The organism is Marinobacter shengliensis, from assembly GCF_030297115.1.
Lineage (GTDB): Bacteria > Pseudomonadota > Gammaproteobacteria > Pseudomonadales > Oleiphilaceae > Marinobacter > Marinobacter shengliensis.
This window is the reverse complement of record NZ_AP028062.1, coordinates 1611311-1841996: the sequence shown is the minus strand read 5'-3', so window position 1 is coordinate 1841996 and position 230686 is coordinate 1611311. Positions and strand designations below refer to the sequence as shown.

Below are 230686 nucleotides of genomic sequence, written 5' to 3'. Positions count from 1 at the left end.
CTCTGCGTATCGCGCCAGCTCGGACACACTGTGGCCATATAACAACAAGGCTTCGGTCGTTAATCTGGCCGGAGGCGCGGGCTGCCAGGTAACAAGGCGGGCCGCCATGTTGACGGTCTCTTCCCAATTGTTCTGGTCAAACTCCCGCTGCAACGCGATGTAGTACACCGCCGGAGCCCGAGGGTCGCCCGGAAACGCGTTTGCAAACCTCAGTCGATTCAACTGCTGTAGCTCCCGATAGGCCACCTGCTCCGATACGGATTGGTTGTCCCATGTCTTTGCATATTCCCGGAAGGCCAGTACCGAAGCGTAACCTGCCTCAGCTGCCCGCTCGGGCACCCTGTCATCGGGGTAGTCATAGGCAACCCGCTCAAACGCTGCGATGGCGGCCGGCCAGTCTTCCAGCTCCAGATGGGTTTCACCAAGGAGAAAGAGACGCTCAGGTGTACGGGGATGATTCGGGAAGGTAGCCGCAAACTCGGCGTAATAACTGGCAGCTTTGCGGTAGTGATCGTCGGCCTGCTGATCACCCGTGGCTTCCCCTGCCAGCAGGTACTGACGGTCTGCCAGTTCTGGCAACAGCTGTTCCAGTTGCTGTTCGATAAAAACGATCGCATCGGGGCCCGCTGACTGCCAGTAATCGCTGTAGAGTCCGTAAAGGCTGACAAAGCCGGCCTTTCGTTCAGGGATGGTGCCGGTGAAGCCGGCCAGCTCCAGGGTATCGATAATCCGGATGTGGTAGCGCGGTGCCCAGGGGCCTGCCGGATGGTCTTCTATAAAGGCTTCAAAGACATCAATCGCGTCACTGTATTGTTCCCGCTCGAGCAAGAGCTCGCTGTAGCGGTCGTAGACCAGTATTTCATACGGACGCCCACCCGTCTGACGGAACAGCGCCTGGAGTGTTTCCGCACCGTCGAGGTAAGACAGTGACAGCCCCACCACCCTGAACAGATCTTCGATAAGGGTCTGGTTCCGCTGATCCACATCCGCAACCGGTTGCCCCTCAGGCATCACCAGATCAAGCACCTCCACATAACTGAACAGGGCTTCCTGGTATTGCGCCTGCTTGAACAGGCTCCAGCCTTTCATGTAATGGGCGTTCACCAGAAACGAGGCGTCGGCCATGCGTTCCTGGCTGGCCTGGGTCACCTCGTCGAACGCCCGCTCAGCATCCCGGTACCGGCCGTCGATAAACAGCAGATCGCCGCGCCGGAACTGGGCTTCAATCCAGTAGTCCGAATCGGGGTAACGTTGAACCAGGGTATCCAGGGCATCAAGCTGTTGAGGCGTCGAACCCCGAAGCTCCCAGGCCCTGGCAAGCTGATAGTAGATCTGATCATTGCCTTCGCGCTGTGGATATTCCGACAGAAGACGCTGGTAGGCTTCAATAGCATCAGAAAGCTCATCCACGGCGGTATCGGCCATTTTACGCTCCGCCCGCTGGAACTCCAGATCGGCCAACCGATGCCGGATGGTGACCTGCTTCCGGGGATCGTCCACAAGGGGCAAAAGTGCCTTGTAACTCTCCACCACCGTCTCGATGGAGACATCACCCGCCGGGTCGCTACCAGATTCACTACTGTCACTGGCTTGCCGGGTTTCGGTCGCCGGAAGCGCTGCCAGAGTGCCCTCACGGACCCGGGGCATTTCCTCGTTGCCGGCTGGCATCATTGACTGCAGCATCTGGCAGCCACTGGCCATGATAAGGGTCCCGGCGATGACAAGTCCTTTCACGATCTTTCCAGGCATCCGGTTACTCATCACCGGCTCCTGCGCTTTGCGATGCACGGAATAGCTGGTCCGCGAGCCTCGCCTGGGCATGACGGGAAGCCAACAGATAACCGTTAAGCTCCTCCTGCTGGGCGACAAGCATTGTGTCTACCTGGCTCAAGAGGGCTTGCCGGGCCTTCCCCAACGCATCGGCAACCTCTGCCCCGAGGGTCGCGAGTTCCCGTTCACTGGAAGCGATGCGTTGGGCCAATTCAGCATGGCGGGCGTCGTCGGCCATCAGTTTTTCAACCCGCTGCCGCTGGGCCTGAAAGCGATCCATTTCGCGATCCAGCTCCCGCAACTGTTTTTGCGCCGCCCAGCGATTCACGCCATAGTCATCCGCAACCCACCAGTCGAAGTAGGCGCGCATCCTCTGATAGGTCGCACGCTGGCCGGCCGTGGTCGTGTCGTCGCGCAAGCCCGCCAGAGTTTCTTCAACGTCATCGAGCTTGTCTCTCAGTGCCTTCTGTTTCGAGGTCATGAAGAACCCGGCGTCTTCTTCCGTCAATGCCCTGGAAATCTTCTCATTGAATTCCTGGTGCAACTGCTGCCATTGGTCCGCCTGCTGGTTTTCCAGCGCCCGACGGGTTTGGGCAATTCGAACCTGGCGCTGTTGTTCACGGGTTTCCAGCATGATCCGGAAGGATTCGAACCGTGACTGGCGTTCGGCGATGAAGGACTGCATCCGGTAGAGCTCGTTCAATTCGGCAAGAGCCTGCTGGAAGGTTTCCGAAGCCAGCACTTCGGCCATGCCGAAATCGACTGGCTGTACCCGCAGCCGTCCATAGGAATCGGTGAGAATCCCGTCGCTATCACGGCTGAAATCGAGCTGGGCCATCAGGCTCTCTTCACTGAGTCCATCCCGGATCTTGTCGAGCTCCTCGATACGGGACTGGTAATGGTCGGCTGCCTTTTGAAAAGCGGGCAGTGCACTCTCGGGCCGGTTCATTTGCTCAAGCACATAGGCCCGGGCAAACGGTACCTGTTGGCGCCAAGGCAAAAACAGATCGCGCTTCGCGAGGGTATCGAGAGCATCAAGTGCCCGCTCCGGCCGGCCCTGCCCGGCCGCGGCTACGGCATAGTCAAACAGGGCCTGATCGGCGAACACACCATTCAGGGGCATTTCCCCAAGAACCCTCAGGGCTGCGTCGAACTGGTTACCCCTGAGATACAGTCTGGCAAGTGACAGGCGGGCCCGGCTCAAGAGTCCCTGGCGTTCGGCCTCTGGTTCGTCAGAGTCGGTAGACTGATCAATGAGGGAGATGAGTGCCTGCAGTTCCGCTTCGGCCGCAACAGCGTCCCCTGCAGCCAGGGAGGAAACGGCCGAATTGTACCGCAGGTAAAGGGACCAAATATCAGTGTCTTCCAGCTGCGCCTGGAGCGACGCCAGTTCCGTTTCGTCTCCGAGCCTGGCCGACATCATGGCCAGTCGGGCTTGCAGATAAATCCACTCACGGAACAGGTCGTGGTTAGCCCTGGCCAGTATGTCGCCATCCACGCGCTCCAGATTCTCGCTGGCCAGCTCATGGTCACCTTCCAGGTAGAACACCTTGCCCAGGTAGAACCAGGCCTGATTGCGGACATCGGCCGAAAGCATGCTGCCGGCGCCATCAGCACCGAGTAATTCCGTGAACAATCGGCTGGCCTCACGGGTCATACCCCAGGACAGCATGAGTCCGCCTTCAACCAAAGCAGGGTGATCACCATGCCCTTCAATGCCGCCTTGTTCCCGGGCAACCGCCAGCTGGGTCAGAGCCTCAAGGGCGTTGCCTTGATGGTATTCATAAAGTGCCCAGCCGTACCGAAGGTCGTGGGCACGCTCGGGTTGGGGCTGCCCGGCCTGAATCTGGGTTGGCGCAATGATGGTCAGCCACAGCAAAGCGCCCGTAAAAACTATCGGGCGTCGACCTGACGGCTGGCTTACTTTCAATCCCACGGCGCGCCTTACTCCCACTCCACAATGGATACAGAGGGCTGATAGTTGGAGGAGCGGTCCTCAACACGGATTTCCAGAGCGGAGGTGCCAGTGCCCTTTTCAAATTCCAGGGACGCGGCCTGCTTATAAGGCCGCTCATCCGGACCGATTCCCTCAACGAACGCCGTCATCCGGTGGACGCCGGTTTTCAGGTTGCCCACGTACAGACGCTGCATGCCGCCGCGTTCAAGTGCTTTCACCTGTCGCTCCGTGTAGAGGTGAGAGGCAACGATCTCATCGTCCACCTTCAGCTTCACTGCATCCAGCTTCAGGAACTTGCCGGCGTCAACGCTGAGAAACACAGCAACTTGGGTGTTGGCCGGGAACAGCAGATCCTCCTCGAGGATAAAAAGGTCCCGATTAAGGCGGATTACTTTCTTCTTGAGGGCCTCCACCTGTTCGGCGACCGCTCTGTTATCCGCCTCCGACCCGGGATTGTTCTGGGCGAATGCCGGGGCCGCCAGGGCGAGAATGAGTGCCGCCAGAAGCGCCGAAAATCGATGGTTCAAGCAAGTGGCCATGGTCGTTCTTCCTGCATGCTCAGTATTCAAGAATCAACGACGCCCGCGTTACGTAGGCATCGAAGGAATAAAGGGGTTCGTCACCAGGGAGAAAGTCCCCGGCTGCGGTGACATCCCGGAAGTTGTCATATTCGAAATTCAACCAGTCCACCAGAAGACTGAACTGCAGGCGATCTATGCCCGGAAGAGACGTCTGTTTCCATTCATACACCGCGCCTACTGCCAGGGTTGTTCCGGAAAGCGAGCTAAGCTCCTTATCCCGTGCAAGGTGGGTCTGGGAGTTCTCGAACGGGAAAAGGTCGCTGTAAAAATCCGCCTCGCTCTGGCGGTAGTAACGAACGGAAGCCTCAAGGGTCCAGTGCGGGTTCAACCCGTGTACGTATCCAAGTTCAGCGGTATGGGCAGTGATGCCCCAGGTATCCGAAAAATAGCGGTATTCACCTCGGAGCGACGCTCGGTAAGGCAGGTAATAGAGGGCACGGATCGCGACGGAGGTACTTGTGCGGGTTTCCGGATACCGCTCCGGCTGATAGAGAAACGCCGTGGAATCATTGGGATCGATATAGCGGTTCTGACGATACGGATTCTGCAGGAAGCCCTCATCCGTGACGACCTCAAGGTCGAGACCTATCAGGCTGTTGCGGGTAATAATCTGGCTCAGACCCAGTTGATAGTTTCGACGATCGGCTTCCTCCCTGAACGAATCGTTGCCTACCCGGCGCACTTCGTCCCAGCCGTTGGCATAGCCCATGGTCAACGTGGACATGCCCCCGAAAAATTCCTGGCTGACAGAAAAATACAGAGTATTGGCTTCGTAATCGTTTTCGCTGCTGTTGGTAAAGCCGAGACTGAGAATGGATTTATCATGCAGGTAATCGATACCAAAGGTGTACTCCTTGCGCTCTTCCTTGTAAGGGCTGGCTGTAGCGAGAACGTCTACGGAGGCAGCCGAAACAGAATCGACATAGTACTGTCCAGATACGGAAACCTGAGGACCGATACTTTTGCGCACCAAAACGGATGGCCCGTCGATAACCATGCCACCGCCCTCATAGCGGTGGTACAGGACATCCACGTTATCGACCGGGAGGGTTGCCGCAATGGCTTGATGCCCAAACAGCGCCAGCAAAAAGAGCCCGGACCGTACTAACCGTTGTCTGTCAGTTGCAGCCACAACCACCTCCCGAGCCGCCTTCCGCTCCCCGTGCAGACTCCCGGGCCTGATAGACATGGTGCATGTAGGAATCCGCTGTGCCGTGACGACTGAGGCTCATGACCGGATCCGCCAGATTATCGCGCTCATAGGGTTTCACCCACGGCTTGACTGAACTGCACCCAGAAACCGCAACCGTAGCGACCAGGAGGGCGGAGACAGTGAAGATCGACACACTACGCATATACGTCCCGTCCGAAAATTACTCGCGCACCAGTTCGCGAATCTGCTGTTCGTACTCGTCTTCGTAGCCCGGCTGGTATCCGTAGTGGATATAACGGGCATTACCATCGCGATCGATCATCACGGTGGTCGGCATGGCCTGCACTTCATACAGTTCACTCACCGAGCTCTCCGGATCGTAGAGGATCGGATAATTCACGGGCACCTTGTCCAGGAAGCGATGCGCCGCATCCCGATTCCCGTCCACATTGACCGCGAGAATCGTGAAACCGAGATCCTTGTATTGGCTGTACAACTCATCCATCAGAGGCATTTCCTGACGGCAGGGTCCGCACCAGGAAGCCCAGAAGTTCAGCATCACCACTTCCCCACGATGATCCTCCAGCCTCAGGTTCTCCCCGGAACGGCTTTCCAGGGTAAAATCCGGAGCCGGGACATTGATAGCTTCTGCGCCTGCCAGCGGGCTGAGGCAAGCCAGGATGCCCGCTGCTGCCAGTGATCTTATGGATGCTTTCATAACCATTGCTCCTGTACTCAGAAAAAGACCGACAGGCCAGTGCTGACCTCGGTGTTCATGGAGGTTTTCTCGGCTCCAAGAACATCTATTCGGTAGTAGTGCTGCCGCAAGCCAATATGAACGGCAACGCTGTCCGTCAACAGCACCTGATAGCCCGCCCCCACGTTCAGGGTAAACCGGGTATCACCGGCAAAATCGGTGGCGCCGGCGCCTGCGATCAGGTAGAAATTGGTGTTGAATGCGTAGTTCTCGGTGAGGAAGGCCTCACCCGGAAGCACGTTGTAACCAAGGTTGATGTTGTAATACCTGTAATCCCGCTCACGATCGGTGAGCACCTCCACGTTACCGGCCAGCTTTTCGAAACTGGTCTCGCCGCCCTCCGCGAAGCCTATCCCTGCCTCAAAAAAGAAGGACTCACTGAAGTGGTAGGTGAGTTTGCCGCCATAAAGCAGTGACGACTCAAAGTCTTCGATATTAAGCACGCCCACAAAAACGCCGATTTCAAAATTCTCGGTGTCAATCAACGCCTCAGTGACTGGCACCGGGGTAACATCCGGCTCGATCAAGGGACGGTCATCCTGGGCCTGGGCCCCCATGGCTATGCATAGCCCTGCCCCGAGGCACAGCGGTTTCAGAAAAAGATGCTTAGTCCGATTTTCCATTCTGTCGCTTCTTCGTTGGTGGACCGGGTAGTGAACACTTTGAGGGGAAGTGAGATAAGTGATTCAGGGAAAGCGAGATAAAGGTTGGATATATAAAAACGGAACGGAAAATAGCGGAACGGAAATTGAAAAAAGATTTCAATCTTCGTCGGGGTCAAACAGGTCTTTTTGATCCTCCATCGCCTGCCGCTTCATCCTTCTAACAATGTCGTAGATGGCCCTCTGGGATAGGTTGTACTTCTGGGCCAAGTATGGATGGTTGCGACCGTTAAATTCAGACCATATGTCGAGATCCCGCTGAGCAACCTCGAAACGAGCATCCTTTGGGAAATTGACGAGTTGACCACCCCAGTGCTGCGCCATGTGATCAGCTAAAGCATGACCCACCTGGTCAGCAACATCCACCGGAATGCCATAGTCACGTAGCAAAGAATCCGTTTGGGCCGAGAGATCTCGTAGCAACTCGTGCCGCAGTGCTTTCATTCGGGACATTATCGAAACCCTCTACTTAACGGTCTTGTACTTGTCGGGATCAAGGCCCCGTCGACGCATGTCCGCCTCCCATTTACGCTGCGCCTCTTCAGCGGTCTCATCCATGCCCTGTTTCTTTTCCCACGCTGTAGGTCGGCTGCCATTTTGTTCAGCGGCGGCACGGCGGGCGTCCGGCGCAACGGTGGCCAGCACCTGCTTCAGGTAGTTGTGGTTCTTCAGGGGCTGGCTCTCGCCCCGCTGGCGCTTCTCATGCAAGCTGCGCACGGTGTCCTGCAGGGCTGCGGTCAGGCTGTCGCGATCTGCTATGGCCAGCGTTTCCTGCGCCAGTTTGAGGGCGCGGGCGTTGCTGAGGTCCGACTTGGCCGGCCGGAATAAGGCCAGGTACTGCACCAGTGGCCGGGCCAGCGGGCGGCCAAGGCCGGACAGCAGGCCCAGCAGCTCGCTGCCAGCATCATCCTGAATCAATGCATCCAGGTGCAGGTGGCTGTGGCAGACGGGGCAGCGGCCTAGCTTCATGCGCTTTCACCCTGTTGGCGTGCGGCCAGCATGTCAGCGGGTGCCATGTAGTGGTCGCACAGGCGCCCCAGGCACTTCCGGTTTCGCCGCCAGTTCCGGGGCAGGTCCGGGTGGCGGGCCTCGATGTCGTCCAGCGTTAGGGCGTGGCCCTGAAGGAGGCGCTCTAACGCTGCCAGCAGGCGGCGCTTCTGAAGCTCAACATCCAGAGCCGCGATAACGCCAGTCAGTTGATAACCTGTTCGCAGCCAAGCCACGCGCTCGATCCGGTACTGCTGCTCTGCTATGGCATCGGCGTAGCTCCATGGCGCCTTCAGCTCTGCCAGCAGGGCTTCAATCTTCTGGAGCATGGGCTGCTTGTCCAGGTTGTGAGGGGTGCCCGGGTACTGCGCCACGCGCTTCCGGGGCTTGGCCTTAAAGCCCCGTTCCTTCATGTGCTGCACAATTTTGTGCAGCTCCGCCACGCTGCAGTCAGAGCAGGAGCGCTTGCCACCCGTAACGGTGGCGATCATCTGGCGGTAGGTGTCCTCGTCCAGGGCCAGCTCTTTGCGGGCAATGTGGATCTGGGCGAGTACGCCTTTGCGGTTGTCGCGCTTCATGCGGTGGCTCCTGATACGCCGGCCTTTTTGGCCAGCCGTGAAGGCAGCTGGGCATAACACGCCTTGCAAGGCTGGTGCGATCGCCCGCGCCGGGTGTAGAAGAACTCGGCGTCATCTGGCCAGTAATCGCCGCATTTGGTGCAGCGGCGCTCGGTGCCAAGTTCGGTGGTTATTGTCTTGGGGGCCATGCTTCCTCCGGTTTGGCTGCTCATCAGTACCGGGCCACCACGCCCGGCAGACGCCCCGTGGGGCGTTTCGCTTAATGGGGCTTTCGGTGGCGGAGCTCCAGCTGTTCTTCCAAATCGCTGCCCCGACTCTTCAGGTAGTCCCTCATGTGGTCCAGCGCGGCAATGGCCAGGCTTTGCACCATGGAGGGGTTTTCCGCCCGGTAGGGCTCGCTGAGCGTAAAGTCGATGGAGACTCCGTTTCCCCCGGGCATTTCGGTGATTGTCAGGGTGGCACTGACGGGTGCCGCCTCTGTCTTTTGTGCGGGATCAGCCATGACTCACCACCTCTTTCAGTGACTTGGTTGCCCGGAACTTCGGCGTTTTGGTGGCCGGCAAAGTGATGGCTTCACCGGTCTGCGGGTTGCGGCCTATACGGGCTGCCCGCTGGGTTACAGACAGCTTGCCGATACCTGGCAGCGCGACCTCTTCGTCATGAGCCAGCTGCTCATGAACGATTTCGCCCAGGGCATCGACGATGGCGGTCATGTCGGCTTTGCTGATTAGGCACATTTCGCGCTTCTGGTGGTGCTTGGCAATCAACGCTTCAATCAGTTGGTTCTTGTTCACAGGTAGTTCCTCTTGGTTATGCCCTTGCTTAGGGCGACCTTTATTTGTCTGTGTAAAAAATGAAGGTGCCGTCGTCTTCGATTCGAAAGTTTTCAGTCGTTAGCTCCATTCGATAACCGTCTATCTCTGCACTTAAGAACTCCTCAGGTTCGTTCGTATCATCGAGTACCCGGCGAATTGTGGCGATTCGACGTGCTAGCATTTCCAGAGTGATCTGCTTATCCATCACAGGCCTCCCGCCTCAGAGCTTGGCAATATCGAGAGGGATGTGACGATACGGGCCGTCTTCACCCTCTCTCTCGTAGAAGTTCAGGTGCTTAGCTGAGCCAATCACCTGGCGGGCATCAGCGATCGCATGCATGGCCTTCTGCCATTTTTCATCGGTAATGTTCACCTGCCGGAGCTGGAGCACTCGGCTCAGGCTTACCTTGCCTTCCTTGTCGGTTTGAAACGCGTGCTCCACCAACGCCTGAACTTCAGAGCGGCTGTCAGCTGTCCATTCGTGGAGGCACTGATCGATCAGCTCTTTGGCTACCTGCAAGCGCTCGTCGAACACCTCACGATCCGCGATGTTGCGTTTGACCATGTACCGGCCATCAAAGCTGCGCAGCGTCACGTTGCCTTTTTTGCCACCATAAGCTGTGTCGTACTCGCTGGCGCTAAGCTCCAGAAATGCATCAATTTCACTGGCAACCTCTGCTTTGAACTCACGCATGTTTTCGTGAAGCTTGTTCACCCGTTTAATCAGGCTCAGTACCAGGTCATCGCGGAGCCGGTCTATATCTTTGATTTTGTCAATTGGAACCAGGTGCCCCTGGGCGTTACGGCGGAACTTGTCGGAATTCGGTTCAGTGGTCATAAAGCAAAGCCTCATGTGGTTTGGGGTTGAGGGCGGCGGGAGCGCTTGAAGCAGCTGGCAATCCCGCGACGCTTTGGGTGTCGCTGGTGGCGAAGTGGCTCGAACGGCCGCACGTTGTTGCGCGGCAGTCCGTCGAGTTGCTGAGTGATGGTGTCGGCCTGCAGCTGAAGAGCCTCTTTGCGAATCAACCGAACACGAACCTTGGTCTGTGCCGGCATCAGCGGAAAAGGTGCGGTTAGCAAGTGCTCATACCGACCCGGATCGGCCAGGTAGGCATCCAGTTTCAGGCCGTGTTTGTAGAGCATGTTGGCCGCGTACTTGTCGGCGTAGTGCTCCAGGTAAGCAGTTGGGTACATAGCCATATCAGCCGACTCCGTTGATGGTTTGGGCATCAATCTGGGGCACACCGAGCTCTGCTGCTAGGTTCATGGCTGCGGTCATCAGGTTGCCTACGGCAAGGGGGTACAGGTTGGAAACACGCACATCGCGCTTTCTGCTGGGCAGGCGCAGTCGTGCCACGATGGCATCGATAGCAGACTCATCGAGGAAGCCGTCCGCCTTGCGACCAGATTTCTCAAACCGGAAGGCCAGGAACTCGGCAAGATCTGCAGGATCGATTGGGTTCAAGGTAACCACCTCACACCGCTGCACCACTTCGCGAACATCCATTCGATTTACCGACAGCTTGTCGGCAAGCTCTGGCTGGCCAATTAGGATTACAGACACCAATTTGGTGAAGCCCACTTCCAGCTCCAGGATGCGTTTCAGGTGCTTAAGTGTCGGAATCGGTAGGCTGTGCGCCTCCTCAATCACCAGGCAGTGGCGGTAACCGGCCGCCTGGCTGTCTTTTAGTGCCTGGTGGAGCTGGCGAAAGCGGGCTTGAGGGCTGATCTTCGGCTTCTCCAGCGGCGCTACGGCAGCGAGCAAGGCGGACGTAATGTCGCTGCTCTTGAACGTTTTGCCCTTGCGGTCGTTGTCCTCTGCCTCCACCACGTAGGGCTCCACCAGCTTTACAGGTAGGTGCTCGTCTTCGATGCGCTGCACCAGGTCCCGGCGCAGCGTGCTCTTACCAGAACCAGACTCACCAATCACTGCCACAAAGCCCCCGTAGCGAGCGGTGGTGTACATTGAGTCGCGAACGTAGCGGATATCTGGGCTCACCCACATCTCATCTGGTGAATGCAGCTCATCGAAAGGATCCCGAAAGATGCCAAAGGCTTTCTTTGCAGCTGGTGTCAGGCGTTGCTTGCGTAGTAACATTTCTTCGTCCTCCGAGGACATTGATGATTGATGCGCATCGTCGTGCGCTGTTTCGTCGTCAAACGCGGTGCTGACGGTTGCCGCCGCAGCACCGCACCTCTCCAGAAAACCTCTGATCTTCTGCTCCAGCTCTGGCCGGTCTATCGATTTCGGCCAGAGGTTGTTGTTGCACAAATGGGTGATGGCAGAGCGGTTAACGCCAACCGCCCGGGCCAGGTCTGCCTGGCTTTTGCCCACAGAAGTGAGTGCGCCTTTTAACTTGAGCATCAGGCACCTCCCACAACACGCAGCGGGCCAGTTTGGCTCCGTTTGTCATCGGCCCTAAGGTCGGCTTCAATATCGTTCAGAGCTTCTGATGGCACGCCATCAGGGTGATTCTGCTGGAGCCAGGTGAAGTGCTCAGCGCCTTTCCACAACCGGCCAAGGCGGTCACGAAGCTGTTTTGCGGCTTCCACATGAGTAAGCGGCTTGGTAACAATCTCTGGGGTCAGTACGTCCAGGGCGGTACCGCGTTTGGGTAGGTAATCCACCGGCTTATGTTGCTCCACATCGGCATGGGGGTTGATGTCTGCAAACACGCGGCGCTTGGCCTTACGGGCCGCTTCAGCGGCTTCCTTGCTGTCGGTACCGGTAGCGATCTGTTCCAGCTCATCCCGATTGCGCTCGGCCATCGTTGCTGCAATGGCCTTGTGTTCCGATCCGATCAACGCTGCGGAGGCCTTGAATCCGTTTTCGTCCAGCTCCACCCGATCCACCACCTGGAAGTACTCTCGCCCGTTGGCGTCTTTCAGCACGATCTGGGCAGAGTCTTCATCACGCCAGGGGTTGCGGACGACCAGCAGCTCCTGGCCAACTCCCACATCAGGCACATCGGCAACACAGAACTGCTTACCCCGAAAGCTGATGCACAGCTCGTTGTCCACTACACGGGTTTCTGGATCGCTTACCGCCAGATCCCGACAAACTTCAACAGATGGCGCCAGCCGCAATTGGTCCTGCGTAATGGTCAACCACTTGGAGTACCTGGAAACGCCGGTGCGGGTATGCACAGATGTGGCGTTGAAGTAGGCCGCCCAACGCCAGGCAAGCTGGTTTATCTCCTCCAGGCTGTTCGCCTTCTGGATAGCCAGCCGACTCTCGAACAGCCGTTCTACCAGGTTGTGGGCCTGCTCAACCTGCCCCTTGGCGCGGGCATTGCCCACCTGGTTAATGATCAGGTCTACCCCAAGGCCCCGGCACAAGTTCCGGAACATTGCGCTTTTCATGGCAGCGCCTGGGTCTGTCATCATCACAAACGGCACGCCATGGGCCGGGTCGCCGTCTCGTTTCTGCATGGCATTGATGAACACGTTGATCAGGTTCTCGGCGGTCTCGGCGCCCAGAACGTATTCCACATAAAGCCAGCCGCTGGTGTGGTCTGTGATCACATAGCGCCAAAGCCTCTGGCGCTCGATCTTTTTCAGGTTCTCTGGCTTGCCCTCGTAGTACTGGGCTCGGTCGATGGCTTTGGAGCCGTCCGTATCCATGTAGAACTGGGCACTGATCGAAGCGTCCACCTGCCACACGTGGTTCGGGTGAGCACTGCGCAAAGCTACGGCTGGCGTGGGCTGTAGCAGTTGGTCTGGGTGCAGCCCGTAGTTGCGCAGGGCCCTGCCGATAGCATCATCTGACAAGGGGATTTCCTCGCCGGTGCAGGTATCTACCCGAACTGCCCGGATCTTGCCGTCTGCACGCAGCAGCTCAACCGTGTCTTTCAGGGTGCCGGTTTGCTTGCCGTTCTTGCGGATGGTTTCCACCAGCACAGAGGACAGCAACTTGGCCTCCCACAGCTCCAGGCTGCATTGCCCGGCATCCGAGCGGCGTTTGCGTGTTTTGGTCATGGCTACACCTTTGATCTTGCGAAGCAGGGTTGCCCTGCTCATGTTCAGTTGATCGGCCCAGCGGTCGTAAAAGGGCGTTCGCTCACCGTGGGGCAGCGCCCTGGCTTGCTGGGCAATCGTTACCAATTGCTCCGTAAGCACACTCATTGCGCGGTGCCTCCCGCACTCTCGATGGCCTTCTGGATCACCTCTTCAGCATCATCACGCAGCCAGTCTGGGGTGGCATCACCGTCCAGATGGCGGGGCAAATCAAAGTCAGCCCGCAATTCGGCCAGGCGGGTTTCAATCTGGGCTACCAGGCCTGCGGCCATCACGTTGTGGCGGGTACCGTTGGCGTGGTCGTGCTCATCCAGAGCCCGCAAGGCAGGCAGCAAGCAACGGTTGATCTCACCCAGTACCGAGGCAGCGTGCCGGGCAACCACTTCTGACAGCCTCTGTGCCATCTCGTCTGGCGGCAGAGTTTCCACTAGGGGCGGCTTGGATTTGAGTTTGGTCAGTTCGGCATCCAGGGCGTCGATCTTGCTGTTCTTGTCGCTCAGCACCTTGGCTCGGGCCTCGGCGTTTTCGCGGGCTTCGCGGAGGGATCGGCGGAGTTCGCGGACGCTCATCCTGTCTACGTCATCCAGGGTAAGGCCTGCCACTGTGCCGCCTTCGGCCAGCTCGGCTAGATCCTCATCGTCTTCAATCATGAGCTCGAATAGCTTGCTCTTTCCCAAAACGGCAAACGTCTGCCGTTTTGACTCAAGTTGCGGTGACGAATATTTGATAGTGGCCTGCATCATGAGTCGTGCGGTCCGCTCTGCTAGCCCGAGCTTACTTTCAACGATGTCGGTGAAGTCCCCGTGAGGTTCATTCTCCTTGAGCAGAATCAGGCGCTTTCCGGCTTCCAGCATGGCTTCTGCGGACTGAGCCATGTAGAACTTTGCCTCATTCACCAGCCGGGCTCGGTCGTACGGAAGGCCATCGCCGAAGCGCTCCATGATTTCCGACGAGTGAACAGCCAGGCTTTGCGATGCATCTGTCAAAACCTCAGTGTTAGTAGGCGCTGGTGCAATTTCGGGTTCGTAGTTCGTGGGTTTTCGTGCCATGTCAGCCTCCGATTAAAGGTTTGCGCCAGCCAGCACGCGCTGGTCAATTTCATCCATTCTGTCCCGCATGTTGCTGAACTCACGGTGGTGCCGAACGGCTATTTGAAGGATGCGAATCCCAGGTGCATAGCGACCAGTTACTAACTTGATGACGGCTCCTTCGGCTACCAGGGTGTTCAGGCAGCGGTTGATGGTGGCGGGGCTTTCGCCCAGGGCCTTGCTCAGCTCAGTGTTACTGAGCCCCGTCAGGCTGTGGCCGCTCAGGGCGAACAGCACCTTCAGGCACTTTGCGCCGCTGCGGCTAATGCGGGTGGCGTTGGTGTTCGCTGTCATGGGGGTCACTCCAAATCAAACTGTGGTTGTTGGTGTTGCTGCACATTGCCCCGGTGCCAGGCCAGTTGCTCCATAGCACTCTGGATGCCGGCCAGGGTGTCTTCAGCATTCTGATTGCCCTGGTAAAACTTCATCAGCAGGCCCGTGACGTCGTGCAAGCGCGCCTGCAGCTCCTGGATGTCGCTCGCATCTGCCTGGCGGCCGGTAGGAATATCCACCAGCAACTTGCCACCGTTGGCTGCCAGCCAGCGCGACACCAGGTTGATGCCGCAGGCCCGCTCGTAGGGAATCAACAGGTTGGTCGGGAACCTCCCGTTCTGCAGCCATTTGTAAAGCGCCCAGTGGTCCACCAGCCCCATCAGATCCGCAATCCGCTCCACGCTCAGGTTGTGCTTGTCGCGGGCGTACACCTTGCAGCCTTCCAGGGCGTCCCGAAGACTGTTGGGTTGGTAGGTTTTCCAGGTTCTGCGAGCCATTGGACGTTCTCTGTTGCTTGTCGTGTTCGGGTGTTCCAAAAAAAGCGCCGGTTTGCCTCTGGGCAAAGGCCTTTCAAGCCGCTTAATCTTTCCCTGTATTCACAATGGAAGGGCAAAGGTTATGAGCAACGATTTTGAAGACCTGAAGGTTGAGCTGGCGGCCCTGGAAGGTGCTTATGTTCTGTTGGTTCGCTACCTTGCACAGGATGGCCAGGTCCACATTGATGAGCTGTGTGAAGACCTTGATGCCATGTGCCAGTCTCAGCCAGACCCGGCTTGGCAGCGCAGGCTGATGGTGCTAACGGAGTCTTTGCGCGGAGTGGATGACCGCCTCCGGAAAGATCTCGAATGATTAGCCGAGCCTCTGACAATGTGAGCCGTTGGTCAGTTGAGCGCCGTGGCTTCGGGGTATGGCGTGCATTCATTGCTGTCTCCTTCGGGGTGCGAAAGCCTGTTAAAAGGTGTTAATCTTCAACGGGTAAGCCAAGGGCCTGGCGAACATCTCGGCATTCACCGAAGTTGCCTTTGCGCAGGCCGCGCACGGTGTCGCTCACGGTGCGGTAATTAAAGCCGTGTTCTTCCGCCCAGCTTTTCAGGGTTTTGCCCTGCTGGCGCAGGCGGTGCTTGATCTCGTTGGGTGTGGGGGCTGTTTGAGTCGCCATGACAATCTCCTTAATGGCAGGGAACAAATTCAATGGATGAAAGAGTCAAAAAGACGCTTGAAAAACTAGAAAAGTCAGACGCCCGGGGTGCCGTGTCTCCACCTATTGTTGCCATGGCGATCAGTGAGGCGGTGCTGACACTGATTGAGCGAGGTGAAACGGTTACCGCTGACACGCTCATTGCTCACCTTCAGAATCAGGCGGCGTCTGATTCTCGGCCTCTGGTTCAAACACGGAACGAAGCTTGTGAAAGTGCGCTGCTGGCGGCGAAGGCCAAAAGCCAGTCGCTATGACCATCAGGAACAAAATGTCGTCGTGCGTGAACGGCACTTCGTCAATGAGGTTGTGCAGTGCTTGTTTGGCGGCTTCTTTGGCGGCTTCTGTATCGGTCATTTTTTTTCGGCTCCGTTGTTAGCCGTTAGTTGCTGTGTATGAGTGTCAATATAGGTATTCAAATGAATACTGTCAACAGTATTGAGGGTTCTTTTTTGGATATTGGTTCTAGGCTGCGAAAGGAGCGGGAGAGGCTCGGTTATAGCCAGCCCGGGTTTGGCGAAATTGGAGGGGTGAAGAAGCTTGCTCAGATTAACTATGAGAAGGCAGATCGATATCCGGATGCAGTCTATTTGGCTCGAATCGCTGAGGCTGGCGCCGACGTTCTTTACATCATCACCGGCCAGAGAAGTCAGAAGGACGCCAGCGCTACACTGCCTCCCGACGAGTCATTGCTCCTTGAGGCCTATCGAGGCCTGAAGCCCGCCAAGCGCAAGGCTCTGCTGGCTGAACTGTTGACTGGCAAAAAGGCCAAGGATTCAAGCGGCGGGGTATCCGTCAAAGGCAGCGGCCACCGCGTGGCCGGCGGCGATTACAACGAAGGAAAAAAATAGCGCTTGGTCTTGAGCGTTGGGTAGTAAGCGGCAGGAGAGGAGCTGTATGTCGTCCATTGATGTTAATGGTGATAATAATCGGGCAGCCGGACGGGACTTTTACGAAAACTGCGAGTGGAACCTGCACTTGTATGCAGCACCGGCGGGTCAGCCGCCAGGTGGGAATGAATCCCCTCAGGACCCGCCAACGCTTGAGCGGCTTTTAGAGATGCGCGCTGAGGCTCGGAGCGAGGCTTTTCGAACTACAGTTCGTAGGTATCTGAATCGGCCAACGATCATCACGCTGACTGGGTTTATTTTGACACTGCTGGTGCTGCTCTCAATACTCGGGGGACTCGCGGCCTACCTTGAAGCGCCTTGGCTTTTGGCTGCCCCCATCGCGTTGTTGATGGGGGTTTCCCTCTACTGGAACAGGTCACTGCCGCAGATTAGGGTTATACGAGAGGAGGCTCTCAGGGCTGAGCGGTGGCTAAACGATATTGAGATGGAAATTGCACGCCGAAAATACCGTAAGGAGAAGTGACGATGAGCAGCATCAAAGTCCATGCAGGGGATTTCCTGAAACAATCCGGTAATTATAACTTCAATACGCTAACCCTTAAGACTGAAGAGCATCCATACATCGGGGAAAGTATCGATGTTTCCCAGATCGAAACTCTGGACGTTGCCACAGAGGAAAATGTGAAGAAGTTAGGCGGTGCGGTTGGGTGGGGCGCAGCAGGTGGTCTGTTGCTTGGTTCAGTGGGTCTTTTGGCTGGCCTGTTAGCTGGAGGAAACAAAAAAAATGTTACTTTTGTTGCGAAGTTTTACGACGGTCGAAAGCTCCTCGCCACTACAGACAGTAAGACATTCACAAAGATTCAGGCTTCACTGTTTTGATGCGGAGCTTGCAGTTAGGGAAATCGCTTCAGAATGAACCTGTCCGATCGGGAGTTTCAGAGGGAGATTCTTCGGTTTGTAAAGGAATCCTATCCACACCCAGCGTTTGCAGATGCACTCAATCAGCGTTTTGGTGGTTCGGAGTTATCGGCGCACCTACACTATCTGGACAATCATGGTTTGATTGAGATGAATGCATCCAGGCTGTGTGGTCCTGAGCCTATGGAGAGATTGGTGTCTGCAACGATCACGGCCAAAGGTATCGACTACCTGGAGGCGGATGGCGGGCTTGGTGCTGAGTTAGGGATTGTTACAGTTCGACTTGATACAAACCAATTGCGGGAGATGCTGGATAAGCGAATTGCTGAATCGCCTGGCCCTGAATCTGTCAAGGATCGGCTCAGGGCCAAGGTTCTTCAGATGCCGGAGGAAGCGCTAGGCCAGCTCAGTCATCGCTTGTTTGAGATTCTTCTCGGCAAAGCACCCGATCTGATAGCTCATCTGCGATTGCTGATTTCATAGCAACCTCGAACTCCTGGCACAGGCGTTTCACGGTATCGATTACTTCTTGATCCGCTCGCGGCACGTGGCTCCAGGATCTGCAGTCTGCCACTCTGAAGTCACCGTTTTGTTCCCGACGCAACAGCAAAAACATTGCGGGCAAACTGCTGTCTTGGGTCATCAGTGGCAGCCAGAACTCGTCTCCCGACCACTCCGGAGCATTGAGTATCAATTCTGGATAAGGGAAGCCCTGCTTTTGGATCAGGCAAACCTGCGCTAATGATCCATTGCGGGGAATATACATCGGTGGCGTATTCTTTTCGCTGTCCATCGTGGCCTCTTTTCTTTCTTGGAGAATGGTTTTACCCTTTCCACTCTCCGCATTTCTCCCCCGGGCGGCTTATGCTGCCCTTCAAAATACAGCCCCTTTGATTGAGTGCATTCTGAAGGTCACTTAACTGGTTTTAACCTGTGACCAAGAGGATGCCGTCATGCCTGAAAGCCCCCGTTTCCCCTTTTGCTTCAAGATGCCGCGCCTGTTTGGCTGGGCGGTTATCACCCTCGTTCTGATGGTTGGGCTGTACTGGTTTGCACCGCAGCAGCTGCCCATTGTGGCGTATAAGCTGGCGCTGGTAACTCTGGCCGTTACGCTGGCGTACTGGCTGGATCGGGCTCTGTTTCCCTATGCTCGCCCCGGCACGCTGTTCGGACGATGCCAATTTCTGTCGGAAGGTACCGATATGCAATCGATGCTATTGGCTGCGTCGCTGGCTGCGATTCGGCGGGCCATCATCGTGTTCGCCTGTGTCATTGGCCTGGCTCTGGGGCTCTGACATGATCAGGCACCCCACGATTGGTCGTTCTGTCGTGTTCCGCTGGGCTCTGGCGGGCATGGTGGCCTTTTTGATCGGCTTCTGTGCCGGAGGTGTCCGGGCGGCTGATGACGTGCCCCGGGCCGCTGAGGCATACCGGGCGGATCTCACCAGAGTAGCTCGGTATCACTATGGATTGGATGCGCCGGTGGCCACGCTGGGCGGTCTGATCCACCAGGAAAGCTGGTGGCGCCCGGATGCGGTGAGCCCGGCCGGCGCCCAAGGCCTTACCCAGTTCATGCCGGGCACCACAACGTGGATTGCCTCTCTTTACCCCGAGCTTTCTGATGCCCAGCCTTTCGACCCCCGCTGGGCCATTCGCGCCATGGTGCACTACACCGTATGGCTGAGCGCCCGAATCCAGGCCGCGGGCCCCTGTGAGCAGTGGGCCTTTGTACTGTCCGCCTATAACGGCGGGCTGGGATGGGTGTACCGAGACAAACGGCTGGCGTCCGCTAAGGGGGCGGACCCGCTGGCCTGGTTTGATTCAGTGGAGCGGTTCAACGATGGCCGCTCCGCTGCCAACTTTCGCGAGAACCGACACTACCCCCGAGTGATTCTGTTGCGCTGGGAGCCGCTCTATCAGGGCGCCGGCTGGGGGCCAGGTGTTTGCCAGAACCGGTGGGGCGAATGAAGTCCCTGTTGATAGCTCTGATGGCGGGCGGCGCCCTATTGGGTGGCTACCACTATCTGGCCGCTGAGCGACAGGCCGCGTGGCAGCAGGGCTACAGCGAGGCAAAGGCCAGGGGTGAGGCAAAACTGGAAGCCGTGAGGCGTGAACACGCGGAGCAGCTGCTTGACCAGGCGAACGCCTATGAAGTGGAACAGGCCCGCAAGCAGCGCCGAGCACAAGAGATTGAACAAAGTTATCTGGCAACGCGCCGGAAACTGCAAAGCCGAATAAGTGATCTGGAGGACGCCCTGGATGAAGCCTACACCGACCACTATCGCACCGGCCCAGGCAACGTTCCGCAGCCTGTGCCTGAGTGCGTGTTTACTGTTGGCTGGCTGCGCGACTACAACGCCGCCCTTGGCGGTGTGCGAGCCACTTCAGCCCGTGCCGGGCAGCCTGATGCAGCGCCCTGGCCAGCCCCCGGAGTTGCTGCCGAGTTCGACAACAGCAACGTCAGCCAGCGAGAGCTGCTGCGCCACGCCCAACGATACGGCCGCTGGTGCCAGGCAAACACAAAGCAACTGACGGCACTGATTGAGGTGCTGAACCCTGATGAGACGCAGCCATGATGGAGGTGAGTTTGGATTGGAAGGCCGTAGCAGTATTCGTGACGTTGCTGGGGGCCTGGAGCGGGTTTCTCATTATGGTGATCCGGGCGCTGCTGGCTCGGGTGACAAGGGACCTGGATCTGCGGCTGGACAGGATGGTAACCGCCCAGGAAAAAGACACCGACGAATGGCGCCGCGTAGAGCGTGAGTTGATGGAGCTGAGGGCTGATCTGCCAGTGCACTACGTACGCCGGGAAGACTACATACGCGGCCAGAGCGTGATCGAGGCCAAGCTCGACAGCCTGGCGCTGAAGCTGGAAAACGTGCAGTTGAAAAAAGGGGTGATGCATGAAAGTTGACATGGAGCGGGCAAGGCGTGAAGGGCTGCGATGGCTGGTGCTGCTGACGCTGAACAACGCCAGGCCGATTGGCGCCTACGAAGGCACGGTGCTGACGGTGGCGCAAAGTGAGTACCCAGATTGCACTCAGCTTGAACTGCGCCGGGAGCTGGACTACCTGCACGACCGGAAGCTGGTAGAGGTAAAGCGCGAGCCCTCAGGCCGCTGGTTCTGTGAGCTGACCCGTTACGGCGTAGACGTGGCCGAATACACGGTGGATTGCCTGCCGGGGATCGCCCGCCCCGAACGATACTGGTGATGGCCATGGGCAGAAAATCGTCTATTCGCCGCTTGCCGGAAGAGGTGCGCCACTTCCTGGAAGGCGAGCTGGCCTCCGGGCAACACACCCTGGATGAGTTGATTGACCTGCTGAGGGAACGCTTCCCGGCTCACGAGGAGGAGCTGCCCAGCCGATCTGCGGTGCATCGCTACGGCCAGCAGCTGGAGCGACGCCTGGCGGCGATCCGCGCCAGTACCGAGGCAGCCAAGATCATCCGAGCCCAGGCTGGAGACCGGGAGGATGCCCGCTCTGAGGCCCTGACCGCCATGATCCAGTCTGAGCTTTTCGAGTCCATCATGGACATGCAGGAAGCCCAGGACATGGACCCACAGGAGCGCATTGGCCTGTTGTCCAAGGCGGCCAAGAATATTGCCACGCTGACACGCTCCTCCGTGGCCCTGAAGAAATACCAGGAAGACGCCGTAGCGGCCCGTCTGGCCGAGCAGGAAAAGAACCTGGAAGAGGTCGCGCAGGCCCAGGGTATGACGGCAGACCAGGTCACCTTCTGGCGTGAGAAAGTACTGGGGATTCGCTGATGGCCATGAAACCGCTGAGTAGCACCGTGCGGGTGCTGGATTGGGAAGAGCTTCCCGCCCGGGCCCGGGATATCCCCGAGGGCTTCAACCCCCTGGACGAAGGCGTGTTGATGCTCCACCAGTCCGAGTTCCTGAAGATGCCCCAGTCCATCGTGGCGGTACCGAAGGGGCGCCGTACCGGCATGACGTTCGCCAAGGCTCTGGACTCCACGCTGATTGCAGCCTCCCGCCGCAGCGCTGGTGGCGACAACGTGTTCTACATCGGTGACACCAAGGAAAAGGGCCTGGAGTTTATCGGCTACTGCGCCAAGTTTGCCCGCGTGATTGCCGAGGCCCAGGGCCAGGGGGTGTCTGGCATTGAGGAGTTCCTGTTCGAAGACCAGGACGACCGAGGCAACAGCAAGCACATCACTGCCTACCGCATCCGCTTCAGTTCCGGATTCCAAGTAACGGCCCTGTCTTCACGCCCTGCCAATATCCGGGGTTTACAGGGCATCGTCGTGATTGATGAGGCCGCCTTCCACCAGGACGTTCAAGGTGTACTGGATGCGGCCACGGCCCTGCTGATCTGGGGGGGCAAGATCGTGGTGATCAGCTCCCACAACGGCAAGTCCAACCCGTTCAACCAGTTCTGCAAGGACATCGAGGAAGGCCGCTACGGCGACGACGCGGCCGTGTACACCGTCACTTTTGACAACGCGGTAGAGAACGGGCTTTACGAACGGGTGTGCATGATGAAACGCGAGCAGCCCACACCAGAGGGCAAGCTCAGGTGGTACAGCCGCATCCGCAACTCCTACGGGCCACGCAAAGCGGCCATGCGCGAGGAGCTGGATGCGGTACCGCGTGACGGTTCCGGTGTATGCCTGCCAGGTGTGTGGATTGATTCGGCGATGCGTGAGGAGCGCCCGGTACTGCGCCTGGTGCTGGATGATGACTTTGTGAAGAAGTCTGACGAAGAGCGCCGAAGCTGGTGCCAGGCGTGGATTACTCAACACCTGGACCCAGTTCTGGAGCAATTGGACCCGCGCTACCGCTGGGTATTTGGCGATGACTTCGCGCGCCACCGGGATTTCTCCATTCTGGTGCCCCTGGGCATTACCGGCACGCTCAAGCGCTATTGCCCCTGGGTGCTGGAGCTGCAGAACGTGCCCACACGCCAGCAGGAACAGATCAAATGGCACATCATTGAACGGCTGCCAAACTGGCGCGGCGGTGCCATGGACGCCACGGGTTCCGGCCAGATCCTGGCGGAGTACACAGCGGACAAGTTCGGCCATGACTCTGTGCACCAGATCATGCTGAGCCGGGCATGGTATGGCCTGTGGATGCCCAAGATGATTCAGTGGTTTGAGGACGGGGTGATCGACTTGCCCCGGGATGCCAACCTGGAATCCGACTTGCGGGCGATTGTCGACGTGGACGGCATCCCCATGATTCCCGGTGTGCGCAAGGCCGACCTGAAAGAGCCTGAACTGTACCGCCACGGTGACTTTGCCATTGCCCTGGCGTTGGCCTGCTTTGCCAGCCTGAACCAGCGCCAGCCCATCCCCATTGACTACCTGAGCACCGGGCCACGCCCAAGCATGACCGGCCTGGGCGATGAGCGCCCCGTGGCCAGCATCACCGATACCGGGTTTGGCACGGTGGCCGGTACCAACGACTTCCGAGGCTTTTGATCATGGCAGAGAACACCCGCCCAGACATGAACGAGGTGGCCACCACCGCCGATGGCCGAGACATTACCCGGGGCTACCTGGACCCGCTGAGCATTCAGCCCGCCAGTGATGAGGTGCTGCGCATTCGCGGTGGCGGGGATTACCGAATTTACAAGGAAGTGTTGCGCGATGACCAGGTGTCTGCGTGCTTCAACCAGCGCCGCCTGGCGGTGATCGGCAAAGAATGGAAGGTGGACCCCGGCGGCAAAACCCGCAGAGACAAGGCCGCTGCCGATTTCCTGCAGGAACAGATTCGCACCGTGGGCTTTGACCGGGTGACAGACCTGATGCTTTACGGCGTGTACTACGGCTTTGCCGTGGCGGAACCCCTGTGGGACAGGGACAGCCGCTATGTCGTAATGCCAGAGATCAAGGTACGGGATCGCCGCCGGTTTGGCTTCGATGGTGCGGGCCGCTTACGCATGAAAACCATGCAAAAGCCTGACGGGGAACTGCTACCGGAGCGAAAGTTCTGGAGCTTCCGCACCGGCGCGGACCATGACGACGAGCCCTATGGTGTTGGCCTTGGCCATTGGCTCTACTGGCCGGCGTTCTTCAAGCGCCAGGGCCTGAAGTACTGGCTGTTGTTCCTGGAGAAGTTTGGTCAGCCGACGGCCAAGGGCACCTACGGGCAAGACGCCAGCCCAGAGCAAAAGCAGAAGCTGCTTCAAGCGTTGTCTGCCATCAGCACCGATACCGGCATTGCCGTACCCGAAGGCATGGTGGTTGAACTACTGGAGGCCGCCCGCTCCGGTACCGCTGACTATGCGGCGGTGTACGACCGCATGGACGCTGCCATTGCCAAGGTGGTACTGGGGCAAACCGCGAGTACCCAGGGCACGCCCGGCCGCCTGGGTAACGACGAGTTGCAGGCCGACGTGCGGCTGGATCTCGTCAAGGCTGACGCCGACCTGGTGTGTGAGAGCTTCAACCGCAGCATCGGCACCTGGCTGACCGAGTGGAACTTCCCGGGCGCGGCCGTACCCACGGTGTACCGGGATGTGGAGCCCAGTGAAGACCAGAACAAGCGGGCCGAGCGGGACAAATCCATCTATGACATGGGATTCCGCCCGACCCTGAAACACGTGACAGACACCTACGGCGGCGAGTGGACGGAAATGCCTAGCCGGGAAATGCCGAGGCCAGCGCCGTCCGGCTTCACAGAGTTCAGCGCCATCGCCAATGAGGAGAAAGCCCCCGCAGATGTTCTGGCGGATCGCCTGGCTAACGAGGCGGAGCCTATGACCGATCGGTGGCTGGATGAGATTGAGGTGATGCTGGAACAGGCCGAAAGCCTCGAAGAATTCCGCGCCATGCTACTGGCCGCCTTCGATGTTCTGCCCCAGGAGGAACTGGGTACGCTATTGGGGGATGCAAACCTCGCCGCCCTTGCCGCCGGCCGCTACGACGTGGAGCAAGGCCATGAGTGAGCGCCCGTCGGCCGTCACCGGTGCGTTTCGTCAGCCGTTCAAGCAGCAGGTTGCCTTCTTTCGGAACAAACTGGGCAATCTGGTGCCCACCGCCCGCTGGGACGATCTGCGCCGGGGGGAGCATGACCTTGGTTTCATGGTGGCCGGTGCCACCAAAGCGGACTTGCTGGCTGATATGGCTGTCGCAGTGGACCGCTCCATCAGCGAAGGCGAAACGCTGGGTGCCTTCAGAAAGGATTTCAGAGCTATCGTTGAGCGTCGTGGCTGGACTGGCTGGACCGGCGAAGGCAGCAAGAAAGGCGAAGCCTGGCGAACCCGCGTCGTCTATCAAACCAACATGGCAACCTCATACGCCGCAGGCCGCAACGCTCAATTGCAGGAAGGCGGCTTTGAGTTTTGGGTATACAAGCACGGCGGCAGCGCCGAGCCACGCACCCAGCACCTGGCGTGGGACGGCCTGACGCTGCCGGCCACCCACCCATTCTGGCGCACTCACTTTGCGCCCAATGGTTGGGGGTGCAGTTGCTATGTGGTAGGTGCGAGAAGCGAGGCGGCAGCCCGCCGGTTAGGTGGTAACCCTGGCCAGCCATTGCCTGAAGGCTGGAACGAAATCGACCCGAAAACGGGGGCGCCACCTGGGATCAGCAAGAACTGGGACTACGCTCCGGGAGACCGTGTGAGCGACGTTGTCCGTGCCATGGCCGAGAAAAACCGGAATTGGGATTACGAGCTGGCCAAGGCGTACATGCAGGGCGTTCCCGCCAGCATGCGGGATCGTCTGGCCCAGAGTTACCGATCGCTGCCGTCTGTGGCTGATGATACCCGGCGGTATGCTCAGAGAATACTCGAGGACCTGAGCCCTGCCGACGTGCCACCTTATCAAACCATGGGGCTACTCACCGCAGCAGACGCGGAAACGGTGCGATCATTGAGTGGTGCGAATGTGGCCGGTTTCGACTTCGCACTGGATGCCACAGCAGTACGAGGCATACAAAGCGAATTCGGCAATGATGGCGCCGGCCGGCGCCGTGGTCGGCGGAGAGTTACCCAGGCTGACTATGGCCAGCTGCCCGGCATACTCAATGATCCGGACACCGTTGAAGATGCTGGTAATGAGGCTGGCATTCCGTTGCTCCGGTACCGAAAAGAAATTGCCGGGGAGTTGTTTACCGCGCTGTTTGGGGTGCGCAATAACCAGCAAAGCTTGGTTTTGACCGCCTTGTTTGTGCAGCCTTGAGGAGTGGGTAGCGAATGATCAAAGCGCAGCTTGACAGCCGTGAGGTCTTGGAGGCATTCCGGGAACTTGAGAAAAAGGGAGGCAACCTCAAGCCCGTGTTCGAGGACGTTGGCGAGTACCTGGGAGTATCTACTCGCCGTAGGTTCAAGGACAAGGAGGCGCCGGACGGTACGCCCTGGGCGAGAAACAGCCGGTTGACCCAGGTGATGAAGGGTAGCGACGACCCGCTAGTTGGCGAAAGCAAGAGCCTTGGTCGTCAGTTCAGCTACAATGCGACCGCTGGCGCTCTGGAGTTCGGCTCTACAATGAAATATGCAGCTGTCCAGCACTTCGGCGCCAAGCAGGGGGAGTTCGGAGTGTCTGATCGTGGCACGCCTTTGCCTTGGGGCGACATTCCGGCGCGTCCAATTCTGGGAATCTCTCGCCAGGATGAAGATGTTATTCTCGATATTGTCCGGGATTATCTGTCCGCCGCCTCTGGGCGCCTCTAAGGTGGTTTGTTTGGGGTTTGCTACGGACACTCGAACAAACCACGTTTAACCTGTTTAAACGCCGCTCAGAGGGTTTTGGGTGCCGGTTCAGTTGCAGTGGTGGCAAAACTCGCTGACCAAAACTCTGGAGGCCGACCAAACCACTTGATACCCTGTATCTGCTGGTGCAACGCCAGCGGATTTGTTTTGTCTCCCTTCAAAATACACCCCCTCAGCACCATGCCACTCTGAGCCTACGTTATTCACTCAACGGGGCACGAGGTAGGCATGAGCCTGTTAGAAATTTTCAAGTCTGGTCAGCACACCGATAGCCAGGGCCGCGAGTGGGCCTTTTCCCGTGAAGACATGGAGGCCTCGGTGGCGGCCTATGACCCGGCCGTATTCTCCGCGCCCTTGGTGGTTGGCCACCCACAAATGGAAGACCCGGCCTACGGCTGGGTTGAGTCCATCACCTTGGACGGTGATGTGGTTAAGGCCAAGCCCGACCGGGTAGAGCCCCAGTTTGCCGCTCTGGTGAATGAGGGCCGCTTTCCGAAGATGTCCGCGTCCTGGTTTCCTCCAACGCACCCATCCAACCCCAAGCCAGGCGTTTGGTATCTGCGCCACGTCGGCTTTCTGGGCGCAGCTGCTCCCGCCATCCCCGGCCTGAAGCCCGCCAGTTTTTCCGGTGCTGAAGACGGCCTTGTGACCGTGGAGTTCGCCGCTTCAGATCTTGACTCCCGCTCAACGCTGGCCGACCTGGCGCGCCGTATGCGCGACTGGATGCTGGCCCAGTTTGGGCAGGAGGCCGCTGACCGTGTGGTGCCTGCCTACCTGGCCCAGGAGGCTGAAGCCGCCCAGCGTGAGGCGATGGAAGAAGAGTACAACGCTGATGAACCGGGGTTCTCCGCCCCAAACAACCCACCTGAGGAGGTGACAACCGTGAAACCTGAAAACAAACCCAAGGCGGGTGAAGAGGCGGCGGATTTCGCAGCCCGGGAGTCTGCCCTGGAAGCCCGCGAGCAGGCCCTGGCTAAGAAGGAAGCCCAGGCGCGCAAGGATGATATCGCCAGCTTTGCGGAACAGCTGGTGAAAGAAGGAAAAGTTTTGCCCGCTGAGAAAGAGGCTCTGGTGGCCTTTATGGCCGCCCAGGATGAAGACGTGGAAGTTTGCTTCGCCTCCAATGATGGCGAGGTGAAGAAACCGGCCAACACCTGGTTCCGGGATTTCCTGACTGGCCTACCTCAGCGAGTGGATTTCTCAGAGCGTGGGGCTGACACCGAAGAGGCAGTCTCTACCGCAAGCTTTGCCGCGCCTGCCGGCTACTCGGTAGACCCGGAGCGCCTGGCCCTGCACCAGAAAGCGCAGGCCTATCAGGCTGAGCACAAATGCGACTACAACACAGCCCTTTCGGCTGTAGGAGGCTGAAGCCATGCAAAAGTACGCAGTGATGACCCACACCATTGAGGCAGCGGCTGCCATTACCCGGCACCGATTTGTGGATCTCAGTGGTGCTCATGCCACCGCCGCTGGAAATGCCTTCGGGGTATCCACGACGGATGCCCCAATTGGTGAGCAACTGGCGGTGGATTGCCTGGGCTCCTCGATCGTTGAGGCGTCTGGCGCTATTTCCAAAGGCGGTGAGATTGAGGTGGGTGCTAACGGCGTGGCCGTGGCAGCCTCAGCTGGCACCGTTGTTGCCCGAGCACTTCAGGACGCCGCTGACGGCGATCTGATCGAAGTATTCATCATCCCGAACTGAGGATTTCGTTATGCCCATGAACAACAAAGCGGTTCGGGTGATTGACCCGATCTTGACCACACATGCCCAAGGCTACCGTCAACAGGAAATGGTTGGCAGCGCGCTGTTCCCCCGGGTACCGGTTGCGGTGTCTGGTGGCCAGGTACTGGAGTTCGGCAAAGAGGCATTCCGCCTTTACAACGCGCGCCGCGCTCCCGGCGCGAACACCAAACGCATTGAGTTTGGTTACCTGGGTAAACCGTTCGCTCTGGTGCAGGACGCTCTGGAAGGCAAATTGCCGATCGAGCACATCCGTGATGCCAGTCAGGTACCGAACATTCAGCTTGGTCAGCGTTCCGTGAACACGGTCATGCGCTCGCTGATGCTTACCCTGGAAGTGGAGCAGGCGGAGATTGCCCGGAACGCGTTTAACTATGACAACGATCACAAGGTGGATTTATCTGCCGCCAAGTGGTCGTCCGAAGCCGGTGATCCTGCCAAGGATGTGCGAGCGGGCCGTGAGGCCATCCGCGAGACCATTGGTGTGTACCCCAACACCCTGCTGATCTCCGCTAAGGCGTTCGCTGGCGCTGCAGAAAACCCGAAGGTGCTGGAGCGCTTCAAGTACACCTCCAGCGATTCGGTGACAGCCGAAATGCTGGCTCGCCTGATGGATGTTGATCGTGTGGTTGTGGGTAAGGCGGTGGGTGCCGACGCCCAGGGCAAGTTCAGCGACGTTTGGGGGGCGGATGCCGTGCTCGCCTACGTAGCGCCTGAAGCCTCCAGTATTGAGGAGCCTTCCTATGGCTACACCTACACCCTGGACGGCCATCCGCTGGTCGAACAGAGCTACTACGACAACTCCTCCAAGAGCTGGATCTACCCGGTGACCATGGAGCGCCGCCCGGTGCTCACCGGTATCACCGCTGGGTTCCTGTTCGAGAACGCAGGCTAAGGGGGTAAATATGCCGCGCTATAACATCAATTCGCCCGTTAAGCATGACGGGCGGATTATCAAATCCGGGGTGCTCTCGTTGGAGTCTGAAGAGGCCGAGCCGCTGTTGCGCTCCGGTGCTCTGTCGCCAGCAGAGGATGCCCAGGAACCCATTTCGCCACCGGCTACCTCCAACGATGGCGAAGGCTCCGATGGAAACGGAGCTGCAGCTGGCGAACCGGTGCAACCGGCCGCTGCCACCGACAAGCCGTCGGCGACCAAGCCGGCCACTAAGCCGACCTCGAAAGCAACAAAGGCTAAGGGCTGACCATGCCTTACATCAGTCACGCTGAACTCGCAGACCGACCAGGTGCCAGGGAGCTGGCCGAACAGGCTACTCCCCAGCACCTGCAGGTTGTGAATTTCGAGCTGATGGAAGCGACTTTGCTGGGCGATGATCGCTCTGCCTGGTCAGCGGAGGAGATTGCGGTTGCAGACGAAGCCCTATCCCGGATTGACCAGGCGGTGGCGGACGCCGAATCCCTGATCAATGGCTTCCTGGCAAAGCGTGGCTATGTGCCTCTGGAAACCGTACCGGGGATCGTCGCGAACTGGACGCGCGTGATTGCCCGGTACTACCTGCACAAGGACCGTGTCGGCACCGATGACAAGGACCCGGTACTGAGGGACTACCGGGATGCCCTCAAGCTGCTGCAACTCACAGCGGATGGCAAGTTCAGCCTGGGGTTTGACGACCCTGTTAAGGCCAGCGGTGCCGACGCCCCCTCTTTCACCAAGGGCAAGAGTGTTTTCCGTGACAACTTGGAGGACTACTGATGCTCAACCTGGAGCCCTGGGCGGAACGATTGGAGGGCAAAGCACCCTGTGCCGCGGAAATTGCGGCCGACGTACAGGAGGCTTTAAAGTCCCGCGCTTTCCCCTCTGTGTTGCTTGTGCCCATGCGCGAGAAGGTCACGCACACGGAGCTGAGTGCGGGCACCCGTCACCGGGTGCGGGCTGAGGTGATGCTGATTACAGCGGTGTCTCGCAGTCACCGGCGTTTCGCCGGGTCTAGTCGGGACCAGCTCAATGACCTCAGGCAACCACTTCTCCAGGAATTGATCAACTGGATGCCCCCGGGCTCGGATATCGAGGTTCGCTGGCAAAGTGGTGAGCTTTTGAATCTGAATGCCCAGGCGTTGTTCTGGGTTGATGTACTGACAACCGAGTACTGGTGGACGCTATGACCAAAAAACCCAAGCTGCCGCAAACCGGCGGCCAATACGAGCGCGACAAAAAGGGTGCGCCTGTGCCGAAGGCTAAGCCAGCCAAGGCCAGCACCCCTCAGCCAACCCCGGAAAAGGAGTAAATCATGGATGGATTCATCATGCGCCGGCGCCTTGTGCTGGCCGCTATTGAGGCAACCTACGGCGACGACGCCGCGCCAACCCCGGCAGCGAACGCGATCCTGACCCGCACGGTGCAGGTAAGGCCCCTGGCCGGTGAGGATATCGACCGCCCACTGCTGAGGCCCTACTACGGCAACAGTCAGTCCATCGCGGGCGAGAAGCACGTTGAGCTGACGATGGAAGTGGAGCTGGCCGGCTCTGGTACCGCTGGTGAGGCGCCGGCGTGGGGTGTGCTGCTGCGTGCCTGTGGTTTTGCCGAGACCGTGAACGCCGGTACCGATGTCACCTACAACCCGATCACCGGCGGTGAAGAGTCCATCTCCTGCTTTATCCATCGGGATGGCGTGCTGCACAAGTTCACCGGCGGCCGGGGCTCTGTGAGCTTCACCGTGGATGTGAACGCCATTCCTTACATGACTTTCAACTTCCTGGGCCTGCTCGGCGAGGTGAGCAACGAATCCATGCCGACCACGGCTGACTACAGCGCTTGGCAGACACCGTTGCCTGTCACCAACCAAAACACCACGCCGCTCACGCTGCACGGTGTTCAACTTAGCTTCTCGTCTCTGAGCTTGGACTTCGCGGTTGAGGCAGTGAAAGACATGGTTGTGGGCCAGGATAGCTCTATCAAGATTGTGGACCGGTCGCCCTCCGGTACCGCTGTTGTTCAAGAGCCTGCGCTCTCTTTGGTGAATCTCTACACCAAGGCACGGGATGCCAGCGTAGGCGAGTTTGCCCTCACCCACGGAACGGTGGCCGGCAACATCATCGAGCTGACTGGCCCGAAAGTGGGCACCAGCAGCCCAACCGAGCAGGACCGCAACGGCGTTCAGATGCTGTCGGTACCACTCACCATTAACCCCGATACCGGCAACGACGAGCTGGTAATCACTGTTAAGTAAGGAACCCTCCCTTATGTTCAAGCTGAATACGCAACGCACATACAAGTACCCGGTGGCCGTCACCATTTTTGACGGTGAAAAGGAGGAGACAGGCAAGTTCACAGCGGTGTTCAAAGTCCTGCCCCACAGTGCCGTCAAAGATCCTGACCTGGTGGATAAAAATCTGCTGGACCTGGTGCTGGTGGATGTCGAGGGGGTTGAAGTCCCTGGTGCCGACGGCAAGCCGCTCCAGGGCAAAGATCTGCTGCAGGCTCTTCGGGATGATCCATCTGTGCATAGCGCGCTGATGACCGCTTACCAGGAAAGCATCACAAAAAAGAACCGGCCGCGAATCTGAGGGGCGCTGGCCGCTTCTGGGTAGAAGGCCGAAGGGCTGACCCAGGCGGGCTTGAGTCAGACCTGGCAGCCTTCGGCATAAGCGCGCCGGACGCTGCCAGTTTTGTTTTTGAGGAGGAATCGGAGGGCTACCCGGTGCTGCCGGAGAACTGGGAAGCGCTCCAGGTGTTCCTCAAGTGTGCAACTCAGTGGCGGCATGCCGGTATGGAAGGTGTGCGCACAGGGTTGGATTACCCCTCAGTGGATGCGGTGATGCGGATAACCGGCGTGAAAGACCCATCAGACACATTCTGGCGCCTGCAGTTGATTGAAAACGAGGCCCTGGAAGCCATGGCAGACAAGCGGGATTCCTAATGAGCGAACTTGAGCTGAAACTGAAGCTGACGGCCGATGGCAAAGGGCTTACTGGCGTTGTCCGGTCGAGTGCAGAGCAGGTTGAGCAGTTCAATAAGTCGGCCCTTCGTACAGGTGAGGCGGGTCGGTTTGGAGCTCGGGGGCTCGATGAGTTGGAACGGTCAGGTCAGAGCACTATCTCTGTTATGCGTCAACTTACCCCGCTTGTTACTTCTCTCGCTGGGGCTCTGAGCATCCGCCAGGTAGCCTCATATGCGGACGTTTGGTCAGATCTTACTTCTAGAGTTCGACTGAACATTGGTGCCCACGAGGAAGCGAGCGATGTTATGAATCGCCTATCCAACATTGCACGGGGCACTTATTCGAGCCTTGAGGCATCGGCTCAGGGGTTCGCTCTTAACAGTGTGACGTTGCGGGCGATGGGGCGCAGCACGGAGGAGCAACTCGATTATACCGAAGCCCTTAATAACGCACTGGTCGTTTCGGGGGGCAACGCCCAGCAATTCGAGTTTGTACAAAACAGTCTTAACAGGGCTCTGGCAGAGGGCTCACTGCGCGGCCAAGAGCTTCAGAACGTACTCAATTACGGTTCCCGTGTTGCGGAGTTGCTTGCTGATGAGCTGGGAACGAATGTGACGCGGCTTAGAGCGCTCGCCGCCGATGGCAAGATAACAGGCGATGTTATCTTCAACACCCTGGTACGCAATATGGAACTGTTGTCGGCGGAGGCAGACTCGATGCCGGCAACGATTGAGGATGCGTTTGTCATACTCAGAAACTCGATTTTGCAGACCATTGGTGTGATGGACCAGCAGCGGAGCGTCAGCGAATCTGTTGCAGAGGCCATAATAAGCGTTGCTGACAATATAGATATCCTCGTTGACGTCGCTGGTGCTGCGGCCCTTGTTCTTGCCTCTAGGTTCGTTAGTGGCGTTGCCACTGCCACAGCAGCAATGGTCGCGGGTCGAGTTGAGTCGGTGCGTTATCAGCTTGCTTTGGCAAGCATGGCAGGAGTTTCCCGGACTTCTGCTACTGCACAGCTGGGTTTGGCAACCGCTGTTCGTGGTGCAACAACATCCATGGCGCTACTCGGGGGGCCAGTTGGAGTCGCTATGATTGCCGGCGGCGCTCTTTACTATTTCCGAGATTCAATCTTCAGCGCTCGCGGAGAGGCGAGCGAGGCCGTTCGTGATATTGATGATTTAGCGGCCAGCTTTCGAGATCTGACTGCCGCTCAAATCGAGCATGAGCGCCAGAATATTGCTGCAAAGATTCGTGAGAACAACGTGGCGATCGCTGAGGCTCGCGCGGAGCTGCAGAAGCTGCAAGACCAGTACTCTAATCAGGCTGCTGGCAACAGAATGCTTCCTGGTGGTGTTCGTCCTCTTCTGGATACAACTTCTCGTCAGTCCGATATTGCTGAACTGATCCGACAGAATGAAGCGCTTGAGGCGGCCATGGAATCGCTGAGCAATCGCGAAACCCAGCTTGCTGAGCGTTCGTCGAATGCCCGAAAACGGCAGGCTGAGTCAATCGAAAAGTCCGTGCAGTCGATTATTGATGACTTGGAGCGCCAGCGCGACACATTCGGCATGACCTCCGTGGAGTTGGCCAGGTACAACGTGCTTTCAGCCGGCGGTACCGCCGCGCAGGCTGAGCTGGCTGCGTCTATTGCTCAGACCACTGCCAATCTGGAAGCCGAGGATAAGGCGGCAAAATCTCTGCGGGATGGCCTGGCTGCATTAATTGACGAGCTTGATCCAGCAAGAGCAGCTTTCGATGCTTTTGTAGAGAGCCAGGCGTTTTTGGACAAAGGGCTTGAGGCTGGATTGCTCTCACCAGAGCGGTACCGGGATCTTACCGATCGGCTGGTGCAGAGCCTGGCCGACACTGGCGACGAAGGCGGCAAAGAAGCCGCCGACAACTTTGAGCGTGAAATGCGGGCGGCCTCTGAGCGTGTGGCCTCGTCTCTGCAGAATGCAATCACATCGGGTGACTGGGGTGGTGTGGGCGCCAGCATTGGCGGCGCGCTGGCCGGTGCGATCGGCGGCATGGTGACTGAGTCTCTGATGCAGCAGATGAGCGGTTCTGCCGGCGCGGCCATCTTCGGCCCGATCGGTGGGGCGATTGCCGGCGGGATTGTTGGTTTGGCTGCCAATCAGCTTGGCGGGTTCTTCAGTCTGGGTGATTGGGATCCAACAGCAGAACGCCAGGCGTCTCAGGGCGCGGGCTCCGTGCTCGGTGATATCAACGCAAAGTCTGAATCCATCGCCCGGGCCACCAGGTCTGTGAGCAAGACCAATGAAGAGCTGGTGGGCCTTAACCGAGGCATGCTGCAGGCGCTTCAAACCCTTCAGACGGGCATCAGTGGCGCGTCCACACGAGTGGCCCAGGGCCGCGCCCGTACAGATGTTGGTGCGCCTTCTATCAATGCGAACTTCTTTGAGAACTTTGGCGTGGTGGGGGGCGCCGCTGAAACCTACCTCAACACCCTGGGCGAGGTGTTCACTTTGGGGCTGTTTGACAGCCTGGGTTCCAGCATCGGCAAGCTGCTGGGCGGCAAGTCCCGGAAGGTGGATGAAGGTATCAATGTGGTGGGCGGCGCCCTGGCTGACTTGATGGATGAAACCATCGTTGAGGCGTACAGCACGTTCCGCGTTAAGAAGAACTTCCTGAGCAGCACCAAAACCAAAGAGCAGACACAGCGCCTGGGCGGCGATGTGGCCAACCAGTTTAGCCTGGTGTTTGAATCGATCTTTGACAGTGTGTTTGCTGCCGGCAGCGCCCTGGGCATGAGCGATTCTGAGTTGCAGCGCCGGCTTGGCGGGTTCCGTGTGGGTGACCTGCGCATCAGCCTGGAAGGGCTGAACGCTGAGCAGCAGCAAAAGGAAATTGAGGCTGTCTTCGGCAAGGTGTTCGATGACCTGGCGTTGTATGCGCTTCCCTTCCTGGAAGACTTTCAGCGCGCCGGCGAGGGCCTGGGCGAAACCCTGGCACGTGTCGCCAGCCAGACTCAAGTGGCTGAGGAGGCCGCCAAGCGGCTCGGTTTTGGTTGGGCCAATCTCGCCGATCGGCAGCTGGTTGCTGCATCTGAGCGCCTGGTTGAGGCTGCCGGTGGGCTGGAGCAGTTCATTGGCAGTATGGAATCGTTTATTGGCAACTTTGCCAGCGAGGCCGAGCAGTTTGCCATTGCCCAGTCCGACATAACCAGGGCGCTTGCTGAGCAGAATCTGATGCTGCCGGCCACCCGCGATGGCTACTTTGAATTGCTGCAGGCGCAGAATGGCGCCACCCAGGCCGGCGCTGAAAACATCGCCACGTTGCTGCGCCTGCAGGGCGTGGCGGACAAGTACTACACAATGCTGGAAGACTCTGCATCGGAGCTGCTGAGAAAGCAGAGGGATGAGTACAGCGCAGCGCTGCAGGAGGCAGAGCGCGCGGCCATGTCTGTGCGCAGTGCTATCGATGGCCTCAACCGGTCTTCTGGTGCGTTCCTTGACACATCCCGTGCGGCAGCTCAGGAGTACTTGCGCGGGCTGGTTAACCGTGGCGCCGTCCCGGGCGGCCGTCAGCTGGATGCCGCACTCTCATCTGTAACCGACATTCGGGCCGACCAGTTCGCCAGCTTTAACGATTACATTGCCGAGGTGTCGTCTACCGGCCGCCTGTTGGCGGATCTGGACGAGATTACCCGTGCCCAGGTAACGGTTGAGCAGCAGATGCTGGACCGGCTCGACCGCCAGGCCGAGCTGCTGGAGCGGGGTAACGCAGAGCAGCTGGCAGCGTTGGCTCAGATTCAGGGCTCTGTTGATCGCAACACCCAGGCTATTCAGACAGCCCCCAGGGGTGGCGCTGTGTCGTCCCGGATTGGTGGCGGTACCGGCACGGTCAGTGCAACCCAGGACGTGGCACGAGAGGTCCGCCAGATGAAGTCAGAGATGGTTGAGTTCCAGAAGTCGATCGACCGCCACTCACAGCGCACCGCGCGGATTCTTGAGCGCATTGAGCGGGATGGCCTGGAGGTGCGCCAGTGAAGATTATTCGGCCAATCGACCTGACCCAGGCGGATGTGTTCTCCAGTAATGCCCCGGCTGACGGTTATGCGCAGTGGCAGACTGTGGGGCGCAATTTCCTCACATCCATTGCCGACCTGGTCATTGCCTGCAATCAGACCACGTTGTTCGCGGTTAATGAGAGCCCGTCATTCAGCAAGACGCTGTACGCCTTTGATCTGGATACCGGGGGTGAGGTTGCTCTGGCGTTCACCCTGGGCAATTTCGACATCAAGTCTATGGCGGCGAGTCCGGATGGGCAGTACCTGGCGTTGGCAGGTTACAGAGACGGCTCGTACTCATCGTTAAACGCTGAGCTGCGCGTCTACAACCTGTCCACGGGCGCCATGCTGTTCTCTCGCCAGGCGCGGGTTTTTGATGGCATCTCCTGGAGCCCTGATTCTGGGATGCTGGCATTCGTCGGTAACAGCACAGTGGCCCCAAAAAACAACACCACGGTGATGGTTGTTGCGCCTGGAGCTTGGGGCACTGTCGGTGAGATTAGCAACGTGGATTCCATGTACCTGGAGTCATTCCCCGATGGATCCTCCAGCGCCAGCTGGGGTTACGGCTTTGGGGGATTTGTGGCTGGCCCGGATGGCGTCTATTACTCGCTGTATAGCCAGCAGAGCTACATCCTTAACGACATCCGGTACCACATTAAAAAGTCTTTGTTGGGTCGCCTCACGCCGGCCGGGTCAAACAACTATGTGACGCGTGATTCTCAGGGCCCGACGACGAATCCGGTAGTTGGGGCATACCCAACCCCGTCACTGCTCACGTACAACGGCGAGAAGTCGCACATTCTGGGCTACCTGGAAGGCGACTTTTACGCCTTCAGCGAGACAACGCTGGCTGAAGATACTGATGTGCCGTCCATGCCGGGCATCACTCAGCAGTCGATATCGCGATCACTGGATGGGCAGGAGTTCGTGGTTACCAACAACTCCGTGCAGCCGTACCTGCGCAAGTTCAGCAGCACCAGCTACACGCAGACCGGCTCTCTGGATGCCGAGGTTGGCGGCTTCACTGACAACATCCGATATAGCGCTGATTACATCGTTTTCGGCGCGCCCGAGGGTGGCTACGGCCTGATTGACGTGCTTACCGGCGACCGCATTACCCAGGTGAATCCATCGGTCACTGAGGGTGACATCTTCACATACGGTCAGCACAACTACCGGGCTCTGCTTGACAATAACGACAGGCCAGATCTGGGCGTGAAGTCTTCGCCGCCAACGTGGGCCGATCTGGGCTTTATAAACCCACTGCGCATGGTGGATGGCAAAGTGGGCAGCCTCACGCAGTCGCCCGGCCCCCTGGTGATTGAGATCACCTCGCCTGATCTGATCGATGGTGTCGCCATGTTTGGCCTTGAGGCCAGCACGGTGCAGGCCGAGCTGCTGGACGGTGAGACCGTGCTGTTCGATACGGGCGAAGAATCGTTGCTGGACAGCTCAATGATCAATGGCTGGTACAGCCATTTCTTTACGCGCCGGGGCGTCAGGAAAGATTTCGTGCTGACCAGCTTGCCCCCGTACCGGGGCGCAACGCTCAGGATCACGATCACCTCTACAGATGAGGTGGTGCGGCTTGGCCAGATTGTCGCGGGCCAGGTTATTAACCTGGGTGACCTTCTGTTCGGTAGTGAATTTGGGATCGATGATTGGTCTGGCAAAAAACGGAACGTCTTTGGGGAGTTCGAGATCATCGAGCGCGGTTTCTCTAAGCGCGGAGATTACTCGGTCAGCATGCGCACGAACCAGCTTTCTTGGATCCAGCAGCTGTTGTCCGGATTCAGGTCCAAAGCAATCGTTTACATCGGCTCTGAAAGCCAGCGGCTGAGCATTATTTATGGTTTCTTCGTGGTTCTCCGGTTGGTGACCGAGGGCCCTGTTTACTCACAGTGCAGAATTGAAGTGGAGGGTTTGACCGATGACAGTCCCACAAATTGAACCATGGCCACCGGCCCCAGGGCCGTCGGATCCTGGTGATGTGTTTGACGCAAAGGCGTTTGAATACACGGCCGCGATGGAGCCGCGCCGGCAGCAGATGAATGCTGTGGCAGATTTCGTTAACACCAAGGCTGACGAGGTTTTCTCTAACGCCCAGTTCGCAGATACCGCATCAGGCCAAGCTGGCCAATCTGCGACAGAAGCTGCGCAGAGCGCTGCTGAGGCTTCCGATTCGGCTCAGGAGGCTGAGTTAGATCGGATTGCAGTGGCAGACATGCGGGATGAGTCTGTATCTCTTGCCAACTCCGCTGCCTCTAGTGCAACGACTGCCGCAAATAAGGCTGGTGAGGCTCAGGCTTTCAGAGACCAGGCGGCCCAGATCTCAGGGCTGGATCAAGTCGAACAGGCTGTGGATGCCGCTCTGCCGACCGCCCCTGCCTTAATCGACGGCCTGCGCCGATCGGTAGAGGCGGCCAGCGGCGGCCGCATGACAGTCTTCTACACGTCTGGCGGCCGGCCGAGCTACTTCGTGCGTCAGCCGGCTTTTCTGTGCGAGGACATCGCGCCTGGTGGCGAGCTGGGCTCCGGGCTGCATGAGGCCTTTAAGTTCGGCGCTGAGACTGACCCTGAAATCTGGGTAGGCGCATACCCCGGTGTAGTGATGGGCGGCGAAGCGGTCAGCCAGCCGGGACTCGCACCTGGCTATAGCATCAACTATGACCAGGCCCGTGCGGCATGCCAGGCTGCTGGCGCAGGGTTTGACCTGATGACGATCTGGGACTGGGCGGCGGTTTCGCTATGGTGCATGGCCCGCGGCTTTGAGCCTCGTGGCAACACAAATCACGGTCGGCACCACGATAACCGATGGGAAACTGCAGCTCGCCAAGATGGCGGTATACCTGGTGACACCGGCGGCATAGGCAACATTCTTGGGGGCTCTGGACCTGCAGAGTGGCGTCACGATGGCACGATGTCCGGTATATCTGATTTGGTGGGCAACGTTTGGGAATGGCTGAGCGGCATGAAGATGGTTGATGCCCGAGTTTTCCTCAGCCCAGACAACGCGATCCCGAGTGAGTCCGGGTACAGCGATACGCTCTTTGATCTGCCGAGCAATCGCACATGGTCAACCGTGGATAACACGGGAGCTGATGACGCCCTGAAGCGGGCTCTGATCGTGCCTAAGGGGGTGGATGACCCGCAGGGTTATCTCTACACGAATCTGACCGGGGAACGGCTCCCGTTTCGTGGCGGCGCTCGCGGCTCTGGCGCGTTTGCCGGCCTGGGCGCGCTGTACCTCGGCCTCGCCCGCACGTACTCGAGCAACAGTTTCGGGTTTCGCCCCCGCTTTCGCAATCCGTAATCCGCAACCCTGATATCTGCTTGCCCTGCGGTAGCAGGGCGTTAGGAATTAAGGCTCATGAACCAGGAAGATCTGCAAATCAGGCTGAAAGTGGAAGAGATGATCCACTACGGGTACGCCGCGCTGCGGCAGTTCCCGAAGTCCGAGAAGCATGTGCTGTCGGCTGAGATTCGCCAGTGCATGTACCGCATTCTGCGGCTGGTCATTGTGTGCAATCGCCGTTACTACAAAAAGACCACCATGCAGGATTTGGACTCCGAGCTGGATCTGCTGCGCTCGCTGGTTAGGCTGAGCAAGGAACTGGGTTTTCTGCCGTTCAAGCAATATGAGGTCTGGTCGAGATATAACGATCAGATCGGCCGCTACCTCGGCAAGTGGATGCAGTGGATGAAACAGGAGGCGGTCCGGCGACAGGCCGTCTCAAAAGGTCAGGGAAGGTAAATGAAAGGGCTTGGCGTTAAGTGGCTCCCGTTTCGTGGCGGCAATCGCAACAATGGCGCGAATGCCGGCCTGGGCGCGCTGAACCTCAACAACGCCCGCACGAACTCGAACAACAATATCGGGTTTCGCCCCCGCTCTCAGCTCGTGAGTGGCCAGAAGTTGCCCGGCTACGGCCGTGCTCCCAGCGCCCAGCTGAAAGGACGTCAATTCCACGGCAGGAGCCGAAAGATACTTAGAGTGCTGCGCGTAGTATCCAGCACGGAGAGGCCTGCAGTACTCGCCTCACAAGGAAAAGGAATGGCCAAGACATTCAACGGAATATTTGAAGAAATCATCACGTTTGAAGCTCTGCACGCTGCCTATATGAAGGCCAGGAAGGGCAAGCGCAAAAGCTGGCCTTGCCGCCACTTTGAGCGTGATCTGGAAGGCAATCTCATCCAGCTGCAGAATGAGCTTATCTGGGGTCAGTATCGTTGCGGCCCATACCGCAGTTTCTATGTCACGGAGCCAAAGCGCCGGAAGATCACGGCGCTGCAGCTGTTCCGGGATCGCGTGGTGCAGAATGCCGTTGTCACGGCAATAGAGCCCATCTGGGAGGCTCGCTTCATAGGTCACAGCTACGCCTGCCGGGTTGGTCGTGGAACCCATGCCGGCGCCGACAAGGCTCAGCAAATGCTGCGCGAGTGCCTTAGGAAGCATGGTCGGGTGCACGTCCTGAAGGCCGATATCAGCAAGTACTTTGCGAGCATTGATCATGAGGTCTTGCTGGGGCTGCTGCGCAAGCGTATAGCCGATCAGAGGCTGATGGATGTCATCGAGAACATCGTGTGCAGCTACAGTGAGCCGGGGCGGCCGGGCAAGGGCCTTCCGATCGGCAATCTGACGAGTCAGCTCTTCGCGAACATCTATATGGACGCCTTTGATCAGTGGATGAAGTGCCGAAAGCGCGAACGCTGGTACATAAGGTATATGGACGATTTCGTTGTGGTGCATCCGGACAAGCGCCACCTGCAGGCCCTCCGCATTGACGCTGAGCGCTGGCTGCAGGATGAGCTGGCTCTTAGCACCAACAACAAAACCTCAGTTTTCCCCGTTTCCCATGCCGGCGGCAGAGGCCTGGACTTCCTGGGCTTTCATTTATGGCCTGACAGTCGCCGACTGCGCCGCGCCAGCATTCGCCGGTTTCGGCGCCAGCTGAAGCAGTGGCAGGCTGACTACTCTCGTGGCTATATCGAATTGGCGGACATCCGCCAGAACCTTCACAGCTGGGTGAATCATGCCCGGCACGGCAGCGCTGTCCAGGCGCTTGCCGCCATGCTCAGCAAGGCAACCTTTAGGAGATCCGCTGATGGATACCGAGAACCCGGAACTGATGCCGGAAGAAGAAACAGCAGTAGAAACCCACGAAGAGTGGTCCCTAAGAAAGCGGCGTGAACGGATGCAGGTGACCCGCTACCAGGCAAAGGCTGCACTGCTTGATGCTGGGCTGCTGGATCAGTGTGAAGCGATCGTGGCAGCCAGCGACGACTCGCAGCTGAAGATCGCCTGGCAGGAGGCTGGTTTTATTCGTCGATCGGCCTTCGTGGACTACGTTGGCGCTCAGCTTAATATGACGCCTGAGCAGTTGGATCAGCTGTTCATTGCGGCATCCAAAATCAAATAGGGGGTATCCCGTGAAGGTGACCGTGCACTTCTGTAAGAGCCAGGATCTGGGCGGGCGCATTCTGCGCCTGTTTCTGATGAGCAAGTGGAACCACGTTGCTATTCAGGTGGGCGATGCAGTATATGAGGCAGTCTCCTGGGGTGGAGTGATCCGCAGACCCTATAGTCATTTCGTTAAGTCCTGGCAGCGAGTGGCAAGCGTTGAGGTCGAGGTGGCCGAGGCGCTTCCTTTATACAGGTTTCTGGATATGCAGCTGGGCAAGCCCTACGACTGGAAGGCTATCCTGGCTTTTCCTTTTCGTGGCAGCTGGCAGAGTCGAGGAGCATGGTTCTGTAGCGAGCTGGTATATCAGGCCCTAATGGTGGGTGGTGGGATACTGCCTAACAGGCTACCCGCTAACCGCGTTACGCCTCGTGATTTGTGGGTGGCTTTGCCTTAGTAGTTTTGGCAATTCCTTTTACCATTGTGGAAAGGTTTCGGGGTGCCAAATATCGCGCAAGTTTGGGCCAAATATCGCGCGGCTCTACAACACTTTGTAATCCTTCACCTCGGCACGGATGAAATATCGATCGGTGATGTAAGCCCGGATGCCAAAGCCAGCATGGCCGACACTGTTATCCCGCTCTTCTGGCTCAGCCAGGGTGGCCTTGGGATCAACCCAGAGATGGCCGACCCCGAGCGTGAAAAAAGGGGATATCCGCCAGTGCGGAAAAGGCTGATGCACCAGGTTCGCATTGACCATGCGGATCTCGGAGGCGCTGCCCAGAATCTGCGAGGCCCAGAGCTCGGCGGAAAGGTTCCTTGTCATCCAGAAACCGCCATAGCCTGCCGTGACAGCGGCACCATCAAATTCACCCATCATCAGCCCGGCTTCGACTCGCCGGTTACTGAATGAATCGAAATCCGGTACCTGAAGGTCCACAGGGTTTCCTGTGGCATCCACGGTCCGGGCGATATCAGCAACGGCGACCCAGCCTTCCCGGCCACGGGCGTCCGTTACTTTGATCCAGTTGGTCTTGCGTTGAAGAATGGTCAGCCATTCCCCTTTCTCGCTGTTGTGGAAAACCGGGTAGCCAGTGGCCGGGCCGGTCCGCCAGGCAACGTAGGGCTCGGTCACCTGCACCCGGGCAACGCCATCGTCGCCCTGACCCCACAGCCAGCCAGCCCAGCTCTGGGTCGGCAAAAACAATACTAAAATGAGAATGGCAATGGGCATGGCGCGAGTATCAGTCCTTGGATCAGTCTTCCGGGGCATCAAAGGGGTTGTTGAAATACTGGCCGCCAATATCCAGCCATTCTGCGATTAGTCGAAGCTCGGCGGGCGTGAGGAAATCCCTGTGTGAACCGCCCTCTGCAAATACGTCGAAGAAATTACTGGCACGGGCGCCGTTGACAGACATTGAGGCCTGAACCGGAACCGTCACCATGATCGGCTGCACATTTCCTTCGGCATCCAGGATCGGGTTGCCTTCTTCGTCCTCCAGCACTTCCCCGGAGTCCACCAGTACATCCACCAGCGCACCGTTCACCAGTTCCTGCTCGTTGTCCGGGAACAGCAGTTCCCGGTAGGCGTTGAAGTGAAGCGGTTGGGCCGGTGACGGGCCGTCGCCGAGGTCCAGCTGCCCAGCTGGCACCTGCTGGGCGCCTGCGGCATCCGTGTTGGTGTGACAACCGGTACAGGTGTAGTCATCCACCACAGCCATTGTATCCGGATCCAATACCTCCCGATTGACACTCCAGAGCGGATGAATGTGCTGTTCATAATTGACAACGATCCGGCAATTCGACGCCCAGTCGGTCGCGCAAACGCCCGAAATAGGTGGCGGAGTCTGCAGATCGGCATAGGCATAGGCAAAGCTCTCAGGCTTGGGGTCCACGGCATCACCGGACCACTCATCGGCATAGATCACATCCGGCGTCGGCCGGCGAATATCATTGATGCGGGCAAACAACTCGGCCATGGTTTCACCCATATCGGCAAACAGACCCGAGTCGGTATTCGGAAACGGAAGGCCGGTGGTCGCTGCCCCACCCCAGACGGATCCGGGGCCGGCACCCGGTCTGCCGTGGGGAGTCGGACTGTTCGGATTATGGCAGCCTGCGCACTCGAGGGTCTCGCCAGGACGCACCGTCAGCCAGTTCTGATGCCTGGCACCAATCCGTTGGCCCTGTTCATTCAGTACGCTGATGGCGAATGCGACATTGGCCGGCACGGCCACCTTCACGGAACCGTCCGGTTCTATCGGCACATAACCCAGGATTTCCCGCATTAGCTGGGCGCGGCTGCGGCCAAAAGCACTGTTGTCGAAATCCCGGACGTTTCTATCTGGGATAGCCACGGGTTTTTCCAGGCGCAGGAATCTGGCCGGGCGAAACTCCGGTGGCGTCTGCAGCGGATCGGCCATTGCAGCAATACCAGCCGGTGTGGTGTCCATCCCGTCTATATCGTAGACACTGCGAATGTGCAGAACCCCATAACCGGCATCCCCCAGAGCCCTCGCTTTACCCGTAAACTGAGATTCCGGAATAAAGCCTTCCAGAGGACGCTCTTTCATCAGGACCGCTTCATCAAACTGAATACCTTCCACCGGCGGGACCACCGGTCGCTGTGTTTCGCTATTAATATCAAGAAGCCACAGACCGTAAACCGGCTCTGCGGGTTGATAATCTTCCGATTGCAGGCGGTCTTCCGTGCAATTGACGATTCGATCAGTTGCTCCATCCCGCAACCGGCAGGGTGTCCAACTGACCAGGTAACGGTTGGTCCCATCCAGTAACGGTGAGACGGATGCGTAACTACCTTTCAACGACAGCTGTCCATCCAGGCCCACGCCGGAAACCAATGATTGTTGGCCCTCCCCTTCGGTGCCATCGATACGCAGGTTGGCCTCAACAAATTGGGCAACATCAACTTCCGCCGGAACGGACGCGTAGTCCTCGCTCTCAAACGGCCTCAGCTGCACCAACAACTTACCGTTGTCGGACTTGCGGGGCTGCAGATACTGAACATTGTTCGCTTCTGGCACAGAACCGTGAGAATGACGACCGTAAAGATAGCTCAGCCCGGTGCCGTCGGGGTTCACGCGGTAGAGATTTACACCATTGTTTCGGGTCTGGCCCGCATTGTCCCAACGGCTGAAAATAATGGTGCCATCATCCGCCACCATGGGGTCGAGGTCGTGACTCTGGTTGAACGTGATCTGTTGAATATTCTGGCCATCATCATCCATCACATGCAGAACAAACGCCGGGCTATTACCCGCTTCGTCCAGACCTGAGTACTGGGGCTTGCCTTCGTCAAGCAGCACCGCCTTGGAAATCCGCTGACGGGTTGATGAGAAAACGATTCTGCCATCAGGAAGATAGGCTGGCGCAACGTCCTGCCCGGCCCGGGCAGTAACATCTGAATCAATGACACGGCGCAGGCCGTCGGTACCAACGTCATATTCCCAGATATTCCAGGTTGGCTGATCCTCGTCATCGGCGCCTTCGATTTCCGGGGCGCGCATGGCGAACAACAATCGGGAGCCATCATGGGATACGTGGAGATCTTTCACGTCGTACCGCAACCGGCCCCTGTCATCGAGGAATTGTGTCCCGGTGAACGCCCTGGAAGCGATATCCCGCGTTTCGGCATCGGCGGAAGCCCTCGCCTTCAACAATAACCTTGCACCGGGACGAAAAGCGGCGGGGTCCGCCAAGTTGTCCTCCACCAAGGTGCCGGTGTTCTCGTCAAACAGCAGGGCCCGTTCGACATAAGCTACCGGGGTTTCGACAACGACCGGATCTGACTGCTGGCTGTCGCTGCCGGAGAGACAGCCAGAAAGCAACATTGCAACGCCCAGCGAAACCGCAACGCGAGCAGCGCAAAAAAAGGGAGGGGGAGCCAGGAAACTTAATGTCCAACGTTACAAACCCTGTTTCGGATGACATTCCATGACATAAATTAAGTCGGTTCCGCGGGCAGGCTCCAAGGCTTTTAAGTAACCTAATGTAATAACGTGGCCTACGACTCAAAACGGAGGATATAGCAAGCCGTAAACTTTTAACAATTGTCAAAAAGCATTAATGTGCGAATGCTAACGATCACCGAGGGAAAGGACATGACCGCCCGGAACAGGATCAGAAGCCTGCTCACCAAGGCTTGCAGTACCGCCGTTCTCGTTGCATTGGTGTCTGGCCAGGCAGGCTTTGCCCAAGCTGGCCCCAGGGAACAGGCCAAACGAATCCATGACCGGATTGCCGGCGTGCCCCCTTCTGCCGATGTTCTCGACGACATGGAAAACGATATCGTTTCAGGCAGAGCGATTGAGGCAGCATTCACTGCCATGCAGGACAGCGCCTTCTACGACGTCACCCTGAAGAATTTTGCGGCCCCCTGGACCAACGAGGCAATGTCGAAGTTCGTGCCCCTCAATGACTACATCGCCACGGTGATCGGCCTGGTGCGGGACGGGCAGGACTTCAGAAAAGTCCTGTATGACGATGTGTTGTATATCGGAAATCCTTCCCTGAATCTGCCGAACTACTCCACCAGCAACAACAATCATTACGAATCCCTGGAGAACAGCGGAGCCAGCCTCAGGGACCATCTTGAGCGGGTGAACCAGTCCACCTACACCGGCCTCCCCCCTTCTGCGACCGCTGGGGTGATCACATCTCGAGCGTCAGCCCGGGCGTTTTTCAGCGCCGGTACCAATAGGGCCATGTTCCGTTTCACGCTGATCAATCACATGTGCAACGACCTGGAACAGGTTGCAGATGTCACTCTGCCGCCCGACCGCATTCGCCAGGATGTTTCCCGCAGCCCCGGCGGTGACAGCCGGGTATTCCTGAACAACTGCGTTGGCTGCCACACGGGTATGGACCCCATGGCTCAGGCGTTTGCCTACTATGACTATGAATATAACGCCAACGCCGACCCTGACGGAGAACTGGGTAGGCTCGTTTACAACGCCATTGGCGAAACGGATCCGGAGACCGGCTCCAGGGTTCAGGCCAAATATCACATCAATGCGGCAACCTTCGAGCAAGGCTACGTGACGCCGGACGACAGATGGGATAACTACTGGCGCCAGGGCGCCAACCGCCGCCTGGGTTGGGATCCGTCACTGCCGGGTTCCGGCAATGGTGCCAAGAGCCTGGGCAGGGAATTCGCCCACTCCAACGCCTTTGCCGAGTGCCAGGTCAAGAAAGTGTTCGAGAATGTCTGCCTGCGACCTCCCTCCAACGGCGCAGACCGTTCCCAGGTACGCAGTATGGTTACCAGCTTCGCAAGCCAGGGTTACGACCTGAAGCAGGTATTCGCAGAATCCGCTGTGTACTGCATGGGGGAGTGAGGACGCTATGACAACACGTAACGGAATTTTCATGAGCTCCCTTAGATCGGTGCTTTCAGTCATCGCCCTTGCGTTCCTGCTTTCGGCCTGCGGCGGCGAGTCCACGGAACAACTGCCGAATACCTCCCAGAATCCCGGCACGATTACCTACAACGGGCCGGCTCCCGCAACGGATGACGTCGCCAATTTCAAACGGACCGTATGGGATAATCTGGTCACCCAGGACAAATGCGGTGCGTGCCACGGCTCCAATGGCCAGGCTCCGACGTTCGTCAACGAGCTGGACGTTAACCTGGCTTATGCTCAGGCGAACTCCATTGTTAACCTGTCCGATCCATCCCAGTCTACGATGGTGACCAAGGTGGCCGGCGGCCACAATTGCTGGCTCCAGAGCACCTCGGCCTGTGTGGACATTCTTACCACCTATATCTCAAACTGGGCAGGCGGCTCTGGAGGCTCAGCCAAAACCGTTGAACTCCGCGCTCCAGCGCTCAAAGAACCGGGCGCTACGGTTGCCCTGCCCAGCGATCCTGGACTGTTTTCCAGCACGGTATACCCCGAACTCAGACAGTATTGCAGCGACTGCCATGCTGATGGTGGCCAGACCCCCTACATTGCCAGCGCAGACGTGACCACCGCCTACAATCAGGCGAAAAGCCGCATAGATCCGATGAACCCAGGCGCATCCCGACTGGTAGAGCGCCTGCGCTACGACTTTCACAACTGCTGGGGTGACAACTGCGAAGCCTCAGCTGACTTGATGGAGTTAAAAATTCTTGAAATGGTCCAGGACCTGAGCGCCCAACCTGTAGACCCTTCACTGGTTACGAGCAAAGCTCTCAACCTCCAGGCAGACGGCCTGCTTGCCAATTCCGGCGGCCGCTTTGAAGACAACGTGATTGCCCTCTACGAATTCAAGTTTGGTGAAGGCCAGACCGCCTTTGACACCAGCGGCGTATCGCCTGCACTGGATCTGACCCTGAGCGGCAACGTTGACTGGGTTGGGGGCTGGGGCATCGACCTTGGCCCCGCGGGCGAAAACGAGCAGGGCTTCATGATCCCGGCGGGCAAAGCTCAGGGTAGCACCACCGCCAGCCGGAAGCTGCATACCCTGCTGACTGCCTCCGGCGAATACAGCACTGAGGCCTGGGTCGCCCCGGGCAACATCACCCAGGAAGACGCCCGGATCGTGACCTATTCGGGTTCCTCCACCACTCGCAACGTCACACTCAGCCAGTCACTCCAGCGTTACGAAGTGCTCCATCGCAGCACCAACAGTGATGAGAATACGGCGTTCGCCACCCAGGACGCCGACATGCTTCTGCAGGCAACTTTGCAGCACGTTGTGGTGAACTACACCCCGGCGACCGGGCGTCAGATCTTTGTGAATGGCGTTCCAACCGGTGATGTCGACCCGGACGACGGCGGGCTGTTAACGGAATGGGACGACAGCTTTGCCCTGGTACTGGGCAACGAGACCGATGGCAACTCACCCTGGCAGGGCGCGATCCGCATGGTCGCCATCCACAATCGTGTGCTGACACCGGAGCAGGTCCAGGCCAACTTCGAAGTCGGCGTTGGTCAGAAGTTCTACCTGCTATTTGGCGTTTCTCACCTGATCGACGTGCCGGAGAGTTTCATCGTGTTCGAAGTCAGCCAGTTCGACAGCTACGCGTACCGATTCACCAGTCCTTTCTTCATCAGCCTGGATGACTCCGCCGAGCCATCAAACATTCCACTGCGAGGCATGCGACTGGGCATCAATGGCAAGGAGGCGACTGTCGGACAGGCCTGGGCCAATCTGGACGTTGTTCTGGACAGCGGCAGCTATGAACCCGGCACCGGGCAACCGCTCTCTTCCCTGGGCACTATCATTGCTCTGGAGAACGGCCCCGGGAACGACGAGTTCTTCCTGACCTTCGACCAGCTGGGCGGAAACAGCTTTGCCCGTACCGAGCCTGTTCTGCCGCCTCAGCCAGAACCCGCTGACCTGCCACCATCGTCGGAGATCGGTCTGAAGACATTTGACGAGATCAACGAGTCCATGTCGCGGATGACCGGCGTTGCCACCACCCACCCGGCGGTCTTCAGCACATACACTACCGTAAAGCAGCAGTTGCCGACGGTAGAGACGATCCAGGGCTTCCTGTCTTCCCATCAAATGGCAGTCACCCAAATGGCTATTCAATACTGCGACGCCCTGGTTTCCAGCGGGCAATTAAGGGCTGAGATGTTCCCCGGGTTCGATTTCTCCGCCCCGGCCAGCACCGCATTTGATCACGGCCGCAAGAGCCTGGTTACCGGGCCTTTACTGGCCCGCTTCGTGGGCAGCAACCTGGCCTCACAGCCCGATGATAGTGCCATCGAAACAGAGCTAAGCGCGCTCATGGACAGACTGACGAGCTGTGGAGAAGGTTGTGCGCCTGACCGCACAGAAACGGTCGTTAAGGCAAGCTGCGCGGCTGTGCTTGGCAGCGCCACCACACTGGTTCAGTAGAGGAAGCCCATCATGTTCATACGCAAATCACGTAAGAAACCTCTGGCCAATGGCAGCCCACTACTCCATGACGACCACGGCAGGCCGAGGACGCGTCGAGAGTTTATCTCACAGGGTCTGATGGCGGGGTCGGCGACAGTGTTCGGTGCTTCCCTGTTCAGCCTGTTCGGCAACCCGCGAATGGCAGCAGCAGCGCTTTCAGATGATCTGAACACGCTGAAAGAAAGCTGTGGCATAGCGGTTCAGGGTGCCGGCAAGATTCCGTTTATCTGTTTTGACCTGGCAGGCGGCGCCAACATTGCTGGCTCCAATGTACTGATGGGCAAGTCCGGCGGGCAAATGGACTTCCTGAGCACCGCAGGTTACAACAAACTAGGGCTACCCGGTGACATGCTGCCCAATGACCCGGCGTTTGTTAACACCGAACTGGGCCTGGCGTTCCATTCCGACAGCGGCTTCCTGCGCGGTATCCTGCAGAGCACCAGTGCCGGCACCCGCGCGGCAATTGACGGCGCCATTATTGCTGCCCGTTCAGAGAACGACACCGGCAACAACCCCCACAACCCGATGTACGGCATCCATCACGCGGGTGCCGACGGCTCCCTGCTCTCTCTCATAGGGTCCCAGAGTTCGGAATCCGGCGGTAACTCGTTGGCACCGATGAACCTGATCAATCCGGAGGTTCGACCCACCAAGATTGACCGGCCCTCAGACGTTACCGGTCTGGTGGACGTAGGCGATCTGATCGGCATTCTGGACCAGCAAGATGCTGTCGCCGTCATGGAATCCATCCAGCGCATCAGCGACGCCAAGATGAACCGGGTCAATACGGGCATCTCTACTGATGAAGTCGTCAAGGACCTGGTCCGCTGCGGCTATGTAAAGAGTGCCGATCTCGCCGACCGATTCGGCAATCCCGCAGACCTTGATCCAGAGCTGGATCTCGAAATCGTTGGGCCCACCGGCATTTTCAACCGCGATGAGTTCAACAACAACCGGGAATTCCGTAAAACCGCTTCTGTGATGAAGCTGGTTTTAAACGGCTACGCCGGTGCCGGCACGATCACTATTGGCGGCTACGACTACCACACCGGCGAGCGTGGAACTGGCGAGCGCCGTGACGAACTGGCAGGCCGATGTATGGGTGCATGCCTGGAATACGCGGCCCGGGTGGGTATGCCGTTAATGCTCTATGTGTTCAGTGACGGTTCGGTGTCGAGCAACGGCAGGATTGACGATTCCGCGGACGGTCGCGGCAAGGGCGAATGGACCGGCGACAACCAACAGACGGCCGCCTCCTTCTTCCTGGTTTACAACCCTGGTGGCCGCCCCACTCCGATTCGCAGGCAGATCGGCTTTATGCGTTCGGATGCATCGGTGGAAACTGCCTCCAGCCCGGCGGCCAACAACGTCAACCAACTGGTCCAGACCGTGTTACTCAACTACATGGCATTGCATGGTGAACAAAACCAGTTCGGAACCCGCTTCAACGGCCACGGGCTGGGCAATGGCACCTCTCAGGACAACCTGATTGCCTTCTCCAACGTGGTGAACGGTACGATTGGCAGTTAATGCGGACCGCTCGTTCCGCCCTGGTCTGATTGGGGCGGAACGAGGCCTTCTGACACGTGCATCATGCGCTGGTCATCGATAACCACCACATCGATACCCGCCAGTCGCTCAACCATCTCCAACCCCCTTGCGGGTCCGAGCACAAACACCGCCGTGGAGAGGCCGTCGGTTGTCAACGCGTCCTCGCCAATAATGGTCACGCTCTGCACACCCTGAACCGACTTTCCGGTCTCGGGAGACAAAATATGGTGGACCCGGTCGCCCGCTTCATCCACGAAAAACCGCTCGTAATCCCCGGAGGTGGATACCGCCGTATCCTTGAGGGGCAGGACCACTGCGTTACGTCCTTCCACACGTGGATCCCGGATACCCACGTACCAGGGCCGTCCCCGCTTGTCGCCCAGTAACCGCATGTCGCCACCTGCGCTGAGCCGGGCATGGCGTATGCCAAGGCTGACAAGGCGCTTGATTCCCAGGTCAACGGCATAGCCCTTGGCAATACCGCCCAGATCGACCCGGATCCCAGCCTGGCGGAATTCAACGGTTTGAGCATCCTGATCAAGAATCACATCCCGGAAATTCACCTGGGGCAGGCCAGATCGAAGTTCCTCCTCTGTCGGCCTTTTCCCGGCTCTGAAATCGTAAAGGTACCCGACTGAACCAAAGGTGATGTCGAAGGCGCCATCACTGAGAATCGATACCTCCCGCGCCTTTTCAAGCACCTCGAACAGACCGTCACTGACGGCAACCGGACCATTGGCGGCGTTGCGGTTGAGTCGGGAAACTTCCGAGTCCTCCCGATAGCGGCTCATCTGCGCATCAACCTGATGAAAAACCGCCAGTACCTCCTCCCCAACCCGGTCCGCCAGCTTTTTGTCCTCTGTCCAGAACTCCAGCTCGATAGGTGTCGTCATGGCGGTGTCTGAAAACCGATACCAGTCAGCGCTGGCCGGCATTGAAAAGATGGCAAGCCCCGTTGCCACCACGAGAAACGGAAGAGTCGATCCAAGTTCGAAGGTCCAACGCTTGATAGTTACCAAGATCTCAATGGCTCCATTACATTCAGCGATGCCCAGGTTGGGCGAATCCGGGAAGTATATCGGTTTTTTTACCTGCAGCTGAAACGATGCATCGCAAGGACAAAGCCAGGTTAGAAACAGATCACTGACCTACCGGCCGCTAAAAGGATCAGGGCGCGCAGAACAGCACAAAGGTGTGAAAACGCCTTTGTGGACGCCGTTCAAACAGCCTCAAACCAGGGCCGTGTGTTGACTATCAGTCAGGCAACCTCGCCTGAAACCTGAAACTGTCCCGTCAGCCTCTGCAGCTTTGCCGCTGCGGCCTGCGTTCGCTCTGAGCTCGCAGATAGCTGTTCTACCACGCCACGCATGGCCGCCGCACTTTCCGAGACGCCGTGGGTCTGCTGACTTTGCTCGCGGTTCGTTTGCTCAATGCTGGCAATGGCCCGAAACAGCTTGCCAACCATATGATGCAAGTCCGAGCTGTCGTCGGCGGCAGCTTCCGCTTTGGCCAGCCGGTTCTCCATTTCCGAAATCCCCTCCTCCATAACGGCCACGGCCCTTTGTGTCTCGTCTTGCACGCCTTGCAGACGCTGGCCAATCTCTTCCGTTGCCTTTGCTGTGCGGCTGGCGAGCTGGCGCACTTCATCCGCGACTACGGCAAATCCGCGGCCTGACTCCCCGGCCCGGGCGGCTTCAATCGCCGCGTTCAGGGCAAGCAGGTTGGTCTGGGCTGCAATGTCATTGATGACCAGGGCAGTTTTGCTGATTTCCTCAGTCCGATCATTGGCAGCCCGGATTCCATCGGCTGAACGAGTGATCACCGTCCGGATGCTCCTTGCTTCCTCACTGACCCGGGCAAATTGCGCCTGGGCACGGCTGACCACCGCATCCATGCCTTCCCGCATTTCCTCGGCGGTCGTTGACGCGTTATTGATTTCTTTTTCCTGAACACCGGCACCGCGCACCATATCGTCGATATGAGCCAGCACAGACTGAACCCGCTCATAGGCGCTGCGATTATGGCTCACCATCTGGTCACTGGCTTGCCGGGAGTCTGCGGCCAGCGTCAACACCTGGCCCACCATGCCATCCAGGCTGTCAATAAAGCTGTTGGTCCAGCGGGCCAGGTCTCCGCTCTCATCCCGGCGCGTCCGGCTCAGGTCAATCCTTTGCCGCAAGTTACCTCCGCCCTCGGCAATGTCACGGATGATATCCCCCATGGCGGACAACTGCTCCGACACCGGTTTGACAGAAGTGGATCTGAAGATCATCACCATGGCGAAAATGGCCAGGGCATTGATCCCGCTTTCGAGCCATACCGACACCTCCAACATGGACGATGCAAGATTCACCAGCCACAGCGCCGCGGCCAGCAAGCCCAAACGACTGGATAACCGCCAGCTGATGGAGCGCCGTCGGTACACCTCTTCCAGATCGCCTTCACACATCATGCCCCAGGTATCAGCCGAACCAGGCATCTGCAAGGTGATGCCCTTGCCAATCACCGGGATGTGTCGATAGTCGGAATAGCCCGGGTACAGCACGTACAGGTTCTCACCATTGGCAATGGTCTCCCTGACACCGGGGTGCAAGCGGCCGGTTGCCGGATCGGTAAACCGTATCTCGAATTCAGTGTGCTCCCGAATACGCACCACGCCAAAGCCGGTTTCTATGCCATCTTTAAGGTTATCGCCGTGGCTGAAGGTGGCATCTTCGAAGCGGGATCGGGACAGCGCCGTTCCCGGCGAGATGGACTTGTCAAAACGACTGTCGATCATGAACAGGTAGTTGTCGCCGGACTCCTCAAAAACGTGTCCGGCCTCACGCTGAATCAGATCGCTCATCACATCATTGGGAATTCGCGCACACACAGCTGCCCGCTGACCCCCGGCCAACTCGATAGGCTGATAGAACATCAGAGTCACCGCATCGTGAAACCGACTGGTAGTCTTGCCCAACGACGCCGTTACCGGGTCCCGGTAGGGACCATGCAGGAAACGCTCACCCGTTCCCCTCCGGACAGCCTCCGGAGCCAGGTCACGCTTGCCGTTGCGGACAGGCACGCTGGACGCAACAACCTGGCCATCCTCTGCCACCACAAACAGCTCGGATATCTCCCTTAGCCGGGTGGAGGTCTGGGCAATGGTCTCCCCCAGGGCTTCGGGGTTCTTGCCATACAGGCGGCCAGCAACGGATTCCAGAAACGACCACTTGTGTTCAGCCCACCCAATCAGGGCATCACGTCTGGTTCTGGCCAGGTTCTCGAATATCTGTTCATTGGTCTCGTACATGTTTCGGTTCAGGAAACTGGACCAGCGCATGGCCAGCTTTCCGTTACGCCCAAAGACAGGCAACCAGGAACGCTCACCGGCAGACAGGTTCATGTTGTAGCTTTTCAGAGTCATTTCAGGATTCTCCAGACCGGACATCGGAGCAGAACAGAGTTATTCGCCCCCTCGGAACCCTGAGACCTCAGCAAAGATCGGGCCTGCCAGCACCCAACAACCCAAACGTGAGCCAATTCACACTACTCACCCTGGAACACACAGATTCCTGCGCACCAGGTTGGTGCACACACAGGACATGACGCAAAATCACGCACCATTTTCGCACAACCTGATGCATATCAAGACCCTACAAATTGTTACGCCAAATTCCACTTAAGTCCCATTGTTGAGCTACCAACGAGGGCAGACACTAATCCTGCTTGATCCGAACAACAAAAATAACCCGCATTCGGGGTCCAAACCGTTGGAGGCCAACCACAATGAGTTTCAGAAACTTCCTGCTCACGGCATGTCTACTGCTGCTGGGCAGCTCGGTAGTGTATGCAGAAACACTCAAGATAGGACTCAACTACCCTCAGACTGGCCGCTACAAAGACCAGGGGCTTCAGCAACGACTGGGGGCTTTCCTCGCGGTTGATGAGATCAATCGAGCCGGCGGCGTGATGGGGCAGCCCCTGGAACTGGTTATCCGCAATTCCCGCGGTGAACCCGACCAGGGCGCACAGAACACTGCCGAGCTCATCGACCGTGAGGGTGCACAGATGGTCTTTGGCGGAGTATCCAGTGCCGTTGCCATTTCATCAGGCAAGGCAGCCAGGGATCGCAATCGACTCTATTTCGGCACCCTTACCTATTCCAATGCCACCACCGGCAGTGAAGGCCACAGCCATATGTTCCGGGAACCCTACAATGCCTGGATGACCGCCAAGGCCTTGAGCCAATACCTCAATCGCCACCACGCAGACCAGAGCTACTTCTACATCACTGCCGACTACACCTGGGGCTGGTCAGTGGAAGAGTCTGTGCGCAAGTTTTCCAACACCGAAGACACAGAACAGCATAAAGGCGTGAAAACGCCCTTCCCCCGGGCGCTGATTACTGACTTCCGGGTGGCCCTGGAGCAAGCCGCCGAGAGTGACGCAGAAGTACTGATGCTGGTGCTCTTTGGCGACGACATGGTCAGAGCCCTTAACGCCGCCTATGAGATGGGCCTGACCAAACGAATGCAGGTTGTGGTGCCAAACCTCACCCTGGGAATGGCACGCCAGGTCGGACCAACCATCATGGAAGGGGTGGTGGGCGCCGCCCCCTGGGTATGGAACCTGCCCTATGAAAACAACTATCAGCGGGGCAAAGATTTTGTTGAAGCTTTTTCCAGCCGCTACGAAATGCGCCCATCCTCGTCTGCCGCGTCGGCCTACAGCATTGTTTACCAGTATAAAGCCGCCGTCGAACGCGCCGGCACCACCAATACCCGAGCGGTCATCCGGGAACTTGAGGGGCATCGCTATAGCTTCCTGAAAGACGAGCAGTACTGGCGGGCATTTGACCACCAGAACGTGCAGACCGTCTATGTGGTGAAGGTAAAGCCCCGTGAGAAGATCATGGCGGACCAGTTCAGCTCGGACTACTTCGACATCATCGATTCCATGCCCGGCGACGAGGCCGCCCAGACCAGGGAAGAGTGGGAAGCTCGTCGCCGTGAAGCCGGCAAACCGGTTTCACTCTGACCCGGCCGGCCCCGGGGCATCCTGCCCACGGGGCGGCCATTCAGTGACGCCGTCGCTTTACCCCCTGCGTTCATTCTCTGATAATCAGCATTCACTCAAAGGATGATCAGGGGCAAGCAGGCGTGTTAACAGGGCAAAGCAGTCAACGAATGGAAGCAAACGAACCGTCAGGCGTTCCTGACCAGTGCGATCTGCTGGTTATCGGCGGCGGTGTTAACGGTACCGGTATTGCCATGGACGCTGCCGGGCGTGGCCTGAACGTCATACTGTGCGAGATGAACGATCTGGCATCCGCCACCTCATCAAGCAGCAGCAAGCTGATCCACGGCGGGCTTCGGTACCTGGAGCATTATGAATTCCGGTTGGTCCGGGAGGCCCTGGCCGAGCGAGAGGCGCTGTTACGCAATGCGCCACACATCATGTGGCCCATGCGCTTTCGCCTGCCTCACCAGCCCCACCTGCGCCCGGCCTGGATGATTCGTACCGGGCTGTTTCTTTACGACCACCTGGCAAAGCGGGAAATGCTGCCTGGTTCAAGGGCCATCAGCTTTGACCAGAACTCTCCCCTGAAACCCGACATTACCAAAGGTTTCGAGTACTCAGACGGCTGGGTGGACGATGCCCGACTGGTGGTGCTTTCCGCCCGCAAGGCGCAGCAGAAAGGCGCCACCATACTGACACAAACTCGCTGCATTCAGGCGAGCCGCCAGGGCCCGCGCTGGAAAGCGGTTCTGGAAGATACCCGAAGAGATCGCCAACACACCGTTCACGCCAAGGTGATCGTCAACGCCACCGGCCCCTGGGTCAGCCAGCTGTTCGGCGATAGCTTCGGCATGCAGGCCCCGAAACAGATACGGATGGTCAAAGGCAGCCACATTGTGGTGCCCCGCCTGAACGCCGACACCGAGGCCTACATCCTGCAGAATCAGGACGAGCGAATCGTCTTCGTCATCCCCTACGAAGAACACTTCTCCCTCATTGGCACCACCGATGTGGATTACGAAGGCAACCCGTCCGAGGCCCGGATATCACCGGAAGAAACCGATTACCTGCTGACCATCGTCAACCAGTACTTCCGTCGACAGCTTGGGCCGGAAGATGTGGTGTGGAGCTACTCCGGTGTCCGGCCACTGATGGATGATGAACAGGGAACCGCCCAGACTGCCTCCAGGGACTACTCCTTTGAGGTAGACGAAGAGGACGGCCAGCCGCCCCTGATCTCCGTTTTCGGCGGCAAGATCACCACCTTCCGGAAGCTGGCCGAGGCGGTGACCGACAAAGTATGCGAGTACTTCCCAGGCGCCGGAAAATCCTGGACCAGGCAGGCCATTCTGCCGGGCGGTGACTTTGGTAACCAGCAACAACTGGCGGCGGAGCTTGAGATTAACTACCCGTGGCTGAACACCGACAGTATCCGCAGATTCGTGCGCTGTTACGGTACCGACAGCCATCAGATCCTGGCCGGCTGCAAATCCAGGGACGACCTCGGGCACTGGTTTACCGACACTCTCAGCCAACGGGAGGTCGATTACCTGGTGACGCGGGAATGGGCTGTTACTCCGGAAGACGTCCTTTGGCGAAGAACGAAACAGGGGCTCTACATCAACCAGGCGGAACTCCAGAAGCTAAAAGACTACCTGCAGTCCCAATTCAGCCTGGAAATGCTAGAGTGTTCTTCCTGATCACAGTAATTGACTAATACGTTTAACCCTGGCTCGGCCAGAGGACAATAATAAGATGTCTGAGAAACCGTTCATGCCAACCACACCGGCGCCATCAAACCTGACCTTTATTGCCGCTAAAACCAGCGCCCCTTTGCCGCCGGCCGGCTTGTTAGCCCGGGAAAAATTTAACGACCTGCTGCAAACCCAGGAGCCGGTCTCCCTGTTGCTGGTTCATGCCCCGGCAGGCTATGGCAAAACCACCACCCTGGCCGAACGCCTGGACGAACTGGAGGCAAAGGCCGCATGGTACCGCCTGGAAAATACCGACAACGACCCCGTCCGGTTTGCCGGGTACCTGGCCCATGCCCTTGATCAGATTGTCGATACGCCGGATATGCCTGCGTTTGATCCAACAGGGGACCAACAGGGTCACGGTCTCGAATCATTTCTCACAGAACTCCTTGCCGGACTGCCACCTTCTGAAGATCCCAGTTACCTGGTGCTTGATGACTACCAGGTCATCACCAACCCGGAGATTCATCAAGGGCTCCGGTTCCTGCTGCGACATCTGCCGCCCTACCTCACTCTTGTTGTCATATCCAGAACACTTCCGCCCCTGGGTGTTGCCCAGCTCAGGATGAAGGGGCAAATGATTGAAATTACCAGCAGGGATCTCGCCTTTGATGCCGATGAGGCGCAAAGCTACTTCGAGCAACGGCTGCCATTTGAGGTTTCCCGGGAAAACATCGAGCGGGCGGTTCGACGGGTAGAAGGCTGGGTTTCGGCGCTGCAACTGTTGTCTGCCTCCGCCCGCACCAGCATCGAGTTCAGTCATTTTGTCGACCAGCTTGACCAGGGTAACCAGCACATTTTTGACTACTTTGACGAACTGGTCGGGCAGGACCTGAGTGAACAACAACGCTCCTTCCTCCTGCGCACCAGCATCCTTGACCGTTTCAACGCGGGCATGGTCATGCGGGTGATGAACGATTCCGATGGCCAGGCACTGCTCGGCAGCCTCCTGGCCATGGGGTTGTTCATCACGCCCGTTGATAACAGCGCGCTCTGGTTTCGTTATCACCAGCTGTTCTCCGTCTACCTGCGGCACCTGCTTGCCAGTACCACACAGGAAAATCAGAGAGCCTTGCACCAGCGCGCCACCGATGCGTGGCTGGAGCTGGACCACGCAGAGGAGGCCGCCCGGCATGCAGTCGCCGCAGAAGACCCGGAGCGCATTACCCGGGTTCTGAATCAGCATGGCCGCAAGTTCTTTACCGAAGGCCAGTTCACGCTACTGCAACGATGCCTGGACGCCCTGCCCCAGAAAATCATTGCAGAAGATCCAACACTGACGTTGCTTCGGGCCTGGGTAGCCCAGGGACAATACAAGTTCGACGAGGTAGAAAACTGGCTATCCGCCGCTGAGACCCAACTGAAAGCGGTCATGAGCGAGGAGTCCCAGCGGACAGTCCATGGCGAATTCAGTGCCATCAGAGCCCAGGTGGCTATGAACTATGGCGACAGCGACCGCGCCCTGGCATTGGCACGGGAAGCGGTAGCGCAAGAAGCCGCCTACCTGCCCACCTCACGGGTTGCAGCTGCTTCGGTTCTGGGTGAAGCCCTGTTTGTCCGGGGCGAGCTGCAGGAGGCCTTGACCCGGATGCAGGAAACCGAACATATGGCCCGGGCCCATCAGGCGCACCAGAATGTGATCTGGGCCCTGTGCCAGCAAAGCGAGATCAGCGTGGCAATGGGGCTTTTACAAAAGGCCTACAACATTCAGGAGCGGGCATTTCAATATGCCGAAGAGAACCAGCTGAACCACCTGCCCATTCTCGAGTTCCTGTTCCGGATCCGCAGTCAGGTGATGTGGGAATGGCATCACCTGGAGAGCGCGGAACGTTGCGCACTCCAGGGCATAGAGATTCTGGAAGCCCAGGGCGAACGCTGGTATGTCCAGAGCTACACCACTCTGGCCAAGGTTGCACAGGCCCGCGGCCGCCAGAGCCTGTGTGCGGACTACATCGCCAAGGTCCAGAAGATGCTCGCCGCTGGCGACTACCATCTGGATTGGGTTGCCAACGCCCATGCCACCATGCTGACGTACTGGGACGCCGTGCGGGACCAGGATGCCATTCAGCGTTGGCTGACCATTGCACCACCGTGTAAACCGGAGGCGGCAACCAACCATTTCTATCAGTGCAACGGTCGAAACCGGGCCCGTGCCCTGATGAGTCTGGGCCAATATCAGGACGCCCGGCCAATCCTGGAGGCACTGACCAGCGTTGCCGGCCAGATCGGCCTGAAAACCGACCTTAACCGCAACCATATCGCGCTGGCCTATCTGTTCTGGCAGATCGAAAATCGCGAAAAGGCTCTGGAACACATGCGCCTGGCCCTGGAACTTGCCAGCACCACCGGCGCAGTGGGAAGTTTTCTGCGCCTGGGCAAGGTGCTGATCGTCATTCTCAAAGCGCTGATCAACGACGGCCTGATTGAGGGCATGGAACAACAGCGGGCCGAGCGCCTGATTCAGCTTGCCCAACAGCAGCGGGATTTCAGCCGGGCGATCCGGATTTCCCTGGACGAAGCCATCATCCAGGACATCATCGACCGGCCGGATGTGCCGGAACTGATTCGCACCTCGCCCCTGACCCGACGAGAGTGGCAGATACTGAGCCTGATTCATGCCGGCCTGTCCAACGACCAGATTGCCGAGCATCTTAAAGTGGCTTCCACCACGGTGAAAACCCACATCCGCAGCCTGTACCAGAAGCAGAACATCAGCCACCGCTCCGAAGCGATTGAACTGGCCAAGGACCTGCTGAGCAAAATCCAGGGGGAGTGAGCCGGTCTCGGCTCCTCCGCCCTTCACGCCCACTACTACCCCATACGCCCCGCTACGCCCCCCTCCTCCCCCCGGCTACGCCGACAAAAACACGGGCAGGAGGATGAACCACCCAAGGCAACATCGCACCATGGCAGGTGTATTGATCGGTGGGGATTCGCCTCCATCGCACAACAAGAACTTTTCACCACCAGGGTGTAAGTGAGGCAAGATGAGCAGAAATCCGGACTGGTGGCGTGGCGCCGTTATCTATCAAGTGTATCCACGCAGTTTCTATGACTCTAACGGCGACGGTGTAGGCGACCTGCCCGGGGTGACCGCCAAGCTGGACTACATCGCCAGCCTGAATGTGGATGCCATCTGGCTGTCCCCGTTTTTCACCTCTCCGATGAAAGACTTTGGATACGACGTCTCTGACTACCGCAATGTCGACCCGATATTCGGAACCCTGAAGGATTTCGATGAACTGATCGCCGAAGCCCACAAGCGGGGCCTGAAAATCATGATCGACCAGGTGCTGAGCCACTCTTCCGACCAACACCCCTGGTTTGTGGAAAGTCGCCAGTCCCGGGACAATCCAAAAGCCGACTGGTATGTGTGGGCCGATCCCAAGCCAGACGGCTCTCCGCCCAACAACTGGCTGTCAGTGTTCGGCGGTTCCTCCTGGGCCTGGGACAGTCGCCGCAAGCAGTACTACCTGCACAACTTCCTGGCCAGTCAGCCAGACCTGAACTTCCACAACCCGGAGGTTCAGGAACAGGTGCTGTCCGATGTGAAATTCTGGCTGGACCGGGGAGTTGACGGGTTCCGCCTGGATGCCATCAACTTCTGCTTCCATGACCGCAAGCTGCGAGACAACCCGCCAAGCAAGGCATTGCAGGAAGGCTCCATCGGTGTTCGCAAGGAAAACCCCTACGCCTACCAGCATCACAAGCATGACAAAACCCAGCCGGAGAACCTGACGTTCCTGAAACGGCTACGCGTGCTGCTGGATCAGTACCCGGGCACCACGACCGTGGGCGAGATCGGCGATGATGATTCGTTGCAGACCATGGCGGACTACACCAGTGGCGGTGACAAGCTGCACATGGCCTACTCGTTTGACCTGCTGACCGAGCAACATGGTGCCGACTTTTTCCGCAAGACCGTGGACACCATTGAACAGAAACTGACCGACGGCTGGCCGTGCTGGGCTATTGGCAACCACGATGTGGCACGGGTGGCCACGCGCTGGCAGGCCCGCTCGGAACAACAGCTCAAAGCCTACATGGCCATGTTGCTGACACTGCGGGGCAGCGTGTGCATCTACCAGGGTGAAGAGCTTGGCCTGACCGAAGCGGAGCTCCAGTACGAAGACCTCGTGGACCCTTACGGCATCAACTTCTGGCCAGAGTACAAGGGCCGGGACGGCTGCAGGACTCCCATGGTCTGGCACCACGAAGAAACCCACGGCGGCTTTTCCAGCACCAGCCCCTGGCTGCCCGTGTATGATGATCATTACAACGCCGCCGTTGCCCTGCAGCATGCCGAAGATAATTCCGTGCTCACCGCCTACCGGAGTTTTCTGGGCTGGCGTCGGGAGCAGGCTGTCCTGCTGGAAGGAGACATCGAATTCCTCAAGAGCCCGAAAGACACACTGGTGTTCGTCAGGAGTCTTGGCGAGGAACGCTTGATCATCGCTCTGAACCTGAGCGAGACCGGAAATACCGTGACGCTGCCGGCGCAAGGCTCTCCCATGACCGGAACCCCCGATTTCATCGGCGGTCAATGGCACGGCAAACAACTGAAACTGGGGCCCTGGGGTATTGAAATCGCCAGGCTCTGACGGGTGACCATCGAACAAGAAGATAAACGCTATGGCCAGTGTAACCCTGAGAAATATCTGTAAAAGCTATGACGACGCCCAGGTAACCAAGAACGTGAACCTGGACATCGATGACGGCGAGTTTGTGGTGTTCGTCGGCCCCTCCGGCTGCGGCAAGTCGACACTGCTGCGGATGATTGCCGGGCTGGAGGACATAACCACCGGCGACTTATACATCGGAAATGGCCGGGTGAATGACCTGCCCCCGAAGGAACGGGAAGTAGGCATGGTCTTCCAGTCTTACGCCCTCTACCCCCACATGGATGTGGCGGAGAACATGGCCTTCGGCCTGAAGCTCGCGAAAACCCACAAGGACGAAATCAACCGGAGGGTTCAGGACGCCGCCACCCTGCTGCAACTGGACAAGCTCCTGGAGCGCAAGCCCAAAGACCTGTCTGGCGGCCAACGCCAGCGGGTCGCCATCGGCCGTACCATCGTTCGGGAGCCGGCGGTGTTCCTGTTTGACGAGCCGCTGTCCAACCTGGATGCCTCGCTGCGCGTTCAGATGCGGATCGAAATATCCCGCCTGCACAAACGCCTGGGCGCCACCATGATTTATGTCACCCACGATCAGGTGGAAGCCATGACCATGGCCGACAAAATCGTGGCTTTGGATAACGGCTGCATTGCCCAGGTGGGCAAGCCCATGGAACTCTACCACTATCCGGCCACCCGCTTTGTGGCGGGCTTTATCGGCTCACCGAAGATGAACTTCATCGACTGCCAGGTGGCTTCTGCCAGTAACCAGTCGGTCACCGTGACCCTGCCGGGTGACCATCAGCTGGAATTGCCGGTGAATGGTCATAACCTGCTTGAGGGCGAAAACGTCACTCTGGGTATACGTCCGGAACACCTGACCGAAGACCAGGAGGCCGACATGTACCTGCAAGGTGAGGTTCACGTTGTCGAGCGTCTGGGTTATCAGACCCTGGTGCACCTGGACGTAAACAACGTGGAGGGCGTGCTGACCATGCGCACCGATGGCGGTAACCCCGTTCAGGAAGGCGCATCCATGACACTGGGGCTGAATGCCAACAAATGCCATCTGTTCCGGGAAGACGGCACCGCCTGCCCCCGCCTCTATCAGGAACCGTGCATCGACTTCTAGGGCCCTGCCCGCTTCTGATTTGATCTGCAGAACACTCTCCTTGGCCGGTATTCGTTACCGGCTTTTTTGTGCCCCCTACCTTGACCTCACTGGTGACAGCCGGCCGCACGCCCATGTGGGAGGCCCTTTCCAAAACACGCTGTGAATACATCCCTGTACGCTCGGCTCCGCCATCCCTGGCTCCGCACGGTTTTGGAAAGGGCCTCCCACATGGGCGCGCTACATCAGGCGATAGGCAACCGGAATCAAGGGGCTGTGCACCATCCTGTTAAGTCCACAAAAAAAAGCCCGGTCAGCAGGGGGGATAACTCTGACCGGGTCGCGAAAGATAACGCGGGAAGACGCAGGTCGCGTAAGGAAGCCGTGCGGGATCTTCCGCTACGGCCTGGGAGAGCGGGCCCTCGCGGGCCCTGAGAGCAACAACAAAGCTAGCCTTTGACACCACCGGCGGTCAGCCCGCCGACAATCCACTTCTGGCAATACAGGAAAATCACGGTGATCGGCAGACCAGACAACACCGCCGCCGCGGCAAAGTCGCCCCACAGGTAGTTCTGCTCGTACAGGTACTGCTGAGCACCCACCGCCAGGGTCAGCTTGTTGGTATCCACCAGCAGCACCGAGGCCATCGGGTATTCCATGATGGTCATGATGAACGCCAGGATGAACACCACCACCAGAATGGGCACTGACAACGGCAGCAGGATGTAGCGGAATGCCTGCCAGGTGGTGGCACCGTCAACGATGGCGGCTTCCTCCAGTGACCGGTCGATGGAATCGAAGTAGCCTTTAATTGTCCAGATGTGCAGCGCCATGCCGCCCAGAGAGGCCACGATGACGGCACCATGGGTATTCAAACCCAGCCAGCTGACATGATTGCCGATCTGGTCGAACAACGCATACAGCGCCACCAGGGACAGCACCGGCGGGAACATCTGAAAGATCAGCATGGATTTGAGTACTGCGCCTTTACCCGCAAACCGCATGCGGGCGAAGGCATAGGCACTGGTGGTAGACAATGCCAGAATCAGAATGGACGAAACCACCGCCACCTTGATTGAATTCCAGAGCCAGAGCAGCACAGGAAACGGCGGCTGGGTAGTAATGCCGGCGTCGTCTGTGTAGGGAATACCCAGCGCCAGATACCAGTGTTCCAGCGAGGGATTCTCCGGCAACAGGCTACCGGAGGCAAAGTTACCGCTGCGAAAGGAGATGGAGATCACCATCAGCAGCGGGAACAGAATCACCGCGATAAATGCCAGCATGCCCAGATGGGATGCCAGCACACGGTATTTAGTGGAGCGCGGTTGAACCATCGCCATGGGAAGCTCCTTATACCTTGACCTTGGACAGTTTCAGGTTGATCAGCGACAGCGCGCCAACCACCAGGAAGATCGCGGTGGCGATGGCAGCCGCCAGCCCGAAATTCTGCCCGGAATCCTGGAATGCAATGCGATAGGTGTAACTCACCAGCAAATCGGTTGTGCCAGCGGGCGTGCTGGCTCCGATAATATCCGGTGCGCCACCGGTCAACAGGGCAATCAGAACAAAGTTGTTGAAGTTGAACGCAAAACTGGCAATCAGCAACGGCGTTAGCGGTTTGATAATCAGTGGCAGAGTGATGTTGAACAGATTGCTGATGGGCCCGGCTCCGTCCATTGCCGAAGCCTCATAGAGATCCCGGGGGATGGCCTGCAACAGCCCCATGCACAACAGCATCATGTAGGGATAACCCAGCCAGGTGTTGACGATAAGAATCATCGAACGGGCCAGGGCCGGATCACTGAACCAGTCCGGGCGAACACCGAATAAACCTTCCAGAACCAGGTTGATCTCCCCGAAGTTCTGGTTGAACAGACCTTTGAATACCAGAATCGAGATGAAGGCGGGCACCGCATAAGGCAATATCAGCATGGTGCGGTAAAAGCCCTTGCCTCGAATCTGGTCCCACTGCAGCAGATTGGCCAGTACCAGCCCAAGCGCCAGGGTAAACACCACCGTTGCCAGGGCGAACGACAGCGTCCAGACAAAAATCTGCAAAAAGGGCCCGCGAATACTGGGGTCGCTCACCACTTTCAGATAATTGTCCCAGCCAATATTGACTGTCCAGCCCGGAGAAATGGCATTGCCATCGGCGTCACGGTAGAACCCCGTCTCGTGGTCCGGAAAGTAGGTCACGCCGGTTTCGTTATTGGTCAGGGTTTCGTTATCGTGCAGCGTAAACCGGCTGTGTATCGCCGCGAAGGAGCGCAGACTCGCCAGGCTCAGCTCCCGGCCATCTTCGGTGACCAGCTTCAGCTTCGACAGGTCGCTCCGCAGCTGGATGATGTCGCGGATGGCCAGAGGCTCGCCCTCCGGGAGGTCCGCCGATGGCAATACCGGGAAACGGGACTCTTCCGTTCCCAGTTCAATGGGGGGCGACACCAGGTCCTGATGGACGCCGTCCAAGTACAGGACATAGCCTTGATCCGTCTTAAACAGCTGGTAGTCATAGCGAACCGACTCGGATTGATAGGTCCGGCCAAGCAGGTTTTCTTTCACCTGGTCAAAGCTCAGAAGATTGCTGGCGCTGTAATTGGTGAAACCGATGCCCACTGTGTACATCAGCGGGAAGATCACAAAGACGCCCATACCGGCGACCGCCGGAAATATGTAACGATGCGCATAGAGTTTCCGGCTGACAAACACTGCCACGGCAGAGGCGGTCAGCACCAGAAACAACATGGCGAACACAAATTCGCGCTGGGCGTACAACGCCAGGATCAGGTAGAGCGCCGCTATCAGCAATGCCGCCAGCGTGCCCCACTTCAGGAATACTCGTGTCATGGAGTGTCTGCTATCAGTCGCGGAGGGAGACAGGGTTTCCGTTATCATTGTAGTCAGCCTGTAGGTTGCCGTCGCCTCGGGGCAACGGCTTCATCACTCAGGGTCCGGCATGACAGGCCGGGCAGGCGTTACCCTGCCACGGCACAATCACAGGCGATCAGCGGGTAATGCGCTGGGCCGCGGAGTTGAGGGCGTCTTCCACGGACTGGCGTCCAGAGGTAATGTTCTGAAGTGCCGGCCCCATGGAAGACCAGAACGCACCCATGGCCGGTACGTTAGGCATGGGCTCACCCAAGCGGGCGTTCTCGAAGGTAGCCTTGATGTTGTCATCGGAGGACAGTTCCTCCATGAATTCCCTGTTGGCCACAGCACCCAGGGGAACATCGTCGTTCACCATCTTCAGGCCTTTCACCGACAGCGCGTAGTTCTCAAGGAACTCAACGGCCAGGTCCTTATTGGGGCTTGCAGAATTCAGAGTGGCGGCCATTACACCAACCATGGGCTTGCCAGGTTTGCCGTCAATCGCCGGAATGGTAGCCACCCCAAAATTGATACCGCTCTTGCGGAGGTTGGCCCAGGCCCAGGGGCCATTGATCATCATCGCCGTCTCGCCTTTGTTAAACGAGGATTCCATGGCACTGTAATCTGCCCCACGGGGCATGACGCCCTCCTCGATCAGCATCGCCAGCGCCTTGGCACCTTTCATGGCACCGTCGTTGTTCACGCCGGTATCCTTCACATTAACGCTACCGTCGCCATTCTCGCCAAAGATATAACCGCCAGCGGCGGCCAGCATCGGCCAGGTGAAGTAGGTGTTGTTGTAATCCCACAGGATGGCTCGCTTGCCATCCTCTGCCAGTTTCTTGTGAATCGCGGGGATGTCTTCAAACGAGGCGGGCGGCTCCGGCAGCAAATCCCGGTTGTAGATCAGGCCGATGGACTCAACGGCCATCGGGTAGCCGTACATCTTGCCGTCGACGGTGACGGCTTCCCAGGTAAAGTCGTAGTTGGCATCAATGACATTCTGAGAGGGCTGGATTTCAGAAATAATGCCGCTCTGCGCCCATTCGCCGAAACGGTCGTGGGCCCAGATGAAAATGTCCGGGCCGTTTCCGGTCGCGGCCGATTGCTGGAACTTGTCGGTGGCGCTGTCCGGATGAGCCACCTCCACCGGAATGCCGGTCTCTTCGGTGAACCAGTCGCCCACCTCCTGCAGGCCGTTGTAGCCTTTGTCACCGTTAATCCAGATCAGCAGTTTGCCTTCTTCAATACCCGCGAATGCGGGTGATCCGGCGCCCAGGGTGGCGGCCATTACCGAAGCGGCGAGCGTGCTGCGAATAAAAGTTCGACGATTCATCAGGTCTTTCCTCTGTGTGTTCCTGCCTTTTTGTTCTTGTCCGGCCTGCCAAGAGGTCGCCTGGCCGGGCTTGCCGCAAAACCTTCTTTTGCGAGTGTTCAAACTGTGTTGCAAATCCGGGGAATAAGCATCACCCCTTATATCATTCCCCGAGGCGTAGAACGGGGGAGTAGTAGGGAGTAGAAAATTCCTTCTACCCGTTACCCCAGGACTCTGGTTTGATGTGCCCAACAACAACGACAATCCGACCTGGAGTCATTGCCATGGTTCACATTACTTCGCCGCTCAAACGCCCGCTTCTGCTGTCTGCCTTTCTTGGGCTTGCTGGTTGTGCCACCACTGTCGACGGGCCGGCTCGGGCCATTCCCGGCCCTCCGGCGCTCAATGATAGCAACGTTTTCTGCGAGGCTTCCCGGACTGAGTTGGTAATTCCGGTCGGCGGGGCCTTTGCCGAGGGCTCTCTGGTGAAGGATTTCTACACCGGCAACACCGCCCGCGTTCGCAATGGCCAGGTCAGGATGACTCCAGACGATAACGCCGAGGGTCTTCTATTGCTGGAGCCGGTAGACGAGACGGTACACGCCTTTACCTGGGCTGGCGCCACCGTCTACTTCGCGGTGACCGACAGGTTTGCCAACGGCCGCGCCGATAACGACATCAACTATGGCCGGCAGAAAGACGGAAAAGACGAGATTGGCACCTTCCATGGTGGCGATTTCGCCGGCCTGACCCAGAAACTGGATTACCTGGCTGATCTGGGCGTCAACGCCCTGTGGATTACCCCACCCTTCGAGCAGATGCACGGATGGGTTGGCGGCGGTGATCGGGGCGACTTTCGGCACTACGGCTACCATGGCTACTACGCCCTGGACTTCACGGTACCAGATGCGAATTTTGGCACCCGGGAGGAATTCCGGACGCTGGTGCAACAGGCCCATCAACGGGGTATCCGGGTGGTCATGGATGTGGTGATGAACCACCCCGGCTACAGCTCGCTTCAGGATATGCAGACCTTTAACTTTGGCGCCCTGCACTCGGGTTTCGAAAAACACCTGCCGGAGCACTGGGGTGACTGGCGCCCGGAATCCTGGGAAAACCATCATGCCTATCACGCCTTCATCGATTACGATCACGCGGACTGGCGTAACTGGTGGGGTAAGGACTGGGTGCGGGCTGGTATCGCCGATTACGACACGCCACCCAGCGCATCCGTCGACCCGGTACGTGGGTCCCTCGCCTTTCTGCCGGACTTCAAGACCGAATCGACCAACCCCGTGGAGCTGCCCGTCTTCCTGCGCAATAAAGAGAGCAGCCGGGCGGAACACCTGGACAACGCTACTGTTCGCGAGTACCTGATTACCTGGCTCACGGATTGGGTAAGGGAGTTCGGTGTTGACGGTTTTCGCGTAGACACGGCCAAGCATGTAGAACCCGACGCCTGGCGTGAACTGAAAGCGCGGGCGCAGGAGGCCCTGGACGATTACCGCGAGAGACACCCGGACACTGCCCTGCCCTCCGAAGAATTCTGGATGGTCGCCGAAGTGTTTCCGCACTCGGTTCGCAAGACCGGCTACTTTGACGCAGGCTTTGATGCTGTCATCAACTTCGATCTGCAGGCAGAGGCCAAAGCAGGCGCCCGATGCCTGCAGGCCATGGAGCCAGTCTACCGCGAATACGCCGATAAGCTGCACGGCGATGACCCGTTCAACGTGCTGAGTTACATTTCGTCCCACGACACCAAACTGTTCGCCCAGATTGCCGGTGATGACAATACGCTGAAAAAACGCGCGGCCGCTGCCCTGTTGTTCACGCCAGGGGCAGTCCAGCTGTTCTACGGTGACGAGTCCGGCCGTGCCTTTGGCCCCACCGGCTCTGACCCTCATCAGGGCACCCGCTCTGCCATGAACTGGCAGGCCATAGAGGCTGGTGAGGTTTCCGACATCCTGAACCACTGGCGCACCCTGGGTCAGTTCCGCCAACGCCACCCCGCCATCGGTGCCGGGGAGCATAAGCTGATCAGCCAGCAACCTTATGTGTTCTCACGACAGCATGGGGATGACACGGTGGTCATCGCGTTCGGGAGCGGGAATTGATGCAAACAGCCGGGCCAGAATATCTCAAACAAACGCCTCTGGTTGTCGGATTGATGCGCCTTCTGGAACATCGGGAGCTGCACTCCCCTGGGGCTCTGGCCGACTGGATTACACAGTGCCTGGACGATGGCCTTGAGGTGTTTGACCATGCCGACATCTACGGTGACGGTGAATGCGAACGCCTGTTTGGCCGGGCGCTGCGGGCAACTCCCCACCTGAAGCACAAGGTAAAACTCATCAGCAAGGCCGGTATCGTGCTAAAACATCAGGACACAAGCCCCTGGCGGAGCAAGCACTACCGGGCGGAGGCAGGTTATATCAGCGCCGCCATTGACGCGTCGCTTCAACGCTTGCAGGTAGACCGGCTACACACCTTCCTGATCCATCGGCCCGACCCGTTGCTGGAAGCGCCGGCCCTGGCCAGGGTGCTTGAGCAAGCCGTCGAGTCCGGCAAGGTCGGGCATATCGGTGTGTCCAACTTTTTGCCGGAGCAATGGCGATGGTTACAACAAAACACCCATCTGCCACTGGTCTGCAACCAGTCCGAACTGTCTCTTGGTCACCCTCAACCACTCTTCGATGGTGGCCTGGAAGCCATGCTGGCTGACAGGCTACGCTGGCTTGCCTGGTCACCGCTGGCCGGCGGCAAGTTGCCGGAACGCATTCCAGGGCAACTGCTTACCGACGCCCAACGGGAAACCGGGCTCTGTGAGACGGGGCTGGCCATCGCGTGGATTCGGCAACTGCCCGGCGCGCCGATTCCGGTGATTGGCTCGCTTCGATCAGATCGGCTTCAAGCCGCTTCGCGGGGCGCCCAGGCTGATCTGCCCCGGGGGCTCTGGTATGCCTTGCTCGAAGCGGTGCAGGGAAACCCGGTCCCCTGAGCTCAGGCAGTCGCAAGCAACCTTCTGACACGTCCCTGAAGCGCCGGAATCACGTCCTTTTCAAACCAGGGGTTACGGCGCAGCCAAAGATTGTTGCGGGGACTGGGGTGCGGCATGGGTAGCTGCTGAGGCCAGTAATGACGCCACTGTTCCACATTAGCGGTCACCTTTTTGCTGCCGTCGGGCAGATGCCAGGCCTGGGCGTACTGACCGATCAACAGGGTCAATTCGATGTTGGGAAGACGAGCCAGAAGGGCCTCCCGCCAGGTATCCGCGCACTCCGGGCGCGGAGGCAGGTCACCGGATTTGCCGGTGCCCGGGTAGCAGAACCCCATCGGAAGAATGGCCAGCTCCTTCTCGTTATAGAAGGTGTCCCGGTCGATGCCCATCCAGCCCCGGAGCCGATCACCACTGGGATCATTGAAAGGCAGGCCCGTTTGGTGAACCTTGCGCCCGGGGGCCTGGCCGACCACCAGGATGCGAGCCGATTCACTTAATTGCACCACAGGGCGCGGCCCCTCCGGCAGTACCTCGGCACATAGCGTGCAGGCACGCACACGGGCAACCAGTTCGGGAAAGGAAAGATGGTCCAGATTGCCTGGCATACTGTGGCTCTCCGTTTGCCTGCCCGACGCCATTTCTGGCCTTTAAACCTCCGGATTCGACAGGGCCTCGGCGGCGCCAAGCAGTCCGGTATAAGGCTCCGTCACGACGTAAACGGGCGTGGATTCCAGAAGGGGTCGCATTCTGCCCTTGTCCTCGAACCCGTTCCGGAATGGGCTTTCCAGAAAGAACTCGAGGATACGTGGGAGAATGCCCCCGCATAGGTAAACACCGCCCAGACTACCCAGCGTCAGCACACCATTGCCAGCCACCCGGCCAAGAATTTCACAGAAATGACGAAGGCTTTCCCTGGCCAGAGCATCTTCGTTGGCCACGGCTGCCGCGGTGATTCTCTCCGGGGAATCCAGAGCTGCGGGTACACCCCGGATTTCCGCATGGGCCTGATACAGATTCAGCAAACCCTGACCGCACAGAATACGCTCCACCGACACCCGGCCGAACCGTGCCCGGAGAATCCGCAACACGTCCATTTCCAGGTCATCCGTCGGTGCGTAGTCCACGTGTCCGCCTTCGGTCATCAAGGGCACCCAGCCATTGTTGATAGGCACCAGCCCCGACACGCCCAAACCCGTGCCCGGCCCCATCACCAATCGGGGCCGGCTGGGGTCGCCCGGGCCACCGCAGACGTGTACGAGATTGGCTTCCGGCACATGGGGCACGCCCAAGGCCATGGCAGTAAAGTCGTTGATGACCTTGAACGCCGACCAGGCAAACTGCCGGCGAACCTCTTCGGTATCAAAGCGCCAATGATTGTTGGTCATTCGAACGTGAGTACCACGGACCGGGGATGCAACCGCCAGGCACGCCTGACCAACTTCCTCGACCCCGACGCGCTGAAGGTAATCCACCACGGCACAGTCCAGGTTTTCGTAGTCACGGCAGGCAAGCACCTCGATTTCCCGGGGCCGCACGTCGCCCTGCGCCACCAGAGCAAAGCGCGCGTTGGTACCCCCAATATCACCGACCAGTGAATACAGCTTGTCTGTCATGACTCGTGATTCCAGAAAAAGCTCGCCCCCTGTTCCGGATTGCTGGCCGACCGACGCAGCCAACCGAACAGCTCCCGGCCAAACCCGTGATGATAGCTGCTAATGTCCGCTTTTTCAGGCTCACGGGCGGCAAGCTCCTGATCAGTGAGTTCAATACTCAAGGTGCCTTTGACGGCATCCAGGCGGATGAGATCACCGTTGTGCACCCGCGCCAGCGGGCCGTCGTCCAGAGCCTCAGGGTACACATGAATCGCCGCCGGCACTTTACCGGAAGCCCCGGACATCCGCCCGTCGGTCACCAGGGCCACTTTGAAGCCACGATCCTGGAGCACCCCGAGGTAAGGCGTCAGCTTGTGCAATTCCGGCATGCCATTGGCTTTCGGACCCTGGAAGCGAACCACAACCACACAGTCTTTATCCAGATCACCGGCCTCAAACGCAGCCTTCAGTTCGTTCTGCTCATTAAACACGACGGCGGGTGCCTCAATCACATGATGCTCCGGGGCAACCGCAGATACTTTGATCACCCCCCGGCCAAGGTTGCCGTCCAACACTTTCAGGCCACCGTCAGGGGCGAAAGGCTCAGCCGCGCTGCTCAGCACATCCGGAGCCAGGCTTTTCTCAACGGCGGGCTTCCACACCAGGCGCTCACCTTCCATCTCAGGCATCTGAGTGTAGCGCTCCAGTCCCTGCCCCACGACGGTCTGCACATCGTTATGCAGATAGCCGCCCTCGAGAAGTTCCCGAATCAGGAACGGCGTGCCGCCGGCTTCATGGAAAGCGTTGATATCTTCCTGCCCGTTCGGATAAATACGGGTCATGGACGGCACCACCGACGACAGCTCCGAGTAGTCGTTCCAGTCAATGATAATGCCGGCGGCGCGGGCGATCGCAATCCAGTGAATGGTGTGATTGGTGGAGCCACCGGTCACCAGCAAGGCCACCAGCGCGTTGACGATGGCTTTCTCATCCACCATGTCGGCCAGCCCCAGATCTCCGCCGTGGGGCCTGGACAGCTTGATCACCTGTTCGGTGGCGGCACGGGTCAGCGAGTCCCTCAGCGGCGTGCCCGGGTTGACGAATGCCGAACCCGGCAGATGCAGCCCCATCACCTCCACCAGTAACTGATTACTGTTGGCCGTGCCATAGAAGGTGCAGGTACCCGGGCTGTGGTAGGACTTACTTTCCGCTTCGAGAAGCTCATCCCGGCCAATTTTACCCTCTGCATACAGCTGGCGGATGCGCTGCTTCTCTTTATTCGGAAGCCCGGACGGCATTGGGCCGGCGGGAACCAGAATGGTGGGCAGGTGACCGAAGCTCAGGGAGCCAATCAACAGCCCCGGCACGATCTTGTCACAGATCCCCAGTAACAGCGTGGCATCGAACATATTGTGGCTCAGCGCCACCGCCGTGCTCATGGCAATGGTGTCGCGGGAAAACAGGCTCAGCTCCATGCCCGGCTGGCCCTGGGTAACACCATCACACATGGCCGGGGTGCCGCCAGCAAACTGCGCTACAGAGCCCATGCCGTGGGCGGCCTCGCGGATGATGTCCGGGAACCTTTCATAGGGCTGATGGGCCGAAAGCATGTCGTTATAGGCCGAAACGATGGCCACGTTGGCCTTGTTCATAAACTTCAGGGTGTCTTTGTCGGCCTGGCTGCACGCAGCAAAACCATGGGCCAGGTTCCCGCAGGAGAGTGTGCTGCGGTGGGGCGATTGGGCCTTGAGCGCGGCCATCCGCTGCAGATAGTCCTGGCGGGTGGCGCGGCTGCGCTCGATGATGCGCTGGGTGACCTTGTCTACGATGGGGTGCATGGCGAACTCCAAGTGGGCTTTTGCAGTGATGGGGCACCGCAATCCGTTTGTTATGACTATCGTCTTTGTGAATGTAATTTTACCTATTTATTTTACGCTTTGAACCCATCAAACGTTCATTTTTCGTTTTTTTGTTGTTATATTTACTACATTGCAAACCGTAATCGAACAAAAAACAGCCAATACAGGAGTCGAGTCATGACCATCCGCATTGCCATCAACGGTTTTGGCCGCATCGGCCGCAATGTACTGCGCGCACTTTACGAAAATGACTACCGCAAGCAACTCCAGGTGGTCGCCATCAACGACCTCGGTGATGCCGAAACCAACGCCCACCTGTTGAAGTATGACAGCGTTCATGGTCGCTTTGACGGCGTCGTCAGTCACGACGCAGAATCGCTGACCGTCAACGGCGACCGTATCGCCATTACCGCCATCCGCAACCCGGAAGAGCTGCCCTGGAAAGACTACCACGTGGATGTGGTGTTCGAGTGTACCGGGCTGTTTACCAACCGGGACAAAGCCGCCGCACACCTCAACGCCGGCGCCCGGAAGGTGATTATCTCCGCCCCATCCGCAGACGCAGATGCCACCGTTGTCTATGGCGTCAATCACCAGGAACTGACTGCCAGGCACCAGATCATTTCCAACGCCTCCTGCACCACCAACTGCCTGGCACCGGTGGTGGCTGCCTTGCACAACACCGTGGGTATCGAGAGTGGCCTGATGACCACCATCCACTCCTACACCAACGACCAGAAACTGAGTGATGTTTACCACTCTGACCTGTACCGGGCCCGGTCTGCCACCCAATCAATGATCCCCACCAAGACCGGTGCTGCCGCTGCCATCGGCAAGGTTATCCCGGACCTGGACGGAAAACTCGACGGCCTGGCCGTTCGGGTTCCTACCATCAATGTGTCGCTGGTGGATTTCGGATTTATTGCCAACCGCAACACCAGCGTAGCCGAGATCAACGAAGCCGTCCGCGCCGCCGCGCAGAACAGCCCGATACTCGGCTACAATACCGAAAAGCTGGTCAGTATCGACTTCAATCACAACGCCCTGTCCAGCGTGTTTGACGCAAATCATACCCGGGTCATCGGCCGTCATGTAAAAGTCATGGCCTGGTATGACAATGAATGGGGCTTTTCAAACCGCATGCTCGACAACGCCATCGAGCTTATGAAAGCCGCTCAGTAACACCCAATAAAGGATCCACATCATGCTCAGGCGCACCAAAATTGTCGCCACACTCGGCCCCGCTACCGATACCCCGGAAGCCTTGGCCGCCATTATTGCAGCCGGGGTAGACGCCACCCGGCTTAACTTTTCTCATGGCAGTGCTGATGAGCATATCGCCCGGGCCCGACGGGTAAGAGAAACAGCTGCAGCCCAGGGGCGCTTCGTTGCCTTGCTGGCCGACTTGCAGGGCCCGAAACTGCGAATAGCAAGATTTGCTGAGAACAAAGTTATTCTGGTGGCCGGCCAGATCTTCGTTCTGGACGCCGCCATGGACAAAGAGGCCGGCACCAATGAGCGGGTCGGCATCGATTACGAGCAACTGATCGAAGATGTAGAACCGGGGGACATTCTGGTCCTGGATGATGGTCGCATCGAAATGGAAGTCCAGAGCGTGGATGGCCACAGCATCACATCCCGGGTTCTGATTGGCGGCCCGCTTTCTAACAACAAGGGCCTGAACAAACGGGGAGGCGGCCTGTCTGCCGAAGCCCTCACCGACAAGGACAAACAGGACATCGTCACTGCAGCCCGCCTGGGCGCGGACTATGTAGCGGTGTCTTTCGTTCGAACGGCCGATGATATGCACATCGCCCGGAAACTGCTACAAGACGCCGGTTCGGATGCCGGGCTGGTCGCCAAGATCGAGCGGGCCGAACTGGCCCATGACGAAGCGGCACTGGATGCCGTTATTCTGGCGTCCGACGCTGTCATGGTTGCCCGAGGTGATCTGGCGGTGGAAATCGGCGATGCCGAACTGGTTGGTGTTCAGAAACACATCATCTCCCGGGCGCGGGTATTGAACCGAGCGGTGATCACCGCCACCCAGATGATGGAATCGATGATCACCAACCCCATGCCAACCCGGGCAGAAGTGTCGGATGTGGCAAACGCCGTGATGGACTACACCGACGCAGTGATGCTGTCGGCGGAAACGGCCGTGGGCGACTACCCCACGGAGGCCGTTGAAGCGATGGTGCGCATCTGCCTTGGGGCAGAACGCCACCCTTCCATGCATCAGTCCAAGCACCGTATCCACGAGAGCATGGAGCGGGTTGATGAGGCCATCGCCCTTTCGGCCATGTATGCCGCCAACCATCTGGAGGGCGTTCGCGCCATCATCTGCATGACCGAAACCGGCGCCACTCCCAGACTGATGTCCCGCATCAAGTCCAGCCTGCCGATATTTGCTTTCTCACGGCACCACTCCACGCAACACCGCGTTGCCCTGTTCCGCGGAGTGCAAACCGTGCCTTTTGATTCCGCCAAGATTGCCAATGAGCAAACCAACGCCAATGCCGTTGCCGAACTCAAACGCAGGGGCGTGGTGAAGGAAGACGACCTGGTGGTGATTACCAAGGGTGATTACGTCAACGCCCAGGGCGGCACCAACACCATGAAGATTGTCCGTGTTGGAGCCGACATACGCTAACGTTTGGCCTGAGCAAATCAGCCTGATAGCAAAAAGCCCACTCCTGGAAGTGGGCTTTTTCATGCCTGTGGGCAAACAACGTCACCTGAGCCGATCAAGACTGGCCCGCGCCACCTCAGTGATCACCTTCCACTCCCGGCGCTGGATAGCCTCTGCCGGCGTCAACCAGGAACCACCCACGGCCGCCACATTGGGCAACGCCAGGTAGTCCCGTGCGGAATCCTGGTTAATCCCACCGGTCGGGCAGAAGGTTACATCCGGGAAAGGGCCTCGAAATGCCTTCAACGCCGGCATCCCGCCTGACACTTCAGCCGGAAAGAACTTGAATTCACGGTAACCCAACGAGTAACCCAACATCAGCTCGGAGACCGTGGCTACACCTGGCAATAATGGTGCCTCAGAGGTTAGCGCAAACTCCAGAATCGCCTCGGTAACACCCGGCGTAATCACGAACTGGGCACCCGCAGCCTCCACCTGCCGGTACTGGGCGATACTGGTTACTGTACCCGCACCAACCCATGCCTCGGGAATGGCTTTTCGAACCTGTTCAATGGCCCGCACCCCATGTTCGGTTCTCAGGGTAATTTCCAGCACCTTGATACCGCCATCCACCAACGCACGACACAAGGGAATGGCATCTTCCGGTTCATTGATGGCAATAACCGGCACCAGTGGCGAGGCACTGAGTACTGCCTGAACACGGTCTCTGTGATAATCGGAAAGTTGAGTCATATAGTTCTCCTGAATGCAGTTACTGACCGCTTTGTTTCGTACTGCCTCATCATCACGGACTCCAGAACACCTTCAGTCCAGGCTTGAGAAAGGCCCTGACCGGCATAGCCATAACGGCCTCCGGCCTGGCCATCGCTGCGGTCAGGGTATCCAGCTTGTCATTCCCCTTCAGGTGCAGGGCGGTATACCTGGCACCGGCCAACACCGGACGCGTCAAGGTAATGCGCTGCTGGGCCTGGGACGGCGGATTCATTGCCAGGACCAGATCCCTGGACTCCGGGTCCATGGCCTCTGGCAACTCCGGCGCATCCGGGAACAGAGACGCGGTATGACCATCATTCCCCATACCCAGGATCAACACATCCAGCGGCAGTTTCAGCCCGGCAAGTGCAGAGCGAACCCGTGGCAAACCCTCCTCAGGCGTTGCACCGACCTGCTTCAGCGAGAGAAAGCTGGCATCAGAAGCCTTGTTCTGCAGCAGATTCTCGCGCACCAGGGTGGTATTGCTGGCCGGATCTCCCTCGGGCACCCAACGCTCATCGGCCAGGAGCACATCCACCCGTGACCAATCCAGATCCACCTGCGAAAGTGCCTTAAAAAACGGCAAAGGCGTGGACCCACCGGAAACCACCAGGCTCGCCCTGTCAGCTCTATCCAGACGCTGCACCAGAAAACGGGCGACATCAGTGGCAAGGGCTTCAGCCACCTGTTGAGGATCTTCCCCCGCCTCCAAAACCACGCCATCCGGCAGGCGAATATCAGGCATCTTCATACCAGCTTCTCCCATCCCGGGTAATCATGGCGATGGATGCCACCGGCCCCCAAGTTCCTGCGGCATAGCGTTTGGGTGGTTCGCCGCTGTCATGCCAGTTTGCAATAACCTGATCCACCCAGCGCCAGGCGTACTCAACCTCATCACGACGCACAAACAGGTACTGATTCCCCTTCATCACTTCCCACAGTAAACGTTCATAGGCATCAGGAATCCGGTCGGTTTCGAACGTCTCCGAGAACGTCAGCTCCAACGGCCCCTGGCGAAGGCGCATACCTTTATCCAGTCCCTGGTCCTTGGTGAGAATCTTCAGGGACATGCCCTCATCGGGCTGCAGGCGGATAATGAGTTTGTTATTGGCCAGATGCTTCTGGTCTGGATCAAAGATGTAATGGGGCGCCGGCTTGAAATGAATAATAATCTGGGACAACTTTTCCGGAAGCCGCTTGCCGGTACGGATATAGAACGGCACGCCAGACCAGCGCCAGTTGTCGATCTCCGCCTTCAAGGCCACAAAGGTTTCCGTCTCGCTGCCCTTGTTCGCCCCTTCTTCTTCCAGGTACCCCGGTACCGGCTGGCCGCCACTGGTGCCTGCGGTGTACTGGCCACGAACCACATGGCTGCCCATCAATTCAGGGGTAATCTGCTTGAGCGCCTTGAGCACCTTCACTTTCTCGTCGCGAATGCTGTCCGCGGACAGATCCGCCGGCGGATCCATCGCAATCAGGCAAAGCAACTGCAGCAGGTGATTCTGGATCATGTCCCGAATCTGGCCGGCCTTGTCAAAATACCCCCAGCGCCCTTCGATACCCACGCTTTCCGCAACCGTAATTTCCACGTGGGAGATGTGATTTTGATCCCACTGGGAAGCAAAGAGGTTGTTGGCAAAGCGTAGGGCAATCAGGTTCTGCACGGTTTCCTTGCCCAGATAGTGATCAATCCGGAAGATCTGATTCTCGTTGTATACCTGACCCAACTCATCATTGATCACCCTGGAGGTTTCCAGGTCGTGCCCAATGGGTTTTTCAACCACAACCCTCGTCCGCTCATTGCAGCAACGGGTTGCCTCGAGATTGCGGGCAATCACACCGTACATTGATGGCGGAGTTGCCATGTAGACAATCAACTGGTTATCCGGCTCGTCCCGCCAGTCCCGAAGCGCCTGGTAGCCCTCCGGGTCATTGAAGTCGAGACGCTGATATTCCACTCGCTGGAGAAAAGACTGCGCGATATCCGGGTCAAACTCTTCGGACTTCACGTGTTTTTTCAGTTTCTCCAACAGCTGTTCTTTCACCTTGTCCGTGCCGGCCTCGGTTCGCGCAACGGCAAGTATGCGACTGCCAGGCGCCAGCAGGCCCGCCCGTTCAAGTTGATACAGGGCCGGGAAGAGTTTGCGCTGGGCAAGATCCCCCAGCGCCCCGAATAGCATTAGGTCACAACGGGTAGCGGTACGGTTGACCATCGGTTCCTTCTCTCAGTTTAAAGCGACACCAGCCGCCTGAAAGGCATGATGTAGTAATTTTATAAAAATAATGACAGCTTGACCGGCATTTTCCAAGGGTATTTTTCATTAATTGATATTTTTACTACACCAAAAAGTTCATAAACACGGTATAATCACTACAATTTCCAACAACGATGGCACACCCCGAGGGAGTACCCAAACATGGCCGCAAACCATGCGCACCGTGACGACAATCTGCTGGAAGACATTCAGTCCCGGCTCGACAGCCTGAACAAATCTGAACGCAAGGTTGCGGAAGCCATCCTTCGTGACCCCAGCGCAGCTACTCGTTACAGCATAGCTGCCCTCGCCCGCGCTGCCGATGTCAGTGAACCCACAGTGAATCGTTTTTGCCGGGGATTCTCGGCCACCGGGTTCCCCGACTTCAAAATCCGCCTCGCTCAGAGCATCGCCACCGGCACCCCCTACGTGGGCCAGAATGTCGAGCCAGACGACACCGTGGCGGAGTTCGCAGACAAGATCATGCTCAGCACCATCGCCAGCCTGGACAAAGCCCGCCAGTCCCTGGACCCCAAAGCACTGGGCACCGTCATTGACTACCTGATTCAAGCCAAACAGATCAACTTCTTCGGTATGGGTGGTTCGGCGTCCGTTGCCCTGGATGCACAACACAAATTTTTTCGCTTCAACATTCCGGTCACCTCTTACGACGACGCCCTGATGCAACGCATGGTAGCCGCCGGCGCCCAGGTAGGTGATGTCATCGTATTAATCTCCTACACCGGCAGAACCAAAGAGGCCGTTGAGATTGCCAAGGTGGCACGCGCCAATGGTGCCACCGTGATTGGCATCACAAATCCGGAATCTCCGCTGGCCGAATGCTGCACAGCGGTGCTTGGCGTAACCGCTCCGGAGGACACCGAAGTCTATATGCCCATGTCGTCACGCATTATCCACCTGACCGTGATCGACATCCTGGCAACCGGTGTGACACTCAAGCGCGGAAAGGATTTCCTGAGCCATCTCAAGAAGATAAAGGAAAGCCTCAAGGCAACCCGCTATCCGCTGGAGTAGTCACACATAGTACTCGCCTGAACCACTCAGACATCCTCCGGCAGGGGCGCAGCCATCTACGCCCCTCCTCCCCCCTGAAACTCACCCCCCAAATTCCCTGACTCGGAGGATGTACAAAGACCCGCCTTGAGGAACCATGAAATCCGGTTTCCCAATGTCTGATTGGCAGAAGCTGCAATCAAGGGAACCGGAAGCCTGACCGGGACCTAGGAACCGGAAATTCCGCTTCCCTGACATGCAAGAATGACAAAAACACAGGACTCAAACGATGCACAATAAAAAGCCTCTCTTCGCTAGCAAGCTCCCACTGGCAGCTGCCATCACCGCAGCGGTCATGGCAACACCGGCCATCGCGGTGGACTTCCACGGCTATGCCCGGGCAGGAGCCTCCACCAATATCGGCAGCGGCGGCGAACAAACCTGTTTCGGCAATGGCGCCAGCGGTCACTATGTAGGCCGCCTGGCTGACGAATGCGACACCTATGCCGAGCTGTCACTGGGCGACGAGCTGTTCAGCCAGGACGGCAAGACCTTCCGCATTGACTCCATGCTTGCCTACAGCGCTGAGCCCCAGGGCAACGATTACCAGGCACTGAATGGCGGCAACAACATCAGCGGTATCGACTTCGCCAACGAAGAAGTCACCCGCAACAACGCAGACCCCTTCGGCGGCGGTGAGATTGCCCTGAGACAGCTTTATGTGTCTGCCAAAAACGTCGTCGAGTCGTTGCCCGGCGCCACCCTCTGGGCCGGCAAACGCTTCTATCAGCGTAAAGACATCCACCAGATGGATCTCTTCTACGTCAACAACTCCGGCTACGGCGCGGGTATCGAGAACATCAAGGCAGGTGCCGGCCACCTGTCCGTTGCCTATACCAATGCCGACACCAGCGACGGTGATGGCCTGGTTCAGAACAACAAACTTGACGTTCGATACGCCTTCCCGGTAGCCGGCGGCCACACCCTTGAGCTGATCGGCATCTACGCCATGGCGGACCTGACCGACCAGCAGAAAGACGCCGGTATTGAAGACGAGAACGGCTATTTTCTCACCGCCGAGCTGTCTTCAGGTGTTATGGGTGGCTTCAACAAGTTCGCCGTGCAGTATGGCGCCGACTCCATGGGCTTCGCCAATGCCGAAGGCAGCAGTGGCGGGCGAGTGGATAACGGCAACGTTGCAGGCTACTTCGAGTCCAGCTGGCGCGTGCTCAACCACGGCGTGATCAAACTGGGTAGTAACTGGGATCTGGGCCATTCCGTTGTCTATGAGAAGGCCAAACCCCATGATGCCGGCGCCCGTGATGGTGAGCGCCTGAGCATCATCGCCCGACCGATCTACAACTGGTCAACCGTTATGAGTACCGCGATTGAGATCGGCTACAGCGATACCGACCGCCCCTGGTTCACCGAATCCCAGGATCTCGGGAAAGTGGCCATCGCCCAGCAATGGCAGGCCGGCCCTGGCTACTGGGCGCGCCCCGTTATCCGCGCTTACGCTGCTACCTTCTTCGGAGATGAAGCCGAGGCCGCACGCGGTGGCGAAGGCATTGATGGCGACATCCAGATCGGCGCCCAGATCGAAGCCTGGTGGTAAGGCTCTAAACTCCACACGCTCTACTTGGACCTCCTTCAGGGCCGGCATTTGCCGGCCCTTTTTTTGCCCCTCGCCCAATGACATCTACGCCCCGCTGCCACCCAGGGCTACGCCCCGAAAATCCGATCCCGGAGGGATGTTCTCGTGCACGCTTCACGCAACCATGAGGAAGATCCGGAACGGATCTTCCACCAACAAAAACAATTGGAAAGAGGATGTTGACAATGCCTGACCATAAACGGCTCACGGGTGGCATAGTGCTGACCCTTGCGCTGGCTCTTACCGGCTGCAACTCCGGCAGTAGCAGCGACTCTCCGGCCAACGGCGGAAATACCGGCGCTGACGGCCTGCTCGAACCCGGGGCCAACGAGGCCCTGCTCTATTACAAGCGACCAGATGCCAGCTATGACGGCTGGGGCCTGCACCTGTGGAACGACGCCGGCGCTGGCTGTGACGGCCTGGCCGATGGTGTGCCGACCGACTGGGACAACCCAAGACTGGCCGACGGCATCAGCGACACCTACGGCGCCTATTACCGGATACCCATGCGCGAAGCCGGGGACTGCCTCAACTTCATTGTCCACAAGGGTGATGAGAAAGATATTGGCGGCCAGGACCACCGCTGGCACTTCGGTGCGCTCGGCAACCGCATTTTCACCGTCAGCGGCAGCCAGCTGTTATCCAGTACACCGATCGAGACCGACGGTATTACCATTGCTGGCGCCAGTACCCATTGGGTGGATCGCAACACCCTGGTATTCCGGGACACCGGAAATCTGCCACGGGTTGAACTTCGCTATGACCACAATGCCGGTATTAACGTCAGCGACTCCGACACCCTGAGTGGTGGCAACATAGTGGAACTGACACCCACCACGTTACCTGAAGCCAGTGCAGACAAGTTCCCCCACCTGGTGGATTGGCCGGCCTACGAGATCAACGCTGACAGCGAAACGATCAAAGCCGCGTTAAAAAGCCAACTGGTCGCCGCAGCCTATAACAGTAACGACGAGCTGGTAACCGCCACTGGCGTGCAGATCCCCGGGGTGCTGGATGATCTGTTTGCCTTTAGCGGAGAGCTGGGCGCCATCGTCGACGCAAGCTCCGTTACCTTTTCGGTCTGGGCACCAACCGCCCAGAACCTGAAGCTTCATGTGTTCGATGAAGCCGGAAATCTCCTGCCCGGATATCCGGCCGAGATGATCGAATCCGACGGGGTGTGGAGCCATTCAGGAAGCCGCAGCGACCTGCTGGAGATGTATTATCAATACGAAGTCTCCGTTTACCACCCGAGAACCGGCGCCATCGAAACCGCCCTGGTATCCGACCCTTACGCCCTCAGTCTCTCGGCGAATGGCCAGTACGCCCAGGTGGTGGACCTTGGCGCAGACTACAAGCCATCCGGATGGGACAGTCTTACGATTCCAGCGAGGTCAGCGCCGGAGGATGTCGTGGTGTATGAGGTGCACGTTCGCGATTTCAGCGCCACAGACGAAACCGTTGAGCCGTCCCATCGTGGCAAATACAAAGCCTTTACAGCCCCTTCTGATGGCAGTGTCGACAGCGTCGCACACCTCAAGGCCCTGGCCGAGGCTGGTGTAACTCACCTGCACCTGTTACCTGCCTTTGATATCGCCACCGTGAATGAGAACCCGAATCAGGTGGTCGATATTCAAGACGATTTCAACCGGCTGTGTGAGCTTTCCGAAGCGGCCGCCAGCGAGTTTTCTGAATACTGTGCAAGCGGGCAAACGATTCGCCAGGTTCTGGAAGGGTTTGACCCACTCACCGGTCACGCCCAGGCGCTGTATAACACGTTCCGCGACCTGGACAGCTTCAACTGGGGGTATGACCCGGTTCACTTCACTGTGCCGGAAGGCAGCTATGCCACAGAAGCCCAGGGCCCTCAACGCATTACCGAGTTCCGGGAACTTGTGATGGCAGCCTCCGACTTGGGCCTGAACGTGGTTCTGGATGTGGTCTACAACCATACCAATTCGTCCGGCCTTGCCGACAACTCGGTTCTGGACAAGCTGGTACCCGGCTATTACCACCGCCTGAACCCGGAAACCGGAGCCGTCGAGCAGTCCACCTGCTGTGAGAATACCGCCTCTGAGCACGCGATGATGGAAAAGCTGATGGTGGATTCCCTCGTTACCTGGGCCCGGCACTACAAAATATCCGGGTTCCGGTTTGATCTGATGGGCCACCACATGCTGAGCAATATGGAAAAGGCCCTGGCGGCGGTGCAGGCGGTCGATCCGGACACCTATTTCTACGGTGAAGCCTGGAACTTCGGCGAGGTGGCCAACAACGCCAGAGGCATTAACGCCATCCAGACCAACATGGCCGGAACCGGTATTGGCTCCTTCAACGATCGCCTGCGAGATGCCGTACGTGGCGGTGGGCCCTTCGATGGGGGTGATGCCATTCGGGCCAATCAGGGGTTTGCCAATGGCCTGTTCACCTACCCCAACGATCGGAACACAGGCAGCGAGGATGAGAGAAACCGGTTACTGCAGGTGAGTGACTGGATTCGTGTGGGCATCGCCGGCAGCCTGGCAGACTACCCGTTTGAGACCGCCACAGACGAGCTGAAAACCGCGGCCGAAATTGACTACAACGGGCAGGCCGCCGGTTACACGGCAGATCCCCAGGAAATCATCAATTACGTTTCCAAGCACGACAACCAGACTCTCTGGGACAACAACCAGTACAAAACCGACTACGCCGCCAGCACCCTGGAGCGGGCGCAGATGCAGGTTGTTGCCCTGGCCGTTCCGATTCTCAGTCAGGGCATCCCGTTCCTGCATATGGGCTCCGAGCTACTGCGTTCCAAATCCATGGAACGGGACAGCTATGATTCCGGGGACTGGTACAACGAGGTGGATTTCAGCTTCCAGGCCTCCGCCTGGAATCGCGGCCTGCCCCGCCAGGACAAGGATGGCTCTAACTGGGACCTGATCACCGAGGTCATCACCTCCGCTGGCAGTCACGCCAACCCCACTCCGGCGACGATCAGCTACACCAGGGATCAGGTGCTGGAGCTGCTAAGGGTGCGCAAGGAAAGCCCACTGTTCCGGCTGCAGACCGCGGAGGACATCAAGAGCCGCCTCAGCTTCCTCAACACCGGCTCGCAGCAAACTCCGGGGCTGATCGCGTTCAGCCTGCTGGATGACGGTACCGCCGGTTTGCCGGAGCTGGACCCTGCCAATAACGAGATTGTGGTGGTGATCAACGCCAGCAACACCACCCAGACGCTGAACCACACCCTGGACGGGGATTTCTCCGTCAGGGCCGATACCTCCCCTGCCCAGTCTGCGGCTGCCGACGCTGGCGAGTTCCTGGTGCCCGGGCTCTCGGTTGCGGTATTTGCCCGCTGACCGGCGGGCCTCAACACAGCCGGCCATGCCGGCTGTGACCATTGATAACAAGGAGAACAACATGAAAAAAGTACTTGGCAATCTGGCGCTGGTCTCTGTGCTTGCCATGACCGGTTGTGCCACCACCGGTGGTGAACGTGACTATAGCCAGTCACTGTATCTGCGCGGGCAGTTTGCCTGGTGGGATGCCCTGCCCGAATACAAGGTCAAGAAGGTCGACACCGGCGTCTACCGAACGGAAATCGAATTAAAGGCTGACGGCCAACCCTATGAATTCAAGTTTGGCGATGCCAACTGGAGCAATGGGACCAACTGCGGTTACCTGTCCGAGAAAGACGACAAGGAAGTAACGCTCAACACGCCGGTTCGAGCGAACTGTTCAGCCGTGTTTGAGAACTTCCGTTTCACACCACCGGAATCGGCGGTATACGGCTTTTATTTCGACGTCACCGGTGAAACTCCCAAGGTGTACATCAAAAAAGCCAACTGATTCCCTAACACGTAAAAAAAAAGGGTGCCTGATGGGCACCCTTTTTTAATCACTCTTGATCGCACCCGGGAATCAATCCCTGTCGACCTCCGCGGTGTTTCTCAGGTATTGCTGATAAGCCATGTACTCACGCTGGCCCTCGAGCTGGGTCAGGAATTGACGCAACTGCTGGTATTCAGCGCCATCTGTATCCACCGCACCTTCGTTTACGGCATCAACCAGAATGATCGCTGCTTCACGCTGGCCAACGGCTTTGGCCATGGAAGGATTACCTTCGTCCGGGCGTGGCATGGCAAAGGCACGCTGAACCACAAATCGGCTCAGGTTAGCACCGTCTCGCCCCTGGTTCTCGAAACGCTGCCAGTCACCGGCATTCAGCGATTCGGGATCTTCTCCCGCCTCCAGGGCAGCCATCAGCTCATCCACTCTCGCCTCAAGCACCTGCCGGGTCTTGCGCGCTTCCAACATGGCGGCAATGTCGTCACGAACATCGGCCAGCTCACGCTGACGAGGCTCGAAATATTCGCGGACGCGAGCCACCACAGACGCATTGTCACCAACATCGATCAGTTCGGTATTGAAACCGCCCTGCAGTACGTCATCGGAAAACAGCTGACGCACCAGCCCGGCGTGATCGAAAGGCGCGGCTCCACCCTCCCGGGTTACCCCGTCCACTTCCCGCACGTCCAGACCAAGCTCTGCTGCAGGGCCCGCCAGATCGTCCGCCGCGTAGGCTGCGTCCGCCAACTGGGCACGCACTTCAGCAAAACGCTCGCTGGCACGGCTACGAGCCAGTTCATCACGCAGCTCGTCCCGCAACGACTCAAACGACGGCACATCGGAACGACGCACGCCCTCCAGTCGGATCAGGTGAATACCAAAGCTGGTTTCAACAGGGCCGGACACTTCACCGTCTTCCAGGGCAAAGAGCGCGTTCTCGAAGGCCTCATCGTAGACACCACGGCCGGCATAACCCAGGTCACCACCGTCACGGGCGGAAACCGTATCAGCGGAAAATTCCTCGGCCAGGTCCGCGAACGATTCACCTGCCTCCAAACGCTCCTGAATGGACGCGATGGTGGCTTCAGCGTCGCTACCGTCTTCAATCAGGATATGGGCAGCGCGCCGCTCCTCACGGGCGTATTCTTCGGCCTGCTCATCGTAAAAGGCCCGCAGGTCTTCCTCGGAGATTTCGATCGCATCCGCCAGGGCGCCCAACGACAGCGTAATGTAAGCCGCGTTAACCTGCTCGGGCTCACGGAACTGATCGGCGTTGTCGTCGTAAAACGCCTGAATCTCTTCTTCGGTTACCGTAATCTGCTCAGACAGGGAGTCTGCGTTGACGGTCAGCACACGGAAATCGCGGGTCTGATTCTGGATACGTAACAGTTGTGCGGCGTTTTCACTGGCCACAATACCGGTCTGCGCGATGGACGCACGAATCTGGTTGACCACGTAGTTCTTCCGCATGTTCTCGCGGAATTCACCCACGCCCATGCCAACATTGCGCACAGTCGCCACAAACCGGTCACGGTTAAACTGACCGTCTACCTGGAACTGGGGCATCTGGGTAATCAGCGCATCGATGTCGGCATCCGACAGCTCCAGTCCCTGGGCCTGGGCGTCGAGGGTCAGCACCCGCTCCTGGATCAGGGATTCCAGCACATCCCGACGGATCTGATCTTCATCCAGCATGGAGGGATCCGGGCTGTCCATCTGCATGAGCCGCTGCTGTGTTTCCAGCTGCACGGTGCGCAAAAACTCCCGCTCGGTGATGGAGTCTCCGTTAACAGTGGCCACTTCCGGCTCACCGGAAAAACCGCCAACAATGGCGTCCATCCCCCAGATTGACAGAGAAATGATCAGAAGGCCGATAATAACCTTTGCAATAGTACCCTGGGCGTTATCCCGAATATCTTGAAGCATGTTGTTCCTGAATCCCTGTTCAAGGTCGTGCTGGTGTTATTGGTGAGGCGGCTGCACTTTAACGTAAAAAGGCGCACCCTGTCCGGAATGCGCCTTGAATTCTTGCGGCAGCTTTCGCAAGCGAAAGCTGCCAAAGAAAGAGCCTTTACTTAACGGCGTCTTTCAGGGCCTTGCCTGCTTTGAATCCAGGCACTTTAGAGGCCGGAATCTTGATTTCAGCGCCAGTCTGCGGGTTGCGGCCAGTACGGGCGGCGCGCTCTTTCACAGAAAAGGTACCGAAGCCGATCAGGGTAACCTGATCGCCTTTCTTCAGTGCTCCAGTGATGGAGTTGGTCATGGCATCCAGCGCACGGCCAGCTGCAGCTTTGGAGATATCTGCGGACTCTGCAATTGCATCGATAAGTTCGGACTTGTTCACACTAAACCCCTTCGATTTCAGGTTGAAGATGTTATAGGTCGGTTTGTTTTTCGAGGACGTTCCCGACTATCGCATATGCGGTCGGAGAATTCCATTCTTCAGTTTTCTTATTCCTTTCGGTAGTACACCGGTGTTCGGAATAGGCACTTACTGCGCGGGAGCCCTTGGTATTGGCTGCTTCACGGCGAAACAGTTATACCAACGGGCTCTCAGGCATGTCAACAACTCATCGGGGGTTTAATGTGTATTTATGCGCTCGGCAGCATCGCCGGCGTCATCTCCGGCTTTCGACGAGGCGCCCTCTTTTGCCGAATCGGCGGTGCGCGGTTCCGGCTGGTAAGCCAGTGCAATGTCCAGAACCTCGTCAATCCACTTCACCGGACGAATCTCAAGAGAGTCTTTTATATTATCCGGTATCTCCTTGAGATCCCTGACATTTTCATCGGGAATAATGACGGTCTTGATGCCACCCCGATGGGCTGCCAGCAGCTTCTCCTTGAGCCCGCCAATCGCCAGAACTTTACCCCGAAGGGTAATCTCACCGGTCATGGCCACCTCGGCCCGGACCGGAATTTTGGTCAGTGCTGACACCAGCGCTGTGCACATGCCAATACCGGCACTGGGGCCATCTTTTGGCGTTGCACCCTCAGGTACATGCACGTGGAGATCGTGTTTTTCGTGGAAGTCATCGGCAATGCCAAGGCCAGAAGCCCGGCTGCGAACCACCGTCAGGGCCGTCTGAATCGACTCCTGCATGACGTCCCCCAATGAACCGGTCTTGACCACTCGACCTTTACCTGGGGTCAGAGCACATTCGATGGTCAACAACTCGCCACCCACCTGGGTCCAGGCAAGCCCGGTCACCTGACCAATCTCGTTCTTCTCTTCCGCCAGACCATACTTGAATTTCTTGACGCCGGAGTAGTCCTCCAGCATCTCGGGCGAGAGGGTCACAGAGGCCTTGTCGTTGGCCTCTACGTGCTCCCTGACCACTTTCCGGCAGATCTTGGCGATTTCCCGCTCCAGGCCCCGCACACCCGCCTCACGAGTGTAGTAGCGGATCAGGTCACGCAGTGTCTGTTCGGGAATCTTCAGTTCGTCCTTGCGCAAACCGTTCGCCTTGATCTGCTTGGGCAACAGGTAGCGCAGAGCGATATTGACCTTCTCTTCCTCGGTGTAGCCCGGAATCCGGATGATCTCCATCCGGTCCAGCAGGGCCGGCGGAATATCCATGGAGTTGGAAGTACACACGAACATCACGTCAGAGAGGTCGTAATCCACCTCCAGGTAGTGATCGTTAAAGGTGTGGTTCTGTTCAGGGTCCAGCACCTCAAGCAGGGCAGACGCCGGATCACCCCGGTGGTCCATGCCCATCTTGTCGATTTCATCGAACAGGAACAGCGGGTTCTTCACGCCAACCTTCGACAGCTTCTGCAAAAGCTTGCCTGGCAAAGCGCCGATGTAGGTTTTCCGGTGGCCGCGAATCTCTGCTTCGTCCCGAACGCCGCCCAGGGCCATCCGGGTATACTTGCGGTTGGTCGCCTTAGCGATGGACTGCCCAAGCGACGTCTTGCCTACGCCGGGAGGCCCAACCAGGCAAAGCACAGGCCCCTTGACCTTCTTCACACGGCTTTGCACTGCCAGGTACTCAAGGATGCGCTTCTTCACCTCATCCAGGCCGTAGTGGTCCTTATCCAGGATCTCACGGGCCTTCTCCAGATCGTGACGCACGCGGCTGCGTTTTTTCCAGGGCACCGCCAGCATCCAGTCGATGTAACCCCGCACAACGGTGGCTTCCGCTGACATGGGCGACATCATCTTCAGTTTGTTGAGTTCTGTTTCGGTTTTCTTGCGCGCCTCTTCCGGCAGGCCCGCTTCCTCGAGCTTCTGCTCAAGCTCTTCGAAGTCGTTATTGCCTTCGCCCAGATTGCCCATCTCTTTCTGGATGGCCTTCATCTGCTCGTTCAGGTAATACTCACGCTGGCTCCGCTCCATCTGTTTCTTGACGCGGCCGCGGATGCGCTTTTCCACCTCAATCAGGTCGATCTCGCCGTCCAGTTTGCCCAGCAGCAGGTCAACACGCTTGCGAACGTCCAGTGCCTCCAGCAATTCCTGCTTCTCGGGAATCCGCATTTCAAGATGGGCCGCCATGGTATCCACCAGGCGCTCAAGCTCCTGAATACCCGTCAAGGCATTGGAAACCTCTGACGGCACCTTCTTGGACAGCTTCACATACTTTTCGAATTCGTCCATCAGGGTCTTGGTGAGCACATCCTCCTCGCGCTCAGGCAACGACTCTTCTTCCATCAGAATGGCCTGTCCTGACAGGAAATCACCCTCGGAAATATCGGCAATGCTGGCCCTGGCATTGCCCTCAACCAGCACCTTGACGGTACCATCCGGCAGACGAAGCATCTGCAGTACGGTGGCCAAAGTACCCATGGAGAATACATCCACGGCACCAGGCTCATCGGTTGAGGCGTCTTTCTGGGCGACCAGAAGGATTTCCTTGCTGCCCTCCATCGCGGCTTCCAGTGCCTGGATGGACTTCTCCCGGCCCACAAACAACGGGACCACCATGTGCGGAAACACCACTACGTCCCGCAGCGGGAGTAACGGGTAGTCTTGCACAGTTTCTTCAGATATACGGGTCATAGGGAATCCTCTGACAGCATTTTATTCAGCATATCACCCATCATTGGGGCGGCGGCGAAAATTGCAATCTTTTTACGAAAGGAACCGATGGGCAGGAACAGCATTCAGCGTCATGAAAAAGGGGCGATAGTCGCCCCTTTTCAATGCACTGCCAAATACCCACAGAACAGAGTCAGTCCTCGGGTACCGCCTTGGCATGGTCACTGCTTGCGTAGATTTTGAATGGCTCAGAGTCACCACTGATGACACTGGCATCAATCACCACCTTGGAGACATCATGTTCAGATGGAATCTGATACATGGTGTCCAGCAGTGTGGCTTCCATGATTGAACGGAGGCCCCGGGCGCCGGTTTTACGCTCCATCGCCTTGCGCGCCACGGCACGCAGTGCGTCTTCCCGGAAGTCCAGCTCCACGCCTTCCATATCAAACAGTTTCTGATACTGCTTGGTCAGCGCGTTCTTGGGCTCGGTGAGGATTTGCACCAGGGCTTCTTCATCCAGCTCAGTCAGCGTAGCAACCACCGGCAAACGGCCAACAAACTCCGGAATCAGGCCAAATTTCACAAGATCCTCGGTTTCGACATCACGGATGATGTCACCGGTATTCTTGCTGTCGTCCTGGCTCTTCACCGTTGCGGAAAAGCCTATGGAACTGCGCTCCGAACGCTCCTGGATCACTTTCTCCAGGCCGGCAAAAGCGCCACCGCAAATAAACAGCATGTTGGTGGTGTCTACCTGCAGAAACTCCTGCTGCGGATGCTTGCGACCACCCTGGGGCGGAACCGACGCGACCGTACCCTCGATCAGTTTCAGGAGCGCTTGCTGCACACCTTCACCGGAAACATCTCGGGTGATGGACGGGTTATCGGATTTGCGGGAAATCTTGTCGATTTCGTCAATATAGACAATGCCACGCTGAGCCTTTTCGACATCGTAGTCACACTTCTGCAGCAGCTTCTGGATGATGTTCTCGACATCTTCACCCACATAACCGGCTTCGGTGAGCGTGGTCGCGTCGGCGATGGTGAACGGCACATTCAGCATCCGAGCCAGCGTCTCGGCCAGCAGAGTCTTGCCACTACCGGTCGGACCAATCAGCAGAATATTGCTCTTGCCCAGTTCAACGTCACTTTTGCCTTCGCCATAGCGCAGGCGCTTGTAGTGGTTGTAAACCGCGACCGACAGCACAACTTTGGCGCGGTCCTGGCCAATCACATATTCGTTCAGGGTCTCGCGGATTTCCGCCGGTGTGGGAAGACGATCACTGGCCTCTTCCTGGGCGTTTTCCTGAATCTCTTCGCGAATAATGTCGTTGCACAGGTCAACGCACTCGTCGCAGATGAACACCGAGGGCCCTGCAATGAGCTTACGGACTTCATGCTGGCTCTTTCCACAAAACGAGCAGTACAGCAACTTGCCGTTATCGTCGCCTCTGCCGTTTCTTTCATCTGCCATTGAAATACCTCTGTTCTTCGTTGGTCGGCGCAATCAAACAATACGCCGACCAGGGATGATGCGATGACTTTCAGTATTATTTATTCGGTACGCGCTTATCAAGTATTGTATCGATCAACCCGTACTCTTTCGCCTGCTGCGGATCCATGAAATTGTCGCGGTCAGTGTCGCGCGCGATGGTCTCCAGATCCTGGCCGGTGTGCTCCGCCAGCAAGGTGTTGAGGGTATGGCGAATCTTCAGGATTTCGCGAGTATGAATCTCGATATCCGTCGCCTGCCCCTGGTAACCACCCAGCGGCTGATGAATCATCACCCGGGAATTCGGCAGGCACGCCCGTTTACCCTTGGTGCCCCCTGACAGCAGGAAGGCGCCCATGCTGGCCGCCTGGCCGATACACAAGGTGGCAACATCCGGCTTTACAAACTGCATGGTGTCGTAGATGGACATACCGGCAGTCACAGAGCCGCCTGGGCTGTTGATATAAAGGTGGATGTCCTTGTCCGGATTTTCGGATTCCAGGAACAGCAGCTGAGCAACGACCAGGTTTGCCATGTGGTCTTCGACCGGGCCAACCAGAAAAATCACCCGTTCCTTGAGCAGCCGGGAATAGATATCAAAGGAACGCTCTCCGCGTGCCGTCTGTTCAATTACGATCGGCACCAGACCGGCGTTGGTTATCATTGTAGGGCCATCAAACGGTTTCTGCGTCATGTGCGCCTGAACTCCTTATGGACAATGGGCATGGACTCCTGTGGCAGGATATCCGGAAGTGATCGTCAGGATACCCTTATACTCTGCCACCAGTGAGCCCAGATGAAAACAGCCGGACACGCCGGCTGTTTCCAGAAAGCGACTCCGGGCCAGGCCCGGGGCCATCAGCGCTGGGGCTGACCGGCCTGAACCGCTTCTTCGTACTTCATTTTCTTCTCTTTCACTTTGGCCTGACCAAGCACATAGTCCACCACGGCATCTTCCAGAACAGATGACTCGATCTGAGCTTTCTGGTCCGGGTTGTTGGTGAAGTGCGCAACAACCTCTTCAGGCTGTTCATACGTAGATGCGATCTCCTGGATCTTTTCATCCACCTGGGCCGGCTCGGCCTTCAGGTCGTTCTTCTTGACCACTTCCTGGAACAACAAACCAGTCTTCACGCGGCGCTTGGCCTGCTCTTCGAAGATTTCCTTGGGCAGTTGCTGGAAGTCAACCTGGCCGCCGAAACGCTGAACGGCATCCTGACGCAGGCGATCAATTTCCTGATCCACCAGGGCAGCCGGAATCTCCAGCTCGGTGGTTTCCAGCAGTCCGTCAACAACGTCGTTCTTGACCTTGTTGGACACCGCCTGCTTGAGCTCGCGCTCCATGTTTTTCTTCACTTCTTCACGGAAGGTCGCTTCGTCTTCGGCTTCAATACCGAACTTCTTGAAGAACTCCTGGTCCAGTTCCGGCAGCTGCGGCTCTTCTACCTTGTGGATCTTGATATCGAACTTGGCAGGCTTACCAGCCAGGTCTTCGTTGTGGTAGTCCTCGGGGAACTCCACTTCGATTTCCAGATCTTCACCGGCCTTACCACCAACAATGGCCTTTTCGAAGCCCGGGATCATCTGACCAGAACCCAGAGTCAGACGATGGCCTTCAGCGGCGCCGCCTTCAAACTCTTCACCTTCGATGAAGCCTTTGAAGTCGATGGTCAGAACATCTTTGTTCTTGGACTTGCGCTTGACTTCTTTCATCGTGGCCTGCTGACGACGCAGGTTGTCAATCATGGTATCGATGTCTTTGTCGGTCACTTCAGCAACCGGCTTCTCTACCTCAACCTTGGACAGGTCGCCCAGCTCGATTTCAGGCAGCACTTCGAAGATGGCGACGAACTCGAGGTCTTTGCCCTCTTCCATGGTTTTCGGTTCAAACTTCGGCCAGCCAGCCGGGTTGATATCCTGCTCCTGCAGTGCCTTGATGTAATGGTCGCGCATGGCCTCGCCAACCACTTCCTGGCGAACGCTGTCACCGAAACGACGCTTGACCACGCTCATGGGCACCTTGCCAGGACGGAAACCGTTCAGGCGCACGGAACGGGCAGTTTCCTGCAGGCGTTTCTGAACCGCCTGATCGATTTCCTGGGCGGGCACACCAATCGTCATGCGACGCTCGATGTTAGAGGTCGTTTCAACAGACACTTGCATGGAAGTTCCTCAAATTACAGATTCTGTAGGTGAATGAAAATTAAGACAAACCCTGTTCAAAGCGACAAGCCCGAAAGGGACGCAAAATTAAAAGCCGGTAGTTTATCACGGTTTACCCCACCGAGAGAATCACCCGGTAAGGCTGAATATCGCTTTGAGACCAGCGCCACAACCGACATAGACAAAAATGGGGGCATTACTGAAAAAAGAAAGGGTGGTGCGAGAGGAGAGACTCGAACTCTCACGGGTTGCCCCGCTGGAACCTAAATCCAGTGCGTCTACCAATTCCGCCACTCTCGCGTATCTGGCACTGTACCGAAACGACCAAACGCCGTACAGACAGGCAGAAAAACAAACAAGGGGAAAAGTGGGGTGGACGAAGGGGTTCGAACCCTCGACCGCAGGAGTCACAATCCTGAGCTCTACCAACTGAGCTACGTCCACCACATCAGGGAGGTGCCTTTGGCACTCACTACTGCTTGCTTCAACTTTGCTGGTTTGGCGATCCGGTCCGGACTCACGACTTGATGGCGCGCCCGGCAGGACTCGAACCTGCGACCATCCGCTTAGAAGGCGGATGCTCTATCCAGCTGAGCTACGGGCGCTTGACCGTTCGCCCACCTGAATATCCAGAAAATGGTCGGGGTAGAGAGATTCGAACTCCCGACATCCTGCTCCCAAAGCAGGCGCGCTACCAGACTGCGCTATACCCCGTTTCGACTGAACAACAAGTGCCTCAGCAAAGTTGGCGCGCATATTACCGGCGGCTGAGGCATCCGTCAACAACGATTTCAAAAATCATAGAGATAACGTTGCCTAAAAAGACCCGGGCAGGCACAAAAAGTTCCCCAAGGAGCTTTGCCTGAGTCCCGGTTCAGCGCATTGGCGTAAATGCCGAAGCATGAGACAATGCCCGGCCTTCACTTCTTCACTATTCATGCCCAACCGACAAGACGGAAACATGAGCGCCAAACTGATTAACGGAAAAGAGATCGCCGCCCGGGTTCGACAACAGGTGGCTGCGGGCGTACAGGCCCGGAAAGCCAAAGGCCTGAGAGCACCCGGCCTGGCAGTGGTTCTGGTGGGCAACGACCCCGCCTCCCACGTGTACGTGGGCAATAAACGCAAAGCCTGCGATGAAGCGGGCATTCTGTCGCTGTCCTATGACCTGCCCGAAGACACCTCTCAGGCGGCCCTGGAAGCACTGATTGATGAGTTGAACGAAAACCCCGCGGTAGATGGCATCCTGGTTCAGCTCCCCCTGCCCTCACACCTCGACGCCGACCCGATTCTGGTGAAGATTCGCCCGGATAAAGACGTGGACGGCTTTCACCCTTACAACATCGGCCGCCTGATGCAGCGCAAGCCCTGCCTGCGCCCTTGTACACCGGCCGGCGTCATTACCCTGCTCGACTCCATAGGCACACCCTACAAAGGTCAGCACGCGGTCATTGTCGGCGCCTCAAACATCGTGGGTCGCCCCATGAGCATGGAACTGCTGCTGAAAGGCGCCACCACCACCGTATGCCACCGGTTCACCGACAATCTGGAGAAGTTTGTGGGCGAGGCGGACATCCTGATTGCCGCCGTCGGCAAGCCAGGCATTATCAAAGGCGAGTGGGTAAAACCCGGCGCCACGGTGATTGACGTGGGCATCAACCGCATGGACGACGGCAAGCTCTGCGGCGACGTAGACTTCGCCGCAGCCGCCGAACGCGCGGCGTACATCACCCCGGTCCCCGGCGGCGTAGGCCCCATGACCATCGCCACCCTGCTGGAGAACACCCTTTACGCGGCGGATGTGCTTCACCGCTAGCTGTCTGTCAGGGTCAGTCCCCAAAGGGGACTGACCCACTTTTGCCCGTCCCTGCCCCCTAGCTAGAACCCATGGGTCCAAAATGGGTCAGTCCCCATTCGGGGACAGACCCCTGGGGGACTGACCCACCTTTGCCCGTCCCCGCCCCGAAGCTCGAGCCCATGGATCTAAAAAGGGTCAGTCCCCATTCGGGGACAGACCCCAATGCCAAAGCTCGAGCCCATGGGTCCAAAATGGGTCAGTGCCCCAAGGGTCTGTCCCCAAAGGGGACCGACCCCCTTTTGCCCGCCCCTGCCCCGCAGCTAGAACCCATGGGGCCAAAATGGGTCAGTCCACGAGTGGAAGTCAGCAAAGGTGGGTCAGACCCCGTTCGGGGTCAGACCCAAAAAAAACCCGCCGGAGCGGGTTTTTTTGAACGCGGAGCAGATTACTGCCCGTACTTGGCCTTGGCCTTCTGGCGGTAGGCGTGCAGAAGCGGCTCGGTGTAGCCGGCCGGCTGCTCACGGCCTTTCAGAACCAGATCCACAGCTGCCTGGAAGGCGATGCTGTCGTCGAAGTTCGGGGCCATGTTGCGGTACGCGGCATCACCGGCGTTCTGCTTGTCTACTACGGCAGCCATGCGCTTCATGGTTTCCATGATCTGCTCTTCGGAGCAGATACCGTGGTACAGCCAGTTGCACAGCAGCTGTGAAGAGATACGCAGGGTCGCGCGGTCTTCCATCAGGCCTACATCGTTGATGTCCGGCACCTTGGAACAGCCCACGCCCTGGTCGATCCAGCGTACAACGTAGCCAAGGATACCCTGGGCATTGTTGTCCAACTCCTGCTGGATGTCTTCCGCGCTCAGTGAAGACGGATCGTCCATCACCGGAACCGTCAGGATGTCGTCCAGAGACGCCCGCTGACGGTTAGCCAGCTCTTTCTGCACATCAAACACGTTCACCTGGTGGTAGTGGGTGGCGTGCAAGGTAGCGGCCGTCGGCGACGGAACCCAGGCGGTGTTGGCGCCAGACTTCGGGTGGCCAATCTTGGCTTCCAGCATGCCGGCCATCAGGTCAGGCATGGCCCACATACCCTTACCAATCTGCGCAACACCAGACAGACCCGCTTCCAGGCCGATATCTACGTTCCACTGCTCGTAGGCGTTGATCCAGGTAGCCAGCTTCATCGGGCCCTTACGGATGAACGGACCCAGCTCCATGGAGGTGTGAATCTCGTCGCCGGTGCGGTCCAGGAAGCCGGTGTTAATGAACACGGTGCGATCTTTGGCAGCGTGGATACAGGCTTTCAGGTTCACCGTGGTACGGCGCTCTTCATCCATGATGCCCACTTTCAGGGTAAAGCGCGGCAGGCCAAGCGCATCTTCAACACGACCGAAGAATTCGTTGGTGAACGCCACCTCTTCCGGACCGTGCTGCTTGGGCTTAACAATGTAAACAGAGCCCTTGGTGCTGTTCTGGAACTTGCCATCAGCCTTCAGATCGTGAATGGCGATCAGTGAAGTGACCAGGCCATCCATCAGGCCTTCCGGAATCTCGTTACCGTCTTTCAGCAGGATGGCCGGGTTGGTCATCAGGTGGCCAACGTTACGAACGAACAGCAGGCTGCGGCCCTTCAGGGTCAGTTCGCTGCCATCAGCACCGGTGTAGGTGCGGTCGCCGTTCATACGGCGAGTCATCATCTGGCCGCCCTTCTCGAAGGACTCTTCCAGGTCACCTTTCATCAGGCCGAGCCAGTTCTTATAGGCTACTACCTTGTCGTCTGCGTCTACCGCCGCAACGGAGTCTTCGCAGTCCATGATAGTAGTCAGGGCAGATTCCATCAGCACGTCTTTGACGTTGGCACCATCGTCTTTGCCTATCGGATGGCTGGCATCGATCTGGATTTCAAAGTGCATGCCATTCTTCACCAGCAGAACGCCAGTAGGGGCATCGGCGGCACCGGTGTAGCCAACAAAGCCGGACTCGTCTTTCAGGCCGGTGACTTCACCATTCTGCAGTTTCACCGCCAGCTTGCCGCCATCGATGTAGTATTTTGCGGCATCCTTGTGGCTGCCGGACGCCAGGGGCGCTGAGCCATCCAGCAGATTACGGGCCCACTCGATAACCTTGGCACCACGTACCGGGTTGTAACCGCGGCCTTTCTCGGCACCGTTTTCTTCAGAGATGGCATCGGTGCCATACAGCGCATCGTACAGGCTACCCCAGCGCGCATTGGCGGCGTTCAGGGCAAAACGGGCGTTCATCACCGGAACAACCAATTGCGGGCCGGCCATGGTAGCGATTTCCGGATCTACGTTGGCAGTAGAGATTTTGAAATCGGCGGGCTCATCGACCAGGTAACCGATCTCTTTCAGGAACGCCTTGTACTCAGCCATGTCCAGCTTCTGGCCCTTGTGGTCACGGTTCCAGGCATCCATCTTTTCCTGGAGGGCGTCACGCTTGGCCAGCAATTCGCGGTTGCGCGGAGCCAGTTCGTTCACAATTTTGTCGAACTCGGCCCAGAATTTGTCAGCGTCAACACCGGTGCCCGGGATCGCTTCGTTATTTACGAAATCGTACAGATTCTTGGCGATCTGGATGCCGCCAACTTGAACGCGTTCTGTCATCGTTGCTTGCCTCAATGGGTTTGTAGTTCCCGACTCCCCTTCTAGCGCCACGGGCGCGGGGCATTCTGATTTGAGCGCCGCATTGTACGTGAAATTCCCTACAAGGTCATTCCCATGCAGCACAATGCGGCTTTAGGTGTAATGGTGCGAGTCAGGCCCGGCGCCAGGTGGTGCCTTCGCGACTGTCGTCCAGAATAATACCCTTTTCGAGCAGCTCATCCCGGATACGATCGGCCCCAGCAAAATCTTTCGCTTTGCGGGCATCGGCGCGGTCCTGAATCATGGCCTCAATATCTTCAGCAGTCAGCTCACTACCGGTATCGGCCTGGAAGAAAGCTTCCGGGTCTTGCTGAAGCAGCCCCAGCACGCCACCCAGACGAACCAGAATGGCTGCGCTGCGCTTGGCCTGCTCGTCATCGCCTTCACGGCGGTGATGATTGATGTCGTTGGCCACGGCATGCAAAACCGCGATGGCACCGGCGGTATTGAAATCGTCGTCCATCACTTCGGCGAACCGGTGATCGTGGTCGGTCTCCGGCACGTCACTGTCCTTGGCCGGGGTAATACCCCGCAGGGCATGATACAGCTTGGTCAACGTCCGCCCTGCCTCAGCAAGACTTTCCTCGGAATAGTCCACCTGGCTGCGATAATGGCTGGAGACCAGAAAGTAGCGCACCACTTCCGCCGGATACTTTTCCAGGATTTCCCGGATGGTAAAGAAGTTGCCCAAAGACTTGGACATCTTCTCTTTGTTCACCCGAATGGCGCCGGCGTGCATCCATGTATGTACAAACTTGTGGCCGGTGGCACATTCCGACTGGGCAATTTCGTTCTCGTGGTGCGGGAACAGCAGATCCGGCCCGCCACCGTGAATGTCGAAGGTGTCGCCCAGGCACTTGGTGGACATAGCCGAGCACTCGATATGCCAGCCCGGCCGGCCATCGCCCCAGGGAGACTGCCAACTCACTTCACCAGGCTTGGCGGCCTTCCACAAGGCAAAATCCGCAGGACTATGCTTGGCTTCCTGCACATCCACCCGGGCACCTGCCACCAGGTCTTCGAGTTTTTTCTTGCTCAGTTTGCCGTAGTCCGGGAAGGAATCCACCGCGAAATACACGTCACCGTTATCAGCCGCGTAGGCATGGTTGCCCGCAATCAGCGTCTGGATCATGGCGATGATATCGTCGATGTAGGCGGTAGCCCGCGGCTCATCGCTGGGAGCCAGCACACCCAGGCGAGCTTCGTCTTCATGCATGGCGTGAATCATGCGGTCGGTCAGGTCGGTGTAGACCTCACCATTTTCATCGGCCCGGCGCAGGATCTTGTCGTCGATGTCGGTGATGTTACGCACGTAAGTCACATCATAGCCACGGTGGCGCAGGTAACGGGTAACCACATCGAAGGCCACCAACACCCGGGCGTGGCCCAGGTGGCAGTAGTCGTAGACCGTCATGCCACACACGTACATGCGTACCTTACCCGGCTCGATGGTCTTGAACGCTTCCTTCTGCTGCGTCAGCGTATTGTAGATACGCATTACTTGCCTCCCTTGCCCCAGGAATCCCGAAGTGTGACTGTCCGGTTGAACACCGGCTTGCCGGCCTTGGCTGTCAGCTCCTGATCACAGAAGAAATAGCCCTCACGCTCGAACTGATACGGTAAATCGGTCCTTGGCTCGGCCAGACTTTTCTCAACCCGCGCGCCCTTCAGCACCACCAGAGACTCCGGGTTCAGGTGATCCAGGAAGTCACCTTCCTTGTCGCTGTCCGGGCTCTCGTGGTTAAACAGTCGGTCATACAGGTTGATATCGGTTTCGATGCTGTCATTGGCCGATACCCAGTGAATCACGCCGTTAGGCTTGTAACCTTCCGGGTTCACACCCAACGTGTTCGGATCGTACTCGCATTTGAGTTCAACGATCTCACCGCTGTCATCGCGCACCACCTCTTTACAGGTCATCACGTAACCTCCGCGCAGACGCACCGCCTGCTCCGGCGCCAGACGTTTCCACTTACGCGGCGGCTCCACCTCGAAGTCTTCCCGGTCGATGTACAGAGTCTGGCTCCAGGTGACGTCCCGCTCACCCATCTCCGGCTTCTGCGGATGCACCGGCAAGGTCAGGGTTTCGGTCTGATCAGCCGGGTAGTTGGTGAGAGTCACTTTTAGCGGGCGCATGACGCACATGGCGCGGGGCGCCCGGTCGTTCAGGTCTTCCCGGATGGCATACTCCAACATACCTACATCAACGGTACCACCAGCTTTGTTAACACCGATCATGTCGCAGAAGCTGCGTATGGATTCCGGGGTGTAACCACGGCGGCGCATGCCGGAAATAGTCGGCATACGCGGATCGTTCCATCCCTCTACCACATGTTCGTCCACCAGGCGCTTCAGCTTGCGTTTGCTGGTGATGGTGTAATTCAGGTTCAGCCGCGCAAACTCAATCTGGCGCGGATGGCACGGAACGGTGATGTTATCCAGCACCCAGTCATACAGGGGCCGGTGGTCTTCGAATTCGAGCGTACACAGGGAGTGAGTAATCCCCTCCAAGGCATCAGAAATCGGGTGGGTGAAGTCGTACATCGGGTAGATGCACCACTTGCTTCCGGTCTGGTGATGGTCGGCGTAGCGAATGCGGTAAAGAATCGGGTCCCGCAGGTTGATGTTCGGGGAGGCCATATCGATCTTGGCCCGCAACACCAACTCGCCGTTCTGGAACTTGCCGTCGCGCATGTCCCGGAACAACTGCAGGCTTTCTTCCACCGGGCGGTCCCGGTATGGGCTTTTCTTGCCGGGCTCCTTCAGGGAACCACGGTATTCAGCCATCTGCTCAGCATTCAGTGCACACACATAGGCCTTGCCTTTCTCGATCAACTCCTCGGCAAAGGCGTACAGCTGGTCAAAGTAATCTGAGGCGTAACGTACGTCGTCCGCCCACTCGTAGCCCAGCCACTCGACGTCCTGCTTGATGGCATCAATGTATTCCTGACTTTCCTTTTCCGGGTTGGTGTCGTCAAAGCGAAGGTTACACTCGCCACCGAAGGTTTGCGCAATACCAAAGTTCAAGCAGATCGACTTGGCGTGACCAACGTGCAGGTAGCCGTTGGGCTCCGGCGGAAAACGGGTAACGACCTTGCCAGTGTGCTCACCCTTGGCGATGGCGTCTTCGATCAGGCTCTGAATAAAATTGTGGGCTTTCTTCGACTCGGCGCTCATACAATCTCTGTCAACGGGGAATGGATCCGGGGAGCACGGTGCAGGCTCCCTTAAACCGCCTATTATACTCACAAATCGTTGCCGGACTCATGCACAGGACGAAACTCTTGAGTACAATGCAACCTTCAGACCCACAACCCCTATTTAACAGGACGACCTGATGATTCTGCTGCAGACCAACCACGGTGATATCAAACTGGAACTGGACTACGAAAAAGCCCCGGAAACCGCAAAGAACTTTGAGCAGTACGTTCGCGACGGTTTTTACGACGGTCTGATCTTTCACCGTGTTATCAGCAACTTCATGGTTCAGGGCGGCGGCTTTGAGCCGGGCATGACCCCGCGCAAAACCCGCGAGCCCATCCAGAACGAAGCCGACAACGGCCTGAGCAACATGGTCGGCACCATCGCCATGGCCCGAACCATGGACCCGCATTCTGCCACTGCCCAGTTCTTCATCAACGTGGAGAACAACGGATTCCTCGACCACACCGCCAAGAATGCCGAGGGATGGGGCTACTGTGTGTTCGGCAAAGTGGTTGACGGCATGGAGACCGTAAACAACATCCGCGCCGTTCGCACCACCATGCGTGCCGGCCACCAGGACGTGCCATTTGAGGACGTCATTATTGAAAAGGCCGAGGTTCTGGAGGACGCGTGACCACGCTGTTTATCTCGGATCTGCACCTTGAGGAGTCGCGCCCGGATATTACGGACGCGTTCCTGACGTTCCTGCGAGAGAAGGCAGCAGGGGTTGAGCAGCTCTACATTCTGGGCGACTTTTTTGAGGCCTGGATTGGTGACGACGAGCGCACACCGCTCCAGGAGCAGATTGCCGCCGCCCTGAAGCAACTCAGCGACAGCGGCACCCATATCTTCCTGATGCATGGCAACCGGGACTTCCTGATCGGAGAAGAATTCTGCCACCGGTCCGGCGCCACCCTGCTGGACGACCCGACGGTGATCGATCTGTATGGAACGCCTACTCTGCTGCTGCACGGCGACAGCCTGTGCACTGCCGATGTGGAATACCAGAAATTCCGCGCCAACATGCGCAACCCGCAGATGCAGAAGATGATGCTGGCCCGCCCCCTGGAAGACCGCCAGCAAATGGCAAAGCAATTACGGGCGCTGTCGATGGCCAAGAACCAGGGCAAGGCGGAAGACATCATGGATGTGACGCCAGAGGAAGTAGTCAAGGAGCTCGAAGCCCACGGCGTTCAGCTGATGATTCATGGCCACACCCATCGTCCGGCCGTGCACCACCTCGAAGCCAATAACAAACCAGCGCGCCGGATTGTGCTCGGTGACTGGCACAGCCACCTTTGGTGGCTGGAAGTACAGCCCGGCAAGGAAGCTGAGTTGAAAAAGCAGCCCCTGCAGCCTTGATGCCGCAGGGGTCGCCCCTTCCTCAGGCCTTACCCGTCGGTGGGCTCCCGATAGGTTTCCAGACGGCGCAGCCAACCCGGCAACCAGCGTTCCCGCTCTATGGCCTGCTCTGCCAGCTCGGCGCGCCGGGTAAGCACCCGGCCCGCGGCCTCTCGAAAGCGATCCAGCGGGCGAAGCCCCGGGCTCTTATCCATAGCCTGCAAGACCTGCAACAACCCCCAACCTTCGCCCTCATAGCGCTCCGTTTCTGAAAGCCCTTCGCCCTTGAAGTTGACGTAGTCCATCAACGCGTAGACACCACCGGGCGTTTGCCCAAGCTGCCACAAGCGTTCCCGAATAACCGGCCGCTGCGCTTCGGGCGCGGCATTAACCACCGTTTCCAGGGAGCGGGCGGCGCGTTCCTGGATAAAGCGCACCTGATAACCGCGGGTTTCATACAGGAGTGCCCGCAGCGCCTTTACCTCATCGGTCGCACTCGAACTACTGAGAAAACCGGCACGGTCTGGCCAGGGCGCGCCTTGGGTGCGGGCGTCTTCCAGCCAGCCGGGAAGCTGCACACCGCGATCAACCATAAAGTCCAGAAGCGCCGGGAAACTCTCGGTAAAACGTCCGCTTTCGCCCTCCGGATACCAGATAAAGTGGCCAATCCCCAACGAAGGAAACGCTTCGCCCTCATTCCAGTGCACCAGGCATTCATGCCGCCCGGCACATTCGTTTCGGAAAATTCGTTCTCCAACCCAGGCCAGCTCTTCGGCCGTCAACGTCATGGTCTGTGCCTGCTCCAGCACCTGGCCCGACACTCGCAGCAACCGCCCATCGGCTGAGTCGGTCAAGAGATACAGGGCGCCGTCGGGCCCTTGCCGCACATCGCGGATACGCTCACCAAGCTCAGAAAACAGGCGCTCGCTTTCCACAACCCGGCCCTCGCTGAGAACAACCCGATGCACACTCTTATTGGCCAGGGCGCCGACAAACAGGTTGCCTCGCCAATGGGGGAACTGATGGCCGTCATACAATGTCAGGCCCGATGGTGCGATGGACGGCGTCCATGACCACAGGGGTTGCTCGGTACCCTCGTATCGTTTGAATGGCGTTACCATGGCACCGGTATAGTCACGGCCATCGGTGGCCAACGGCCAGCCGTAATTGCGCCCGGCCTCGATCAGGTTGATCTCGTCACCGCCACGGGGGCCGTGTTCGTGAGCGATGACCCGGTCATTACCGGCATCGTAGACCAGCCCCTGAACATTTCGATGCCCCAGGCTGAAGATCTCCGGCAGAGCGCCGTCCACCTGTACGAACGGATTATCCGCCGGAATGGAACCGTCCGGATTCAGTCGCACGATGGTGCCCAGATGGCTGGACAGTTTCTGTGCTTCCTCCCGAAAATCGAAGCCATCCCCCAGGGTTACCAGCAAGGTGCCGTCGGCCAGCCAGGCCATGCGCCCACCGTAATGGGCATCACCATATTTACCCGGCCTGGCCCTGAAGATTTCCCGCACTTGCATCAGTTCGCTTCCTACAAGCTGGCCACGGGCGACGCACAGATGATTTTCCCGAACCGTGCCACAGGCATAGGCGAGGAACACACCACGACGTCGATCATCCCCCGCCCTGCCATCAAAGCCGGGCTCGAGTAGCACATCAAACAATCCGGCCTGGCCGGAGGCGAATACGTCCGGGACACCCGACACCTGCACCTGATGCCCATCCGGCGATACTTTTTTCAGTTCTCCAGCGCGCTCGGTCACCAGAAAATCACCCCCTGGCAGGAATGCCAACGACCACGGGTGATCAAGCCCTTCAGCGACCACGTCTATCCGATAATCGGCCGCTTCCTGGGCCAATGTCGGCTCCGGAGCGCCCACGCCGGCCAATACCAAGAAAGGTGCTATCAGACCATGACGGGCCACGGTCATGGTCATCTTGCCCGTCAGTTGCGCAAACACCCATCCCGCTACTGCTGCGGTCCCCAGCATCGCCAACAGCCCGGGCAGGGTTCGGGTTGCTGCGATCAGTGTCGGCATGGGCGCCAACACATCAACCAGGGCCAGCGTTGCCCACAACGCAAGAGCTCCACCAAGGGCATACCAGAAATCCCGGTAGGGCCAGCCCAACAACCGGAGCAATCCCGCAGTTACCAGGAAGCCCGGAACCAATGCAGCGGCCAGCAGCACCCCATAGACAGGCGCGAACCCAACCAGGTCCTGCCCCATGACAACGAGGCGATCCACCAGGCTGAACGAGGCCCCAAGGGCCGACAACGCCGACAGGTTGAACTGAGTCTGCACCAGACTGCCGAGAAACGCGCCGCACACCACCGCGATGGCTCCCGCAATTACGATTTGGACACTTTTTTTCATTCCCCTGCGCTTCCCGTAGTGATGATTTTCTGACAAAGGCTCTGATAACGAAGGAATTTTCAGAAACTTCCCGGCCATCTGATCCGTTACCTTAGCAAGCTCCAGCGGTTGAAGCACAAGCCTCTTGCCTCATACTGTTCATATAACGCAACTGACACGAGTGAACCCTATGACAGGGAACCGGGCTTCTCTTGCAGCCTGTTTCATACGCACCTTCTTCCTTGCCTGGATCTGGCTGGCAGTGATTCGCGGCCTGCTGATCATTCAAAGCGGGGTACTCCCGAGCCTGCCCGGTACCCTGGGCGGCGACGTTGCCGGGGCTTTTTTGCTGGCCGTATTCCTGCATCTATCGGTTGGCGTTGTCCGCGCCCTGTTGATCACCGCCCTGGGCGTCGCACTCTATGTGGCCGGCATGCACCTGACGGCCCATGGAACGCTTTTCCAACTGGCCTTTGCCGGCAAGGGTATGGACAGCACGTTCATTACCGGCAGCCTGCTCAACATCTATCTGATAACCCTCCCGGGCTACCTCGTGCTGGCCTGGCTGTTGCACTGGCTGCATCGAAAATGGGTGCCCACTTCAGAGCGTGCGCCAGTCCTGCTTATCAGTTCCGCCGTTCTGGTCACCGGCCTCTACACTCTGTCGTTTCCGAGCCTGACGACACCCGCCAATAATGTGGTGGCCAGCACTGTCGCCCAGGTTCCAGGTACGTTGCTCAATCCGGTTGGCACTGCTATCGGTGACGAAACCACTGAACTCAGTGAGCAACTGGACAGACGAACAAACTTTTTCCACCAACAAACCAGCAACTTTCAGAATCCCGAGCCACCCAATGTTCTGTTGATCATGATCGAGGGGCTGTCCGGAGGCTACCTGCCGAAAATCAGCCAATATCACAACCTTCAGCCCATCGTCTCTCTCGACACTCTGGAGGCGACGTTCGACGCCTTCGGTTTCCGGGTCTACAACAACGTGCTGAGCATGGAACGGCAGACGGATCGCGGCACCTTTGCCCTGGTGTGTGGGCGCTACCCCGACTTGCGCCGGCCATCGGAGAAGATGTTGGCCGTCGCGGAAGACAAAGCCAATCCCGACTGCCTTCCGGGGAAGCTGAAAGATCAGGGCTACACCACCGCTTACTGGCAAGCTGCGCCAATCGAATACATGAAAAAAGATCAGTTCATGCCCCGGGCGGGCTATGAGAACGTCACCGGCGCAGAGGCATTTGGTCACGCGCAGGAACAGGATGGCTGGGGACCGCCAGACCCGACGTTCTTCCCGGACATTGCTGAACGCCTGAGTGAACTGGATAGCCAACGCGGCCCCTGGTTTGTCACAACCCTGAATGTCGGCACCCACCATCCGTTCAACATCGGACCAGAAGCCGAACAGGAACTGGAAGCCGAGCAGGCCAACCAATCTCCTTCTGAAGAAACAACGGGGCTCCCTGCCACCCAGATGGCTCGCAAAAAGGCCATGGTGGTCATGGCCAACTCCCTAGAACGCTTTCTGACACAGCTTGAGCAGGAAGGACTGCTGGACAACACTCTGGTGATTGTCACATCCGATGAATCCGGCGGCTTTGTTCGCGACGACCATGAGACCTTGCCGCTGAACAGCAACCTCGGCGTGCTGGCCATACGCTCGCCGGGCCGGCCAGACCTCAGTGAATTCGCACCGGAAAACCGGATTGTTGCCCAGTTCGACATCCCGATGACCATTCTGGATGCTACGGGCAACGGCCACCTGGCCGGGGACATGCTTGGCCGAAGCCTGCTGTCTGAGCCGACGGAGCCTGCTCGCGACCTGATGCTGGCCGACACCTACACCGGCATGAAGTACTTTCTCCGGGAATCCGGCACCCTACTCGCCTGTACCGAATTGACTACCCGCTGCAGCAACTGGGCGTTCGATCCAGACAGACTGTTCGGAAGCCTGCAACAAACCGAAGACGAACCCTTCCTGTCCTTCGATGAGCGCCTGGCACTGCTGGAGAAAGCCACACTGCTGACCCAGGAAGGCGAATAACGTGCTACCCCTGCTAAGACAAGGCTTGGCCCTGTTCCGCCACCATCATCGGTCATTGCTTGCGCTCTACCTGACCTTCACCGGTTTATCCATCGCGGTATTTACACCGCTGATTACTGCCGCGGTGTCTCTGCTCAGGCCACTCACCGGTGACGCGGCCATCACAACCGGTGGCCTGCTGGACTTTCTGGCATCGCCGGGCGGCGTGCTCTGGCTGCTGGTAACCCTGTTACTTGCAGCGGTACTGATCGTCCTCCAACTGGCCGGGGTTACTTTGATCGCCGCCCAGACTGGCAATCACACCTCGAGGGCAGCCATCCGTGCCTTGGTGGGGATTGGTCGGCGCTTGCCGCAACTGGCTCTACTGGCCATCATTCAAACCCTGGCGCATTTGTTGATTGCCTTGCCATTTCTGGCGGCCATGGGCTTCGCCGCACATCTGTTGCTCAACAACTTCGACCCTTACCTGCTAAACCTTGAGCGCCCACCGATTCTCTGGTGGTTCCTTGGCTTCTGTCTGGTCATGCTGGGTGCCATTGTGGTGGCCAACGGCACCCTGTTTCTCCGCTGGATTCTTTCCATCCCGGCCCTGATGCTGGACCAACAAACACCGATGGCGGCCCTTCAACAGAGTGCCCGCGACACCCGCGGCGCTCATCGCGAAACGGTCGGTCTCCTGTCGCTTGGTATTGTCGCGGTGCTGGCCATGCCGGCCGTGGTAACGCTGGTGTTTGATTTGCTGGCGGCCAGTGTGTTCAGGGTTGTGCCAGCGAAAGCCAGTATCCTCTTGCCCGTGGTTATCCTGTTGGTGGGGAGCTACCTTCTCGTCAGTCTTGCCCTTACCTTCCTGGCCAGCTCGACACTGGGCACCCTCATCGTCGCCCGCTACAAAGCAATACCCGGGCGCAAGCTGCAATGGCAGCAGCCGTCTCCGGACCGACAGGATGCAAAAACCGGGCGCCGGCTTTGGCTGCTCGAGGTCGTGATCATCGCGCTGGTACTGACCCAAAGCGTTCAAGTGGTCAACTCGCTGAACCAGCAAGACAAAGCGACCATAACGGCCCACCGTGGCAGCGCCTTCAAAGCTCCGGAAAATACTCTCAGCGCCATACACCAAGCTGTAGAGGACGGTGCCGACTACGTTGAAATTGATGTCCAACTGACCGCAGACGGCGTACCAGTGCTCTGGCACGACCAGGATATGGCGAGGATATTCGGAAAGCCGGAACGGATTGGCGATGTCCGGTATGACGACATCCATCATCTGGATGCCGGCTCATGGTTTGGTGATCACTTTGCCCATGAGCGTATCGCAACGCTGGAGCAAGCGGTCAAGGCCACCCGTGGCCAGGCCCGACTGTTTGTTGACCTGAAACCGAACCGCAACGAGCGGGCACTGGTAACCGCCGTTGTCCAGACCCTGCAAGAAAATAATGCCGTGGAAGGCACTATCATTGCAGCAGCTGACTGGCCCAGCCTGGAACTGGCAAAGCAAATGGAACCGGGCCTGAAAACCGCGTTGCTGGCACAGTTCGTGGTAGGCCCCTTGTGGCAGGATCGTTACGACATTCTGGCGCTGCGCCTGAACCGGGCCACCCCGGCAGCGGTCGCCAGGGCGCACAAGGCGGGCAATGAGCTGCATGTGTGGACTGTCAATCAACCGTCCGACATGGCACGCTTTCTGGATATGGGCGTTGATAATATCATTACCGACCGCCCGGATGTGCTGGCTGAGCTGATGGCAGAGCGCGCGGCGCTCAGCGATGGTGAGCGCCTGGCAATGCAGATCCGCAACTGGCTGAGGTAGACCGCAGCAGGCCCAAAGGCGGTTTACTGCTCCACAAACGCCCGTTCAATAACGTAGTGGCCCATGTCGCCGCCGCGAGCCTCACGGAAGCCCATGTTATTGAGAATGCTGCAGGTGTCCTTGAGCATGCTCGGGCTGCCGCAAATCATGAAGCGATCCTGCTCCACATCAAAATCGGGCAAACCGAGATCACGGGTGATCTTGCCAGTCTCCATGGCATCGGTCAGGCGACCCTGGTTGCGGAAGGGCTCACGGGTGACCGTCGGGTAGTACAGCAATTTGCCGTGCACCATCTCACCGAAAAACTCGTTTTCCGGCAGGTCCTGGATATCCTGCTGGTAAGCCAGCTCAGACACATACCGTACCCCGTGGGTCAGGATGACCTTGTCGTAGGCTTCATACACCTCAGGGTCTTTGATAATACTCATGAACGGCGCAAGCCCGGTGCCGGTGCTGATCAGCCAGAGGTTGCGTCCCGGCAACAGGTTATCCAGCACCAGGGTGCCGGTGGGCTTACGACTGACCAGAATTTCATCCCCCACCTGAATCTTCTGCAGTCGTGACGTCAGTGGGCCGTCCGGAACCTTGATCGAGAAAAACTCAAGCTCTTCCTCATAGTTGGCGCTGGCGATACTGTAGGCCCGCATAAGCGGCTTGCCGTCTGTTTCCAGACCAATCATGACAAAGTGCCCGTTCTTGAAACGGAACCCCGGGTCCCGGCTGGTCTTGAAACTGAACAGAGTATCGTTCCAGTGGTGAACGCTGGTGACCGTTTCTTTCATCAGATTACTCATGGCAGCCTCGTTGTTGCGACTTCATACAGGTTATATGGGAATTCAATGGGTAAAGTTTAACCCGACAGGTTAAATCGACAAAACAGGCAATACTCATATATGTGTTCGATTTTATAGATATACATCGATAACAAACTGACCGGGGTCATGGTCTTCAGGTTACTCCTGAACTAGCCTGAAAGAAATTGGTCCCAGAACAAACAACCACCAGGGAGAACACCATGCTCGATCACCTGATTCTGACCGTGGACTACACCAAGGAATGGGAACAGGCTATGGAACAGCTGCCAGCTTTGCTCAAACTCCTGGGCACCCGGAAGATTACGCTCACCTATGTCCTGCAGACCCATAAACGACTGCATCCGGACGACACCGAAGGCTCGGCTACAGAACGGTTACGGAGGATCGGGGAACACCTCAAGAACAGCCTGGGCATAGAAACCGCCACCCACGTTTCCAAGGGCTTTGTTGCCCAGGAAGTCCAGGCTCTGGCCAAGAAACTCAACGCCGACGGCGTCGTAGCGTGCAACCGCAGCCATCGGGCAGCCAAGGAACTGTTCTTCGGAAACACCGCCCTGAACCTCGCCCGAATGACCAAAGTTCCGCTATTGATCATTCCGGTCCAGGACGAGCCACCGGCGGCCGAAGAGGAGATTTTGCTGGCCACCGATGGATCAAAGGCGTCATTCAATGCCCAGGCTGTGTTTGAAAAGCTCATGGCCAACCAGCGCACCGGGCGCGTGGTATGGGCACATCCCGAGGAGCCGGAACAATCTGATGAAGCCACGGAACAGAGGATCAATGAACTGGCAGAGCGTCACCCAAACGTACACCGGAATATCCTGACCGGCCGGCCGGTGGACCAGATCCTGAAAACCATCAATGACACCCGCCCCCTGTTGACCATTATGGGGAAACGGGGCTCAACACCCATTCAGGAGATCATGATCGGCAGTACCACGGAACATGTGGCGGCCGGCAGCCCCTACCCGGTACTGATGATCCCCTGAACCGGCCATCACGGTTGTGTTGGCGGCAGTGACCGGCTAACGTATCGATCAGACAGGACATTTTCTTTCATCTATCCGGCCTGATCGATTATGAAGTACAGCTTCCGCCAACTCGAGGTCTTCCTCGCCGCCGCCCATTTCCAGAACATTACCCGGGCGGCGGAATCCCTTGCCATGTCGCAATCCGCGGCCAGCAGTGCCCTCAAGGAGCTGGAATCCCAATTCGATATCCAGCTGTTTGACCGGGTGGGCAAACGGCTGCAACTGAACGAGCTGGGCCGGCTGTATCGGCCGAAAGCCGAAGCCCTGCTGGCTCAGGCGAGGGAGCTGGAACAGGCCTTCAGCAAACACTCCGAGGTCGGCGCTCTGAAAGTGGGCGCCACACTCACTATCGGCAATTACCTGGCGGTAGGCGTGATGGCCGAGTACATGAGCTCGCCAAACCACCCGAAAGTTTCTCTGGAAGTTGCCAACACCAGCACCATTGCAAGACGGGTTCGGGACTTTGAACTCGACATCGGTTTGATCGAGGGCGAGCTGCAGGCGTCGGAGCTGGAAGTGATTCCCTGGCGAGAAGACCGCCTGGTGGCCTTCTGCTCCCCTGACCACCCGCTGGCCGGCAAGGGCGAACTGACCGACGACGATCTGCGCGCCGCCACCTGGATTCTCCGGGAACAGGGCTCCGGCACCCGCCAGAGCTTCGAACGGGGCATGCACGGGCTACTGCCAGACCTGAACGTGCTACTGGAACTGGAACACACCGAGGCCATCAAGCGGGCAGTAGAAGCCAACCTGGGCATCGGCTGCCTGTCAGAGGTGGTCCTGGCCGACGCCTTCAAACGCGGCAGCCTGGTGCCCCTGGCCATCCCTCACCGCCAGTTCGACCGGCACTTCTACTTCATCCTGCACAAGCAGAAATACCGAAGTGCGGGGATTGCCCGGTGGATGACGCTGTGTGAGGAGCTTTAGAGATTTTTTTCTCTTTCGTCCGTGAGCGTCTGTGAATGTCCGTGGCGAAGAGTCAGTAAGCGAGAGGCCCACTGTGAAACCGGAATTCCGTATCCGGCTCTTCAATCAGCTTCTGCTCGATGGCCATAAACTCCGCCACCCGATCTTGCACCGGGCCACCGTTGGCCCGCTGTGCCAGTACCAGATAATCCTGGTAATGCCGCGCTTCAGATTTCAGCAAACTGTTGTAGAACTCCGCCAGCTTGTCATCAAGGTGCGGCGCCAGGGCGGCAAAGCGTTCACAGGATCTCGCCTCGATGATGGCGCCTACAATCAACACATCCACCAAGCGGCCAGGGTCATCCTTGCGAACGGCTTCACGCAGGCCTGCAGCGTAACGGGCCGGCGAAAGATGTGAATAAATCACCCCCCGCTTCTTCATGATCGCCAGCACCTGCTCAAAATGCCGCAACTCCTCCCGGGCCAGGCGGGACATCTTGTTGAGCAGATCGGTGTTGTCCACATAGCGGTACATCAGGCTCAGCGCGGTGGAGGCCGCTTTCTTCTCGCAGTGGGCGTGGTCAATCAGCATCACATCCTGATTGGCCAGCGCATTCTCAATCCACTGTACCGGCGTGCGGCAGGGCAAAAATTCGTGTATCTCTTTCAGGGCGTCATTCATGGCTTCAGCAGCAGTCTGATTCATCAAGCGCGGCAGTATAGCGCAGCTAGCAGATCTCTCCGACCTCTGTCCAACTTAACTTTATAAGGGGTTTCCTATAGAATGCAGCGCCAGATCAAGGAGTCTCTGAATAAATCCTGAAACCCCATCGGTGATTTGAGGCGTTATTCAGAGGCTCCTGCGGCCTTTTCGCCAAAAAACCTCCCGCCAGGCAAGCTTGCCTCCGGCGCGGGACATTCCAACTGATGAGGGTCCATATCGTGTTAGAAGCCTACCGTGAACACGTTGCCGAACGTGAAGCCCTGGGTATCCCACCCAAGCCCCTGAACCCCGAGCAGACTGCTGGTCTGATTGAGCTGCTGAAAAACCCGCCGGCCGGCGAAGAAGCCACCCTGGTTGACCTGTTGGAAAACCGCGTACCACCGGGCGTGGACGAAGCAGCTTACGTTAAAGCTGCGTTCCTGACCGCGATTGTTAAGGGTGAAGCAACGTCTCCTCTGATCGACAAAAAGAAAGCTGTGCAGCTGCTGGGCATGATGCAGGGCGGCTACAACATCGCGACTCTGGTTGACCTTCTGGACGACAGCGAACTGGCCGAGCTGGCCGGTGAAGAACTCAAGCACACCCTGCTGATGTTCGACGCGTTCAACGACGTTAAAGAAAAGATGGACGCTGGCAACGCCGTTGCCAAGTCTGTGGTTGAGTCCTGGGCCAACGCCGAGTGGTTCACCAAGAAGAACAAGGTTCCCGAAAGCACCAAGATGGTGGTGTTCAAGGTGACTGGCGAAACCAACACCGACGACCTGTCTCCGGCTCCGGATGCCTGGTCCCGTCCGGACATCCCGCTGCACGCCCGCGCCGCTTACAAGATGGAGCGCGACGGCCTGAAGCCCGAAGAGCCCGGCGTAACCGGCCCGATGAGCCAGATCGACGAAATCAAATCCCGCGGCCTGCCGGTTGCTTTCGTCGGTGACGTAGTCGGTACCGGCTCTTCCCGTAAGTCTGCCACCAACTCCGTTCTGTGGTTCTTCGGTGACGACATCCCGGGCGTGCCGAACAAGCGTGCCGGCGGTGTGTGTATCGGTAACAAGGTTGCCCCGATCTTCTTCAACACCATGGAAGACGCTGGCGCCCTGGTATTCGAAGCACCGGTCGACAACATGAACATGGGCGATGTGATTGAAATCCGCCCGTACGAAGGCAAGATCCTGAACGAAGCCGGTGAAACCATCTCCGAGTTCAAGTTCAAGTCTGACGTGATCCTGGACGAAGTTCAGGCTGGCGGCCGTATCCCGCTGATCATCGGCCGTGGCCTGACCGCCAAGGCCCGTACCGCACTGGGCATGGGCGCAACTGATCTGTTCCGTCTGCCAAAAGATCCGGAAGCCGGCACCAAGGGCTTCACCCTGGGCCAGAAGATGGTCGGCAAGGCCTGCGGTCTGGATGAAGGCCAGGGCGTGCGCCCGGGCACCTACTGTGAGCCGCACATGACCACCGTAGGCTCCCAGGACACCACCGGCCCGATGACCCGTGACGAGCTGAAAGACCTGGCGTGTCTGGGCTTCCAGGCTGACCTGGTGATGCAGTCGTTCTGTCACACCGCCGCTTATCCGAAGCCGGTAGACGTAGAAATGCAGCACACCATGCCGGACTTCATCCGCACCCGTGGCGGTGTTTCCCTGCGTCCGGGCGACGGTATCATCCACTCCTGGCTGAACCGCATGCTGCTGCCGGACACCGTAGGTACCGGTGGTGACTCCCACACCCGTTTCCCGATGGGCATTTCCTTCCCGGCCGGTTCTGGCCTGGTTGCGTTTGCTGCTGCCACCGGCGTTATGCCGCTGGATATGCCGGAATCGGTTCTGGTTCGCTTCAAAGGCGAAATGCAGCCGGGCATCACCCTGCGTGACCTGGTACACGCCATTCCGCTGTACGGCATCAAGCAAGGCATGCTGACTGTTGAGAAGAAGGGCAAGATCAACGAATTCTCCGGCCGTATCCTGGAAATCGAAGGTCTGGAGCACCTGACCGTTGAGCAGGCGTTCGAACTGTCTGACGCTTCCGCCGAGCGTTCCGCAGCAGGTTGTACCATCAACCTGTCTGAAGAGTCTGTTGCCGAGTACCTGCGCTCCAACATCACCATGCTGCGCTGGATGATTGCCGAAGGTTACGGCGATCCGCGCACCCTGGAGCGTCGTGCCCAGCAGATGGAAGAATGGCTGGCCAATCCGAAGCTGATGCGTGCTGACAAAGACGCCGAATACGCTCACGTGGTTGAGATCGACCTGGCCGACATTAAAGAGCCGATCGTTTGCTGCCCGAACGACCCGGACGATGCCAAGTTCCTGTCCGAAGTGGCTGGCGACAAGGTGGACGAAGTGTTCATCGGCTCCTGCATGACCAACATCGGTCACTTCCGTGCCGCCGGCAAACTGCTTGAGCAGCACAAAGGCCCCCTGAGCACCCGTCTGTGGATGTCTCCGCCCACCAAGATGGACCAGGCCCAGCTGATGGAAGAAGGCTACTTCAACACCTACGGCACCGCCGGTGTTCGCACCGAGATGCCGGGCTGTTCCCTGTGCATGGGTAACCAGGCACGTGTAGCGCCGAAGTCGACTGTTCTGTCTACCTCTACCCGTAACTTCCCGAACCGTCTGGGTGATGGTGCCAACGTGTACCTGACCTCTGCGGAACTGGCAGCTGTGGGCGCGGTACTGGGCAAACTCCCGACTCCGGCGGAGTACATGGAGTACGCCAAGGACCTGAACAGCATGTCCAAAGAGATCTACAAGTATCTCAACTTCGACCAGATGGACGAGTACACCAAGAAGGCGTCTGAGGCTTCTGTAGCCTGAGACCCTCCGAGGTAACTTACCTCTGATCTGAAAACGCCAGCCTTCGGGCTGGCGTTTTTTTTGTGTCCCGGTAAACCAAAACAATTGCTGCCCGGGGAAATCCGCGCCTGTATTACGCCGGTGCGGGGTGGGTATGTCTTTTCTGCAGGGAAAAAGATGTCTGAGCGCAGCGAGTTGTTTTTCCCGGAAGAAAAGACATACCCACCCCGCAACCCGCCCCCAGAACCCGAATCCCGGTACAAAAAAGGGCTCCCCGTAGGGAGCCCTTGTCAGAACACTGATTGTTACCAGTGAATACTATTACCGCTCGATATGCTGGTATTCGCCGGCATCGCTGGTCGCCAGAGTCACCACTACGATGGCGATGAAGGCGGCGATGAAGCCAGGGATGATTTCATACACACCCGGGCCACCCATAAAGCTGCCGTTCCAGCCCAGAGCAATCCACGCCATTACCGTGACAGCACCTACGATCAGGCCAGCCAGTGCGCCAGCGCCGTTGGTGCGGGACCAGGTCAGGCCGAGAATGATCAGCGGGCCGAAGGCAGCACCAAAGCCTGCCCAGGCGTTACTGACCAACGCCAGAACCTGAGAGTTGGGATCAGAAGCAATGAGCGCTGCAACCAGACCCACCGCCACAACACAGGCACGGCCGATGTTCACACACTCCTTGTCGGAAGCCTCTTTACGCAGGAACAGGCGGTAGAAATCCTCGGTCAGGGATGAGGAAGCCACCAACAGCTGACTGGAGATGGTACTCATAACCGCTGCCAGCAGGGCTGCATACAGGAAACCGGTGATCAACGGGTGGAACAGCAGGTCCGCCAGGATGATGAAAATGGTTTCCGGGTCAGCCACGTCCATACCGTTACGGATAGCATAGGCACGACCGAAAACGCCCAGGGAGATGGCGCCAATCAGAGAGATGGCCATCCAGGACATGCCGATGTTACGGGCCACAGACACTTCGTGCACGGTGCGGATTGCCATGAAACGCACAATGATGTGCGGCTGGCCGAAGTAACCCAGCCCCCAGGCTACCGCTGAGAGCCAGCCAATCAGTGTCAATCCCTCGGTCCACGATAGCAACGTCGGATCAACGCTGTTCAGGGTTTCAGACGCCTGAGCGAAACCGCCGCCGCCTTCACCAAACAATACCACTGCCGGCATTAACACCAGAGCCAGCATCATGATGCAGCCCTGTACAAAGTCGGTCATGCTCACCGCCAGGAAACCACCAACCACGGTGTACGCCAGAACGACACCGAGAGTGATCACGATACCTACGCCATAGTCGCTCAGACCGCCGAAGTTGAAGATGCCGGAAAACGCACTTTCAAACAGCTTGCCGCCTGCAACCAGACCAGATGCCGTGTAGACCGCAAAGAATACAACAATAACAATCGCCGATACCGTGCGCAGAGGCAGCGCCTTGGTAGGGAAGCGGTTTGCCAGAAAGGCAGGTATGGTCAGGGCATTACCGTAGTGAACAGTTTGTTCACGCAATCTGGGTGCAACAATTACCCAGTTGATGAACGCGCCCACAAACAGGCCGATACCGATCCAGGCGTCTGCCAAGCCGGTAACAAACAACGCCCCGGGCAAGCCCAGAAGCAGCCAGCCACTCATGTCGGAAGCACCGGCCGACAAGGCCGCTACTTTGGGGCTGAGCCCACGTCCACCCAACATATAATCTTCAGCTGTCGCCGAGGCTTTCCGCATGGCGTAAACGCCAATGCCGATCATAATCGCAAAATACGCAAATAGACTGATCCAAACGCCAATAGCCATAAGGCTCCTCCGGTTTATTGAGTCGGACTGAGTCCGCTCTTAAGGCACAGGTACCACATCACTGTTGGTTGACTGGCCGTTGTTCTTGTTTACCCAAAATCCATCCGAATTGGAGCGAGGCAAGCCCCCGCACAGCCACTCCTTCACTATAGTTATTATTCACACCTTTACGACCAGGATTGCCGAGCAAAAAGTGCGATTCTACAGATGCATTAAGTTAGTATTACTACGGACCTACGGCTTACAAAATCCTACGATTCTTTTGCATAATCCTACGGGACTACCGAATTTACCGCCCAGTTCAGGCAACACTTTCATTAATCTGCAATCTGGAGGGTGTTGTGCCCTTGTATTTGCGCAACGCATTGGTCAAGGCACTCTGGGAGGAGAACCCGGTTCGGTAGCTTATTTCCGACACCGAGAGAGACGATGAAGCAAGCAGGTGAGCGGCCTGCTCAAGGCGGGTCTGCAGCAGAAACTGATGAGGGGTTATGCCCGCCACCTCCCGAAAAACCTCATGGAATCGACTGACACTGAGGCACGCCTCACTGGCCATTTCCTCGACAGTAATTTTTCGATGCAGGTTGGCCAGGATATAACGTCGGATCACCTCTGGGCTGATGCTTGCCCGGCTGGAAGACTGGACCTGACGGTCCACAATGCGGTCCGCCATGCAGTAAAGAATACTCGAAGCCAGATGCTGCTGCAGGGTGAGGTTGTCTGGCGCGCGGTCAAATTCACCGGCGGTAAACTGGACCAGCCCCTGTAACCGACTGTCCATCTGCAGGGTGCGCGGCTTCTCGAAAAACCGCATCATCCGTTCGTAATCCGCATGGGCCGGCGTATTGATAGCGGGGGTGAGCGGGTCAAGATTGATCACCAGAACGTGGTTCTGATCATCGCCACAGTAATCGTGGCTTGCCTCAGTGGGCACAACACAGGCTTTCCAGGTATCCAGGTGAGCCCCGGTGCCACCGACACTCAACTCAGCCTCTCCCCTCACCCCGATGACAATCTGGTGGTGTTCGTGCCGATGCTGGTGAGCGGCGATGGGAAGCTTGAGAAGTTTTGCGTTGAGCATTAATGCTGCCGGCCGTTAACTGAGAATGTACATCAATTAAAGCAGAACATTACAAAAAGTGCACGAAATCGACGCAACTATGGCCGTACTCCGGTTAATCAGGCGGATTCCGCCATTTTAACCAGGGCAGCCAACAACGCCGACACACTGGCCGATACCTGCTCCAGCGGCAATGCTGCATTAACCACATGGTAGTTGCCAGGCATCGCCGTAGCCCGCGCCAGGTAGGTATCGCGAATGCGCTGGAAAAAGGCCAGGGTTTCCTGTTCAAATCGGTCGAGCTCTCCCCGCTTTTTCGCCCGGGCCATACCGGTTTCCACGGGCGCATCCAGCAGGATGACGTGGTCTGGCCGTACCTCACCCTGAACCAGGGTTTCCAGCAACGCGATACGCTCGGCGGGCACACCCCGGCCGCCGCCCTGATAGGCAAAGGTGGCATCGGTGAAGCGGTCGCACAGTACCCACTGCCCCTTGTTGAGGGCCGGAAGAATCCGGTTATGCAGGTGCTGGGCCCTCGCTGCGAACATCAACAGCAATTCTGTGGTTTCATGAACCGGCTCTTCCCGGGGCGACAACAACAACTCCCGGATGTTTTCCGCCATAGGCGTGCCACCGGGCTCTCGGGTAACGATAAAATCGATGCCAAGGTCCTTGAGGGTGTTCACAGCGTTTTCCAGCTGTGTGGATTTGCCAACGCCCTCGGTGCCTTCGAAGGTAATAAAACGGCCTCTGTTGTGCATCATTCTTCCCGGCTGTTGTTCAGGGTTCCCGGTGCCGGAAACGAGCGGTAGCCCTCACGGCGATTCAACTGATACTCCCTGACCGCCTTCTGGTGCTCCGCCAGGGTTCGGGAGAACTTGTGGCTACCATCACCACGGGCAACAAAGTAGAGGGTATCGCCGTCCTCCGGATGCAAAGCGGCGTGCACAGAGTCCCGCCCGGGCAGCGCAATCGGTGTGGGCGGAAGACCGTTGATTCGGTAAGTGTTATAGGGGGTGTAGGTCTGAAGGTCACTGCGGCGAATACGCCCCTGGTACTGGTCCCCCATGCCATAGATAACGGTGGGATCGGTCTGCAGCCGCATTCCTTTTTGCAGTCGCCGCACAAACACGCCCGCCACTTCCCCACGCTCCCAGGGCACACCAGTTTCCCGCTCAACAATAGAAGCCATGATCAAGGCTTCATAAGGGGTATCGTAGGGCAAACCTTCGGCCCGGCTCTGCCATTCTTCCTCAAGCACGCTCACCATACGATTGTGGGCACGCTTGAGAATATCCAGATCAGACTCACTGGAGCTGAACATGTAGGTATCCGGAAAAAACCAGCCTTCAGGATGCTGATCTTCCGCGCCAACCGCCGCCATGACCTGTTCATCAGTCCAGTCACTGGTGACCTTTTTGAGCCGCTCAGAACGCGCCAGCGCAGCACGCATGTCGCGGAACGTCCAGCCTTCGATAAACTGGACCGACCAAAGCTTTACCTTACCTTCGACCATGGCATCTACCATCGCAACCGGTGTCATGCCGGGCAAGAATTCATAGTCACCCGCCTTGATCCTGGTCTGGTCCGGATAGAGGCGGCCATAGAGCCTGAGCCAGAGCGCATCCGACACATAGCCTACATTCTCCAGCTGCCGTGCCACCCGGCTGAACCCTGTGCCTGCCGGCACGTTAAACAGCACCGGCTCGTCCAGTGCGACGGGTTGCTTCAGGGTTTGCAAACCCTGCCAGACCCACAAGCCACCGCCGGCAGCAGCGAGCACGAATACAGCAACAACAACGATCAGTAACTTCTTGAACACGCGAATCAATCCAGTCTTGCCGGTGAACCAACGATTGTCGCAAGTCGCTGGTCAACAGGCAAATCGTGCCCGGCCAGATTGCGAACCGGCACCACCCCGACAACACTGTTGCTGAGCCAAAGCCCCTGACAGCTGCCGCCCAACAGTGTATCAAGCGTCAGTGGCATCTCCCGGAATTCGTGGCCGGCAATTCTCAGCCGGTCAAGCACGTAACGACGCATCACACCCGCAACCGCCAGGGTTGAAGCGGGCGGTGTCAGCCATACGTCTTCAAACAGCATGAACAGATTGGTCCGGGTGCCTTCCACCACATGGCCATCACGATTGCTCATCAGCACTTCAAAGACATCCCCTTGAAGTTCCCTGGCCGCCATCACCTGCTCAAGTCGGTTCAACGACTTGATCCCGGCCAGAAGCGGGTTCACTGTCAGCGGAACACGGGAGAAGTCGGCCACCACACCTTCCGGCCCGGGAACACTGGGGAAAGCGGAATGGGACACAATGAGAGACGGCTTCATGCGGGGCTCCGGGCGGTAGCCCCGCCCACCCGAACCACGGGTGAGGGTCAGCTTGAGCACCCAGTTTAAGGACGGGTACAGGCCGGAATATCGTTCCAGGGCGCGAACGCAGGCTGCCTCAAGTTCCGGGCGCGCCAACGGGATGGCAAGCCGGCCGGCATCACGGACCATCCGGTCAAGATGATAACCCAGCAGGCTGGCCTTACCGCCCATGATGGCAATGGTCTCGAACAGACCATCGCCGTAGGCAAGGCCCCGGTCTCCCGGTGGAACACCACCGTCTTCAGCCCAATACAGATCAAACACAGTAGGGTCAGTCTTCGTAACGACTTACAATCAGCGTGCCGTTGGTGCCGCCAAAACCGAACGAATTCGACAGAGCAATCCGGACGTCCGCCTCTCGGCTCTTATGCGGCACCAGGTCCAGATCACAGCCCTCGTCTGGCTCGTCCAGATTGATGGTCGGCGGCAAAACCCCGTCACGCACGGCCAGTATCGAGAAAATGGCTTCGACAGCGCCAGCGGCCCCCAGCAAGTGGCCGGTCATAGACTTGGTGCTGCTCATGGCGAGCTTGTGTGCGTGCGCACCAAACACCGACTTGACCGCTGCCACTTCCGCTACATCCCCGACCTGGGTGGAGGTGCCATGGGCATTGATGTAGTCAACCTGTTCCGGTTGCAGACCTGCGTCACGGATGGCGTTGACCATGGACCGGCCGGCACCTTCGCCACTGGCGGGCGGCGCCGTGATGTGATGAGCATCATCGCTCATACCAAAACCGATCACCTCGCCATAGATGGTGGCTCCGCGAGCCCGAGCATGCTCCAGCTCTTCCAGCACCACCACCCCGGCACCGTCACTCAATACGAAACCGTCACGGCCTTTATCCCACGGACGGCTGGCTTTTTCTGGCTCATCGTTACGGGTTGATAAAGCACGGGCCGACGAAAAGGCCGCCACGCCAGAGCGGGTTGTTGCCATTTCCGAGCCACCAGCCAGCATGACATCCGCATCGCCATAGGCGATGGTCCGTGCAGCGTAGCCAATATTATGGGTGCCGGTGGTGCAGGCGGTGACAATGGCAATATTCGGCCCCTTGTACCCAAAGCGAATGGCAGCATTGCCAGAGATCATGTTGATAACCGAGGCGGGCACAAAAAACGGAGACACCTTACGGGGGCCGGATTTCTCCATCTGGATCACGTTCTTCTCGATGTACTCCAGGCCACCGATGCCGGATCCGATGGCAATACCAACCCGCTCCTTGTCGAGATCGCCAAACTGCTCCAGGCCACTGTCGTCCACCGCCTGCTGGGCAGCAATCAGTCCGTAGTGGATAAAGGCATCCAGTTTGCGCGCCTCCTTGCTGGACAGGTAGGGTTCAATATCAAGATCCTTTATCGCACCTCCAATACGGGTGCCATAGTCAGTTGCATCAAACCGATCAATCAGCCCGATACCGCTGCGCCCTGCCCGGATGGCAGCCCATGACGACTGTACATCATTCCCCACCGGAGACAGCATTCCCATGCCCGTGACAACAACCCGTCGTTTACTCATAACCCTGTTCACCCGATTATTCCGTGTAACATCCAAACACTGAGACTTTCGTTCCACCAATAAAAAAGCCGTCCTTCATCAACCCCAAAGGACGGCTTTAGCCTGGCTATCTGATCAGCAGAGTATCAGGTGTGCGCGACGATGTAGTCGATCGCGTCCTGAACCGTGCCCAGCTTTTCGGCCTCTTCATCAGGAATTTCAGTCTCGAATTCCTCTTCCAGGGCCATAACCAGCTCAACAGTGTCCAGTGAGTCAGCGCCAAGATCCTCTACAAAAGAAGATGTGTTCTGAACCTCGGACTCTTTCACGCCCAACTGTTCACAAACAATCTTCTTAACGCGCTCTTCAACTGTACTCATAATGTCCTCACTTTATGTGTCAACCAAGCAACTCTATGGCTGCCAGTTTAGTTTAAACCCTACCTGCAAACAAGCAGGGATTCTGTCAAACATGTTGTGCGACAAGGGGTTGCACATCAGCCCGCAACGAGCTTAACCCATGTACATGCCGCCATTCACATGAATGGTTTCTCCGGTAACGTAAGCAGCGCCTTCCGATGCCAGGAACGCCACCACCGAGGCAACCTCCTCCGGTGACCCGAGACGACCAGCCGGTATGATTTCCAGCATAGCCTCACGCTGCTTATCGTCCAGTTTTTTGGTCATATCCGTGTCAATAAAACCGGGCGCCACGCAATTGGCGGTAATGCCACGGTTGGACATCTCTTTCGCCAGGCTACGAGTGAAACCCTCCACCCCGGCCTTGGCTGCACAATAATTACCCTGCCCGGGGTTGCCCATACCGGCCACCACCGAGCTGATGTTGATAATCCGGCCCCAACGGGCCTTGGCCATGCCGCGAAGCACCGCCTTACTGGTGCGATACACACTGGAAAGGTTGGTTTCCAGCACGGCAGCCCAGTCATCGTCTTTCAGACGCATCAGCAGGTTATCACGGGTGATACCGGCATTGTTGACCAGGATCGCAGGCGCACCGGATTGTTCAGTCAACTGCTTCAGGCCCGCTTCAATACTTTCCGGTTCGGCTACGTTCATCACGATGCCATAACCCTGGTAGCCGGCTTCTTTCAGTCCACTGGTGATGGCCTCTGCGCCGGCTTCACTGGTCGCGGTACCAATGACTTCTGCACCCTGCCGGGCCAGCTCATGGGCAATGGCTTTCCCAATACCACGGCTTGCACCGGTAACCAGCGCAACCTTGCCTTCCAAAGACATAAACAACTCCGTTTATCAGGACTGGCCGAATGCCGCCAGGGCGCCGGCCAGAGAATCGGGATCTTCAATACCGTGCACCGGCAAACCGCGCTCAATCCGCTTGATCAACCCGGCAAGCACTTTACCAGCACCGCATTCAACCGCAACCGTCACTCCTTCATCACTGAGCGTGCGGATCGAGTCCGTCCACAACACAGGAGAGTATAGCTGCTTCAGCAGATTGCTCTTGAGCGTGTCTGCGTCTTTGACAACAGTAGCATTCACATTCTGGACCACCGGGATGACAGCATCGTTAAACCGAACATCTTCCAGGGCTTCGGCCAACTGTTCGGCAGCACCTTTCATCAGGGCACAATGGGACGGCACACTCACCGGCAGCGGCATCGCCTTCCGCGCCCCGCGGCCCTTACAGGCTTCAATAGCCCGCTCAACGGCAGCGGCGGAGCCGGCAATAACCACCTGCCCCGGGGCGTTAAAGTTCACCGCAGCCACCACATCGCCCTGGGCCGCCTCTTCACAGGCCGCAACAACGTCTGCGTCTTCGAGCCCCAGAATGGCAGCCATGCGGCCTTCACCGGCAGGGACAGCATCCTGCATAAGTTCGCCACGAAGCTGAACCAGTTTGACTGCTTCAATGAAGTCCAGACTTTCCGCGGCCACCAGCGCGCTGTACTCGCCCAGACTATGACCTGCGACGAAATCAGGACGTGGCCCATCCGAGACACACCACTGGCGCCACAGGGCAACACTGGCGGTTAACAGGGCCGGCTGGGTAACCATGGTCTGATTCAGCTCTTCAGCGGGACCGTGCTGGCACAGGTGCCAGAGATCGTAGCCAAGAACGTTAGACGCCTCATCGAAGGTTTCGCTGATCATTGGCCACGCCTCGGCAGCATCCTTAAGCATGCCGACCGATTGGGAGCCTTGTCCGGGGAAAATAAACGCTGATTTCATAAGCGGAATCTTATCGTCATTGATGGGTTACTGGAGATTAGCCAATAGTACAATTCAGGCCAATTATCCGCGATTAACCCTGAAAATGCGGGTCTACTTTAGTCGGGACCCGACCGGGACAGGCATCATAACATCAGATCATCGAGTCTTTCGTTGATCCTTCGTGGCACTTCGAGCTCCACTTCCCGAACGGCCTGGCGAATAGCGGCCAGCATGGCGCGCTCGTTGGCATTGCCATGGCTTTTAATGACCACACCCTGGAGCCCAAGCAGGCTCGCACCGTTATGACGGGACGGGTCCATCAACTGAAGGAGGCGGCCAATAATCGGTTTTGCCAACCAGCCCACAAAGCGACCATAAAGCGAGCGGGTAAATGCCTGCTCAAGAAGCTCGATCAGCAACCCGGCGACACCTTCGCCGGTTTTCAATGCAATGTTGCCGACAAAACCGTCACAGACTACTACATCGGCGACATCCCGAAACAGGTCACTGCCCTCGACATAACCAATGTAATTGATGGTGTCGCATTGGGCTAACATATGGGAGGCAAGGCGAACCTGCTCGTTGCCCTTGATCTCTTCCTCGCCAACATTAAGCAAAGCAACACGAGGCTCAGGCTGGGCACAAATGGCCGAGGCCATGAGCGACCCCATCAGCGCATACTGATACAGGTTCTCCGCCGTGGAATCGACATTCGCACCGAGATCCAGAACGTGGCAACGGCCACGGAGGGAAGGAATAAGTTTGGCGATGGCCGGCCGTTCAATACCGGGATACATGCGGATAATCGACCGGCCGAACGCCATCAGGGCGCCGGTATTGCCAGCACTGACACACCCCTGGGCCTCGCCGTCCCGGACAAGCCCGAGCGCAATAGCCATGGAGGAGTTTTTCTTATGACGAATGGCGTGGGAAGGGCGCTCGTTCATGCGTACCACATCCGCCGCCTCAACGATGCGAATCCGTTCGTGCCCATCAATCAACAAGGCCTCGAGCTCGCTCCGGATTCCCACCAGAACAAGACTCAAGGCCTCATTTTCACGCACTGCTTCCAGCGAAGCATGAACCACCACCTCGGCGCCACGATCACCGCTCATGGCGTCGATAGCAATGGTGACCGGTTTACTCACCGCTCGTCCATGCGTCACGGGTCAGAAGGGTATCCCGACGATCTTACTCGTCGCGAGCCTCAACAACCTGCTTTCCGCGGTAAAAACCGTCCGGAGAGACGTGGTGACGACGATGAACTTCGCCGGTGGTTGCGTCTGTAGACAGAGCGGCGGCGCTCAGTGCGTCGTGCGAACGGCGCATGCCACGCTTGGAACGGGTCTTGCGATTTTGCTGTACAGCCATGGTTATGCTCCTGACCTATTTACGAAAACGTTAATGCTTTGTCGTCTTGAGACCCGCCAGAACACTGAACGGGTTATCTTCTCTTTTCTTTACCTCTGGCTCACTGGCAACGTTTGATGGTTCCAGTGCCTCCAGGTCTTCCTTTGCCGGGCATTCGTCCCTCTCATGGAGAGGAAAGGGTGGTAATACCAGCAATAGCTCGTCTTCCACCATGGCCCACAAGTCTGCGCTGAAGTCCTCGAACAGAAAGGGTTCCAGTGCTTTCGGCAATCGTTGGGCCTGCTCATCGTTGATGACCAACCCGAGATCAAAACGGGATTCCAGTGTCGTATGCATATCAGTCATGCAACGCTGGCACTCCAGTGTGACCGGCGCAGACAGCTCGCCCGACACAACCCTTCGGCGCTCACTATCCTGATAAAAGGACAGCTTAACATGGCATTCACTGCCATCCTGCAAGCCAGGAACTGCTTCTCGAAAACGAGCGAGACCCTTGAGTGGAACTACCCCCTCAAGTGTTCTGTTCTGCTCAGCCAACCGGATAGGGTCAACGGATTTCGGCAGTTCGGCGATCGGCGCTTTAGACATAGGCGCGCAATTTTAGGGGCGCGACCCGCCTCTGTCAAAGACTTAATCCACTTTCTGTCGGGGGTTCCGCTCCGTGTAGGGGTATTTTACGATATGGACCGGTAAACCTGACAGATCCATCAATCCACCATCTCTATAAGGCAGCCATGACCTCACCCGGCCTTTTGCTAGCGTCATCATCCCCTTACCGCAAACGCCTGCTCGACCAGCTCGGCCTGCCCTTTGAGACCGCCAGCCCGAATATCGACGAATCGCCGCTACAAGGCGAACTACCGGATGCCCTGGCGGTTCGACTGGCCACCCAAAAAGCCCAGGCGCTTGCACCGGAGCACCCCGGAAAACTCATCATCGGCTCGGACCAGGTCGCCGCCCTGCCGGACGGCACACTGTTAAGCAAACCAGGCAGCCATGAGCGGGCGCTTGAACAACTCAGCCGGAGCAGCGGGAAAAGCGTGCATTTCCTCACCGGCCTGGCGGTGCTCGATACCCGGACAGGCGTTCTCGAACACTGCTGCGAAACCTTTATTGCACATTTCCGCGACCTTACCAGGGAGGAAATCAGCAACTACCTGCACCGAGAGCAACCCTATGACTGCGCTGGCAGCTTCAAGATGGAGGGGTTAGGCATAACCCTGTTCAAGGGGTTGGAAGGGCGAGACCCCAACAGCCTGATTGGATTGCCACTGATTGCCCTGAACGAGATTCTGATCCGGCTCGGTAACAACCCACTGCTACACCCCGAACCATAATCCGGGGTGCAGCAGGCCGTTAACGCAATTCGAGGCGCGATTCCAACATACGGGTAGCGACACCCTCGCCGACCGAGACGCCCAACTGGTCCACAAGCTCACGGAAGGGCGAGCGACGGCGACTGTAGTCAACCAGCTTCTCCTCACCCACCAACTGACGGGCCACCCAGGAGGTGCTGCCCAGCCCGTCCACCAGCCCCAGCTCAACAGCTTGCTCGCCACTCCACACCAGACCGCTGAACAACCGCTCGTCGTCTGCCAGGCGATCACCCCTGCCCTCTTTTACGGCACTAATGAACTGCTGGTGAGTGTTTTCCAGCACGCTCTGCCAGAAAGCAACATCTTCATCGCGCTCAGGCGAGAACGGGTCAAGGAAAGCCTTGCTCTCTCCGGCAGTATAAAGGCGGCGATCCACACCGATTTTGTCCAGCATTTCACTGAACCCGAATCCACCGGCGATAACGCCGATCGATCCCACCAGGCTGGCCCGATTGGCGTAGATTTCATCAGCCGCCGCCGCGATGTAATAAGCACCAGAGGCGCCTATGTCCGAGATAACCGCGTAGACCTTCTTGTCTGGGTACTCTTCCCGTAGGCGTTTAATTTCATCGTAGACGTAGCCTGCCTGCACCGGGCTGCCGCCGGGGCTGTTGATCCTTAACACCACTGCCTTTGAGCGCTCAGCCTCAAAGGCATTGCGCAGTGATGTCACCAGGTTATCAGCGCTCGCCAGCTCGTCTGCGGCAATAGTGCCCCTGACCTCCACCAATGCGGTGTGGTGACCGGCAACGGAATCAACACTGTCACCAAGAGGCGAACGTATAAAGAAAAGCAGCGCAAACAGGTAACCAAACGTCAAAATCTTGAAAAAGATCCCCCAGCGACGGCTTCGGCGCTGCTCTGCCTGCAGCGACATCACCAGCTTCTCGATCAGTCGCCAGTCGCGCCCCGATTCCGGCGGCAACGCCGGCTCTTTACTGCCAAACAAACCTCGCTTTCGCGCCGGCGCACTCTGCTCAGGCTCTGCAGGCTTGTCACCCCAGCCCGGCTCCTTATCCGATTCCCAGTCACTCATCCGCTATTCCTTAACCACAAACGATCATAGCCCCAGCGTACGCCGAAGCTCATCAACAGAACTCACTACCGCGTGGGGATCATACTGTTCCAGCACGTCACGCTTATGCACTCCCCACTCAACCCCGATCGCCGGCATACCAATACGGCGAGCCATATCCAGGTCGTAGCGGGTGTCACCGATCATCACCGCCTGCTCAGGCCGGTAACCGTAGAAATCCAGAATTTCCTCAAGCATCAGCGGGTCGGGCTTGGATTTGGTTTCGTCAGCACACCGGGTAATGTCGAAATGGGTGCCCAGCCCGCTGGAGGTAAGTGCCACTTCCAGACCCCGGCGGCTCTTGCCGGTGGCCACCGAACAACTCCGGCCGGAGCCACGCAAGTCGGCCAGTATGTCCGCCATACCCTCGAATACGTTCTGGGGCGTGGTCACTTTCTGGAAAAAGTAACCCGCGTAACCCTCCCGAATCCGCATCATTTCCTCGCGACTCAACCCCGGGTACAGACGCTCCAGAGCCTCGATCATGCCCAGCCCAATAATATCCCGATAGGCTTCGCGCTCCAGCTCCGGGTACCCCAGCTCGGTTGCAGCCTGGTGCAAGCTGTCTGCAATATGGTCCACGGAATCAATGAGCGTTCCGTCCCAGTCAAAAATAACAACCTTTACATCCATCAATAACTACCCTTGCTACGCTGCTCAAGCTCTTTGAGCACCTTGGCGAATGGCTCATCATACGGCGCTTCGAGGCTCATTGCCTCATCAGATCCCGGCAATGTGAACTCGAGGGCCCTGGCATGAAGCATCAGCCGCTGCCCACCGATGGCCCGAAATGCCTTGAGACTGGCATCGTCCATATATTTGTCATCGCCGGCTATCGGGTGACCAGCCGAGGCGCTGTGCACGCGAATCTGATGCGTGCGACCGGTTACTGGCGACGCCTGCACCAGACTGTACCCCTGGTATTGCTGCAAACAGCGAAACAGCGTCAGCGATTCCTTGCCTTCGGGACTTACTTTCACCCGCCGCTCGCCATTCGGCATCTCATAGCGCAGGAGCGGTTCATCAACCCGACCAATGCCTGCTGGCCAGGTGCCCGCCACCAGGGCGTGATAATGCTTACGAATGCGTTTGTGCCGCAGTTCATCCTGGAGAAAACGCAACGCCGACCGTTTTTTAGCCACCATCACCAAACCGGACGTATCCCGGTCCAGCCGATGCACCAACTCCAGGAACTTTGCCTGCGGCCGGGCCGACCTGAGCACTTCGATCAAACCAAAACTCAGGCCACTGCCACCATGAACGGCAATACCCGAGGGCTTGTTCACCACCAGCATATCGTCATTTTCAAAGACCACCGCCGCTTCCATAACCGATTGCACCCGATCACCGGGCGTAGGCGACTCCGGCTTGCTCTTCTGGACAATCGGCGGAATGCGCACCACGTCGCCAGCCTGAAGGCGGGAATCCGGCCTTACTCGACCTTTGTTAACCCGCACCTCACCCTTGCGAACAATTCGATACACAATGCTTTTCGGCACGCCCCGCAGGCGGGCGAGGAGAAAGTTGTCAACCCGCTGGCCGGCCATATCCTCGTCCACCGTCACCCACTGGACACCCTTCTGCACCTGGCCTGCCGGCAACTCTCCGCGATGCCCATCAGAGGACACCGGTCCTGCCCGGCCCGATCCCCCACGGGACGGATTGCCGCGTTTTGGCGGCTGACGACGGGCTACTGGCTTGCGCGACATGGGATACCTTTTACTGGGTGATAAACGCGGGATTGAACGAACACCGCTTTACTGTTATATTCCGGCGTGCTCTGCCGTTTGTCTACGGCCTGACGAACTCTGGTCAGAAGCCGGAGCGGCAGCAGTATACCGACACTGATTAAGAGATTGAACGCCGAAGCCCAATCATTACCGGGCCCGGCGTGAAACAAACTCCCGGACCACAGGGCAGACCCAGAGAGGCTGCGGCCTGCTCCGGGAGAGGAAAAACCGACCGGAAAACCGTCGGGCGACATCGCGAAGAATCACTACCATGCAAACCCGGGCCGTCCAGCAAACCAATACGACGTGAGACCCAGGAGTTTGTGTGAACCTGAAAACGGATATTATGCGTCAACAGACACTCACCCTATTCGACCTCTCCCTGCTGTCAGGCAGGCGGATCGTCGGCGGTGGTCTCAGACTTACAGGATCAAGCCCCATAAGGGTCTGATCCGTCTGGCCGCCGGCCCGCCCTGCTGTAACAGGGCCCGCGGCACGCACATCCCGCTTCGCTGATGCGAATCCCCCCGGTTTTCTGTCACTAACAAACGACAGGAACCCTTTCTTTCCATGAAAAGAATGCTGATCAATGCAACTCACCCTGAAGAGTTGCGCGTAGCTCTGGTAGACGGCCAACGGCTTTTTGACCTGGATATCGAATCCAGCACCCGCGAACAGAAAAAAGCCAACATTTACAAAGGCCGGATCACCCGTGTAGAACCCAGCCTTGAAGCGGCGTTCGTCGACTTTGGCGCAGAGCGTCATGGCTTCCTCCCGCTGAAGGAAATCTCCAAAGAGTACTTCAAGAAGTCTCCCGGCCAGATCGAAGGCAAGATCAACATCAAGGACGTCCTGTCTGAAGGGCAGGAAGTCATCGTACAAGTTGATAAAGAAGAGCGTGGCAACAAGGGCGCAGCCCTGACCACCTTTATCTCTCTGGCCGGCCGTTACCTGGTGCTGATGCCCAACAACCCACGCGCCGGCGGCATCTCCCGCCGTATTGAGGGTGATGACCGTTCCCAACTGAAAGATGCCATGAACGGCGTACAAGTGCCTAAATCCATGGGAATCATCGTACGCACCGCTGGAATTGGCCGTACCACCGAAGAGCTCCAGTGGGACCTTGATTACCTGGTGCAGTTCTGGGAAGCCATTACCCAGGCGGCTGGCGAGCGCAAGGCGCCATTCCTGATTCACCAGGAAAGCAACGTTATCATCCGGGCGGTTCGTGACTACCTCCGCCAGGACATCGGCGAAGTCCTGATCGACGCCGACGGCGTTTATGAAGATGTACTCAGCTTTGTACGCGCCGTGATGCCCACCTTCGAGAACAAGATCAAGCTGTACAAGGATGAGATCCCTCTGTTCAGCCGCTATCAGATCGAAGGCCAGATCGAAACCGCGTTCCAGAGGGAAGTGAAGCTGCCCTCCGGCGGCTCCATCGTGATCGACCCCACTGAAGCACTGGTCTCCATTGATATCAACTCCTCCCGGGCCACCAAAGGTCACGATATCGAGGAAACTGCCCTGCAGACCAACCTGGAAGCGGCAGAAGAAATCGCTCGCCAGCTGCGCCTGCGGGACATGGGCGGGTTGATCGTTATCGATTTCATCGACATGACACCCGCCAAGCACCAGCGCGAAGTCGAGCAGAAAATGCGTGAAGCCCTGGAAATCGACCGGGCCCGCGTTCAGGTCGGCAAGATTTCCCGCTTCGGCCTGCTGGAGATGTCACGTCAGCGCCTGCGCCCATCACTGGGTGAAACCCGCAGCGAAGTGTGCCCGCGCTGTGAAGGCCAGGGCACTATCCGGGGTATTGAATCCCTGGCCCTGAGCATCATGCGACTGATCTACGAAGAGTCGTCCAAGGAAAAGACTGCCGAAGTCCGCGCCATCGTGCCGGTGTCCGTGGCTACCTTCCTGCTGAACGAAAAACGCAAGCAGTTGGCCGACATCGAGGCACGCCAGGGCGTTTCCGTGGTGGTTGCTCCGGTGCCAAATATGGAAACACCGCACTTCGAGATCATCCGTCTGCGTCAGGATGAAGCAACCCCTGAGCACATTGCCAGCCATCAGGTTGCTCAGGAATACAACGAGCGGGAAGAAGAAAGCGCCGAAGTACAGACCACCGAAAAGCCGGTTCGTGAGCAGGCTGCCGTGAAGGCCATCCGCCCCACAGCCCCTGCCCCGACAGCACCCCAGGCCGCCGCTGAACCTGCGGAGCCAGAAGAAGGCCTGTTCCGCAAGCTCGGCAAGAAAATTGCCTGTTTCTTCCGCGGTGAGCAGGAGCAAACCGACACCAAACAAGCCGCCGGTAACCGTGACCGCGCCGGAGACCGTCGTAACCAGGGCCGCCAGGACCGCCGCAAATCACGGGTAGCCCGTGACGACCAGCGCCAGGGTGGCAATCGCACCGGAAACGACCGCCGCCAGAGTGGCCAGCCAAACCGCGCTGATGATAACCGCAACCGTAATCGCGGCAACCGCAACGATGACCAGTCCCGCGGTGCCCAGAATCGTTCAGGGCAGCAGGACAAGGCCGGCGATAACCGCGGCGCGGACACAAAAGGCAGTGAGAACCGTCGGGACAACCGCAAGGACTCACAGGGTCGCAACCAGAACCGCAATCGTCCGCAGCGCGATGCGAAAGACCAGAAAGACAATCGCGAACCGCAACAAGATGCCCAGAAGGCGCCGGCCGAGAACAAGCAGGGTGGTGACGACAAACGTCGCAAGCCACGCCGCCAGCGTAATCGCGACGGCTCACCTGCCGAGTCTCCGGCCAGCACACCGGCCGCTCGCAAGGCAGAACGCAGCGAAAGGCACCAGAAGGATACTCAGCCCGAGAAAGGCGTAGAGACCGATAACGAAGAGGCGAAGCAACAGCCAGCCCAGCAACCGGTTGAACAGCCCAAGAAGGTTGAAGCACCGAAGAGCGCTGCCGCCGAAGACAAGGCCACGGTGGAGACACCCAAGGCTGACAAGCAGGAACAACCGAAAGCCGACAAGGTGCCGGAAGAGAAAGCCGAGCAACCTGCCCAGCCGGCAGAGCAAGGCAACCAGGCTGATGGCCAGAAGGCGAGCGAAACAACCGACGCAAAGGCTGACGCCGCGAAGCCGGCTGACGCGCCTGAATCCGGTAACGCCGAGAAGGACAAGGAGCCCAGGGAACCCCGCAAGGCTCGCCCGGCAAACCGTCAGCGCAAACCGAAAGCCGCAGACAAGGCTGCAGATAGCGCTAATGCTGAAGCGCCGGCCACCAAGACCGACAGCGAAGCAAAAGCAGCAGAGCCAACTGACAAGCCGGAAGCAACGCCGAAGCCCGAGAGCAAGCCTGCTGAAGCGACGGAAGCTTCAAAGACCGAAAGCAAGGCAGCAAACAGCGAAACGGCGAATGCCCCGAAGGCTGAAAAGGCAGAGCAAGCTGAAACTGCCGAAAAGCCCGGGGGTGAAGAACCAAAAGCTCAGCCAGAGAGCCCAGAGGCCGAGGCCAAGGCTGACCAGGCAGAACCTGAAGCTGAGTCTAAGACTGACGCAGAACCCAAGGCAGAAGCAAAAGCCGACGATGCGCAGAACGCCCCCGCACAGGACGAAATGCCAGACGTTCCGGTCACTCCGGGCCGTGCATACAATGACCCACGTGAGGTCCGTAAGCGCCAGCGTGCGGCCGCCGAAGCCAAGAAGGCCGGGAGTAACTGAATATGCTGACCAATTCGGATATCGAGGCGCTGGAAGACATACTGTTCGCCGAGCCCTGGGGAGATGAAGCCCTGGATTTCTTCGGGTTCCACGGTGTGGTGTGTGCCAGCGTTATCGGCCCGGTCAGCCTGGAGGCGGAAGATATCTTCCGCCTCGCCACCGGCGCAGACACCCTGCCGGACGGCAAGGTACCGGAGGTCTTCGCTCACTGCGTGAAGGTATTGGCTTCTGATATGGCCCATGCCCTGGACATGGGGCAACCCCTGGAATTGCCCGAACCGGAAGACGGCGACCCCATGAACGCACTGGAAAACTGGTGCGCCGGGTTTGTTGATACCTTCCTGGAAAATGAAGAGGCCTGGCTCGATGCCGCCAGCGAGGAGGACGTCGCGGACCTGATGGTGCCGATGCTTACCCTGTCCGGCCTGTTCGAGGACGAGGACTTCCAGAACGTGCGTAACGATGAGAAGTTGTCAGGCCGCATGGCGGAAGCCATTCCGGATTCACTGACGGACCTCTACCTGCTGTTCCACGCACCGGACTAAGCGCTCACCGGCTGCCTGAAATGATGCCAGACGGGCTCCAGCCCCTCTGGCATTTTCATGATACGGCCCAGCTCACACCAGGGCGCACCGGGAAAATGAAAGTCGCTGCCCTGAGACGCCAGCAACTGCTCCCGTCTTGCCAACTCTGCCACAAAACCAAGATCACCACTGGACTGCCCGGATACCGATACCTCAATGGCCCGACCACCAGCCCGGCGAAAATCCGCTGTCAGTTCACGCAGGCGGGTTGCCGTCAGCCGGTATTTTCGGGGATGCGCAAGCACAGCGATGCCGCCAGCATCAGTGATCCATTGCACCACTTCAGATAATTCGGGCCAGCAGGCCTTCACATCACCGGGCTTACCGGAGCCAAGGTAGCGTTTGAACGCATGGGCGGTCTTTGGCACCACCTCGGCGTCTACCAGAACCTGGGCAAAATGCGGTCGTCCGGGCACATCGCCTCCGGCCAGGGCTGTCGCTTTCTCCAGCAACCCGTCAACCTTCAGGCGAGCCAGCCTATCGGCAATCAACCGCGCTCGCTGCCACCGGTTCTCGTTCTGCTGCGCCAGCGCCTCCAGAAAGGCCGGATCCGCTTCATCGAAGTCCAGGCCGACCACATGAATGGTGTGGCTGCGCCAGACACAAGACAGCTCAACACCGCTAATCAGTGACAGCCCCAGTTCCTGTCCCCGGGCGCGGGCCTGAGCGAGACCAGCAATGGTGTCATGGTCGGTCAGTGCAAGATGACTGACACCCTGCTCTGCTGCCCGAGCGACCAGGTCCTCCGGCGTTAACGCACCATCGGATGCGGTGCTATGGCAATGCAGATCAATGCACGGTTTCGGGTCTTGAGGTATAGTCACAAACAGTCCTGAACTGGGCGATAGCCGCCAGTGTACCAGTGTTGGCTATCCGGCCCTAACCAAACCGAGATTTGCACCGGAGCACCCATGTATTACGCCATTATCAGCGAAGATGTCCCCAACAGTCTGGCCCTTCGGATGACCGCCCGCCCGGCTCATGTTGCAAGGCTGGAAGCACTGAAAGCCGAGGGGCGTTTGCTGGTAGCCGGCCCCCACCCGGCCATCGACTCCCCGGACCCGGGCGAAGCCGGGTTCAGCGGCAGCCTGGTCATCGCCGAGTTCGAATCACTGGAACAGGCACAGGCGTGGGCGGATGCCGACCCGTACATTGAAGCAGGGGTGTATCAATCCGTTACCGTCAAGCCCTACAAGGTTGTGCTGCCCTGAGCTGGTGATAGCGTAACCAGACAACACTGCATGAGCGGATTGTAACCCGCGATTGCTTGAATACCCGTCACTGTGTGACAAAATTGCGTGTTTGAATGACCGTCAATAGACCATACCAGGGAACGTAATCCGTGACATCGCTCCGTCTTCTTCTCAGCCTTTTGCTTATCATCGCTTCGGTTTCCGTCGCTCAAGCCCGCACCGTATGGGTTGACGACAAGCTCTACCTGCCCGTTCGATCCGGAGCCGGCTCCCAGTTCCGGATTATTGAAAACGCGGTTCCCAGCGGCACACCGCTGGAGGTGCTGGAAGTAGGCGATGGTTACACCAAGGTGAGAACTCCCAAAGGCACTGAAGGCTGGGTTTCAAGCCAGTATCTCAGCAACCAGCCGATTGCCGCTGACCGGTTACGACGCGCCACCCAGCAACTGGAGCAGGCGCGATCGGAGCTCACGAGTGTCCGCGAGCAGTTGTCGGCCGTTACGGAAGAACGTGACAACCTGCAGAATGCCGAAAGCAGCCTTTCCAACCGCGCAGGTGAACTTCAGGAAGAACTCACCCGAATCAAGAATATCGCGGCGGACTCCATCAACCTGGAGCGACGCAACCGGGAGCTGCGCGAGGAGAATCAGAAACTGCGTAACGACCTGGAAGTACTGACGGCAGAGAATGAACGGCTTGAAGCCAGCAAGGATTCCGATTTCATGCTGCTAGGCGCCGGCCTGGTGCTCGGCGGTGTTCTGCTGGCCCTGCTCATTCCGATGCTCAAACCAACAAGAAAAACCGACAACTGGGCCTAAATGCCATGAAAGACTACTCGGAAAAACGTGACTTTCACCGGATGCAGGTAAACAGCCGCATTGAAATCACCAATGCCAGGGGCGATACATTCACCGGCATCTGCCGGGACCTGAGCGCCGCGGGCATGCAGCTGTTTATTGACGAGGCTGTCGCCGTGGGCAGTGAACTCAGAACCCGCCTGGAAGGCGCAGATAACCAGCTACCCCCGCTGGAGACCGTGTGTGAGGTCATTCGTTGCGAGCCAGAGGGCGAAGGTTATCTGATCGGCGTCAACATCACAGAAGTTACCCAATAAAAAACGGCGGCCTTCTGGCCGCCGTTTTTTATTTCTCCAGGACACCCCCAGGTCAAACCAGGGGCTTCTCGGATACGATGATGCCATTGTTATCGGCATACACGTAATGCCCCGGGTGAAAGGTCACGCCGTGGAAGGTAACCGGAATGTTCAGGTCACCAATACCACGCTTTTCAGTCTTCCGGGGAACCGTGCCCAGGGCCTGCACACCCAGGTGGGTCTGGCCAATTTCGTCCACATCCCGGATGCAGCCGTAAATTATCAGCCCGGCCCAGCCATTCTCTGCGGCTTTCTCGGCCAGCATGTCGCCCAGCAACGCATTGCGCTTGGACGCACCACCGTCTACCACCATTACTCGCCCGTTGCCTGGCAGACCTACCTGCTCCTTGACCACGGAGTTGTCTTCAAAGCACTTCACGGTAACGATTTCGCCGCCAAACTGGCGCACACCACCATAGTTGTTGAAGCCAGGCTCAACCACCTGCACTTCCGGAAACTCGTCGCACAGATCCGGCGTAATGATCTTGCTCACCTGCTACTCTCCTTTTCCGAAATGTTAGCGTTTTCCGAAATACTCGCGCTCAGTCAATCTTCTCGTCAGCCAGGAAGAACCAGGTATCCAGCACGGAATCCGGGTTCAGGGATACCGTATCGATACCCTCGTCCATCAGCCACTTGGCCAGGTCCGGATGATCAGACGGGCCCTGACCGCAGATGCCGATGTACTTCCCAGCCTTTTTACAGGCCTGGATAGCGTTGGACAACAGGGCTTTGACGGCATCATTCCGCTCGTCAAACAGATGCGCAATGATACCGGAATCCCGGTCGAGGCCCAGAGTCAGCTGCGTCAGATCGTTGGAGCCAATTGAGAAACCGTCAAAGTGCTCCAGGAACTGTTCAGCCAGAATCGCGTTGGCCGGCAGCTCACACATCATGATAACGCGCAGGCCATTGTCGCCACGCTTGAGGCCATTTTCCGCCAGCAGGTTAACCACCTGTTCGGCCTCGCCCACGGTGCGAACGAACGGTACCATTACCTCAACGTTGGTCAGGCCCATGTCGTTACGGACTTTCTTGAGCGCCCGGCACTCCAGCTCGAAACAGTCGCGGAAGGTTTCGGAGATATAACGGGATGCGCCACGGAAGCCCAGCATCGGGTTCTCTTCGTCCGGCTCATACAGGGTGCCGCCAATCAGATTGGCGTACTCGTTGGATTTGAAGTCAGACAACCGCACAATGACCTTCTTCGGCGCGAATGCTGCGGCCAGGGTCGAAATACCTTCAACCAGCTTGTCGACGTAGAAATCCACCGGGGAGGTGTAGCCGGCAATACGCTTGTCGACTGTCTGTTTGATATCGCGGGGCAGGCCGTCGTAGTTCAGCAGCGCCTTCGGATGAACACCTATCATGCGATTAATGATGAACTCAAGGCGAGCCAGGCCAACACCTTCGTTGGGCAGCGCCTGGAAGTCAAAAGCCCGGTCCGGGTTGCCCACATTCATCATGATCTTGAACGGAATGTTGGGCATGGAATCCACGGTGTTTTCACGCAGCTCGAAGTCAAGGGCGCCTTCGTAGATCATGCCGGTGTCGCCTTCGGCACAGGATACGGTCACATCCTGGCCGTCTTTCAGTAACTCGGTGGCATCACCACAACCCACAACTGCAGGAATACCCAGCTCACGGGCGATGATCGCCGCGTGACAGGTACGGCCACCACGGTCGGTGACGATGGCGGAAGCGCGCTTCATCACCGGTTCCCAATCCGGGTCGGTCATGTCGGTAACCAGCACATCACCGGGTTGAACACGGTCCATCTCGTTAATGCTGGTGATAATCTTGACCGGACCACTGCCGATCTTGTGGCCGATACTGCGACCTTCCACCAGCACCTTACCGGTTTCTTTCAGCAGGTAGCGCTCCATCACGTTGGCTGAGGCGCGGCTCTTCACGGTTTCAGGGCGGGCCTGAACAATGTAGATCTTGCCGTCGTCACCGTCTTTGGCCCACTCAATATCCATCGGGCGCTGGTAGTGCTGTTCGATAATCATGGCCTGCTTGGCCAGCTCTTCCACTTCCGCATCAGTAATGGAGAAGCGGTTACGGTCTTCCTGCTCTACCTTGACGGTTTCCACGAACTGGCCTTCGCCTGGCTCGGAATGGTAAACCATCTTGATGGCCTTGCTCCCCAGGTTCCGGCGCAGCACCGCCGGGCGGCCAGCCTCGAGCGTAGGCTTGTGCACGTAAAACTCATCCGGGTTAACGGCGCCCTGTACAACCGTCTCGCCCAGGCCGTAGGACGACGTGATGAACACCACATCGCGGAAGCCGGATTCGGTATCCAGGGTAAACATCACACCACTGGAAGCGGTTTCACTGCGTACCATTTTCTGGATACCCGCCGACAGCGCTACCAGCTTGTGATCAAAGCCGTGGTGAACACGGTAGGAAATCGCCCGGTCATTAAACAGGGAAGCAAACACCTCTTTGACCGAAGTGCGAACCTGCTGCAGGCCAGACACATTCAGGAAGGTTTCCTGTTGGCCGGCAAAGGAGGCATCCGGCAAATCTTCTGCAGTGGCAGACGAGCGAACCGCCACAGCCATGTCTTCGTTACCATTCTGGAGTTTCGCAAATGCCTCTTTCAGGGCATTATCCAGACTATCGGGGAACGGAGTATCAACCACCCATTGGCGAATCTGGGCACCGACACGAGCGAGCTCGTTAACATCGTTTACATCAAGGGCATCAAGAGCCTGGTCGATTTTGTCTTTCAGGCCATCGGTGGCCAGAAACTCGCGATAGGCATAGGCAGTGGTGGCAAAACCACCGGGAACGGTAACGCCTGCATTGGCGAGATTACTGATCATTTCACCGAGGGAAGCGTTCTTGCCTCCAACCCGGTCAACATCGGACATTCCCAGGTGGTCAAACCAGATGATGTAATCTTCCAAAGCACGTCTCCCTTGAGTCTGTGTAGCGCGGAGTCTCGAATCTGGCGTGTATGATACTGTAACCTGCGTAAATTACCTAGGGAGCTGCGGAACAACTCCCGGCAATCAGCCAAAACCAAACCGGATACAGCCATGAAAAGAACCGCTTTTTTTATTTCGGACGGCACAGGCCTGACGGCAGAAGCACTCGGCCATGCCCTGCTTGCCCAGTTCGAGAAAATCGATTTTGAACGTATAACCGTGCCCTATATTGATGATGAAGAAAAGGCTCATGACCTGGTCAAGCGCATCAACAAGGCTGCGGAGGTAGACGGTGCCGCGCCCCTGGTTCTCGATACCATCGTTAACAGCAGTATCCGTGAAATCATCAGTACCGCCGACGGCTTCATGATCGACATTTTTGGCACGTTCCTGAGTCCGCTGGAGCAGGAACTTAATTCATCGTCGTCTTACACCGTGGGCAAATCCCACGCCATCAATAACGAAGGCAGTTACGAGCGCCGGATCAACGCGGTGAACTTTGCCCTGGATAACGACGACGGCGCTCGCACGCGACACTACAACGAGGCGGACTTGATCCTGGTGGGCGCTTCCCGAAGTGGCAAGACGCCGACGTGCCTCTACCTTGCGCTTCAATACGGCATCAAGGCGGCAAATTACCCCATTACTGAGGAAGATCTGGAGGATCAGAAACTGCCTGCGGCTCTGCGCCCCCACAAAGAGAAGATCTTCGGGCTGACGATTGAACCGGAACGACTGGCAACCATCCGGAATGAACGGCGACCGAACTCCCGCTACTCATCGATTCAGCAATGCATGCACGAAATCGAGGAAATTGAACTGATGTACAAGCGGGAGCGCATCCCCTACCTGAACACCACCGCCTATTCGGTTGAAGAGATATCCACCCGCATCATGGTCACAACGGGGCTGAAGCGCCACCGGTAACACCGGTGGCCCACACTTGCCTCAGAGTTCCTGAATGGCCATACCGAGGCCTTCAGCCACAGCGCGGTTATCCGGGTTGGTGACCACTGCCACACTGGCGTTTTCCGGCACCAGCCAGGTATCAGCCACCCGTTGCAGCTCGTCCAGCGTCACCGCGAGCACTCGCTCCCGGAACCGGGCGCGCTGCTCCGGCGTGCGGCCAAACAGCTTGTTATGGAACGCGTGGCGAGCGGCACCGGCGGGTGACCGCGGGCGGTCCAACTGGCCGATAACACCAAGGATGGCCTCTTCAAGGGACTGGGCGTCGTGGTTTTCCGTGCGCAGCCAGTTCAGAGCACCGTCGAAGTCATCAAGGGTTTCCGCCAGCCTCGGGTCTCGGTACGAGAAGAAACGGAATACGCCATTGACACTGTCCTGGCCGGCACCGCCACCATAGGCACCGCCCTTTTCCCGGATAGCACGATGCAGGAAGCCATTGCGCAGGAAACCTCCCAGAACCGTCAGCGCGGCAGCATCCGGATGGTCCACCGCAACGGTGCTGTAGGCCTTGGCACAGAAATTCACCTGCGTTGACGTCAACCAGGCCTCACGGGTGCTGTAATTGACCGGTGCCATGGCCCAGGCATCGCCCGTCCGGCCGGAATCACCCTGCCAGCAGGATTTGAGGTCATCCAGCATAGGCGCCAACTGGCCATCCTCGCCAATCAACAGGAACTGCCGGTGCTGGTTGCGGATTTTGTCGTGCAGCGCCGCCAGGCTGGCACAGAATTCAGCCAGGGCTTGGTCCTCCTTCAGGGATTTATCCAGCTCTTTGGTGCCACGGATACCCGCCAGGCCACCCAAACGGAAGGTCAGCCAGGAGCCGGCACTCAGCCCTTGAGCCGCAGCGCCCATGGCCAGAGCGTGGCCACTGCCAGTCACGGCCTGCTCACGGCGCGCCCGCACCTGCGCAATAATCTCGCGGATACGGTCTTTCTCATCAAACCGGACGCCGGTGTATACATCCTTCAGTAACTGGGTAAGGGCCTTGCTGTTGCGGGCCAGGGCCTTGCCGCTGAAAATCAGGTAGCCGGACACGTCCTGGACATCATCAATACGCCCCTTGGCGCTGAATGAGGCACCAATGCCGCCGGATTCCGCGGAAATCCTGTCTTGCATCTGCAGGTAATCCAGTTCACCACAACCCACTTCGGAAACGAGGGTGGTGTAGTAAGGCAGCAGCAAAAGCTCCTGCTCCGACAACGCCGGTACCGGCAATACAACCTGCTGGTACACCAGGCCATTGGTGCCCCGGGAATACACGGTTGCTCCGATGTCGGCATCGTAGCTGCCCTCTGGCTCGGGCATCTGCAAAGGTACATCGTCCAGGCCAACCTTTGGCAGAATCGAATCGTCATCTTTACGCAACTGGCGTTGTTCCAGAGCCTGGGCACGCTCCACAATCGCCTTCACCTCTTCCTCAGTCAGGCTGGCCTTACGGCGTGCCAGCGCTTCACGGATGGCCTGCTGGTGATGGCTCTCCAGCTTCTCATCCGGGCGCAGGGTCAGGGTCACCCGGTGCGGGTTATCCAGCAGCTTGCGGCGAATCAGGCCCGGCACGTAGTCCGGATCTTTGATTTTCTCACGCAGGGTGGCCAGCACCGGCTCCAGATCCAGCAGCTCCACCGGGTCACCGCCGTGCACCATCGGCGCAATGGCGCTCATGATCAGCTGCAAACCGTAGGGGAAGCTGTCGCCGGCAATCTCGCGCTGATGCAGTTCCAGCTGGTGAAGAATGGCCTCCAGGCGATCCTGGCTGATGCCCTCTTCCACCACGTTCTGCAACGTGGTTTCTACCAGGGTCTCCAGATCTGCGCGTTTCTCTGGCTCGCTACCTTCAATGCCGCAAACAAAGGTCATTTCCCGGTTGGAATCTTCCAGGCCACACATGGGTGACGGCGCGTGGCCAATACCGGTAGTTTCCAGGGCCCGCATCAGCGGTGAGGCACTGTTTTCCAGCAATACGGCAGACAACAACTGGCCTTCCAGGTTTTCCTGCAGGTCAAAGCTGTGGCCCAGCAACCAGCCCATCACAATGTGTGTTTTGTTCTCTGTGCCTTCGCCGTCATTGACCGCATAGCCCTGCTCTACCCGCAGCGGCGCGAACATGCGCTTCTCGTCGTGTACCGGCAGCTCGATTTCCAGCCGATCAAACCGCTTGAGCGCCAGCTCCTCGAACTTTTCATGGTGCTCCCGGGCGGGAATATTGCCATAGGTAGCAAAAATGGCGTTGCTCGGGTGGTAATGATGCTTATAGAACTTCACCAGGTCATCGTAGGTCAGATCAACAATATGATCCGGCTCACCGCCACTGTTGTAGTGGTAGGTGGTGGTCGGGAACAGGTGGCTGGTGAGGTTCTGCCACAACTGGGAGGTAGGCGCACTCATGGCACCTTTCATCTCGTTGTAGACCACGCCGCGGTATACCAGGTCGCTGCTTGGGTCGTCCGGTTTGTCGAATTCCAGACGATGGCCTTCCTGGGCAAAATCCAGCGGGTCCAGCTTTGAGAAAAACACCGAATCCAGGTACACCGACAGCAGGTTGTCAAAGTCCTTGCGGTTCATGCTGGCAAACGGATAGGCGGTCCAGTCGCTGCTGGTGAAGGCGTTCATAAAGGTGTTCAAAGAACGCCGGATCATCATGAAAAACGGATCGCGGACCGGATAACGTTCGCTACCACACAGCGCCGTGTGCTCAAGAATATGAGCCACCCCGGTGGAATCCATCGGGAAGGTACGCAGCGCCACAAAAAAGACGTTCTCGTCGTTGTCCGCCGCCAGGTGAAGGTGGCGGGCGCCGGTTTTCTTATGGCGATATTCCTCAACCTCAAGGTTCAGCGTGTTGATCCGGTGACTGCGAAGTTTCTCGAAGGCCGGGTGAATTGCGTTATCGGTCGCTGCAGCCATTAAGACAATCCTGTGTATTGAACAATTGGAGAATTACAGGGTAACACGTAGTATCAGATATCATGCACGGAACGGACTCAACAAGGTAGCCTGCCGCATTATGACAGACCGCACCCCCAAGCATATCGACGCCCCGGAAGTAGCCGCCTGGTGGGCGGAAAGACGCCAGTACCTGGAGCGAATCCGCAAGGTACCGGAAATAAGACAGCGCTTCTGGCGAGAAGTTGCCATTTACCTGCTGCGCCGCCTGCTATGGTCGTTCGGGTTCTTCCCGATTTTCATCGCTTTCTGGCTACCGTTCGTTCTGTCCAGTTTTAATCCGGTGGTGATGGCGTCGGATATGATCCCCCTGCTGCAAGGGTTTGTGAATTCGAACCCTGAACAACAGGCCACCACCATCAGCACCTTGACCATTGCCTGGCTGTCGATCGGTTCTTTCTTCCTGGTTTTCGATTTCGTGCTGACGCCATTTCGGTCACCGTATCAATACGAAGCCGATGTGTACATGAAGTCCTGGGAGCAGCTCAATCATGACCAGCTTCCGGACAAAATGTGATTTGGCCAGCATTCTGGCTAACTTCAGACACTTTCTGTTACATAACGTTGCAGACAGTGGGTAAGATGAAACCATAAGAAAGTATCCGGTAAGTTTGGATCACGAGGTTTCGTCATGGTCGATTTCAGACCACTACTGTTCGTAAACGCCCTTGCGTTAATGCTCCTGGTTACCGCCGGCTTTGCCTCGGTTAGAAAAGACGTGCCCGAGGTAACCGTTCCCGGCGTGACCGAAACCATAGCCGCGGCGGCGGAGCCGGTCTTGGCACCAGAGCCACGGCCAGCGCCGGCACCTGCCTTACCGGAACCCGAACAGCCCTCGCAACCGGTATCTGAAACCGCCAGCGCCACACCCTTCACCCTGCCCCCCATGCCGGAACAGCCGGAGATGGTTGCCGTGGCAGAGCCGGTTTCAGCCATCAACACCCGGCTGGACACTCCTCTGGCTGAACGCCCGGTTCAGCAATCAACCCCGGAACAGGCAAAAGAGCCGCCGCCACCGAGCACTGGCAAACTGGTCTTGCGCTCCAATGTGGTGGGCGACCAGGTCACGATTAACGGCAAGACTTATGGCGCCACCCGGCTTGATCTGGAACTGAAGCCTGGGCGCTATGACGTAACCATCGAAAAACCCGGTTACCAACCCTGGACCGACACCGTTGCACTGACCGCAGGCCAGGAGCTGACACTGGTGGGCCGCCTGGAAGCCTACACCACGGTCAATTATCGCAACGGCGAATGGGTTGGTGGCGTAAGAACCGGCGACGGCACCTGGCAGGATGAGGCCGGCCTTCGCTACGAAGGACACTTTGTTGACGGCAAATTCCACGGCACCGGTAAGGCCTGGTACCCCGACGGCAGCAGATACGAGGGCGACTGGGACAATGGCGAGCGCCACGGTGAAGGCCAATGGCGCAGCGCTGATGGCTCCGCCTATACCGGTCAGTTCGAGCGGGATCAGTTCCACGGCAAAGGCACCCTGACCCTGGACAACGGCGACATCCTCACCGGCAACTGGAGCCGCGGCCGCATGAATGGACATGGCTCGCTCACCACTGCTGATGGCATGCTTTACGTTGGTGGCTTCCGCAACGACGAATTCCATGGCCAGGGCGCCCTGACCTACCCGGACGGCCGCTCCTATGAGGGCGAATTCTCCAACGGCGAATTCCACGGCAAGGGCTCAGAAGTGTTTGCCGACGGCAAGAAGTACGAGGGCCAGTACATAGAAGGCAGATTCCATGGAAGGGGCCTGCTGCGCAACCCGAACGGCAGTTCGATAGAAGCTACGTTCCGGCATGGCGAACCCTACGGACAGGTGCGCCTGACCACTGCGGCTGGCGAAGTCTTTACCGCCCGCACCACAGAACCCGGTGTGTGTTATCGGGACAAGAGTTATCGGGCAACGCAATGCCCGCAACTGGAAGGCTGGTAACCACCCGGCCGCAGTAACCACGTGTTTGCAGTAACAGGTTGAGGTAGTGACATGGCAATCAAAAACGCTCTGCTGGTGGACGACTCTAAAGTAGCAAGATTTGCGCTCAGCAAACTGCTTGAGGGTCGGGACATGGAAGTAAACATGGCGGGCTCTGCCGAGGAAGCACTGGACTTCCTGAAAAGCCATGATCGCCCGGACGTGATCTTTATGGACCACCTGATGCCCGGCATGAACGGCGTTGAGGCCACCAAAGCCATCAAGGGGAACCCGGATACCGCCGGCATCCCCATCATCATGTGCACCTCGAAGAAGTCCTCCTCGTTTGTGGAAGAGGCCCGCAATTTCGGGGTGTACAACATCCTGACCAAACCCCCGCAAACCGATGGCCTCAGCCTGGTTCTGGACCAATTGGCCAGTGACGTGGAACAGGGAACACTGCCGCCCACGGTTACCACCGCAAACGACGCCGAATTGCCGGATACTGAAGACGAACTGTTGCACATACCCACAGATGCCTCAGTGGAGATGTCACCGAAAGGCGATATCGGCGCTAACGGACATACCAGCCCGAACGTGGTGCCACTGACCAGCGACCTGATCGAGCAGATTGCCCGTTCTGCGGTAAAAACCCACATCAACAACCGCCTGCACGAACTACTCAGTGACCTGTTTGACGAGCAGTTTGACCACCTGAAGCGGGCCCTGGACGAGAATCGGAGCAAACAGGACGCGGCCATTGAAGAACGGCTGAACGAACTCACCAAGCTGCTGGATGACCGCACCCGCAACCTTCGGGATGACGTTGCCGCCGAGGTCAACCTGAGCCTGAGCCAGGAACTGGCCCGGCTGAAGAAGGAACTGTCGAAAAACGCCGGCTTCACCGCTGAGCACATGGCAGAGCTGAAAGACCACATCACCAGCGTTCAGACCATCGACACCGAGTTCTGGCAGACCCTGCAGTCTGAGGCCATTCAGCAGGCCCACGAAATCTCCCGTGAAACCGCCGAAGACATTGCCCAGCGCACCATTGATCTGTATGTATCGCAACAGCGCTCTGCCAACTCCCGCATCTACACGCTGGGACTGGCGGTCAGCCTTGGCATATTCACTGTGGGTATTGCCTGGCTGTCAGGTTTGTTCGGCTAATAACCGCCTGACTTCCTGCCAACTTTCCGGGGTGTCAACATCCGGTTGCACCCCGGCAATATCAATGGCTCCAGCGCCTGAACGATTCAGTACCCGCCCCGCCCCGGCGTCCCCCGCCAGAGCCACCACTTGCGGCCACAATGAACGGGGTATCCAGGCAGGCACCCCCACACGATCCCCGTAACTCGCTCCCCATGGCCGCTCGGGCTCAGCGCGGGCCTGCGCTGCCAGCTGTTTCAACCCTTCGGGCGCCAGCAGCGGCTGATCTGCCAAGACCACAAACACACCCAGAGCCTGCCGCCCCAGTTGATGGATACCCGCCGCCAGTGATCCGGCCAGTCCTTGCGACCAATCCGGATGATAGATCCAGGCGCCCGGCTGCAGCGCGCAGCGGTATCTAACCAGGGGGTAACCACAACCGGCCACTACCCTGACCTGTCGGGACAACAACCGAGCCTGCCCAACGGCCCTGGACAACAACGATTCACCACCCGGCAGCATCAGGAGTTGCTTCGTGCACCCCATCCGTGAGGCTCGCCCAGCGGCCAGCACCAATGCCGGAAACTGCTGATCGTGGGAAACATCGTTGCTGGTTAAGATATCGTTCTCCTTGGTATGCGGGAATCCAGGCAAGCCGCAGTAAACTGCTGAATCACCCGATTTTTGCTAGAATTCCGCCACCATGCAACCAAATCAGCCGGACCACCCATGAACCACCTCTTTGTCGACAACATCACCGTGATTGACTTTGCCTACCTGGACCCGGCCCGGGGCCTTGTGGGTGAAAGCTGGATTACAGACGTAGTCCTGGGCGGTGAACTGGACGACCAGGGTATGGTGTTCGATTTCAGCCTGGTAAAACGCACCATCAAGCGGGTAATCGATGAACGGGTCGATCACCGATTGGTGATTCCACGTGGCTATGAAGGCCTGAATTGGGACGAAGAGACACCAGATGCTTTCATTTGGAACCTGACCGATGGCAGCCGCATTGAACACCGCTCCCCCGACGAGGCCGTGGTGTGGCTGTCATCTGACCGGGTAGTGCCGTCTGCCGTGGCGGCCCTGCTGGAAAAAGAACTGAAAGCCGTTCTGCCTGGCAACGTCACGTCGGTTGAGATCAACCTGCGGGAAGATGTGATCGAAGGCGCATACTACCACTACGTGCACGGCCTGAAGAAGCACCTGGGCAACTGCCAACGCATCGCCCACGGCCACCGCTCTCCCATCCGCATAGACCGCAACGGCCACCGGGACTACGACCTGGAAAACCGCTGGGCCAAGTTGTGGAAGGATATCTATGTTGGCACCGAAGAAGACGTGACCCGGCGCTTTGTTGGCGAAGACGGCGTTGGCTACATCACCTTCGAATACGAAGCCAACCAGGGCGAATTCGCCCTAACCCTGCCGGAAAGCCGCGTATACATGCTCGACACCGACACCACCGTGGAACTCATTGCCGCCCACATCGCCGACAAACTGAAGGCAGAGTTTCCGGAAGACGAGATTCGGGTGAAGGCTTATGAGGGAGTTGGCAAGGGGGCGATTGCTTCTCGGGTCTGACCCCTGGGACTGACCCTTTAAAACCCTGCGGGTTTTGAGTAAGCATAAAAAAACCGCCCGAAGGCGGTTTTTTTATGGCTATCCGGTGGACTAAACCGTCAAGCCGAATTGGCGTCCCCTAGGGGGTTCGAACCCCTGTTGCCGCCGTGAAAGGGCGGAGTCCTAGGCCACTAGACGAAGGGGACTAGAAATTGGTGGAGCCAAGCGGGATCGAACCGCTGACCTCAACACTGCCAGTGTTGCGCTCTCCCAGCTGAGCTATGGCCCCTCAACGGATGCGTATATTAAGGATCCGCCCTTGGGGCGTCAACACCCGATTCCGCTTTTTTTAAAGTTTTTTGAACATCCCTGTTCGCGTCGTTCAATTAACCAACAAACCGCTCATCAAATACCCAGGGCGGCGTATTCCTTCTCTACTTTCTTGGTTTCTTTCTTGGAAAAGCCGCCCATCACATCCAGTGCATGGCGCAAACGGGAGCGGGTCATGTCCGGGCCAAGCAGGGCCATGGAGTCCATCACCGACCAGGAATTGGGCGTTCCAGCAATGGCCACGAAGATCGGGAACATGAAATCCCCCATCTTAAGTTCCAGTGCTCTCGCCAGGGCCTTGATGTCAGCAAAGATGGTGTCCTTGCTCCAGTGGCGCTGGGCCTCCAGCTTCCACAGGGTGAACTGCAGCACCCGCTTGACCTGGCCTTCATCCAGCTTGTTATGGGCGAAGTCTTCCGGCTTCAGGTTCAGCATGCCGCTGAACATAAACTGGGCCATGGGCGCTACATCAGAGAACACCTCTGCCCTGCCCTTGATATGCGGCACCAGCGCTTGCAGGTCGTCGCGATTGAACCACCACTGGTGCATGCGCTCCATGAACTGCTCGTCGCTCAGCTCGTCACGAATCCACTGGCCGTTCAGCCAACGCAGCTTTTCCACATCAAACACAGGACCGCCGAGGGATACCCGCTGGATGTCGAAGTTCTCGATCATCTCATCCAGGGTGAACTTCTCACGCTCATCCGGCATGGACCAGCCCATCCGGCCCAGATAGTTGGTGACCGCCTCCGGCAGAAAGCCCATGCGCTCATAGAAGTTGATGCTGGTGGGGTTCTTGCGCTTCGACAACTTGCTCTTGTCCGGGTTACGCAGCAGCGGCAAGTGGCACAGCTCCGGCATATCCCAGCCAAAGTACTGGTACAGCAGCTTGTGCTTGGGCGCAGAGTTAATCCACTCCTCGCCGCGCAGCACATGGGTAATGCCCATCAGGTGGTCATCCACCACGTTGGCTAGATGGTACGTAGGCATGCCGTCGGATTTCAGCAGAATCTGGCAATCCACCTGGGCCCAGTCGATCTCGATGGTGCCCCGGAGCATATCCTGAATCTCGCACACGCCTTCATCCGGCACTTTCATGCGGATAACGTACGGATCACCAGCATCCAGGCGGCGCTTCACTTCTTCCTGGGGCAGCTCCAGGTCACCTTTGATGCCCGGGTTAAGCCCCTGGGCCTTGCGCTCCTCGCGAATGGCATCCAGCTCTTCCGGGGTGCGGAAGCAATAGAAAGCGTGGCCGGCCGTCACCAGGTCTTCCGCGTACTGACCGTACATGTGCTTACGCTCAGACTGGCGATAGGGGCCGTGTGGGCCGCCCACGTCGGGACCCTCATCCCAGTTCAGACCCAGCCAGCGCAGCGCTTTGAGAATATCCTGCTCGGATTCGGCCGTGCTGCGGGCCTGGTCGGTATCTTCAATGCGCAGAATGAATTGACCACCGTGCTGGCGAGCAAAGCACAGATTAAACAGGGCCACGTAGGCGGTACCAACGTGGGGGTCGCCAGTGGGCGACGGGGCAATTCGGGTGCGTACAGTCATGAAACCATCCTGAAAATAACTGACCAGTGAATAAAGCCGGCATTATAGCGGCCATGGCTGGTTTTCGCATGATCCGGTTTTGCACCACGCACCTGAAGTGTAATATTATAACGTATCGCAAAACCCATCAGGACAGTCCTTCACCATGCAGATCAAAGCGTCTTACCTCGCACTCGGGCTGAGTGCCCTGGTTGCCTCGACTCCAGTCGCAGCAGCCAACATTGTCACCTCCATCAAACCACTGGAACTGATCGTCAAGGCGGTGGCCGGTGACGACGCCAAGGTAACCACCCTGGTGCCAGCGGGCTCAAGCCCCCACAACTACACCATGAAACCGTCCCAGCGCAGGGCTCTGGAGCAGTCCGATGTGATTTTCTGGGTAGGACCGGAGATGGAAACTTTCCTGAACCGGCTGCTGAGCGGTCGGGAATTCCAGGATCGCGCCATGGCCTTCATGGAAGGACCTGAAACCGATAAGGAAGAGGATCATCACGACCATCATGATGATCACCACGGCCACCACGATCATCATGACGGTCATGGCCACCAGGAAGACGCGCATGCCCATCATCACCACCATGACCATGGCGACGGCGAAGACCCCCACATCTGGATTGATCCTGCGCTGGCACTGGAGATGGCAAAAGACGTTCGTACCAGGCTAGCCACTCTGGACGGCATGAGTGCCGACCAACTTGATGCCAACCTGGCGCGGTTTGAAGAAAGCCTGGCCAAGGCTGAGCAGGACATTCGCGCTCGACTCAGCGGCGCAAAGAATATCAGCCTGTTCGCCTACCACGACGCCTTCACCCGTTTTGCTGAGCATTACGGCCTGACTCTGGACGGCGTACTAACCCTGAACCCGGAATTGTCCCCCGGTGCCAGGCATATCGCCGAAGTTCAGCGCAAGCTGCAGCAAGCCAACCAGCCCTGTCTGCTCACGGAACCCCAGTTCAACCGGCAGTGGTGGCGCTCCATCACCGATGGCCTGGATGTCACCTTCAGCACCTGGGACCCGCTGGCCACCGATATTGAAAGCAATGTGGAAGGCTACATCAACTTCCAGTACAGCATCGCCGACGCGGTTACCAACTGCCTGCCCAAATAACCCCACCTGGCTCAGGGCCCGGCCATCCGTATAAACCGGCCGGGCCTCAATTGCACGTTGCTCTTTTCAGACACAGCGGGTAGATTTCAGATTATTGTCTATTCCCGTGTGATGAGTTCATCGTGAACAAACCAAGCACCAGCATTCACACATTCCCTCCGGCACTGCGGTCTTCTCTTGTGAACACCGGCAGGGCTTCTGTCCGTCTCTGATTTCGCTGAATCCCCCCCAACACCTCCCCGGATTCAGCACTTAACCAAACATACCTGAACCTTTTTCCGGAGATTACTATGTCTGATTTACCTGCGATTACTGTTGCCGAAGAAGATTACAACCGCCTCAGCACCCTGCTGGAGCGCATGGCCGGCAAATCCGAAGTGGCTGATGGCCTGGAGGAAGAACTGAGCCGTGCAGACCTCAAGCCGCTGGCAGAGATGCCCGAGGGCGTGGTTACCATGAACTCAATGGTGCGATTTGTAGACGAAGACGCCGGCAAAGAACACGAGATGATGCTGGTATACCCCCACGAAGTGGGTGACGCGGACCATAAAGTGTCTATCCTGGCCCCGGCCGGTGCCGCCATGCTGGGCCTGAGCATTGGCGACAGCATTGAATGGCCAATGAAAGGCCGCAAGCCTATCCACCTGAAGGTGGTGAGCGTTACCCGAAAAGCATAAGCAGTTTCCTTTACAAATATCAGCACTTGATATTTCTCCAAAGGCTCGACGGCCTCCGATGTTAGGCTTCCTCCAAGCTAACCGAATAATCCAAGGAGGCCGTATGGCAGAACAGCGTCACCAGGACTGGGACCCCAGAGCCAAAGACGTCCAGCAGAATCAGATCCGGGCCTACGATGACATGCGCCAGACCTGCCCGGTGGCCTGGAGTGACTACCAGCAGTGGACGCTGTTCCGCCACGCCGATGTGATGCGTGTTCTGGAAGACCACGACACCTTCAGCAATGCCGTCTCTGCGCATCTTTCCGTGCCCAACGGTATGGATCCACCCGAGCATACCCCCTACCGCAAAACCATTGAGCCGTACTTCGCCCCGGAACCCATGGCCCGTTTTGAGCCTCAATGCCGGGACGTCGCCCGGAGGCTCGTCAATGATCTGCAAAAGAACCAGCCGGTGGATGTGGTCAACGCCCTCAGCCGCCCATTCGCCCTGAAAATGCAGTGCGCCTTTATGGGCTGGCCCGACAGCCTTCACCAGCCATTGGCGGAGTGGGTAATGAAGAACCACCGGGCAACCCTGGCCGCCGACCGTGCCGCCATGGCGGAAGTGGCAGAAGAGTTCGACGGCTACATCCGTGATTTGCTGGATAGCCGACGCCAGGCTGGCGAGCAGGCACCGGATGACGTAACGACTCAGCTGATGCAAGAACAGGTCAATGGCACCCCCATGACCGACGGGGAATTAGTCAGCCTGTTACGCAACTGGACCGTAGGCGAGCTGGCCACGATCTCCGCCAGCATCTCCATCCTGACCAACTACCTGGCCCACTACCCAGCCCTGTTGAACGATCTCAAGGCAGCGCCCGAACAGCTTTCCGACGCCATCGACGAAATCCTGAGGATGGATGCCCCGCTGATCTCTAACCGGCGCATCACCACCCGCGACGTGGAGATCGGCGGCCGCCACATTCCAGCTGGCGAAAAGATCACCCTGCTTTGGGCCTCGGCCAACCGGGATGAAGACACCTTCGGCGACCCGGACAACTTCTGCCCGCACCAGAACGCCCCGAAGAATCTGCTCTACGGCGCCGGCATCCACATCTGCCCCGGAGCACCGCTGGCGAGGCTGGAACTGAGAATTTTCATGGAAGAACTGCTGAAGCAGATTAATGGCATCGAAGTGGTCGGTAGCGACGCCCCCCAGCGGGCCATGTTCCCCACCGGCGGCTTCAACTACCTCCCCCTCCAATTTTTGGGGTCAGACCCCAAGACATTTTGACCGGCTAAATGTAATGTGTGGCGGTATCTGAGTACCGGGGTCTGACCCCAAATTAGACAGGACCGCCCATGACCAAGCCAGATAACCCAGGCCCCGCCACCCGCATCATTCACAACCGCCGCCACAAAGATGCGTTCGGCAGCCCTTACTCGCCGGTGTACAACACCACCACTTACCGGTTCGAGAACACGGCAGCCTTGCTGGATGTGATTGAGAAGCGCACGGAAGGCAACCTGTACACCCGCTGGGGCACCAACCCAAGCATCAATGAGTTGGAACAGGGCCTGGCCGGGCTGGAGAATGCTGAAGCGGCACTGGCGTTCGCTTCTGGCATGGCGGCCATCTCTGCGACTGTTCTGACCCATGGCCGCAAGGGCATTGTGTGCGTGGGTGATTTGTACGGTGGCACCCAGGAGTTGCTGAAAAACCACTGCATGGCGCTGGGTATTGATGTGCAATTCCTGTTCAGGGAAGAGCTGGCGCAGCTGGAAAACCGTTTGGATGTGCCGGGCAAGCTGGTGTATTTCGAGACACCCGCCAACCCGAACCTGGCGCTCCTGGATATTCGCGCCATTGCCGAAATCGCCCACCGCCGCGGTGCCCTGGTGGCGGTGGACAACACCTTCGCCAGCCCTATTAATCAGCAACCGCTGGCACTGGGGGCGGATCTGGTACTGCACAGCGCCAGCAAATATCTGGGTGGCCACAGCGACATCACCGCCGGGGCTCTGATGACTTCAGCCGAACTGGCTAAAGCGGTCGCCGCCTGGCGAAAAAACCTCGGCCAACTGATCGCCCCGGAAACCGCCGCCCTGCTCTCCCGCAGCTTGCGAACCTTGCCGGTACGAATCCGCCAGCACAACGAAAATGCCATGGCGGTGGCCCGCGCTATGGAACAGCACCCGAAAATCACCAAAGTCCACTACCCTGGCCTGCCCTCCTTCGAAGGCCACGAACTGGCCAAACAACAAATGACCGGCTTCGGCGGCATGCTCAGCATTGAAGTGGAAGGCGGCCAGCAAACAGCCGAACGTGTGGCGGATTCCCTGAAAGTCTTCCTCCTGGCCACCAGCCTTGGCGGAGTCGAAAGCCTGGTCAGCCAACCCAGCGCCACAAGCCACCACAGCCTGAGTCGGGAAGAACGCCTTAAACGCGGCATCGGCGACGGCATGCTGCGCCTGTCCGTAGGCCTGGAAGACGCCCAGGATTTAATCGCCGACCTCCACCAGGCCCTGAAATAACCTTTGGGGTCAGACCCCAGGACATTTGGAGGGGTGAAATGTCTTGGGGTCTGACCCCAAAAATGGGTTTAGTCCGGCGTTCGTGGGGCGGCTTTACGGTATTCCCCGGGAGAGCAGTTCATCCAGCGGCGGAAGGCTCGGGTAAAGCTGGCGGTGTCTGTGTAGCCGAGATGGATGGCAAGTTCGTCCTGCTTCATGGCGCTGTTCTCGAGCAGCTGCAACGCCAGTTGGCGGCGTTCTTCTTCCAACAGCTTACGAAAACTGGTGCCCTCCTGGTCGAGCTTGCGCCGGAGACTGCGGGGAGACATCGCCAATGATCTTGCCACCTCATCCAGCGACGCCACCAGCCCCAGTGGCCCGAGTAACTGCTGCCGGACCTGTCCGGCAAAGCCTCCAGATTGCCGCCGCTCAAGTTGCTGACGACATTGATGGTCCAGCACTTGCACCAGGTGCGGGTCGAAGGTGGGCAGTGGCCGGTCGGCATCGGCCCGCCGGATAACCAGGGCATTGCGCGGCTTGTAAAACGTCAACCCCACACCGCTCAGCTCTTCAAGGCAGGAGGCATAGGCCAGTGGCTCGCCTTTCAGCTCGATTGCCTGCACATCAAACCCAGCCAGGCTCAGCTCTTTGAACAGATTCAGCCCCGTGGCCAAATCTCGCTCCAGCAAAAACTGGCGTAAATGCCGGGAAACATCGTCAGCATCAAACGCAACGCCGAAGTCATCACCCTCCACGAATGTGTACATCTGGCAGTAGGCGGTGCTGAGTGGCAGGTACCGCAAGGCTAATGCAGTGGCATCCCGCAAGGTACGGCTGGTGCGCAAGGCGAAGCCCCAGATACCGAAGGTCGACACGTTATACTGCAGGCCAATCCGGAACCCGAGGGCGGGCATGTCTGGCAGCGCCAGAATCAGGTTCTCGATCAGCCGCATTTCCTGGGCGCGGGTAATCAGGCCATCCGCAACCTGCAGGTCTTCTTCAGCAATACCGGTACCCAGCAAGCAGGTCTGGCGATCCACACCTTGCCGGGCGGCAAAATTGATCATGACCTGGCTGATGGTGACGGGATGCAGAAGCGTATCGGAGTTAGACATAGCCCGGGAGTATGCCCCGCCGTCGCAAACCCGACAAGCGCACAGAGTGCCAAGGCCATTTATGCCTGTTGATTGGCCGAAGCTGCCCTGTCTGAGCTGGCGCGGCGCGTTTACTGTGGGCATTGTCCGAACCAACCGGAGAGCCCGATGACAGAAGACCTGACCACCCTGAACAAGCAGGCCATCGCCGCCGCAAAAAAGCACATGGGGGAAGTGGCCTGGCCCACAGTGGTGCTGACCTTTGCCACGGTGGGGGCTTTTGCGCTTACGCTGGCACTTTTCGCCGCCGGGCTGCTACCCGCTTGGGCCGCCACCCTGCTGATCGGCGCGTTGACGTATTTCTCCTACACACCGCTGCACGAGGCCGTTCACAACAATATCCACGGTGAACACGACCAGCTGACCTGGCTCAACCATCTGTGCGGGTATCTGGTTGCGCCGCTGATTGCCGTGCCCTACCAATCTCACCGGCTGGAGCACTTCACCCATCACCGCTACACCAACCAGCCAGATAAAGACCCGGACTTCCTTATCAGCGGCATGGGCAAGGGGCCCTTCAGCGCCCTGCTGACGGTACTCAAGTTCCTGTGGGTACAGAACACTTTCTTCGCCCGTCAACATTGGGGTACCGCATCCCGCAAGGAACGGGCTATCTACAGCACAGAACTGATGGTATCCATCGGCTGGCGAGTGGTGTTCCTGGCTCTGGTCAGCCAAAGCGGAGCAGCAGTGGTTGTGCTTCTGGGATATTTGATTGGCGGCGCCTTCACCGCCTACTGGTTTGCTTACCGGCCGCACCTGCCCTACAAGGAGCCCAAGCGCTACCGCAACACTAACAGCCTGATCATGCCCACCGCTATGAAGCCGCTGGAATGGTTCTGGCTCGGGCAGAATCTGCATTCCATCCACCATCTGTTTCCCAGAGTGCCCTTCTACCGCTACCACGCCCTGCATCGCGAAATCGAACCAGTCCTGCGGGCCCACGGCACCCCCATTATCGGGATTTTCAACCGCCGCCCGCAGTAATAATTTGGGGTCAGACCCCAGCACATTTGAAGGGGCGAAATGTCTTGGGGTCTGACCCCAACTTGAATCCCGGGGGCATTGCCCCAATAATGGAGAAACCTCCCGGGAACATTTCCATGAACAGAAACCTTGCAACACAGTTACCGCCCTGGCGCCGGATGGTGTCCGGCTTTGCCGTGGCTGTGTTTGCGCTGGTTCTTCTTTGTTCGATCACCCAAGCGCACGCTCAGCCGAGCCCGGCGGGCAAGGTTGTTGTCAATCACCTGGACCATCTGGTGGTTGCCAGCCACAACCCGGCGTTGGCGGTGGCAGACACCGGCTCAGCGGAAGACGAGCCCCTCATTGATTCCCCGGAGCACCTGGCCCGGCTTTTTGGCGCTGTGCTCTGGTCGCAGTCCCGCTCTCCGGTACCGGCAGCCGACTACCGCACCGAGCGAGCAGCGTCCCTCGCTGATTTCACCACTCCGCCCCTGCGGGCACCGCCCATCGCCTAATCCTCTGTACAGAACATCACGCAGACCGGCCGTAACGCCTGTCTGACCGCGACCCTGTTTATCAAGGATTACCGATGAAATCATTACGTTCACGGGCCATGGTGTATGGCCTGGTGATTGTGCTCGGGCTACTGAGCGCAATGCCGAATCTGTTGCCGGCCAACCTGGCCGACAAGTTCCCGGACTGGTACCTGGAGAACACCCTGTCACTCGGGCTCGACTTGCAGGGCGGCTCGCACCTGCTGCTGGAAGTTGACGCCACCGAACTGCTCGCCAACAACCCGGGCCAACCGGAAGACCTGCTCCTCAAAGATGCCGTAGAACGCAGCCTCGAAGTGGTACGCCGGCGCCTGGACGAAACCGGCCTGGTGGAGCCCAGCATTACCCGCCAGGGCAAGAACCATATCCTGGTGCAGATGCCCGGTGTGGCCGACCCGGCTCATATCCGCGAACTCTTAGGCACCACCGCCCAGATGACCTTCCATTGGGTTGCCAAGCCGGATGAAAGCCGGCGCTCCGCCGTTCTCCGGCTAACCGACGCCACTGGCGAACAGGAATATGTGCTGGAGAAACGGGTAGCCATGCAGGGCGAACACATCAGCGATGCCCAAATGGCCTTTAACCAAGACACTACCGAACCGGTGGTCAACTTCAAACTCGACTCCGAGGGCACCCGCCTGTTCGGCGACATGACCCGCCAGAACATCGGCCGGCCACTGGCCATCGTGCTGGACAATCACGTGATCACCGCGCCGGTCATCCGCAGCGTGATTGCCGGCGGCAGCGGCGAAATCAGCGGCTCCTTCACCACCGCGGAAGCAAGCAACCTGGCCCTGTTACTGAGAGCCGGCGCCCTGCCCGCGCCTCTGCACGTCATCGAAGAACGCACGGTAGGGCCGGACCTCGGCAGCGATGCCATCGCCATGGGTGTGAGCACCGGCCTGCTCGGCGCAGCCCTGGTGATCGCTTTCATGCTTGGTATCTATGGCCGCTGGGGGTTGATCGCCTGTGCCGGATTAGCCGTGAACATCGGCCTGGTTCTGGGATTGCTCAGTATACTCGGGGCCACACTGACACTGCCGGGCATTGCCGGCATCATCCTCACCATTGGCATGGCGGTCGATGCCAACATCCTGATCAACGAACGCATCCGGGAGGAATCCCGCAAAGGCAAAGTCGCCTGGATGGCACTCCGGGAAGGCTTCGGGCGTGCCTACAGCACCATTCTGGACTCTAACGTGACCACCCTGATTGCCGTCAGCCTGCTGTTTATGTTTGGCAGCGGCCCGGTAAAAGGGTTCGCGGTAACCATCGGCATCGGCTTGCTCACTTCCCTGTTCACCGCCGTCGCCTTCAACCGCTTGGTCATGGAATGGTGGATCAAGGGCCGGGAGCGGGAGCCGCTCACCATTGCAGGGTTTGCCTGGCTGGATCGCCTAAGCGAGAGGGGCGTCAACTTCATGAAAGGCCGGGTGATTGGCCTGGTGCTGTCTGGCGTTCTGTCGATTGCCTCCATCGCCCTGTTCATCCAACCCGGCCTGGATTACGGCGTGGATTTCACCGGCGGCACCCTGGTGGAAGTGCGCGCGCCTTCTGTCTCCGTGGATGAGTTGCGAACAACCCTGCAAAGCCAGCAACTGGGCGCTGCGTCCATTCAGGAGTTCGACCAGGACGGTGATTTCCTGATCCGGCTCCCGGCGGATGCCAGCTCCAACACAGGCGCGGCACACCCGGTAGACGCCCTGAAATCCGCCGTCACCAGCCTGCAGCCGGATGCCAGCTTCCCGAAAGTGGACGTGGTCGGCCCGAAAGTCAGCGGCGGCTTCAGCGATGCCACCATCCTGGCCATCCTGTTGGCAGGCGCCGGCATGCTGGCCTACCTGTGGATTCGCTTTGAATCCCACTTCGCCCTGGCCGCCACCATCACCATCGCCCTGGACCTCACCAAAACCATCGGCTTCTTCGCCCTGGCCGGTGTGGAGTTCAACCTCACCGCCGTGGCCGCCTTGCTGGCCCTGATTGGTTATTCCGTGAACGACAAAGTGGTGGTGTTCGACCGTATCCGGGAAAACCTGCGGCAAACACCGGACATGCCCATGCTGGAATTGCTAAACCGCAGCATCTCCTCCACCCTCACCCGAACCGTGTTCACCTCCGTGACCACGTTCCTGGCACTGTTGCCCATGGGCATCGCCGGCGGTGCTGCGGTATCCAGCTTCGCCTTACCCATGCTGTTCGGAATCGTCATCGGCACCAGCTCCTCTGTGTTCATAGCCTCGCCCATTCTCTACTACCTGAGCGAACGTCGCTCCCGAAAAGGTCTCGCCCAACTGCGACCCACCGCCGAGGAAATGCGCAAAGAGCTGGAACTGATCCCATAACCTTTGGGGTCAGACCCCCGGACATTTCACCCAACGAAATGTCTTGGGGTCTGACCCCAATTTCAGCGGCTGACCAGGAAGTCGGCGAATTTTCGGGTAAGGAAACCTGGCAGGAGTTTGTTGGTGAACCAGAGGCTGCGGGCGCGCCAGCCGGGGATGATCATGAATCGTCGGCGGTCGATGCCTTTACGGATCTGTGCCACGGCATCATCCAGTTGCAAAGTGCCGGCCATCAGCTTCAGGGCTTCCGTCTGCTTTGGGCGATTGAGGCGTTCGGCCTCTACCATCGGGGTTTCCACCTCTGGTGGGCACACCACCGATACATCAACACCCTTGGCTGCCAGCTCGATGCGCAACACCTCGGCCAAGCCAACCACACCGTACTTGGACGCACAGTAAGCCGCATAGCCGTAACAGCCCACCAACCCCGCCATTGAAGCCACCAAAACCAGGTGCGAACCAGCGGCCATATGAGGCAGTACGCCAGCCACCACATTACGAGAGCCAATCAGGTTGATGTTGATGACCCGGGCATAGGCGTCGTCATCGATAGCCTCAAAATCCGCAGCAATGGCAATGCCCGCGCAATGAATCACCACATCGGGTTGCCCGCCTTCAGCGGCTTGGGCAAAGGCGTTTCTCACCTCACCCGGTTTGGTGACGTCCATAGCAAAGGCGCGCACCCGTTCTGGCCCGGCAATAGCCGACAGCTCCGCTACCGCCTGCGCGGTCGGCTGAACATCGAACAACGTAACGGCCGCCCCCGAACCCAGGTATGTTCGCGCTAAATGAAGGCCAATGCCGCTTGCACCGCCGGTGATATAGACCTGCTGCACCATGAGGTTTCTCCGGGTTGTCTTGTTATACCCCCAAGCATATCGCCCCCGGAAATCGCACCCCATGCCCCGGGCGCCCATATGGCAACCGACGGCGGGGCTATTGACCAGCCCTACAGACTGTGTTGCCCGCCCCATTTGTACTATTCCCCGTGCTTACCGATTGTGAAACACTTGACCACTTTCATGGCACAGCAAAGGAGCAAACCATCACAATGGCCGTAACATCCGTCGCCCTGGTGGCACACGACAACAAGAAGAAAGAACTGGTTGAATGGGCGAACGAAAACCGCACCCGCCTCGCGCCGCTGCGTCTATACGCCACCGGCACCACCGGCCGCCTGCTCAAAGAAAGCCTGCAACGTGACGACCTGCACAGCCTGCTGAGCGGCCCTCTGGGTGGCGACCAGCAAATCGGCGCCAAGATAGCCGAGGGTGAAATCGACCTACTGGTATTCTTCTGGGACCCACTGGAACCCCAACCCCACGACCCAGACATCAAAGCCCTGCTGCGCATCGCCGCCCTTTGGAACATCCCGGTTGCCTGCAACCGCGCCACCGCAGAGTTCGTGCTGACCTCCGCCTACATGACCGACGACAATCACCGGTCACAAAAGCCGGATTTTTCCGATTACACCGGCCGCAAAGTTCGTTAACAGACAACACAGGCATGTGAAGGATACGGTAGAAAGCGACTTATTCCGCAGTAAAGCCTTGCCCGGGAACTGGCACGGGTATTGGCAGAGCTGGAGCGCGAAGGCGTGAAAGACGACATCCGGGAACGCACGCTGGAGGAACAGGTAGACGGAGATTGGTAAACGGGCCACCCCGCTGAGGCGGCCCTATACGGCATCAGGAAGCTTTCTTCAGCCTCTTCTTCAGTGACTTGATCTTGGCTTCGTGCTTCTCGATCTTGGCTTTGCGGGCGTTGATCTTTTTCTTCAGGTTTTTCTCAACTTTCTTGGACATAACTGCCTCCTGGGCATAATCGCAGCTAGTTTTCGGGCTTATGCTGCTTGATAAAGCCACGAATAAACTGCCTGATTTCACGAGCGGCGCTGGTATCCAGCTCTTCACACAACTCAATGAACTGCTCGCGCTCGGTGCTGCTGATCCGAATCAGCAGCTGGCTATCTTTCTTGTTGGGCTTCACCTTTTTCGGTTTCACCTTTTTGGGACTATCAGTCACTGCGGATACTCCTGGTGAGGATGAAGCTCATGGCTGAAAGATATTTACATTGTATATACGCTTTTGGAGAAAGCAAATTGGGAGTAGCCAGTCTTACCTTCAATCAACTCGGAAGTTGAAACAGCACGCTCATCGGCGCGCTACCGGTGTGGCTTTTGTACTCAACTGGACCGAAGTATGTAAACGGTGCCGATTTGCCGTTACGAAGCTTATTCTCACGAACGAATAGGTGCACCGTCAGCCCTAGCTTCTCGTGATTGATGAGTTCCCTGCCACGCTTGTTTTCCGGGGTCGTTGAATTCTGGCTTTGCCAGTGGAACGTGCTTTCGTCGACCCAATGATCGACATAGCGGTGCTGGCTGGCCTTACCCTGCTTATTGAGGGTTACCAAAAGAATGTGGGCTCCAGCCTCCTTCAAAAAAACATGACCACTCTGCCAGTTCCCCGGGTTAAATTCCGCTCCAAAAAGCGCTGGTATATCCTCTCTCAGCAATTCCTGTCCACGAGCCATCTCAAGAGGCGAGATCACCTCTTTCAGCCTAGCGAAGGTCCTGAACTGCTCTAATAGCTCTGGGGTAACAACGATGTCGTCATAGTCTGGATTCGCAGCTTCCAGCATATACTCACCCTGAGCGGACTTCCGAACAGTCCGAAGCAGGTATTGGGTATCGCCAGCCTCGTCCACTCTTTCGATCGCTAACGTGGTATCGGAGATCTTACCTGCGGCTCCAGAGCTGATCTGCTCGAGAAGTAGATAGTCACCATCGTGAATGGGGTTCTTGCCACCATTCATGGAGTTACCGGAGGCTTTGGCGATGAAATGCTTCTCCGGGTTTAATCGACCGTAGCCATTACCCAGAGATCGGTATTCTACGTCTTCAATCGCATCAACTCTGCTATTTCTGAAGTGGCCGCAGGCAATCTTGAGGGTCGGGAAAAATGGAAGCTCCGTGCCTTCAAGCGGCATTGGCACAATATTGCTCTGTTGATCGACTTCCACTTTGGAGCCTTGCCTGGCTTCATAAGATGCAAGTCGATAATCGACTAATTCTTGGACCATCGACTCGAAGATCGTTACCAACGATGCTTCAAGCTGGAATGCTGGCTCGAACTGTCCGTCCGCAACATGGAACACAGCAGGTGTTTTATTCGTCCAGTGATCCACCGGGTTCTTTTTCCAATATCGCTGCCACTCGCTAGCATCACCATCAAGGTGGCGCACAGACTCAGCCAGTTCAGAAAACAATCGCGGACGACGCTTCAGTATTCTCCAAGATTCGGCTGCGAGCGCGGGTAGCCCCACGCCCTTTTCCCAGCCACTTAAAGCCTGAAACCCTTCGAGCAAAACCATTTTGAAGGATTTCGCCATGGAGGTTTTCTCAACCTCCACAAGAAATTCTTCATGAGCAAGTAACAGGGCAACTTCCTCGTCAGAAAGGTCGTCCATATCCCTTAACAGGCCAAACCAACTTCCATGCTGTTTTCGCGTCTGGGCAATGTTGGCTCCGAAATGATAATACTCAGTAAGAGTTGGTCTGCGCCCAAGCGTATCTTTCAGCGCCTGATAGTCCTTCTCTGCCCCCTTCTGATCTAACCCTTTCAGGAACTCAATCACTTCCAAGTCATAATTAACAAAGCAACCATCGGGCAGGTCCAGCCGATTTTGCTCTGCTTTTCGAGCAAAATCGGCAAGCTGGCGCTGATTCATCGACTGCCCCATAAGGGCCTGGGGCTTGTGAAGGAAGCTCTGGTGATTGCCGACAAAATCCAGAATCACCAGCCGATCTTTACCATGGCTCTTGCGCAGGCCCCGGCCGATCTGTTGAAGAAACAGAACCTTCGACTCAGTTGGCCTAAGCAACAAAACCGTATCAATCGCTGGAAGGTCCACACCTTCGTTAAATAGGTCCACAGAGAAGATCACATCGAGGCCGCCGGACTCCAGTAGTTCCAGCGCTTCACCTCGGGACATTTCTGAATCGCCGTGAACGGCAACGGCTCTGACATTGTTCTTTTGGAAATAGCGAGCCATAAAATCCGCATGTGCGCGGGACACACAGAAGGCCAGTGTGCGGCTTTGCTTATTGTGATTCCAAACTCTCAATGCATGGCGCGCGCGCCCCATGGTGGCGAGTTTGTGGGCGAGCAGGTCAGGATCGAACTTCCCGTTACGCCATGGAATTTCCTGATACTCAACGGTTTCATCGTAGATGCCGTAGTAATGGAATGGGACAAGGAAATTACCCCTTACGCCATCAAATAGCGGGTACTCGTATACCAGGTTGTCATCACAAAGCGAAAGAATATCGGACCGATCAGTTCGGTCCGGTGTCGCTGTCAGCCCCAACAAAAACTGCGGCGCAAAATACTTTAGAAGCCGATGGTAGGTCGGTGCGGCTGCATGATGAAATTCATCAACAACGATGTAATCAAAATGCTGAGGTGCGAACCGCTCAAGGTGGGACTCTTTTCCTAGCGTTTGAATGGACGCGCAGAGGATATCGACGGCATGGTCCCGCTGTTTGCCCATATAAAAACCAACTCGACAATCTGGCTTTATTCGGACAAATGTCTCTGCGGCCTGGTACAGAATCTCCTCTCGATGCGCCACAAACAGAATCCTGCGCGCACCTAACTGCTTGGCATCAAACGCTGACAACCAAGTCTTACCAAGGCCGGTGGCCAGAACAACAAGGCCTCGTTGATAGCCCTCACCCCTGGTCTCGTCTAGAGCTTTCAACACCGCCTTTTGGACTTCATTCGGGGTGGGAGGGGCTTCCTGCTCATTACTGCCCGGCGCAACTGGCTGTGGTGGAGGGACTCGCCGTTTCGCATACTCATCAATCCAATGATCTGTAAGCGGTACCACATTGGGGTGGCGGAAAAGTTCCTCGAAACGGCTGACAGCCTCCAGATAGCCCGTTTCTGGCGGGTAATCGATCTGATAGTTCCACTCCAGCCCATCCTGAAGTGCTTGTCGACTGATATTGCTGGAGCCAATAAAAGCCCGTCCCCAGTGCTCACGGGTAACGCCGCGCCCGGAAAACAGGTAGGCCTTCATATGAAAACTGCTGCCTTTACTCTCGTAAACGGCAACTTGTGCACCATGATCTTGCAGCAAGGATAGTTTGCGCAATGCTTCCGGGTCAGTTATGTCGAGATAATCACTGGTAAGAATTCTCACCCGAGCTGGCGCAGACTCCCGGCCTTTATGAATTACATCCAAAAGGTCCGGAAGCAACAGATTTAGGCCCGTGGCTTTCACAAATGCGACAGCCATATCCACCTGATCTGCAGAGCGTATCGCATGGCATAGCTTGGGCAAGAAATGGTGTTGTTTACCGCCTATAGTCAGCCGCTCATGTGCCGAAGGGGCTTTATGGGCAAGTATGTTTAGCCACTGCTCAGCACGCTCGGGCCGCTGATCCTGGGTCCGCCAGAACGTTATCTGCACGTCCTTCTCGATGGTTTCAAACCATCGCGCGGCTACCTCCTCGTTTGCATCCGTAAAATGCCGCCCGCCACTTTGACGTTCGCCTTCACCAAACTTGAAGCTGGCATACAGAGTGCCGCCGGGTTTGAGTGCAGACCAGAGATGATTTAGAGCGTTTGGTAGTTCCTTCTCGGGAAGGTGCAGCAAACTGGCGCAGGCCCATATGCCGTCGTAAGCATGACGCTCTTCAACATCAAAAAATGACCTGTGCTCAACCGAAAGCCCAGTTTTCTGCCGAGCAAGCGCAGTGATCGCCTGCGATGCATCAAAGGCCGTAACCCGATATCCCTGAAGCTGAAAATGCAAAGCGTCTCGGCCAGAGCCACAGCCCGCATCAAGTATGTGACCACCCTCGGCCACATGGGGAAGGAAGACGCGATAAATGTCATCCATCGAAACATCCAGAGTTGAATCCACGAACGCTTCGGCATTGGCATCGTAATAGCCCAGCGTGTCTGACATACGGTGGTTTCCTTACTACTAATTCGCGCCTTATTTTTATTCGCCAGGTTACCAGGGGGCGATAATTTGTCCAGCCGCGTACTCACAGGCCAAATTCCCCAGCTCATGTTCACTGTCCCGCAGACTATCAAGCCAGTGCCCCAGAGCACCCTCGCGTCAAACCTCCGCCCGAACACGACAGTTTAATAACGGTGGCAACAGGCAACGACTGTGTAGTGGCATTTCATTCCTATATGCAGGCATTTGCCAGTTACGCGTTTGAAACGGGCAGTGCAGCCAAATACTCAATAGTTTATCCACAATACCCTTAACCCATATCGAAAATCCCTGTTTGCCTTGATATTCATCAGTGTTTACCATCGCGCCCCTTTCAATTAATGCACCAAATCAGGGCAAGCCAAGATCATGGGACGCAGGAACGAGCAGCTGCGCTGGCAGCTGGCCAAAGGATTGCTGAATGCACTTCATCTGGAACGACTGGCCACGCGGTACAGTCGAACCACGGTTATGGCTGTGTTCAATCTGATCAATGGTGGTTTCAGTATTGCGCTGGTCTCTTTTGTTGCGCTTGTCACCCAGGAAGCGTTTATCTTTCCCTCGCTCGGCGCCACCGCCTTTATTCTGTTCTATGTGCCCATGGCCCAACCCGCTTCACCAAGAAACACCCTGTGCGGACACCTCATTGGCGCTCTCACTGGGCTGTTCAGCCTGTACCTGTTCGGTTTGCTGGATCAGCCGTCCGCTTTTATGACGGGTGTCGACTTGCCTCGGGTGGGCGCAGCGGCCCTGTCTCTGGGGCTGGCCAGCTGCCTGATGGTGGTGTTCAGGGTAGCGCACCCACCAGCGGGCGCTACGGCGCTGATCGTTTCCCTGGGGCTGATGCCAGACCCGGTCCAATTACCTATACTGATGGCCGGTGTCGGCTTGCTGCTGGCGCATGCTTTTGTAATGAATCGCTTGGCCGGCATCCCCTACCCGCTGTGGTCCACAGCAACAGCAGGGCCCGTCATGCAGGATAGGAAAACGTCATGCTGAACTTTCTGGGAACAGATTTACCTATCATTCAGGCGCCCATGGCAGGCGTTCAAGACAGCCGGCTGGCGGCAGCGGTTTCCAATGCCGGCGGGCTCGGATCGCTGCCTTGCGCGATGTTGACCGCGGCTGCACTCCGTGCAGAGCTTGAAGCCTTGAAAGGCAGCACAAACCGGCCATTCAACCTGAATTTCTTTGCCCACACTCCACCAGAACCCGATACCTCAGCGGAAAAGTCCTGGCGGGCGGCGCTGGCGCCCTACTATAGGGAATACGGGTTGGACGAAGGCGTTATTGCCAATGGCCCCGGGCGGCAACCCTTCAACACCGAGATGGCTGCCATTGTGGAGGAATTCCGGCCAGCCGTTGTGAGCTTCCATTTTGGCCTGCCTGCGCCCGAGTTGCTGCAACGGGTCAAAGCCGCTGGAGCTACGGTGCTGTCATCGGCTACCACGGTAGAAGAAGCCCTTTGGCTGGAGGGCAACGGAGCCGACGGCATTATTGCCCAGGGGCTTGAGGCCGGTGGCCACCGGGGTATTTTCCTGACAAAGGACATGAGCACGCAGATGGGAACGTTTGCCCTTTTACCCCAGGTGGTTGCTGCGGTGAGTGTGCCGGTTATTGCAGCCGGTGGCATTGCCGATGCCAGGGGCGTAAAGGCGGCACTGGCACTTGGCGCTGCGGCGGCCCAGGTGGGCACGGCGTTTATGCTGTGTCCGGAAGCCACAACCCGGGCGGTTCATCGCGAGGCGCTAAAGAGCGATGCGGCCCGGCACACGGCCATCACTAATTTGTTCTCCGGGGGCCCGGCAAGAGGCATTATGAACCGAGTGATGCGAGAGCTGGGGCCGATATCAGCCCTGGCTCCCGCTTTCCCATTGGCCACCAACGCCATAGCACCATTGCGGGCGGCCGCCGAGGCACAGGGCTCCGGGGATTTCTCGCCGTTGTGGTGTGGGCAGAATGCATCGGGGTGCCTGGAGGTTCCGGCGGCGGAGCTGTTACGAAACTTGGCACAAGGCAGCAATTAAGCCATTCTGATGGGCCAATCAGCGCTCGCTATGCGGGGCTTATAAATATCCCGATCGGACCAAAGGCAAATGACTGACGAGAATAATCCTTTCCGTTTTCGCTTCCGGGTGCGCTATGGCGAATGCGACGCCCAGGGCGTGGTGTTCAATGCCCGCTATGCAGATTTCGTGGATATTGCTGTGAATGAGTATATCCGCACGCTGTTTGGTGATTACCAGCACCTGCTTGATCAGGACCTGGACATCCAGGTAGTCAGCATGACCGTTAACTGGAAAGCACCAGCGAAGTTTGACGATGTGCTGGAAGCCCGCATCAAGGCCGGGCGGCTGGGGAATACGTCTTTCACGCTGCACCTGGAATTCTTCCGGCACGGTGACGGGCAGTTTATCGCCGATGCAGACATCACCTACGTGCTTATCCAGCCTTCAAAGATGGCCAAGGCCGTCATTCCAGGCAGCCTGAGAGACAAGCTGGAAACCGGTGCGCCCGGGGTGCTGATCAGCCATGCCGGAGAGACTGTGTAGTAATTTATGAGAAAATCGATCAAACGCTCCCTGGCGCTGATTCTGACACTGCTGATGGTGGGCATTGCCTATCTCTGGCTGACCTTTGTCAGCAGCTTTGGCTATAACCCAACGGCGGAGCTGCCTGCCATCGACGAGGACGAAACCTATTCGGTGTTTGTGTACGGCACCCTCACCCGGCCCTGGGTGCGTTGGCTGGTGACGGGGCGTGCCGGCAGCAGCGAACTGGCAATACTCCCGGGTTTTCGCAAGGAAAAACTGGATATAAAGCCGGACGCTGATGCCAGCGTAGCCGGAGAGGTGATTGAAGTGAGCGCTAGTGAATTGCGGGCATTGGACAGGTATGAGCGGCTAGGTGTGCGCTACGAAAGGGTGGAGTTAACACTGCAGGATGGCCGATCAGCCTGGGTGTACAGGCTGATGGAGCCACTGATCCTTGAGCTGGAGTAAGCGTTATTTCTTCACCCACTGGCCATTGACCTGAACGAACTGCCCGGCCGGTGTTTTCTCGATAGCTTTCTTGCCAGCCACAGTTTCCACCTGGGTAACCGGTATGTCGTGCCGCTCGGCAATGCGGGCATATTCATCCCGGCGCGCGTTGTTGATGGCCTGCACCACCGCAGGCGCATCGCCTTCTGCGCGCACCACTTCCAGGTAACCGGTCGGCGTTTCGCCCACCAGGCCCTGCTGTTTGACGGTTTCCAGTTTCTGCTTGGCCTCTTCCAGGCTCATGGCGAGCGCCGGCAGTGCCATGCCGATGGCCAGAAGGAAGGCGCCCAGTTGCATCAGTCGTTTCATCTTCAACCCCTTGATCTGCCCTTGGTCAGGCCGCTGTTGTTCAGAACAGGCCTTTATCACTGAACAGTTCATCCACTTCCCTGTCTACTTTAACGTAGATCTCGTGCTGGATTTTAACGTTCAGGTTCACGGTAATCGGCTCTTTCGGTGCCGCCATCTGTACGGTTGGCGTGCAGGCAATGAATGCCAACGGCAGGACCGATATCATCAGAACTCTCATCGCCAGCGGCCTGCGTGACCGCCACACATTGATCATGGTTTTGCCTCCTGCCCGGACTGTTGCAGCCGCTCCCGAACGCGTTCGGTAACCGCTTCGTTCACCCTGCCGCTCAGCTGTAGGCTGGTTAACAGCGCAGGAATGTCTTCTTCAAGATTGATGTTCAGCACCACCGGCTGGCCGCCGCGAACGCCCGGGCTTTGTCCTTCCAGCCGCAGGCCTAACATCAGCTTTCCATTCTTATCGTAGTCTATCGTGCTATCCAGCACCGAATAGTGAAAGTTTTGCAAAGCCTGCACCACCAGGTCCACGGCCTGGCTACCGCCCAACATGGCCTGAAGGCGCTCGCCCGGTAACCGCAAGCGGCCGCCCGGAACAATAGCCGCCATGGTGCCTTGCTCAACCTCTACCGATGTGCCGGAGATCATTAGCGGTATCCGGCCGTTTAGCCTGCCGGTGCCCTCAAAACCTTCGGCTGGGTAAACTTCCAACAGCCGTTCAAGCGATAACTCGTAGACGTCCAACGGGACGTTAACGGGATGATTGGCCAGATCGAAGGATTGCGGTGCGACTCTCAGGCGGCCATTGAGAAATTCGGCTGTGGCCTGCTGAATCTCTAACTGGCCAGTGAGCGGCTCGGCGGCCGGCGCCCGATAATCCGCCAGCAACCGCACCGGACCTATGCCAATACCGGAGTTGATCTGGGCAATGGTGATGTCGCGCAGGCGGGCAGCCAGTGATTCGTCTTCAAGGCTGAATAACAAACGGCCACTCGTATCGGAAAACGCGGTTCGATCGAAGACCCCACTCACGCCCGCCAGATTCAGCCGGGCATCCAGTGCGAGGGGGGCATCCGGTTCCTGCCGAAAGCTAGCGGCCGCCTCAAGCTGACCATGGTTTAACGTGAGCAACGGGGGCCACTGGGCGAGTGTATCAGCGATTGCCGTGCCGGCTTGTTCAGCGGCCATGGCCATAGCTACCCGGCCAGCCATGAACTCCCCAGTCCGGTTTCTCAACACCACCTCCGCCAACAGGCCGGAATCTGATCGCAGCTGGCCCTCAAGGCTGAGATCAGACACAGCGCCACTCACCCGCCCGTCGAACCGCCAACCCTGGGGTTTCAGGCTGGGGTGTTGCAAGTCTTCAATCTCAATGGTGACCTGGCCAGCCACCGCAGTGCGGTCCACAAGGGCTTCGACGCCACCGAGGTTGATGGTGACGGTTACATCGGTAAGATCCAGCTGCACGTTATTTAAGAAAACCGAAGAATCTCCGGCGTTCTGTGCAAGGGTGGCGGCCGTCAGCCTTGAACCGGGTTTAAAACGGACGATAACCGCCTGGTTGTCTGCCTCAACCGAGTTAACCACCTCAGCCCGGATGCCGGTCACGCGCCAATCCGCAGTCTCGATATCCGGCAGGGCAATGCCCATTCGCCCCTGCTGCAGCAAGAACGACCAGTCCAGCGCGGAAGCTGACGGCACCCACAGCAAGCAGGCCAACAGGATGATCAGCGATCGCCATGGAAATCGTCCGCGCGGGATCAATACAACACTCCTTTGCTCACAATCAGGTAGTATGTGCCGATAAACGCTGGCCATGACCATACAGAGCCAGCAAGCTGAACCGGGCACAGAAACTTATATGAAGATACCAAAACGATTACAACCCCTCGTTGATGAAGGCATGGTGGATGAGGTGTTGTACCAATTGATGAGCGGCAAGGAAGCCCAGGTGTTTGTGGTGCGCTGCGGCGACCAGGTGCGTTGCGCCAAGGTATACAAAGAGGCCCAGAAACGCAGTTTCAAACAGGCCGTTCAGTACCAGGAAGGCCGTAAGGTACGGAACAGCCGTCGCGCACGGGCCATGAGCAAGAAAACCCGCTATGGCCAGAAAGAGCAGGAAGACGCTTGGCTGAACGCCGAAGTAGACGCCCTCTACCGCCTGGCGGACGCCGGCGTTCGCGTGCCAGAACCTTTCGGTTTTGTCGACGGCGTGCTGCTGATGGAAATGATTGCCGACGGTGAAGGCAAGGCCGCGCCCCGGCTGGACGACGTTACCCTCACCCCCGAACAGGCCCGCAGTTACCACAGCAAGGTGATTGCCGACGTCGTGCGCATGCTCAGTGCCGGCCTGATTCACGGCGACCTGTCCGAATTCAATGTTCTGGTTGATGCCACCGGTCCGGTCATTATCGACCTGCCCCAGGCGGTTAATGCAGCTGGCAATAACAGCGCGGAGCGCATGCTCGAGAGGGACGTAGACAACATGCGCCGCTATTTCGGCCGCTTTGCCCCGGAACTGCTGAATACCGATTATGGCAAGGAGATCTGGGCGCTTTATGAAGCCGGCGACCTGCACCCCGACAGCCAGCTGACTGGCTGCTTTGAGCACGACACCGAAAGCGCGAACGTGGATGAGCTGCTCGATGTAATTGAAGCCGCCAAGGAAGAAGAATGGGAGCGCCAGGAGCGCCTGCGGGATGCCGAAGACGAAGACTGACGTTGCCACCGGGCATTGTACGAAAGCCGGAGGGCCCTGCGGCGTTTAATCGTTTAGAATGGCAGGATCAATCTGCGGACCGACAAACATCTCGCTCCCTCATCTCTGCGATCCGTAAAAGGTACACCATGCTTTCAGAACGTTTTTATACCGTCCAGGACGGACGCATTGTTATTACTGCGCCCCAGGCCAGCCATTTTGCCAAAGAGATTGCCGGAGACTTCAACCCTATCCACGATCCGGACGCCCGCCGTTTCTGCGTGCCCGGTGACCTGCTGTTTGCCATTGTGGTCGGGCGCCTTGGGTTATCAGAGAACATGACATTCCGTTTCCGCAATCTGCTGGGGGCAGAAATTCCCCTGGAATTCCGGGAAACCGGCGATGACACCGTCGAAGTCTGCGACGAAGCGGGCAAGGTGTACCTGGAAGTCAGCCGCAGCGGTGCGGTAATCCGGGACGAGCAAGTGATTGATGACTTCACCCGCGCCTACGTGGCGGCCTCTGGCAAGAATTTCCCCCACACGCTCAAACCGCTGATGGAATCCCACGGGGTCATGTTCAACCCCGACCGCCCGATGGTGATGTATGAAAGCATGAGCGTGGCGATCAATAAACAGGACAATCTTCAGCCAGACCTGGAACTGAACAAGGCGGACCTGGAAGTGGCGGGCAAGCGCGGCAACGTAACCCTCTCTTACCACTTGATGTCTGATGGCAGCTCGGTTGGTGAAGTGTCCAAACGCCTGATGCTGGGCGGGCTCCGGGAATACTGCCCGGAGGCCATGGCTGGTATTGTTGAGGAGTTTTACCGGCTCAAGGCCCGTGGTACCCGGCTGGGCATGGAAAACGCAGATTAATCGCCCTCAGCAACCCGCTCAAAGGTGTGCAGGCAAACATCTACCGTGAGTGACAGGGAGTTCAGGGCAGCCGCCCGCTCCCGGCCTTCCGCGTTTGCCCGGTAGAAATGGGGCGTCATCGCCAGAAGGTCTGCGATGGGCTCCGCCCCCGCCAGATGCAGTGAAAACCGAACATCTTCCGAAGCCACTCGGCGAAATCCTTCCGGGGCTGGCATCACTTTCTTCGATTCGCTCCGGATTTCAGGATAGATAATTTCCCGCAGCTCCCGCAGGTGATCCTGCCCTGCATCCACCTGAATCAGCTTGCCGCCCGGTTTGAGAACACGGCCGAATTCCGGGTACACGGGAAAGCCAAACAGGCAGAGAATACGGTCCAGTGAGCCAGGTAGCACCGGCAGATTCGCATTACTGCCCACCACCCAGCTCGGCCGTTTGTCTTCACGGGCCGCCGCCAGTACCGCCCATTTCGAGATATCCAGGCCCAATAGCGCCAGGGCGCGTTCCTCGCCCGCCGCCCGGGCCAGTTGCCGCAGGTAATAGCCTTCACCACAACCGGCATCCAGGCAACTCAGTGTGGTGCTGGCCGGCGCATCGTTCAGCGTTGCCCGCGACACCGCCTCGGCAATCGGCTGGTAATACCCTGCCTCAAGAAACCGCTGGCGTGCCGCCACCATCACCTTACTGTCACCCGGGTCCAGCGAACGCTTCTTCTGCACCGGCAACAGATGCACATAGCCCTGCCGCGCCACATCAAAATTATGGCCACTGGCACACCGCCACGAACCCGACTCCCGCTGCAAGGCAGCGCCGTCCAGGGGGCAGGCTAAGGCGTCAAAGGCAGTGATGGTCATTCAATATCCTGTTGTCCGGTTCATCCACCGCGGATTATACATGCCGGGGTCAGACCCCAAGACATTTCGCCCGGGTAAATGTACCGGGGTCAGACCCCGGTACATTTTGTTACATTCGGGGATGGCACTGGGAGCCCCCTCGCAGCCTGCTTATTAGGGGTATTCCTGATAAACTAGGACGCTTGGATTTTCGTATGATCTGCGCCATTGCCGTTTACAGGTAGCTCTATGTCTTTTGTTCCATCGCCGATTCCATTTGCCGCCGATTCCGGCCCTTCCCGCCGCTTCTGTGTGGCCCCGATGATGGATTGGACAACACCTCATTTTCGCTACCTGGCGCGAGTTCTGAGCCGCCGGGCGTTGCTGTACACCGAGATGGTGACCACCGGGGCGTTGATTCATGGGGATACCGAGCGGTTTCTGCGCCATGATCCATCCGAATACCCACTGGCGCTGCAGCTTGGTGGCAGCCATGCCGGTGAGTTGGCTCATTGCGCAAAGCTGGCGCAGCAGTTTGGCTTTGATGAAGTGAACCTGAATGTCGGCTGCCCCAGTGATCGGGTGCAGAACAACATGATCGGCGCCTGCCTGATGGGCCATCCGGATAAGGTGGCGGAAGGTGTGGCAGCGATGATTGCGGCCACGGATCTGCCGGTCACCGTCAAACACCGTATTGGCATCAACGGCCGCGAATCCTGGGATGAGCTGTGCGAGTTTATCGAAACCGTTGCTGCAGCCGGCTGCAAGACGTTCATCGTGCACGCCCGCATTGCCATTCTGGAGGGCCTGAGCCCGAAGGAAAATCGCGATATCCCACCGCTGAAGTACGATTGGGTGTACCGTCTGAAACAGGCCTACCCTCACCTTGAAATCATCATCAACGGCGGCATCAAAACTTTTGAGGATTGCCATGAGCACCTGGCCCACACCGACGGCGTGATGCTGGGCCGGGAGGCCTACCACAATCCCTGGCTACTGGCCGACGTGGATACCGAATTCTTTGGTGAGCCGGCACCTGTCACCAGCCGTCATGATGCCCTGCGCGCCATGTTTCCGTTCATCCAGCAGGAACTGGACCGGGGTGTGTACCTGACCCACATTACCCGCCATATCATGGGCCTGTTCCTGGGCCAGCCAGGAGGGCGACAGTTCCGCCGGCATCTGAGCGAGAACGCCAACAAGCCGGGTTCCGGCCTGGAAGTGGTGGAGCAGGCTCTGGCCAAAGTCAGGGAACCGGAACTCATTACGGAAAGTTGATCATCCCCATACCTTTTGTTGTCTTGTTCCTGTCGTAAGCTGCCGTTATTGTAGGGGTTACAAAGGTATTCTGGAGCTGGATACCGCCATAACACCGCACAACCGGGACGACAGGACGAATGAACAGCAAGCTGGACCAACTGAAGACCATGACCACCGTGGTGGCCGACACCGGCGACCTTGATGCCATTGCCCAATGGCGGCCACAAGATGCCACCACCAACCCCTCACTGCTGCTGAAAGCCGCAGCATCGGAAGCCTACCGCCCGATGCTGGACAAGGCCGTCGCCTTCGCCAGCCAGCGTGGGGGCTCTGGCGCCGAACAACTGACCATCGCCACTGACATGCTGGCGGTGCTGGCCGGTAAAGAAATCCTGAACCTGATTCCCGGCGTCGTCTCCACAGAAGTAGACGCCCGCCTGTCGTTTGACACCGCCGCCACCCTGGAACGCGCACGCCGGTTGATCGACTACTATGACCGCCAGGGCGTAGACACCAGCCGGGTGCTGATCAAGATTGCCTCTACCTGGGAAGGCATCCGCGCCGCTGAGCAGCTGGAAAAAGAAGGCATCCACTGTAACCTTACCCTGCTGTTCTCCTTTATACAGGCTGCCGCCTGTGCGGAAGCCGGTGCCTATCTGATATCACCGTTTGTAGGGCGCATTCTGGACTGGCACCTGGCCAGCACTGGCCGCGACAGCTACCCGGCGGCGGAAGACCCGGGCGTGCAATCGGTCACACGCATCTATAATTACTACAAGGCCAATGGCTTCAATACCGTGGTGATGGGGGCGAGCTTCCGTAATACTGGCGAGATTGAAATGCTCGCCGGCTGCGATCGCCTGACCATCAGCCCTGCCCTGTTGCAGGAGCTGAAAGACGATCAAGGCGAATTGCCCCAGCGACTGAACGCGGGCAGCGCAAGCACCGCCGACAAACCACACCACGTGGACGAGAAGCGGTTCCGCTGGGAATCCAACGAGGATGCCATGGCCACCGAGAAACTGGCTGATGGCATTCGCCGGTTTGCCGCAGACCAGATTGAACTGGAAAGCCGGGTGCGACAGTTAGCGACCGAGGCCGCCTGATCAACACCCCAACCTTTAGCCAAGGGGCGCTGTATGATTGATCGCCTGAAAAAACTGTTTGCAGTGCCGGAATCCGAGCCTGTGCAAACCGACGCCCACCAACTGGCTGTGGCGGCCACAGCCCTGATGGTGCAGCTTGCCCGTGTCGACAATCACGAGGACGAGCGCGAGCTGAAGATTATTGTCGATTGCGCCGTTCAGGCCCATCAGGTTACCCGGGAAGAAGCGGAAGAGATTCTTGCCGACGCCCTGGCACACGCAGAGGATTCCACGTCGTTGTATGAGTTCACCGGACAGATCAACGACCACTTTGACCAGCCCCAGAAACAGGCCCTGCTGGAGAGTATCTGGCGGGTAGCCCTGGCAGACGGCCGTATCGACAAATACGAAGAACACCTTATTCGCCGGATTGCGGACTTGCTGCATCTTAATCATCGGGAATTCATGCAGGCCAGGCACAGGGCGGAAGACGCCGCCGGTTAACCCCAAGGAGATTTCATGTTAGCCATTCTTCACCCCAACACAGAACTGGACAGCGAAGCCTACCGCCAGACCATGCACTACCTGGAAAACCTGCCTGGTGTCAGTGTTCGGGTACACGAGGTTCAGGGTGCCAGCCAGCGGCTGACGGAGATTTATCTGCTGGGCGACACCAAAACACTGAACAAGGAAGAGATTGAAGCGCTACCTGCCGTGGAGCGGGCCATCCGAATCTCTGATGACTACCGCATTCTGGGCCGCCACAAAGACGATCACCGCCAGAGCGGTTTCACCTACAACGGCGTCGAGTTCAGCCAGAACAACCTGAACATCTTTGCCGGGCTATGTGCGGTAGACGTGCCCGAGCACGTTGAGCAGATGATGCAGGCGCTTGAGGACAATGGCGAGGTCTGCACCCGCATGGGCGCCTACAAACCCCGCACCAACCCATACTCGTTCCAGGGGCACGGCAAGGGCTGCCTGCCCTGGGTCTTCGAGAAAGCCGGCAAGCATGGCATCAAGGTTATTGCCATGGAGATTACTCACGAAAGCCATATCGAAGAAATCGACACCTGCCTGGAGAAACTGGGCCGGCCCACCGGTGTGATGCTGCAGATTGGCACCCGGAATACCCAGAACTTCGAGCTACTCAAAGCCATAGGCCGGCAGAAAACCTACCCGGCACTGCTCAAGCGCGGTTTTGGTATTACCCTGAACGAGTCGCTGAACGCCGCGGAGTACCTGGCCAGTGAGGGCAACGCCAACGTGATTTTCTGCCTGAGGGGCATGAAAACCGAGGCCGGCCAGCCGCACCGAAATATGGTGGATTTCGCCCACGTACCAGCGGTAAAGCGCCTGACTCGCATGCCGGTGTGTGTAGACCCGTCCCACTCCGTGGGCAGCCGGGACCGCTCACCGGATGGTATTCTGGACGTGATGCACGCCACCGCCCAGGGCGTGATCGCCGGCGCCAACATGGTGCTGGTAGACTTCCACCCGAAACCGGAGAAAGCTCTGGTTGACGGCCCTCAGGCCCTGCTGATGAAAGAGTTGCCGGCGTATCTGGAAGATATTCGCCTTTGCCACGACACCTGGAAGAAACGCCAGGCTATTTACCAGACTCTCAAGGATAGTACTGCAGAATGATCGTTTATGGTCACCGCGGGGCCAAAGGTGAGGCTCCAGAAAATACCATGCCCGGTTTTATCCATGCCTATCGGCATGGTATCCGGCACTTCGAGCTGGACCTGGTGCTGTCAAAAGACGGCGTGCCGGTGCTGGTGCACGACCTGACGGTAGATCGCACTACCGGGCAAAAGGGCAATGTCGGCCATTACACGGCCGCTGAGCTGGCCGACATGGACGCTCGGCGCAACACCAGCGCCTGGCCCCGCAAAGCGGGCATTCCGACTCTCGAAAACCTGCTCGACCAGTTCGACGATCTGGAGCACCTGCAGCTGGAAGTGAAGAAGGACAACCGGGCCCGCCTGAACATACTTTGCAACCGCCTGACAGAAGTTATCCAGCGCCGGAACCTTTACCAGACCGCCGCCGTTACCTCATCCGATCCCTGGTTCCTCAGGGAACTGAGGCGCCGTGACAAGAACCTCCGGATTGGCCTTGTGGCTGAGCGAAAGTTCCCGAAGCCGCTGAACCTGGCTACCCGCCTGGGCTGTGAGTATTTCTGTGTGAACTGGAAGATTCTGAATGCCGACATGGTTGCCCAGGCCCACAAGCGTAATATGCATGTGTCCACCTGGACGGTGAACCGCATTCACGACATGCTGAAGCTGGAAGAGGTGGGCGTAGACAGCATTATTACCGACTACCCGACAAGCACACGGATGTTCTTCGACAACCGCGCCAGAGCCGTTCTGAGCTTGCCAGCAAAGGAAGGAATGCCCGAGCCGGCATAATACCGGCTCCGGTACGGAACTGACCGGATCAGAAGATCCGGTTCAGGCCGTTCAATGCCGCCACCCGATAGGCTTCCGCCATGGTCGGGTAGTTGAAGGTGGTATTGATGAAGTAGTTCAGGGAGTTCGCCTCCCCTTTCTGGTTCATGATCGCCTGGCCGATGTGCACAATCTCAGCCGCCTGGTCACCGAAGCAGTGAATACCCAGAATCTCCCGAGTCTCACGGTGGAACAGGATCTTCAGCATGCCCACCGCTTCACCCGTGATCTGTGCCCGCGCCAGGTCCTTGAAGAAAGCCTGACCAACATCGTATGGCACTTTGGCTTCTGTCAGCTCCCGCTCGGTTTTACCGACGGAGCTGATTTCAGGAATCGTGTAGATACCCGTGGGCACATCATCCACGTATCGGAAATACTCGTCCTGGGTGATGTCTGACGAAGCCGCACGGCCCTGGTCATAGGCTGCACTGGCCAGGCTCGGCCAGCCAATCACATCGCCCGCCGCGTAGATGTGGTCCACCTCGGTACGGTAGTGGTCATCCACTGCCAACTGGCCGCGGCCATTGGGCACCAGGCCCACATTCTCCAACCCAAGGTTTTCCGTGTTGCCACTTCGCCCGTTGCACCAGAGGAAGGCATCGGCGCGAATTTTCTTACCAGACTGCAGTGAAAGTACCACACCGTGGTCGTCGCCCTTCACCGATTCGTACTGCTCGTTATGGCGAACCAGCACACCGTTGTTGCGAAGGTGGTAGCTGAGCGCATCGGAGATTTCGTCGTCCAGGAATGACAACAGGCGACTGCCCGGGTTGATCAGGTCAACCTTTACACCCAGCCCGGCAAAAATGGAGGCGTACTCGGAACCGATAACGCCGGCGCCATAGATAATCAGGGTGCGCGGGGTGTGGGACAGGTTCAGGATGGAGTCAGAGTTGTAAATCCGGTGATGGCGGAAATCCACATCGGGCGGCAGATACGGACGGGAGCCAGTAGCAATAATGGCCTGTTTGAAGTGGATAGTCTCAACCGACTTGTTACCACGAATTTCCAACCGATGGGTGTCTACAAACGATGCACGACCGTTAATCAGGTCTACCCGGTTACGGGAATAGAACTGGGTGCGCAGCTTTACCTGCTTGCCGATGACCTTCTGCGCATTCTGCAACACCCTCGGGAAGGAAAACCAGCGCGGCTCGCCGATATCCCGGAACATCTGATTGGTGTTGAAGGTGATGATCTGCTTCACCGAGTGACGCAGCGCCTTGGATGGAATGGTGCCCCAGTGCGTGCAGTTACCGCCCACCGTCGGTTTGTCTTCAATGATGGCGACTCGCTTGTTGTGCTTGGCCGCGTTCATTGCCGCCCCTTCACCGGAAGGGCCGGCGCCAATAACGACGACGTCGTAGTGATGCTCTGCCATGTGCGCAGTGACTCCTTATCTACGCCATAAAATGCGTAGTTCTATTTATTGATGAGTGTCGCTTACTTTTCTGTGCGCGAGGCGTCGTAGGCCAGATCTTCACCTTTCTCAGCGGCCCCGGTCTCGCTGCGGCTTTCCTCACACTTCTGCGTGTTACCGCCACAAATATCACAGGACTGGCTGATGCCCAGGGCACCAATCCCACCGCAGGTGCCGCTGATCGGCTTACGGCCAAAGATCACGCCGATCGACATACCGGCAATCAGAATGCCCACAATGAACAAAACGAGAAGAAAGGTACCCATACTGCCCTCCTTTACTGAACCACGAAGGAAGAGAAAGCCGGTGTTTCATGCACCTCAAAGCCGCCCTCGCCTCGCACGATGAAATAAGCAGGAATATTTTCCCGCGTTGCCAGCGCCCGTGCCCGCTCATAACCCATCACGGTGAATGCGGTGGCTAGAGCGTCGGCAGTCATACTGTCTTCGGTAATCACCGTCACAGACGCTATCCTGTTGGTGATCGGCTTACCAGTCGATGGATCTATTGTATGCGAGTAACGCTGTCCATCCGATTCGTAATAGTTACGATAGTCACCGGAGGTTGCCATCGCATGCTGATCCATGGCCACTATCTTGCTGACCTGCCTTGCCTGTTCCGATGGCTCTTCAATGGCCAGGCGCCAGGCACCGCCGTCAGGTTTCCGCCCATTGACCCTCACCTCACCACCGATCTCTACAAGGTACGCCTGCACACCTTCACGGTCCAGGTAACGGGCCACCACATCGACACCATAGCCTTTGGCAATCCCGGACAAATCAATGTACTGGGGCTTTTCGCTACGCAACGCCATGGCCTCTGCGTTCAACTCGATATAGCGGTAGCCAGTATCTGCAAGCGCTTTCTCAAGGGCCGCGTCAGACGGCACGGTATCAGGCCGGGCATCCGGCCCAAAGCCCCAGAGATTGACCACGGGACCGATGGTGATATCAAACGCCCCGTCGGTCAGCTCGGCAATTTCCTGGGAACGCTGTATCACTTCAAACAAGGCCGGAGAAAGCTCCGTCCACTCCGACTGGTCCTGTTTGCGATTCAACCGTGACAACTCGGAATCCTGCTTCCAGGTCGACATGGACGCATCCACCGCTTCCAGCTCTTTCTGAATACCCTGAGCCAGAGTCTGCAGGCGTTCCCTGTCTTCTGGCAATACGACGTTTATGTGATAGGTCGTTCCGAAGATACCTCCGGAAATTTCCCAGACTTTTTCCTTTTCCTGAAACGAGCAACCCGCCAGGGCAGCCATGATCAGCGTCATAAAGACGCCGACCACAACCACCCTGACGGGTCCAAACATGCGGGATGTCATCTGAGCCTGTTAACCTCCGAAATCATCCAGCATGATGTTTTCGTCCTCAACACCAAGATCTTTCAGCATCTTGATGACGGACGCGTTCATGATTGGGGGCCCACACATGTAGAACTCACAGTCTTCCGGAGCCGGGTGGTCCTTCAGATAGTTTTCGTACAACACGTTATGGATAAAGCCGGTAGGGCCATCCCAGTCGTCAGTCGGAAGCGGATCTGACAGGGCGCAATGCCACTCAAAGTTCTCGTTCTCTGCGGCCAGACCATCAAAGTCTTCCACATAGAACATTTCGCGCACACTGCGGGCACCATACCAGAAACTGATCTTGCGCTTGGAATTCAGGCGTTTGAGCTGGTCAAAGATGTGGGAGCGCATGGGCGCCATACCCGCACCACCACCGATGAACACCATTTCCGCGTCGGTCTTCTTGGCAAAGAATTCACCGAATGGCCCCATTACAGTGACCTTGTCACCCGGCTTCAGGTTGAACACGTAGCTGGACATGATGCCTGGCGGGTGATTGGTGCCCGGAGGCGGTGTCGCAATACGGATGTTGAACTTCAGAAGTCCCTTCTCTTCCGGGTAGTTCGCCATGGAGTAGGCACGGATGGTGTCTTCCTTGTTGATCGCCTTATAGCGCCAGATATCGTGCTTGTCCCAGTCTTCGTGGAACTCTTCCTCGATATCGAAGTCCTTGAAATCGATTTCGTAGGGAGGGCACTCCAGCTGCACATAGCCACCAGCGCGGAAGTCCACTTCCTCACCTTCCGGTAGCTTCAGTACCAGTTCTTTGATGAAGGTGGCCACGTTATGGTTAGACACCACCTCGCACTCCCACTTCTTCACGCCGAAGAACTCTTCCGGTACTTCGATCTTCATGTCCTGTTTTACAGGAACCTGGCACGACAGGCGCCAGCCTTCTTTTTCTTCACGGTTGGTGAAGTGGGTCTTTTCGGTGGGCAGCATGGCGCCGCCACCTTCCAGAACCTTACATTTACACTGGGCGCAGGTGCCACCGCCACCACAGGCAGACGACAGGAAGATGCCGTTGCCCGCCAGGGTGTTCAGCAGTTTTCCACCTGCTTCCGTTTTCATGGTGTGTTCCGGGTCGTCATTGATTTCAATGGTGACGTCGCCGGTGCTGACCAGTTTTGAGCGCGCTGCCAGGATCACCGCCACCAGTGCAAGCACGATGACGGTAAACATGACCACGCCAAGAATAATTTCTGTATTCATGGTCTCGCCTTCTCGTAGTTATCCGATGATCCGGGGGCGCATTACAGCGAGATGCCGGAGAACGACATAAAGCCGAGTGACATCAGGCCGACAGTGATGAAGGTAATACCAAGACCACGCAGGCCATCGGGCACATCACTGTACTTGAGCTTCTCGCGGATACCTGCCAGGGCACCAATGGCCAGGGCCCAGCCCACGCCAGCGCCAAAGCCGTACACCACACTCTCACCAAAGTTGTAGTCACGCTCAACCATGAACAGTGACGCACCCAGGATCGCGCAGTTAACGGTGATCAGAGGCAGGAACACGCCCAGCGCTGCGTACAGCGACGGGATGTACTTGTCGAGAACCATCTCAAGAATCTGCACCAGTGCCGCAATAACACCGATGTAGGTCAGCAGTCCCAGGAAGCTCAGATCAACATCTGGGAGTCCCGCCCAGGACAGGGCACCTTCACGCAGAACGGTATTGAAGATCAGGTTGTTCACCGGCACAGACAGAGTCAGTACAACAACCACCGCAATACCCAGGCCAATCGCCGCTTCTACCTTTTTGGAGATCGCCAGGAAGGTACACATCCCCAGGAAGAACGCCAACGCCAGGTTTTCAACGAAAATGGCCGTAACCAGAAGACTCAGATAATGATCCATTAGAAGGCCTCCCGGGTTTTATGGGCTGACATCTTGAAATCAGGCTCTTCAACCTGATCCGGCTTCCAGGTACGCAGTGCCCAGATGCCCAGACCGATGATAAAGAACGCGCTCGGCGGCAGCAGCATCATGCCGTTCGGCACATACCAGCCACCATCGTTAACCGAGGCCAGGATGGTGAAACCAAGCAGTTCACCAGAACCGAACAGCTCACGGAAAAACGCCACGAACAGGATCGCAATGGAGTAGCCCAGACCGTTACCGATACCATCCAGGAAGCTCAGCATCGGCGGGTTCTGCATGGCAAAGCCCTCGGCCCGGCCCATAACGATACAGTTGGTGATGATCAGACCAACGAATACCGACAGCTGCTTGCTGATTTCATAGGCATAGGCTTTCAGCACCTGGTCGACCACGATTACCAGCGACGCAATGATGGTCATCTGTACGATGATCCGGATGCTGTTGGGAATCTGGGTACGAATCAGAGATACCGCCAGGTTTGAAAACCCGGTTACCGCAATAACCGAAGCACACATAACCAGCGTAACGCTCAGGCTGGTGGTAACCGCCAGCGCCGAACAGATCCCAAGAATCTGCAGGGCGATGGGGTTGTTACTGAAAATCGGTTCAAAAAGAACCTTCTTGGCTGATACGTCAGACATGATCAGGCCTCCCCGTCGCGCAGATTTTTCAGGAACGGCGCGAAACCGTTCTCACCCATCCAGAAGTTGATCAGGTTCTCGACACCGCGAGCCGTCAGCGTTGCACCAGACAGGGAATCAATCTGATGCTCGCTGTCCGGATTGGCACCGCCTTTGATCAGGCGGATCTGGGGCTCACTCTTGTCGTCACCGTAGATCTTCTGGCCAACCCACTGGCTTTTCCAGCGAGGGTTGTCTACCTCACCGCCAAGGCCAGGCGTTTCCGCGTGGTCATAGAAGCCCAGGCCTTCGATGGTGTTCAGATCACCTTCCAGTGAAATGAACCCATACAAGGTGGACCACAGACCAGGGCCGTGAACCGGCAGCACCACACGAACCAGCTCACCATCCTCCTCGAGGATGTAAACCGTGGCTGCGTGGGCACGACGACGCAGATTGGCGGTGTCTTGCTCACCCGACAGGCGGGTAGACATGTTTGGATCACCGGCAGCGCGGTACTGGTTGTAGCTCAGTACATCAGGTACGCCAAGCTCTTCCGGGGTGGTGAACCGGCCAGTGCGCAGGTCAACCAGGCGCGGCTCGAACTGACCAAACAGTTCTTCGATACGGGCCCGATTGGCGCCAGGCTCAGCCATGCCGGCGGCCTGAAGGATATTGGACTTGATGTCCAGCTCCTGGTTCAGGGCCTGCTGCGGGCGCAAGGATACAGCGGCAGCAGACACAATCACGGAGCAAACGATACATAGGGCGAAAGCGACCTGAATGGTCTTTCCGACCGTCTCTTTTTTCTTAGCCACGTGCGAGCCTCCGTTTGATGTTGGCCTGAACCACGTAGTGGTCCATCAGCGGGGCGAACAGGTTGGCGAACAGGATGGCCAGCATAATACCCTCTGGGAAAGCCGGGTTGACCACACGGATGAGAATAGTCATCACGCCGACCAGGATGCCAAACATCCAGCGACCGGTATTGGTCATCGCAGCGGATACCGGGTCTGTCGCCATAAACATCATGCCGAAGGCGAAGCCACCCATAACCAGGTGCCAGTGAGCCGGAATGGCAAACATCGGGTTAGTCTCGGACCCGACAATGTTCAACAGCAACGACATGCCGATCATGCCGATCAACACCCCGCCGACAATGCGATAGGAGGCGATCTTCATGGCCAGGAGGACCAGACCACCAATCAATATGGCAATGGTGGACGTCTCACCCATGGAACCCTGAATGTTACCCACGAAGGCATTCATCCAGCCGATCTGGGTTTCCAGTGCTTCCAGGCCGCCAGAGGCAGCCCAACTCAGAGCCGTTGCGCCACTGAAGCCATCAACTGCAGTCCAGACAGTGTCGCCGGAAATCTGCGCGGGATAGGCAAAGTACAGGAAGGCACGACCAGTCAGGGCCGGGTTCAGGAAGTTCTTGCCGGTACCACCGAACACTTCCTTACCGATAACCACACCGAAGGTGATACCCAGGGCCACCTGCCACAGCGGAATGGTGGGCGGGCAGATCAAAGCAAACAGTACGGAGGTTACGAAGAAGCCTTCGTTCACTTCGTGACGACGCACGGTGGCAAACAGCACTTCCCAGAAACCACCCACCACAAAGGTGACGGCATAGATAGGAATGAAGTAGGCCATGCCGTAGACGAAGTTGTCCCACCAGCCGGCACCGGCGCCGGTCACGGCCAGGGCGGTGATAAAGGCTTCACGCAGGCCGCCATCGGCAATCATGGCATCCGGGTTGGCTGCCAGGAAATTGTTGGCCTGAAAACCAATGTTCCACATACCGAAGAACATGGCAGGGAAAGTACACAACCACACAGTGATCATGATGCGCTTGAGGTCTACGCCGTCACGCACATGGGCTGTGGTGGAAGTTACTTTGCCAGGGGTGTAGAAAATGGTATCAACGGCTTCGTACAGGGCATACCAGCGCTCGTACTTACCACCCTTTTCAAAATGATGCTCGATTCCATCGAGAAACTGTCGGATAGCCATCGTATTATCCCTCGATCTCGATTCGGGTCAGGTTCTCGCGGAGAATCGGACCGTATTCATATTTGCCGGGGCACACAAAGGTGCACAGCGCCAGATCTTCTTCATCCAGCTCCAGGGCGCCAAGTTTCTGTGCCACTTCGGTATCACCAACAATCAGTGCTCGCAGCAGCTGAGTCGGCAGGATGTCCAGCGGCATCACCTGCTCATAGGCACCGACAGGCACCATGGCCCGCTCACTGCCGTTGGTGGTGGTGGTGAAGTTGAACAGCTTGCCACCGGTCAGCTTGGACAGGTAGATGTTCAGCACCGAGAACTTGTTGGTGCCCGGAGACAGCCAGCCAATGAACTCACGCTTGGTGCCTTCTTCCAGCACCGACACCTGATTGGCAAAGCGGCCCAGGTAGGCACAGGGGCCGTCACCACGACGACCGCCGAATACCGAGCCTGAAATGGCACGGACGTCGCAATCAGTGGCGATCTCGCCATCCAGCAGTTCCGGCAGGCTGGCACCCAGGCGGGTACGAACCAGGCGGGGCTTCAGGGCTTTAGGGCCACCGATAGCCACAATGCGCTCAGCCGGCACTTCACCGGTCTCGAACAGTTTGGCGATATCGATCACGTCCTGATAATTGATGCTCCAGACAGTCTTGCTGGCTGAAACCGGGTCCAGGTGGTGGATATGGGTGCCCACATTACCGGCAGGGTGCACACCATCGAACTGGTGTACTTCGATGATGTCTGCTTTTGGTACAGACACGTCGGAGCCGGGCTTGCCGGTCACAAATACCTTACCGTTGGTCAGGCGGGAGATGATGGTCAGGCCTTTTTCGAACGCCTTGCTGTTCTCGCCGATAATAACGGTAGGGTCTGCTGCCAACGGATTGGTATCCATGACAGAAACAAAGATGGAGTTCGGTGCGGAGTCGATTTCCGGAACCTTGCTGTAAGGCCGGGTGCGGAACGCTGTCCACAGACCGGATTCAACCAGGTTATCAACTACCTGCTGGCGTTCCAGGCCGGCAAGATCGGAATCGTTGTAGCGGGCATAGGTTTCCGCCTCATCGCCATCCACTTCGATGACAACAGACTGGAACACGCGACGCTCACCGCGGTTGATTTCTTTCACTACACCGGCTGCCGGTGAAGTATAACGAACGCCTTCGGTCTTCTTGTCCGTGAACAGCAGCGTACCGCGCTTGACACGGTCTCCCTCTTTCACAGCCATCGTCGGCTTCATGCCGTTGTAGTCAAAGCCGATCAATGCCACGTGGCGAATCGGTTTGCCGTCAGTAATGGTCTGTTCGGGAGCGCCGCTGATGGGAAGATCCAGGCCTTTTTTGATCTTGATCATTAGCCTCATCCAATCATCAGAAACTTTTCTGTGGATTTTAACGCCCGGCCCCGCCGCTCGGGGGTGAGAATATGGGTGCCAGACATACCCAAAATCGCGCCAATTATAGAGATTAAGGAAACCTATTTCCACCGGTAAGGAAAATGGTTTTATCCCTCCAAAGTAGTAAAAAAGCCCCGGCAGCTCACGCTACCGGGGCCTTTTTGATCCGACTTAACTGAAACAGGCTTAGACTTTAGTCACGTGCCCGCTTCGGAAAGATCGGGTAAGTTACGCCGGCCATCTGATTGACACAGCGGATAACCTGAGCGCTGTAGCCAAACTCGTTGTCGTACCATACGTACAGAATCAGGCGCTTACCGTTGGCGATGGTGGCCTGGGCATCGACAATGCCCGCGTGGCGGGAGCCTACGAAGTCTGTGGATACCACTTCCGGGGAATTCACGAAATCGATCTGCTTCTGCAACTCAGAGTGCAGAGCCATGTCGCGGAGGTAATCGTTCACCTTCTCTACATCCACGTCGGACTTCAGATTCAGGTTCAGGATGGCCATGGACACGTTCGGCGTCGGCACCCGGATAGCATTACCGCTCAGCTTGCCCTTGAGCTCCGGCAGCGCCTTGGCAACAGCCTTGGCCGCACCTGTCTCTGTAATAACCATGTTCAGTGCTGCGCTACGGCCACGACGGCTACCCTTGTGGTAGTTATCGATCAGGTTCTGGTCGTTGGTGTAGGAGTGAACGGTCTCAACATGGCCATCTTCAATGCCGTATTCGTCGTTGATGGCCTTCAGCACCGGTGTAATGGCGTTGGTGGTGCAGGAAGCCGCGGACAGGATCTTGTCTTCGTCGGTAATCCAGTCGTTGTTGATACCATACACGATGTTCTTGATATCACCCTTGCCCGGCGCTGTCAGGATCACGCGACTGACACCCTTGGACTTCAGGTGCAGACCAAGGCCGGCTTCGTCACGCCACTTACCGGTGTTGTCGATCACAATGGCATTGTGGATGTCGTAGGCGGTGTAATCGACCTTGTCGGGGCCATCGGAATAGATCACCTTGATAAAGTTGCCATTAGCGATCAGGGCGGAGTTTTCTTCATCAACGGTGATGGTGCCATCGAAGGGACCATGCACGGAGTCACGGCGCAGCAGGCTGGCGCGCTTTTCCAGATCGTTTTCGGCACCGCCCTGGCGAACCACAATGGCTCGCAGGCGGAGATTGTTACCACCGCCGGCTTTTTCAATCAGGATGCGGGCCAGCAGACGGCCGATACGGCCAAAACCATAGAGCACTACGTCTTTGGTTTCGTTCTGGGCGTCCTGCTCTGACTGACTGGCATACTGGCCAACCACCGGGCCGATTTCACGCTTCAGGAATTCGGTGAGGTCACCGCCTTCAGCCTTGAACTTGACCGCCAGCTTGCCGATGTCCACGTGGGCGCGACCAAGATCCAGCTTGTCCATGGCCTGCAGGATCGGCAGCGTGTCGTGAACGGACAGCTCGCTGTTCTCAACCTGACGAACAAAACGATGGGCACGGATGATGTCGATCACCGACTGGTTGATGATCGCCCGGCCGTATACCGACGTAACAACGTTGTTTTTGCGGTACAGGCGGCCAATCAGCGGGATCATCGCTTCGGCGGTGGACTCTCTTTCTGTCCAGTTGGACAGGTGCTGGTTGATTTGTTCGTGACTCACGGTTGGAACCTCGTATAGCACTGGGAATAATTTTAAGGCGCACATTATCCAACTTAAGACGCCCGACGGCAAATAGCGATTTGTCGGTACCAGCCATGACACTGAAACCCCCGAACGCTAGAATAGCGCCGCTCGGTTCCAGACGCGCTAACTCAGGAGATTTGACAGCTCATGCCCCAAGGTTCCGCCCGTGCGGCCTCACCCGCCCCGTTGATTGCCCCGACGCTGCCGGATAAAAGCGCCGACCACCGCAAATGGGGCCAGCTTCACGGTTGCAGTGACGCCCTGGCCATCTGCGAGAGCGCCAAGCTGCATAAAGGGCTAACGCTGGTGGTTACCCGAAGCACCGATGAGGCCATCCGCCTGGAGCAAGCCATCCGGTTTTTCCTGAACCTGCCACCGGAAGAAGACGGCGCTACGGTGACCGCAGACGGCCTCGAACTGTTGTCGCTGCCGGACTGGGAAACCCTGCCCTACGACCTATTTTCACCCCACCAGGACATTACTTCCAGGCGTATCCGCACCCTGCACCGGTTGCCATCCACACGCCACGGTGTTCTGGTGGTGCCCGCCCGCACCCTGATGCATCGGCTGGCGCCGCCAAGTTACCTACAAGGCAACACCCTGCTATTAAAAGTAGGCCAGAGCCTGGATATCGACAGCTGGCGCATGCAACTGGAGGCTGCGGGATATCACCACGCTGAAAATGTGTATGAGCACGGTGAATATGCCGTGCGCGGGGCGATTCTGGACATCTACCCCATGGGCTCCAACCTGCCCTACCGGATTGACCTGTTCGACGACGAAATCGAAACCTTGCGCACGTTTGACCCGGAAACCCAGCGCTCCATTGACCGAATCGAACAGATCGAACTGCTGCCAGCCCATGAGTTCCCCTGGCACAAGGAGGCCCGCTCCGGCTTCCGCAATCGTTGGTTTGAACACTTCCCCCATGCCGACAAAGACGCTCCGGTCTATCAGGACGTCAGCAACGGCATTACCCCGCCAGGCATCGAATATTACCTGCCATTGTTCTTTGACCAGACCGCCACGCTGTTCGATTACCTGCCGGCCACCACACTGGTGTTTACCGCAGATGGCCTGAACGATGCTGTTGCGGCTTTCGATGCGGAAACCCGGGCCAGGCACGAGGACCGCCGGCACGACCGGCTGCGACCGATTCTGCCGCCGGCCGAGCTTTTCCTGCTACAGGACGAAGTGTTTGGCCAGATCAAGCGATACCCGCGCATCACCTGCACTCCCGACGCCATGGACGGCGCCGGTACTGCCAATTGCGGCGCCACACCGTTACCGGACGTGGCCATGGATGGCCGGGCCGCGGACCCGGCCGGGCGGCTCAAACGCTTTATCAAGGAATTCCCGGGCCGCGTGCTGATTTGCGCCGAATCTTCCGGTCGGCGCGAAGCCCTGATCGAAAACCTGCGGGATCACAAGCTAAAGCCTGTCACCGTCAGCGGATGGCAGGATTTTAGCGAGAGCGATAATGCTGCCCTGGCCATCACCATTGCGCCGATGGAACAGGGAATGGTGCTACCGGAGCAGAACCTGGCCCTGATTACGGAAACCGCCCTGTTCGGCGAACGGGTTCTGCAGCGACGCCGGCGTGAAAAGCCCACGGAAGTGGACGACCACGGCTACCGGGACCTGTCCGAACTGCGTATCGGCTCGCCGGTGGTGCATATTGACCATGGAGTTGGCCGTTACAAAGGCCTGGAAACCATCGACGCCGGTGGCCAGGCCGATGAGTTCCTGACCCTGGAATACGCCGGTGGCTCGAAACTCTACGTTCCCGTTTCCAGCCTGCACCTGATTTCCCGCTACGCCGGCACCGACGAAGAGCACGCGCCCCTGCACAAGCTCGGCACCGACCGCTGGAGCAATGCCAAACAAAAGGCCCTGGAGAAGATACGCGATACCGCCGCCGAGCTGCTGGACGTTTACGCCCGCCGAGAAGCCCGCAAAGGCTTCCAGTTTGAAGACCCGAAAGAGGCCTACCGGGCGTTCGCCGCCGGCTTCCCGTTCGAGGAAACACCGGACCAACAGGTGGCCATTCAGTCGGTGTTCGAAGACATGACCGGCGAACGCCCCATGGACCGCCTGGTATGCGGTGATGTGGGCTTCGGAAAAACCGAGGTAGCCATGCGTGCGGCCTTCCTGGCCACCTGGTCCGGCAAGCAGGTGGCCGTGCTGGTACCCACTACCCTGCTCGCCCAGCAGCATTACGAATCCTTCCGGGATCGTTTTTCCGACACCCCGGTCACCGTGGAACTGCTCAGCCGTTTCCGAAGCGGCAGCCAGACCACTAAAGCCATGGCTGCTATTGAGGAAGGCAAGGCAGACATCGTGATCGGCACCCACAAATTGCTGCAAGGCGATGTGAGGTTCAAGAACCTGGGCCTGGTCATTATTGATGAGGAGCACCGGTTCGGTGTTCAGCAGAAAGAACGGCTTAAATCCCTGCGGGCGGAGGTCGATATGCTCACGCTGACTGCTACGCCAATTCCGAGAACCCTGAACATGGCCATGGGGCACCTGCGGGACCTGTCGATCATCGCCACGCCCCCGGCCCGCCGGTTGTCGGTGAAAACCTTCGTACGTCAGCGTGAAGAGGCTATGGTAAAAGAAGCCATCCTGCGGGAAATCCTGCGGGGCGGTCAGGTGTATTTTCTGCATAACGATGTGTCGACCATCGAGAAAACCGCCGAAGACTTGCGCCGGCTGATCCCGGAAGCCAGGGTGGGCGTGGCCCACGGCCAGATGCGAGAACGGCAGCTGGAACAGATCATGTCAGACTTTTACCACAAGCGTTTCAACGTGCTGGTGTGCACCACCATTGTGGAAACCGGCATCGACATTCCCAGCGCCAACACCATCATCATCGAGAGAGCCGACAAGTTTGGCCTGGCCCAGCTGCACCAATTGCGCGGCCGGGTTGGCCGGTCCCACCACCAGGCCTACGCCTACCTGCTGACGCCACCACCGAAAAGCATCTCCAACGATGCCAAGAAACGCCTGGACGCCATCGCCGAAGCCCAGGACCTGGGCGCCGGCTTCATGCTGGCCACCCACGACCTGGAAATCCGGGGCGCCGGCGAGCTGCTGGGCGAGGAACAGAGCGGGCAAATTGAAAGTATTGGTTTCACCCTCTACATGCAGTTGCTGGATGAGGCGGTAAAAGCCATTCGCGAGGGCCGTACCCCGAATGCGGAACTGCCGTTGAGCCACGGCACCGAAATGAACCTGCGCATCCCGGCATTGATTCCCGACGACTACCTGCCCGATGTGCACAACCGCCTGATGCTGTACAAGCGCATTGCCAGCGTGCAGACCGAAGATGAATTAAAAGAACTTCAGGTTGAGATGATCGACCGCTTCGGATTATTACCGGAACCGGCCAAGAATCTGATCAACCAGACCCGGCTGCGTTTGAAAGCCGAGGCTCTGGGCATCGGAAAAGTGGACGCTGGCAAGGAATGGGTGCGACTGGAGTTCGGTGCAACCACACCGGTGGACCCTCTGGTGCTGGTTAAAAAAGTGCAATCCGCACCGGACACCTACAGGCTGGAAGGCGCCAACAGCTTCCGCTTCCGGCTGAATGATGATTCAACCAGTGGTAAACTCGACGCCATTGCAGCCATGCTCACGGAATTGACGCCGGGCAACAAGCCAGCCAAGGCGTCGTGAGCAAACAATGACTCAGGTGGAGTAAGACTCTTGCAAGCCCAGCATTTCTGTTTACGGCACACAGTGATCGGTGCCCTTCTGGCAGCGGCCTTCATGCTCGCCCCGACCGTCCTGATGGCCCAAAGCCAGTCAGGCAACGCACCCCGCGACTACTACCGGGCCGAGTTCATTATTCTGGAGCGGCTGGTTGACCCGTCCGGTATTGAAGAGAAGATGGCTGGCAAACCGGTTGAGCCCACCATTCGGCCCGACAAAGCCTTGTGGGTGGATCAGGCCGACGGCCGCCGGCAATCCGATCTGCAACTGGTACCGCAGAGCGAGCTGCACCTGAATCAGGCCGCCCGACGCCTTGAAAACAGCGGCAACTATCGGGTACTGGCAGCCACCGGCTGGTACCAGACGTTTCCGCCCAATTACGACGGCGAGCCCCTTGAGATTGCGTTGGGAGACTGGCTGCCGGACGCGGGCCAGCGAGCCGTGGAAGGCCATATCACCATTGACCGGCAACGATTCCTGCACGTGGGCATTCATCTGAATCACTGGATGATTGACGAGAGCACGCCGCGAGTTAGACAAGTAACACAGAATGTTTCAGAAGACGCCATGGAACCTGACGCCTCCGAAGCATCAGACTCATGGCCAGGCACAGAAGGCGGCGCAAGCTTCGGCCTGTCCGAGGCAACCACGCCGGCTTCTCCACTTCAACTGGTCACCTGGATCAGGGAAACCCGCCGCATGCGCAGCGAGGAAATCCACTTCATCGACTCCCCCACGATCGGCGTACTGGTGTTCTTCAAGCGGGTGGAATGAGCACCTCAAGCTGACCAAGACCGGCCATTGAGCGCTCAAGGATCAACCGAACCCCGGACATCCCCTGCTCAATGGCCTCTTCAATCTCGGCCATGGTAATGATGTGGTCGGATTTGCCCGCCGCCCAGTTCACCACCAGGCCCAGACTCACGTAACGCATCCCCAGTTCCGCCGCCAGCACCGCTTCCGGCATGCCGGTCATACCCACGATATCACAGCCATCACGCTCCATTCGGCGTATCTCTGCTGCCGTTTCAAGCCGCGGCCCCTGGGTGGCGCCATACACACCAAAGTCCGAGAACGGCACGGCCGCCTCCCGTGCCGTGGCAACCAGTAGCTCCCGCGCTTCCCGGTCATAAGGCCAGGTGAAATCAATGTGAGTGACGTGCTCCAGCTCGCCTTCAAAGAAGGTACTCGGCCGCCCCCAGGTGTAGTCAATCAGTTGATCGGGAATAACCACATGGGCCGGCCCCATGTCAGGGTGAATACCGCCAACGGCGTTGACACCCACCAGGGTTCGAACGCCGGCATCATAGAGCGCCTGGATATTGGCCCGGTAGTTCACCTGATGGGGCGGAATCCGGTGCGGGTTACCGTGCCGGGACAGAAACATCACCTTCTGTTGCCCCAGCACGCCATGAACCAGAGCGGAAGACGGCTCCCCCCAGCTGGTGGAGACGGTTTCCTCACCCACAATGGTGAGATCACTGAGGCTGGTCAGCCCGGTTCCACCAATGATACCAACCGGCTTGCTATCAGCGACTGCTGTCATTCTTGCTCTCCACCTGTTTGCCTGCGTTTTGCTCCCGATTATCCTCATTTCCCGGCTCGGATACTGACGACTCCTCGCTGTCATTGCCACTAACCTTCACGCCATCGGGAAGGTGCAGTGTGCGGGTCGGGAAGGCCACTTCGGCGCCATGACTTTCGATAATGTCACTGATCTTCAGCAGAACATCCTCTTTGACCTCGTGGAACCGGACCCATTGGGTAGTCTTGGTAAAGGCATAAACCATAATGTCGAGCGATGACGCATTGAAGGCCAGGAAATTCACAATCAGCGTCTCATCGGCCGCAATGTCTTCATGATTCTTGAGCATGTCACGTATTTCATCCACGATTTTCTTCATGGAGTGGACGTCTGCGTAGCGAATGCCGATGGTTTCCGAGATACGGCGGTTGGTCATCCGGGACGGATTCTCCACCGCAATGGTAGTGAAGGCCGCATTGGGAACGTAGAGCGGGCGCTTGTCGAACGTACGAATGGTCGTCAGGCGCCAGCCGATGTGCTCCACCGTACCCTCAATATTCCTGTCCGGGGAACGCACCCAGTCGCCCACTTTAAAGGGGCGGTCCAGATGGATGATAAAGCCACCAAAGAAGTTGGCCAGCAGGTCTTTCGCCGCAAAACCCACGGCAATACCACCCACACCACCAAAGGCAAGAACCCCGGAGATGCTGAAGCCCAAGGTCTGCAATGCGGTCAGAACCGCCGTGATGATGACCACCGCCCTCAGCAGTTTGCTGATTGCGTTCACCGTGGTGTAGTCCATCGGTTTGCGCATTTTCATGGGCGAGGTGAGAATCTTCTCCGCTTCTTTGACCAGCCTGAGCATGGCCCAGACCAAGACCCAGACAAATCCGATCTGCAACAGCGTACCGTTCGCCTTGAAGATTTCAGCATCGGAGAAGTGGTGGGCAACCTCTGCTGCCCAATAGACCCCCTGCAGCCAGATAAACGCCACAACCGGCTTGCGGGCGGCATGGAGCACAGCGTCGTCCCAGAGATTACGGGTGGCACTGAATTTGTTCTCCAGGGCAACGATCACGCGGGATGCAATGAATGCGGCAGTGGCCGTCGCAAACACCAGCATGAAGATCAGAATACCGGCACGCCACCCTTCCGAAAGCATTCCGAAATCTTTTATCCAGCTGTTCAAAATGCTTAATGTTTCTCCGATCATCGTATCCCTCTGAACGTCAGTAATTAAAGAATCAAGACCCGTGTGCCCGGCGCAACGCGTTCAAACAGGTCCGCAACGTCCTGATTGCGCATGCGAATGCATCCATGGGAGCGGGCAACGCCCATAGGCTCGGTATCCGGAGTGCCATGGATGTAGATAAAGCGGCGAAACGTATCGACCCCTGGCCCACGATTACGCCCCCATTCACGGCCGCACAGCCAGAGAATGCGGGACAGGATCCAGTCCCTGTCCGGGTGCGCCGCGGCCAACTCCGGCGAATAACGTTCACCGGTGGGCCTGCGCGCGATAAACACCGTGTTCAGCGGCAGGCCGCGGCCAATCATGGCCCGCACATAGTGTTCACCGCGAGGCGTGCAACCGCTGGCGTTACGCTCTCCGGGACCATTCAGGGCAGTGGATATCCGGTAACGGGCCAACGCCCGCCCGCCGGAATCCACCAGCACCAGGGTCTGGTCGGTGATGGAAATCTCAATGTGCGAGATCGGGCTGGATGGTGTGTGTACAGGGGGCACGGCTCCCTCCGGTTAAAAACCAGAGGGAAGCCTACCCGAGGCGGGGAACCTCAGGCAACAGAGACTTTGCTCTCAGGTGGCGGAGTCAGCAATTTATCGGGCGCTTGCATGCCGGCTGCCAGGAATGGCACCAGCCTGGCAGCAATCTCCTGCACGGAGGTTTCAACGCCCAGTTTGTTCTGCAGGATATCCCGCAAGGCATCACTGCTGGACATGGTGAACGCAGTGGCGCCCAGCATAAACTGTATGCGCCAATAACGATCTACCGCGGTGAGCTCCGGAGTGGCTTCCTTGAGCAGTCGCATGAACCGGCCAAACGGCTGGCTGTATTCCTGCTCCAGAAACTTTCGCAGATGGCCCTGGGACTGGGTGTAGGCCAGGCCCAACAGGCGCATGAAGATGGAAATGCCACGCTCATTGCGCTGTGGCATCCGTATGGCACTCTCAGTAAGCGCCCAGAGGGTCTGGTTTAGCGTGGGGGGATTGCCGTCACACCGCTCTTCCAGGTCGTCGAAGGCGGTTTCCAGAGTCGCCGAAAATGGCGTCAGAAATCGGGCGAAAACCGCGTGGATCAACGCGTTTTTAGACCCAAAGTGATAATTGACAGCGGCCAGATTTACTTTAGCCTTACTGGTGATCATCCGGAGTGATGTTTCGGAGAACCCCCGCTCGGCAAACAGCTCCTCAGCAGCGTCGAGTATGCGGTCAACGGTATCAGACTGCGCCATGTTGTTTTCAGTGCCTCTAGCAAACGTCTGTTTGAAACATACGTTTGAAGACTCGCCATGTCAAGTTCGCTCGGCGGGCACCGCGGCAACAGACTGCCAACCCCTATCGATGGCTTCCTGATTACCATCGAAAAACGCCTGCTGAACCCGGCTGTATGCCTTTTCCGCTTCCAGCATGTAAATCAGATACAGGCGCACATACTCCCGTCGGACAAGCTGCCTGGCCAGAACCCGCTGTTCACTCAAGCGGATAATATCGCTGAACCTGGGATGCTTCAGTGCAGGGTTATACTCCGCCATTCTGGCGCATTGCCAAACCAGCCCCTCCTTGCCTTCCAGATGCTCCACGTGCTTCCGGGCATCACGCAGCAGGCGCTGCCGCTTAACCACAAGGTCCAGATAGGACGGCTTCTCAGTGTAGATCCGCCGAATAATCGGCACGCCCAGCAACAGGATGATAACGAAGGCCCCAAAGCCACCACCGGCAATCCAGGCCGGGATGAAACCGGTGAGCCCGGAGAGAAAAATGGTTGCGGCCACCAGTGCACTGAACACCCACAGGTCGCGACTCCGGCGGGCGGCAGCCATTTGATAGTTGGTTGGCCAGTCAGACATGGACAACAGGTCGAAATCCATCAGCAGCACCCGATCACACTGGCGCAGCATCAGTCTTAGCTTGCGCTGCTTTGATTCTGCCAGCGCTTTCTCTATGTCGCCCTGTGGCTCGCGCTCTGCCTCGTTTTCCTGATCATCACCCGCCTCCTGCTCGTCGGGCTCCGGGGGGCGATCAGACTCCGCCCGCGCCGCCTCTGATGCCTGCAGAGCTGCGGTACGCTGAGCAGCATTCAAGGCAGATCCGGCGGCGTCAGGCACAGGATCAGCCGCACGGCCCTGCCTCAGGACCGCGCCCGGGGCATTGGCATCGTCTGTCAGATTCTGTGCTGTTTGCTCAGCCATGAGGCCACCTTATCGGTTCGTTCCTTTTGCAAGTATCGGCCATTGCGTCCGCTTCTTGAATGTCCTGTTTGCCGACCCTTGTTCACCGGGCTTTCTTGGCAACCGAACCGGCCACCGGTATCCTTGCTCCATCATACAGGGTTCAGGAGCACCACTATGTTTACCGGTATTGTTCAGGGTATCGCCAAAGTCACCGAGATTATTGCATCACCGGGCCTGAATACTCTGGTTATAGACTTTCCGGGGGCACGGGTTGAAGGTGTGACCATCGGGGCTTCGGTCGCCATTAACGGAACCTGCCTGACGGTCACTCGCCAGGACGGAACCCACCTTTATTTTGACGCCATGCAGGAAACCCTGCGCCTGACCACACTCGGGGAGCTATCCCCCGGAGACACAGTAAACTTTGAACGGGCAGCTCGCATTGGCGATGAGATCGGCGGGCATCTGCTCAGCGGCCACATTCATACCACGGCCACCCTGGTGGACATCGTTCGGCCAGAGAACAACGTGACACTGTGGTTTGAGATTCCAGCCGAGTGGCAAAAATATGTGTTCCCAAAGGGCTACATTGCCATCAACGGCGCCAGCCTGACCATCGGCGAGGTGCGGGAGAACCGGTTCAACGTGCACCTGATTCCGGAAACCCTGCGCGCCACAACGTTCGGGAGCGCGGAACAAGGGCAAAGGGTGAACATTGAGGTAGACAGCCAGACGCAGACCATCGTAGACACCCTGGCCCGGCTTGGCTACGACCGGCCGCCGACAGCCAGGAGCTAGGGGTTCACAGGCAGGCTTCAAAAACGACGAAACGCGGGCTTGCCGCCCGCTGCACCACGCTGCTGAAATAGCGTTTCAGGGAGCGGTGATACCCCAGGTGGCGATTCCCCACCATCAATAAGGTGCCTTCGGGTTCCAGGTGCCGGGCAGCATCCCGGAATAGTCTCAAGGCAATGTGATCGCCTACTACCCCACCCTCATGAAACGGCGGGTTGAGCAGAATCAGCTGATAGTTTGCCGCGCCTCTGTCGACGCCGTCGGAATGGCAGACCCTGGCCCTTGCTTCAAATCCGCAACGCATCAGGTTATGCCGTACACTCGCCACAGCCTGGGCGGACACATCGGCAAATTCCACACGGATATCGTCGCGGCAGGCCAGTGCCACCAACCCCAGAATACCGTTGCCGCAAGCCAAATCCAGTACCCGGGCACCACTTGGGAGCCGGGCAACGGCAGGGGCTATAAGTGGCAGCAATTCACGGGTACCAATGTCCAGACGGTCCCGGGCAAACACAGCAGGCATGGCCTCCACGTCGACTGGCACTTCCGGAACGGAATAACCTTTCCAGAGCCCTGACCAGCCCGCCAGGCTTGCCTCTCCCCGACGACAGACCACAACACGCGCCTTTTTGCGTGCGGGCAGAACGGCTTCGGTGGGCATGGCCTCGGCAAATACGTCAACACTGCGATCTGGAAGGTGCTTGATCATGCCCCCGGCAAGCAGGCAGCCATTGTCTGCCAGTGCGGAATTCACCCAGCGCAGCAGCCACGCCAGGTATTCGCTCTGACGCGGCACACGCATGACGATCAGGTCAAAGGGCCCCTGCGGTGGATTCAGCCAACTGGCCAGCTGTGCCGCGGAAGGTATATCCGGATTCAAAGGGGCGTTAGCGCTCAATGCGCCCCACAGTACTGCGCTGTCCGCTACCGATACCGGTGCGTAATCAGACAACCCGAGCGTGAGTGCGCCAAACTGGTCATCGACCACCAACACACGATCTCCGGCGTGCACACGGCGTATGGCTTCATCCAGAAGCAGCTCATCCGCTGCATCCCAGGCACGTAAGTTCGGGTCACTCACGCCGGGGCGACAGAGCACTCGCTGACCAGCAGAGAACTCTAACGTTGCGGTTGTCATTTTGGGCACTCTGTTTCAGGTTTGATGAAAATGAACGGTTTTAGGCTGTTTACTCTAGAAAATAATCCTAAGTTAGAGCTGTTCACGCCGAACACCCTTTCCGGTTACGTCGTCCGGCTCTTAATGCCCGGACGAACGGCACTTTTCCGGAGATTCACTTTTGCCCCTTACCCCAGGGGCTTTTTTTATGGGCGCAACCCGGCACTGGCGCGGCGAAAAGCCCGATAAACCGTAAAGCGACGATCCTGAGCCAGCCGCTCTACCGGCCCGATATGCCGCTGGATGTCACCCTCATAGGGCAGAAAACTGTTTGCCACCAGTCGCAACTCCCCTCCGGGCATCAGGTGACCGGCCACATCCCGGAGAAACTGCTCGGTCATGGACGTGTCGGTTTTGACCCCGCTGTGGAACGGCGGATTGGTCACTACCGCCTGCCACCGCCCTTCCAGGGTCGAAAGCCCGTCGGCAGCGTAGATCTGGCCATGCAAGCCTGCCTTGGCATAGGTGGCCTCGGAACAAAGCACAGCCTGGGCCTGGACATCCACGCCGTCAACCGTCACCGGTGAGCGCCCATGCCGATTGGCAAAGCCCTGCAACCAGCTACCGATCACGCCCGCACCACAAGCAAAGTCGAGCACGCGCTCCGCCTTCAAGGGCGACTCCGCCAGGGTTTCAAGCAGCATCCGCGTGCCCGCATCCAGCTCCCCGTCACTGAATACCCCCGGCAGCCCAGCCACAGCGATTTCAACGCCTGCACACTCGAGCTGGCTCCAGCTAATCCATTCACGAATATCAAACACCGACAGGGGCTGACTATTTGTGCCGACCCAGACCTGACAATGCCGGGCACTGTCCACCTTGCCCGTATCGGAAGCCACTTCGTTGAACTGTTTGACCGCCCCACCGATACCTTCTTTCTTCTCGCCAATCAACACCAACCTGGCACCTTCACAACCCAGAAACCGAGCCATTGTCAGGCGCAAAGCCAGCTCCGCCCGGGCCTTGGGCAGAAAAACCACAACCGTGTCGTAATCTGCAGCGGCCAGACCATCGGTGTCGTAGCCAAAACAGGCCTGCCAGCCAGACCGCTGTGCCAGTGCGCTGTATACGCCCGCATGCTCACTCATGGCCAGACCACTGTCACCGCATTGAGACAGTACAAGAGGCTCGGTAACACCCAGTAAGGCAAGCCGCCCCTGCAACAGATCGCGGTTACGAAGAAGAACGTCGTGGGTATTGGTCAGTGCAGACATGGATAGCAAGCCCGTTGGAGATCGTAAAAGGCGCTATGCTAACCGGAAAAAAGCCCTGAGTCTGCCATCGCGGCACATCAGGGCTTTATCAGAAAGGGAAACGGAACGGTAAATCAGAACACCAGTGGGCACCTGGTGAAGGCCTTACTTGTATCGAGCAACCGTGCCGACACGCAGTGCATCTTCCGGTGACATTCCCCAGTCTTCCTGGGGGCGAGGTTCGCTTCGCTTGCTGTCCTGCCGATTGCTACTCATAGCCGTGCCCGCGTTTCGGCGAGCTTCGATTGCACTCAGGGCCTTTTGCATCAGTTCTTTCATGGTCACCTCCCTCATTACTACAGTAGCTACTGTACCAAACACAGGGGTGACCATCTGTGATGACGCCAAGGGTCAACAAGTGACGCTCGTCACGATTCTTTGACACTTTTTGACATTTAAGGTGTCATGTTTTTTGACGACCTGACCGAACCGGTCGCTCCACCAGCGCCTGAAGATTTTTCTGACGAACCTTCTCCCGCTCCTCTTCACCGGTGATCGCCAGCCCCATGTCACGCAGCAGGCCATCGGCCACATCGTAGACAAACCCGTGGACGGTCAGGGGTTGGCCACGGCGCCATGCCTCCAGGAGAATGTTGTTCTGGCACACGTGGGCTACTTGTTCCAACACGTTCAGTTCACACAGGCGGTCCACCCGGTCTTCAACCGTCGGCAAGGCATCCAGAACGGACTGATGGCGGTCCCGAACATCCTGTACATGGCGCAGCCAGTTTGAAATCAGGCCAAAGCCCTCGTTCAGCAGCGCTGCACGCACCCCACCGCAACCATAGTGGCCAACAACCATGATGTGTTTGACCTTCAGCACGTCAATCGCAAACTGAAGCACCGACAGGCAATTAAAATCCGTATGCACCACCACGTTCGCCACATTGCGGTGCACGAACAATTCCCCCGGCATAAGATCGACAATCTGGTTGGCCGGCACCCGGCTGTCTGCACACCCGATCCAGAGATATTCCGGTGCCTGCTGGTTTTTCAGGCGCTCGAAAAACTTCGGATCGCCCGCTTTGATGCCGTCTGCCCAGGCACGGTTTTTCTCCAATAGATGTTGCAGGTGTGGCATTCACACGTCTCCCGGCATTGATTCCCGCCCGGGATTGAACGGGAATCAACGGCATAACGCAATAGTCAGTTGGTCTTGGCGTCTTCGGGCGACTGATGCATGGTGCTCTGGGCCAGGTCCAACAGCTCCCGCAAAGCCACTGAAAACATTGCGTATTCGGGCTCCCGGGCACTCTTCAGCTCGGCCAGCATGGCTTTCCAGCGATCAATCATGGGCTGATGCTTCACCTGCCAGGCGTCCACACTGACCATGACATCCTCGGGTTTTCTGGCCAGCTTAAGAACGCCCGTCGTCAGGGCCCGTTGCTGCCAATCCAGATCTTCCCGGAAGCTCTCACGGGCCAGCGCCTGCCAATGGGAATTCGGTGTCAGCACGGCAATCGAGTTGGCGAACCAGTTCAGATCAAGCCGCTCACCCAGGTCATAGTAGAGGTTGGCCACGGTCTTGAGTGGCATACCGGTTGCCTCCTGAGCTTCAATAATGCCGAGGGATGAATACAGATACCCGGTACCAGCCAGTACCTGGGCAAGGTCTTTTGGCAGGCCCGCACTGGCCAAATCCGAATGGCGTTTTTCCCAGACGGCACACGCCTGCTCACCCAGGTACTCTGGCAGGCTGGACGTGATCGCCCAGACACTGTCGGCAAAGCGTTCCATATGGCTCTGGATATTGAGCTCTGCCCGGCGATTGCGAAGCAGCCAGCGCACAGCCCGTCGCATCAGGCGCATCAGGTCCTGCATCAGTTCTATCTGCAAACTGGCCGACACATGGTAATCCAGTGCTTCAATGCGGTCCCACCAGTTGTCAATGCGGAAGACGTCGCGGGCAATAATCCAGGCCAGGGCAATGGATGCCGCATCCGCGCCCGTTGACTGGTTCAGCCGCTCGACAAAGGTGATACCCATGTGGTTAACCATATCGTTGGCAATCTGCGTCGCGATGATCTCCCGCCGCAACTGGTGCTCGCCAAGCTCTGAGGAAAACCGCTTGGTGAGTTCCTTCGGGAACACCTTGTACATTTCCCCGGCCAGCAGCGGGTCATCCGGCAGGTCGCTGTCAATCAAGGTCTGTTTCAGGTCGCCTTTGACATAGGAAATCAGCACCGACAATTCAGGTCGGGTCAGGCCCTTCTTGGCCAGTTTGCGTTCCGACAACGCTTCGTCGTCCGGCAGAAACTCCAGATCCCGGTTCAGCTTGCCCTGACCTTCGAAGGTATTCATCAGCCGGCGATACTCTTCCAGGCGTGGCGCCGTATCGATACTGGCGATGCTGATGGCCTGGGTCTGGCGGTAGTTATTCTTGAGCACCAATGCGGAAACATCGTCGGTCATTTCTTCGAGCATGATATTGCGCTGCTTGCCGGTGAGATCGCCCATGGCGACCGCACGGTTGAGCAGGATCTTCATGTTCACTTCATGGTCCGAGCAATCCACACCGCCAGAGTTATCGATGAAATCGGTATTCAGCCGACCGCCTTTCAAGGCGTATTCGATGCGCCCGAGCTGGGTAAAGCCCAGGTTACCGCCCTCTCCGACCACCTTGCAGCGCAGCTCACCGCCGTTGACTCGAAGGCCATCGTTGGCTTTGTCGCCTACATCGGAGTGGCTTTCAGAGGCAGATTTTACATAGGTGCCAATACCACCCACCCAAAGCAGATCCACTTCCGCCTTGAGAATGTGGCTAATCAGCATATTGGGCGGCACACGGTCGGCCTTGATACCCAGCAGTTTTTTCATCTCCGGGCTGACCGGAATGGACTTGGCGCTCCGGCTGAATACGCCACCCCCCTTGGAAATCAGCTTGGCATCGTAATCGGTCCAGGCTGAACGGGGTAACTCAAACAGCCGCTTACGCTCCTTGAAGCTCTTTTCAGCATCCGGGTTGGGATCGATGAAAATGTGAATGTGGTTGAAGGCCGCTACCAGTCGTGTTTTCTCGGAGCACAGCAATCCATTACCGAAAACGTCGCCGGCCATGTCGCCAATACCAATGGCAGAAAATTCGTCTACCGCGGGGTTGATGCCCATTTCGCGGAAGTGCCGCTCAACCGACACCCAGGCACCCCGGGCGGTGATGCCCATTTTCTTGTGGTCATAGCCATTACTGCCACCAGAGGCGAACGCATCGCCCATCCAGAAGCCGTATTCGGCCGCCAATCCGTTGGCAATGTCCGAGAAGGTCGCCGTGCCTTTGTCCGCAGCAACCACCAGATAGTGATCATCGTCATCGTGACGGATAACCCGCTGCGGCGGCTCAATGGCCGAATCCACCAGATTGTCAGTGATATCCAGCAACCCGCGAATGAATGTTTTGTAGGCAGCAATACCCTCCGCCTGGAACGCCTCGCGGTCCGAAGGATCTGGCAGGCGCTTGGCCACAAAACCACCTTTCGCGCCAACAGGCACGATGACGGCATTCTTCACCTGCTGGGCCTTGACCAGGCCCAGAATCTCAGTGCGATAGTCCTCGAAACGGTCGGACCAGCGCAGGCCACCACGGGCCACTTTACCGCCACGCAAGTGCACACCCTCAACCCTCGGCGAGTAAACGAAGATCTCGAACATGGGCATGGGCAACGGCATGTCCGGTATCCGGGTTGGGGCAAACTTCACGCTGATGTAAGGCTTCGGCTGACCGTCGGCATCCGGCTGGTAATAATTGGTGCGTAACGTGGCCTGCATCAGTTCCATGAACAGCCGCAGCACCCGGTCTTCACTGAGGTTCTCAACTTCATCAAGGCCGGCATTGAACTCAATTTCCAGCTTCTGCTGAGCCGCTTCGCACTTGCCCCGGCTCTGGAACCGGTCCGGATTGAAACGGATCTCAAACAGCTCCAACAGTGTCCGGGTCAGACTGACGTGGTTCACCAGGGTGTTGGAGATAAAGGTCTGGCTATTGGAGAAGCGGATCTGGCGCATATAGCGGGCATAAGTCCGCAACAGCGCGATTTCCCTCCAGCTCATGTAGGACGACAGCATCATCCGGTTGAAGGCGTCGTTCTCCGCCTCACCGTGCCATACCCGGCGGAAAAGCTCCTCGAAGATCGGACGAATGCGATGAATGTCGACCACGCTGCCGGAATGGGCCTGCAGGGTGAAATCGTGAATCCATACCGTCTTGCCGGTACGGTCGATGACTTCGAAGGGGTGCTCTCCGATGACGCGGAAGCCAAGATTGTCGAAAATCGGCATCACATCCGAGAGGGGTAGCGGCTCATCCGGATAGAACAGCTTGAAGTGCAGGGTGCTCTCGTCTTCCTCCAGCGCCCGGTAAAAACTCATGGCCAGGTCATCGTTACGGGCCGAGGCGACAATGTGCTCCAAATCAATAGCCGCCCGCCGGGGAGAGAACATATCGGTATAGCTCGCCGGGAAGCCACCGGCCCATACCCGGTACATCTCGTTACCGTATTCCTCTCCGTAGGCTTCACTTAGCGCCTCATACAGGCCATCACGCCAGGATTGCGCCAGTTCAATGACCTTGTCCCGGATTTCCGCCAGCGGCAACTGCCGGTTTTCAACCTGCGGCACCCGGATGGTGAACTGTACACGGGCCAGCACCGATTCGGAGAAGTGGGTAACGAACTCGATGTCTTCCGCTTCCAGCCGGTCCAGCAGTACCTGCTCAACCTTCAAGCGCAGCTCGGTGTTGTATATATCACGGGGGAAGAACGCCAGACAGGTCACGAACTGGCCGTAGACGTCTTCGCGCATGAACAGCTCAATTCGACGGCGCTCCTGGATGTACAGGATACTCTTGGCCACCCGCAACAGTTCGTCGGTTTCAATCTGGAACAGTTCGTCTCGGGGATACAGAGTGAGTATCTGCTCCAGCTCCTTGCCTGCGTAGTCGTCGGTCAGGAAACCGGAACGTTTCATGACACTCTGGAACTTCCGACGCAGCAGGGGGATTTCATCCGGCCGCTCGTTGTAAACCCGGGCCGTGTACAGCCCCAGGAACCGCCGCTCGCCAACCACTTCCCCTTTGCTGTTGAATTTCTTGACTGCGATGTAATCAGGGTACGCCGGGCGATGTACCCGGGAACGCTGGGCCGACTTGGCAAAGATGAAGATATCGTCCGTGCGGGTCATCTCGTGTCGGGTTCGCTGGGGCAGCTCATTCAGGCGAACCTTGTCAGGGCGCTCGTTGTTAACCCGCAGAATACCCAGCTCCGAATTTTCCACCCGGCGGACCACCATGCCCTGTTTGTCCTTCGCGAAGTCATACTCGTCATAGCCCAGGAACGTGAAATGATCTTCCACCAACCACTGCAGGAAGGCCTTCGCCTCCTGCTTTCCTTCGTCACTGATGCCAGCCGTCGTGGCCTCGAGTTCGGAAAGAATCTCACTCACCTTGTTTTTGACAACCGGAAAGTCCTCCACGGCAATCCGCACTTCGTGGAGCACATTCTGCAGGGCATCCTCAAGGTTACGCAGATCTTCCGGCGCGCTGTGCCGGTCTATCTCCAGGACAATAAACGATTCGTAGGCGGCGCCCGCCGTCGCCTTTTTAGTGGATAACAACTTCTTGAGCTTGCCATCCTTGTCCCGCTGCACATTCAGGATCGAGTATTGAATCGAGTGCGTCCCGATCTCACGCTGATTAATGGCAATTCGTAGCGAATCAATCAGGAACGGGATGTCAGGGTGCAGGATGAAAATAACGGTATGAGTGGACTGCCATCCGTCGCTTTCCAGATCGGGATTGAATACTGAAACAGGTGTCGCCTCGGCATTACGTTTCTGGATAAACTGCCACGCCGAAAGCATCGCACCATAGGTATCCGAAAACCGGCGACTCACCAATTCCTCGAGAGGAACATGCGCATAATGCTGTCGGGCGAATTCCGCGATCTTTTTTGCCTCGGTCTTCGCAATCTTCTCTGAGAACGCATCGGCCAACTGTTCAAAAAACTGATCCTTGCTGGCGATTGTCAGCGCATTCATATCCAACCTCTGGTTTGTGTGAAATAAACGTAATCAGGGTATCGTCACATAAGCATAGTCAAGCCCTTGATTTTTGCCGGCCAGACACCAAAACTGCGGCAACTACTTACGCAGAATTTCGTCCCGCGCCCGCTGGACTATCAAGAACCAAGAGCAAAGAATTTCATGTCGTTACAGCAAACGTTTGGTGACCTCCGAGCACAACTGGCAAAACGCATCATCGGCCAGGAGAAACTGGTAGACCGGCTGCTGATTGCCTTGCTGGCTGATGGCCATTTACTGGTGGAAGGTGCCCCCGGCCTGGCCAAAACCACCGCCGTAAAAGCACTCTCCGACCACCTTGAGGGTGATTTTCACCGTATCCAGTTCACCCCGGATCTACTGCCCTCCGACGTCACAGGCAGCGAGATCTATCGGGCTGAGACCGGCCTGTTCGAGTTCCAGCGCGGGCCCATCTTTCACAACCTCGTGCTGGCCGATGAAATCAACCGCGCACCGGCCAAGGTTCAGTCCGCCCTGCTGGAAGCCATGGGTGAGCGCCAGATCAGTGTTGGCATGCAGACCTTCGCATTGCCCAAACTGTTCATGGTGATGGCCACCCAGAACCCGATCGAGCAGGAAGGCACCTACCCGCTGCCGGAAGCCCAACTCGACCGTTTCCTGATGCATGTGGTGATTCACTACCCGTCTGCCGATGCCGAGAAACAGATTCTGCACCTTGCCCGCAGCGACTACCGTCAGGGAATCCCGAACGTAGACATTCGTCTAACAGAGGATCAGGTGATGTCTGCACGTCAGGCGGTATCGGATATCTACATGGCAGAACCGGTTGAGCAGTACCTGTTAGCCCTGATTCTCGCCACCCGGGATGCCGCCAGCCTGGACCCGGAACTGGCCCGCTGGACCGCATTCGGCGCCAGCCCCCGTGGCACCATTGCGCTGGACCGTTGCGCCCGCGCCCTGGCCTGGCTGGACGGCAGGGATTACGTCACACCGGACGATGTCCGGACTATGGCCTTTGATGTGCTCCGGCACCGGATTTTGCTGACCTTTGAAGCCGAGGCTGAAGGCATGACCGCAGACACCGTGCTCCAGAGACTGATTGACCAGGTTCCGGTGACAGCCTGAAGTTACCTGCAGCAGGAGGCAGTAACGACAGCATGGCTAACGCAATTCCCGCCACCCACATCACCTTGCAAGAGCTGGTGAGACTGCAGGCTGACGCCCGGGCACTGAAGCTGCCTTCGGCACGGCCGGTGCGGTCCCGCCAGTCTGGCCTCCGGCAATCTCGCCAGCGAGGCCGTGGAATGACCTTCTCCGAAGTTCGCCAGTATCAGCCCGGGGACGATATCCGGAGTATCGACTGGCGGGTAACCGCCCGGCGTCAGGCTCCCCATACCAAATTGTATGAAGAAGAACGGGAGCGGCCGGTTCTGCTGATCGCTGACCTGGGCCCAACCCTGTTTTTCGCCAGTGCCGGCGCCTACAAGCAGGTACGTTGTGCCCAGCTCACAGCATTGCTCGCCTGGCTTGCGTTGTGGGCCGGTGACCAGGTAGGTGGACTGGTGTTCAACAGTGAGAAACTGGAAGTACTGCGCCCGGCACGGCGTCAGAAATCGGTACTGCGCCTGCTGGACCAGGTGGCCGGCCTGCAGCACCGGTCTGACTCACCGCCCGCCCCGTCCGCCGCTAACGAACACCGGCTTGATACCGCACTGGCAGAGGCCCGCCGGGTGGCCCATACCGGCAGTCGGATTTTTGTGATCAGCGATTTCATGACGGTCACAGACACAACAACCAGCCTGTTGGGTGCACTGGCCAGGCACAACAGCGTCAGCGCCATCCGTATTCTTGACCCTCTGGAAAACGAGTTACCACCTAGCGGGCGTTTCGCCGTTGCCGGCCCGGATGGCCCCATCTGGTTCGATGCCTCCAACACGGCCTTCCAGAGGGCATGGCGCGAAAAAGTAGCCTCCCACGAACGGCAGCTATCTGACTGCTTCCGCACCTCCGGGGTGCAGGCAGCCACGGTACTGACTCAACAGGAACCTGCCGCCGCACTACGTATTTTGCTGGGCCCGGGAGGTCGCATCGGATGAACGGACAGGACCCACTGGCCCAACTGCGGGATATCCACCTTCCGGACACGGGCGGAATCTGGCCGCCGGCGCCCGGTTGGTGGTTTCTGGCAATCGTGTGCGCCATCGGTCTTGCGGTCGCGGTAACGCTGTGGCGGCGGCAGCGCCGAAAAACCGCGTGGCGCCGTGACGCCCGGAGCCTGTTGACGGAACTTGAGGCCTGCGCCAGCAAAACCCCTGAGTGGTTTGGTAAACTCAACACATTCCTGAAACGGGTGGCTCGGCAAGTGCACCCCAAGCAGAATCCGCAAGCCATGTCTGGCGAACAGTGGATAAACTTTTTGCTGGCAACCGCACCTGACAACCGGATCGCTTCCCGCCCGGTGGTGGAAGCCATGGTCGCCAGCACCTGGCAACCCAGACCAACCGCCGATCCAAACCAGGCGCTGGATTTCGCAGCCCTCTGGCTGGAGGCACAGATATCATGAGCCTTGCTTATCCCTGGCTTCTGCTATTGGCACTTCTGCCTTTGCTGTTTCTGATCCGCCGACACAGCAATCAGGCAGCCGATGCACCGGTGATTCCTGTCGGCCACTGGCTTTCCGGGTTACCTGGAGTCAGCAGCAGTGGTCAGGCGACACCCCGATGGCGGCAACTGCTGTTGTTGCTGGCCTGGCTCTGCCTGGTGGTGGCCATTGCCAGGCCCCAGCATGTCGGCGAACAGATCCAGATGCCGGTCAGTGGTCGTGACCTGATGCTGGTGGTGGATATCTCCCCGAGTATGGATGAGAAAGACATGGTCCTGCACGGTCGTGGCATCGACCGGCTGGAGGCGGTAAAACGGGTACTGGATGAATTTATTGACCACCGGGAGGGTGACCGGCTTGGGCTTATCCTGTTCGGTACCGAGCCCTATGTGCAGGCTCCCCTGACCTTTGACCGGGAAACCGTACGCACCTTGTTGCATGAATCCGGCATCGGCATGGCGGGGCGGGCAACCGCTATTGGTGATGCCATCGGCCTGTCGGTCAAACGACTGCGCGACCGGCCCCACGACCAAAGGGTGGTGGTAATGCTGACAGACGGCGCCAACACAGCAGGCCAGATCACGCCGGACAAAGCCACCGAGATTGCCCAGGCAGCAGGCGTCAGGGTCTATACCGTCGGCATCGGAGCGGATTCCATGGTCCAGCGAGGCCTGCTGGGAACCCGACGGGTCAACCCCTCCCGCGACTTGGACGAAGACCTGCTGACCCGAATGGCCGAGCAAACTGGCGGGCGGTACTTCCGGGCCCGCAGCCTGCCGGAACTTGAAATGATCTACGACAGCATCAACCAACTGGAGCCCATTGAACAGGACGGGCAATTCTATCGCCCCGTCACCGAACTTTATGTCTGGCCTGCCAGCGCAGCGGCCGGCCTCTGGCTGCTCCTGCTGGCGACACGGCTTGGCGGGAGTATCCGGCACAAGGCAAACGACCCGGGGGCAGACCATGGCTGATTTTCACCTGATCCGCCCACTGTGGCTGCTGCTGGCACTGACCATACCCCTGCTGTACCTGATGCGCCACCGGCTGCGGCACGGTGGCACCGGCTGGGAGCACTATATTCCGCCAGCGCTGCTGAACCCTTTGATCCGGCGTCAGGGGCAGCAACCAGGGGCCCGGACCATCTCTCCCCTGCTACCACTCAGCCTCGGCATCCTCGCCCTGTCGATAGCACTTTCAGGCCCAAGTTGGCGCCAGGCACCAACGCCGTTGAAACAGCCCGAAGACAGCCTGGTGATCGTACTGGACCTGTCGTTATCCATGTTGGCAACGGATGTTGAACCAGACCGTCTGACTCTGGCCAAGCGCAAGATCCGGGACATCCTGAGTGTCCGGGAAGGAGGCCTGACCGGCCTGTTGGTCTATTCCGGTGATGCCCATGTTGTGACACCTCTGACCGAAGATCGCCGCACCATAGAGGCCATGCTCAACGTGCTGGAGCCAACCATCATGCCCGCCCAGGGCAATCGGGCTGACCTCGGAATAAAGCGCGCTGTCGAGCTTCTGGAGCAGGGCGCTCCTGGCCAGGGCCGCATTCTGCTGATTGCTGATGACGTACCGGCCCGCCACCACAACGATATCCGTGCCCGGTTGCAAGGCACCCCGTACAGCCTGAACACTCTGGTAGTGGGCTCCCGGGAGGGTGGTCCCATTCCCCTGGCCAAGCGAGGCTTTATCAGGGATAACGGTAATATTGTCATCACCCGGGCCGATCCGGACAGCCTTGCCAGACTGGCTCGGGAAAACCGTGGGTTCAGCCACGAATTGACTCTGGGTGACACCGACATCCGGCAACTGCGATTGCAACCCGAGGTTAGTGATGACTGGTCCCGGGGTGAGGATGGTCTGACCGTTAACCGCTGGCAGGATGATGGTTATTGGTTGTTGTGGCTTGCACTGCCCCTGTTACTGCTGGGCTGGCGAAAAGGGGCGTTTGCCGTCTGCGCGATGGCCATACTGCCACTGGCCCTGACTCCCCGCCCGGCAATGGCATTTGACTGGGGCGGGTTCTGGCAGCGAGAGGACCAGAGAGGTCCGGAGTTGATCGAGCAGAACCCGGCGCGGGCCGCTGATCTGCTTCAGAAACCAGGCTGGCGGGGCTCCGCCCTGTACCAGGATGGCAGATTCGATGACGCCGCCCAGGCCTTCGCAGACCAACCGGGCGCTGTTGGCCATTACAACAGAGGCAATGCCCTGGCCAGAGCCGGACAATTGAAGCAGGCTCTTGATGCCTACCAACAGGCCCTGGATGATCATCCCGACTTCGAAGATGCCCGGGCCAACCATGAGCTGGTCAAGCAGTTGCTGGAACAACAACAGGACTCAAGTTCGCAGAACGGCGATCAGAACCAGGATAATCAGGACCAGCAGGACAGTTCCGGTGACCAGAACCAGGATTCACAGCAGGGCGAAGGTTCAGAATCGGAACAGAACGATCAGGGCAATGACCCCGGCCAGTCCCGGCAGCCAGATGCTGATCAGCCCGATGACACCGATCAGAGCGATGGAGAGCCCGAACAGGACACAGCCGAGGGCGAGCCGCAGGAACCGTCTGACAACACAGAGCAGGACACCGGCGAGCAGACCGCCGAAGCACCGGCAGCCATCTCTGAACAGCCCCTCACCCAGGGCCAGGAACAGTGGCTAAGACGCGTACCCGACAACCCCGGCGGACTACTGCAGCGCAAATTCCTGCAGCAACATCAACAACGTCAGACCACAGCGGACGAGGGCGACACACCATGGTAAAACGCTTTCTAAAAACCATCAGCCGTCTGGGCTTGCTCGTGTTGCTGACAGCCTCCCCGGCCCTGGCGGACACACTGTCGGTAGATCCAGACCGCACCCAACTGTATCAGGGGGAAGTCCTTACATTGACGGTCAAAGGCTCAATGAAAATCGACATCAACCTGAACAATCTGTTCAACTTCGATCTGTCTCAGTTGCCATCACCGGATATCGAGAAGGTTGAACCGGATTTCGAAATTCTTGCCCGGAACCAGCGCTACAGCGTGCAAACGGTCAATAATGACATGGTTGGCGAGATTACCTGGACCTACCAGTTGGCACCCACCCGCACCGGCACCCTGACCATCCCGGCATTGACTTTCAAGGACGCCAGTTCATCCCCTGTCACTGTTGAAGTGACCGACGGCACCCCACCCAATCAACCCACCGCGGCCAGGGACAGTTTCATTGAGCTGGCAGCGGACAAAGCCGAGGTCTATGTTCAGGAACAGCTGGTGCTGACCATCCAGCTGTTTTTCTCCGGAAACCTGATTCGGGGCGAGCTGTCAGAGCCCGAACATCCCGACGCAATTATTGAGCCCCTGGGAAAACAGCGGGAATACGCTCGCTACCGAGATGGTATTCGCTACCGGGTGGTAGAGCGACGCTATGCCATTTTCCCGCAACAACCGGGTGAGCTGACCCTGCCCCCAATCCGCTTTGAAGGACAAGCCCGTGACGCCTCCGGCCAGCTCCGCTTTTTGCGAGACCGCCAGGAGCTCTTCGACGTAAGGGTAAAGCCAGTACCCGACGGCTATCCCGCCAATCAAGCCTGGCTGCCTGCCAGCCAACTGAGCCTGACCGATGAAGGATTGCCGCCCTCCGGAGAACTTCAGGCGGGCAGCAATCTGAACCGAAAACTGACACTGGAAGCCGTTGGCCTGCCTTCCGAGGCCCTGCCGGCACTGCCCCAAACGGTACCCGATGCCATCCGCAGCTACCCGGAACAGCCACTGAGAAACACGGAAACCACCACAGACGGTCTGCGCTCGACCCTGCAACAGGTCTCTGCCCTGGTGCCGGTGCAATCGGGCGAGGCTGTGCTGCCGGCCATCCGCATCCCCTGGTGGAACACCCAGACCGACGAGCTCGAATACGCGGAATTGCCAACACGCCGTTACGCCATCGCCGGTGGAAGCGCCGTGGTCGCCGCGCCTTTATCGGAGTCCGGGCCAACGCCAGACGCACTGCCGGAAGCAACCGTAACTACGCCATCTGGCGTTGACGGGGTGTCACCCTGGTTCATCTCCAGCCTCGTTCTGGCAGGCTTGTGGCTGGCCACGGCGGGGTTGTGGTGGTACTCCCGCCGCAAACGGCAGGCACCCGCACCCAACGAGAGTCATCCGGAGGATGCCAGCGAACGTCAGGCGTTCGCCAGGCTCAAGGCGGCCATTGATGACCACTCAGCCCAGACCACCGGGCTCATGGTGACATGGGCAAGGCTACGATTTCCCGGCCAGACTTTCGTCACTCTGGAGGATGTCATCAACTTCAGCGGTGACCCGGACCTTGCGAATGCAGTCGGGCAGCTTCAGGAAAGGCTTTTCTCAAATCATTCACCATCCCAGGGCCACCGGGTGGCCAGTGAACTGACCCGATGCCTGGAAGAGCTGCGAAACCGTCAGACCAACCCGAACGGCACAACAGCTTTGCCGCCATTGTATCCGGCCGGCCTGTCACACTGACGGAGCCGGCCGCAGGGAACTCAGAGCCTCAGTTGGTGAGTTCCTGATTGATCACCAGATTCACGGGCTCACCTTGGGCATCCGCTGACAGCACCGGCGCCTCTACCCTGCCCTGCCAGTCTCCTGGCTGCGGGTTGACACTGCCGCTACGACTGAGGCGCGCAATAATCACCACGTCCTGCTCGGCTGAAATGGTGGTTTCCGGTGACATCGCATAACGGTCATCCAGCCGGATATCTGCCGGTAAGGCGCCGGCAGTCAGGCGAGCAACAGCCACCGGTGCCCCCTGGCTGGAGCCCGCTGCTCGGGCAAAAATGAACAATGCAGTATCGGCAGGGACCTGGTCCTGCAGATCTTCATCCAGCGATACCCGCAAAGAAACACCCGGGCCACTAGCCACCTCTGGTTCGGAGCGTTGCTCTGACGCTGGGGACTGCTGCCCCAGGCGCCGGTAGGACTCGTCAATGCCACCGCGAATTGAGGCAATCTGCGGGTGATCCGGCGCTACCTCGACAATCCGCTCCCAGTAGTCAATCGCCGCCCGATAGTCCTGCTGGCTGAATGCGCTGATGCCAAGCAATCCCAAAGAGTTGACCTCGTCCGGATTGAGCGATTGCGCCGCCTCAATAGAGGCCAATACCTCCGGAGTCAGCTCACCCTGGGTGGTGAAGAAAAGTGCCTGCGCGGCAAGACCGTGGGCGACTGCGCTGGATGCCGGGTCTTCGTCAACAACCGACGCCAACCGCTGGAACGCTCGGGCCGCATCTTCATAGCGTTCGATGCGCATGTAGGTCTGGCCCAGCATAGCCCAACCGTCAGCATTATCCGGATTGGCCTCCAGTCGGGTGCGCAACTGCTCGGCCAGTTCCGATACCCGGGCCACCTGCTCACCATCAGACGCATTCATCTCCTGCATGGTCAGGTACTGCTCAAGCTGCTCCATGGCTCCCCAGCGATCATAGGCCAGAAACGTACCCGCAGGCAGCAACAGGACTGTCGCCAAGCCCACCACCATCGCGCTTCGGCGCCCCGGAATGCGTTTCTCCGGCACCGCATTCTCCGGCACGTCATCCAGCATGGCACCTGCCAGCTCGTCTTTGAGCAGTCCATAGGTTTCGTCATCGAGAACACCCGACTCATGCTCGTTATCCAGCTCTTTCAGCCGGCTGCGATAGGCAAGCAGATTCTGGTTTCTCAGATCGGTTTCCAGTCTCGCTTTCGAACGATGAAAAAAGACCGGGTACAGTACAAACGCCAAAGCCAGGAGAATGAGTACCGTTGCGGCAATCCAGAATGTTTCGGTCATGGAGATATCATCACAGTTGAAAATGTATTACCGGAATCAGCTACGTGACGACTGATCCTTGTCAGCCAGCATCTGTTCGACTCGTGCTTTTTCCTCCGGGCTCAGCGGCGGCTCGTTCGAATCCCGCCCCCGGGACCTGAGCACCACACCCGCAACAATCAGCAGGCCACCAAACACCGCAATGGCAGGAAATGCCCAAAGTATGATGGTTCGACGATCAACCGGTGGTTTGTATTTGACGAACTCACCGAAGCGGTCAACCAGAGAGCCAACAATCTCGTCATTGGTGGCACCTGCCTGCATCATCAGGTAGACCTGGTCACGCATATCCTTGGAGATAGGCGCGTTGGAATCCGCTATGTTCTGGTTCTGGCACTTGGGACAACGCAACTCAGCAATCAGGTTTCTGAAGCGCTGCTCCTCAGCCTGGGTATCGAAATCGTAGAATTCGGGTGGCGCCTCTGCGTAGACAGGGAGTGCAAACGCCAGCAGTGCCGCCAGGATCACAGGCATAAATCGCATCAGCTATTCCCCTTGGCCTGATTGATCACAGGTAACAGGATCTCTTCCCACACCCGCTCGTTGACTACGCCCACATGGCGATAGCGCACCACCCCCTGGGCATCGATCACGAAGGTTTCCGGGGCACCGTATACCCCCAGATCGAACCCGAGGGTACCCCGAGGATCGAAGATAATGGTCTGGTAAGGATCACCCAGGCGGCCGAGAAAACGGAAGGCATTTTCTTTCTGGTCCTTGTAGTTCAATCCGATAATACGAACACCCTTCTCATTAGCCAGCCACATCAGATCTTCGTGCTCATCCCAGCACGCCGGGCACCATTCGGCCCAGACGTTCAGCAACGACACTTCGCCCTGAAACAGGGACTGATCCAGCATTTCCCCTGGCTCCCGCAGGTTTTCCAGGTTGAACTCCGGTACCGGTTTGCCGATCAGGGCCGACTCCAGTTCCGAGGGATCCTTGCCAATGCCGGAGGCCAGCAAGATTCCCACCACCAGGGCAACCACCAGGGGCATGAAGAGCATTACCCGTCTCATACGTTGGCCTCCGCAGGCTTACTGCCCGCAGCGCCGGTTTCACCAGTCGATGCGGGGTCTTTGGCCTCTGAGCGGACTCGAATACGGTAACGCTTGTCAGAAATGGCCAGGAAACCGCCGATCGCCATGACCAACGAGCCAAGCCACAACCAGCGAACCAGGGGCTTGTACTGCAGGCGAATGGCCCAGGCTTCATCGCTGATGCGCTCACCGATGGCGATAAAGACATCGCGGAACAGTCCGGCGTCGATTGCCGCCTCGGTCATCACACTCATGCCCACCGGGTAATGACGCTTTTCGGGGTGTAGGCTGGCAACCTGCTTGCCATCCAGGAACACATCGAACTCACCATACTCAGCCCTGAAGTTTGGCCCCTGGCGCTCACCGATGTAGTTGAACACCACGGTGTAGTCGCCGACCTCAGCGGAACCACCTGGCACCATGCGTACATCCCGCTCGATGCCATAGTTGGACACCACGGTGGCCCCTGCAATGACCATTGCCAGGCCAAGGTGCCCGAAGACCATGCCGTAATAGCTGCGGGACTGGCGCTTCAGACCATACCAGCGGCCCATTTTCGATGCGGACTTGTCCCATAGATCCCAAGCCGTGGCCATCGTTACCCAGACCGCGGTGAATACGCCGGCAAAGGCCCAGGGGGCAAAGCCGCCGTACACCAGCATCACTGCGGTGGTAACCAGCACGCTGACCGCCAGGGGCCAGAGCAGCTTACGGGCCAACCAGCCACCGTCGGTGCGCTTCCAGCGTGAGAAGATCCCGGCGCCCAACAACAGGCCAGTGGCCACAGCCATAGGGCTAAACGTGGCGTTGAAGAACGGTTCACCGATCGACAGCTTGCCCAGGTTCAGGTAATCCAGCACCAGCGGATACAGGGTACCGATCGCCACCAGCATGGTTGCCGCTACCAGCAACACGTTATTCAACAGCAGGAAGATTTCCCGTGACAATGAGCCATAGCGGGAGCGAACGTGCACCACCGGTGCCCGGAAAGCATACAGGGTCAGGCTGGCGACCACGGTGATGCCCAGCAAGGCCAGCAGGAACGTACCCCGCTCGGGGTCATTGGCAAAGGAATGGACCGAAGTCAGCACACCGGAACGGACCAGGAAAGCACCCAGCAAGCTCAGCGAGAAGGTCACGATGGCCAGAAGCACGGTCCAGCTTTTGAACACGCCGCGCTTTTCGGTGACCGCCAGCGAATGCATCAGCGCCGTGCCGGACAACCAGGGTAGCAGAGAGGCATTTTCAACCGGGTCCCAGAACCACCAGCCGCCCCAGCCGAGCTCGTAATAGGCCCACCAGCTTCCCAATGCGATCCCCAGGGTCAGGAACGCCCAGGCCACCGTTGTCCACGGGCGGGACCAGCGGGCCCAGGCGGCATCCAGTTTACCGTTTATCAGTGCCGCGATGGCAAAGGCAAACGCAACTGAGAAGCCCACATATCCCATATACAGCATGGGCGGGTGAAGAATCAGACCAATATCCTGCAGCAACGGGTTAAGATCGCTGCCATCAGCCGGAATGTTCGGCAAAAGTCGGTCAAACGGATTGGAGGTAACGATAATGAACAGGAAGAACCCGACACAGATCATGCCCATCACCGACAATACCTGAGACACCATGGTAGACGGCAACTTCCGGCTGAATACCGCAACGGCCAGTGTCCAGCCCGCCAGCATCAGAATCCACAGCAGCAGGGAGCCCTCATGCCCCCCCCAAACCGCACTGAACTTGTAGTACCAGGGCAACATGCTGTTGCTGTTGTTGGCGACATAGGCAACCGAGAAGTCATCCACCATGAACGCATGGGTCAAAACGGCAAAAGCCAGGCCGGTAAAAACAAACATACCGGTCGACAGCGGGCGGGCAAACGCCTGCAGGCTGTCACGGCCAGTCAATGCCCCGGCTAACGGGACAACAGAAAGGAGTACTGCCAGCAGCAGCGCGATAATAAGTGCAAGCTGTCCGAGTTCCGGATACATCGGGTTCCTCCAGCAACAGGGGGTCGGAGTCGTTGATTAGTAAGCGGTGGATTCCGCGGCTTTCTCTACGTCGGCAGCCTGGTGCCTGCCTTTCGAAGCTCGTTCCAGGGCCTCGGCTACTTCCGGCGGCATATAGGTCTCATCGTGCTTGGCCAGCACCTGGTCAGCAACAAACCGGCCTTCCGCGTTGAGTCGCCCCATGGCAACAACGCCCTGACCTTCGGCAAACAGATCCGGCAGGATACCCACATACTCCATGGCCACGGAGGCGGAGTAATCAGTTACCCGGAATTCCACCTTCAGGCTCTCCGGATCACGCACCACGCTGCCCTCTTCGACCATGCCGCCAGCCCGTATGCGAACATCCACCGGCGCCTTGCCATCGGCGATTTCACTGGGGTCGTAGAACAGATTGATATTCTGACGCAAAGCATAGGTAGTCAGGCCAACGGCAATGGCAAGCCCGGCCACCAGGAACAGCACAATGGTCAGTCGCTTTTTACGAATCGGATGCATGAATTACCTGCTCTTCAGTCTTGGGGAATTTCAACTCGGGTAAAGCTTGCCGCTGCTTTGCCCGTTGCCTTGGCAGATGCCCGGCTTTCTGTGTCATGTCTGCGCTGGCAATCTTCCAGGGCCGATTGATTTCGTTTCACCGACCAGATCATCAAGCCGGCAAGCAGAACGGCAAAGACCGCATAACATACCCATACGTAGGGTCCGTGGCCTTCCATCGCAATAAATGCTGAGAACGAATCAAACGCCATCGGTCATTTCCTTCCTGCCAGTACCATGTCTTTTACCCACCGGGTTCTCTGCTCGCGGATCAGAATCTCGGTCTTCATCCGGATACAGGCCAACCAGCCAAACAGCAGGTACAGCCCCAGAACGGAAAGCAACAAAGGCACCCACATTTCCATGGGCATGGAGGGCTTTTCGGTCAGTTTGAACGTGGCGGGCTGATGGAGTGTATTCCACCAGTCTACGGAGTATTTGATAATCGGGATATTCACTACCCCCACCAGAACCAGGACGGCGACGGCGCGGGCGGCAGATTTTTCATCGTTGATCGCCCGGTCCAGGGCAATAACACCGCCATAAAGGAACAGCAGTATCAGCATCGAGGTGAGCCTGGCATCCCACACCCACCAGGTTCCCCAGGTTGGCTTACCCCAAACCGCACCGGTAAACAGGGACAGAAAGGTAAAGATCAGGCCAACCGGCGCAATGGCTTTGACAAACACATCCGCCAGCTTCATGCGCCAGACCAGGGTCACGACAGCCGCGACCGCCATGGAAATGTAGATGGACTGAGCCAGGAAGGCACTGGGCACGTGGATGAAGATAATCCGGTAGCTATTGCCCTGCAGGTAATCCTTGGGTGCAAACGCCAGGCCCCAAATCAGCCCCGCTGCCAGCAGGAGCAAGCCGCCGGCCAGGAGCCAGGGCATAAACCGGGTCGCAATCCCGAAGAACCACTTGGGGGAACCCAATTTGTGAAACCATTGCCACATCAGTTGGTCACCGTCTTACTGTTCACTGTTCGTTTTGCCGGCGGGCGCACCCGGGGCGTTTAACTGTTGGACATACTGATCCGCAACGCTGCCGCGGAAGCGAACGGGGCCAATGTCAGGGCCAGCACCAGAAATGCCCCCATCAGGGCCAGGTAGCCGGCCACCGGCGCACCTTCTGCCGCCGCTGCCACCGTGCCGGTACCGAAAATCAGCACGGGAATGTACAGCGGAATAATCAGTAATGACAAGAGCACGCCCGCAGAGCGCAGCCCAAGTGTTAATGCCGCACCAATGGAACCGATCAGGCTGAGCACCGGTGTGCCGATCAGCAGCGTTAGACACAGAATTGCAACAGAGTTCCCGTCCAGATGCACCATAACACCCAAAACCGGGGTCAATATCACCAGCGGCAGGCCTGTGAGCATCCAGTGCGCCAGTGTTTTTGCCAGGATAAGCAGGAACAGGGGCTGTGGCTGCAACACGAGCTGCTCCAGGGTGCCGTCATCAAAGTCGTGCCGGAACAGATGATCAAGGGACAGCAACACCGACAACAACGCTGCCACCCAGAGAATGCCCGCCCCAGACTGTTTCAGAAATCCTATCTCGGGGCTGACACCCAGGGGAAACAGGGTGACAACCATGACGAAAAACAAAAGAGGATTAAGCAAATCCTGCCGCTGCCGGAATGCGACCCGGACATCACGAGCAAATACCGCCACCATGGCACTTAGCGGCCCAACGCCCTGTTCCACCGGTTTTATCAAAGGGTGAGCCGAACTATTCATCACACTGCCCCCCCACCCAGGGTAATACGCCCCATTCCCTCAACCTGAAGGTCATGATGGGTGGTGACCAGAATGGCGCCGCCTTCTGCCGCTCGCTGCTTGAGCAGGGTTTCGATCGCCTGAACGCCATCCGCGTCGATGGCGGTAAATACTTCGTCCAGCAGCCACAGGGGCTCGTCAGCAATCAGCAACCGGGCCAGCGCGACCCGCCGCTGCTGGCCTGCCGAGAGGTTGCGACAGGGAACATGTTCATACCCCGCCAGGCCAGTGCCGGCCAGGGCCTGGGCCAACACCTCGTCATTGACCGGGCGGCGTCCCGCCATCAGTGCCCGCAGGTTTTCCATCGGTGTCAGCAATGGTTTGATACCAGGCCGATGACCCAGGTACAGGGTGTTTCGGTGAAACGACTCGCGATCATGCCCCCGGGGTTGCCCGCACCACAGAATGTCTCCAGACCAGGCATCGTTCAAACCCGCGAGAATACGTAACAGAGTGGTTTTACCTGAGCCATTGGGGCCCTCGACACGGGTGAGCGTACCGGGCACTATGGAGAAAGACAGGTTTTGGAACAACAGGCGCTCATCCCGTTCACACTCGAGATCAACCGCCTGTAGTAACGGCTCGGACATCGTGGCCCCGTTTCAGGACGAAGGATGCGCAGCAGGCATCGGGTGCATGGATGAAGGTCACGCAGGTACCAACATGAAATCACGGCATTCACAGCCAGCGCGGCGTATTATAACGAAAGCGTTACCGGAATACTCTTGCCCGACATCAAATCCATGACAATGAAGCTGAACGGCGGACAACCTCCAGTCAAAACACCGGACGCGCCTGCGGCCCGGAGCTCATCCGGGCAGGCTACCCCTGAACTTCGGGACGGTGCAACGTCTGTGCCCCGGGCAGACCCGCTCAAATCTGCACAGCAGCAGCTAATGCAACTCCGGCTCAGCAATAATGAAACCGCCCTGGCCCGTGTGGCCGACATTATTCAACAGAAAGGTGGTGGCCATGAACTGCTTCTGGAGTTGCGTGGTCGTGCCCTGGCGGTCTCGACCGGCCCGGATTCCGCGGGCCTGTCCGCGGGCGATCTGATCAAGGTGATGCGGGCCGGCAACGAGCTGCGACTGCTTGGCAAACTAGCCCCGGGGCCAGATGCAAGTATTGCGCGGGCACTGGCCCAGAGGCTGCCCTGGCAACAGAATTTGCAGGCCGGGCTCGGGCAACTGCTGCAAAGCCTGACCAGTGGATTGAAGCCTGGGCTACAGCCTGGCCAACCACCGGCCGGGAATGCCACCCAGCCCTTGCCTGCCCTGGCCCAGCAACAACTGCAGAACCTGCTTGCCAGCCTACCCCGCTCGGATGCCCTGGCACCCGGCGTGGGCAAGACCGATGGTATTGCCCAACAGGTCCGGCAATGGCTAACCGAAAGTGGTGTTTTCGCAGAATCCAGGTTGTTGCATTCCAGCCAGGCCCAGGGTTCGCCGACCGATCTGAAGCTGGCCCTGGCTCGGGTTGCAGGCGCACTCCTGGCTGCACAGGGCCAGGGGCCCGAACACTTCAATCGGCTGACCCCCCTTGCCAGTCACGACCTGGTTCAATCCCCTCTGCAATTCCCGAATTTCACTGCTTCTTCATCATCCAGCACTGCCGAACCTATATCGGTGGCACAGGCCCTGCGCCTGCTGGCCGGCATGCTGAACCGGATTACCGTCAATCAACTCCATAGCCAGGTGCTTACTGCCAGGGCCGGTGCCGAACCCGGCACACCCATCAACACGCTACTGATCGAATTGCCCTGGCTGACGCCGCAGCAGGAACCACGAATGGCTCAACTGCGGCTGGAACAGTATGAAAGGGACGAGGAGTCTGCCAGAACCACCGGTCATGCCACTGTCAGTGAATGGCGACTGGCGCTTTCCATGGATCTGGACGAAGCCGGGCCGCTTCACTTCGACGTTTCTTTCCGGTATCCATCCGTCAGTGCCCAGGTGTGGGCAGAGAAGCAGAGCACCCTGCGCCAGGTACACGAAGAACTGCCGCTGCTTCGGCAGAGCCTGACCGACCTGGGGCTGGAGGTAAAAGACCTGGATTGCCGGCGCGGCAGCCCCCAGCGTACACAAACCCGACTGGAACACCGACTGGTGGACACCAAGGCATGAAGAACAAACAGACTGACACGGCCATACCGGCAGCCGTCGCCCTGAAATACGAAGGCGAGCGGGCACCGGTTATCGCAGCAACCGGGACCTGGGAACTGGCGGAAGAGATTATCCGCATCGCCAGGGAGCACGACGTGCCGCTGTATGAAAATGCCGAGTTGGCCAGCATTCTCGCCAGACTGTCGTTGAACGAGGAAATCCCGGAAGAGCTTTACCGGGTGATTGCGGAAATACTCGCTTTCGCGTTTCACATTCGGGGCCGGACGCCCGGAGACGCCCGGCCAACCGAGGGCAGCGCTTCAGTTGATCAGTGAGCGCAGGGCCCAGGCCTGCTGCCAGTGATCCCCTTTGCGGGGCGCCACTGCGGTCTCGAAATAGTGCTTCAGGCGCCGCCGGTCTTCCGGCTGATCCTTGAGTGCAGAACCAATGATGTGGTGCATCAGGTGCTCCACAGTCATGGCTCCGCCACCGTAGTACCAGGCGTTCAAACTGGCCGCGTGGGCCACCGAGACAGCTTCGGCGGTTGAAAGGGCGGCGCCAGCCAGGCGGTCGGTGCTTCGTCCATCCAGGGTCTGGCCGTTGCGCAATTCGTGAAACAGCGTCACCAACACCTCAACCACTGGCTCATCCAGCGCCACCTCGACACCCGCGCGTCGGTTCGCCTTGGCCACCTCACGAAGGACGACGTCCATTTCATCAGCCAGGTGGCGGATAGGCCGAATTTCTTCGAAATCCATCCGGCGCTTGAGGGCGGCACTCATGCTATGCACCCCCTCATCGATGCTGTTCGAGGTCGCCACCAGATTGAACCCTTCCCGGGCCAGGATGACCCCTTCCTCCCCGGCCAGTTCCGGAATCACCACAACCCGGTCAGACAATACCGACAGTATGGCGTCCTGCAACGCCTGGGGGCAGCGGGCTATCTCTTCGAAGCGAACCAGGCGCCCTTCCATCATGCCCCGTAGCAGTGGTGTTGGCACCAGGGCGTTCAGGGTGGGTCCTTCACTGTGCAGAATCGCTTCGTTCCAGCTGTACAAGAGCTGGCTAACCTGGCTGATGGCGCCGCCCTGAAGTGTCAACGTGGAGTTGCCAGAGATGGCTGCCGCCAACAGCTCAGACAGCCAGGACTTGGCCGTTCCCGGCTCACCAACCAGCAAACAACCACGGCTGGTGCACAGGGAAATAATAATACGGACCACGACACCACGATCGGCAACGAACTTGCGCTCGATGCCAAGCGTCTCATCGCCCAGCAGGAACTTTTCCACCCCACGGGGAGACATTTGCCAGCCAGGCGGAATCGGGCCCGGATCCATCGCGATCAGTTTTTCGAGCTCTTCCCGATAGGTCACCTCGGCCGGTTCCCGCTGGGCCGAACGGGCAGCTTGTTTGTTCTGTTTCATCCGATACTCCTGCGACCGCCGCGAACTTCCGGTGCCATCCGCTCTCTCGGTATGATGCGAGGCAACTCAGACAGCGGGATGATCCCCTCAATAACGTGATCCAGCGCGCTGTCCCGCATGGTTACCAGACCGGCATCCAGTGCCCGCCAACGCAGCTCACCGATCGGTGGCTGGCTGGAGATGGCGTTCCGGATATCGGATTCCACCTCCATATACTCAATAATGGCCACCCGCCCCTGGGTGCCACGGCCGTTGCATTTGTCGCAGCCTTTGCCCTCGAAACAGCGGAAGTCCGCAGGGGCGCCATCCGGGAACACCTCGGCCATAATGGCAGGGTCCGGTTTGGCCGGTTTGCGGCAATGTTTGCAGATGCGCTTGGCCAGACGCTGCGCAATCACCGCCAGCAGCTCACCGGCGATGGAGTTGGGGTGAACCCCGAGATCGTACAGGCGCTGGAGTGAATCCACGGCGTCGTTACAATGCAGTGTCGACAGCACCACGTGCCCGGTCTGGGAAGCCCGGATAGCTTCCAGAGCCGTCTCCTGGTCCCGGATTTCGCCCACCAGAATGACATCCGGATCTTCCCGCACGAAGGCTCGCATGGCATCAGCAAAGCTGAAACCAATGTCCGCACGCACGCGGGTTTGCTGGATGTTCTCAATGGAATACTCGATAGGATCTTCCACCGTGATCACCTTACGGCGGCCGTCATCGGCAAGGGTCTGCAAGCCGGCATACAGGGTTGTGGATTTACCCGAACCAGTCGGGCCGACCACCAGCACCAGGCCTGCCGGGTTATCCAGCAACCGTTGGTAGCGGCTGCCAATAGCCGGAGACATGCCGAGCTCGGCGATGGTCATGGCCCGCCCGGTCTGGGGTAATAACCGGATGATGGCATTTTCGCCATGCAACGATGGCTGGGTCTGGATTCTGAGATCGTACGAGGTATCTCCCAGCTGCAGGCGGGAGCGCCCGCCCTGGGGCAAACGGTGTTCGGCAATATTGAGTTCGGCCCGCAGTTTGATCACGTTGATCACACCCCGGATTTCACGGGCAGATAACTGATACTGCGGCAAGTCGCGCAACTCTCCGTCCACCCGTAACCGGATTCGAACCCGGTTTTCGTACTGCTCAATGTGAATGTCGCTGGCTTTCTCACTGACCGCGTCCAGCAGGATGGCCTCATACACCGATACCAGATAGGGGCTGATATTCCGGTTGTTACCCTTATCCTCACCCAGCAAGTCCCGGGAGCGTTCATTCTCGTTTTCCGGAACGGTCCTGCCGTGCTCTGCGACAAACCGGCTGCCTTTGACGGTCAGATCCAGTGCTGACCAGATTCTTCGGAAATCGGTAGGCGTGACCAGCAGGCACGTGATCCTGTGCCTGGGTGTCAGGCGCTCGAGTTGATCGGTGTGGGCGTCAGGGTCATCGGTGACCACGGTCAGGCTACCGTCTTCCTCTGCCACCGGGATCATCCGGGAAAGATCGAGGAAGGTACGGGAGAACCGTCTGAACAGCTCGGTTTGCAGGCTACCAAGCACTTCGTCAGCATCTGTAAAGGTCATTCCCCGCTGTTGGGCCAGGGACCGGTAAAGATCAATCTCTTCCAGGTTCAGCTTGCGCCGGACCACGTCCAGAATGCGTTCGTTCTTCCCGGCCGCTTCCGCCCGGGCCTGCGCCAGAACCGCTTCGTCCACAATCCCCAGATCAATCAGGATCTGTTCGGCATTGCGATTGAAATCCACCCAACCCAGGGTTCGAACCCGCTCAATTCGGGTGCCACTGCGCTGAAACATGGCCAGGCTCGGCACCGGGCCCGCCCGGCCTTCCAGGCACACCAGTTTTCCGCCATCCCGCAAAACGGTCACCATCGCCGCCGGCTCTGGAATAAAGGTGGTGCACAGGATCAGGTCACATAGCTCGTCGGTTGGTATCCCATTACCCGCGTCAGCAACCAGCACCTCGACGTTGTGCTTACCTCCGTGGGTAAAACGCTCTCTGGCCTTCTCGGCAACGACCGGATTGCGATCAACGTAAAGAACACGGTAGGCAAGTTCAGCGAGCACGGCGGTGAGATAGCCCGACCCGCCGCCAATGTGCATGACCACGTGGTCAGGCTCTATTTCCGGGCAAAGTGCCAGCAGATGTTCAACGGTTTCTTCTTTGGGAATGGAATGGCCAGTAATCGAGGGGCCAATATCAACACCGGAGACGAACGCCCGCCGGTCTACAGCATTGAGAGCCTCGGCGGCTCTCGGGTAGAGTTTCTTCATTCAGCAGCGCCTGTGACAGCTTTGGATCAGGCCGCCTGACGTTTCTTCAGTGCTGACACCAGTTCGGCCTCGGGGCGGGATATTCCGCACGTATTCATAAGATCGTCGATATCTGCACCAAGATCAACCAGGCGCGCTGCTTCGTCGTAGGAAATTCTCAGTGGGTCGTTCTGGCGCATTTCATCCAGGGCATTACGCAATTCGTGCAGTTGCCGTTCGCAGGCCACCAGGCGCTGGCCGACGCCCATGCTGCCGCTGGTCGTAGCGTGCAATTCACGGCCCAGGGTGTCGCATCGCTGTTTTGTTGAAGCTCGCAATGCGCTGATCTGACGCCCGTGGATGACACCCTGAACCAGGACCAGGCCAATCGCGACTGCAGTCAGGCCCCAGGGGAGCCAGGAAGGAATGGTATAACTCATGACAGACGTCTCCCTTGTGTGTCACCACGGAAGACGTCCATCGGGAGCGCTGGAAGGAGAGGCCCTTACAGCGATGCGATTTCAGCCCACTCGTGGTCTGACAACATTTTGTCGAACTCGACGAGAATAATCAGCTCGCCATTCTTGTTGCACACGCCCTGGATAAACTTGGCACTTTCCTCGTTACCCACGTTCGGTGCAGTTTCAATTTCACTGGCCTTGAGATAGACCACCTCCGCCACTGAATCCACCAGAATACCCATGACCTGGCTGGAGGATTCCATCACTACAATTCGCGTGGCATCCGTCACTTCTGCGTCCGCCAGGCCGAAGCGCCGACGGGTGTCAATAACCGTAACCACGTTGCCCCGCAGGTTGATGATGCCCAGCACGTAATCCGGGGCACCCGGTACCGGAGCAATCTCGGTATACCGAAGTACTTCCTGGATCTGCATCACGTTGATGCCGTAGGTCTCATCATCCAGGCGGAAGGTCACGTACTGCAGTACCTGATCATCCTGGGCCTGATTTACTTGTCCGCTCGGGGATGCCATAGCGCTCTCTCCTTCTCGGCTGCCCGGCGGGCAACCTGATCGTCAAAAATTCATCATCAGTGCCCAATACTATAGTTAAGGGCACAAACCGTGCCAGCCTTGCACGGTTTCTTTCAGTAACCAATCTGTACAGTTTCCGCCTGTACGCGGTCACCTCAACTCAGATCCAGATGGTGCTCCCGCTCGGCTCTCACCAACAGATGCGCCATGGTTCTGACATCAATCAACGCGCACATGTGATCAATCACGGTTCCAGCCAGCCAGGGCCGCTTGCTACGCGCGGTGCGCCAGCGAACCTCATCTGGCTTGAGGGTGAACGATTGGGCAACATCGTCACAGGCCAGGCCCCAATCGCTGTCATCCAGACGGATCACAAACCGATAATTATCACGGGCACCGGCAGGAACCCGCCCAGCCATAATCCATTCTGCGGTGTCGACCACCCGCAGATTATGGTCACGATCCGGGCGAATGCCCATGTACCACCGGGGGCTGCCGGGAATGGGCCGGATTTCTTCTTCAATCCGATGAATGGCACCAAGCAGGACCAGGGGTACCGCAAGCTGCAGGCCCGCCACCGTAAAAATCAGGCACTCAAACGGCCCATGGGACCACTCTGGCCGGGTCGGCGGTTCCGTGCTGGCTGGCACCGGCTCCGGGGTGGTTGCCAATGTGACCTCCGGCTGCCGAACCTCTTGCACCTGAGGCAGCACAACCTCAGCGGACACCGGCGGTACGGGCGGCGCCTTCTCGATAACCGGGGCAGGCTCCCGTTTCACTATCTCGGCCGTTTTTTCCCGGACTCTGGCTCTGGTTTCGGTCTTGGGTTCCGGCGCAGGCTGAACCTTTTCGGGTTCTTGCACCTGGGCACTGCTGGTTGCCGTGTGCAGAAGTTCGTCGAGGTAGCTGGCGATCGCCGCATCAGGCGTGGCCAGCTGTGCCATTTTTTTGTCAGCCATGCCGCCGCTCCTTCGCGGTAGCGGTTAACGCCAGAACATCGTCAAGCAGGTGCCGGTAGGCTCGAACGCCATGGGTGTCTGCATCCAGTGCCGATGGAATAACACCGGCCTGGCTGGCATCCCGGAACTTGGTGTCCACCGGAATGGCAAAACGCCAGAGCTTATCGCCGTAGGTTTTACGCAACAGATTCAGGCTCTTCACTGAGGCCTGGGTACGGCGATCGTAGAGCGTGGGCACAATGGTGTACGCCAATTCGTTCTTCTGGGAACGCATGATCATTTGCAAGGTGTGCAGCATGCGCTCCAGGCCCTTGATCGCCAGGAACTCGGTCTGTACCGGAATGATCAGGTGCTGGGCCGCCGCCAGGGCATTGACCATCAACACGCCCAACGACGGGGTGTTGTCCAGTATCACGTAGTCAAAGTCATCCCAGAGTTGCGCCAGGGCCCGGGAAACAATCAACCCCATCCCCTCCACGCCAATCATCCGTCGCTCAAGGGTGGCCAGGGCTGTGCTGGCCGGCAGCAACGACAGATTCGGACAACTGGTCTCGGTAATCAGCTGGGCAGGCAAGCCATCCGGCACCTTGCCCTGGTGCTGGAACAGATCGAAGACGCTATGTGCCAGCGAATCGGGGTCATACCCGAACCAGCTGGTCAGAGAGCCATGGGGGTCCAGGTCGACCACCAGCACGCGTTTGCCGCGTTCGGCCAACAACCCGCCCAGGGCTACCACCGAGGTTGTCTTACCTACACCACCTTTTTGATTGGCTACAGCCCAGATTCGCACTCTTGTCACTCCAGTTTGGCTATGCCCGACGGAAATACCGGCCGCTATTGACCATATCGGCACGCGGGCCCGAAACTTGACTGTCCGCTGTCCGTTTTACGCGGCAAGCCTTTGCCGATCCGGATGATAAAAAGACTGTAATACAGGAAGCGTGCCAGTTCGGCCATACGCATCTGCCACCGGCAGATTAGCGAACGGCACCACGAATACTGGCGTCTCGGGAAATCAGAAGCACAACCCGGCGATTACGGCGCCGCCCTTCCTCGGTGTCGTTTCTCGCTACCGGCTGGTACTGGCCGTAACCCACCGCCGCCAGACGTTCGGGCTCTACACCTTCCATCATCAACATACGAGCCACGGCCGATGCCCTGGCGCTGGAAAGCTCCCAATTGGATGGAAACCGGCTGGTTCTGATTGGCTGGTTATCGGTAAACCCCTCCACCTTGATGGCATTATCCCGGTTGCGAAGCACCGTCGCGATCTTCTCGATCACCTGGAATGCGTCATAGTGAGGTTCGGCGTCGCCACTACTGAACAGCATGCTGTTTGGCAGGTTGAGTTCCAACCACTGTTCATTGGTTTCCAGGCTGACCACGCCCTGGCTGATCAGTTCATCAAACTCCATAGTCAGTTGATCTGCCATGGTTCTGAGGGCTTGTGTGCGGCTTTCGGCATCCAGTTGAGGATTGCGCGGCGCCTCGGTGACCGGCGGGGGAATAACGTCTTCTGGTGAACTGGTCTGGGCCCGCAGTGGCTGGTCGCCCACCTGGACAGGCTGCACCGAGCGCTGGGGGGCGTTAAACACGCCTGTCAGGGTTTCGGACAGAACTTTGTATTTACCCTCGTTAACGGAAGACACCGAGTACATGACAACAAAAAAAGCGAACAGAAGCGTGATGAAATCCGCATAGGATATCAGCCAACGCTCCTTATTGTGCAGGTCATCCTGGGGTTGTCTGCGCCGACGCATAGGCTAGTCCGTCCTGATTACTGCAGGAAGCCCCGCAGCCTCAGTTCAATGGATTTCGGGTTCTCACCCTCAGCGATGGCGATGATGCCATCGATCATCATGTCTTCGTAGCGGGTACGTTCCTTGACGATACTTCGCAACTTGTTGGCGACAGGGAAAAACAGCAGGTTGGCCAGGGCCACGCCGTAGATGGTGGCTACAAACGCGGTGGCAATGCCGCTACCCAGAGACTGCGGGTCTTCAAGGTTGGTCATCACCTGAATCAGGCCCATGACCGCCCCAATGATACCGATCGTCGGCGAATAACCACCCATGGCTTCATAGATACGCGCCGCCTCAAGATCCCGCTGCTCACGGGATTCCAGATCCACTTCCATAATGCTGCGGATGGCTTCCGGCTCAGCGCCATCAACCAGCAATTGCAGCCCCTTGCGGGCAAATTTCTCCGGCTCCCGCTCTGCCAGGCCTTCAAGGCCCAGCAAACCCTGCTTACGAGCCTTGACGCTCCAGTCGATAACCT

Annotated in this window: 212 protein-coding genes, 6 tRNA genes and 1 other RNA gene (2 of these 219 cut by a window edge); 97 read left to right on the top strand and 122 right to left on the bottom strand. The window is 58.0% G+C overall.

What is annotated here, in order from left to right; all coding sequences use genetic code 11:
* From QUE75_RS08435 to QUE75_RS08330, 22 genes are all read right to left on the bottom strand, one after another.
* A protein-coding gene (locus tag QUE75_RS08435) for a tetratricopeptide repeat protein (protein ID WP_286255107.1) crosses the window boundary here: on the bottom strand, window positions 1-1761 show its 5' portion. The gene continues 1125 nt to the left of window position 1, outside the view; the window shows 1761 of its 2886 coding nt (coding positions 1-1761); the start codon lies at window positions 1759-1761; its stop codon lies off the left edge, out of view.
* Window positions 1754-3706 (bottom strand): coiled-coil domain-containing protein, encoded by a 1953-nt coding sequence (locus tag QUE75_RS08430; protein ID WP_286255105.1) that lies wholly within the window; start codon window positions 3704-3706, stop codon window positions 1754-1756. The genes QUE75_RS08435 and QUE75_RS08430 overlap by 8 nt, the downstream gene beginning before the upstream one ends.
* Window positions 3707-3714: 8 nt before the next feature.
* On the bottom strand, window positions 3715-4266 hold the full coding sequence (locus QUE75_RS08425) for an AraC family transcriptional regulator (RefSeq protein ID WP_286255102.1): 552 nt from the start codon (window positions 4264-4266) through the stop codon (window positions 3715-3717).
* Between the two features lie 19 nt (window positions 4267-4285).
* A complete protein-coding gene (locus QUE75_RS08420; RefSeq protein WP_396631700.1) occupies window positions 4286-5440 on the bottom strand; it encodes a DUF3570 domain-containing protein in 1155 nt (384 codons plus the stop codon).
* Entirely contained in the window at window positions 5427-5540 is a 114-nt protein-coding gene (locus QUE75_RS08415; RefSeq protein ID WP_244178298.1) for a DUF4266 domain-containing protein, read from the bottom strand. The genes QUE75_RS08420 and QUE75_RS08415 overlap by 14 nt, the downstream gene beginning before the upstream one ends.
* A gap of 141 nt (window positions 5541-5681) precedes the next feature.
* The gene (locus QUE75_RS08410) at window positions 5682-6185 is read right to left on the bottom strand and encodes a TlpA family protein disulfide reductase (RefSeq protein WP_106695532.1); all 504 of its coding nucleotides are present in this window, start codon (window positions 6183-6185) and stop codon (window positions 5682-5684) included.
* An 11-nt stretch (window positions 6186-6196) separates the two neighbouring features.
* The gene (locus QUE75_RS08405) at window positions 6197-6841 is read right to left on the bottom strand and encodes an outer membrane beta-barrel domain-containing protein (RefSeq protein ID WP_106695531.1); all 645 of its coding nucleotides are present in this window, start codon (window positions 6839-6841) and stop codon (window positions 6197-6199) included.
* Window positions 6842-6979: 138 nt separating this feature from the next.
* On the bottom strand, window positions 6980-7333 hold the full coding sequence (locus QUE75_RS08400) for a Mor transcription activator family protein (RefSeq protein WP_286255094.1): 354 nt from the start codon (window positions 7331-7333) through the stop codon (window positions 6980-6982).
* Between the two features lie 12 nt (window positions 7334-7345).
* On the bottom strand, window positions 7346-7849 hold the full coding sequence (locus QUE75_RS08395; protein ID WP_286255092.1) for a hypothetical protein: 504 nt from the start codon (window positions 7847-7849) through the stop codon (window positions 7346-7348).
* Complete coding sequence (locus QUE75_RS08390; RefSeq protein ID WP_286255091.1) at window positions 7846-8445, bottom strand: gp16 family protein; 600 nt, start codon at window positions 8443-8445, stop codon at window positions 7846-7848. The genes QUE75_RS08395 and QUE75_RS08390 overlap by 4 nt, the downstream gene beginning before the upstream one ends.
* Window positions 8442-8633 (bottom strand): hypothetical protein, encoded by a 192-nt coding sequence (locus QUE75_RS08385; protein WP_286255088.1) that lies wholly within the window; start codon window positions 8631-8633, stop codon window positions 8442-8444. Before QUE75_RS08385 ends, QUE75_RS08390 begins: the two co-directional genes overlap by 4 nt.
* Window positions 8634-8643: 10 nt before the next feature.
* Window positions 8644-8706, bottom strand: an RNA gene (locus QUE75_RS08380) — hammerhead ribozyme type II.
* Window positions 8705-8947, bottom strand: a complete 243-nt coding sequence (locus tag QUE75_RS08375) for a hypothetical protein (RefSeq protein ID WP_286255087.1) — start codon at window positions 8945-8947, stop codon at window positions 8705-8707. Before QUE75_RS08375 ends, QUE75_RS08380 begins: the two co-directional genes overlap by 2 nt.
* A complete protein-coding gene (locus tag QUE75_RS08370; RefSeq protein ID WP_396631699.1) occupies window positions 8940-9239 on the bottom strand; it encodes an HU family DNA-binding protein in 300 nt (99 codons plus the stop codon). The genes QUE75_RS08375 and QUE75_RS08370 overlap by 8 nt, the downstream gene beginning before the upstream one ends.
* 40 nt (window positions 9240-9279) lie before the next feature.
* Window positions 9280-9465 carry a hypothetical protein gene (locus tag QUE75_RS08365; RefSeq protein WP_286255084.1) on the bottom strand — a complete coding sequence of 62 codons (186 nt, stop codon included), beginning with the start codon at window positions 9463-9465 and terminating at the stop codon, window positions 9280-9282.
* 15 nt (window positions 9466-9480) lie between these two features.
* On the bottom strand, window positions 9481-10098 hold the full coding sequence (locus QUE75_RS08360; protein ID WP_286255083.1) for a DUF3164 family protein: 618 nt from the start codon (window positions 10096-10098) through the stop codon (window positions 9481-9483).
* A gap of 11 nt (window positions 10099-10109) precedes the next feature.
* The gene (locus tag QUE75_RS08355) at window positions 10110-10460 is read right to left on the bottom strand and encodes a hypothetical protein (protein WP_286255081.1); all 351 of its coding nucleotides are present in this window, start codon (window positions 10458-10460) and stop codon (window positions 10110-10112) included.
* A 1-nt stretch (window position 10461) separates the two neighbouring features.
* Complete coding sequence (locus QUE75_RS08350; protein WP_286255079.1) at window positions 10462-11625, bottom strand: AAA family ATPase; 1164 nt, start codon at window positions 11623-11625, stop codon at window positions 10462-10464.
* On the bottom strand, window positions 11625-13385 hold the full coding sequence (locus QUE75_RS08345) for a DDE-type integrase/transposase/recombinase (protein WP_286255077.1): 1761 nt from the start codon (window positions 13383-13385) through the stop codon (window positions 11625-11627). The genes QUE75_RS08350 and QUE75_RS08345 overlap by 1 nt, the downstream gene beginning before the upstream one ends.
* Window positions 13382-14326: a DUF3102 domain-containing protein gene (locus QUE75_RS08340; protein ID WP_286255076.1), complete on the bottom strand. Its 945-nt coding sequence runs from the start codon at window positions 14324-14326 to the stop codon at window positions 13382-13384. The genes QUE75_RS08345 and QUE75_RS08340 overlap by 4 nt, the downstream gene beginning before the upstream one ends.
* 12 nt (window positions 14327-14338) lie before the next feature.
* Entirely contained in the window at window positions 14339-14659 is a 321-nt protein-coding gene (locus QUE75_RS08335) for a helix-turn-helix domain-containing protein (RefSeq protein ID WP_286255074.1), read from the bottom strand.
* A gap of 5 nt (window positions 14660-14664) precedes the next feature.
* Entirely contained in the window at window positions 14665-15135 is a 471-nt protein-coding gene (locus QUE75_RS08330) for a hypothetical protein (RefSeq protein ID WP_286255072.1), read from the bottom strand.
* Window positions 15136-15256: 121 nt separating this feature from the next.
* Between QUE75_RS08330 and QUE75_RS08325 the strand changes: the two genes are divergently transcribed.
* On the top strand, window positions 15257-15487 hold the full coding sequence (locus QUE75_RS08325; RefSeq protein ID WP_286255071.1) for a hypothetical protein: 231 nt from the start codon (window positions 15257-15259) through the stop codon (window positions 15485-15487).
* Window positions 15488-15599: 112 nt separating this feature from the next.
* On the opposite strand, the gene QUE75_RS08320 is transcribed toward QUE75_RS08325, so the two are convergent.
* Both QUE75_RS08320 and QUE75_RS08315 read right to left on the bottom strand, forming a co-directional pair.
* A complete protein-coding gene (locus QUE75_RS08320; protein ID WP_286255070.1) occupies window positions 15600-15797 on the bottom strand; it encodes a DNA-binding protein in 198 nt (65 codons plus the stop codon).
* A gap of 177 nt (window positions 15798-15974) precedes the next feature.
* On the bottom strand, window positions 15975-16190 hold the full coding sequence (locus QUE75_RS08315) for a hypothetical protein (protein WP_286255068.1): 216 nt from the start codon (window positions 16188-16190) through the stop codon (window positions 15975-15977).
* 62 nt (window positions 16191-16252) lie between these two features.
* Between QUE75_RS08315 and QUE75_RS08310 the strand changes: the two genes are divergently transcribed.
* The 28 genes from QUE75_RS08310 to avd all read left to right on the top strand — a co-directional run bounded on the left by QUE75_RS08310 (window position 16253) and on the right by avd (window position 39713).
* Complete coding sequence (locus QUE75_RS08310; protein WP_286255065.1) at window positions 16253-16684, top strand: helix-turn-helix domain-containing protein; 432 nt, start codon at window positions 16253-16255, stop codon at window positions 16682-16684.
* Between the two features lie 46 nt (window positions 16685-16730).
* Entirely contained in the window at window positions 16731-17207 is a 477-nt protein-coding gene (locus tag QUE75_RS08305; RefSeq protein ID WP_286255063.1) for a hypothetical protein, read from the top strand.
* A 2-nt stretch (window positions 17208-17209) separates the two neighbouring features.
* Window positions 17210-17563, top strand: a complete 354-nt coding sequence (locus QUE75_RS08300) for a hypothetical protein (protein WP_286255061.1) — start codon at window positions 17210-17212, stop codon at window positions 17561-17563.
* Between the two features lie 33 nt (window positions 17564-17596).
* Complete coding sequence (locus QUE75_RS08295; RefSeq protein WP_286255059.1) at window positions 17597-18085, top strand: hypothetical protein; 489 nt, start codon at window positions 17597-17599, stop codon at window positions 18083-18085.
* A 470-nt stretch (window positions 18086-18555) separates the two neighbouring features.
* A complete protein-coding gene (locus tag QUE75_RS08290; RefSeq protein ID WP_286255056.1) occupies window positions 18556-18897 on the top strand; it encodes a putative holin in 342 nt (113 codons plus the stop codon).
* Between the two features lie 58 nt (window positions 18898-18955).
* On the top strand, window positions 18956-19570 hold the full coding sequence (locus QUE75_RS08285; protein WP_396631707.1) for a transglycosylase SLT domain-containing protein: 615 nt from the start codon (window positions 18956-18958) through the stop codon (window positions 19568-19570).
* On the top strand, window positions 19567-20178 hold the full coding sequence (locus QUE75_RS08280) for a hypothetical protein (protein WP_286255052.1): 612 nt from the start codon (window positions 19567-19569) through the stop codon (window positions 20176-20178). Before QUE75_RS08285 ends, QUE75_RS08280 begins: the two co-directional genes overlap by 4 nt.
* Window positions 20179-20189: 11 nt before the next feature.
* Entirely contained in the window at window positions 20190-20516 is a 327-nt protein-coding gene (locus QUE75_RS08275; protein ID WP_396631698.1) for a hypothetical protein, read from the top strand.
* The gene (locus QUE75_RS08270) at window positions 20506-20814 is read left to right on the top strand and encodes a hypothetical protein (protein WP_286255051.1); all 309 of its coding nucleotides are present in this window, start codon (window positions 20506-20508) and stop codon (window positions 20812-20814) included. The genes QUE75_RS08275 and QUE75_RS08270 overlap by 11 nt, the downstream gene beginning before the upstream one ends.
* A 5-nt stretch (window positions 20815-20819) precedes the next feature.
* On the top strand, window positions 20820-21371 hold the full coding sequence (locus QUE75_RS08265) for a DUF3486 family protein (RefSeq protein WP_286255049.1): 552 nt from the start codon (window positions 20820-20822) through the stop codon (window positions 21369-21371).
* Complete coding sequence (locus QUE75_RS08260; RefSeq protein WP_286255047.1) at window positions 21371-23050, top strand: hypothetical protein; 1680 nt, start codon at window positions 21371-21373, stop codon at window positions 23048-23050. The genes QUE75_RS08265 and QUE75_RS08260 overlap by 1 nt, the downstream gene beginning before the upstream one ends.
* Before the next feature lie 2 nt (window positions 23051-23052).
* On the top strand, window positions 23053-24519 hold the full coding sequence (locus QUE75_RS08255) for a DUF935 domain-containing protein (RefSeq protein ID WP_286255045.1): 1467 nt from the start codon (window positions 23053-23055) through the stop codon (window positions 24517-24519).
* Window positions 24512-25756 (top strand): phage minor head protein, encoded by a 1245-nt coding sequence (locus QUE75_RS08250; RefSeq protein ID WP_286255043.1) that lies wholly within the window; start codon window positions 24512-24514, stop codon window positions 25754-25756. The genes QUE75_RS08255 and QUE75_RS08250 overlap by 8 nt, the downstream gene beginning before the upstream one ends.
* A gap of 14 nt (window positions 25757-25770) precedes the next feature.
* Complete coding sequence (locus QUE75_RS08245; RefSeq protein WP_286255041.1) at window positions 25771-26247, top strand: phage virion morphogenesis protein; 477 nt, start codon at window positions 25771-25773, stop codon at window positions 26245-26247.
* A 267-nt stretch (window positions 26248-26514) separates the two neighbouring features.
* Entirely contained in the window at window positions 26515-27654 is a 1140-nt protein-coding gene (locus tag QUE75_RS08240) for a prolipoprotein diacylglyceryl transferase (RefSeq protein WP_286255039.1), read from the top strand.
* A 4-nt stretch (window positions 27655-27658) separates the two neighbouring features.
* Complete coding sequence (locus tag QUE75_RS08235; RefSeq protein ID WP_286255037.1) at window positions 27659-27988, top strand: DUF2190 family protein; 330 nt, start codon at window positions 27659-27661, stop codon at window positions 27986-27988.
* A gap of 10 nt (window positions 27989-27998) precedes the next feature.
* Entirely contained in the window at window positions 27999-28922 is a 924-nt protein-coding gene (locus QUE75_RS08230) for a major capsid protein (protein ID WP_286255035.1), read from the top strand.
* A 10-nt stretch (window positions 28923-28932) separates the two neighbouring features.
* Window positions 28933-29229 carry a hypothetical protein gene (locus QUE75_RS08225; protein WP_286255033.1) on the top strand — a complete coding sequence of 99 codons (297 nt, stop codon included), beginning with the start codon at window positions 28933-28935 and terminating at the stop codon, window positions 29227-29229.
* Between the two features lie 2 nt (window positions 29230-29231).
* Window positions 29232-29738, top strand: coding sequence for a gp436 family protein (locus tag QUE75_RS08220; protein WP_286255031.1), 507 nt, complete (start codon window positions 29232-29234; stop codon window positions 29736-29738).
* A complete protein-coding gene (locus tag QUE75_RS08215; RefSeq protein WP_286255029.1) occupies window positions 29738-30148 on the top strand; it encodes a phage tail terminator protein in 411 nt (136 codons plus the stop codon). Before QUE75_RS08220 ends, QUE75_RS08215 begins: the two co-directional genes overlap by 1 nt.
* Window positions 30145-30270, top strand: a complete 126-nt coding sequence (locus QUE75_RS08210; protein ID WP_286255027.1) for a hypothetical protein — start codon at window positions 30145-30147, stop codon at window positions 30268-30270. Before QUE75_RS08215 ends, QUE75_RS08210 begins: the two co-directional genes overlap by 4 nt.
* Before the next feature lie 3 nt (window positions 30271-30273).
* Window positions 30274-31212, top strand: a complete 939-nt coding sequence (locus tag QUE75_RS08205; RefSeq protein ID WP_286255025.1) for a phage tail tube protein — start codon at window positions 30274-30276, stop codon at window positions 31210-31212.
* Between the two features lie 13 nt (window positions 31213-31225).
* Window positions 31226-31549: a hypothetical protein gene (locus QUE75_RS08200; protein ID WP_286255024.1), complete on the top strand. Its 324-nt coding sequence runs from the start codon at window positions 31226-31228 to the stop codon at window positions 31547-31549.
* A 134-nt stretch (window positions 31550-31683) separates the two neighbouring features.
* Window positions 31684-31902, top strand: coding sequence for a DUF1799 domain-containing protein (locus tag QUE75_RS08195; RefSeq protein WP_286255023.1), 219 nt, complete (start codon window positions 31684-31686; stop codon window positions 31900-31902).
* Window positions 31902-35936, top strand: coding sequence for a tape measure protein (locus QUE75_RS08190; protein WP_318036584.1), 4035 nt, complete (start codon window positions 31902-31904; stop codon window positions 35934-35936). Before QUE75_RS08195 ends, QUE75_RS08190 begins: the two co-directional genes overlap by 1 nt.
* Entirely contained in the window at window positions 35933-37909 is a 1977-nt protein-coding gene (locus QUE75_RS08185; protein WP_286255022.1) for a WD40 repeat domain-containing protein, read from the top strand. Before QUE75_RS08190 ends, QUE75_RS08185 begins: the two co-directional genes overlap by 4 nt.
* Window positions 37910-37949: 40 nt before the next feature.
* The gene (locus QUE75_RS08180; protein ID WP_286255019.1) at window positions 37950-39272 is read left to right on the top strand and encodes a hypothetical protein; all 1323 of its coding nucleotides are present in this window, start codon (window positions 37950-37952) and stop codon (window positions 39270-39272) included.
* A gap of 57 nt (window positions 39273-39329) precedes the next feature.
* Window positions 39330-39713 carry a diversity-generating retroelement protein Avd gene (gene avd / locus QUE75_RS08175; RefSeq protein ID WP_286255018.1) on the top strand — a complete coding sequence of 128 codons (384 nt, stop codon included), beginning with the start codon at window positions 39330-39332 and terminating at the stop codon, window positions 39711-39713.
* Here avd and QUE75_RS08170 read toward each other — a convergent pair.
* The gene (locus QUE75_RS08170) at window positions 39693-39926 is read right to left on the bottom strand and encodes a hypothetical protein (protein WP_286255016.1); all 234 of its coding nucleotides are present in this window, start codon (window positions 39924-39926) and stop codon (window positions 39693-39695) included. The two genes, avd and QUE75_RS08170, sit on opposite strands and share 21 nt — an antisense overlap.
* Before the next feature lie 84 nt (window positions 39927-40010).
* On the opposite strand from QUE75_RS08170, the gene QUE75_RS08165 reads away from it, so the two are divergent.
* The 3 genes from QUE75_RS08165 to QUE75_RS08155 are packed head-to-tail and all read left to right on the top strand — an operon-like array spanning window position 40011 to window position 41815.
* Window positions 40011-41147, top strand: coding sequence for a reverse transcriptase/maturase family protein (locus tag QUE75_RS08165; RefSeq protein WP_286255014.1), 1137 nt, complete (start codon window positions 40011-40013; stop codon window positions 41145-41147).
* Complete coding sequence (locus QUE75_RS08160) at window positions 41062-41376, top strand: hypothetical protein (protein WP_286255012.1); 315 nt, start codon at window positions 41062-41064, stop codon at window positions 41374-41376. The genes QUE75_RS08165 and QUE75_RS08160 overlap by 86 nt, the downstream gene beginning before the upstream one ends.
* 10 nt (window positions 41377-41386) lie before the next feature.
* Window positions 41387-41815, top strand: a complete 429-nt coding sequence (locus QUE75_RS08155; protein ID WP_286255010.1) for a C40 family peptidase — start codon at window positions 41387-41389, stop codon at window positions 41813-41815.
* Between the two features lie 84 nt (window positions 41816-41899).
* Here the strand turns inward: QUE75_RS08155 and QUE75_RS08150 are convergent, their stop codons facing one another.
* Together QUE75_RS08150 and QUE75_RS08145 are read right to left on the bottom strand one after the other, a co-directional pair.
* Window positions 41900-42592 (bottom strand): SH3 domain-containing protein, encoded by a 693-nt coding sequence (locus tag QUE75_RS08150; RefSeq protein ID WP_286255009.1) that lies wholly within the window; start codon window positions 42590-42592, stop codon window positions 41900-41902.
* A gap of 22 nt (window positions 42593-42614) precedes the next feature.
* Window positions 42615-45209, bottom strand: a complete 2595-nt coding sequence (locus QUE75_RS08145; protein ID WP_286255007.1) for an HzsA-related protein — start codon at window positions 45207-45209, stop codon at window positions 42615-42617.
* Window positions 45210-45479: 270 nt separating this feature from the next.
* Between QUE75_RS08145 and QUE75_RS08140 the strand changes: the two genes are divergently transcribed.
* From QUE75_RS08140 to QUE75_RS08130, 3 genes are read left to right on the top strand one after another with little or no spacing between them, the layout of a single operon-like run.
* Window positions 45480-46715, top strand: coding sequence for a hypothetical protein (locus tag QUE75_RS08140; RefSeq protein ID WP_286255005.1), 1236 nt, complete (start codon window positions 45480-45482; stop codon window positions 46713-46715).
* Window positions 46716-46746: 31 nt separating this feature from the next.
* On the top strand, window positions 46747-49212 hold the full coding sequence (locus tag QUE75_RS08135) for a LamG domain-containing protein (protein WP_286255003.1): 2466 nt from the start codon (window positions 46747-46749) through the stop codon (window positions 49210-49212).
* Window positions 49213-49224: 12 nt separating this feature from the next.
* Complete coding sequence (locus QUE75_RS08130; protein ID WP_286255001.1) at window positions 49225-50784, top strand: general secretion pathway protein GspF; 1560 nt, start codon at window positions 49225-49227, stop codon at window positions 50782-50784.
* Here QUE75_RS08130 and QUE75_RS08125 read toward each other — a convergent pair.
* Window positions 50781-51698, bottom strand: coding sequence for an FAD:protein FMN transferase (locus tag QUE75_RS08125; protein ID WP_286254999.1), 918 nt, complete (start codon window positions 51696-51698; stop codon window positions 50781-50783). The two genes, QUE75_RS08130 and QUE75_RS08125, sit on opposite strands and share 4 nt — an antisense overlap.
* A gap of 365 nt (window positions 51699-52063) precedes the next feature.
* Entirely contained in the window at window positions 52064-54211 is a 2148-nt protein-coding gene (locus QUE75_RS08120; protein WP_286254997.1) for a methyl-accepting chemotaxis protein, read from the bottom strand.
* 362 nt (window positions 54212-54573) lie between these two features.
* Here QUE75_RS08120 and QUE75_RS08115 point away from each other — a divergent pair, with 362 nt between their 5' ends.
* The 5 genes from QUE75_RS08115 (at window position 54574) to malK (ending at window position 63308) form a co-directional block, all read left to right on the top strand.
* Window positions 54574-55824, top strand: coding sequence for an ABC transporter substrate-binding protein (locus QUE75_RS08115; protein ID WP_106695524.1), 1251 nt, complete (start codon window positions 54574-54576; stop codon window positions 55822-55824).
* A gap of 149 nt (window positions 55825-55973) precedes the next feature.
* Entirely contained in the window at window positions 55974-57506 is a 1533-nt protein-coding gene (glpD, locus tag QUE75_RS08110; protein ID WP_286254995.1) for a glycerol-3-phosphate dehydrogenase, read from the top strand.
* A gap of 55 nt (window positions 57507-57561) precedes the next feature.
* Entirely contained in the window at window positions 57562-60336 is a 2775-nt protein-coding gene (gene malT, locus QUE75_RS08105) for an HTH-type transcriptional regulator MalT (RefSeq protein ID WP_396631697.1), read from the top strand.
* 211 nt (window positions 60337-60547) lie between these two features.
* Window positions 60548-62161: an alpha-glucosidase family protein gene (locus QUE75_RS08100; protein WP_106695522.1), complete on the top strand. Its 1614-nt coding sequence runs from the start codon at window positions 60548-60550 to the stop codon at window positions 62159-62161.
* A gap of 31 nt (window positions 62162-62192) precedes the next feature.
* The gene (malK, locus tag QUE75_RS08095; protein ID WP_286254990.1) at window positions 62193-63308 is read left to right on the top strand and encodes a maltose/maltodextrin ABC transporter ATP-binding protein MalK; all 1116 of its coding nucleotides are present in this window, start codon (window positions 62193-62195) and stop codon (window positions 63306-63308) included.
* Between the two features lie 428 nt (window positions 63309-63736).
* On the opposite strand, the gene malG is transcribed toward malK, so the two are convergent.
* The 3 genes from malG to malE form a co-directional block, all read right to left on the bottom strand.
* Window positions 63737-64627 (bottom strand): maltose ABC transporter permease MalG, encoded by an 891-nt coding sequence (gene malG / locus QUE75_RS08090; RefSeq protein WP_058089505.1) that lies wholly within the window; start codon window positions 64625-64627, stop codon window positions 63737-63739.
* A 10-nt stretch (window positions 64628-64637) separates the two neighbouring features.
* Window positions 64638-66131 (bottom strand): maltose ABC transporter permease MalF, encoded by a 1494-nt coding sequence (gene malF / locus QUE75_RS08085; protein ID WP_286254987.1) that lies wholly within the window; start codon window positions 66129-66131, stop codon window positions 64638-64640.
* A gap of 157 nt (window positions 66132-66288) precedes the next feature.
* The gene (gene malE, locus QUE75_RS08080) at window positions 66289-67488 is read right to left on the bottom strand and encodes a maltose/maltodextrin ABC transporter substrate-binding protein MalE (RefSeq protein ID WP_061330977.1); all 1200 of its coding nucleotides are present in this window, start codon (window positions 67486-67488) and stop codon (window positions 66289-66291) included.
* A 263-nt stretch (window positions 67489-67751) separates the two neighbouring features.
* Between malE and QUE75_RS08075 the strand changes: the two genes are divergently transcribed.
* Both QUE75_RS08075 and QUE75_RS08070 read left to right on the top strand, forming a co-directional pair.
* Window positions 67752-69581, top strand: a complete 1830-nt coding sequence (locus QUE75_RS08075) for an alpha-amylase (RefSeq protein WP_286254984.1) — start codon at window positions 67752-67754, stop codon at window positions 69579-69581.
* On the top strand, window positions 69581-70465 hold the full coding sequence (locus QUE75_RS08070; protein ID WP_286254982.1) for an aldo/keto reductase: 885 nt from the start codon (window positions 69581-69583) through the stop codon (window positions 70463-70465). The genes QUE75_RS08075 and QUE75_RS08070 overlap by 1 nt, the downstream gene beginning before the upstream one ends.
* A gap of 2 nt (window positions 70466-70467) precedes the next feature.
* Here the strand turns inward: QUE75_RS08070 and QUE75_RS08065 are convergent, their stop codons facing one another.
* The 3 genes from QUE75_RS08065 to edd are packed head-to-tail and all read right to left on the bottom strand — an operon-like array spanning window position 70468 to window position 73895.
* Window positions 70468-71070, bottom strand: a complete 603-nt coding sequence (locus QUE75_RS08065) for a uracil-DNA glycosylase family protein (RefSeq protein ID WP_058089501.1) — start codon at window positions 71068-71070, stop codon at window positions 70468-70470.
* A gap of 42 nt (window positions 71071-71112) precedes the next feature.
* Entirely contained in the window at window positions 71113-72078 is a 966-nt protein-coding gene (locus tag QUE75_RS08060; protein ID WP_286254978.1) for a glucokinase, read from the bottom strand.
* Entirely contained in the window at window positions 72075-73895 is a 1821-nt protein-coding gene (gene edd / locus QUE75_RS08055; RefSeq protein WP_286254976.1) for a phosphogluconate dehydratase, read from the bottom strand. The genes QUE75_RS08060 and edd overlap by 4 nt, the downstream gene beginning before the upstream one ends.
* A 198-nt stretch (window positions 73896-74093) precedes the next feature.
* Here edd and gap point away from each other — a divergent pair, with 198 nt between their 5' ends.
* Together gap and pyk are read left to right on the top strand one after the other, a co-directional pair.
* On the top strand, window positions 74094-75098 hold the full coding sequence (gap, locus tag QUE75_RS08050; protein WP_286254974.1) for a type I glyceraldehyde-3-phosphate dehydrogenase: 1005 nt from the start codon (window positions 74094-74096) through the stop codon (window positions 75096-75098).
* A gap of 22 nt (window positions 75099-75120) precedes the next feature.
* The gene (pyk, locus tag QUE75_RS08045) at window positions 75121-76569 is read left to right on the top strand and encodes a pyruvate kinase (RefSeq protein WP_286254971.1); all 1449 of its coding nucleotides are present in this window, start codon (window positions 75121-75123) and stop codon (window positions 76567-76569) included.
* An 81-nt stretch (window positions 76570-76650) separates the two neighbouring features.
* Here the strand turns inward: pyk and QUE75_RS08040 are convergent, their stop codons facing one another.
* From QUE75_RS08040 to zwf, 3 genes are read right to left on the bottom strand one after another with little or no spacing between them, the layout of a single operon-like run.
* Window positions 76651-77301, bottom strand: a complete 651-nt coding sequence (locus QUE75_RS08040; RefSeq protein WP_286254970.1) for a bifunctional 4-hydroxy-2-oxoglutarate aldolase/2-dehydro-3-deoxy-phosphogluconate aldolase — start codon at window positions 77299-77301, stop codon at window positions 76651-76653.
* 52 nt (window positions 77302-77353) lie between these two features.
* The gene (pgl, locus tag QUE75_RS08035; protein WP_286255637.1) at window positions 77354-78067 is read right to left on the bottom strand and encodes a 6-phosphogluconolactonase; all 714 of its coding nucleotides are present in this window, start codon (window positions 78065-78067) and stop codon (window positions 77354-77356) included.
* Entirely contained in the window at window positions 78060-79535 is a 1476-nt protein-coding gene (zwf, locus tag QUE75_RS08030; RefSeq protein ID WP_058089494.1) for a glucose-6-phosphate dehydrogenase, read from the bottom strand. Before zwf ends, pgl begins: the two co-directional genes overlap by 8 nt.
* A 204-nt stretch (window positions 79536-79739) precedes the next feature.
* Between zwf and QUE75_RS08025 the strand changes: the two genes are divergently transcribed.
* From QUE75_RS08025 to QUE75_RS08010, 4 genes are all read left to right on the top strand, one after another.
* Window positions 79740-80612, top strand: coding sequence for a MurR/RpiR family transcriptional regulator (locus QUE75_RS08025; RefSeq protein ID WP_058089493.1), 873 nt, complete (start codon window positions 79740-79742; stop codon window positions 80610-80612).
* 268 nt (window positions 80613-80880) lie between these two features.
* Entirely contained in the window at window positions 80881-82206 is a 1326-nt protein-coding gene (gene lamB, locus QUE75_RS08020) for a maltoporin LamB (RefSeq protein ID WP_058089492.1), read from the top strand.
* A 224-nt stretch (window positions 82207-82430) separates the two neighbouring features.
* The gene (gene pulA / locus QUE75_RS08015) at window positions 82431-85589 is read left to right on the top strand and encodes a pullulanase-type alpha-1,6-glucosidase (protein WP_286254964.1); all 3159 of its coding nucleotides are present in this window, start codon (window positions 82431-82433) and stop codon (window positions 85587-85589) included.
* A 61-nt stretch (window positions 85590-85650) separates the two neighbouring features.
* Window positions 85651-86079, top strand: a complete 429-nt coding sequence (locus QUE75_RS08010) for a hypothetical protein (protein WP_286254962.1) — start codon at window positions 85651-85653, stop codon at window positions 86077-86079.
* 72 nt (window positions 86080-86151) lie between these two features.
* Here the strand turns inward: QUE75_RS08010 and QUE75_RS08005 are convergent, their stop codons facing one another.
* The 10 genes from QUE75_RS08005 to QUE75_RS07960 form a co-directional block, all read right to left on the bottom strand.
* Window positions 86152-88005, bottom strand: a complete 1854-nt coding sequence (locus QUE75_RS08005; RefSeq protein WP_286254960.1) for a SurA N-terminal domain-containing protein — start codon at window positions 88003-88005, stop codon at window positions 86152-86154.
* Window positions 88006-88150: 145 nt separating this feature from the next.
* Entirely contained in the window at window positions 88151-88423 is a 273-nt protein-coding gene (locus tag QUE75_RS08000; protein WP_008174603.1) for an HU family DNA-binding protein, read from the bottom strand.
* A gap of 237 nt (window positions 88424-88660) precedes the next feature.
* Entirely contained in the window at window positions 88661-91078 is a 2418-nt protein-coding gene (gene lon, locus QUE75_RS07995; RefSeq protein ID WP_286254951.1) for an endopeptidase La, read from the bottom strand.
* A gap of 172 nt (window positions 91079-91250) precedes the next feature.
* On the bottom strand, window positions 91251-92534 hold the full coding sequence (clpX, locus tag QUE75_RS07990) for an ATP-dependent Clp protease ATP-binding subunit ClpX (RefSeq protein ID WP_106695492.1): 1284 nt from the start codon (window positions 92532-92534) through the stop codon (window positions 91251-91253).
* Between the two features lie 76 nt (window positions 92535-92610).
* Window positions 92611-93246 carry an ATP-dependent Clp endopeptidase proteolytic subunit ClpP gene (gene clpP / locus QUE75_RS07985; protein ID WP_058090435.1) on the bottom strand — a complete coding sequence of 212 codons (636 nt, stop codon included), beginning with the start codon at window positions 93244-93246 and terminating at the stop codon, window positions 92611-92613.
* A 164-nt stretch (window positions 93247-93410) separates the two neighbouring features.
* Window positions 93411-94715 carry a trigger factor gene (tig, locus tag QUE75_RS07980; RefSeq protein ID WP_061330964.1) on the bottom strand — a complete coding sequence of 435 codons (1305 nt, stop codon included), beginning with the start codon at window positions 94713-94715 and terminating at the stop codon, window positions 93411-93413.
* Window positions 94716-94930: 215 nt separating this feature from the next.
* Window positions 94931-95015: transfer RNA gene (locus tag QUE75_RS07975), tRNA-Leu, on the bottom strand.
* Between the two features lie 68 nt (window positions 95016-95083).
* A tRNA-His gene (locus QUE75_RS07970) sits at window positions 95084-95159 on the bottom strand.
* A gap of 84 nt (window positions 95160-95243) precedes the next feature.
* Window positions 95244-95320 (bottom strand) — tRNA-Arg (locus QUE75_RS07965).
* A gap of 32 nt (window positions 95321-95352) precedes the next feature.
* A tRNA-Pro gene (locus QUE75_RS07960) sits at window positions 95353-95429 on the bottom strand.
* A gap of 247 nt (window positions 95430-95676) precedes the next feature.
* Between QUE75_RS07960 and folD the strand changes: the two genes are divergently transcribed.
* Window positions 95677-96531, top strand: coding sequence for a bifunctional methylenetetrahydrofolate dehydrogenase/methenyltetrahydrofolate cyclohydrolase FolD (folD, locus tag QUE75_RS07955; RefSeq protein ID WP_106695489.1), 855 nt, complete (start codon window positions 95677-95679; stop codon window positions 96529-96531).
* A 427-nt stretch (window positions 96532-96958) separates the two neighbouring features.
* Here the strand turns inward: folD and QUE75_RS07950 are convergent, their stop codons facing one another.
* The 3 genes from QUE75_RS07950 to QUE75_RS07940 all read right to left on the bottom strand — a co-directional run bounded on the left by QUE75_RS07950 (window position 96959) and on the right by QUE75_RS07940 (window position 102355).
* On the bottom strand, window positions 96959-99139 hold the full coding sequence (locus QUE75_RS07950; RefSeq protein WP_152437910.1) for a malate synthase G: 2181 nt from the start codon (window positions 99137-99139) through the stop codon (window positions 96959-96961).
* Between the two features lie 151 nt (window positions 99140-99290).
* Window positions 99291-100676, bottom strand: a complete 1386-nt coding sequence (gene cysS / locus QUE75_RS07945; protein WP_286254943.1) for a cysteine--tRNA ligase — start codon at window positions 100674-100676, stop codon at window positions 99291-99293.
* Window positions 100676-102355, bottom strand: a complete 1680-nt coding sequence (locus QUE75_RS07940; protein WP_286254941.1) for a glutamine--tRNA ligase/YqeY domain fusion protein — start codon at window positions 102353-102355, stop codon at window positions 100676-100678. Before QUE75_RS07940 ends, cysS begins: the two co-directional genes overlap by 1 nt.
* Before the next feature lie 160 nt (window positions 102356-102515).
* Between QUE75_RS07940 and QUE75_RS07935 the strand changes: the two genes are divergently transcribed.
* A complete protein-coding gene (locus QUE75_RS07935) occupies window positions 102516-103016 on the top strand; it encodes a peptidylprolyl isomerase (RefSeq protein ID WP_072677569.1) in 501 nt (166 codons plus the stop codon).
* The gene (gene lpxH, locus QUE75_RS07930; RefSeq protein WP_138436467.1) at window positions 103013-103744 is read left to right on the top strand and encodes a UDP-2,3-diacylglucosamine diphosphatase; all 732 of its coding nucleotides are present in this window, start codon (window positions 103013-103015) and stop codon (window positions 103742-103744) included. Before QUE75_RS07935 ends, lpxH begins: the two co-directional genes overlap by 4 nt.
* Window positions 103745-103773: 29 nt before the next feature.
* Here the strand turns inward: lpxH and QUE75_RS07925 are convergent, their stop codons facing one another.
* Complete coding sequence (locus QUE75_RS07925) at window positions 103774-106107, bottom strand: PQQ-dependent sugar dehydrogenase (RefSeq protein WP_286254937.1); 2334 nt, start codon at window positions 106105-106107, stop codon at window positions 103774-103776.
* A 169-nt stretch (window positions 106108-106276) separates the two neighbouring features.
* Here QUE75_RS07925 and QUE75_RS07920 point away from each other — a divergent pair, with 169 nt between their 5' ends.
* Both QUE75_RS07920 and QUE75_RS07915 read left to right on the top strand, forming a co-directional pair.
* Window positions 106277-108136: an LTA synthase family protein gene (locus QUE75_RS07920; protein WP_152437905.1), complete on the top strand. Its 1860-nt coding sequence runs from the start codon at window positions 106277-106279 to the stop codon at window positions 108134-108136.
* 25 nt (window positions 108137-108161) lie between these two features.
* The gene (locus QUE75_RS07915; protein WP_286254933.1) at window positions 108162-109943 is read left to right on the top strand and encodes a glycerophosphodiester phosphodiesterase family protein; all 1782 of its coding nucleotides are present in this window, start codon (window positions 108162-108164) and stop codon (window positions 109941-109943) included.
* 23 nt (window positions 109944-109966) lie between these two features.
* Here QUE75_RS07915 and QUE75_RS07910 read toward each other — a convergent pair whose 3' ends face one another.
* Entirely contained in the window at window positions 109967-110737 is a 771-nt protein-coding gene (locus QUE75_RS07910; protein ID WP_061330955.1) for a ferredoxin--NADP reductase, read from the bottom strand.
* Window positions 110738-110958: 221 nt separating this feature from the next.
* Here QUE75_RS07910 and QUE75_RS07905 point away from each other — a divergent pair, with 221 nt between their 5' ends.
* Window positions 110959-111747: a universal stress protein gene (locus tag QUE75_RS07905; protein WP_286254928.1), complete on the top strand. Its 789-nt coding sequence runs from the start codon at window positions 110959-110961 to the stop codon at window positions 111745-111747.
* A gap of 90 nt (window positions 111748-111837) precedes the next feature.
* Window positions 111838-112716: a LysR family transcriptional regulator gene (locus tag QUE75_RS07900; RefSeq protein ID WP_061330953.1), complete on the top strand. Its 879-nt coding sequence runs from the start codon at window positions 111838-111840 to the stop codon at window positions 112714-112716.
* 52 nt (window positions 112717-112768) lie between these two features.
* On the opposite strand, the gene miaE is transcribed toward QUE75_RS07900, so the two are convergent.
* Window positions 112769-113377 (bottom strand): tRNA-(ms[2]io[6]A)-hydroxylase, encoded by a 609-nt coding sequence (gene miaE, locus QUE75_RS07895; RefSeq protein WP_072678239.1) that lies wholly within the window; start codon window positions 113375-113377, stop codon window positions 112769-112771.
* Between the two features lie 260 nt (window positions 113378-113637).
* On the opposite strand from miaE, the gene QUE75_RS07890 reads away from it, so the two are divergent.
* A complete protein-coding gene (locus tag QUE75_RS07890) occupies window positions 113638-116232 on the top strand; it encodes a bifunctional aconitate hydratase 2/2-methylisocitrate dehydratase (RefSeq protein ID WP_286255636.1) in 2595 nt (864 codons plus the stop codon).
* Window positions 116233-116532: 300 nt separating this feature from the next.
* Here QUE75_RS07890 and putP read toward each other — a convergent pair whose 3' ends face one another.
* The 12 genes from putP to QUE75_RS20560 all read right to left on the bottom strand — a co-directional run bounded on the left by putP (window position 116533) and on the right by QUE75_RS20560 (window position 127114).
* A complete protein-coding gene (putP, locus tag QUE75_RS07885; protein WP_286254925.1) occupies window positions 116533-118023 on the bottom strand; it encodes a sodium/proline symporter PutP in 1491 nt (496 codons plus the stop codon).
* A 301-nt stretch (window positions 118024-118324) separates the two neighbouring features.
* Window positions 118325-119104, bottom strand: coding sequence for an AraC family transcriptional regulator (locus QUE75_RS07880; RefSeq protein WP_061331911.1), 780 nt, complete (start codon window positions 119102-119104; stop codon window positions 118325-118327).
* A 98-nt stretch (window positions 119105-119202) separates the two neighbouring features.
* Window positions 119203-119844 (bottom strand): dTMP kinase, encoded by a 642-nt coding sequence (gene tmk, locus QUE75_RS07875; protein WP_286255634.1) that lies wholly within the window; start codon window positions 119842-119844, stop codon window positions 119203-119205.
* Entirely contained in the window at window positions 119844-120905 is a 1062-nt protein-coding gene (mltG, locus tag QUE75_RS07870) for an endolytic transglycosylase MltG (RefSeq protein ID WP_286254923.1), read from the bottom strand. The genes tmk and mltG overlap by 1 nt, the downstream gene beginning before the upstream one ends.
* 5 nt (window positions 120906-120910) lie before the next feature.
* On the bottom strand, window positions 120911-121729 hold the full coding sequence (pabC, locus tag QUE75_RS07865) for an aminodeoxychorismate lyase (RefSeq protein WP_286254920.1): 819 nt from the start codon (window positions 121727-121729) through the stop codon (window positions 120911-120913).
* A 7-nt stretch (window positions 121730-121736) separates the two neighbouring features.
* Window positions 121737-122984 carry a beta-ketoacyl-ACP synthase II gene (gene fabF, locus QUE75_RS07860; protein WP_061331908.1) on the bottom strand — a complete coding sequence of 416 codons (1248 nt, stop codon included), beginning with the start codon at window positions 122982-122984 and terminating at the stop codon, window positions 121737-121739.
* A 125-nt stretch (window positions 122985-123109) separates the two neighbouring features.
* The gene (gene acpP / locus QUE75_RS07855; protein ID WP_008938713.1) at window positions 123110-123343 is read right to left on the bottom strand and encodes an acyl carrier protein; all 234 of its coding nucleotides are present in this window, start codon (window positions 123341-123343) and stop codon (window positions 123110-123112) included.
* Window positions 123344-123475: 132 nt separating this feature from the next.
* A complete protein-coding gene (gene fabG, locus QUE75_RS07850; protein ID WP_061331907.1) occupies window positions 123476-124219 on the bottom strand; it encodes a 3-oxoacyl-ACP reductase FabG in 744 nt (247 codons plus the stop codon).
* Window positions 124220-124234: 15 nt separating this feature from the next.
* On the bottom strand, window positions 124235-125173 hold the full coding sequence (gene fabD, locus QUE75_RS07845; RefSeq protein WP_230712693.1) for an ACP S-malonyltransferase: 939 nt from the start codon (window positions 125171-125173) through the stop codon (window positions 124235-124237).
* 125 nt (window positions 125174-125298) lie between these two features.
* Window positions 125299-126270 (bottom strand): phosphate acyltransferase PlsX, encoded by a 972-nt coding sequence (gene plsX / locus QUE75_RS07840; RefSeq protein WP_058090438.1) that lies wholly within the window; start codon window positions 126268-126270, stop codon window positions 125299-125301.
* A gap of 76 nt (window positions 126271-126346) precedes the next feature.
* A complete protein-coding gene (gene rpmF / locus QUE75_RS07835; protein ID WP_011785345.1) occupies window positions 126347-126526 on the bottom strand; it encodes a 50S ribosomal protein L32 in 180 nt (59 codons plus the stop codon).
* Between the two features lie 30 nt (window positions 126527-126556).
* The gene (locus QUE75_RS20560; protein ID WP_286921253.1) at window positions 126557-127114 is read right to left on the bottom strand and encodes a YceD family protein; all 558 of its coding nucleotides are present in this window, start codon (window positions 127112-127114) and stop codon (window positions 126557-126559) included.
* Between the two features lie 146 nt (window positions 127115-127260).
* Here QUE75_RS20560 and QUE75_RS07825 point away from each other — a divergent pair, with 146 nt between their 5' ends.
* The gene (locus QUE75_RS07825; RefSeq protein ID WP_106695476.1) at window positions 127261-127863 is read left to right on the top strand and encodes a Maf family protein; all 603 of its coding nucleotides are present in this window, start codon (window positions 127261-127263) and stop codon (window positions 127861-127863) included.
* A 19-nt stretch (window positions 127864-127882) separates the two neighbouring features.
* Here the strand turns inward: QUE75_RS07825 and QUE75_RS07820 are convergent, their stop codons facing one another.
* Genes QUE75_RS07820 through rluC form a run of 3 tightly spaced genes read right to left on the bottom strand, consistent with a single transcriptional unit; the run spans window position 127883 to window position 130524 of the window.
* A complete protein-coding gene (locus QUE75_RS07820; protein ID WP_138436480.1) occupies window positions 127883-128938 on the bottom strand; it encodes a S49 family peptidase in 1056 nt (351 codons plus the stop codon).
* Window positions 128939-128962: 24 nt separating this feature from the next.
* On the bottom strand, window positions 128963-129610 hold the full coding sequence (locus QUE75_RS07815) for an HAD family hydrolase (protein WP_106695474.1): 648 nt from the start codon (window positions 129608-129610) through the stop codon (window positions 128963-128965).
* Window positions 129610-130524, bottom strand: coding sequence for a 23S rRNA pseudouridine(955/2504/2580) synthase RluC (gene rluC, locus QUE75_RS07810; RefSeq protein WP_230712754.1), 915 nt, complete (start codon window positions 130522-130524; stop codon window positions 129610-129612). The genes QUE75_RS07815 and rluC overlap by 1 nt, the downstream gene beginning before the upstream one ends.
* A 753-nt stretch (window positions 130525-131277) precedes the next feature.
* Between rluC and rne the strand changes: the two genes are divergently transcribed.
* The gene (rne, locus tag QUE75_RS07805; RefSeq protein WP_286254899.1) at window positions 131278-134406 is read left to right on the top strand and encodes a ribonuclease E; all 3129 of its coding nucleotides are present in this window, start codon (window positions 131278-131280) and stop codon (window positions 134404-134406) included.
* A 2-nt stretch (window positions 134407-134408) separates the two neighbouring features.
* Window positions 134409-134951 (top strand): YecA/YgfB family protein, encoded by a 543-nt coding sequence (locus tag QUE75_RS07800; protein WP_106695471.1) that lies wholly within the window; start codon window positions 134409-134411, stop codon window positions 134949-134951.
* Here the strand turns inward: QUE75_RS07800 and QUE75_RS07795 are convergent.
* Entirely contained in the window at window positions 134948-135814 is an 867-nt protein-coding gene (locus tag QUE75_RS07795; RefSeq protein WP_106695470.1) for a PHP domain-containing protein, read from the bottom strand. The genes QUE75_RS07800 and QUE75_RS07795 overlap by 4 nt on opposite strands.
* Before the next feature lie 87 nt (window positions 135815-135901).
* Here QUE75_RS07795 and QUE75_RS07790 point away from each other — a divergent pair, with 87 nt between their 5' ends.
* The 3 genes from QUE75_RS07790 to QUE75_RS07780 all read left to right on the top strand — a co-directional run bounded on the left by QUE75_RS07790 (window position 135902) and on the right by QUE75_RS07780 (window position 137297).
* On the top strand, window positions 135902-136201 hold the full coding sequence (locus QUE75_RS07790) for a YciI family protein (RefSeq protein WP_058090407.1): 300 nt from the start codon (window positions 135902-135904) through the stop codon (window positions 136199-136201).
* Between the two features lie 131 nt (window positions 136202-136332).
* Entirely contained in the window at window positions 136333-137001 is a 669-nt protein-coding gene (locus QUE75_RS07785; RefSeq protein ID WP_061331897.1) for a TIGR04211 family SH3 domain-containing protein, read from the top strand.
* Between the two features lie 5 nt (window positions 137002-137006).
* On the top strand, window positions 137007-137297 hold the full coding sequence (locus tag QUE75_RS07780) for a PilZ domain-containing protein (RefSeq protein ID WP_061331896.1): 291 nt from the start codon (window positions 137007-137009) through the stop codon (window positions 137295-137297).
* A 52-nt stretch (window positions 137298-137349) separates the two neighbouring features.
* Here the strand turns inward: QUE75_RS07780 and rraA are convergent, their stop codons facing one another.
* Both rraA and ppsA read right to left on the bottom strand, forming a co-directional pair.
* Window positions 137350-137829 carry a ribonuclease E activity regulator RraA gene (rraA, locus tag QUE75_RS07775; protein ID WP_058090404.1) on the bottom strand — a complete coding sequence of 160 codons (480 nt, stop codon included), beginning with the start codon at window positions 137827-137829 and terminating at the stop codon, window positions 137350-137352.
* A 49-nt stretch (window positions 137830-137878) separates the two neighbouring features.
* Window positions 137879-140215, bottom strand: a complete 2337-nt coding sequence (gene ppsA / locus QUE75_RS07770; protein WP_396631706.1) for a phosphoenolpyruvate synthase — start codon at window positions 140213-140215, stop codon at window positions 137879-137881.
* A 168-nt stretch (window positions 140216-140383) separates the two neighbouring features.
* Here ppsA and ppsR point away from each other — a divergent pair, with 168 nt between their 5' ends.
* Window positions 140384-141199: a posphoenolpyruvate synthetase regulatory kinase/phosphorylase PpsR gene (gene ppsR, locus QUE75_RS07765; RefSeq protein ID WP_061331893.1), complete on the top strand. Its 816-nt coding sequence runs from the start codon at window positions 140384-140386 to the stop codon at window positions 141197-141199.
* Window positions 141200-141220: 21 nt separating this feature from the next.
* Here the strand turns inward: ppsR and QUE75_RS07760 are convergent, their stop codons facing one another.
* Window positions 141221-144145 carry an insulinase family protein gene (locus QUE75_RS07760; RefSeq protein ID WP_286254894.1) on the bottom strand — a complete coding sequence of 975 codons (2925 nt, stop codon included), beginning with the start codon at window positions 144143-144145 and terminating at the stop codon, window positions 141221-141223.
* 100 nt (window positions 144146-144245) lie between these two features.
* On the opposite strand from QUE75_RS07760, the gene QUE75_RS07755 reads away from it, so the two are divergent.
* The 3 genes from QUE75_RS07755 to QUE75_RS07745 all read left to right on the top strand — a co-directional run bounded on the left by QUE75_RS07755 (window position 144246) and on the right by QUE75_RS07745 (window position 147284).
* Window positions 144246-144701, top strand: a complete 456-nt coding sequence (locus tag QUE75_RS07755) for a hypothetical protein (protein ID WP_061331891.1) — start codon at window positions 144246-144248, stop codon at window positions 144699-144701.
* Window positions 144702-144815: 114 nt separating this feature from the next.
* Complete coding sequence (locus QUE75_RS07750; protein ID WP_286254891.1) at window positions 144816-146135, top strand: PEGA domain-containing protein; 1320 nt, start codon at window positions 144816-144818, stop codon at window positions 146133-146135.
* Window positions 146136-146186: 51 nt separating this feature from the next.
* Entirely contained in the window at window positions 146187-147284 is a 1098-nt protein-coding gene (locus tag QUE75_RS07745) for a response regulator (RefSeq protein ID WP_230712702.1), read from the top strand.
* Here the strand turns inward: QUE75_RS07745 and QUE75_RS07740 are convergent.
* Window positions 147267-147917 carry a nucleotidyltransferase family protein gene (locus QUE75_RS07740; RefSeq protein ID WP_286254883.1) on the bottom strand — a complete coding sequence of 217 codons (651 nt, stop codon included), beginning with the start codon at window positions 147915-147917 and terminating at the stop codon, window positions 147267-147269. The genes QUE75_RS07745 and QUE75_RS07740 overlap by 18 nt on opposite strands.
* A 75-nt stretch (window positions 147918-147992) precedes the next feature.
* On the opposite strand from QUE75_RS07740, the gene QUE75_RS07735 reads away from it, so the two are divergent.
* Window positions 147993-148847, top strand: a complete 855-nt coding sequence (locus QUE75_RS07735) for a 6-pyruvoyl trahydropterin synthase family protein (protein WP_138436487.1) — start codon at window positions 147993-147995, stop codon at window positions 148845-148847.
* Between the two features lie 109 nt (window positions 148848-148956).
* Here QUE75_RS07735 and QUE75_RS07730 read toward each other — a convergent pair.
* The 3 genes from QUE75_RS07730 to gltX form a co-directional block, all read right to left on the bottom strand.
* A tRNA-Glu gene (locus tag QUE75_RS07730) sits at window positions 148957-149032 on the bottom strand.
* Window positions 149033-149039: 7 nt separating this feature from the next.
* A tRNA-Ala gene (locus QUE75_RS07725) sits at window positions 149040-149115 on the bottom strand.
* Between the two features lie 116 nt (window positions 149116-149231).
* Window positions 149232-150713 carry a glutamate--tRNA ligase gene (gene gltX, locus QUE75_RS07720; RefSeq protein WP_286254879.1) on the bottom strand — a complete coding sequence of 494 codons (1482 nt, stop codon included), beginning with the start codon at window positions 150711-150713 and terminating at the stop codon, window positions 149232-149234.
* 145 nt (window positions 150714-150858) lie between these two features.
* Here gltX and QUE75_RS07715 point away from each other — a divergent pair, with 145 nt between their 5' ends.
* The 4 genes from QUE75_RS07715 to QUE75_RS07700 all read left to right on the top strand — a co-directional run bounded on the left by QUE75_RS07715 (window position 150859) and on the right by QUE75_RS07700 (window position 155018).
* Window positions 150859-151821: a zinc ABC transporter substrate-binding protein gene (locus tag QUE75_RS07715; protein WP_286254877.1), complete on the top strand. Its 963-nt coding sequence runs from the start codon at window positions 150859-150861 to the stop codon at window positions 151819-151821.
* Window positions 151822-152111: 290 nt separating this feature from the next.
* Window positions 152112-152498: a nucleoside diphosphate kinase regulator gene (gene rnk / locus QUE75_RS07710; protein ID WP_058090393.1), complete on the top strand. Its 387-nt coding sequence runs from the start codon at window positions 152112-152114 to the stop codon at window positions 152496-152498.
* A gap of 103 nt (window positions 152499-152601) precedes the next feature.
* The gene (locus QUE75_RS07705) at window positions 152602-153777 is read left to right on the top strand and encodes a cytochrome P450 (protein ID WP_286254874.1); all 1176 of its coding nucleotides are present in this window, start codon (window positions 152602-152604) and stop codon (window positions 153775-153777) included.
* A 68-nt stretch (window positions 153778-153845) separates the two neighbouring features.
* Window positions 153846-155018: a trans-sulfuration enzyme family protein gene (locus QUE75_RS07700; protein WP_286254872.1), complete on the top strand. Its 1173-nt coding sequence runs from the start codon at window positions 153846-153848 to the stop codon at window positions 155016-155018.
* A 68-nt stretch (window positions 155019-155086) separates the two neighbouring features.
* On the opposite strand, the gene QUE75_RS07695 is transcribed toward QUE75_RS07700, so the two are convergent.
* A complete protein-coding gene (locus tag QUE75_RS07695) occupies window positions 155087-156112 on the bottom strand; it encodes an AraC family transcriptional regulator (protein WP_286254871.1) in 1026 nt (341 codons plus the stop codon).
* A 147-nt stretch (window positions 156113-156259) separates the two neighbouring features.
* On the opposite strand from QUE75_RS07695, the gene QUE75_RS07690 reads away from it, so the two are divergent.
* The 3 genes from QUE75_RS07690 to secD all read left to right on the top strand — a co-directional run bounded on the left by QUE75_RS07690 (window position 156260) and on the right by secD (window position 160013).
* Window positions 156260-157138, top strand: coding sequence for a fatty acid desaturase family protein (locus QUE75_RS07690; protein WP_286254869.1), 879 nt, complete (start codon window positions 156260-156262; stop codon window positions 157136-157138).
* Window positions 157139-157254: 116 nt separating this feature from the next.
* Entirely contained in the window at window positions 157255-157632 is a 378-nt protein-coding gene (locus tag QUE75_RS07685) for a hypothetical protein (protein WP_061331880.1), read from the top strand.
* A 74-nt stretch (window positions 157633-157706) separates the two neighbouring features.
* The gene (secD, locus tag QUE75_RS07680) at window positions 157707-160013 is read left to right on the top strand and encodes a protein translocase subunit SecD (protein ID WP_286254867.1); all 2307 of its coding nucleotides are present in this window, start codon (window positions 157707-157709) and stop codon (window positions 160011-160013) included.
* Window positions 160014-160075: 62 nt separating this feature from the next.
* Here secD and QUE75_RS07675 read toward each other — a convergent pair whose 3' ends face one another.
* On the bottom strand, window positions 160076-160852 hold the full coding sequence (locus QUE75_RS07675; protein ID WP_286254865.1) for an SDR family oxidoreductase: 777 nt from the start codon (window positions 160850-160852) through the stop codon (window positions 160076-160078).
* A gap of 212 nt (window positions 160853-161064) precedes the next feature.
* On the opposite strand from QUE75_RS07675, the gene QUE75_RS07670 reads away from it, so the two are divergent.
* Entirely contained in the window at window positions 161065-161505 is a 441-nt protein-coding gene (locus QUE75_RS07670) for a methylglyoxal synthase (protein ID WP_058090384.1), read from the top strand.
* Window positions 161506-161843: 338 nt separating this feature from the next.
* Here the strand turns inward: QUE75_RS07670 and QUE75_RS07665 are convergent, their stop codons facing one another.
* On the bottom strand, window positions 161844-162038 hold the full coding sequence (locus QUE75_RS07665) for a hypothetical protein (RefSeq protein WP_058090382.1): 195 nt from the start codon (window positions 162036-162038) through the stop codon (window positions 161844-161846).
* A 103-nt stretch (window positions 162039-162141) separates the two neighbouring features.
* Window positions 162142-165993 carry a DUF3427 domain-containing protein gene (locus tag QUE75_RS07660; protein WP_286254857.1) on the bottom strand — a complete coding sequence of 1284 codons (3852 nt, stop codon included), beginning with the start codon at window positions 165991-165993 and terminating at the stop codon, window positions 162142-162144.
* Window positions 165994-166398: 405 nt separating this feature from the next.
* Here QUE75_RS07660 and QUE75_RS07655 point away from each other — a divergent pair, with 405 nt between their 5' ends.
* The 4 genes from QUE75_RS07655 (at window position 166399) to QUE75_RS07640 (ending at window position 169031) form a co-directional block, all read left to right on the top strand.
* Entirely contained in the window at window positions 166399-167028 is a 630-nt protein-coding gene (locus tag QUE75_RS07655; protein WP_286254854.1) for an HPP family protein, read from the top strand.
* Window positions 167022-168056: an NAD(P)H-dependent flavin oxidoreductase gene (locus tag QUE75_RS07650; protein ID WP_061331873.1), complete on the top strand. Its 1035-nt coding sequence runs from the start codon at window positions 167022-167024 to the stop codon at window positions 168054-168056. The genes QUE75_RS07655 and QUE75_RS07650 overlap by 7 nt, the downstream gene beginning before the upstream one ends.
* Before the next feature lie 69 nt (window positions 168057-168125).
* Window positions 168126-168581: an acyl-CoA thioesterase gene (locus tag QUE75_RS07645; RefSeq protein WP_061331872.1), complete on the top strand. Its 456-nt coding sequence runs from the start codon at window positions 168126-168128 to the stop codon at window positions 168579-168581.
* Between the two features lie 6 nt (window positions 168582-168587).
* Window positions 168588-169031 carry a gamma-glutamylcyclotransferase family protein gene (locus QUE75_RS07640; RefSeq protein ID WP_061331871.1) on the top strand — a complete coding sequence of 148 codons (444 nt, stop codon included), beginning with the start codon at window positions 168588-168590 and terminating at the stop codon, window positions 169029-169031.
* Window positions 169032-169034: 3 nt separating this feature from the next.
* Here QUE75_RS07640 and QUE75_RS07635 read toward each other — a convergent pair whose 3' ends face one another.
* The 3 genes from QUE75_RS07635 to QUE75_RS07625 are packed head-to-tail and all read right to left on the bottom strand — an operon-like array spanning window position 169035 to window position 171140.
* A complete protein-coding gene (locus tag QUE75_RS07635) occupies window positions 169035-169379 on the bottom strand; it encodes a YdbL family protein (RefSeq protein ID WP_061331870.1) in 345 nt (114 codons plus the stop codon).
* 40 nt (window positions 169380-169419) lie between these two features.
* Window positions 169420-169599, bottom strand: a complete 180-nt coding sequence (locus tag QUE75_RS07630) for a YnbE family lipoprotein (protein ID WP_058092783.1) — start codon at window positions 169597-169599, stop codon at window positions 169420-169422.
* A gap of 32 nt (window positions 169600-169631) precedes the next feature.
* Window positions 169632-171140: a YdbH domain-containing protein gene (locus QUE75_RS07625; protein WP_286254843.1), complete on the bottom strand. Its 1509-nt coding sequence runs from the start codon at window positions 171138-171140 to the stop codon at window positions 169632-169634.
* Window positions 171141-171237: 97 nt separating this feature from the next.
* Here QUE75_RS07625 and QUE75_RS07620 point away from each other — a divergent pair, with 97 nt between their 5' ends.
* Window positions 171238-172095 (top strand): PA4780 family RIO1-like protein kinase, encoded by an 858-nt coding sequence (locus tag QUE75_RS07620; protein ID WP_152437870.1) that lies wholly within the window; start codon window positions 171238-171240, stop codon window positions 172093-172095.
* Window positions 172096-172223: 128 nt separating this feature from the next.
* Entirely contained in the window at window positions 172224-172952 is a 729-nt protein-coding gene (locus QUE75_RS07615) for a DUF3581 family protein (protein ID WP_286254841.1), read from the top strand.
* Here QUE75_RS07615 and QUE75_RS07610 read toward each other — a convergent pair.
* Window positions 172949-173803: a putative RNA methyltransferase gene (locus QUE75_RS07610; protein WP_286254839.1), complete on the bottom strand. Its 855-nt coding sequence runs from the start codon at window positions 173801-173803 to the stop codon at window positions 172949-172951. The two genes, QUE75_RS07615 and QUE75_RS07610, sit on opposite strands and share 4 nt — an antisense overlap.
* Before the next feature lie 228 nt (window positions 173804-174031).
* Here QUE75_RS07610 and dusA point away from each other — a divergent pair, with 228 nt between their 5' ends.
* The 5 genes from dusA to QUE75_RS07585 all read left to right on the top strand — a co-directional run bounded on the left by dusA (window position 174032) and on the right by QUE75_RS07585 (window position 178544).
* The gene (gene dusA, locus QUE75_RS07605; protein ID WP_286254837.1) at window positions 174032-175060 is read left to right on the top strand and encodes a tRNA dihydrouridine(20/20a) synthase DusA; all 1029 of its coding nucleotides are present in this window, start codon (window positions 174032-174034) and stop codon (window positions 175058-175060) included.
* 119 nt (window positions 175061-175179) lie between these two features.
* Window positions 175180-176148, top strand: a complete 969-nt coding sequence (gene tal, locus QUE75_RS07600; protein ID WP_286254835.1) for a transaldolase — start codon at window positions 175180-175182, stop codon at window positions 176146-176148.
* Between the two features lie 33 nt (window positions 176149-176181).
* Window positions 176182-176631: a tellurite resistance TerB family protein gene (locus QUE75_RS07595; protein ID WP_061331864.1), complete on the top strand. Its 450-nt coding sequence runs from the start codon at window positions 176182-176184 to the stop codon at window positions 176629-176631.
* Window positions 176632-176646: 15 nt separating this feature from the next.
* Window positions 176647-177774: a 3-deoxy-7-phosphoheptulonate synthase gene (locus tag QUE75_RS07590; protein WP_138436560.1), complete on the top strand. Its 1128-nt coding sequence runs from the start codon at window positions 176647-176649 to the stop codon at window positions 177772-177774.
* The gene (locus QUE75_RS07585; protein ID WP_286254831.1) at window positions 177771-178544 is read left to right on the top strand and encodes a glycerophosphodiester phosphodiesterase; all 774 of its coding nucleotides are present in this window, start codon (window positions 177771-177773) and stop codon (window positions 178542-178544) included. Before QUE75_RS07590 ends, QUE75_RS07585 begins: the two co-directional genes overlap by 4 nt.
* 28 nt (window positions 178545-178572) lie before the next feature.
* Here the strand turns inward: QUE75_RS07585 and sthA are convergent, their stop codons facing one another.
* The 10 genes from sthA to QUE75_RS07535 form a co-directional block, all read right to left on the bottom strand.
* Window positions 178573-179964: a Si-specific NAD(P)(+) transhydrogenase gene (sthA, locus tag QUE75_RS07580; RefSeq protein WP_061331861.1), complete on the bottom strand. Its 1392-nt coding sequence runs from the start codon at window positions 179962-179964 to the stop codon at window positions 178573-178575.
* Window positions 179965-180026: 62 nt separating this feature from the next.
* Window positions 180027-180269: a (Na+)-NQR maturation NqrM gene (gene nqrM, locus QUE75_RS07575; RefSeq protein WP_230714282.1), complete on the bottom strand. Its 243-nt coding sequence runs from the start codon at window positions 180267-180269 to the stop codon at window positions 180027-180029.
* 11 nt (window positions 180270-180280) lie between these two features.
* Window positions 180281-181330: an FAD:protein FMN transferase gene (locus QUE75_RS07570; protein ID WP_061331859.1), complete on the bottom strand. Its 1050-nt coding sequence runs from the start codon at window positions 181328-181330 to the stop codon at window positions 180281-180283.
* A gap of 9 nt (window positions 181331-181339) precedes the next feature.
* Entirely contained in the window at window positions 181340-182566 is a 1227-nt protein-coding gene (nqrF, locus tag QUE75_RS07565; protein ID WP_061331858.1) for an NADH:ubiquinone reductase (Na(+)-transporting) subunit F, read from the bottom strand.
* A 41-nt stretch (window positions 182567-182607) separates the two neighbouring features.
* Entirely contained in the window at window positions 182608-183216 is a 609-nt protein-coding gene (gene nqrE / locus QUE75_RS07560; protein ID WP_058090111.1) for an NADH:ubiquinone reductase (Na(+)-transporting) subunit E, read from the bottom strand.
* A complete protein-coding gene (locus QUE75_RS07555) occupies window positions 183216-183881 on the bottom strand; it encodes an NADH:ubiquinone reductase (Na(+)-transporting) subunit D (protein ID WP_058090112.1) in 666 nt (221 codons plus the stop codon). The genes nqrE and QUE75_RS07555 overlap by 1 nt, the downstream gene beginning before the upstream one ends.
* 2 nt (window positions 183882-183883) lie before the next feature.
* Complete coding sequence (locus QUE75_RS07550) at window positions 183884-184678, bottom strand: Na(+)-translocating NADH-quinone reductase subunit C (protein WP_061331857.1); 795 nt, start codon at window positions 184676-184678, stop codon at window positions 183884-183886.
* Window positions 184671-185879, bottom strand: a complete 1209-nt coding sequence (locus QUE75_RS07545) for an NADH:ubiquinone reductase (Na(+)-transporting) subunit B (RefSeq protein WP_286254821.1) — start codon at window positions 185877-185879, stop codon at window positions 184671-184673. Before QUE75_RS07545 ends, QUE75_RS07550 begins: the two co-directional genes overlap by 8 nt.
* 4 nt (window positions 185880-185883) lie before the next feature.
* Window positions 185884-187230: a Na(+)-translocating NADH-quinone reductase subunit A gene (locus QUE75_RS07540; RefSeq protein WP_286254819.1), complete on the bottom strand. Its 1347-nt coding sequence runs from the start codon at window positions 187228-187230 to the stop codon at window positions 185884-185886.
* Between the two features lie 235 nt (window positions 187231-187465).
* Complete coding sequence (locus QUE75_RS07535) at window positions 187466-188935, bottom strand: glyceraldehyde-3-phosphate dehydrogenase (RefSeq protein ID WP_061331854.1); 1470 nt, start codon at window positions 188933-188935, stop codon at window positions 187466-187468.
* 171 nt (window positions 188936-189106) lie between these two features.
* Here QUE75_RS07535 and mfd point away from each other — a divergent pair, with 171 nt between their 5' ends.
* Window positions 189107-192640 carry a transcription-repair coupling factor gene (gene mfd / locus QUE75_RS07530; protein ID WP_286254815.1) on the top strand — a complete coding sequence of 1178 codons (3534 nt, stop codon included), beginning with the start codon at window positions 189107-189109 and terminating at the stop codon, window positions 192638-192640.
* A gap of 30 nt (window positions 192641-192670) precedes the next feature.
* Window positions 192671-193450 (top strand): CsiV family protein, encoded by a 780-nt coding sequence (locus tag QUE75_RS07525; protein WP_061331852.1) that lies wholly within the window; start codon window positions 192671-192673, stop codon window positions 193448-193450.
* Here the strand turns inward: QUE75_RS07525 and QUE75_RS07520 are convergent.
* Genes QUE75_RS07520 through QUE75_RS07500 form a run of 5 tightly spaced genes read right to left on the bottom strand, consistent with a single transcriptional unit; the run spans window position 193434 to window position 197632 of the window.
* A complete protein-coding gene (locus tag QUE75_RS07520) occupies window positions 193434-194222 on the bottom strand; it encodes an S-methyl-5'-thioinosine phosphorylase (protein WP_286254812.1) in 789 nt (262 codons plus the stop codon). The two genes, QUE75_RS07525 and QUE75_RS07520, sit on opposite strands and share 17 nt — an antisense overlap.
* On the bottom strand, window positions 194206-195414 hold the full coding sequence (locus QUE75_RS07515) for a mechanosensitive ion channel family protein (RefSeq protein ID WP_286254811.1): 1209 nt from the start codon (window positions 195412-195414) through the stop codon (window positions 194206-194208). Before QUE75_RS07515 ends, QUE75_RS07520 begins: the two co-directional genes overlap by 17 nt.
* A 23-nt stretch (window positions 195415-195437) precedes the next feature.
* A complete protein-coding gene (locus tag QUE75_RS07510) occupies window positions 195438-195947 on the bottom strand; it encodes a L,D-transpeptidase (RefSeq protein WP_396631696.1) in 510 nt (169 codons plus the stop codon).
* Between the two features lie 50 nt (window positions 195948-195997).
* Complete coding sequence (locus tag QUE75_RS07505; RefSeq protein WP_061331848.1) at window positions 195998-196675, bottom strand: TetR/AcrR family transcriptional regulator; 678 nt, start codon at window positions 196673-196675, stop codon at window positions 195998-196000.
* 60 nt (window positions 196676-196735) lie between these two features.
* A complete protein-coding gene (locus QUE75_RS07500) occupies window positions 196736-197632 on the bottom strand; it encodes a hypothetical protein (protein ID WP_061331847.1) in 897 nt (298 codons plus the stop codon).
* Between the two features lie 156 nt (window positions 197633-197788).
* Between QUE75_RS07500 and QUE75_RS07495 the strand changes: the two genes are divergently transcribed.
* Complete coding sequence (locus tag QUE75_RS07495) at window positions 197789-198412, top strand: riboflavin synthase subunit alpha (protein ID WP_138436567.1); 624 nt, start codon at window positions 197789-197791, stop codon at window positions 198410-198412.
* Between the two features lie 4 nt (window positions 198413-198416).
* Here the strand turns inward: QUE75_RS07495 and QUE75_RS07490 are convergent, their stop codons facing one another.
* The 5 genes from QUE75_RS07490 to QUE75_RS07470 all read right to left on the bottom strand — a co-directional run bounded on the left by QUE75_RS07490 (window position 198417) and on the right by QUE75_RS07470 (window position 206869).
* Entirely contained in the window at window positions 198417-199550 is a 1134-nt protein-coding gene (locus QUE75_RS07490; protein ID WP_286254806.1) for a class I SAM-dependent methyltransferase, read from the bottom strand.
* 185 nt (window positions 199551-199735) lie between these two features.
* A complete protein-coding gene (locus QUE75_RS07485) occupies window positions 199736-200803 on the bottom strand; it encodes a class I SAM-dependent methyltransferase (protein WP_286254804.1) in 1068 nt (355 codons plus the stop codon).
* A gap of 144 nt (window positions 200804-200947) precedes the next feature.
* Window positions 200948-201121, bottom strand: coding sequence for a hypothetical protein (locus QUE75_RS07480; protein ID WP_178338772.1), 174 nt, complete (start codon window positions 201119-201121; stop codon window positions 200948-200950).
* Window positions 201122-201245: 124 nt separating this feature from the next.
* Window positions 201246-201923: a carbonate dehydratase gene (gene can, locus QUE75_RS07475; protein WP_061331843.1), complete on the bottom strand. Its 678-nt coding sequence runs from the start codon at window positions 201921-201923 to the stop codon at window positions 201246-201248.
* 65 nt (window positions 201924-201988) lie between these two features.
* Window positions 201989-206869: an NAD-glutamate dehydrogenase gene (locus tag QUE75_RS07470; protein ID WP_286254800.1), complete on the bottom strand. Its 4881-nt coding sequence runs from the start codon at window positions 206867-206869 to the stop codon at window positions 201989-201991.
* 165 nt (window positions 206870-207034) lie between these two features.
* Between QUE75_RS07470 and QUE75_RS07465 the strand changes: the two genes are divergently transcribed.
* From QUE75_RS07465 to QUE75_RS07440, 6 genes are read left to right on the top strand one after another with little or no spacing between them, the layout of a single operon-like run.
* Entirely contained in the window at window positions 207035-207997 is a 963-nt protein-coding gene (locus QUE75_RS07465; RefSeq protein WP_286254798.1) for an AAA family ATPase, read from the top strand.
* 32 nt (window positions 207998-208029) lie between these two features.
* Window positions 208030-208968 (top strand): DUF58 domain-containing protein, encoded by a 939-nt coding sequence (locus tag QUE75_RS07460; protein WP_106695430.1) that lies wholly within the window; start codon window positions 208030-208032, stop codon window positions 208966-208968.
* Window positions 208965-209435: a DUF4381 domain-containing protein gene (locus QUE75_RS07455; RefSeq protein WP_286254793.1), complete on the top strand. Its 471-nt coding sequence runs from the start codon at window positions 208965-208967 to the stop codon at window positions 209433-209435. Before QUE75_RS07460 ends, QUE75_RS07455 begins: the two co-directional genes overlap by 4 nt.
* Entirely contained in the window at window positions 209429-210448 is a 1020-nt protein-coding gene (locus tag QUE75_RS07450; RefSeq protein ID WP_286255628.1) for a vWA domain-containing protein, read from the top strand. The genes QUE75_RS07455 and QUE75_RS07450 overlap by 7 nt, the downstream gene beginning before the upstream one ends.
* Complete coding sequence (locus QUE75_RS07445; RefSeq protein ID WP_286254791.1) at window positions 210441-212243, top strand: VWA domain-containing protein; 1803 nt, start codon at window positions 210441-210443, stop codon at window positions 212241-212243. The genes QUE75_RS07450 and QUE75_RS07445 overlap by 8 nt, the downstream gene beginning before the upstream one ends.
* Window positions 212237-213967 (top strand): BatD family protein, encoded by a 1731-nt coding sequence (locus tag QUE75_RS07440; protein ID WP_286254789.1) that lies wholly within the window; start codon window positions 212237-212239, stop codon window positions 213965-213967. The genes QUE75_RS07445 and QUE75_RS07440 overlap by 7 nt, the downstream gene beginning before the upstream one ends.
* A gap of 28 nt (window positions 213968-213995) precedes the next feature.
* Here QUE75_RS07440 and ccmI read toward each other — a convergent pair whose 3' ends face one another.
* The 9 genes from ccmI to ccmA are packed head-to-tail and all read right to left on the bottom strand — an operon-like array spanning window position 213996 to window position 221262.
* On the bottom strand, window positions 213996-215273 hold the full coding sequence (ccmI, locus tag QUE75_RS07435; protein WP_286254787.1) for a c-type cytochrome biogenesis protein CcmI: 1278 nt from the start codon (window positions 215271-215273) through the stop codon (window positions 213996-213998).
* A gap of 36 nt (window positions 215274-215309) precedes the next feature.
* Window positions 215310-215795, bottom strand: coding sequence for a cytochrome c-type biogenesis protein (locus QUE75_RS07430; protein ID WP_286254785.1), 486 nt, complete (start codon window positions 215793-215795; stop codon window positions 215310-215312).
* The gene (locus QUE75_RS07425; RefSeq protein ID WP_286254783.1) at window positions 215795-216331 is read right to left on the bottom strand and encodes a DsbE family thiol:disulfide interchange protein; all 537 of its coding nucleotides are present in this window, start codon (window positions 216329-216331) and stop codon (window positions 215795-215797) included. Before QUE75_RS07425 ends, QUE75_RS07430 begins: the two co-directional genes overlap by 1 nt.
* A complete protein-coding gene (locus QUE75_RS07420) occupies window positions 216328-218334 on the bottom strand; it encodes a heme lyase CcmF/NrfE family subunit (RefSeq protein WP_286254781.1) in 2007 nt (668 codons plus the stop codon). The genes QUE75_RS07425 and QUE75_RS07420 overlap by 4 nt, the downstream gene beginning before the upstream one ends.
* A 36-nt stretch (window positions 218335-218370) precedes the next feature.
* Entirely contained in the window at window positions 218371-218850 is a 480-nt protein-coding gene (gene ccmE, locus QUE75_RS07415; protein ID WP_106695422.1) for a cytochrome c maturation protein CcmE, read from the bottom strand.
* Between the two features lie 14 nt (window positions 218851-218864).
* On the bottom strand, window positions 218865-219101 hold the full coding sequence (gene ccmD / locus QUE75_RS07410; protein WP_106695421.1) for a heme exporter protein CcmD: 237 nt from the start codon (window positions 219099-219101) through the stop codon (window positions 218865-218867).
* 3 nt (window positions 219102-219104) lie between these two features.
* Window positions 219105-219848 carry a heme ABC transporter permease CcmC gene (ccmC, locus tag QUE75_RS07405; RefSeq protein ID WP_152437774.1) on the bottom strand — a complete coding sequence of 248 codons (744 nt, stop codon included), beginning with the start codon at window positions 219846-219848 and terminating at the stop codon, window positions 219105-219107.
* A gap of 59 nt (window positions 219849-219907) precedes the next feature.
* Window positions 219908-220633 carry a heme exporter protein CcmB gene (gene ccmB, locus QUE75_RS07400; protein WP_230714292.1) on the bottom strand — a complete coding sequence of 242 codons (726 nt, stop codon included), beginning with the start codon at window positions 220631-220633 and terminating at the stop codon, window positions 219908-219910.
* Window positions 220633-221262: a cytochrome c biogenesis heme-transporting ATPase CcmA gene (ccmA, locus tag QUE75_RS07395; protein ID WP_072677646.1), complete on the bottom strand. Its 630-nt coding sequence runs from the start codon at window positions 221260-221262 to the stop codon at window positions 220633-220635. Before ccmA ends, ccmB begins: the two co-directional genes overlap by 1 nt.
* Before the next feature lie 135 nt (window positions 221263-221397).
* Here ccmA and fliK point away from each other — a divergent pair, with 135 nt between their 5' ends.
* Both fliK and QUE75_RS07385 read left to right on the top strand, forming a co-directional pair.
* Window positions 221398-222795 (top strand): flagellar hook-length control protein FliK, encoded by a 1398-nt coding sequence (fliK, locus tag QUE75_RS07390; RefSeq protein ID WP_286254756.1) that lies wholly within the window; start codon window positions 221398-221400, stop codon window positions 222793-222795.
* Window positions 222792-223109, top strand: coding sequence for an EscU/YscU/HrcU family type III secretion system export apparatus switch protein (locus tag QUE75_RS07385; protein WP_106695418.1), 318 nt, complete (start codon window positions 222792-222794; stop codon window positions 223107-223109). The genes fliK and QUE75_RS07385 overlap by 4 nt, the downstream gene beginning before the upstream one ends.
* Here QUE75_RS07385 and QUE75_RS07380 read toward each other — a convergent pair.
* The 8 genes from QUE75_RS07380 to QUE75_RS07345 all read right to left on the bottom strand — a co-directional run.
* The gene (locus QUE75_RS07380; RefSeq protein ID WP_286254754.1) at window positions 223095-224198 is read right to left on the bottom strand and encodes an ATP-binding protein; all 1104 of its coding nucleotides are present in this window, start codon (window positions 224196-224198) and stop codon (window positions 223095-223097) included. The genes QUE75_RS07385 and QUE75_RS07380 overlap by 15 nt on opposite strands.
* Window positions 224195-226474, bottom strand: coding sequence for an ATPase, T2SS/T4P/T4SS family (locus QUE75_RS07375; protein ID WP_286254752.1), 2280 nt, complete (start codon window positions 226472-226474; stop codon window positions 224195-224197). Before QUE75_RS07375 ends, QUE75_RS07380 begins: the two co-directional genes overlap by 4 nt.
* A gap of 26 nt (window positions 226475-226500) precedes the next feature.
* Window positions 226501-226893: a DUF2802 domain-containing protein gene (locus QUE75_RS07370; protein WP_061331825.1), complete on the bottom strand. Its 393-nt coding sequence runs from the start codon at window positions 226891-226893 to the stop codon at window positions 226501-226503.
* Between the two features lie 65 nt (window positions 226894-226958).
* Complete coding sequence (locus QUE75_RS07365) at window positions 226959-227447, bottom strand: chemotaxis protein CheW (RefSeq protein ID WP_072677648.1); 489 nt, start codon at window positions 227445-227447, stop codon at window positions 226959-226961.
* Between the two features lie 155 nt (window positions 227448-227602).
* The gene (locus tag QUE75_RS07360; protein ID WP_286254749.1) at window positions 227603-228406 is read right to left on the bottom strand and encodes a chemotaxis protein CheW; all 804 of its coding nucleotides are present in this window, start codon (window positions 228404-228406) and stop codon (window positions 227603-227605) included.
* A complete protein-coding gene (locus QUE75_RS07355) occupies window positions 228399-229196 on the bottom strand; it encodes a ParA family protein (RefSeq protein ID WP_072677650.1) in 798 nt (265 codons plus the stop codon). Before QUE75_RS07355 ends, QUE75_RS07360 begins: the two co-directional genes overlap by 8 nt.
* Before the next feature lie 187 nt (window positions 229197-229383).
* The gene (gene motD, locus QUE75_RS07350; RefSeq protein ID WP_072677651.1) at window positions 229384-230166 is read right to left on the bottom strand and encodes a flagellar motor protein MotD; all 783 of its coding nucleotides are present in this window, start codon (window positions 230164-230166) and stop codon (window positions 229384-229386) included.
* 17 nt (window positions 230167-230183) lie between these two features.
* Window positions 230184-230686, bottom strand: partial view of a flagellar motor protein gene (locus tag QUE75_RS07345; RefSeq protein ID WP_061331820.1) — the 3' portion only. The gene runs 238 nt beyond the window's last position; only the last 503 of its 741 coding nucleotides appear in the window; the start codon falls outside the window, past its right edge; its stop codon occupies window positions 230184-230186.

Excerpts from the sequence above, each read along its gene's own strand:
- QUE75_RS08425 (WP_286255102.1), bottom strand. The coding sequence starts at position 4,266 with ATGGCCACTTGCTTGAACCATCGATTTTCGGCGCTTCTGGCGGCACTC.
- QUE75_RS08415 (WP_244178298.1), bottom strand. The coding sequence starts at position 5,540 with ATGAGCCTCAGTCGTCACGGCACAGCGGATTCCTACATGCACCATGTC.
- QUE75_RS08410 (WP_106695532.1), bottom strand. The coding sequence starts at position 6,185 with ATGGTTATGAAAGCATCCATAAGATCACTGGCAGCAGCGGGCATCCTG.
- QUE75_RS08405 (WP_106695531.1), bottom strand. The coding sequence starts at position 6,841 with ATGGAAAATCGGACTAAGCATCTTTTTCTGAAACCGCTGTGCCTCGGG.
- QUE75_RS08400 (WP_286255094.1), bottom strand. The coding sequence starts at position 7,333 with ATGTCCCGAATGAAAGCACTGCGGCACGAGTTGCTACGAGATCTCTCG.
- QUE75_RS08395 (WP_286255092.1), bottom strand. The coding sequence starts at position 7,849 with ATGAAGCTAGGCCGCTGCCCCGTCTGCCACAGCCACCTGCACCTGGAT.
- QUE75_RS08390 (WP_286255091.1), bottom strand. The coding sequence starts at position 8,445 with ATGAAGCGCGACAACCGCAAAGGCGTACTCGCCCAGATCCACATTGCC.
- QUE75_RS08385 (WP_286255088.1), bottom strand. The coding sequence starts at position 8,633 with ATGGCCCCCAAGACAATAACCACCGAACTTGGCACCGAGCGCCGCTGC.
- QUE75_RS08375 (WP_286255087.1), bottom strand. The coding sequence starts at position 8,947 with ATGGCTGATCCCGCACAAAAGACAGAGGCGGCACCCGTCAGTGCCACC.
- QUE75_RS08365 (WP_286255084.1), bottom strand. The coding sequence starts at position 9,465 with ATGGATAAGCAGATCACTCTGGAAATGCTAGCACGTCGAATCGCCACA.
- QUE75_RS08360 (WP_286255083.1), bottom strand. The coding sequence starts at position 10,098 with ATGACCACTGAACCGAATTCCGACAAGTTCCGCCGTAACGCCCAGGGG.
- QUE75_RS08355 (WP_286255081.1), bottom strand. The coding sequence starts at position 10,460 with ATGGCTATGTACCCAACTGCTTACCTGGAGCACTACGCCGACAAGTAC.
- QUE75_RS08350 (WP_286255079.1), bottom strand. The coding sequence starts at position 11,625 with ATGCTCAAGTTAAAAGGCGCACTCACTTCTGTGGGCAAAAGCCAGGCA.
- QUE75_RS08345 (WP_286255077.1), bottom strand. The coding sequence starts at position 13,385 with ATGAGTGTGCTTACGGAGCAATTGGTAACGATTGCCCAGCAAGCCAGG.
- QUE75_RS08340 (WP_286255076.1), bottom strand. The coding sequence starts at position 14,326 with ATGGCACGAAAACCCACGAACTACGAACCCGAAATTGCACCAGCGCCT.
- QUE75_RS08335 (WP_286255074.1), bottom strand. The coding sequence starts at position 14,659 with ATGACAGCGAACACCAACGCCACCCGCATTAGCCGCAGCGGCGCAAAG.
- QUE75_RS08330 (WP_286255072.1), bottom strand. The coding sequence starts at position 15,135 with ATGGCTCGCAGAACCTGGAAAACCTACCAACCCAACAGTCTTCGGGAC.
- QUE75_RS08325 (WP_286255071.1), top strand. The coding sequence starts at position 15,257 with ATGAGCAACGATTTTGAAGACCTGAAGGTTGAGCTGGCGGCCCTGGAA.
- QUE75_RS08320 (WP_286255070.1), bottom strand. The coding sequence starts at position 15,797 with ATGGCGACTCAAACAGCCCCCACACCCAACGAGATCAAGCACCGCCTG.
- QUE75_RS08315 (WP_286255068.1), bottom strand. The coding sequence starts at position 16,190 with ATGACCGATACAGAAGCCGCCAAAGAAGCCGCCAAACAAGCACTGCAC.
- QUE75_RS08310 (WP_286255065.1), top strand. The coding sequence starts at position 16,253 with ATGAATACTGTCAACAGTATTGAGGGTTCTTTTTTGGATATTGGTTCT.
- QUE75_RS08305 (WP_286255063.1), top strand. The coding sequence starts at position 16,731 with ATGTCGTCCATTGATGTTAATGGTGATAATAATCGGGCAGCCGGACGG.
- QUE75_RS08300 (WP_286255061.1), top strand. The coding sequence starts at position 17,210 with ATGAGCAGCATCAAAGTCCATGCAGGGGATTTCCTGAAACAATCCGGT.
- QUE75_RS08295 (WP_286255059.1), top strand. The coding sequence starts at position 17,597 with ATGAACCTGTCCGATCGGGAGTTTCAGAGGGAGATTCTTCGGTTTGTA.
- QUE75_RS08290 (WP_286255056.1), top strand. The coding sequence starts at position 18,556 with ATGCCTGAAAGCCCCCGTTTCCCCTTTTGCTTCAAGATGCCGCGCCTG.
- QUE75_RS08285 (WP_396631707.1), top strand. The coding sequence starts at position 18,956 with ATGGTGGCCTTTTTGATCGGCTTCTGTGCCGGAGGTGTCCGGGCGGCT.
- QUE75_RS08280 (WP_286255052.1), top strand. The coding sequence starts at position 19,567 with ATGAAGTCCCTGTTGATAGCTCTGATGGCGGGCGGCGCCCTATTGGGT.
- QUE75_RS08270 (WP_286255051.1), top strand. The coding sequence starts at position 20,506 with ATGAAAGTTGACATGGAGCGGGCAAGGCGTGAAGGGCTGCGATGGCTG.
- QUE75_RS08265 (WP_286255049.1), top strand. The coding sequence starts at position 20,820 with ATGGGCAGAAAATCGTCTATTCGCCGCTTGCCGGAAGAGGTGCGCCAC.
- QUE75_RS08260 (WP_286255047.1), top strand. The coding sequence starts at position 21,371 with ATGGCCATGAAACCGCTGAGTAGCACCGTGCGGGTGCTGGATTGGGAA.
- QUE75_RS08255 (WP_286255045.1), top strand. The coding sequence starts at position 23,053 with ATGGCAGAGAACACCCGCCCAGACATGAACGAGGTGGCCACCACCGCC.
- QUE75_RS08250 (WP_286255043.1), top strand. The coding sequence starts at position 24,512 with ATGAGTGAGCGCCCGTCGGCCGTCACCGGTGCGTTTCGTCAGCCGTTC.
- QUE75_RS08245 (WP_286255041.1), top strand. The coding sequence starts at position 25,771 with ATGATCAAAGCGCAGCTTGACAGCCGTGAGGTCTTGGAGGCATTCCGG.
- QUE75_RS08240 (WP_286255039.1), top strand. The coding sequence starts at position 26,515 with ATGAGCCTGTTAGAAATTTTCAAGTCTGGTCAGCACACCGATAGCCAG.
- QUE75_RS08235 (WP_286255037.1), top strand. The coding sequence starts at position 27,659 with ATGCAAAAGTACGCAGTGATGACCCACACCATTGAGGCAGCGGCTGCC.
- QUE75_RS08230 (WP_286255035.1), top strand. The coding sequence starts at position 27,999 with ATGCCCATGAACAACAAAGCGGTTCGGGTGATTGACCCGATCTTGACC.
- QUE75_RS08225 (WP_286255033.1), top strand. The coding sequence starts at position 28,933 with ATGCCGCGCTATAACATCAATTCGCCCGTTAAGCATGACGGGCGGATT.
- QUE75_RS08220 (WP_286255031.1), top strand. The coding sequence starts at position 29,232 with ATGCCTTACATCAGTCACGCTGAACTCGCAGACCGACCAGGTGCCAGG.
- QUE75_RS08215 (WP_286255029.1), top strand. The coding sequence starts at position 29,738 with ATGCTCAACCTGGAGCCCTGGGCGGAACGATTGGAGGGCAAAGCACCC.
- QUE75_RS08210 (WP_286255027.1), top strand. The coding sequence starts at position 30,145 with ATGACCAAAAAACCCAAGCTGCCGCAAACCGGCGGCCAATACGAGCGC.
- QUE75_RS08205 (WP_286255025.1), top strand. The coding sequence starts at position 30,274 with ATGGATGGATTCATCATGCGCCGGCGCCTTGTGCTGGCCGCTATTGAG.
- QUE75_RS08200 (WP_286255024.1), top strand. The coding sequence starts at position 31,226 with ATGTTCAAGCTGAATACGCAACGCACATACAAGTACCCGGTGGCCGTC.
- QUE75_RS08190 (WP_318036584.1), top strand. The coding sequence starts at position 31,902 with ATGAGCGAACTTGAGCTGAAACTGAAGCTGACGGCCGATGGCAAAGGG.
- avd (WP_286255018.1), top strand. The coding sequence starts at position 39,330 with ATGAACCAGGAAGATCTGCAAATCAGGCTGAAAGTGGAAGAGATGATC.
- QUE75_RS08165 (WP_286255014.1), top strand. The coding sequence starts at position 40,011 with ATGGCCAAGACATTCAACGGAATATTTGAAGAAATCATCACGTTTGAA.
- QUE75_RS08160 (WP_286255012.1), top strand. The coding sequence starts at position 41,062 with ATGGATACCGAGAACCCGGAACTGATGCCGGAAGAAGAAACAGCAGTA.
- QUE75_RS08150 (WP_286255009.1), bottom strand. The coding sequence starts at position 42,592 with ATGCCCATTGCCATTCTCATTTTAGTATTGTTTTTGCCGACCCAGAGC.
- QUE75_RS08145 (WP_286255007.1), bottom strand. The coding sequence starts at position 45,209 with ATGTTGCTTTCTGGCTGTCTCTCCGGCAGCGACAGCCAGCAGTCAGAT.
- QUE75_RS08140 (WP_286255005.1), top strand. The coding sequence starts at position 45,480 with ATGACCGCCCGGAACAGGATCAGAAGCCTGCTCACCAAGGCTTGCAGT.
- QUE75_RS08135 (WP_286255003.1), top strand. The coding sequence starts at position 46,747 with ATGAGCTCCCTTAGATCGGTGCTTTCAGTCATCGCCCTTGCGTTCCTG.
- QUE75_RS08130 (WP_286255001.1), top strand. The coding sequence starts at position 49,225 with ATGTTCATACGCAAATCACGTAAGAAACCTCTGGCCAATGGCAGCCCA.
- QUE75_RS08125 (WP_286254999.1), bottom strand. The coding sequence starts at position 51,698 with ATGACGACACCTATCGAGCTGGAGTTCTGGACAGAGGACAAAAAGCTG.
- QUE75_RS08120 (WP_286254997.1), bottom strand. The coding sequence starts at position 54,211 with ATGACTCTGAAAAGCTACAACATGAACCTGTCTGCCGGTGAGCGTTCC.
- QUE75_RS08115 (WP_106695524.1), top strand. The coding sequence starts at position 54,574 with ATGAGTTTCAGAAACTTCCTGCTCACGGCATGTCTACTGCTGCTGGGC.
- glpD (WP_286254995.1), top strand. The coding sequence starts at position 55,974 with ATGGAAGCAAACGAACCGTCAGGCGTTCCTGACCAGTGCGATCTGCTG.
- malT (WP_396631697.1), top strand. The coding sequence starts at position 57,562 with ATGTCTGAGAAACCGTTCATGCCAACCACACCGGCGCCATCAAACCTG.
- QUE75_RS08100 (WP_106695522.1), top strand. The coding sequence starts at position 60,548 with ATGAGCAGAAATCCGGACTGGTGGCGTGGCGCCGTTATCTATCAAGTG.
- malK (WP_286254990.1), top strand. The coding sequence starts at position 62,193 with ATGGCCAGTGTAACCCTGAGAAATATCTGTAAAAGCTATGACGACGCC.
- malG (WP_058089505.1), bottom strand. The coding sequence starts at position 64,627 with ATGGCGATGGTTCAACCGCGCTCCACTAAATACCGTGTGCTGGCATCC.
- malF (WP_286254987.1), bottom strand. The coding sequence starts at position 66,131 with ATGACACGAGTATTCCTGAAGTGGGGCACGCTGGCGGCATTGCTGATA.
- malE (WP_061330977.1), bottom strand. The coding sequence starts at position 67,488 with ATGAATCGTCGAACTTTTATTCGCAGCACGCTCGCCGCTTCGGTAATG.
- QUE75_RS08075 (WP_286254984.1), top strand. The coding sequence starts at position 67,752 with ATGGTTCACATTACTTCGCCGCTCAAACGCCCGCTTCTGCTGTCTGCC.
- QUE75_RS08070 (WP_286254982.1), top strand. The coding sequence starts at position 69,581 with ATGCAAACAGCCGGGCCAGAATATCTCAAACAAACGCCTCTGGTTGTC.
- QUE75_RS08065 (WP_058089501.1), bottom strand. The coding sequence starts at position 71,070 with ATGCCAGGCAATCTGGACCATCTTTCCTTTCCCGAACTGGTTGCCCGT.
- QUE75_RS08060 (WP_286254978.1), bottom strand. The coding sequence starts at position 72,078 with ATGACAGACAAGCTGTATTCACTGGTCGGTGATATTGGGGGTACCAAC.
- edd (WP_286254976.1), bottom strand. The coding sequence starts at position 73,895 with ATGCACCCCATCGTAGACAAGGTCACCCAGCGCATCATCGAGCGCAGC.
- gap (WP_286254974.1), top strand. The coding sequence starts at position 74,094 with ATGACCATCCGCATTGCCATCAACGGTTTTGGCCGCATCGGCCGCAAT.
- pyk (WP_286254971.1), top strand. The coding sequence starts at position 75,121 with ATGCTCAGGCGCACCAAAATTGTCGCCACACTCGGCCCCGCTACCGAT.
- QUE75_RS08040 (WP_286254970.1), bottom strand. The coding sequence starts at position 77,301 with ATGACTCAACTTTCCGATTATCACAGAGACCGTGTTCAGGCAGTACTC.
- pgl (WP_286255637.1), bottom strand. The coding sequence starts at position 78,067 with ATGCCTGATATTCGCCTGCCGGATGGCGTGGTTTTGGAGGCGGGGGAA.
- zwf (WP_058089494.1), bottom strand. The coding sequence starts at position 79,535 with ATGGTCAACCGTACCGCTACCCGTTGTGACCTAATGCTATTCGGGGCG.
- QUE75_RS08025 (WP_058089493.1), top strand. The coding sequence starts at position 79,740 with ATGGCCGCAAACCATGCGCACCGTGACGACAATCTGCTGGAAGACATT.
- lamB (WP_058089492.1), top strand. The coding sequence starts at position 80,881 with ATGCACAATAAAAAGCCTCTCTTCGCTAGCAAGCTCCCACTGGCAGCT.
- pulA (WP_286254964.1), top strand. The coding sequence starts at position 82,431 with ATGCCTGACCATAAACGGCTCACGGGTGGCATAGTGCTGACCCTTGCG.
- QUE75_RS08010 (WP_286254962.1), top strand. The coding sequence starts at position 85,651 with ATGAAAAAAGTACTTGGCAATCTGGCGCTGGTCTCTGTGCTTGCCATG.
- QUE75_RS08005 (WP_286254960.1), bottom strand. The coding sequence starts at position 88,005 with ATGCTTCAAGATATTCGGGATAACGCCCAGGGTACTATTGCAAAGGTT.
- lon (WP_286254951.1), bottom strand. The coding sequence starts at position 91,078 with ATGACCCGTATATCTGAAGAAACTGTGCAAGACTACCCGTTACTCCCG.
- clpX (WP_106695492.1), bottom strand. The coding sequence starts at position 92,534 with ATGGCAGATGAAAGAAACGGCAGAGGCGACGATAACGGCAAGTTGCTG.
- clpP (WP_058090435.1), bottom strand. The coding sequence starts at position 93,246 with ATGACGCAGAAACCGTTTGATGGCCCTACAATGATAACCAACGCCGGT.
- tig (WP_061330964.1), bottom strand. The coding sequence starts at position 94,715 with ATGCAAGTGTCTGTTGAAACGACCTCTAACATCGAGCGTCGCATGACG.
- folD (WP_106695489.1), top strand. The coding sequence starts at position 95,677 with ATGAGCGCCAAACTGATTAACGGAAAAGAGATCGCCGCCCGGGTTCGA.
- QUE75_RS07950 (WP_152437910.1), bottom strand. The coding sequence starts at position 99,139 with ATGACAGAACGCGTTCAAGTTGGCGGCATCCAGATCGCCAAGAATCTG.
- cysS (WP_286254943.1), bottom strand. The coding sequence starts at position 100,676 with ATGCGTATCTACAATACGCTGACGCAGCAGAAGGAAGCGTTCAAGACC.
- QUE75_RS07940 (WP_286254941.1), bottom strand. The coding sequence starts at position 102,355 with ATGAGCGCCGAGTCGAAGAAAGCCCACAATTTTATTCAGAGCCTGATC.
- QUE75_RS07935 (WP_072677569.1), top strand. The coding sequence starts at position 102,516 with ATGATTCTGCTGCAGACCAACCACGGTGATATCAAACTGGAACTGGAC.
- QUE75_RS07925 (WP_286254937.1), bottom strand. The coding sequence starts at position 106,107 with ATGAAAAAAAGTGTCCAAATCGTAATTGCGGGAGCCATCGCGGTGGTG.
- QUE75_RS07920 (WP_152437905.1), top strand. The coding sequence starts at position 106,277 with ATGACAGGGAACCGGGCTTCTCTTGCAGCCTGTTTCATACGCACCTTC.
- QUE75_RS07910 (WP_061330955.1), bottom strand. The coding sequence starts at position 110,737 with ATGAGTAATCTGATGAAAGAAACGGTCACCAGCGTTCACCACTGGAAC.
- QUE75_RS07905 (WP_286254928.1), top strand. The coding sequence starts at position 110,959 with ATGCTCGATCACCTGATTCTGACCGTGGACTACACCAAGGAATGGGAA.
- QUE75_RS07900 (WP_061330953.1), top strand. The coding sequence starts at position 111,838 with ATGAAGTACAGCTTCCGCCAACTCGAGGTCTTCCTCGCCGCCGCCCAT.
- miaE (WP_072678239.1), bottom strand. The coding sequence starts at position 113,377 with ATGAATGACGCCCTGAAAGAGATACACGAATTTTTGCCCTGCCGCACG.
- putP (WP_286254925.1), bottom strand. The coding sequence starts at position 118,023 with ATGGCTATTGGCGTTTGGATCAGTCTATTTGCGTATTTTGCGATTATG.
- QUE75_RS07880 (WP_061331911.1), bottom strand. The coding sequence starts at position 119,104 with ATGCTCAACGCAAAACTTCTCAAGCTTCCCATCGCCGCTCACCAGCAT.
- tmk (WP_286255634.1), bottom strand. The coding sequence starts at position 119,844 with ATGCACAACAGAGGCCGTTTTATTACCTTCGAAGGCACCGAGGGCGTT.
- fabF (WP_061331908.1), bottom strand. The coding sequence starts at position 122,984 with ATGAGTAAACGACGGGTTGTTGTCACGGGCATGGGAATGCTGTCTCCG.
- acpP (WP_008938713.1), bottom strand. The coding sequence starts at position 123,343 with ATGAGTACAGTTGAAGAGCGCGTTAAGAAGATTGTTTGTGAACAGTTG.
- fabG (WP_061331907.1), bottom strand. The coding sequence starts at position 124,219 with ATGTCTTTGGAAGGCAAGGTTGCGCTGGTTACCGGTGCAAGCCGTGGT.
- fabD (WP_230712693.1), bottom strand. The coding sequence starts at position 125,173 with ATGAAATCAGCGTTTATTTTCCCCGGACAAGGCTCCCAATCGGTCGGC.
- plsX (WP_058090438.1), bottom strand. The coding sequence starts at position 126,270 with ATGAGCGGTGATCGTGGCGCCGAGGTGGTGGTTCATGCTTCGCTGGAA.
- rpmF (WP_011785345.1), bottom strand. The coding sequence starts at position 126,526 with ATGGCTGTACAGCAAAATCGCAAGACCCGTTCCAAGCGTGGCATGCGC.
- QUE75_RS20560 (WP_286921253.1), bottom strand. The coding sequence starts at position 127,114 with ATGTCTAAAGCGCCGATCGCCGAACTGCCGAAATCCGTTGACCCTATC.
- QUE75_RS07825 (WP_106695476.1), top strand. The coding sequence starts at position 127,261 with ATGACCTCACCCGGCCTTTTGCTAGCGTCATCATCCCCTTACCGCAAA.
- QUE75_RS07820 (WP_138436480.1), bottom strand. The coding sequence starts at position 128,938 with ATGAGTGACTGGGAATCGGATAAGGAGCCGGGCTGGGGTGACAAGCCT.
- QUE75_RS07815 (WP_106695474.1), bottom strand. The coding sequence starts at position 129,610 with ATGGATGTAAAGGTTGTTATTTTTGACTGGGACGGAACGCTCATTGAT.
- rluC (WP_230712754.1), bottom strand. The coding sequence starts at position 130,524 with ATGGCCGGCCAGCGGGTTGACAACTTTCTCCTCGCCCGCCTGCGGGGC.
- rne (WP_286254899.1), top strand. The coding sequence starts at position 131,278 with ATGAAAAGAATGCTGATCAATGCAACTCACCCTGAAGAGTTGCGCGTA.
- QUE75_RS07800 (WP_106695471.1), top strand. The coding sequence starts at position 134,409 with ATGCTGACCAATTCGGATATCGAGGCGCTGGAAGACATACTGTTCGCC.
- QUE75_RS07790 (WP_058090407.1), top strand. The coding sequence starts at position 135,902 with ATGTATTACGCCATTATCAGCGAAGATGTCCCCAACAGTCTGGCCCTT.
- QUE75_RS07780 (WP_061331896.1), top strand. The coding sequence starts at position 137,007 with ATGAAAGACTACTCGGAAAAACGTGACTTTCACCGGATGCAGGTAAAC.
- ppsA (WP_396631706.1), bottom strand. The coding sequence starts at position 140,215 with ATGTCCGATGTTGACCGGGTTGGAGGCAAGAACGCTTCCCTCGGTGAA.
- ppsR (WP_061331893.1), top strand. The coding sequence starts at position 140,384 with ATGAAAAGAACCGCTTTTTTTATTTCGGACGGCACAGGCCTGACGGCA.
- QUE75_RS07760 (WP_286254894.1), bottom strand. The coding sequence starts at position 144,145 with ATGGCTGCAGCGACCGATAACGCAATTCACCCGGCCTTCGAGAAACTT.
- QUE75_RS07755 (WP_061331891.1), top strand. The coding sequence starts at position 144,246 with ATGACAGACCGCACCCCCAAGCATATCGACGCCCCGGAAGTAGCCGCC.
- QUE75_RS07750 (WP_286254891.1), top strand. The coding sequence starts at position 144,816 with ATGGTCGATTTCAGACCACTACTGTTCGTAAACGCCCTTGCGTTAATG.
- QUE75_RS07745 (WP_230712702.1), top strand. The coding sequence starts at position 146,187 with ATGGCAATCAAAAACGCTCTGCTGGTGGACGACTCTAAAGTAGCAAGA.
- QUE75_RS07735 (WP_138436487.1), top strand. The coding sequence starts at position 147,993 with ATGAACCACCTCTTTGTCGACAACATCACCGTGATTGACTTTGCCTAC.
- gltX (WP_286254879.1), bottom strand. The coding sequence starts at position 150,713 with ATGACTGTACGCACCCGAATTGCCCCGTCGCCCACTGGCGACCCCCAC.
- QUE75_RS07715 (WP_286254877.1), top strand. The coding sequence starts at position 150,859 with ATGCAGATCAAAGCGTCTTACCTCGCACTCGGGCTGAGTGCCCTGGTT.
- rnk (WP_058090393.1), top strand. The coding sequence starts at position 152,112 with ATGTCTGATTTACCTGCGATTACTGTTGCCGAAGAAGATTACAACCGC.
- QUE75_RS07705 (WP_286254874.1), top strand. The coding sequence starts at position 152,602 with ATGGCAGAACAGCGTCACCAGGACTGGGACCCCAGAGCCAAAGACGTC.
- QUE75_RS07700 (WP_286254872.1), top strand. The coding sequence starts at position 153,846 with ATGACCAAGCCAGATAACCCAGGCCCCGCCACCCGCATCATTCACAAC.
- QUE75_RS07695 (WP_286254871.1), bottom strand. The coding sequence starts at position 156,112 with ATGTCTAACTCCGATACGCTTCTGCATCCCGTCACCATCAGCCAGGTC.
- QUE75_RS07690 (WP_286254869.1), top strand. The coding sequence starts at position 156,260 with ATGACAGAAGACCTGACCACCCTGAACAAGCAGGCCATCGCCGCCGCA.
- QUE75_RS07685 (WP_061331880.1), top strand. The coding sequence starts at position 157,255 with ATGAACAGAAACCTTGCAACACAGTTACCGCCCTGGCGCCGGATGGTG.
- secD (WP_286254867.1), top strand. The coding sequence starts at position 157,707 with ATGAAATCATTACGTTCACGGGCCATGGTGTATGGCCTGGTGATTGTG.
- QUE75_RS07675 (WP_286254865.1), bottom strand. The coding sequence starts at position 160,852 with ATGGTGCAGCAGGTCTATATCACCGGCGGTGCAAGCGGCATTGGCCTT.
- QUE75_RS07670 (WP_058090384.1), top strand. The coding sequence starts at position 161,065 with ATGGCCGTAACATCCGTCGCCCTGGTGGCACACGACAACAAGAAGAAA.
- QUE75_RS07660 (WP_286254857.1), bottom strand. The coding sequence starts at position 165,993 with ATGTCAGACACGCTGGGCTATTACGATGCCAATGCCGAAGCGTTCGTG.
- QUE75_RS07655 (WP_286254854.1), top strand. The coding sequence starts at position 166,399 with ATGGGACGCAGGAACGAGCAGCTGCGCTGGCAGCTGGCCAAAGGATTG.
- QUE75_RS07650 (WP_061331873.1), top strand. The coding sequence starts at position 167,022 with ATGCTGAACTTTCTGGGAACAGATTTACCTATCATTCAGGCGCCCATG.
- QUE75_RS07645 (WP_061331872.1), top strand. The coding sequence starts at position 168,126 with ATGACTGACGAGAATAATCCTTTCCGTTTTCGCTTCCGGGTGCGCTAT.
- QUE75_RS07640 (WP_061331871.1), top strand. The coding sequence starts at position 168,588 with ATGAGAAAATCGATCAAACGCTCCCTGGCGCTGATTCTGACACTGCTG.
- QUE75_RS07635 (WP_061331870.1), bottom strand. The coding sequence starts at position 169,379 with ATGAAACGACTGATGCAACTGGGCGCCTTCCTTCTGGCCATCGGCATG.
- QUE75_RS07630 (WP_058092783.1), bottom strand. The coding sequence starts at position 169,599 with ATGAGAGTTCTGATGATATCGGTCCTGCCGTTGGCATTCATTGCCTGC.
- QUE75_RS07620 (WP_152437870.1), top strand. The coding sequence starts at position 171,238 with ATGAAGATACCAAAACGATTACAACCCCTCGTTGATGAAGGCATGGTG.
- QUE75_RS07615 (WP_286254841.1), top strand. The coding sequence starts at position 172,224 with ATGCTTTCAGAACGTTTTTATACCGTCCAGGACGGACGCATTGTTATT.
- QUE75_RS07610 (WP_286254839.1), bottom strand. The coding sequence starts at position 173,803 with ATGACCATCACTGCCTTTGACGCCTTAGCCTGCCCCCTGGACGGCGCT.
- dusA (WP_286254837.1), top strand. The coding sequence starts at position 174,032 with ATGTCTTTTGTTCCATCGCCGATTCCATTTGCCGCCGATTCCGGCCCT.
- tal (WP_286254835.1), top strand. The coding sequence starts at position 175,180 with ATGAACAGCAAGCTGGACCAACTGAAGACCATGACCACCGTGGTGGCC.
- QUE75_RS07595 (WP_061331864.1), top strand. The coding sequence starts at position 176,182 with ATGATTGATCGCCTGAAAAAACTGTTTGCAGTGCCGGAATCCGAGCCT.
- QUE75_RS07590 (WP_138436560.1), top strand. The coding sequence starts at position 176,647 with ATGTTAGCCATTCTTCACCCCAACACAGAACTGGACAGCGAAGCCTAC.
- QUE75_RS07585 (WP_286254831.1), top strand. The coding sequence starts at position 177,771 with ATGATCGTTTATGGTCACCGCGGGGCCAAAGGTGAGGCTCCAGAAAAT.
- sthA (WP_061331861.1), bottom strand. The coding sequence starts at position 179,964 with ATGGCAGAGCATCACTACGACGTCGTCGTTATTGGCGCCGGCCCTTCC.
- nqrM (WP_230714282.1), bottom strand. The coding sequence starts at position 180,269 with ATGGGTACCTTTCTTCTCGTTTTGTTCATTGTGGGCATTCTGATTGCC.
- QUE75_RS07570 (WP_061331859.1), bottom strand. The coding sequence starts at position 181,330 with ATGACATCCCGCATGTTTGGACCCGTCAGGGTGGTTGTGGTCGGCGTC.
- nqrF (WP_061331858.1), bottom strand. The coding sequence starts at position 182,566 with ATGAATACAGAAATTATTCTTGGCGTGGTCATGTTTACCGTCATCGTG.
- nqrE (WP_058090111.1), bottom strand. The coding sequence starts at position 183,216 with ATGGATCATTATCTGAGTCTTCTGGTTACGGCCATTTTCGTTGAAAAC.
- QUE75_RS07555 (WP_058090112.1), bottom strand. The coding sequence starts at position 183,881 with ATGTCTGACGTATCAGCCAAGAAGGTTCTTTTTGAACCGATTTTCAGT.
- QUE75_RS07545 (WP_286254821.1), bottom strand. The coding sequence starts at position 185,879 with ATGGCTATCCGACAGTTTCTCGATGGAATCGAGCATCATTTTGAAAAG.
- QUE75_RS07540 (WP_286254819.1), bottom strand. The coding sequence starts at position 187,230 with ATGATCAAGATCAAAAAAGGCCTGGATCTTCCCATCAGCGGCGCTCCC.
- mfd (WP_286254815.1), top strand. The coding sequence starts at position 189,107 with ATGCCCCAAGGTTCCGCCCGTGCGGCCTCACCCGCCCCGTTGATTGCC.
- QUE75_RS07520 (WP_286254812.1), bottom strand. The coding sequence starts at position 194,222 with ATGACAGCAGTCGCTGATAGCAAGCCGGTTGGTATCATTGGTGGAACC.
- QUE75_RS07515 (WP_286254811.1), bottom strand. The coding sequence starts at position 195,414 with ATGATCGGAGAAACATTAAGCATTTTGAACAGCTGGATAAAAGATTTC.
- QUE75_RS07505 (WP_061331848.1), bottom strand. The coding sequence starts at position 196,675 with ATGGCGCAGTCTGATACCGTTGACCGCATACTCGACGCTGCTGAGGAG.
- QUE75_RS07500 (WP_061331847.1), bottom strand. The coding sequence starts at position 197,632 with ATGGCTGAGCAAACAGCACAGAATCTGACAGACGATGCCAATGCCCCG.
- QUE75_RS07495 (WP_138436567.1), top strand. The coding sequence starts at position 197,789 with ATGTTTACCGGTATTGTTCAGGGTATCGCCAAAGTCACCGAGATTATT.
- QUE75_RS07490 (WP_286254806.1), bottom strand. The coding sequence starts at position 199,550 with ATGACAACCGCAACGTTAGAGTTCTCTGCTGGTCAGCGAGTGCTCTGT.
- QUE75_RS07485 (WP_286254804.1), bottom strand. The coding sequence starts at position 200,803 with ATGTCTGCACTGACCAATACCCACGACGTTCTTCTTCGTAACCGCGAT.
- QUE75_RS07480 (WP_178338772.1), bottom strand. The coding sequence starts at position 201,121 with ATGAAAGAACTGATGCAAAAGGCCCTGAGTGCAATCGAAGCTCGCCGA.
- can (WP_061331843.1), bottom strand. The coding sequence starts at position 201,923 with ATGCCACACCTGCAACATCTATTGGAGAAAAACCGTGCCTGGGCAGAC.
- QUE75_RS07470 (WP_286254800.1), bottom strand. The coding sequence starts at position 206,869 with ATGAATGCGCTGACAATCGCCAGCAAGGATCAGTTTTTTGAACAGTTG.
- QUE75_RS07465 (WP_286254798.1), top strand. The coding sequence starts at position 207,035 with ATGTCGTTACAGCAAACGTTTGGTGACCTCCGAGCACAACTGGCAAAA.
- QUE75_RS07460 (WP_106695430.1), top strand. The coding sequence starts at position 208,030 with ATGGCTAACGCAATTCCCGCCACCCACATCACCTTGCAAGAGCTGGTG.
- QUE75_RS07455 (WP_286254793.1), top strand. The coding sequence starts at position 208,965 with ATGAACGGACAGGACCCACTGGCCCAACTGCGGGATATCCACCTTCCG.
- QUE75_RS07445 (WP_286254791.1), top strand. The coding sequence starts at position 210,441 with ATGGCTGATTTTCACCTGATCCGCCCACTGTGGCTGCTGCTGGCACTG.
- QUE75_RS07440 (WP_286254789.1), top strand. The coding sequence starts at position 212,237 with ATGGTAAAACGCTTTCTAAAAACCATCAGCCGTCTGGGCTTGCTCGTG.
- ccmI (WP_286254787.1), bottom strand. The coding sequence starts at position 215,273 with ATGACCGAAACATTCTGGATTGCCGCAACGGTACTCATTCTCCTGGCT.
- QUE75_RS07430 (WP_286254785.1), bottom strand. The coding sequence starts at position 215,795 with ATGCGATTTATGCCTGTGATCCTGGCGGCACTGCTGGCGTTTGCACTC.
- QUE75_RS07425 (WP_286254783.1), bottom strand. The coding sequence starts at position 216,331 with ATGAGACGGGTAATGCTCTTCATGCCCCTGGTGGTTGCCCTGGTGGTG.
- QUE75_RS07420 (WP_286254781.1), bottom strand. The coding sequence starts at position 218,334 with ATGTATCCGGAACTCGGACAGCTTGCACTTATTATCGCGCTGCTGCTG.
- ccmE (WP_106695422.1), bottom strand. The coding sequence starts at position 218,850 with ATGCATCCGATTCGTAAAAAGCGACTGACCATTGTGCTGTTCCTGGTG.
- ccmD (WP_106695421.1), bottom strand. The coding sequence starts at position 219,101 with ATGGCGTTTGATTCGTTCTCAGCATTTATTGCGATGGAAGGCCACGGA.
- ccmC (WP_152437774.1), bottom strand. The coding sequence starts at position 219,848 with ATGTGGCAATGGTTTCACAAATTGGGTTCCCCCAAGTGGTTCTTCGGG.
- ccmB (WP_230714292.1), bottom strand. The coding sequence starts at position 220,633 with ATGAATAGTTCGGCTCACCCTTTGATAAAACCGGTGGAACAGGGCGTT.
- ccmA (WP_072677646.1), bottom strand. The coding sequence starts at position 221,262 with ATGTCCGAGCCGTTACTACAGGCGGTTGATCTCGAGTGTGAACGGGAT.
- QUE75_RS07385 (WP_106695418.1), top strand. The coding sequence starts at position 222,792 with ATGAAGAACAAACAGACTGACACGGCCATACCGGCAGCCGTCGCCCTG.
- QUE75_RS07380 (WP_286254754.1), bottom strand. The coding sequence starts at position 224,198 with ATGAAACAGAACAAACAAGCTGCCCGTTCGGCCCAGCGGGAACCGGCC.
- QUE75_RS07375 (WP_286254752.1), bottom strand. The coding sequence starts at position 226,474 with ATGAAGAAACTCTACCCGAGAGCCGCCGAGGCTCTCAATGCTGTAGAC.
- QUE75_RS07370 (WP_061331825.1), bottom strand. The coding sequence starts at position 226,893 with ATGAGTTATACCATTCCTTCCTGGCTCCCCTGGGGCCTGACTGCAGTC.
- QUE75_RS07365 (WP_072677648.1), bottom strand. The coding sequence starts at position 227,447 with ATGGCATCCCCGAGCGGACAAGTAAATCAGGCCCAGGATGATCAGGTA.
- QUE75_RS07360 (WP_286254749.1), bottom strand. The coding sequence starts at position 228,406 with ATGGCTGACAAAAAAATGGCACAGCTGGCCACGCCTGATGCGGCGATC.
- motD (WP_072677651.1), bottom strand. The coding sequence starts at position 230,166 with ATGCGTCGGCGCAGACAACCCCAGGATGACCTGCACAATAAGGAGCGT.